General features: G+C 72.5%; 193 protein-coding genes and 3 pseudogenes (1 of these 196 only partly in view). 109 read left to right on the top strand and 87 right to left on the bottom strand.

What is annotated here, in order from left to right; all coding sequences use genetic code 11:
- Positions 1-78: 78 nt before the first annotated feature.
- A complete protein-coding gene (locus ABD832_RS36635; protein WP_344905408.1) occupies positions 79-243 on the bottom strand; it encodes a hypothetical protein in 165 nt (54 codons plus the stop codon).
- Between the two features lie 206 nt (positions 244-449).
- On the opposite strand from ABD832_RS36635, the gene ABD832_RS36630 reads away from it, so the two are divergent.
- The 8 genes and pseudogenes from ABD832_RS36630 to ABD832_RS36595 all read left to right on the top strand — a co-directional run bounded on the left by ABD832_RS36630 (position 450) and on the right by ABD832_RS36595 (position 6417).
- Positions 450-638: a hypothetical protein gene (locus ABD832_RS36630; protein WP_344905405.1), complete on the top strand. Its 189-nt coding sequence runs from the start codon at positions 450-452 to the stop codon at positions 636-638.
- Between the two features lie 171 nt (positions 639-809).
- Positions 810-983: pseudogene (locus tag ABD832_RS36625) on the top strand (RpiR family transcriptional regulator); the annotation flags it as partial.
- A gap of 94 nt (positions 984-1077) precedes the next feature.
- Positions 1078-1686, top strand: a complete 609-nt coding sequence (locus tag ABD832_RS36620; RefSeq protein WP_344905402.1) for a MurR/RpiR family transcriptional regulator — start codon at positions 1078-1080, stop codon at positions 1684-1686.
- 42 nt (positions 1687-1728) lie between these two features.
- A complete protein-coding gene (locus ABD832_RS36615; protein WP_344905447.1) occupies positions 1729-2544 on the top strand; it encodes a sugar isomerase domain-containing protein in 816 nt (271 codons plus the stop codon).
- A gap of 30 nt (positions 2545-2574) precedes the next feature.
- Positions 2575-3981: an N-acetylglucosamine/diacetylchitobiose ABC transporter substrate-binding protein gene (gene ngcE / locus ABD832_RS36610; protein WP_344905399.1), complete on the top strand. Its 1407-nt coding sequence runs from the start codon at positions 2575-2577 to the stop codon at positions 3979-3981.
- Positions 3982-4128: 147 nt separating this feature from the next.
- On the top strand, positions 4129-5031 hold the full coding sequence (locus ABD832_RS36605; RefSeq protein ID WP_344905396.1) for a carbohydrate ABC transporter permease: 903 nt from the start codon (positions 4129-4131) through the stop codon (positions 5029-5031).
- Positions 5031-5942 carry a carbohydrate ABC transporter permease gene (locus ABD832_RS36600; RefSeq protein ID WP_344905393.1) on the top strand — a complete coding sequence of 304 codons (912 nt, stop codon included), beginning with the start codon at positions 5031-5033 and terminating at the stop codon, positions 5940-5942. Before ABD832_RS36605 ends, ABD832_RS36600 begins: the two co-directional genes overlap by 1 nt.
- 91 nt (positions 5943-6033) lie before the next feature.
- Positions 6034-6417, top strand: coding sequence for a VOC family protein (locus ABD832_RS36595; protein ID WP_344905390.1), 384 nt, complete (start codon positions 6034-6036; stop codon positions 6415-6417).
- A gap of 44 nt (positions 6418-6461) precedes the next feature.
- Here ABD832_RS36595 and ABD832_RS36590 read toward each other — a convergent pair whose 3' ends face one another.
- From ABD832_RS36590 to ABD832_RS36580, 3 genes are all read right to left on the bottom strand, one after another.
- Positions 6462-7433: a zinc-binding dehydrogenase gene (locus ABD832_RS36590; RefSeq protein WP_344905387.1), complete on the bottom strand. Its 972-nt coding sequence runs from the start codon at positions 7431-7433 to the stop codon at positions 6462-6464.
- Between the two features lie 98 nt (positions 7434-7531).
- Positions 7532-8215, bottom strand: coding sequence for a DNA alkylation repair protein (locus ABD832_RS36585; RefSeq protein ID WP_344905384.1), 684 nt, complete (start codon positions 8213-8215; stop codon positions 7532-7534).
- An 83-nt stretch (positions 8216-8298) separates the two neighbouring features.
- The gene (locus ABD832_RS36580) at positions 8299-8988 is read right to left on the bottom strand and encodes a TetR/AcrR family transcriptional regulator (protein WP_344905381.1); all 690 of its coding nucleotides are present in this window, start codon (positions 8986-8988) and stop codon (positions 8299-8301) included.
- 387 nt (positions 8989-9375) lie between these two features.
- On the opposite strand from ABD832_RS36580, the gene ABD832_RS36575 reads away from it, so the two are divergent.
- Both ABD832_RS36575 and ABD832_RS36570 read left to right on the top strand, forming a co-directional pair.
- Positions 9376-10902, top strand: coding sequence for a glycoside hydrolase family 3 protein (locus ABD832_RS36575; RefSeq protein WP_344905378.1), 1527 nt, complete (start codon positions 9376-9378; stop codon positions 10900-10902).
- 46 nt (positions 10903-10948) lie between these two features.
- The gene (locus tag ABD832_RS36570) at positions 10949-11650 is read left to right on the top strand and encodes a pentapeptide repeat-containing protein (protein ID WP_344905375.1); all 702 of its coding nucleotides are present in this window, start codon (positions 10949-10951) and stop codon (positions 11648-11650) included.
- A gap of 158 nt (positions 11651-11808) precedes the next feature.
- Here ABD832_RS36570 and ABD832_RS36565 read toward each other — a convergent pair whose 3' ends face one another.
- On the bottom strand, positions 11809-12777 hold the full coding sequence (locus ABD832_RS36565) for a helix-turn-helix domain-containing protein (protein ID WP_344905372.1): 969 nt from the start codon (positions 12775-12777) through the stop codon (positions 11809-11811).
- Between the two features lie 52 nt (positions 12778-12829).
- On the opposite strand from ABD832_RS36565, the gene ABD832_RS36560 reads away from it, so the two are divergent.
- Together ABD832_RS36560 and ABD832_RS36555 are read left to right on the top strand one after the other, a co-directional pair.
- Positions 12830-13192, top strand: a complete 363-nt coding sequence (locus ABD832_RS36560; RefSeq protein WP_344905369.1) for a cupin domain-containing protein — start codon at positions 12830-12832, stop codon at positions 13190-13192.
- Positions 13193-13313: 121 nt separating this feature from the next.
- Positions 13314-14150: an ATP-grasp domain-containing protein gene (locus ABD832_RS36555; protein ID WP_344905366.1), complete on the top strand. Its 837-nt coding sequence runs from the start codon at positions 13314-13316 to the stop codon at positions 14148-14150.
- A 16-nt stretch (positions 14151-14166) separates the two neighbouring features.
- Here the strand turns inward: ABD832_RS36555 and ABD832_RS36550 are convergent, their stop codons facing one another.
- Positions 14167-14808: a TetR/AcrR family transcriptional regulator gene (locus ABD832_RS36550; protein WP_344905363.1), complete on the bottom strand. Its 642-nt coding sequence runs from the start codon at positions 14806-14808 to the stop codon at positions 14167-14169.
- A gap of 211 nt (positions 14809-15019) precedes the next feature.
- Between ABD832_RS36550 and ABD832_RS36545 the strand changes: the two are divergent.
- Positions 15020-15253: pseudogene (locus ABD832_RS36545) on the top strand (NAD(P)-dependent alcohol dehydrogenase); the annotation flags it as partial.
- A 67-nt stretch (positions 15254-15320) separates the two neighbouring features.
- On the top strand, positions 15321-15998 hold the full coding sequence (locus tag ABD832_RS36540) for an NAD(P)-dependent alcohol dehydrogenase (RefSeq protein WP_344905360.1): 678 nt from the start codon (positions 15321-15323) through the stop codon (positions 15996-15998).
- 57 nt (positions 15999-16055) lie between these two features.
- Here the strand turns inward: ABD832_RS36540 and ABD832_RS36535 are convergent, their stop codons facing one another.
- On the bottom strand, positions 16056-18584 hold the full coding sequence (locus ABD832_RS36535) for a M14 family zinc carboxypeptidase (protein ID WP_344905357.1): 2529 nt from the start codon (positions 18582-18584) through the stop codon (positions 16056-16058).
- A gap of 106 nt (positions 18585-18690) precedes the next feature.
- A complete protein-coding gene (locus tag ABD832_RS36530; protein WP_344905354.1) occupies positions 18691-19452 on the bottom strand; it encodes an SDR family oxidoreductase in 762 nt (253 codons plus the stop codon).
- A 190-nt stretch (positions 19453-19642) separates the two neighbouring features.
- Here ABD832_RS36530 and ABD832_RS36525 point away from each other — a divergent pair, with 190 nt between their 5' ends.
- Genes ABD832_RS36525 through ABD832_RS36505 form a run of 5 tightly spaced genes read left to right on the top strand, consistent with a single transcriptional unit; the run spans position 19643 to position 25719 of the window.
- The gene (locus tag ABD832_RS36525) at positions 19643-21703 is read left to right on the top strand and encodes an ABC transporter substrate-binding protein (RefSeq protein ID WP_344905351.1); all 2061 of its coding nucleotides are present in this window, start codon (positions 19643-19645) and stop codon (positions 21701-21703) included.
- A 5-nt stretch (positions 21704-21708) separates the two neighbouring features.
- Positions 21709-22836 carry an ABC transporter permease gene (locus tag ABD832_RS36520; RefSeq protein WP_344905348.1) on the top strand — a complete coding sequence of 376 codons (1128 nt, stop codon included), beginning with the start codon at positions 21709-21711 and terminating at the stop codon, positions 22834-22836.
- Complete coding sequence (locus ABD832_RS36515) at positions 22833-23756, top strand: ABC transporter permease (RefSeq protein WP_344905346.1); 924 nt, start codon at positions 22833-22835, stop codon at positions 23754-23756. The genes ABD832_RS36520 and ABD832_RS36515 overlap by 4 nt, the downstream gene beginning before the upstream one ends.
- A complete protein-coding gene (locus tag ABD832_RS36510; RefSeq protein ID WP_344905343.1) occupies positions 23753-24736 on the top strand; it encodes an ABC transporter ATP-binding protein in 984 nt (327 codons plus the stop codon). Before ABD832_RS36515 ends, ABD832_RS36510 begins: the two co-directional genes overlap by 4 nt.
- Entirely contained in the window at positions 24733-25719 is a 987-nt protein-coding gene (locus tag ABD832_RS36505) for an ABC transporter ATP-binding protein (RefSeq protein WP_344905341.1), read from the top strand. Before ABD832_RS36510 ends, ABD832_RS36505 begins: the two co-directional genes overlap by 4 nt.
- Here ABD832_RS36505 and ABD832_RS36500 read toward each other — a convergent pair.
- On the bottom strand, positions 25691-26989 hold the full coding sequence (locus ABD832_RS36500) for a DUF2252 domain-containing protein (RefSeq protein WP_344905338.1): 1299 nt from the start codon (positions 26987-26989) through the stop codon (positions 25691-25693). The two genes, ABD832_RS36505 and ABD832_RS36500, sit on opposite strands and share 29 nt — an antisense overlap.
- 159 nt (positions 26990-27148) lie before the next feature.
- On the opposite strand from ABD832_RS36500, the gene ABD832_RS36495 reads away from it, so the two are divergent.
- Entirely contained in the window at positions 27149-27952 is an 804-nt protein-coding gene (locus ABD832_RS36495) for an SDR family oxidoreductase (RefSeq protein WP_344905336.1), read from the top strand.
- Positions 27953-28005: 53 nt separating this feature from the next.
- On the opposite strand, the gene ABD832_RS36490 is transcribed toward ABD832_RS36495, so the two are convergent.
- The 3 genes from ABD832_RS36490 to ABD832_RS36480 all read right to left on the bottom strand — a co-directional run bounded on the left by ABD832_RS36490 (position 28006) and on the right by ABD832_RS36480 (position 33350).
- Entirely contained in the window at positions 28006-29271 is a 1266-nt protein-coding gene (locus ABD832_RS36490; RefSeq protein ID WP_344905333.1) for an FAD-dependent monooxygenase, read from the bottom strand.
- A 220-nt stretch (positions 29272-29491) separates the two neighbouring features.
- Complete coding sequence (locus ABD832_RS36485) at positions 29492-32671, bottom strand: AfsR/SARP family transcriptional regulator (RefSeq protein ID WP_344905329.1); 3180 nt, start codon at positions 32669-32671, stop codon at positions 29492-29494.
- Between the two features lie 361 nt (positions 32672-33032).
- On the bottom strand, positions 33033-33350 hold the full coding sequence (locus ABD832_RS36480) for a hypothetical protein (RefSeq protein ID WP_344905326.1): 318 nt from the start codon (positions 33348-33350) through the stop codon (positions 33033-33035).
- A 172-nt stretch (positions 33351-33522) separates the two neighbouring features.
- Between ABD832_RS36480 and ABD832_RS36475 the strand changes: the two genes are divergently transcribed.
- The 3 genes from ABD832_RS36475 (at position 33523) to ABD832_RS36465 (ending at position 36086) form a co-directional block, all read left to right on the top strand.
- On the top strand, positions 33523-34287 hold the full coding sequence (locus ABD832_RS36475) for a GntR family transcriptional regulator (protein WP_344905322.1): 765 nt from the start codon (positions 33523-33525) through the stop codon (positions 34285-34287).
- A gap of 476 nt (positions 34288-34763) precedes the next feature.
- Positions 34764-35369 (top strand): GNAT family N-acetyltransferase, encoded by a 606-nt coding sequence (locus ABD832_RS36470; protein WP_344905319.1) that lies wholly within the window; start codon positions 34764-34766, stop codon positions 35367-35369.
- A gap of 42 nt (positions 35370-35411) precedes the next feature.
- A complete protein-coding gene (locus ABD832_RS36465; protein ID WP_344905316.1) occupies positions 35412-36086 on the top strand; it encodes a copper homeostasis protein CutC in 675 nt (224 codons plus the stop codon).
- Here the strand turns inward: ABD832_RS36465 and ABD832_RS36460 are convergent.
- Both ABD832_RS36460 and ABD832_RS36455 read right to left on the bottom strand, forming a co-directional pair.
- On the bottom strand, positions 36083-37396 hold the full coding sequence (locus ABD832_RS36460; RefSeq protein WP_344905314.1) for a DUF6986 family protein: 1314 nt from the start codon (positions 37394-37396) through the stop codon (positions 36083-36085). The two genes, ABD832_RS36465 and ABD832_RS36460, sit on opposite strands and share 4 nt — an antisense overlap.
- A gap of 29 nt (positions 37397-37425) precedes the next feature.
- On the bottom strand, positions 37426-38724 hold the full coding sequence (locus tag ABD832_RS36455; protein ID WP_344905311.1) for an FAD-dependent oxidoreductase: 1299 nt from the start codon (positions 38722-38724) through the stop codon (positions 37426-37428).
- 350 nt (positions 38725-39074) lie between these two features.
- Between ABD832_RS36455 and ABD832_RS36450 the strand changes: the two genes are divergently transcribed.
- Positions 39075-39710 (top strand): hypothetical protein, encoded by a 636-nt coding sequence (locus tag ABD832_RS36450; protein ID WP_344905308.1) that lies wholly within the window; start codon positions 39075-39077, stop codon positions 39708-39710.
- A 228-nt stretch (positions 39711-39938) separates the two neighbouring features.
- Positions 39939-41690, top strand: a complete 1752-nt coding sequence (locus ABD832_RS36445; protein ID WP_344905306.1) for a proline--tRNA ligase — start codon at positions 39939-39941, stop codon at positions 41688-41690.
- Positions 41691-41928: 238 nt separating this feature from the next.
- Here ABD832_RS36445 and ABD832_RS36440 read toward each other — a convergent pair whose 3' ends face one another.
- The 4 genes from ABD832_RS36440 to ABD832_RS36425 form a co-directional block, all read right to left on the bottom strand.
- On the bottom strand, positions 41929-42135 hold the full coding sequence (locus ABD832_RS36440; protein WP_344905303.1) for a DUF4236 domain-containing protein: 207 nt from the start codon (positions 42133-42135) through the stop codon (positions 41929-41931).
- A gap of 70 nt (positions 42136-42205) precedes the next feature.
- Positions 42206-42400 carry a DUF4236 domain-containing protein gene (locus ABD832_RS36435; RefSeq protein WP_344905301.1) on the bottom strand — a complete coding sequence of 65 codons (195 nt, stop codon included), beginning with the start codon at positions 42398-42400 and terminating at the stop codon, positions 42206-42208.
- An 83-nt stretch (positions 42401-42483) separates the two neighbouring features.
- Complete coding sequence (locus ABD832_RS36430) at positions 42484-43131, bottom strand: ferritin-like domain-containing protein (protein WP_344905298.1); 648 nt, start codon at positions 43129-43131, stop codon at positions 42484-42486.
- A 40-nt stretch (positions 43132-43171) separates the two neighbouring features.
- Positions 43172-43687 (bottom strand): hypothetical protein, encoded by a 516-nt coding sequence (locus tag ABD832_RS36425; RefSeq protein ID WP_344905296.1) that lies wholly within the window; start codon positions 43685-43687, stop codon positions 43172-43174.
- 214 nt (positions 43688-43901) lie between these two features.
- On the opposite strand from ABD832_RS36425, the gene rimP reads away from it, so the two are divergent.
- From rimP to dapB, 13 genes are all read left to right on the top strand, one after another.
- Positions 43902-44402, top strand: a complete 501-nt coding sequence (gene rimP, locus ABD832_RS36420) for a ribosome maturation factor RimP (RefSeq protein WP_344905293.1) — start codon at positions 43902-43904, stop codon at positions 44400-44402.
- Positions 44403-44414: 12 nt separating this feature from the next.
- The gene (gene nusA, locus ABD832_RS36415) at positions 44415-45422 is read left to right on the top strand and encodes a transcription termination factor NusA (RefSeq protein WP_344905290.1); all 1008 of its coding nucleotides are present in this window, start codon (positions 44415-44417) and stop codon (positions 45420-45422) included.
- Positions 45406-45696 carry a YlxR family protein gene (locus ABD832_RS36410; RefSeq protein ID WP_344905288.1) on the top strand — a complete coding sequence of 97 codons (291 nt, stop codon included), beginning with the start codon at positions 45406-45408 and terminating at the stop codon, positions 45694-45696. The genes nusA and ABD832_RS36410 overlap by 17 nt, the downstream gene beginning before the upstream one ends.
- 157 nt (positions 45697-45853) lie before the next feature.
- Entirely contained in the window at positions 45854-49033 is a 3180-nt protein-coding gene (gene infB, locus ABD832_RS36405) for a translation initiation factor IF-2 (RefSeq protein ID WP_344905285.1), read from the top strand.
- Between the two features lie 115 nt (positions 49034-49148).
- Positions 49149-49448 carry a DUF503 domain-containing protein gene (locus ABD832_RS36400; RefSeq protein ID WP_344905283.1) on the top strand — a complete coding sequence of 100 codons (300 nt, stop codon included), beginning with the start codon at positions 49149-49151 and terminating at the stop codon, positions 49446-49448.
- 69 nt (positions 49449-49517) lie between these two features.
- Positions 49518-50045, top strand: coding sequence for a 30S ribosome-binding factor RbfA (gene rbfA / locus ABD832_RS36395; RefSeq protein WP_344905280.1), 528 nt, complete (start codon positions 49518-49520; stop codon positions 50043-50045).
- On the top strand, positions 50042-51040 hold the full coding sequence (locus ABD832_RS36390; RefSeq protein ID WP_344905276.1) for a DHH family phosphoesterase: 999 nt from the start codon (positions 50042-50044) through the stop codon (positions 51038-51040). Before rbfA ends, ABD832_RS36390 begins: the two co-directional genes overlap by 4 nt.
- A gap of 31 nt (positions 51041-51071) precedes the next feature.
- Positions 51072-51977 carry a tRNA pseudouridine(55) synthase TruB gene (gene truB / locus ABD832_RS36385; RefSeq protein WP_344905273.1) on the top strand — a complete coding sequence of 302 codons (906 nt, stop codon included), beginning with the start codon at positions 51072-51074 and terminating at the stop codon, positions 51975-51977.
- Between the two features lie 135 nt (positions 51978-52112).
- Positions 52113-53066: a bifunctional riboflavin kinase/FAD synthetase gene (locus tag ABD832_RS36380; protein WP_344905271.1), complete on the top strand. Its 954-nt coding sequence runs from the start codon at positions 52113-52115 to the stop codon at positions 53064-53066.
- A 216-nt stretch (positions 53067-53282) separates the two neighbouring features.
- Complete coding sequence (gene rpsO, locus ABD832_RS36375) at positions 53283-53552, top strand: 30S ribosomal protein S15 (protein ID WP_344905268.1); 270 nt, start codon at positions 53283-53285, stop codon at positions 53550-53552.
- Positions 53553-53872: 320 nt separating this feature from the next.
- Positions 53873-56275 (top strand): polyribonucleotide nucleotidyltransferase, encoded by a 2403-nt coding sequence (locus ABD832_RS36370; protein ID WP_344905265.1) that lies wholly within the window; start codon positions 53873-53875, stop codon positions 56273-56275.
- Positions 56275-57588 carry a M16 family metallopeptidase gene (locus ABD832_RS36365; RefSeq protein ID WP_344905444.1) on the top strand — a complete coding sequence of 438 codons (1314 nt, stop codon included), beginning with the start codon at positions 56275-56277 and terminating at the stop codon, positions 57586-57588. Before ABD832_RS36370 ends, ABD832_RS36365 begins: the two co-directional genes overlap by 1 nt.
- Before the next feature lie 215 nt (positions 57589-57803).
- The gene (gene dapB, locus ABD832_RS36360; RefSeq protein ID WP_344905262.1) at positions 57804-58541 is read left to right on the top strand and encodes a 4-hydroxy-tetrahydrodipicolinate reductase; all 738 of its coding nucleotides are present in this window, start codon (positions 57804-57806) and stop codon (positions 58539-58541) included.
- Positions 58542-58586: 45 nt separating this feature from the next.
- On the opposite strand, the gene ABD832_RS36355 is transcribed toward dapB, so the two are convergent.
- Positions 58587-60929, bottom strand: a complete 2343-nt coding sequence (locus ABD832_RS36355; protein ID WP_344905259.1) for a M20/M25/M40 family metallo-hydrolase — start codon at positions 60927-60929, stop codon at positions 58587-58589.
- A gap of 408 nt (positions 60930-61337) precedes the next feature.
- Between ABD832_RS36355 and ABD832_RS36350 the strand changes: the two genes are divergently transcribed.
- Positions 61338-61844, top strand: coding sequence for a GNAT family N-acetyltransferase (locus ABD832_RS36350; protein WP_344905257.1), 507 nt, complete (start codon positions 61338-61340; stop codon positions 61842-61844).
- Positions 61845-61899: 55 nt separating this feature from the next.
- Here the strand turns inward: ABD832_RS36350 and ABD832_RS36345 are convergent, their stop codons facing one another.
- The 3 genes from ABD832_RS36345 to ABD832_RS36335 all read right to left on the bottom strand — a co-directional run bounded on the left by ABD832_RS36345 (position 61900) and on the right by ABD832_RS36335 (position 64189).
- Positions 61900-62769, bottom strand: a complete 870-nt coding sequence (locus ABD832_RS36345) for a 1,4-dihydroxy-2-naphthoate polyprenyltransferase (RefSeq protein WP_344905254.1) — start codon at positions 62767-62769, stop codon at positions 61900-61902.
- Between the two features lie 25 nt (positions 62770-62794).
- Complete coding sequence (locus ABD832_RS36340; RefSeq protein WP_344905251.1) at positions 62795-63406, bottom strand: GNAT family N-acetyltransferase; 612 nt, start codon at positions 63404-63406, stop codon at positions 62795-62797.
- A 132-nt stretch (positions 63407-63538) separates the two neighbouring features.
- Entirely contained in the window at positions 63539-64189 is a 651-nt protein-coding gene (locus tag ABD832_RS36335) for a CGNR zinc finger domain-containing protein (RefSeq protein WP_344905248.1), read from the bottom strand.
- A gap of 162 nt (positions 64190-64351) precedes the next feature.
- Here ABD832_RS36335 and ABD832_RS36330 point away from each other — a divergent pair, with 162 nt between their 5' ends.
- The gene (locus tag ABD832_RS36330; protein ID WP_344905245.1) at positions 64352-64651 is read left to right on the top strand and encodes a hypothetical protein; all 300 of its coding nucleotides are present in this window, start codon (positions 64352-64354) and stop codon (positions 64649-64651) included.
- A gap of 266 nt (positions 64652-64917) precedes the next feature.
- Here the strand turns inward: ABD832_RS36330 and ABD832_RS36325 are convergent, their stop codons facing one another.
- A complete protein-coding gene (locus tag ABD832_RS36325; protein ID WP_344905441.1) occupies positions 64918-66291 on the bottom strand; it encodes an aminotransferase-like domain-containing protein in 1374 nt (457 codons plus the stop codon).
- 34 nt (positions 66292-66325) lie between these two features.
- On the opposite strand from ABD832_RS36325, the gene ABD832_RS36320 reads away from it, so the two are divergent.
- From ABD832_RS36320 to ABD832_RS36310, 3 genes are all read left to right on the top strand, one after another.
- On the top strand, positions 66326-67363 hold the full coding sequence (locus ABD832_RS36320) for a DMT family transporter (RefSeq protein WP_344905242.1): 1038 nt from the start codon (positions 66326-66328) through the stop codon (positions 67361-67363).
- A gap of 276 nt (positions 67364-67639) precedes the next feature.
- Positions 67640-68830, top strand: coding sequence for a serine hydrolase domain-containing protein (locus tag ABD832_RS36315; RefSeq protein WP_344905240.1), 1191 nt, complete (start codon positions 67640-67642; stop codon positions 68828-68830).
- A 213-nt stretch (positions 68831-69043) separates the two neighbouring features.
- The gene (locus ABD832_RS36310; RefSeq protein ID WP_344905237.1) at positions 69044-69520 is read left to right on the top strand and encodes a peroxiredoxin; all 477 of its coding nucleotides are present in this window, start codon (positions 69044-69046) and stop codon (positions 69518-69520) included.
- Between the two features lie 4 nt (positions 69521-69524).
- On the opposite strand, the gene ABD832_RS36305 is transcribed toward ABD832_RS36310, so the two are convergent.
- Positions 69525-69989, bottom strand: a complete 465-nt coding sequence (locus ABD832_RS36305) for a winged helix-turn-helix domain-containing protein (protein ID WP_344905234.1) — start codon at positions 69987-69989, stop codon at positions 69525-69527.
- 97 nt (positions 69990-70086) lie between these two features.
- Positions 70087-70569 (bottom strand): GntR family transcriptional regulator, encoded by a 483-nt coding sequence (locus ABD832_RS36300; RefSeq protein ID WP_344905231.1) that lies wholly within the window; start codon positions 70567-70569, stop codon positions 70087-70089.
- Between the two features lie 188 nt (positions 70570-70757).
- Here ABD832_RS36300 and ABD832_RS36295 point away from each other — a divergent pair, with 188 nt between their 5' ends.
- A complete protein-coding gene (locus ABD832_RS36295) occupies positions 70758-71003 on the top strand; it encodes a hypothetical protein (RefSeq protein ID WP_344905228.1) in 246 nt (81 codons plus the stop codon).
- A 258-nt stretch (positions 71004-71261) separates the two neighbouring features.
- Here the strand turns inward: ABD832_RS36295 and ABD832_RS36290 are convergent, their stop codons facing one another.
- Entirely contained in the window at positions 71262-71735 is a 474-nt protein-coding gene (locus ABD832_RS36290) for a GNAT family N-acetyltransferase (RefSeq protein ID WP_344905225.1), read from the bottom strand.
- A 244-nt stretch (positions 71736-71979) separates the two neighbouring features.
- Here ABD832_RS36290 and ABD832_RS36285 point away from each other — a divergent pair, with 244 nt between their 5' ends.
- On the top strand, positions 71980-72573 hold the full coding sequence (locus ABD832_RS36285) for a pyridoxamine 5'-phosphate oxidase family protein (protein WP_344905222.1): 594 nt from the start codon (positions 71980-71982) through the stop codon (positions 72571-72573).
- 105 nt (positions 72574-72678) lie between these two features.
- On the opposite strand, the gene ABD832_RS36280 is transcribed toward ABD832_RS36285, so the two are convergent.
- Together ABD832_RS36280 and ABD832_RS36275 are read right to left on the bottom strand one after the other, a co-directional pair.
- Positions 72679-73407, bottom strand: coding sequence for a JAB domain-containing protein (locus ABD832_RS36280; protein WP_344905219.1), 729 nt, complete (start codon positions 73405-73407; stop codon positions 72679-72681).
- A gap of 158 nt (positions 73408-73565) precedes the next feature.
- Positions 73566-74288 (bottom strand): GntR family transcriptional regulator, encoded by a 723-nt coding sequence (locus tag ABD832_RS36275; protein ID WP_344905216.1) that lies wholly within the window; start codon positions 74286-74288, stop codon positions 73566-73568.
- Positions 74289-74860: 572 nt separating this feature from the next.
- On the opposite strand from ABD832_RS36275, the gene dapA reads away from it, so the two are divergent.
- Together dapA and ABD832_RS36265 are read left to right on the top strand one after the other, a co-directional pair.
- On the top strand, positions 74861-75787 hold the full coding sequence (gene dapA / locus ABD832_RS36270) for a 4-hydroxy-tetrahydrodipicolinate synthase (RefSeq protein ID WP_344905213.1): 927 nt from the start codon (positions 74861-74863) through the stop codon (positions 75785-75787).
- A 164-nt stretch (positions 75788-75951) separates the two neighbouring features.
- Positions 75952-77637, top strand: a complete 1686-nt coding sequence (locus tag ABD832_RS36265; protein ID WP_344905210.1) for a ribonuclease J — start codon at positions 75952-75954, stop codon at positions 77635-77637.
- 70 nt (positions 77638-77707) lie between these two features.
- Here the strand turns inward: ABD832_RS36265 and ABD832_RS36260 are convergent, their stop codons facing one another.
- Positions 77708-78460, bottom strand: a complete 753-nt coding sequence (locus ABD832_RS36260) for a hypothetical protein (protein ID WP_344905207.1) — start codon at positions 78458-78460, stop codon at positions 77708-77710.
- Positions 78461-78661: 201 nt separating this feature from the next.
- Between ABD832_RS36260 and kduI the strand changes: the two genes are divergently transcribed.
- From kduI to ABD832_RS36240, 4 genes are all read left to right on the top strand, one after another.
- Positions 78662-79474 carry a 5-dehydro-4-deoxy-D-glucuronate isomerase gene (gene kduI, locus ABD832_RS36255; protein WP_344905204.1) on the top strand — a complete coding sequence of 271 codons (813 nt, stop codon included), beginning with the start codon at positions 78662-78664 and terminating at the stop codon, positions 79472-79474.
- A complete protein-coding gene (locus tag ABD832_RS36250; RefSeq protein ID WP_344905200.1) occupies positions 79474-80211 on the top strand; it encodes an SDR family oxidoreductase in 738 nt (245 codons plus the stop codon). The genes kduI and ABD832_RS36250 overlap by 1 nt, the downstream gene beginning before the upstream one ends.
- 17 nt (positions 80212-80228) lie before the next feature.
- Complete coding sequence (locus tag ABD832_RS36245) at positions 80229-80996, top strand: IclR family transcriptional regulator (protein WP_344905196.1); 768 nt, start codon at positions 80229-80231, stop codon at positions 80994-80996.
- Between the two features lie 360 nt (positions 80997-81356).
- Complete coding sequence (locus ABD832_RS36240) at positions 81357-81542, top strand: tautomerase family protein (RefSeq protein ID WP_344905193.1); 186 nt, start codon at positions 81357-81359, stop codon at positions 81540-81542.
- Between the two features lie 73 nt (positions 81543-81615).
- Here the strand turns inward: ABD832_RS36240 and ABD832_RS36235 are convergent, their stop codons facing one another.
- On the bottom strand, positions 81616-83124 hold the full coding sequence (locus ABD832_RS36235; RefSeq protein WP_344905190.1) for a sodium:solute symporter family protein: 1509 nt from the start codon (positions 83122-83124) through the stop codon (positions 81616-81618).
- Between the two features lie 221 nt (positions 83125-83345).
- Here ABD832_RS36235 and ABD832_RS36230 point away from each other — a divergent pair, with 221 nt between their 5' ends.
- The 6 genes from ABD832_RS36230 to ABD832_RS36205 all read left to right on the top strand — a co-directional run bounded on the left by ABD832_RS36230 (position 83346) and on the right by ABD832_RS36205 (position 90093).
- Positions 83346-85931 carry an FtsK/SpoIIIE family DNA translocase gene (locus tag ABD832_RS36230; protein WP_344905187.1) on the top strand — a complete coding sequence of 862 codons (2586 nt, stop codon included), beginning with the start codon at positions 83346-83348 and terminating at the stop codon, positions 85929-85931.
- Between the two features lie 81 nt (positions 85932-86012).
- A complete protein-coding gene (locus ABD832_RS36225; RefSeq protein WP_344905184.1) occupies positions 86013-86771 on the top strand; it encodes a helix-turn-helix domain-containing protein in 759 nt (252 codons plus the stop codon).
- A 208-nt stretch (positions 86772-86979) separates the two neighbouring features.
- Positions 86980-88389 carry a 30S ribosomal protein S12 methylthiotransferase RimO gene (gene rimO / locus ABD832_RS36220; protein ID WP_344905181.1) on the top strand — a complete coding sequence of 470 codons (1410 nt, stop codon included), beginning with the start codon at positions 86980-86982 and terminating at the stop codon, positions 88387-88389.
- Positions 88390-88414: 25 nt separating this feature from the next.
- Entirely contained in the window at positions 88415-89020 is a 606-nt protein-coding gene (gene pgsA, locus ABD832_RS36215) for a CDP-diacylglycerol--glycerol-3-phosphate 3-phosphatidyltransferase (protein WP_344905178.1), read from the top strand.
- Entirely contained in the window at positions 89017-89538 is a 522-nt protein-coding gene (locus ABD832_RS36210; RefSeq protein ID WP_344905175.1) for a CinA family protein, read from the top strand. Before pgsA ends, ABD832_RS36210 begins: the two co-directional genes overlap by 4 nt.
- A gap of 207 nt (positions 89539-89745) precedes the next feature.
- Positions 89746-90093, top strand: coding sequence for a helix-turn-helix domain-containing protein (locus ABD832_RS36205; RefSeq protein ID WP_344905173.1), 348 nt, complete (start codon positions 89746-89748; stop codon positions 90091-90093).
- On the opposite strand, the gene ABD832_RS36200 is transcribed toward ABD832_RS36205, so the two are convergent.
- The gene (locus ABD832_RS36200) at positions 90090-90881 is read right to left on the bottom strand and encodes an Fpg/Nei family DNA glycosylase (protein WP_344905170.1); all 792 of its coding nucleotides are present in this window, start codon (positions 90879-90881) and stop codon (positions 90090-90092) included. The two genes, ABD832_RS36205 and ABD832_RS36200, sit on opposite strands and share 4 nt — an antisense overlap.
- A 45-nt stretch (positions 90882-90926) precedes the next feature.
- A complete protein-coding gene (locus tag ABD832_RS36195) occupies positions 90927-91376 on the bottom strand; it encodes an RrF2 family transcriptional regulator (protein WP_344905167.1) in 450 nt (149 codons plus the stop codon).
- Between the two features lie 733 nt (positions 91377-92109).
- On the opposite strand from ABD832_RS36195, the gene ABD832_RS36190 reads away from it, so the two are divergent.
- Both ABD832_RS36190 and ABD832_RS36185 read left to right on the top strand, forming a co-directional pair.
- Positions 92110-93288 (top strand): ROK family transcriptional regulator, encoded by a 1179-nt coding sequence (locus ABD832_RS36190; protein WP_344905164.1) that lies wholly within the window; start codon positions 92110-92112, stop codon positions 93286-93288.
- A 361-nt stretch (positions 93289-93649) separates the two neighbouring features.
- Entirely contained in the window at positions 93650-94807 is a 1158-nt protein-coding gene (locus ABD832_RS36185; protein WP_344905161.1) for a condensation domain-containing protein, read from the top strand.
- Positions 94808-94894: 87 nt separating this feature from the next.
- Here the strand turns inward: ABD832_RS36185 and ABD832_RS36180 are convergent, their stop codons facing one another.
- From ABD832_RS36180 to ABD832_RS36165, 4 genes are all read right to left on the bottom strand, one after another.
- Complete coding sequence (locus ABD832_RS36180) at positions 94895-96349, bottom strand: glycoside hydrolase family 3 protein (RefSeq protein ID WP_344905158.1); 1455 nt, start codon at positions 96347-96349, stop codon at positions 94895-94897.
- 117 nt (positions 96350-96466) lie between these two features.
- Entirely contained in the window at positions 96467-97363 is an 897-nt protein-coding gene (locus tag ABD832_RS36175) for a carbohydrate ABC transporter permease (RefSeq protein WP_344905154.1), read from the bottom strand.
- Positions 97360-98373, bottom strand: a complete 1014-nt coding sequence (locus ABD832_RS36170) for a carbohydrate ABC transporter permease (protein ID WP_344905152.1) — start codon at positions 98371-98373, stop codon at positions 97360-97362. Before ABD832_RS36170 ends, ABD832_RS36175 begins: the two co-directional genes overlap by 4 nt.
- Before the next feature lie 2 nt (positions 98374-98375).
- Entirely contained in the window at positions 98376-99713 is a 1338-nt protein-coding gene (locus tag ABD832_RS36165; RefSeq protein WP_344905149.1) for a sugar ABC transporter substrate-binding protein, read from the bottom strand.
- A gap of 216 nt (positions 99714-99929) precedes the next feature.
- Between ABD832_RS36165 and ABD832_RS36160 the strand changes: the two genes are divergently transcribed.
- Complete coding sequence (locus tag ABD832_RS36160) at positions 99930-101111, top strand: ROK family transcriptional regulator (RefSeq protein WP_344905146.1); 1182 nt, start codon at positions 99930-99932, stop codon at positions 101109-101111.
- An 11-nt stretch (positions 101112-101122) separates the two neighbouring features.
- Positions 101123-101767, top strand: a complete 645-nt coding sequence (locus ABD832_RS36155; RefSeq protein WP_344905143.1) for a M15 family metallopeptidase — start codon at positions 101123-101125, stop codon at positions 101765-101767.
- 209 nt (positions 101768-101976) lie between these two features.
- Here the strand turns inward: ABD832_RS36155 and ABD832_RS36150 are convergent, their stop codons facing one another.
- The gene (locus ABD832_RS36150) at positions 101977-102960 is read right to left on the bottom strand and encodes a hypothetical protein (protein WP_344905140.1); all 984 of its coding nucleotides are present in this window, start codon (positions 102958-102960) and stop codon (positions 101977-101979) included.
- A 98-nt stretch (positions 102961-103058) separates the two neighbouring features.
- Positions 103059-103601, bottom strand: coding sequence for a hypothetical protein (locus ABD832_RS36145; protein ID WP_344905137.1), 543 nt, complete (start codon positions 103599-103601; stop codon positions 103059-103061).
- 792 nt (positions 103602-104393) lie between these two features.
- Here ABD832_RS36145 and ABD832_RS36140 point away from each other — a divergent pair.
- Together ABD832_RS36140 and ABD832_RS36135 are read left to right on the top strand one after the other, a co-directional pair.
- Positions 104394-107609 carry an ATP-binding protein gene (locus ABD832_RS36140; protein WP_344905134.1) on the top strand — a complete coding sequence of 1072 codons (3216 nt, stop codon included), beginning with the start codon at positions 104394-104396 and terminating at the stop codon, positions 107607-107609.
- A 79-nt stretch (positions 107610-107688) separates the two neighbouring features.
- Positions 107689-108855 carry an FAD-dependent monooxygenase gene (locus ABD832_RS36135; RefSeq protein WP_344905131.1) on the top strand — a complete coding sequence of 389 codons (1167 nt, stop codon included), beginning with the start codon at positions 107689-107691 and terminating at the stop codon, positions 108853-108855.
- Between the two features lie 48 nt (positions 108856-108903).
- On the opposite strand, the gene ABD832_RS36130 is transcribed toward ABD832_RS36135, so the two are convergent.
- The 9 genes from ABD832_RS36130 to ABD832_RS36090 all read right to left on the bottom strand — a co-directional run bounded on the left by ABD832_RS36130 (position 108904) and on the right by ABD832_RS36090 (position 121795).
- Complete coding sequence (locus ABD832_RS36130) at positions 108904-109665, bottom strand: ABC transporter ATP-binding protein (RefSeq protein ID WP_344905128.1); 762 nt, start codon at positions 109663-109665, stop codon at positions 108904-108906.
- Positions 109638-110396, bottom strand: a complete 759-nt coding sequence (locus tag ABD832_RS36125) for an ABC transporter permease (RefSeq protein ID WP_344905125.1) — start codon at positions 110394-110396, stop codon at positions 109638-109640. The genes ABD832_RS36130 and ABD832_RS36125 overlap by 28 nt, the downstream gene beginning before the upstream one ends.
- Entirely contained in the window at positions 110393-111328 is a 936-nt protein-coding gene (locus tag ABD832_RS36120; protein WP_344905122.1) for an aliphatic sulfonate ABC transporter substrate-binding protein, read from the bottom strand. Before ABD832_RS36120 ends, ABD832_RS36125 begins: the two co-directional genes overlap by 4 nt.
- A gap of 122 nt (positions 111329-111450) precedes the next feature.
- Entirely contained in the window at positions 111451-112134 is a 684-nt protein-coding gene (locus tag ABD832_RS36115) for a hypothetical protein (RefSeq protein WP_344905119.1), read from the bottom strand.
- A gap of 1170 nt (positions 112135-113304) precedes the next feature.
- Positions 113305-113595: a hypothetical protein gene (locus ABD832_RS36110; RefSeq protein WP_344905117.1), complete on the bottom strand. Its 291-nt coding sequence runs from the start codon at positions 113593-113595 to the stop codon at positions 113305-113307.
- Positions 113596-113758: 163 nt separating this feature from the next.
- Positions 113759-115138, bottom strand: coding sequence for a hypothetical protein (locus ABD832_RS36105; protein ID WP_344905114.1), 1380 nt, complete (start codon positions 115136-115138; stop codon positions 113759-113761).
- Between the two features lie 26 nt (positions 115139-115164).
- Entirely contained in the window at positions 115165-115416 is a 252-nt protein-coding gene (locus tag ABD832_RS36100; protein WP_344905111.1) for an acyl carrier protein, read from the bottom strand.
- A gap of 114 nt (positions 115417-115530) precedes the next feature.
- Positions 115531-117255, bottom strand: a complete 1725-nt coding sequence (locus ABD832_RS36095) for a non-ribosomal peptide synthetase (RefSeq protein WP_344905438.1) — start codon at positions 117253-117255, stop codon at positions 115531-115533.
- Positions 117158-121795, bottom strand: a complete 4638-nt coding sequence (locus ABD832_RS36090; protein WP_344905108.1) for an amino acid adenylation domain-containing protein — start codon at positions 121793-121795, stop codon at positions 117158-117160. The genes ABD832_RS36095 and ABD832_RS36090 overlap by 98 nt, the downstream gene beginning before the upstream one ends.
- Positions 121796-122158: 363 nt before the next feature.
- Between ABD832_RS36090 and ABD832_RS36085 the strand changes: the two genes are divergently transcribed.
- The 6 genes from ABD832_RS36085 to ABD832_RS36060 all read left to right on the top strand — a co-directional run bounded on the left by ABD832_RS36085 (position 122159) and on the right by ABD832_RS36060 (position 134184).
- Entirely contained in the window at positions 122159-123613 is a 1455-nt protein-coding gene (locus ABD832_RS36085; RefSeq protein ID WP_344905105.1) for a class I adenylate-forming enzyme family protein, read from the top strand.
- A gap of 125 nt (positions 123614-123738) precedes the next feature.
- Positions 123739-125262: a condensation domain-containing protein gene (locus tag ABD832_RS36080; RefSeq protein ID WP_344905102.1), complete on the top strand. Its 1524-nt coding sequence runs from the start codon at positions 123739-123741 to the stop codon at positions 125260-125262.
- A complete protein-coding gene (locus tag ABD832_RS36075) occupies positions 125255-126256 on the top strand; it encodes a thiamine pyrophosphate-dependent dehydrogenase E1 component subunit alpha (protein WP_344905099.1) in 1002 nt (333 codons plus the stop codon). The genes ABD832_RS36080 and ABD832_RS36075 overlap by 8 nt, the downstream gene beginning before the upstream one ends.
- The gene (locus ABD832_RS36070; RefSeq protein WP_344905096.1) at positions 126247-127230 is read left to right on the top strand and encodes an alpha-ketoacid dehydrogenase subunit beta; all 984 of its coding nucleotides are present in this window, start codon (positions 126247-126249) and stop codon (positions 127228-127230) included. The genes ABD832_RS36075 and ABD832_RS36070 overlap by 10 nt, the downstream gene beginning before the upstream one ends.
- On the top strand, positions 127223-128599 hold the full coding sequence (locus ABD832_RS36065) for a 2-oxo acid dehydrogenase subunit E2 (RefSeq protein ID WP_344905094.1): 1377 nt from the start codon (positions 127223-127225) through the stop codon (positions 128597-128599). The genes ABD832_RS36070 and ABD832_RS36065 overlap by 8 nt, the downstream gene beginning before the upstream one ends.
- Positions 128596-134184, top strand: coding sequence for a non-ribosomal peptide synthetase/MFS transporter (locus ABD832_RS36060; protein ID WP_344905090.1), 5589 nt, complete (start codon positions 128596-128598; stop codon positions 134182-134184). Before ABD832_RS36065 ends, ABD832_RS36060 begins: the two co-directional genes overlap by 4 nt.
- Before the next feature lie 168 nt (positions 134185-134352).
- Here ABD832_RS36060 and ABD832_RS36055 read toward each other — a convergent pair whose 3' ends face one another.
- Positions 134353-139629, bottom strand: coding sequence for an Lhr family helicase (locus ABD832_RS36055; protein WP_413224470.1), 5277 nt, complete (start codon positions 139627-139629; stop codon positions 134353-134355).
- A 583-nt stretch (positions 139630-140212) separates the two neighbouring features.
- Here ABD832_RS36055 and ABD832_RS36050 point away from each other — a divergent pair.
- On the top strand, positions 140213-140701 hold the full coding sequence (locus ABD832_RS36050; protein ID WP_344905087.1) for a VOC family protein: 489 nt from the start codon (positions 140213-140215) through the stop codon (positions 140699-140701).
- A gap of 93 nt (positions 140702-140794) precedes the next feature.
- Positions 140795-140989: a DUF3046 domain-containing protein gene (locus ABD832_RS36045; protein ID WP_344905084.1), complete on the top strand. Its 195-nt coding sequence runs from the start codon at positions 140795-140797 to the stop codon at positions 140987-140989.
- Positions 140990-141017: 28 nt separating this feature from the next.
- Here ABD832_RS36045 and ABD832_RS36040 read toward each other — a convergent pair whose 3' ends face one another.
- Positions 141018-141302, bottom strand: a complete 285-nt coding sequence (locus ABD832_RS36040) for a hypothetical protein (protein WP_344905081.1) — start codon at positions 141300-141302, stop codon at positions 141018-141020.
- A 538-nt stretch (positions 141303-141840) separates the two neighbouring features.
- On the opposite strand from ABD832_RS36040, the gene recA reads away from it, so the two are divergent.
- The 3 genes from recA (at position 141841) to rny (ending at position 146145) form a co-directional block, all read left to right on the top strand.
- Entirely contained in the window at positions 141841-142995 is a 1155-nt protein-coding gene (gene recA / locus ABD832_RS36035) for a recombinase RecA (RefSeq protein WP_344905078.1), read from the top strand.
- A 749-nt stretch (positions 142996-143744) separates the two neighbouring features.
- Positions 143745-144242, top strand: coding sequence for a regulatory protein RecX (locus ABD832_RS36030; RefSeq protein WP_344905075.1), 498 nt, complete (start codon positions 143745-143747; stop codon positions 144240-144242).
- Positions 144243-144528: 286 nt separating this feature from the next.
- The gene (rny, locus tag ABD832_RS36025; protein ID WP_413224471.1) at positions 144529-146145 is read left to right on the top strand and encodes a ribonuclease Y; all 1617 of its coding nucleotides are present in this window, start codon (positions 144529-144531) and stop codon (positions 146143-146145) included.
- Between the two features lie 233 nt (positions 146146-146378).
- Here rny and ABD832_RS36020 read toward each other — a convergent pair whose 3' ends face one another.
- The gene (locus ABD832_RS36020) at positions 146379-148376 is read right to left on the bottom strand and encodes a S9 family peptidase (RefSeq protein WP_344905069.1); all 1998 of its coding nucleotides are present in this window, start codon (positions 148374-148376) and stop codon (positions 146379-146381) included.
- A gap of 153 nt (positions 148377-148529) precedes the next feature.
- Between ABD832_RS36020 and ABD832_RS36015 the strand changes: the two genes are divergently transcribed.
- Positions 148530-148715, top strand: coding sequence for a hypothetical protein (locus ABD832_RS36015; RefSeq protein WP_344905066.1), 186 nt, complete (start codon positions 148530-148532; stop codon positions 148713-148715).
- Positions 148716-148973: 258 nt separating this feature from the next.
- On the opposite strand, the gene ABD832_RS36010 is transcribed toward ABD832_RS36015, so the two are convergent.
- Genes ABD832_RS36010 through ABD832_RS35995 form a run of 4 tightly spaced genes read right to left on the bottom strand, consistent with a single transcriptional unit; the run spans position 148974 to position 152245 of the window.
- Positions 148974-149909, bottom strand: coding sequence for an amino acid ABC transporter permease (locus tag ABD832_RS36010; protein ID WP_344905063.1), 936 nt, complete (start codon positions 149907-149909; stop codon positions 148974-148976).
- Positions 149906-150574, bottom strand: a complete 669-nt coding sequence (locus ABD832_RS36005; RefSeq protein WP_413224474.1) for an amino acid ABC transporter permease — start codon at positions 150572-150574, stop codon at positions 149906-149908. Before ABD832_RS36005 ends, ABD832_RS36010 begins: the two co-directional genes overlap by 4 nt.
- Before the next feature lie 57 nt (positions 150575-150631).
- The gene (locus ABD832_RS36000) at positions 150632-151450 is read right to left on the bottom strand and encodes a glutamate ABC transporter substrate-binding protein (RefSeq protein WP_344905057.1); all 819 of its coding nucleotides are present in this window, start codon (positions 151448-151450) and stop codon (positions 150632-150634) included.
- A 39-nt stretch (positions 151451-151489) separates the two neighbouring features.
- Entirely contained in the window at positions 151490-152245 is a 756-nt protein-coding gene (locus tag ABD832_RS35995) for an amino acid ABC transporter ATP-binding protein (RefSeq protein WP_344905054.1), read from the bottom strand.
- Between the two features lie 332 nt (positions 152246-152577).
- Between ABD832_RS35995 and miaB the strand changes: the two genes are divergently transcribed.
- From miaB to ABD832_RS35980, 3 genes are all read left to right on the top strand, one after another.
- Complete coding sequence (gene miaB, locus ABD832_RS35990) at positions 152578-154071, top strand: tRNA (N6-isopentenyl adenosine(37)-C2)-methylthiotransferase MiaB (RefSeq protein WP_344905051.1); 1494 nt, start codon at positions 152578-152580, stop codon at positions 154069-154071.
- Between the two features lie 280 nt (positions 154072-154351).
- Positions 154352-154957, top strand: coding sequence for a hypothetical protein (locus ABD832_RS35985; protein ID WP_344905048.1), 606 nt, complete (start codon positions 154352-154354; stop codon positions 154955-154957).
- A 173-nt stretch (positions 154958-155130) separates the two neighbouring features.
- On the top strand, positions 155131-155799 hold the full coding sequence (locus ABD832_RS35980) for a class III extradiol ring-cleavage dioxygenase family protein (protein ID WP_344905045.1): 669 nt from the start codon (positions 155131-155133) through the stop codon (positions 155797-155799).
- A gap of 7 nt (positions 155800-155806) precedes the next feature.
- Here the strand turns inward: ABD832_RS35980 and ABD832_RS35975 are convergent, their stop codons facing one another.
- Entirely contained in the window at positions 155807-157120 is a 1314-nt protein-coding gene (locus tag ABD832_RS35975) for a helix-turn-helix domain-containing protein (RefSeq protein WP_344905042.1), read from the bottom strand.
- Between the two features lie 747 nt (positions 157121-157867).
- Between ABD832_RS35975 and ABD832_RS35970 the strand changes: the two genes are divergently transcribed.
- From ABD832_RS35970 to ABD832_RS35950, 5 genes are all read left to right on the top strand, one after another.
- Positions 157868-158407, top strand: coding sequence for a methylated-DNA--[protein]-cysteine S-methyltransferase (locus ABD832_RS35970; protein WP_344905039.1), 540 nt, complete (start codon positions 157868-157870; stop codon positions 158405-158407).
- A gap of 126 nt (positions 158408-158533) precedes the next feature.
- Positions 158534-159463: a tRNA (adenosine(37)-N6)-dimethylallyltransferase MiaA gene (gene miaA / locus ABD832_RS35965; protein ID WP_344905036.1), complete on the top strand. Its 930-nt coding sequence runs from the start codon at positions 158534-158536 to the stop codon at positions 159461-159463.
- Between the two features lie 175 nt (positions 159464-159638).
- Complete coding sequence (gene dapF / locus ABD832_RS35960; protein WP_344905033.1) at positions 159639-160445, top strand: diaminopimelate epimerase; 807 nt, start codon at positions 159639-159641, stop codon at positions 160443-160445.
- A gap of 293 nt (positions 160446-160738) precedes the next feature.
- Positions 160739-163015 (top strand): tetratricopeptide repeat protein, encoded by a 2277-nt coding sequence (locus ABD832_RS35955; protein ID WP_344905030.1) that lies wholly within the window; start codon positions 160739-160741, stop codon positions 163013-163015.
- A gap of 145 nt (positions 163016-163160) precedes the next feature.
- The gene (locus ABD832_RS35950) at positions 163161-163919 is read left to right on the top strand and encodes an SDR family NAD(P)-dependent oxidoreductase (protein WP_344905027.1); all 759 of its coding nucleotides are present in this window, start codon (positions 163161-163163) and stop codon (positions 163917-163919) included.
- On the opposite strand, the gene ABD832_RS35945 is transcribed toward ABD832_RS35950, so the two are convergent.
- A complete protein-coding gene (locus tag ABD832_RS35945; protein ID WP_344905024.1) occupies positions 163912-164067 on the bottom strand; it encodes a hypothetical protein in 156 nt (51 codons plus the stop codon). The genes ABD832_RS35950 and ABD832_RS35945 overlap by 8 nt on opposite strands.
- Positions 164068-164347: 280 nt before the next feature.
- Here ABD832_RS35945 and ABD832_RS35940 point away from each other — a divergent pair, with 280 nt between their 5' ends.
- Positions 164348-165037 carry an HNH endonuclease family protein gene (locus ABD832_RS35940; RefSeq protein ID WP_344905022.1) on the top strand — a complete coding sequence of 230 codons (690 nt, stop codon included), beginning with the start codon at positions 164348-164350 and terminating at the stop codon, positions 165035-165037.
- Between the two features lie 38 nt (positions 165038-165075).
- On the opposite strand, the gene ABD832_RS35935 is transcribed toward ABD832_RS35940, so the two are convergent.
- Both ABD832_RS35935 and ABD832_RS35930 read right to left on the bottom strand, forming a co-directional pair.
- Positions 165076-165819 (bottom strand): hypothetical protein, encoded by a 744-nt coding sequence (locus ABD832_RS35935; RefSeq protein ID WP_344905019.1) that lies wholly within the window; start codon positions 165817-165819, stop codon positions 165076-165078.
- Between the two features lie 96 nt (positions 165820-165915).
- On the bottom strand, positions 165916-166794 hold the full coding sequence (locus ABD832_RS35930) for an STAS domain-containing protein (protein ID WP_344905016.1): 879 nt from the start codon (positions 166792-166794) through the stop codon (positions 165916-165918).
- Between the two features lie 100 nt (positions 166795-166894).
- Here ABD832_RS35930 and ABD832_RS35925 point away from each other — a divergent pair, with 100 nt between their 5' ends.
- Positions 166895-167911, top strand: coding sequence for a chemotaxis protein CheB (locus ABD832_RS35925; RefSeq protein WP_344905013.1), 1017 nt, complete (start codon positions 166895-166897; stop codon positions 167909-167911).
- A 21-nt stretch (positions 167912-167932) separates the two neighbouring features.
- Positions 167933-169810, top strand: coding sequence for a CheR family methyltransferase (locus tag ABD832_RS35920; protein WP_344905432.1), 1878 nt, complete (start codon positions 167933-167935; stop codon positions 169808-169810).
- 124 nt (positions 169811-169934) lie between these two features.
- Here the strand turns inward: ABD832_RS35920 and ABD832_RS35915 are convergent, their stop codons facing one another.
- Both ABD832_RS35915 and ABD832_RS35910 read right to left on the bottom strand, forming a co-directional pair.
- Positions 169935-171188 carry a sensor histidine kinase gene (locus tag ABD832_RS35915; RefSeq protein WP_344905010.1) on the bottom strand — a complete coding sequence of 418 codons (1254 nt, stop codon included), beginning with the start codon at positions 171186-171188 and terminating at the stop codon, positions 169935-169937.
- Complete coding sequence (locus ABD832_RS35910; protein WP_344905007.1) at positions 171185-171868, bottom strand: response regulator transcription factor; 684 nt, start codon at positions 171866-171868, stop codon at positions 171185-171187. Before ABD832_RS35910 ends, ABD832_RS35915 begins: the two co-directional genes overlap by 4 nt.
- Positions 171869-171961: 93 nt before the next feature.
- Here ABD832_RS35910 and ABD832_RS35905 point away from each other — a divergent pair, with 93 nt between their 5' ends.
- Positions 171962-172546, top strand: coding sequence for a hypothetical protein (locus ABD832_RS35905; protein WP_344905004.1), 585 nt, complete (start codon positions 171962-171964; stop codon positions 172544-172546).
- Positions 172547-172561: 15 nt separating this feature from the next.
- On the opposite strand, the gene ABD832_RS35900 is transcribed toward ABD832_RS35905, so the two are convergent.
- On the bottom strand, positions 172562-173755 hold the full coding sequence (locus ABD832_RS35900) for a CU044_5270 family protein (protein ID WP_344905001.1): 1194 nt from the start codon (positions 173753-173755) through the stop codon (positions 172562-172564).
- Complete coding sequence (locus tag ABD832_RS35895; protein ID WP_413224477.1) at positions 173752-174432, bottom strand: RNA polymerase sigma factor; 681 nt, start codon at positions 174430-174432, stop codon at positions 173752-173754. Before ABD832_RS35895 ends, ABD832_RS35900 begins: the two co-directional genes overlap by 4 nt.
- Positions 174433-174601: 169 nt before the next feature.
- Between ABD832_RS35895 and ABD832_RS35890 the strand changes: the two genes are divergently transcribed.
- Complete coding sequence (locus ABD832_RS35890) at positions 174602-175531, top strand: hypothetical protein (protein ID WP_344904998.1); 930 nt, start codon at positions 174602-174604, stop codon at positions 175529-175531.
- 104 nt (positions 175532-175635) lie between these two features.
- On the opposite strand, the gene ABD832_RS35885 is transcribed toward ABD832_RS35890, so the two are convergent.
- The 6 genes from ABD832_RS35885 to aceB form a co-directional block, all read right to left on the bottom strand.
- Positions 175636-176442, bottom strand: coding sequence for an IclR family transcriptional regulator (locus ABD832_RS35885; protein ID WP_344904995.1), 807 nt, complete (start codon positions 176440-176442; stop codon positions 175636-175638).
- A complete protein-coding gene (locus ABD832_RS35880; RefSeq protein WP_344904990.1) occupies positions 176439-177698 on the bottom strand; it encodes a (Fe-S)-binding protein in 1260 nt (419 codons plus the stop codon). The genes ABD832_RS35885 and ABD832_RS35880 overlap by 4 nt, the downstream gene beginning before the upstream one ends.
- Complete coding sequence (locus ABD832_RS35875) at positions 177698-179029, bottom strand: FAD-binding oxidoreductase (protein ID WP_344904985.1); 1332 nt, start codon at positions 179027-179029, stop codon at positions 177698-177700. The genes ABD832_RS35880 and ABD832_RS35875 overlap by 1 nt, the downstream gene beginning before the upstream one ends.
- Entirely contained in the window at positions 179029-180486 is a 1458-nt protein-coding gene (locus ABD832_RS35870; RefSeq protein ID WP_344905426.1) for an FAD-binding oxidoreductase, read from the bottom strand. The genes ABD832_RS35875 and ABD832_RS35870 overlap by 1 nt, the downstream gene beginning before the upstream one ends.
- Positions 180487-180649: 163 nt before the next feature.
- Positions 180650-181357, bottom strand: coding sequence for a DUF1016 N-terminal domain-containing protein (locus tag ABD832_RS35865; RefSeq protein ID WP_344904982.1), 708 nt, complete (start codon positions 181355-181357; stop codon positions 180650-180652).
- A 109-nt stretch (positions 181358-181466) separates the two neighbouring features.
- Positions 181467-183053 carry a malate synthase A gene (gene aceB, locus ABD832_RS35860; protein WP_344904979.1) on the bottom strand — a complete coding sequence of 529 codons (1587 nt, stop codon included), beginning with the start codon at positions 183051-183053 and terminating at the stop codon, positions 181467-181469.
- Positions 183054-183311: 258 nt separating this feature from the next.
- Here aceB and ABD832_RS35855 point away from each other — a divergent pair, with 258 nt between their 5' ends.
- Positions 183312-183998 carry a DUF4097 family beta strand repeat-containing protein gene (locus ABD832_RS35855; RefSeq protein ID WP_344904974.1) on the top strand — a complete coding sequence of 229 codons (687 nt, stop codon included), beginning with the start codon at positions 183312-183314 and terminating at the stop codon, positions 183996-183998.
- 203 nt (positions 183999-184201) lie between these two features.
- Positions 184202-185614: a GTPase HflX gene (gene hflX, locus ABD832_RS35850; RefSeq protein WP_413224484.1), complete on the top strand. Its 1413-nt coding sequence runs from the start codon at positions 184202-184204 to the stop codon at positions 185612-185614.
- A 165-nt stretch (positions 185615-185779) separates the two neighbouring features.
- Here the strand turns inward: hflX and ABD832_RS35845 are convergent, their stop codons facing one another.
- The 6 genes from ABD832_RS35845 to ABD832_RS35820 are packed head-to-tail and all read right to left on the bottom strand — an operon-like array spanning position 185780 to position 191671.
- The gene (locus ABD832_RS35845) at positions 185780-187357 is read right to left on the bottom strand and encodes a SpoIIE family protein phosphatase (RefSeq protein WP_344904970.1); all 1578 of its coding nucleotides are present in this window, start codon (positions 187355-187357) and stop codon (positions 185780-185782) included.
- On the bottom strand, positions 187350-189002 hold the full coding sequence (locus tag ABD832_RS35840) for an ATP-binding response regulator (protein WP_344904966.1): 1653 nt from the start codon (positions 189000-189002) through the stop codon (positions 187350-187352). The genes ABD832_RS35845 and ABD832_RS35840 overlap by 8 nt, the downstream gene beginning before the upstream one ends.
- 26 nt (positions 189003-189028) lie before the next feature.
- Positions 189029-190039 carry an ATP-binding protein gene (locus ABD832_RS35835; protein ID WP_344904963.1) on the bottom strand — a complete coding sequence of 337 codons (1011 nt, stop codon included), beginning with the start codon at positions 190037-190039 and terminating at the stop codon, positions 189029-189031.
- Entirely contained in the window at positions 190027-190428 is a 402-nt protein-coding gene (locus ABD832_RS35830; RefSeq protein ID WP_344904959.1) for an anti-sigma regulatory factor, read from the bottom strand. Before ABD832_RS35830 ends, ABD832_RS35835 begins: the two co-directional genes overlap by 13 nt.
- Positions 190425-190805, bottom strand: coding sequence for an STAS domain-containing protein (locus ABD832_RS35825; protein ID WP_344904954.1), 381 nt, complete (start codon positions 190803-190805; stop codon positions 190425-190427). Before ABD832_RS35825 ends, ABD832_RS35830 begins: the two co-directional genes overlap by 4 nt.
- Positions 190805-191671 (bottom strand): STAS domain-containing protein, encoded by an 867-nt coding sequence (locus tag ABD832_RS35820; protein ID WP_344904951.1) that lies wholly within the window; start codon positions 191669-191671, stop codon positions 190805-190807. Before ABD832_RS35820 ends, ABD832_RS35825 begins: the two co-directional genes overlap by 1 nt.
- A gap of 750 nt (positions 191672-192421) precedes the next feature.
- On the opposite strand from ABD832_RS35820, the gene ABD832_RS35815 reads away from it, so the two are divergent.
- From ABD832_RS35815 to ABD832_RS35795, 5 genes are all read left to right on the top strand, one after another.
- The gene (locus tag ABD832_RS35815) at positions 192422-193627 is read left to right on the top strand and encodes an amidohydrolase family protein (RefSeq protein WP_344904947.1); all 1206 of its coding nucleotides are present in this window, start codon (positions 192422-192424) and stop codon (positions 193625-193627) included.
- A gap of 88 nt (positions 193628-193715) precedes the next feature.
- Positions 193716-194561 (top strand): DegV family protein, encoded by an 846-nt coding sequence (locus tag ABD832_RS35810; RefSeq protein ID WP_344904945.1) that lies wholly within the window; start codon positions 193716-193718, stop codon positions 194559-194561.
- Positions 194562-194903: 342 nt separating this feature from the next.
- Positions 194904-195983, top strand: a complete 1080-nt coding sequence (locus ABD832_RS35805; protein WP_344904942.1) for a helix-hairpin-helix domain-containing protein — start codon at positions 194904-194906, stop codon at positions 195981-195983.
- 176 nt (positions 195984-196159) lie between these two features.
- Positions 196160-198898, top strand: a complete 2739-nt coding sequence (locus ABD832_RS35800) for a ComEC/Rec2 family competence protein (protein ID WP_344904939.1) — start codon at positions 196160-196162, stop codon at positions 198896-198898.
- The gene (locus ABD832_RS35795) at positions 198895-199380 is read left to right on the top strand and encodes a nuclear transport factor 2 family protein (protein ID WP_344904937.1); all 486 of its coding nucleotides are present in this window, start codon (positions 198895-198897) and stop codon (positions 199378-199380) included. Before ABD832_RS35800 ends, ABD832_RS35795 begins: the two co-directional genes overlap by 4 nt.
- Positions 199381-199609: 229 nt before the next feature.
- Here ABD832_RS35795 and ABD832_RS35790 read toward each other — a convergent pair whose 3' ends face one another.
- On the bottom strand, positions 199610-199765 hold the full coding sequence (locus tag ABD832_RS35790) for a hypothetical protein (RefSeq protein WP_344904934.1): 156 nt from the start codon (positions 199763-199765) through the stop codon (positions 199610-199612).
- Positions 199766-199875: 110 nt separating this feature from the next.
- Between ABD832_RS35790 and holA the strand changes: the two genes are divergently transcribed.
- Positions 199876-200847 carry a DNA polymerase III subunit delta gene (holA, locus tag ABD832_RS35785; protein WP_344904931.1) on the top strand — a complete coding sequence of 324 codons (972 nt, stop codon included), beginning with the start codon at positions 199876-199878 and terminating at the stop codon, positions 200845-200847.
- An 84-nt stretch (positions 200848-200931) separates the two neighbouring features.
- On the opposite strand, the gene rpsT is transcribed toward holA, so the two are convergent.
- Positions 200932-201207 carry a 30S ribosomal protein S20 gene (gene rpsT / locus ABD832_RS35780; protein ID WP_344904929.1) on the bottom strand — a complete coding sequence of 92 codons (276 nt, stop codon included), beginning with the start codon at positions 201205-201207 and terminating at the stop codon, positions 200932-200934.
- Positions 201208-201384: 177 nt separating this feature from the next.
- Positions 201385-202386, bottom strand: a complete 1002-nt coding sequence (locus ABD832_RS35775; protein WP_344904926.1) for a glycoside hydrolase family 18 protein — start codon at positions 202384-202386, stop codon at positions 201385-201387.
- 74 nt (positions 202387-202460) lie between these two features.
- Here ABD832_RS35775 and lepA point away from each other — a divergent pair, with 74 nt between their 5' ends.
- On the top strand, positions 202461-204293 hold the full coding sequence (gene lepA, locus ABD832_RS35770) for a translation elongation factor 4 (RefSeq protein ID WP_413224479.1): 1833 nt from the start codon (positions 202461-202463) through the stop codon (positions 204291-204293).
- Positions 204294-204471: 178 nt separating this feature from the next.
- Here lepA and ABD832_RS35765 read toward each other — a convergent pair whose 3' ends face one another.
- Positions 204472-205755 (bottom strand): glycoside hydrolase family 18 protein, encoded by a 1284-nt coding sequence (locus ABD832_RS35765; protein ID WP_344904920.1) that lies wholly within the window; start codon positions 205753-205755, stop codon positions 204472-204474.
- A gap of 722 nt (positions 205756-206477) precedes the next feature.
- On the opposite strand from ABD832_RS35765, the gene ABD832_RS35760 reads away from it, so the two are divergent.
- Complete coding sequence (locus ABD832_RS35760) at positions 206478-207101, top strand: hypothetical protein (protein WP_344904917.1); 624 nt, start codon at positions 206478-206480, stop codon at positions 207099-207101.
- A 165-nt stretch (positions 207102-207266) separates the two neighbouring features.
- Positions 207267-208479, top strand: a pseudogene (hemW, locus tag ABD832_RS35755) (radical SAM family heme chaperone HemW).
- Positions 208480-208576: 97 nt separating this feature from the next.
- Here the strand turns inward: hemW and ABD832_RS35750 are convergent.
- Genes ABD832_RS35750 through ABD832_RS35740 form a run of 3 tightly spaced genes read right to left on the bottom strand, consistent with a single transcriptional unit; the run spans position 208577 to position 211281 of the window.
- Positions 208577-209392, bottom strand: a complete 816-nt coding sequence (locus ABD832_RS35750; protein ID WP_344904914.1) for a DUF4870 domain-containing protein — start codon at positions 209390-209392, stop codon at positions 208577-208579.
- Positions 209389-210231: a DUF3097 domain-containing protein gene (locus tag ABD832_RS35745; protein ID WP_344904911.1), complete on the bottom strand. Its 843-nt coding sequence runs from the start codon at positions 210229-210231 to the stop codon at positions 209389-209391. Before ABD832_RS35745 ends, ABD832_RS35750 begins: the two co-directional genes overlap by 4 nt.
- 57 nt (positions 210232-210288) lie before the next feature.
- Entirely contained in the window at positions 210289-211281 is a 993-nt protein-coding gene (locus ABD832_RS35740) for a hypothetical protein (protein WP_344904908.1), read from the bottom strand.
- A gap of 181 nt (positions 211282-211462) precedes the next feature.
- Here ABD832_RS35740 and hrcA point away from each other — a divergent pair, with 181 nt between their 5' ends.
- The 3 genes from hrcA to ABD832_RS35725 all read left to right on the top strand — a co-directional run bounded on the left by hrcA (position 211463) and on the right by ABD832_RS35725 (position 214464).
- Positions 211463-212476, top strand: a complete 1014-nt coding sequence (gene hrcA, locus ABD832_RS35735; RefSeq protein ID WP_344905420.1) for a heat-inducible transcriptional repressor HrcA — start codon at positions 211463-211465, stop codon at positions 212474-212476.
- A 14-nt stretch (positions 212477-212490) separates the two neighbouring features.
- Positions 212491-213630 carry a molecular chaperone DnaJ gene (gene dnaJ / locus ABD832_RS35730; protein WP_344904905.1) on the top strand — a complete coding sequence of 380 codons (1140 nt, stop codon included), beginning with the start codon at positions 212491-212493 and terminating at the stop codon, positions 213628-213630.
- A 93-nt stretch (positions 213631-213723) separates the two neighbouring features.
- Positions 213724-214464 carry a 16S rRNA (uracil(1498)-N(3))-methyltransferase gene (locus tag ABD832_RS35725; RefSeq protein WP_344904902.1) on the top strand — a complete coding sequence of 247 codons (741 nt, stop codon included), beginning with the start codon at positions 213724-213726 and terminating at the stop codon, positions 214462-214464.
- A 130-nt stretch (positions 214465-214594) separates the two neighbouring features.
- On the opposite strand, the gene ABD832_RS35720 is transcribed toward ABD832_RS35725, so the two are convergent.
- Both ABD832_RS35720 and ABD832_RS35715 read right to left on the bottom strand, forming a co-directional pair.
- Positions 214595-215272, bottom strand: coding sequence for a hypothetical protein (locus ABD832_RS35720; RefSeq protein ID WP_344904899.1), 678 nt, complete (start codon positions 215270-215272; stop codon positions 214595-214597).
- A complete protein-coding gene (locus tag ABD832_RS35715) occupies positions 215269-215748 on the bottom strand; it encodes a SigE family RNA polymerase sigma factor (protein WP_043655278.1) in 480 nt (159 codons plus the stop codon). The genes ABD832_RS35720 and ABD832_RS35715 overlap by 4 nt, the downstream gene beginning before the upstream one ends.
- A gap of 283 nt (positions 215749-216031) precedes the next feature.
- Here ABD832_RS35715 and ABD832_RS35710 point away from each other — a divergent pair, with 283 nt between their 5' ends.
- The 7 genes from ABD832_RS35710 to era all read left to right on the top strand — a co-directional run bounded on the left by ABD832_RS35710 (position 216032) and on the right by era (position 221818).
- Positions 216032-216382, top strand: coding sequence for a histidine triad nucleotide-binding protein (locus ABD832_RS35710; RefSeq protein ID WP_344905417.1), 351 nt, complete (start codon positions 216032-216034; stop codon positions 216380-216382).
- 92 nt (positions 216383-216474) lie between these two features.
- Positions 216475-217539 carry a PhoH family protein gene (locus ABD832_RS35705; RefSeq protein WP_344904896.1) on the top strand — a complete coding sequence of 355 codons (1065 nt, stop codon included), beginning with the start codon at positions 216475-216477 and terminating at the stop codon, positions 217537-217539.
- 55 nt (positions 217540-217594) lie between these two features.
- Positions 217595-218077: an rRNA maturation RNase YbeY gene (ybeY, locus tag ABD832_RS35700; protein WP_344904893.1), complete on the top strand. Its 483-nt coding sequence runs from the start codon at positions 217595-217597 to the stop codon at positions 218075-218077.
- A complete protein-coding gene (locus tag ABD832_RS35695) occupies positions 218074-219375 on the top strand; it encodes a hemolysin family protein (RefSeq protein WP_344904890.1) in 1302 nt (433 codons plus the stop codon). Before ybeY ends, ABD832_RS35695 begins: the two co-directional genes overlap by 4 nt.
- A gap of 344 nt (positions 219376-219719) precedes the next feature.
- Complete coding sequence (locus ABD832_RS35690; protein ID WP_344904887.1) at positions 219720-220361, top strand: hypothetical protein; 642 nt, start codon at positions 219720-219722, stop codon at positions 220359-220361.
- Between the two features lie 186 nt (positions 220362-220547).
- Entirely contained in the window at positions 220548-220880 is a 333-nt protein-coding gene (locus ABD832_RS35685; RefSeq protein WP_344904884.1) for a cytidine deaminase, read from the top strand.
- Between the two features lie 17 nt (positions 220881-220897).
- On the top strand, positions 220898-221818 hold the full coding sequence (era, locus tag ABD832_RS35680; RefSeq protein ID WP_344904881.1) for a GTPase Era: 921 nt from the start codon (positions 220898-220900) through the stop codon (positions 221816-221818).
- Between the two features lie 55 nt (positions 221819-221873).
- Here era and ABD832_RS35675 read toward each other — a convergent pair whose 3' ends face one another.
- The 4 genes in view from ABD832_RS35675 to ABD832_RS35660 are tightly spaced (at most 40 nt apart) and all read right to left on the bottom strand, a layout consistent with a single transcriptional unit that may run on beyond the window.
- The gene (locus tag ABD832_RS35675) at positions 221874-222824 is read right to left on the bottom strand and encodes an urease accessory protein UreD (protein WP_344904878.1); all 951 of its coding nucleotides are present in this window, start codon (positions 222822-222824) and stop codon (positions 221874-221876) included.
- 4 nt (positions 222825-222828) lie between these two features.
- On the bottom strand, positions 222829-223497 hold the full coding sequence (ureG, locus tag ABD832_RS35670; RefSeq protein WP_344904875.1) for an urease accessory protein UreG: 669 nt from the start codon (positions 223495-223497) through the stop codon (positions 222829-222831).
- Positions 223498-223524: 27 nt separating this feature from the next.
- The gene (locus ABD832_RS35665) at positions 223525-224385 is read right to left on the bottom strand and encodes an urease accessory protein UreF (RefSeq protein ID WP_344904872.1); all 861 of its coding nucleotides are present in this window, start codon (positions 224383-224385) and stop codon (positions 223525-223527) included.
- Between the two features lie 40 nt (positions 224386-224425).
- A protein-coding gene (locus tag ABD832_RS35660; RefSeq protein WP_344904869.1) for an urease subunit alpha crosses the window boundary here: on the bottom strand, positions 224426-226075 show its 3' portion. The gene runs 66 nt beyond the window's last position; 1650 of the gene's 1716 nt are visible here — the last part of the coding sequence; its start codon lies off the right edge, out of view; the stop codon is at positions 224426-224428.

The raw sequence follows: 226075 nt of genomic DNA, 5'->3' as shown, positions 1-226075 counted from the left end.
ATTGTTGGATAGTACAGGTAGCCAATGGAGTGACGTCCCCCGGCTTACCGAGCAGTCGCTTGCCTGAGGAAGGGGTGCTCAGCCGGGCTCGCCCCAGCCGTCGTCACGGGCCTTGGACAGCTCGGCCTCCATCTCCTCCAGGTCCCGCATGAAGCCCGCGAACCCCCTCGGGCCCAGGCGGCGCCAGACGAGCAGCTGCAGGGAGAGCGTCTCCTCGTCCAGCTCGGTCCTGGCGGGCTCCACGGGAGCAGAGGGCTCCTCGGCCGGGGAGAGCCGTGCGATCGGCGAGACCTCCCGGCGCGGCTCGGACTCCCGCGACCTGGACTCCCTCGACCGGGAATCCCGTGACCTGGGCTCCGGGGGGCGCGGACTCCCCTACGGCGCGGTGACGGCACCTGCCGCATCCGCCGGTCGGCGGCCTGCAGCTCCTCGACGGTCAGGCGGACACCGTGCTCACGCTCCAGCAGCCGCAGGTGCGGTTCGTCGCGCAGCCTCTGCTCCCCGGCGCGCCGGGCGCGGCGGGCGGCCAGCTCGTCGTGGACGTGCGTGCCGGGAACCTGGTGCGGCGCGTCGGCCGGACGTCGAGTCATCGTGGGTTCGCCTCCGTCAGGCGGCTCCTTGTCTGGAACCTCTGTTAAAAAACGACGCCCAGGACCCCGCAAAGGTTGTCGATCCTCTCTCCGGAAGCCCGGATCGTCCGCCGGAGGCCGCGATAGGGAAGGGAGCCGGGCCCTTTTCGTGTCCCGGACGGCCTTGACGCGGTCTCGATGTGAGAATAATTTTCATCCAATTGACCAGTGGTGAAAGGAATGCCTGTGGCCGCAGGTGCGCTCGGACGCATCCGGACCGAGACCCCGGCGCTGCCCGAGGCGTTGCGCCGGGTGGGGGAGGCGATCCTGGCCGATCCGGCCGCGGCGGCCCGCTCCACGATCATCACGCTGGCCGAGCGGAGCGGCAGCTCGCCCGCCACCGTCACCCGCTTCTGCCGGGTGTTCGGCTTCGCCGGGTACGCGGGGCTGCGGGTCGCGCTGGCCACCGAGGACGGCCGGGCCGCGCAGGCCAACTGGGACATGGGGGGTGGGCCACGAGATCGGCCCCACCGACCCGCTCGACGCGGCGATCGGGGTGATGGCCGCCGCCGACTCCCGGCTCATCCAGGAGACCGCGGCGCAGCTCGACGCGGGCACCGTCACCACGGTCGCCGAGGCCGTCGTCGCGGCCCGCCGCGTCCTCATCTTCGGCGTCTCCACCAGCGGCGCGGTGGCCGGGATGGCGGGCGGGCGGCTGCGCCGGATCCGGATCCCCTGCTGGAGCCACGCCGACGCGCACGAGGCGCTCGCCGACGCCGCGCTGCTGGGCGAGGGCGACGTCGCGATCGGCATCTCCCACCAGGGCCGTACGCGCGAGGTGCTGGAGTCCCTCGCCGAGGCGGGCGACAGGGGAGCGCTGACCGTGGCGGTCACCTCCTTCGCCCGCTCCCCGCTGGCGGAGCTGGCCGACCTGGTGCTGACCACGGCCAGCCGCGAGACCACCTTCCGGCTGGGCGGCCTGGCCGCCGTCCACTCCCAGCTGTTCGTCCTCGACGCGGTCTACGTCGCGGTCGCGCAGCGCACCTACGAGCAGACCAACGAGGCGTTCGAGCGGACGATCCGGGCTCTGGAGAGCCATCGCGTCGAGAGGAACTGAGCGTGGACGGCACAGCGGGCGACGGCACGGCGGACGGCACGGCTGACGGCGCCGTGGGCGACGGCACGGGACACGACGGCAGGGTGCGCGACGGCACGGGGGGACGTCGGGGCCGCCGACTACGTCGACCGGGTGAAGGCCCTCGTCGACGAGGTCTCCCGGACCCAGACGGACGCGGTGGGACGGGCGGCCGAGCTCATGGTCGCCTGCCTGCTCGACGACGGCGTGATCCAGGCGTTCGGCTCGGGACACTCCGAGGCGATCGCCATGGAGATCGCCGGCCGCGCGGGCGGACTGGTGCCCAGCAACCGCCTGGCCCTGCGCGACGTCGTGCTGTACGGCGAGGCCCCGGTCGCCACCCTGCTCGGGCCGGCCGGTGAGCTGGAGCGCGACCCGTCGGTCGCCCGGAGGATCTACGACCTGGCGCCCGTCCACCCCCGGGACGTGTTCGTGCTGATCTCCAGCTCGGGGGTGAACGGCTCGGTGGTCGAGCTCGCCTCGATCGTCAAGGAGCGGGGGCACGGCCTGATCGCCCTGACCTCGGTGCGGCACAGCACCGCGATGACCTCCCGCCACCCCTCGGGCCGCAAACTGCTCGACCTCGCCGACGTCGTGCTCGACAACCGCGCCCCGTACGGCGACGCGGTCCTGCCGTTGCCGGGCGGCGGCACGTTCGGGGCGGTCTCCACGATCACCTCGGCACTGCTGGCCCAGATGGTCGTGGCCGAGGTGGTACGGGGCCTGACCCGGGCGGGCCGGACCCCGCCGATCTACCGCTCCGCCAACGTGACCGGAGGCGACGAGCACAACCGCCTCCTCGAGAACCGCTACGCCGGACGGATCCGGCGAGGTGCCTGACCATCGCCTTCCACTCCCAGGAGGTAACTGATGACCCAGTTGTCCAGGCGTGAGCTCCTGCGCGGCGCGGCCCTGGCCGGTCTCGCCCTGCCGGCCCTGTCCGCGTGCGCCACCCCGGCCGGGAACGGCGCCGCGTCCTCTACCCCCGCCGCCGGGGCCACCAGCGCGGCCAACCCCCTCGGCTTCGCCGGGAACAGGCCCCTGGAGATCTGGATCTTCGACGGCGGGTTCGGCGACGCCTACGCCCGCGACGTCCACGAGCGGATCCTCACGGCGAAACACCCCGACCTGGAGATCAAGCACAACGCGACCAAGGAGGTCGCCAAGACCCTCCAGCCGCGCTTCGCCGGGGGGAACCCGCCGGAGGTCGTCAACAACTCCGGCGCGGGCGCCATGGACTTCGGCGCCCTGGTCCAGGACGGCCAGCTCGCCGACCTCACGCCGCTGTACGACGCGCCGAGCTGGGACGACCCCGCGGTGAAGGTGCGCGACACCATCGACCCCGCCGCCATCGAGCTGGGCAGCTACGACGGCAGGCCGTACGTCCTCAACTACGCCAACACCGTCTGGGGCATCTGGTACTCGCGCACGCTCTTCGAGGCCGAGGGCTGGCAGGTCCCCAGGACCTGGGACGACTTCCTGGCCCTGTGCGAGACCATCAGGAAGGCGGGCAGGACGGCCCCCTTCACCTACGCGGGCAAGCACCCGTTCTACATCTACGAGGCCATCCTCACGCTCGCCGCGAAGATCGGCGGCAAGGACGTGCTCAAGAACATCGACAACCTCCAGGAGGGCGCCTGGAAGGCCGAGCCGGTCAGGCAGGCCGCCGGGGCGTTCGCCGAGCTCGGGTCGAAGTACCTGCTCCAGGGCACCGCCGGGCTCGACCACGTGCAGACCCAGACCGCCCAGAACAGGGGCCAGGTCGCGATGCTGCCCTGCGGCTCCTGGCTGGAGAACGAGCAGAAGGACTCCACCCCCGGCGGCTTCGACTACGCCATGTTCCCGCTGCCCGACTTCGGCTCCTCCGACGCCCTGCCGTACGGCACCCTGCACGCCCAGCCGGGCGAGGAGTACATCGTCCCGGCCAGGTCGGCCAACCCCCGCGCGGGCCTGGAGTACATGCGCGCCATGCTCTCCAAGGAGGGGGCGGGCGGGTTCATGGAGATGGTCTCCACGCTCACCGTCGTCAAGGGGGCCGACCAGGGCCGCACGCTCAAGCCGGGCCTGAAGAGCGCCTCGACCGCGCTGGCCGCCGCGGGCGACAACGCCGTCTGGTTCCTGTTCCGCAAGTGGTACGCCGAGCTGCACGACGAGGTGGCCGCGGCCTCCGGGCAGCTCATGTCCGGCAAGCTGTCCGTCACCGAGTGGGCGGACCGCGCGCAGCGGAAGGCGGACGCGGTCAAGGCGGACTCCTCGGTGAAGAAGTTCCGCCGGTGACGGCGGGCACCCGGTGGCACACCGGCCCCGTACGGGGCCGGTCGTGAACCACGGCACGACGGCGACGGCGACGACGACGGTGACGGCGACGGCGGCGGTGACGGCCGCGCGGGGCGGCGCGGCGGCCGGGGGACGGCGGGGCCGGTCATGAACCACGGCAGGACACGGTTCGTCGCCGGTTTCCTCGCGGCCCCGGTGGCGCTCTACCTGATCTACGTGATCGCGCCCTACGCGCAGGCCTTCTCCATCGCGTTCACCGACTGGCGCGGGGTGAACGCGACCCCGCGGTTCGTGGGAGCGGAGAACTTCCGGCGGCTGCTGGACGACGACGTGTTCTGGACGGCGGTCGGCCACAACCTGCTCCTGCTGGTCCTGCTGCCGGTCCTCACGCTCGGGATCGCCCTGTTCTTCGCGTTCCTGCTGAACGCGGGCGGTCGGGGCGGCACCGCGGGCGTGCGGGGGTCGAGGTTCTACCGGGTGGTGTTCTTCTTCCCCCAGGTGCTGGCCGTCGCCGTGGTCGCCGTGCTGTTCCAGCAGGTCTTCCGGCCCGACCGCAGCGGCATGCTCAACGCGCCGCTCATCGCACTCGGACTCGAACCGATCGGCTTCCTGTCCAGCACCGACGTGGCGTTCTGGTCGATCCTCGCCGTGCTGGTCTGGCAGGCGGTCGGCTTCTACGTCGTGCTGTTCTCCGCGGGCATCGCCTCCATCCCGCGCGAGCTGTTCGAGGCGGCGGCGATCGACGGCGCCCAGGGAGCGCCGCTGTTCCTGCGGGTCACGCTGCCGCTGCTGTGGGACACCGTCCAGGTCGGCTGGGTCTACCTCGGCATCGCCGCCCTCGACGTCTTCGCCGTCGTGTGGGTGATGACGGCCGAGCACGGCGGGCCCGACCACTCCACCACCGTGATGGCCGCCGAGATCTACCGCACCGCCTTCCAGTACTTCAAGTTCGGCTACGCCTCGGCGATGGGCGTGGTGCTGTTCTTCTTCACCATCGGGTTCGCGATCCTGGCCCTGCGCCTGTCGCGACGTGAGCGGATCGAGTTCTGATGGCGGACGCCGTGATCCCCCGCAGCCGGGCGTACGCCCGCGAGGAACGCCGCAGGCGCCTGGGCCCGCTGTCGGCGCTGACGCACGTCGCGCTCCTGGCGTGGACCGTCCTGGTCGTGGTGCCCATCGTGTGGACGTTCCTGGCGTCGGTGAAGAGCGAGGACGAGATCTTCGGGGACGCCTGGTCGCTGCCGGCCACGCTCCGCCTGGACAACTGGGCCCGCGCCTGGGAACAGGCGCACATCGGCCAGTACATGATCAACAGCGTCGTGGTGGTGGCCTTCGGCACGCTCGGCACGATGCTGCTCGGTTCCATGGCCGCGTACGTGCTGGCCCGCTACCGCTTCCGCGGCAACCGGGCCGTCTACCTGCTGTTCGTCTCCGGGCTGGCCTTCCCGGTCTACCTGGCGCTGACCCCGCTGTTCTTCGTGGTGCAGAACATGGGGGCGGTCCCGGTCATCGGCCCGTACATCGGGCTGAACACGCACGGCGGGCTGGTGCTGGTCTACATCGCCTACTCGCTGCCCTTCACGGTGTTCTTCCTGGCCGCGTTCTTCAGGACGCTGCCCGGCGCGGTGGCCGAGGCGGCCTTCGTGGACGGGGCCTCGCACGCCCGGGTGTTCTTCCAGGTCATGCTGCCGATGGCCAAGCCGGGCATCGTCAGCGTGACCATCTTCAACGTGCTCGGCCAGTGGAACCAGTACCAGCTCCCCCTGGTGCTGCTCACCTCCGACCGGGAGAAATGGGTGCTCACCCAGGGCATCGCCGACATCTCCACGGCCGCCGGCTACGACGCCGACTGGGCGGCCCTGTTCGCCGCGCTGAGCATGGCCATCCTGCCGATGCTGATCGTGTACACCCTCTTCCAGAGCCAGATCCAGAAGGGCCTCACCGCGGGCGCGCTCAAGTGACGCGTCCCGGCCAGGGGGCCGGGACGACGGCCCGCGTACCTGCGTCGCGGGCCGTCGCGGGCCGGTCCGGGCCGTCGCTATCGTGTGGCGCATGCACCGCACCCGCCTGTACGCCGTCATCATCGACGCCCCCCGACAGGAGGCGTCCCGGGCCGCCGGGTTCTGGGCCGCCGTGCTCGGGAGCACGCCCCGGCCGGTGCCGGACGAGCCGCAGTTCACCGACCTGCCGGAGGCGGTCCCCGGCCTGACCGTGGCGGTGCAGGCGGTCGACGACACGGCCCGCTACCACCTCGACATCGAGACCGACGACGTGGACGCCGAGACCGAACGCCTGCTGGCCCTCGGGGCGACCGAGGTCGACCGCTGGCTGGAGTGCCGCATCCTGCGGGCGCCCGGCGGGCACCTCCTGTGCGTCGTACCCGTGCACAGCGACCCCGGCTTCTTCGCCGCGCACGCCCGCACGATAACCCCGTGACCCCCGTGACCCCGTGACCCTCGCGACCCCGCGTGCCCGGGTTCTCAGACGAGCAGCAGCGACTTGCCGACCGTGCGACGTTCGGCGAGGGAGACGTGCGCGTCCCTCGCCCGCTCCAGCGGGAAGGTCGCGCCGATGTGCGGCCGGATCCTTCCCTCGGCGGCCAGCGTGAGCGCCTCCGCGAGCAGTTCCCGCACCAGGAGCGGGTCGGGCGGCCCGGCCATCAGGATGTTGGTCGCCCGGACCCGTCGCTCCTCGGCCAGCCACGGGTCGATCTCGAGCAACCCGCCCTCGGCGGTGCCGTAGGTGAGGAACCGGCCGCCGTCGGCCACCGTCTCGAACGTCGCCCTGCCGAGCTCACCGCCCGCACCGTCGAAGGCGAGGTCGACCCCGGCACCGCCGGTCACCTCGCGCACCCGGTCCCCCCAGCCCGCGAGCGAGTAGTCGACGGCGGCCTCCGCCCCCAGCTCGCGGGCCAGCGCCAGCTTGCGCTCGCCCCGGGCCGCCGCGACGACCCGGGCGCCGGCGTCGCGCGCCAGCTGCACCAGCAGCGACCCGGCACCGCCCGCGGCGGAGGCCACCAGCACCCACTCGTCCTTCCCGATCTCCGCCCTGCGGGCGAGGTTCAGCGCGGTGACGCCGTCGTGCAGCACGGCCGCCGCCTCGGCGGACCCCAGGGCGCCGGGCACCTCCATGACCTCCTCGACATCGGCGACGATCCGCTCGGCGTAACCGGTGGAGGCACTGGCGACCACGCGCCGCCCGGCCCAGCCGGGATCCACGCCCTCGCCGACGGAGAGCACCCGTCCGGCACCACCGTGACCGGGAACGTACGGGAGCGTCCGGGGGAAGAAGTCCTGTCCCCAGCCTCCGCGCAGCAGCGTGTCGAGGTAGATGACGTCGGCGACCTCCAGCGCCACCACGACCTGTCCCGGGCCGGCGACCGGCTCGGGGACCTCCTCGGGCACCAGTACCTCGGGACCGCCGAACTCCCGTACCTGAATCGCGCGCATCATGACCAGCCTTTCCCTCGTGGTCGATCTCGTGCGCACAGCCTGAACCCTCAAGTTAAGTCGAGGTCAAATCAGGCGGCCTGTCCCCGGGGAGTCGGCGCTCAGCGGGCCTGGAGGTTCTTGAGGGCCTCGCGGCGGCTCAGCCCGCTGATACCGGTGTGGTCGACGTACCGGACGACCTCGCCGGGGTTGGTCTTGGCGTACTCGCGCAGGGCCCAGCCGATCGCCTTGCGCGCGAAGAAGTCGTTGTCCGACAGGCTCGGCTCGATGCAGGCGTACAGCAGGCCGGTGTCGGTGGCGGCCTTGAAGCGGTTCTGGCAGAGGATCGCGGTGCGGCGCTTCCACAGGTCGGTGCCGCGGGCCCAGCGGAGCATCAGCGGGCGCATGACGTCGGGGTAGGCGGCGAGCAGCCCGCCGATCCGGTGGACGGCGAGGTCGTCGACGTAGTCCCACCACGCCCCGCTGACGATCATCTCCTCGTACATCGGCAGCGTGTCCGTGGTCTGGAAGGCCCGGTAGAGGCGGAAGCCGGTCAGCTCGATCGCCGCGTAGCGCTCCTCGCGGTACTCGGCCCCCCGCCACAGCGCCAGCGTCGCCTCCTGCCAGGCGTACGACACCTCGACCGGATACTCGGCGAAGACCCGCCGCAGCGCGGCGCGGCGGGGAGCGGCCTGCACACCGAGGAAGGGCATCGCCGACTTCATGTAGGCCTGCATGATCGGGGCCTTGGCGGGGTCGGCCACGTCGGTGAGCGCCATGCGCACGGCTTTCTGCAGAATCTCCACGCTCGCACACCACTTCCGTTCACTTCGCGGACGCTTGATTCTCACAGGCCGTACGGGTCGCCGCGCCGGGTTCGCCGACGCGGTCACACCTTCTGGCTGCTCCGCTCGCCGGTCCCCAGGCCGTCGAACAGGACGGTGATGTAGTGCTCGGCCAGGCTCGTGGTGTTGAGGCGGCCTCCGGGACGGAACCAGCGCACCGCGACCCAGATGGTGTCGCGGATCATACGGTAGGTGAGCTTGGGGTCGACGTCGGCGCGGAACAGCCCGGAGGCCTGGCCGAGCTTGATCTGCTCCACCCACATCCGCTCGACCTCGTCCTCGGCCCTGACCAGGTAGTCGAAGCGGTCGCCGGGCAGGGAGCGCAGGTAGTTCCAGTCGTTCTGCATGACGGTGATCGCGGCGCGGTGCGGCTCCAGGGTGCTGAATCCGATGCGCACCATCTCTGAGAGGATCGTGCGGGAATCTCCGCCGGCCTCCAGGGCGGCACGGTAGCGGCCCACCAGGTCGTCGAGGAAGGTGGTCAGCACCTCGTCGACGATCGTCTCCTTGGAGTCGAAGTGGTGGTAGAGGCTGCCGGACAGGATGCCGGCCTCCTTGGCGATCTCCCGGACGCTGGTCGCCTGGAAGCCCTTGCGGGCGAAGAGCTCGGCGGCGAGCTTGACGAGGTGGTCGCGCCGCTCGGACGCGGGGCCGGATGCGGCCGTCCGCTTGGTCGCGCCCGGGCGCTTGACCGGGGTCGTGGTCGCGCCGCCGGCGTTCTTTCGCGTGTTCACGCCCCCCATTATGAGCCCTTGCGCAATCGCTTGTTCACCTGAACGCGCCAGCTCATCCCGGTTCCCTTGTGCGGCCAAGCGTTTGCTGCAACGGCTGCCGGGCGAACGACGCAGGGGCAGGGCGACGGCCGTGGTTCCCCGCTCGCCCGTGGATTCACGGTGAGGCGGCCCGGACGGCGACGCGGGCGAGCCCAGGTTCACGACCCTGGGCGTCCGGTGCCGTTCCCACATCGAAGACCCATGGTCAACCCCCTAGCAATTAGGAAACTTTCCTATTAGATTTGCGCCCAAGCCGCCGTGGGAGCGCTTTCCCGGCGGGTCGGGCAACGTGGTGTCTGACGCGTCCTCGGCAGGGAACACCGGCCGGTCGTCAGGCGAGGAGGGTGAATGAAGCGCGGCCCAGAGCTGCTCCGTCTGGCGGAGACGGTCGTCTTTCCCGGCTTCGAGGGCAGGACGCCGCCCGACTGGCTCCGTCGCCGGCTCGGTGAGGGGCTGACCGGCGTGGTGCTCTTCTCCCGGAACATCGCCACCCCCGCGCAGGTCGCCGATCTCACCGCCGCGCTCCGCGAGGAGAACCCCCAGCTCCTCGTCGGCATCGACGAGGAGTCCGGCGAGGTCACCCGCCTGGAGGCCGTGGACGGCAGCACCCGGCCGGGCAACTTCGCCCTCGGCGTGGCCGACGACCCCGCCCTCACCGAGGAGATCGCCGCCGACCTGGGCCGCGACCTGGCCGCGGCGGGGGTCAACCTCAACTTCGCCCCCTCGGCGGACGTGAACTCCAACCCCGACAACCCGGTCATCGGGCTGCGTTCCTTCGGCGCCGACCCCGACCTGGTGGCCCGGCACACCGCCGCCTGGATCCGGGGCATGCAGTCGGCGGGGGTGGCCGCGTGCGCCAAGCACTTCCCCGGCCACGGCGACACCTCGGTCGACTCCCACCACGGCGTGCCGCTCGTCACCGCCACCGCCGAGGAGCTGCGCGACGTGGCGCTGCGCCCCTTCCGGGCGGCCGTCGCCCAGGGGGTACGCACGATCATGACCGGCCACCTCCTGGTCGGCGCCCTGGACCCCGCGATGCCCGCCACGCTCAGCCGGCCGATCCTGCACGGCCTGCTCAGGGACGAGCTGGGCTTCGACGGCGTCGTCGTCACCGACGGCATCGAGATGGCCGCGGTCTCCCGCTCGTACGGGATCGGTGGCGCCTCGGTCCTCGCCGTCGCCGCGGGCGCCGACGCGATCTGCGTGGGCGGCGAGCACGCCGACGAGGAGACCGCGATCGCGGTCCGCGACGCCATCGTGGACGCCGTGATCGAGGGCCGGCTCGACGAGGAGCGGCTGGCCGACGCGGCCCGCAGGGTCTGCGAGCTCGCCCTCTGGACCACCTCCGCGGCGCGCCGGATCTCCGCGAACCCCGCGGAGGGCGCGCGCACCGCTTCCGGACCGCCGATCGGCCTGGCCGCCGCACGACGGGCCCTGCGGGTGACCCGCCGTTCCGCGGCCGCGGCGCTCCCGCTCGCCTCCCCGCCGCACGTCGTCGAGCTGGCCCCCGAGATGAACCTCGCCATCGAGAAGGACACCCCCTGGGGGGTCGGCGAGCCGCTCGGCAAGCTGCTGGCCGGGACCACGGTCACCCGGCTGGAGGCCGCCACCGCCACCGGCGGGGCGATCGAGGCCGCGCTCGTCGCCGCGACCGGGCGTCCGCTGGTCGTCGTGGTCCGTGACGCCCACCGCCACGCCTGGCAGACCGACGCGCTCCGCCACCTCCTGGCCGCCCGCGCCGACGCCGTCGTGGTGGAGATGGGCCTGCCCGGCCGCTCCGACCTCGGCGCGGTCCACATCGCCACCCACGGAGCCGCCCGCGTCTGCGGCCAGGCCGCCGCCGAGCTCCTGGCCGGGGAGCCGGTCGCCGTCTGACCTCGGGGCCGGTGATTCTGTCGGGGCGGGCTGCTTGAATCGCCGCATGGATGCGGCGAGGTTGCTGGCGGACCAGCGAGAGATCGAAGGGGCCGATCTGGCGGGGCTCTCACTCGGCGGGCACCTGGCCGAGGACGGTCCCTACGTCTTCACGGAGTGCGACCTCACCGGTGCCGACCTCGCCGGGGCGTCGCTGGTGGAGGCCGCCTTCGAGGGGTGCGTGCTGGAGGGCGCCGACTTCCGCCGGGCCGATCTGGACGGGGCCCGTTTCTCCGGTGGCGGGGGAGCCGGCCTGCGGTTCGGCGGTGCCGACCTCGTCGACGCGGTCTTCGGCGACGTCGACCTGTCGGGCGCGGTCTTCGAGTCGGCCCTGCTCACCGACGCCTCCTTCACCGGCTGCCGCATGATCGGTGCCGTGCTCTCCACCTGCCGGGGCACCGGTTACCGGTTCGACGGCTGCAACCTGACGCTGGCCGAGCTGGTGGGCTGCTCGTTCCGGGGCCTGCACCTGCGGGGCGTCCGCCTGGACGACGCCAACCTGTCGGGCTGCGACTTCACCAAGGCCACATTCGAGGACTGCCGCCTGATCGGCGCCCGTACCGTCGAGACGGTCTTCGCCGGTGCCGACCTGCGCGGCGCCGACCTGGGCGAGGTCGACGACACCCGGCTCCGGTCGCTGCGCGGAGCGGTCGTCAGCCCCGTCCAGGCCGCCGCCATCCTCGCCCTGCGCGGCCTGACCGTGAACTGACGGGCCGGGGGCTCGCCCCCCGCACCGGCCGCGAGGATGACGGGCGCTCGGGCGCCCGGCCCTGGAGGTCGGCGAGGAGATCCGCGGCGGAGCCGGAGGCGGGGTCCGTACGCGACGACGGGTCGCCCCGCGTGCCCGGCCTTCGCGTACGCGGGCCGTCAGCGCGGCCGGGCCCGGAACGACCTGCGGTAGGCGCCGGGCGTCGTGCCCAGGGCGGTGAGGAAGCGCCTGCGGAGGTTGGTGGCCGAGGACAGGCCGACGCGGCGGGCGACGGCGTCCAGGGGGAGGTCCGAGGACTCCAGCAGGTCCCGGGCCGTGGCGATCCGCTGGGCGAGCAGCCACCGTCCCGGGCTGGTGCCGAGCTGTCCGGCGAACCGCCGGGTGAGGGTACGCGCCGAGACGCCCGCCTGCGCGGCCATGCTCTCGGTGCTCAGCGGCTCGCCGAGCCTGGCGGTGACCCACTCCAGCAACGGCGCGAGCGTGCCGTCGATCTGCGCGGGGTGCGGCGGTGCCGAGTACTGCAGCTGCCCGCCCTCGCGGTGGGGCGGCATGACCATGGTCCGCGCGATGTGCGCGGCGTAGCGGGCGCCCTGGTCGCCTCGGACCAGGTGCATGCACAGGTCGATGCCCGCCCCGGCGCCGGCGCTGGTGGCCACGTCACCGTGGTCCACGTACAGCACGTCGGGGTCGACCCGGACGCGCGGGAAGCGCGCGGCGAGCTCGCCGGCCAGCCCCCAGTGGGTGGTCGCCTCCCGCCCGTCCAGCAGGCCGGCGTGCGCCAGCGCGAAGGCGCCCGAGCAGATGCTGACCAGGCGCGCTCCACGGGAGTGCGCGCGGTGCAGGGCCCGGACGACCACGGGGGAGGGCGGCTCCCGGGCGGGCAGCCAGCCGGGGACGATCACGGTGTCGGCCCGGTCGAGCGCCTCCAGCCCGCCGGTCACGAGCATGTCGTACCCGGCGAGCGTCGCGACCGGGCCGGGGTGCTCGGCGCACACGCCGAAGGCGTACCGCGTCGGCAGTCCCGCCCGCTCGATCCCGAAGACCTGGGCCGCACAGGCGAGTTCGAAGGTCGACTGTGGTGGGCGGACGAGCGCCGCCACGCGATGCATGGCGGGAAAGTACCGCATGATGTCATTTTTGACACTCGGCGGGACGGCGGACGGCCGACAGGCTGGTGCCATGACGACAGAACGGAAGACGACAGGACCGAAGACGGCGGGACACGGCACGTCCGGCTATGTGTGGGCCGCTCTCCAGGACGCCCCGGTTCGTGAGCTCTTTCCCGGCATCCGGGCGCGGCCGCTGTGGACGGGCGACGACGGCGCGAAGGCCGCCGTGCTGGAGATGGACGCGAACACGTGCTGGCAGGGGGTCGACGTCCACGAACCGGGGCCCGAGGAGGTCTTCGTGGTCTCCGGCGTCTTCAACGACGGCGACCGGGACCATCCGGCCGGCTCCTTCATCCACGCCCCCGCGGGCTCCTCGCACGTCCCGCAGACGACGACGGGGTGCACGCTCTTCCTCTTCTACCCGCAAGGGTAGGCCACCCGGCACCACCGCGCCGTCCCTTTGTCCCGGCTCCCGGGGGGCGGGCGGTCGCCGGGGAACAGCCCTAAGTAAGGTGTCTCCTATTACTTTGGTGCTGACAGAGGGAGATGTTCCGGTGGGAGCTTCCGCGGTGTACGTGACCTGGGCCGACCCCGAGAAGGTGGACGACGAGCAGGAGATCGCCGTCGCCGCCTGGGCCGAGGTAGGGATCACCGGACGGGTGGAGCGATGGGACGACCCCGGGGTCGACTGGGCCGCGTTCGACGCCGTCGTGGTCCGTACCCCCTGGGACTACGTGGACCGGAGGGCGGAGTTCCTCGCCTGGGCCCGGCGCGTCGAGTCGGTCACCCGGTTGCTCAACCCGGCCGGCGTGCTGGAGCGCAACACCGACAAGACCTACCTGCGGGAGCTGGACGCGCCGATCATCCCCACCTACTGGGGCGTGCCGGGCGAGGCCGTGGACTTCCCGGACTTCGACGAGTACGTGGTCAAGCCGTCGATCTCGGTGGGGGCCCGCGACACCATCAGGACCGGTGACCGCGCGGAGGCCGAGGCGCACATCGCCCGGCTGACCGGCGCGGGGCGGACCGCGATGATCCAGCCGTACCTGGACATGGTGGAGACCGAGGGGGAGACCTCGCTGCTCTACTTCGGCGGCCGGTTCAGCCACGCCGTCCGGCGCAACCCGATGCTGGGAGGCGAGGCCAGCAAGCCGGGACAGGGGACCGACGACCACGGCCGGTTCCGCGACCCCGAGCCGGACCAGGTCGCGCTGGCCGAGCGGGTGCTCGCCGGATACCCGGCCCTGCTGTACGCCCGGGTCGACCTGGTCCGCCTGGCCGACGGCGCCCCGGCCCTGATCGAGCTGGAGCTGACCGAGCCCTACCTGTTCCTGCGGTACGCGCCCGACGCCCCCGGCAACCTGGCCCGCGCTCTGGCCGAGGCGCTCTGACCGCCCGCGGCCCGCGTCACCCCGCCAGGCCGTGCACGTGCTCCAGGCCGAGCGGTGACGGCGGCGGCAACGGGACGGCCGGGTCGGCGCGGTCGGCGCGGAAGGAGTGGAGCAGGTAGGCCACCAGCCGCCGGGACGCCGCCGACGCCGCCTCGGCGGAGTCGGCGGTGATCCCGTTGTTGGCCATGAGCAGCAGCGTGAGGTCCGTGTGGTCGAAGTCGGCGCGCAGGTGACCGGACTCCTTGGCCCGCCGGGTCAGCTCGGCGAACCCGTGTTCGGCGCGGGCGCGCTCCCGCCCGAAGTCGGCCGCTCCGGGGAACGCCCGCAGGAACGCCGCGGTGAACCCCCGGTCGACGGCCTGCATGGCGCACACCCTCTCGATGACCGTACGGAATCCGCGCCACGGATCGGGGTCGGCGAGGGCGTCGTCGACGACCGACGCGCACGCGGTGAACCGGTCGGCGAAGACCTCCGTGACCAGCGACTCCCGGGTGGGGAAGTGCCGGTAGAGCGTGGCCGTCCCGACGCCGGCCCGGCGGGCGATCGCGGTCATCGGCACGTCGAGCCCGCGCGTGGCGAAGGCCTCACCGGCGGCCGCGACGATGCGGTCGCGGTTGTGGCGCGCGTCCGCCCGCAGGCCACCCGCCTGGGCGGGCACGGTGCCTGAGGCGCGCGGTATCCGAGAGGAACGAGAAGGCATGTGTCTCACATCATCGCTAAGTGGGCTACCCCGTCCGTTTGGACCATAGCCTGACCGCACCGGGAGTTCTTCCCCAGGTGACGAGGGTGGATCCGTTCGGCCGCGCGGGGTGCGGAGCGGCGGGTCCGGAGAATGCCGGTGGACACCGGCGGATCGGACGGCGACTCGGATGACGACGGCGAGCGAGATGCGCGCGGCCCTGTACGACAGGTACGGGCCCCCGGAGGTGCTGTACGAGGGCACCGTGCCCACACCGGTCGCCGGGCCGGGGGAGGTGCTGGTGCGCGTCCACGCCTCCACCGTGAACGGGGGCGAGCTCATGGGGAGGGCGGGGAAGATACGGCCCGTGACGGGACTGCCGCCGGGACGGGGCTTCCCGAAGCGCACCGGGATCGACTTCGCCGGTGAGGTCGCGGCCCTGGGGTCGGCCATGTCCGGTCTCGCCGTGGGCGACCGGGTGTGGGGGGGCGTTGCCGCGCGGGGTCTTCGGGAGCAGCGCCGAGTTCGTGGTCGTCCGTCCCCGGCAGCTGGCCCACGCGCCGGCCGGGCTCGATCTGGTCCAGGCCGCGGCGCTGCCCGCGGGCACGACGGCGATCACCGCGCTGAGGGACAGGGCCCGCCTCAGGGAGGGGGAGCGGCTGCTGGTGCGCGGTGCCGCCGGCGGGATCGGCAGCGTCGCCGTCCAGCTCGGCCGGGCCTACGGCGCGCGCGTCACCGGGCTCGCCGGCGCGCGGAACCTCGACCTGGTACGGGATCTCGGTGCCGACGAGGCCCTCGACTACGCGACCACCGGCCCGGCCGACCTGGGGCCGTTCGACGTGATCTTCGACAGCGCGGGCACCGACCTCGGTGCCTACCGGCGTCTCCTGGCACCGGGGGGACGCATGGTGGCGATCACTTTCGACACCCGGAACATCGTCTCGTCCCTGTCGTACGTCATCGCCTCCGTCGTGTTCGGTTCCCGCAGGGTGCGGTTCTTCAGTGGCAACCCCACCCACCGGCTCTTCGCCGACCTGACGGGATACGTGGAGAGCGGGGCGCTGCGGCCGGTGGTGGACACCGTGCACCCGCTCGCCGGCATCGCCGGGGCGCACCGCGCGCTGGAGGCCGGTGGCGTCCGCGGGAAACACGTCGTCCGGATCGTGTGAGGACGTGCCGGGCGCGGCGCGCGGCCCGTGGGGGAACGGGACGCGCGCCGCCCCCGGTCAGTTCGGCAGCACCACCGCGAGCGGCGAGACCCCCGCGGCGCGCAGCGCGCCGGGGAGCTTCCCGGCCCAGGCGTGCTCGTGCGCGTCCAGGCCGCCGGGGTTGGCGACCGTGAACCGGACCGCGCCGCCGGTGGCGGCCTGCTCGGTCCAGACGGCGCCGAAGCCCTTCAGCACCGAGGCGACCCGGTCACGGCCGGACGCCGCGACGGTGACGCGGATCGGCGACTCGCGGTCCGGGACGGCCGCCGCCGCCTTGGAGGCGTCGGGTGCCGGGGCCCGCGACGACCGGGCCGAGGCCGACGGCAGGTCGGCGGTGATCGCGTTGGCGACGATCTTCGCCGTGCCGTCGGTGAAGGCCCGGAAGTTCGGCTCGGCGGCGAACAGCACCGCGTGACCGGCGCCGACCGGTTCGGCGACCGACGCCGCCGTCCCGGCGAGCTCCTCGGCGCCCAGCGCGAAGCCGGACAGGAACCACTCGGGCGAGCCCGCGGCCGGGTAGGAGGTCAGCACGTGTGCCGGGTTCGCGGCCCGCATGATCAGGTCGTAGGCGTAGAACTGCATGACGTCCGGGCCGACGCCACGGCTCAGCGGCCCCTGGGCCACGGTGGTGCGCAGCAGCGAGCCGGGGACGTCCGAGGTCGGCTCGGCCAGCGTCACACCGGAGATCCCGGCCAGTACGGCGAGCTGGGTGCCGCCGGACCAGCCGACGTAGCGCCCCCCGGCGCCGACCCAGTCGCGCAGCGCGGCGCGGCCGGTCTCGCCGAGGGTGGTGCTCGCGGCGTTCGCCGGGCCGTCCGGCACGAGCAGCACGTCCAGCCCGGCCAGGCCGCCCGCGGCCACGTCGGCCGGGGTGAGCACCCGGTAGGGCAGCTTCCAGTCGCGGTCCAGGCGGTGGCGGAGCCAGCCGGAGGACTCGGCGGCGTTCTGCGCGGTGCCGCCGGACAGCTGCAGGACGCCGATCGCGCGGGAGGTGGTGACCCGCGCCGAGGGGGCGTCCACCGCCCGCACCGGCGTGGCGAGGGGGAGCAGGGCCCGGCCGGAGGAGCCGCCGGAGACGTTGCCGAGCAGCGGCAGGCTCCACGCGGTCACGTCGTAGAAGTAGGGGAACGGCGTGTAGGTGTCCTCGTTCAGCATGGCCTGGATCCAGTGCTTCTGGCCCTGGGCCATCGGGATCCAGTAGGTGCCCCTGGGCAGCGTGGTCCTGGCCTCGGCCCTGCCGTAGGGCTTGAAGTCACCGACCGTCAGCGGCCTGGCCAGCCTGAACACCTGGACGTCCATCCGCTGGAGACGCCGTACGACGAGGTCGGTCTCGGCCTTCTTGGCAGGGTCGTCCGCGCGCAGGAAGTAGTGGCGCACCTTCCGGTCGGGCACCTGGGTGATGACCTCGTTGCCCGGGTTGTAGACCTGGTTCGGCTCCAGTCTTCCTTCGAGGCCCTGCTTGAACGCCTCGGCGTACATGCCGTGCCAGGTGGTGAGGATCTCGGTCTTCTTCGCCGCCGCGGCCGAGAGCGAGACCCACTGGGTGAGCCACTGCTCGAAGGTACGGGCGGCGATCGGGGAGGCGTTGCCCTTCTCGAACGTCATGCCCGCGGCGTTGAAGCCGGTGGTCGGGACCGTGTCGCCGTAGCCCATGTAGAACATGTCGTAGACGTCGCGGTTGAAGAACGGGATGCCGCGCCTGGTGAACTCGCCGATCATCGCGGCGCCGTAGGTGTTGTTGATCCAGTCGATCGTCGGCTCGGCGATGTCGTGGTAGAACGGGTCGGCGTTCGGCGGGAAGAAGTACTCGGTGCCGCCCATCTCGTGGGCGTCGATGAAGAGCTGCGGGGGGTACTTCCGCATCAGCTCGATCTTGCCGTCGGTCTCCGGCTGGGTCCGCGCGAACCAGTCGCGGTTCATGTCGAAGGAGTAGGCGTTCCGCCGGGTGTCGGCCTCGCGGCCGTCGGGGTTCTGGGTCGGCAGGATCACCACGACGGCGTTGTCCAGGATGCGCCTGGCCGCGCAGTCGTCCCGTCCGGCCAGGTCGTGCAGGGTCTTCAGGGCGGCGTCGGTGCCGCTCTCCTCGCCGCCGTGCACGTTCCCGGCGACCCACAGGATCGCGGGCGTGTTCCTGGCCAGGACCCTCGCCGCGCCCGCGGGGGTGAGCGGGTTGCGCAGCAGCTTTATCGAGGTCTCGATCGCGCGCAGGTTGCGGATGTTGTGCGGGGTGCCGACGACGGCGTACTTCAGGGGGCGCCCCTCGGAGCTGGTGGCCAGGGTGCCGGAGACGACCCGGTCACTGGCCCTGTCGATCGCGCCGAGCAGGGTGTCGGACTCGGCCGAGGTGACCTCGCGCTCGCCGAGGTCGAAGCCGAGCACGCTCCTGGGGGTGGGGACCCTGCCGTGATAGGCGGGGGGAGTCCCGGTGGCGTCGCAGGCGGGCGCGGGGGGTGCGGCGGGGGTGGGATCCGCGTGGGCGGCCCCTGAGGGGAGGGTGGTGGCGACGGCCAGGACGGCCGTCGCCACCACCGTGAAACGCTTCAGCATGAGGTAAAGCTGACACCTGAAAAGGGGCACGGCAAGGTAAAAGTTTTACGCTCGTGTTACGGGTGGTACGCGGGCAAGGGCCGGCCCGTGCGTGACCTGCCTGCGGCTACGCGTGGCCGGAGATGCCGCCGTCCACCGGGATCACGGCCCCGGTCAGGTAGGCGCCCGCCCGTGAGGACAGGAAGATCGCGGTGCCCGCCATGTCCTCGGGGCTGCCGATCCGGCCCAGCGGGACATGGGACGCCACGGCCGCGCGCATCGCCGGGTCGTCGAGGGCGAACGCCATCATCTTCGACTCGAACGGCCCCGGCGCGATCGCGTTGACCGTGATCGACTCCTTGGCGAGCCGCTGGGACAGGTGGCGGGTGAGCATGTGCACGGCGGCCTTGGCGGCCGAGTAGGCGTAGTTCTCCATCGAGGGCACCCGGATGCCGTCCACCGAGCCGATGTTGATCACTCTGGCCGGGTCCTGCGGGGTCGCCGCGGCGCGCAGCATCGGCAGGAACCGCTGGGTCAGGTGGAACACGCCCTTGACGTTGATCCCCCAGAGCTTGTCGAACGCCTGCCCGGGGTACTCCTCCAGCGGTGCCCCCCAGGTCGCCCCGGCATTGTTGACCAGCACGTCCAGGCGGGACTCGCGCCCGGAGACCGCCTCGAACAGCGCGGACGCCCCGTCCTCGGTGGACAGGTCGGCCGGTACGGCGACGCATCCCAGTTCGGCGGCGGTCTTCTCGACCTCGGCCGCCTTGCGGGAGGAGATGTACACCGTGGCCCCCGCGTCGACGAACCCGGCCGCGATCATCCGGCCGATTCCACGGGAGCCGCCGGTGACGACGACGGTCTTGCCTTCCACGGAGAACAGAGTCATGTTCGGTAGCATGCCGCACGCCCCGCGACCCCGTCCATACCGACCGGTCGGTTCCTGACGGGACCGGCTTTTCCCGACCTTCGTGCCGGTACGGGAGAAACGTCCTGAAAAATAAAGCCGGAGAATAAAAATAGAATGAAACAATCTTCCAACGCTCATTGACAGGAGCTGTTCGGATGGTGTGCCTTCGTTGTCAGGGATCATCGACGCGAAGGCGAGGCACACCATGGCCGGAACGGGTGCGCGGGTGGCGGCACTGGGTCTGGCGCTCGCGGTGTCGATCCTCCCGCCGATCCAGGCGCCGGTCCCCGCCCACGCCTCGGCCGCGCATCCCCGGGAGGCGCCGGCCGCCGACCGGGAGGTGACCGGCCGGACCGTGGCCTCGGAGACGGCGACGACCGTCACGACGGCGAAGAAGGCCGGGGCGGCGGGAGGCGACCGGACCGCGGGGTTGGCCGACCGGGCCGATCGAGCCGAGCGGGCCGAACGGGACGGGGCGACCGGCCGGAGGACCCCGGCACCCGCGCCGGCCAGGAGGGTCGTCCGGATGGGCGCCACCCAGAGCGTGGACTCGATGAACCCGTTCCTGGCGGTCAGGCTGATCTCCACGGCGATCCACCGCTGGACCTACGGCCAGCTCACCATGCCCGACCCCGCGACCCTCGCCCCCGCCCCCGACCTGGCCGAGTCGTGGAAGACCTCGGCGGACCGGCTGACCTGGACGTTCACCATGCGCGCCGGCGCCACCTGGTCGGACGGGCGGCCCGTCACCGCCCACGACGCCGCGTGGACCTTCAACAAGATCATGACCGACGACGCGGCCAAGACGGCGAACGGCCCCGCCGTGGAGAACTTCGACACCGTCACCGCGGCCGACGACCGGACCCTGGTCATCAGGACCGGGAAGCCGCAGGCGTCCATGCTGGAGCTGCCGATCCCGATCATGCCCAGGCACGTCTGGGAGGGTGTCGGCGACGTCGGCACGTTCGAGAACGAGACCTACCCGGCCGTCGGCAACGGCCCTTACATCCCCGTCGAGCACCGGAAGAACGCGTACGTGAAGCTGAGGGCCAACCCGTCGTACTGGCGCGGCGCCCCCGCGATCGACGAGCTGCACGTCGTCTTCTACGAGAACCCCGAGGCGGCGCTCGCCGGTCTGAAGAAGGGCGACATCGACTGGATCGGCAGGCTGGCGCCCCCGCAGTTCCAGGCCCTCACCGGCCACCCCGACATCGTGCAGTGGAACACCCCCGGCCGCCGGGCCGCCTACCTGCAGCTCAACCCGGGGGCCGAGACCTCCGGCGGCGAGCCGATCGGCGACGGCCACCCCGCCCTCAAGGACGCCCGGGTGCGCCGGGCCGTCCACCACGCGATCGACAAGCAGGCCCTCGTCCGGCAGGTGCAGAACGGGCTGGCCGTACCGGCCGACGGCTCGATCGTCCCGCCGATGTACCGGGAGTTCTTCTGGCGGGCCGAGGGCGACGACGCCGTCACCTTCGACCCGGCCGAGGCCGGGCGCATCCTCGACGAGGCCGGGTACGCCAGGGGGGCCGACGGGATCAGGACCATGCCCGGTGGCGGGCGCAGGCTGGAGATGCGCTTCAGCGTCCGCACCGAGGAGCCCGTCGAGGAGAAGATCGCCCAGTACCTGACCGGCTGGCTCCGCGACATCGGCATCCTGCTGACCGTCCGCAGGATCGACGCCAACAGGTACACCGAGGAGACCGGGAGCACGGCACTGTACGACATCGCGATCAGCGGCTGGTCGGTCAACCCGGATCCGGAGGAGGTGCTGGCCACCCACCTGTGCGGCCGCAGGCCCACCGCGAGCGGCCAGGGCGGCGGCACCGAGTCGTTCTTCTGCGACGACGAGTTCGAGCGGCTGTACAGGGCACAGCTGGCCGAGCTCGACCGGGCCGAACGCGTGAGACTGATCAAACGGATGCAGCGGCGCCTCTACACCGAGGCCCCGGTCATCGCGCTCTACTACCCCAACAACCTGGAGGGCTACCGCAGGGACAGGATCGCCTCCATCACCCCCCTCCCCAAGGACAGGGGCCTGCTGTACGGCGCCAGCGGCTACTGGCCGGTCTACTCCCTGCGGGCGGTGGAGCGTCCCGCGGCCCCCGCGGGGAGCGGCACGGGCACCGGTACCGCCGTGGCCGTGGCGGCGATCGCCGCGCTGGCCCTCGGCGCCGGGGGAGTCCTGCTCGCCAGGCGCCGCCGCGCCCGCGCCGACGACCGCGAGTGACGCCCGTGCGAATCCCGACCCCCTCGCCGCGGACCCCGTCGCGAACCCCGGCGTGGGCCTGCCCGCGCACCCTCGCGCGACAGTGGGGCAGCGGCTCCGACGAACAGGACCGACAAGGCGAACAGGAAAGACATGACGGGAAGGACGGCCGCCGGAGGCTGGCGCGCTACGCGCTGGTCAAGATCGGCGGGGCGCTGCTCAGCATCGCGCTGGTGATCGTCGCCACCTTCTTCCTGTTCCGCCTGATCCCCGGCGACCCCACCATCGCCTACACCCGCGACGTGCCGGTCACCCCCGAGCAGCTCGACCTGCTCCGCCGCCGGATGGGGCTGGACCGGCCGCTGGGCGAGCAGTTCCTCGACTTCGTGCTGCGCACCCTGCGGCTGGACCTGGGCACCTCGTACGAGTACCGGCGGCCGGTCACCGAGCTGATCGGCGAGCGGATGGGTCCCACGCTGCTGCTGGTGGGCACCGGGCTGGCCGTCGCGGTGAGCCTGGGCATGTGGCAGGGCACCAGGGCCGCCTGGCGGCACGGCGGCCGGTTCGACCGCTTCTCCACCGCGACCGCGCTGACCCTGTGGTCGGTGCCGACCTTCTGGCTGGGACTGCTGCTGCTCATGGTCTTCGCCGCGGGGGCGGGCCCGCTGCCCGGCCTGTTCCCGACCCGGGGCATGCAGGACGTCGACGCGCCCGGCGGGCCGATGTACCTGCTGCACGTCGCCCACCACCTGGTGCTGCCCTGCCTCACCCTGGTCGCCGTGGTCTACGCGCAGTACCTGCTGGTCATGCGGTCGTCGCTGCTGGAGGAGATCGGCCAGGACTACGTGACCACGGCCCGCGCCAAGGGACTGCGCGACGACGACGTCCGGCGCCGCCACGCCGTGCCGAACGCGCTGCTGCCCACGGTGACGCTGGTCTTCATGCAGATCGGGTTCGTGGTGAGCGGCGCGGTCTCGGTGGAGTTCGTCTACTCCTGGCCCGGTCTGGGCCTGCTGTTCGTCGAGGCCATCAAGGGACCCGACTACGCGGTCATGCAGGGCACCTTCATGCTCGTCTGCGTCGCGGTGATCGTCATGAACACGCTGGCCGACGTGGCCTACCACGTCCTGGACCCGAGGGTGAGGTCGGCATGAGAGCGGATGCGACAGGCCCGTCCGGCACGGTGACCCGGCGCGGCGTCGCCCGTACCCGCCGCCGCGCCGCCCTGGCCCGGTTCTGCCGCGCGTACGCCGCGAACCGGTCCGGGCTGTACGGGGCGGCGATCCTGCTGGCGGCCGTCACGGCGGCCCTGGTGACACCGCTGGTCACCGACGCGGCGGGGATGGACGTCACCGGGGCCACGGGCACCGCGATGGCGCCGCCGAGCGCGGAGTTCCCGCTGGGCACCGACGAGTCGGGCCGCTCGGTCCTGCTCATGCTGCTGTGGGGCTCGCGGGTCTCGCTGCTCATCGGGTTCATGTCCGCCCTGCTCAGCATGGTGATCGGCACGGTCTTCGGGATCGCCGCCGGACACTTCCGCGGCCCGGTGGGGGCCGTGCTGATGCGCGTCACCGACTGGTTCCTGGTGCTCCCCTCGCTGGTCCTGGCCATGGTGCTCGCGGCCGTCCTCGGCGGCGGCGCGTCCACGATCGTCCTGGCGATCGGGGTGACCTCCTGGGCCTCCACGGCGCGGCTGATCCGGGCCCAGACGCTGGCGGTCGAGGCCAGACCGTACATCGAGAGGTCCAGGGCCCTGGGGGCCGGGCACTGGCACGTCATGACCCGGCACGTGCTGCCGAACGTCGCCCCGCTGGTGCTGGCCAACACCACCCTGACGGTGGCCGGCGCCATCGTCGCCGAGTCCACCCTGGCCTTCCTGGGCGCGGGCTCGGGCCAGGTCTCCTGGGGCGGCATGCTGCGCGGCTCCTACGACTGGGGGGCGGCCACCTCCGGCGCCTGGTGGTACGTGCTGCCGCCGGGCCTGTGCATCGTCGCGGTGGTGCTGGCCTTCACCCTGTGCGGGCGTGCCCTGGAGGCCGTGCTCAACCCGCGGCTGCGGGGGGTGGCCCGGTGAGCCTGCTCGAACTGCACGACGTGTCGGTGACCTACCGGGGGACGGCCGGGGACGTGCCCGCCGTACGGGGCGTCTCGCTCGGGCTGGAGGCCGGTGAGGCGCTCGGCGTGGCCGGGGAGTCGGGGTCGGGCAAGTCGACGCTGGCCATGTCCCTGCTGCGGCTGCTGCCCCGGGACGCGCGGGTGTCCGGGCGGATCCTGCTGGAGGGCGAGGACGTGCTCGGCATGAGCTGGGGACGGCTGCGCGCCGTCCGGTGGGCGTCGGCCTCGGTGGTCTTCCAGGGTGCCCAGCACGCGCTGAACCCGGTGCGGCGGATCGGGGACCAGATCGCCGAGCCGCTGCTCGTGCACGGCGCGGCGACCCGGGACGGGGCTCGGCGCAGGACGGCGGAGCTGCTGGAACAGGTCGGCCTGCCCGCCTGGCGGGCGCGCGGCTACCCGCACGAGCTGTCCGGGGGGCAGCGCCAGCGCGTGATGATCGCCATGGCGCTCGCCTGCTCGCCGCGCCTGATCGTCGCCGACGAGCCGACCACCGCCCTGGACGTGATGATCCAGGCGCAGGTGCTCACGCTGATCCGCTCGCTCGTCGCCGAGCACGGCATCGGCCTGATGATGATCTCTCACGACCTGTCGGTGCTGGCGGCGACGTGCGACCGGCTGGCGATCATGTACGCGGGACGCGTGGTCGAGTCGGGCCCGGCGCGGCAGGTCTTCCGCGACGCCGCGCACCCCTACGGCCGGGCACTGGCCGAGGCGTTCCCCGTCGTCGGCGACACCGCCTCCCGCAGGGCGCCCCGCGGGCTGGGCGGCGACCCGCCCGACCCGGCGCACCTGCCCGCCGGGTGCTCCTTCCATCCCCGCTGCCCGGTCGCGCTGGCCTCGTGCGCGTCGGAACCGGTCGAGCTCCGATCGCTGACCGCGCAGGTCCCCGGCCCGCCGCACGTCGCGGCCTGCGTACACGTCGGCGAGGAGGCCCGATGACCCTGCTGGAGGCGCGGGACCTGCGCGTGGAGTTCGTCTCGCGCGGGCGCCGGGCGCGCGCGGTGGACGGGGTCAACCTCTCCGTGGCCGAGGGGGAGATCGTCGCGCTGGTCGGCGAGTCCGGCTGCGGCAAGACGACGCTGGCCCGCACCCTGCTCGGCCTGGAGCGGCCCGTCTCCGGCTCGGTCCGCTACGGCGGCACCCCGCTGGCCTACTCCTCGCGGGCCCTGAAGGCCTACCGGCGCGAGGTGCAGCTCGTGCTCCAGGATCCCACCGGGGCGCTCAACCCCCGGCACACCGTCTACGAGGCGGTGGCCGAGGGGCCGCGCATCCACCGCCTGCCCGACGAGGGCGAGCGGGTCGCGTCGGCGCTGTCGCGGGCCGGGCTGCGTCCCCCCGAACGGTTCTTCGGCCGCCACCCGCACGAGCTGTCGGGCGGGCAGCGCCAGCGCGTCGTCATCGCCGGGGCGCTGGCGCTGGAGCCCAGGGTGCTGGTCGCCGACGAGCCGGTGGCCTCGCTGGACGCCTCGGTGCGCGGCGAGATCCTCGCCCTGCTGCTGCGCCTGCGCGCCGAGCTGGGGCTGTCCGCCCTGGTCGTCACCCACGACCTCGGGCTGGCCTGGAACATCGCCGACCGGGTGGCCGTGATGTACCTGGGCAGGATCGTCGAGTCGGGGCCCGTGGAGCACGTCCTCACCGCGCCGTCGCACCCCTACACCCGGGCGCTGCTGTCGGTCCTGCCGGACTCGCCGGCACCGGTGGTGCTCGGCGGGGAGCCGCCGGACGCGACCCGCGTCCCGCCGGGCTGCCGCTTCCACCCGCGCTGCCAGGTGCTGGCGTCGGGCGCGGCGGCCGCGGCGGGGGTCGACGGGCTCTGCGTGTCCCGGCCGCTGCCGGTCCTGCCGTCCTCGCCCGGCGCCCACGTGGCCTGCCACCACGCCGAGGCCACCATGCTCACAGGCCGGGCAGACGACCGTTCCTGAACAGGTCGACGAAGAGCCCGTGGTCGGCCCTGGCCCGCGCCCCGTAGGCGTGCGCGAAGTCGACGAGCGTGCGGGTGAACCCCTCGGCGTCGCCGCCGATCACGGCCACGATCGCGTCCTCGGTGGAGAAGTCGACCAGGTCGTGGCTGGACTCGTCGTCGGCCACCGAGTGCATCCGGGCCACCGCCCGGCCCAGGTCGCCGATCACCGAGGCGAGCTCGTCGGGCTCGTTGACGTCCCCCCAGTCCAGGTCGGCCGAGTACGGGGAGACCTCGGCGACGAGCTGGCCGACGCCGTTCAGCGTGGTGTAGCCGAGCCAGGGGTCGGCGTACGCCTGCAGGGCCCGCTGCGACTCGGCGGTGCGGTGGCCCTGGTGCTCGAAGTGGCCGTGCACCTTCTCGTCGGCGATGTGCCGCGCCACGGCCGGGACCTGCGCCTGCTTCATGTAGAGGATGACGTCGTTCTCCAGCGCCTGGGTGTGGCCCTCCAGCAGCATGTTGTACGACGGCAGCCCGGCCGAGCCGATCCCCACACCGGTGCGGAGCGCGAAGTCCTTGATCCTGTGCTCGATCTCCGAGGTGGCCGGCAGCGTCGTCAGGTAGTCCAGGAAGGCCGCCTCCACGGCCCGGCGGGTGTCGGCGTCCACCGGGTAGCGGCCGTCCATCACGGCGAACCTGCGGTCGAAGTTCTCGACGGTGGTCTCCAGGTCCAGCAGCGCCACCCGGGTGTGCAGCCGGGCGTGCTGCAGCACCCGGTGGAGCACGCCGGTCGTGGTGTCCAGGGTCAGCGAGCCGATGGCGTCGTCCCCGCCGTGCGAGACGGCGGTCAGCTCGGCGAGGTAGGAGGCGGCGAAGCCGGTCACCAGGCCGGTGATGACCTCGTCCGACAGCGCCTTGGCGTACCCGATGAGCGCGACGCTGGCCACGAACCGCCGCAGGTCCCAGATGTAGGGGCCGACGTAGGCCTCGTCGAAGTCGTTGACGTTGAAGACCAGCACGCCCGAGGCGTTCATGTACGTGCCGAAGTTCTCCGCGTGCAGGTCGCCGTGGATCCAGACCCGGCGGGTCGGCCCGTCCAGGAAGGCGTCGTCGGCGAACGCGCCGGTCATGTCCGCGTAGAACAGGGCGGCGCTGCCCCGGTAGAAGGCGAAGGGGGAGGCGGCCATCTTGCGGAACTTGCGCCGGAAGGCGGCCGGGTCGCGCCTCATGGAGTCGCCGAACTCGGTGACCAGGACGTCGAGAATGTGCGCCGAGCGCCCATCGGTGTTCATGGTGCGCACCGTAGGCGGTGGGACCGGGCCCGTGCCAGTCCCGGCGCGTCACGAATGTGGAACGTGCCAGGGCGAGGGCCCCGTGCCGCGGATCCGGGCGCGTCCGCCGGGGCGTCGACAACCGCGCCCGGCGATCATAGGGTCGAAGGCGCAAGGACCGTGCGGCCGGTCGCCGAGGTCGGCGAGGCCGCGGAGACCGTGGAGGCTGTGGAGGCGGGCATGGCGGTGCTGCAGGGCAAGGCGGCCGTGGTCACCGGGGGGTCCCGGGGCATCGGCCGGGCGATCGTGGAGCGTCTCGCCCGCGACGGGGCGGACGTGGTCTTCGGGTACGCGAGCGACGCCGCGGCCGCGGCCGACGTGGAGCGGACGGTCAAGGAGGCGGGCGGCAGTGCCCGCGCCGTCCAGGTCGACCTCGCCGAGCCGGGCGCCGCCGAGCGGCTGATGGGGACCGCGGGGGAACTCCTCGGCGGCCTGGACATCCTGGTCAACAACGCCGCGCCGTACCTCCCGCCGACCCCCCTCGCCGAGACCACCGAGGAGCAGTACGACCACGCCATGACGGTCAACGCCAAGGCGCCCTTCCTGACCATCCGCCACGCCGCCCGGCACATGCGCGACGGCGGGCGCATCGTCAACATCTCCACCGTCAACACGGTCAGGGCCGCTCCGGGCAGCGCCTCCTACGTGGCGAGCAAGGGCGCCCTGGAACAGCTCACCGCGGTCGCGGCCCGCGAGCTGGGCGGGCGGGGCATCACCGTCAACACGGTCTCCCCGGGCGCCACCGACACCGACCTGCTGCGCTCCAGCAACCCCGAGAAGGTGCTGGGCCAGATGGCCGCGATGACCCCGCTCGGCCGGCTGGGCACCCCCTCGGACATCGCCGACGTCGTGGCCTTCCTGGCGGGTCCGGACGGCCGCTGGCTGACCGGCCAGAACGTCCGCGCCGACGGCGGCCTCATCTGACGGCGGCCTCATCTGACGGCGGCCTCATCCGACGGCGGGAACGGCACCGCGGATCAGCGGGGCGTGCCGGCCGGGGCCGCCGGCACGTCCCGGCTCCCGTAGTCCTTCAGGGTGATGGCGTTCGCCGTCTTCCGGATGCCCTTGGCGATCAGGCCCTTCCAGGGGACGTAGGGCAGGAGCCGGTAGTTCTGGTTGACGAACCAGGCCATGAACCGGCTGTCGGGGACCATCCACTTCCCCACCCCCTCTCCCGCCTTCTGGCAACCCTTCGCGTACTCGCGCACGGCCTCCTCGTAGCGGGCGAACCCCACGCGGTGGTTGCCCCCGGCGGCGGCCAGCTCCCCGGCGAGGACGTAGGCGCCGATCATGGACAGGCCGGTGCCCATGCCCGACAGCGGCGAGGCGCAGCAGGCCGCGTCCCCGAGCAGCGTCGTCCGGCCCCGCGACCAGGTGTCCATGTGCACCTGGCTGATCGAGTCGAAGTAGAAGTCCCCGGCGTCCTTCATCGCCTCCAGCAGCCGGGGCGTCTCCCAGCCGACCCCGGCGAACGCCTCGGCGAGGATCCTCTTCTGCCCTTCGACGTCGCGGCGGTCGTAGCTCAGCTCGGGGGAGGCGAAGTGGAACGTCGCCTTGGCCTCGGTGTTGCCCCGTGCGCTGTACATGCCGACGAGCTTGCCGGGGGTGTTGTGGACGAGGCCGGTGTGGTCGAGGTCCAGGTGGTTGGCGGTGGTGAAGATCGCGCAGTACAGGCCCATCTCCCTCACGAACCGCTCCTCGGGGCCGAACACCAGCGCCCGGACGTTGGAGTGCAGGCCGTCGGCCCCCACGACCAGGTCGAACGTGCGCGGTGCGCTCCGCTCGAAGGTGACCCGGACGCTCGTGCCGTCGTCGTCGATCGCGGTGACGGAGTCGTCGAAGATGTACTCGACGTGCTCGCGGGTGTGCTCGTACAGGATGCGTCCCAGGTCGCCGCGCAGGATCTCCAGGTCGCCGCTGAAGACGTCGGCGGGCATGTCGGCGAGTCTCCTGCCGGTCTCGTCGACGTACGTCATCGCGCCCATGTGCGTCTGCTCGCGCCGGATGTCGTCCAGGATTCCCATCCGGTCGAGCACTGTGAGGTGCGCCTCGCCACGGAAGTCGACCGCGTACCCGCCGTCGCGGACGCCCGGGGCACGCTCCACGACCGTCGGGGTGAAGCCGTGGCGGTGCAGCCAGTAGGCCAGCGCCGGACCGGCGACGCCGGCCCCCGAGATCAGGATGTCGGTGTTCTTGAGGTTCTTCGGGTTCTGCGGGCTCTTCGGGCGGGGTGTGGTGTGCATGGGACGAGCGTGTCGAAGGGCGCTCACCGCCCGCTCACCGCCGGCTCACCGCCCTCGACGCCGGCCCGCGAACCGGTGAGCGGGCATCGGCGCCCGCGCGCCGGCGGGCGGGTGCGGGCCGTGTGCGAGCCGGTGTGCGGGCGCTTTTCGGGTGTGAGCCGGTGTGCGGGCGCTCGTCGGGTGTGAGCCGGTGGCCGGTGCGGGCTCGTGCGGGTGCCGGTCAGCGTGGCGCGACCGGATCGCGGACGGCCAGGCCGCCGATCGGTGACGCCCGGACGACCGCCTCGGGGACACCGGCCAGGCGGAGCGCGTCCACCCCCGGCAGCCGCGAGCCCTCACGGTGGGCGTCGTCGTACCGCGTCCCGCCCAGCGCGGCCCGCGCGGCGGCGGCCGTACCGGAGACCTCGGGGTCGTCCTCGACGGCGATCCCGCGCAGGGCCACGGCCGCGCCGAGCAGCAGCGCGGCGGTCCGGGCGTCGCCCTGCTGCACGGCGATGCCCGCGAGGGCCTCGACCGGCCGGGCGCCCTCGGTGATCGCTCCCGTCTCCACCGCGACCCCGAGCGCCCGCAGGTGCAGGGCGCGGGCCTCCTCCAGGTCGCCCGCGGCCTCGGCGATCCTGCCGAGCCCGAGGAGCGCGCCCGCCCGGTTCCCCGCGCTCCTCACCCAGCCCGTCTCGAACCGTTCGAGGGCCTGCTCGTACAGCGCCCGCGCCCCGGCCAGGTCGCCCTCCAGCCGCGCGATGTCGCCGAGACCGCGCAACGCCGCGGCCAGGTAGGTGAGGCTGCCCGCGTGACGGGCGATCCCGGCGGCCCGCTCGTAGTCGGCGCGCGCCTTGCGCAGGCCGGTGCCGGCCGGGTCCTTCCCGATCCGCACCGCCTGGACGTGGTGGTCGGCCCGGCTGCAGAGCATGTCCGGGACGTCCTCGGCGGAGCCGAGCCGCTCGGTCAGGACGAGGGCCTCGTCGGTCAGGACGATCGCCTTCCCGGGATCGCCGCTCAGGGCGGCCAGACCGGCCAGCGCGTCCAGGGCCAGCGATGTCCCCCACCGGTCGCCCAGCGAGCGGAAGGCCTCGGCGGCCGAGGTGAACTCGTCCTCGGCCGCCGCCATCTCCCCGGCGCCGAGCAGCGGGTATCCCGACAGCAGGTGCGTCACGGCCCTCTCCCAGGGATCGTCGCTCGTCCGCCCGCGATCGATCAGCGACAGGGCGGCGCTCGGGTCCCCCGCCCCGGAAGTGATCATCGGCCAGAGGAGGGTGACGATCGGGTGGCGGTGCGGCCGGGCGGGATCGGCCACGATCGCCTCGGCCGTCGCCCGGTGACGCTCCCACGCCTGCCGGCCGGCCTCCCCGGACGCCGCCGCCAGCGCGCAGAGCACGTACTCCTCCCCGCGGTCCGGGGGCGGGTCGTCGCCGACCAGGTCCAGCAGGGCCGCCGCCGGTGCCGCCGCCAGGCCGCGCATGCCCCGCATCCACAGGTACGGCGACAGCCGGGCGAGCAGTTCGAGGGCGATCCCGGACTCCCCGGCCTCGACGGCCCGGCGCAGCGCGGCCTGGAGGTCGGCGTGCTCGGTGACCAGCGTCTCCAGCCACCGGAGCTGCTCCGAGCGCAGCAGGTGCGGGCCCGCGGCCCGCGCCAGTGCCAGGAAGTGCCCGGCGTGCGCGCGCCGCAGCGCCTCGGTCTCCCCGGCCTCCTCCAGCCGCTCGGCACAGTACGCGTGGATGGTGTCGAGCATCCGGTAGCGTCCGCCGCCGGCCTCCACCAGCGACCTGTCGGCCAGGGAGTCCAGCAGGTCCTCGGCGTCGGGCACCCCGCAGACCCGCGCCGCCGTCGCGGCGCTCGCGCCTCCGGCGAAGACCGTCAGGCGCCTGGCCATCGTCCTCTCGGGCTCCGACAGCAGGTCCCAGCTCCACTCCACGACCGCGCGCAGCGTGCGGTGCCTGGCGTCGGCCGTACGGCTGCCCCGTGACAGCAGGCGGAACCGGTCGTCCAGGCGGGCGGCGAGCTCGGCGAGCTCGTACGTGCGGGCCCTGGCGGCGGCCAGCTCGATGGCCAGCGGCAGCCCGTCGAGACCGAGGCAGATCCGCCGCACGTGCTCGGCCGCGGCCTCGTCCAGGACGAGACCGGGCCGTACGGCCGAGACCCGGTCGGTGAACAGCCGCGCGGCCGGGAGGGGGCCGAGCGGCCGGACCGGCCACAGGTTCTCGCCGGTGATGCCGAGCGGCTCCCGGCTGGTCGCCAGGACGCGCAGCCGCGGGCAGCCGGCGAGCAGCCGGGCGACCAGGTCCGCGACCGCCCCGACGACGTGCTCGCAGTTGTCCAGGACGAGCAGCGACGGCCTTGCGGCCAGCGCCGCGACCAGCCTGGCGGCGGGCTCGGCCGCGCCCGCCGGGGCGAGCAGCCCGCCCTCGCGCAGGCCGAGCGCGCCGAGCAGGACATGCGGCACCTGCCGCCCGTCGCGTACCGCCGCCAGCTCGACGAAGCAGACGTCCGGCAGCCCGCTCGCGACCTCGATCGACAGCCTGGTCTTGCCGGCCCCGCCGGGGCCGAGAAGGGTGACCAGGCGCGCGGTCCGAAGCCGCGCGGCGACCTCGGCGAGGTCCTCGGCGCGGCCCACGAAGCTGGTGAGCTGCGCCGGCGGGACGGGCGGTTCGTACGGTCTCTCGCCCCGCAGCAGCTCGCCGTGGAGGTCCGCGAGCTCGGCGGAGGGGTCGGCGCCGAGCTCGCCGGCCAGCAGCAGCCGCGTCTCCTCGAAGACGATCAGGGCCTCGGCCTGCCTGCCGCCCGCCTGCAGGGCCCGCATGAGCAGGCCGCGGAGCCGCTCCCGCAGCGGGTGCAGGGCGGTCAGTTCCTGAAGCTCCGGGACGGCGGCCCGGTGCTCGCCCCGCCGCAGGTCGGCCTCGATCCGGTCCTCCAGGGCGCCGAGCCTGCGCTCCTCCAGCCGCAGGGCCAGGGCCCGCACCGAGGAGGCGTCCGCGGCGTCGGCGAGCGCGGGTCCCCGCCACAGCTCCAGGCCCTCCCGCAGCAGCGCGGCGGCCCGCGCCGGGTCGCCGTCGCGCAGGGCGGCCCGTCCCTCGTCGGCCAGCAGCTCGAAACGGCGGGCGTCGAGCTCGCCGGGATCGACGGTGAGCCGGTAGCCGGACGGGACCGCCTCGATCCCGGCATGCCCGGCATGCCCGTCCAGCACCTGGCGCAGGCGCGACACCTGCGACTGCAGGGCGTGCGCCGCCCCGCCCGGCTGCCGCTCGCCGTACAGGTCGTCCACCAGGAGGTCGGCCGGCACGGTCTCACCGGCGCGGGCGAGCAGCAGGGTCAGCAGCGCCCGCCGGGCGGGTCCGCCGACGCGGACCTCGCCGCCGTCGTCGTCCCACACCCGCGTCGTCCCCAGGATTTCGAACCGCATGGGGCAATTGTCTTCCCTGGCGCGGCCTCGCGTGTTCTTTCGGGACCGGGGGGGACGGGTGCGCGGCGTCGTCCGTCCGCCCGCGTGTCCGTGCGTCCGTGTGTTCACGCGGCCGGGGACGGCGTGGCCGGGGACGGTGCTTCGCGAACGCCTGGGGTCTTCACGCACATGAGCGCGTGTCCGCGCGGCCGGGGACGGCGTGGCCGGGGAGGTGGTGCAGAGGCGTCCCGGCGGGTCCGGGCCCGCCGGGTGCGCCTCCGTGAGGGGAAGCGCGCCCTGGCGGGCGTGGGGGACCCGCCAGGACGCGTTCCGCTCCGGCGCGGCGGCGGAGGACCCCGGCGAGGGATGGGGTCCTCGGCCGCTAGTCGCGCGCGGAGTCTGTGGCGGTGAAGGCGCGGACCGCCTGGTCCGCCTCCTCCTCCGTGAGGTCGTCGCCGGGTGCGGGGGACCGGTAGTGCCGTGAGATGAGCCGGGCCGCGCCCACCGGGTCGTCCGCCGGATGGGTCGACTCGTGGCCGTCCTCGTTCCAGACGAACATCCCGTTCTTGCACCAGACGGTCAGCTCGGTCAGTACCGATAACACCGACATGCCGCTGGCGTTGCTCTGGTAGGTGTGCGTGAATCCCTGACGGTGCAACGCGTAGCGCAGGAGACGCGTCGCCTCGCGGGCATCGCGCAAGGGCAGATGTGGCGTACCCGTGCGGGCCGACAGCATCGGCCTCCACCCCCTCGCTGACCTTTCGATGGATTTGTACCAACGATTGGATGATGCGGGTCTTGGGAGGTTGGGTCAAGGGGCTGTTCCCCGCTAGAACCAGATCGTCTAGTTTTGTTGGCACAAAGGGGACTTAATGGCGCGGTCAACGCTGTATCAACTGGTGGCCTCCGACCTCCGGAGAACCATCTACTCCGGTGCGCTCGGGCCGGGAGATCAGCTGCCGACCGAGGCGGAACTCATGACCACCCACCAGGTGAGCCGCAACACCGTGCGGCTGGCCCTCGGCGAGCTGGTGAACGAGGGCCTGGTCACCCGCACCCCGCGCCGGGGCACCGTGGTGCGCGAACGCCGCCCGCTGCTCATGCACCCCCAGCGCGAGTTGCAGCCCCGGCCCGAGCGGGTCCGGGCGGACGGGGAGTACCGGGAGGCCTTCGCCTGGGCCGTCTCCCAGGAGGGGCGCGTGCCCAGCCAGGAGATCGAGGTCTCCATCGTGGAGCCGCCCGAGGAGATCGCCAGCAGGCTGGAGCTCGCCGACGAGGAGCTCGCCGTGGTCCGCCGCAGGCTGCGCTTCGTGGACGGCCAGCCGTACAACACCAACGACTCCTACTTCCCGCTCACGCTGGTCGCCGGCTCGGAGATCGCCCGGCCCGGGGACATCGTGCGGGGGGCCAACAAGGTCCTCGAGGAGCTCGGCCACCGGCAGGTGCGGGTGGTGGACGACATCTGGGCGCGGATGCCCAACAGCGCCGAGACCGAGCGGCTCCAGCTCCAGCTGGGCACGCCGGTCGTCGTCTACGTCCGGGTCGGCTACGACGAGGAGGACACCCCCGTCCGGGTGGCGATGTCCGTCCTGCCGGCGGACAAGCACCTGATCAGGTACGAGCTGGAAAGCCGTTGACGTCTCCGTGACCGCCCGCACGGGCCGGCCCTGGCTCCGCCCGCGACGCGGGCGACCACCGGGCCGCGTCCGACGGGCGCCCGGACACCACCCGTCCCTCCCCGGGCTCCTCCCCCTCCCCGCGATCCCGCCGGACCGCATGGCGCTTCCCGCGGCCCGCTCGCGCCTCACGATCCCGCGGCCTCCCGCCTTCCCGGGCACCCCGGCCCCCGGACCTCCCGGACCCCCCGCGGCCTTCCCGGGCTCCCTGGCCTCCCCGGGCTCCCCGCGCTCCCCGGCCTTCGAGCCCCCCACGGCCTTTCCGGCCCCCGGACCCCCAGCGGCCTCTCCGGGCCCCGCGCCCTGCGCGATCTCCGCGATCTCCCCGATCGCCCCGAGTCCCTAGGCATCCGCCTGGTCCGGCACGGACTCCGTGCGTCGTCGTACGGGCACGCTCCGTGTCATCTCGTGTACCGACCGCAACGAAGGGAAGAACCATGCACTCGAACACCGCCGGTCTCACCACCGCGCGTCCGCTCACGCTGCGCCGGGCCACCGGCGGCGACCTCGACGGGGTGCTCGCGCTCCTCGCCGAGACCGCCGCCTGGCTGAACCGCCGTGGCGTACGGCAGTGGCCCGCCGGGGGCTTCCCCGCCGGCCGCATCGCCCCGCTGATCGACGCGGGGACCCTCTACCTGCTGGAGGGCCAGGACGGGCCCGCCGCCACCCTCGCGCTGGACGGTCACGCCGACCCCGAGTTCTGGGCCCCCGCCGACGACCCGGGCGCGGCGCTCTACGTCCACAAGCTGGCGGTGGCGCGCGACCACTCCGGCAGGGGGCTCGGGGAGGCCCTCCTGGACTGGGCGGGCCTGCGGGTCCTGTCCTTGGGAAAGAGATGGCTCCGGCTTGACTGCTCCAAGGACAACCCGGGCCTGCAGGGCTACTATCGGGGGCAGCGTTTCACGCACCTCCGCACGGTCGACCTGCCGCACCGCGCGTCCGGCGCCCTGTTCCAGCGGCCGGGAGGTCTGCGTGGTCGCGCGTCCGGTCTGGAGCTGCCCTTCTCGGACCGTCGCGGGGCACCCGTCCCCGAGCACGTCTGAACCGGGGCGGTACAGGACAAAGGCATCGGATAGCCTCCATTCATGACCGGATCCTTGCTTGAGGTGATCACGCTCAACGTGCGTGACGCCGTCGCGGCCGAAGCCGGCGGCGCCGACCGTCTGGAGGTCGTCGCGGACATGGCCTCCGACGGTCTCACCCCGGCGGCGGAGACGGTCGCGGCGATCGCCAAGGAGTCCGCGCTGCCGCAGATGGTCATGCTGCGCGGGGAGGCCTCGTTCCTGGCCACGCCCGAGTCGCTGAAGGCCCTGAGCCGTGAGGCCAGGGCCCTGGCGGACGCGGGCGCGGCCGGGTTCGTGTTCGGTTTCCTGGACGGGTCGGGGGCGGTCGACCTGGCCGCCACCGAGGCGCTCATCCACGCGGTGGCGCCGCTGCCGTGGACCTTCCACCGGGCGGTGGACCACGCGGCCGACACCCAGGCGAGCTGGCGGGCCGTCCGCCTGCTGCCCAACCTCGCCACCGTCCTCACCGCGGGCGCCCCCGGCGGCATCGGGTACGGGCTGTCGACGATCAAGACCCGGTGCGAGGCCGGCGACGGCCCGCTGATCATGGCGGGCGGCGGGCTCCGCCCGCGCTACGTCAGGACGCTCCTGGAGTACGGCGTGCGCGCCTTCCACGTCGGCAGCGCCGTGCGGGCCTCCTGGTCCGACCCGGTCGAGGTCCGGCGGGTCCGCGAGTGGCGCGCCATGATCGACTAACCCTCCGTCCCTCCCGCGCCCGGATCCGTCCCTCCCGCGCCCGGATCCGTCCCTCCCGCGCCAGGACCGGAGGGCCGGACGTCGCCCAGGACCAGGTCGGCGCGGCGCAGGGCCGCGATCATCGTCGTGATCGTGGCGGGCTCGTCCATCACGCCCCCACCCGCGTCGCGACGCTCCTGCCAGGCCCGTACCCGGCGGGCGTACTCCCCGTGGCGGGACAGGTGGAAGGCGTAGACCGCGGCGTACCGGCTGACCAGGTGGGAGGGGTGCATGTCCCAGCCCTGCGGGAAGCCGTGCGCCAGGGAGTGCCCGACCAGCCGCGCGTGGCGCCGCCACAGCCCGCGTACCGCCGGGCCGTCGTCCGAGGCCGGGGTCGCGGCCAGCGAGCCGTCCGACAGCTCCACCCCGGTCCCGGCGAAGACGGTCTGCATGACGTGCCGGGCGTGGTCGCACGCGGGGTGGTCCAGCCGCTGCTCGTGCGGGGGCAGCCCGCAGCTCGCGGTGTAGTCGAAGACGCCGAAGTGCGCCGCGGCCAGCCTGCCGTCCAGGGCGGTGACCAGCCCGGCGTCGAGGAACCGTACCGTCTGCGGCGCCTCCACCTGGATCTCGAACCGCAACCGTCCCCGGTCCAGGCCCAGCCCGTCCTCCAGCGCCCCCAGGCAGTCGGCGAACTGGTGCAGGTACGCCCTCATCAGGACCTTGGGGAAGGTGACCGTGAACCCCTTCGGTAGGTGCCCGGCCCGCTCCATGACACCGGTGAGGAGACCGTCCAGGGTCCGCAGGGAGCGGACCGGGTCGCCGTCGGCGAACGACTTCACCCGGAGCCCCCAGCGGCGGGGGAGCGTCCCGTCCGCGTCCATGGCCGCGATCGCCCCGGCGGCGGCCGAGACGTGGCCGTCCTCCTCGCCGGGACGCACCCCGTAGCCGTCCTCGAAGTCGACGCGCAGGTCCTCGACGGGCTCGCGGCCCAGCTTGGCGGCCACCCTCGCGTGCACCTCCCCGGCGAGGTCCCCGGCGGACGGCCCGGCGGCGCCGCCCGGCACCGGGCCGATGGCCGCATCGAGGACCGGATCGACGACCGGGCCGAGGATCGCCGCCAGCTCGCCCTGCGGCAGGTGCCGCCGGAACAGCTCCAGCGCGGCCTGACCCCAGGCGCGCACCGTCCCGGCGCCGAACCGGTCGGCCGGGACGTAGACGGTGTGCACCGGCTGCCACCCGGCGGGCCGGTACGGGTACAGCGCGCGCTGCTCGCGGTGGACCCGCTCGAAGTCCGGGATAAGGGCGGACGGGTCGGCGAGCGTGACGCGCATGCTGGTGCTCCTCCTGGTCGTACCGACGGTCACCGGCCGTAGGCGGTCCGCATGGCGGCGAGCCCGAGGAGCTTGACCCGCTCGCCCCGGTCGAGGGACCTGGCCAGCGCGGTCTCGGCGGCCTCGATGGCCAGCCAGTGCTCGTAGGTGACCGGTGAGACGTCCCGCGCGGCCAGCAGGTCGTCCAGGTCCGCGCGGCGTACCGGCTCGCGGTCGGCCAGATCGGCCAGCAGGGTGCGGACCGTCTCGGCGGCGTCGGACTTGTTGGTGCCGATCACGCCGGTCGGGCCGCGCTTGAGCCAGCCCGCGACGTACTCGCGGTCGCGGACCCGCCCGGCCTCGTTCGGCACGGTCATGGTGGTCTCGGAGAAGGGGACGCCGGGCAGCGGGACGCTGCGGTACCCGACCGAGCGCAGCACCATGCCCACCGGAAGGGTCTCGAACTCGCCGGTGCCGGTCACCCGGCCGTCCACCAGCCGGGTCCGCTCCAGCCTGAGGGCCTCCACCCGCCCGTCGCCCAGGATCTCCACCGGGCGCATCCAGAACCGCACCTCCACCCGGCGGGGACGGCCGGCCGGAGCGCGACCGGCCCAGCCCTGCAGCACCTCGACGTTCCCCCGGATCTGCCGGGACGCCGCCGAGACGTCCGCGGCGCACTCGTCGCGCCGCACCCGCACGTCGGCGTTGGCCAGCTCGCCCAGCTCCCGCAGCTCCTTGAGGGTGAACTTGGCGTGCTCGGGCCCGCGGCGGCCGATCATGTGGACGACCTTCACCTCGCTGGCCGCCAGCCGGGACAGCACGTCCTCGGGGACGTCGGTGGCGCGCAGCTCGTCGGCGGTCTTGGCCAGGACGCGCACCACGTCGACCGCCACGTTGCCCACGCCGATCACCGCGACCTCGGGGCTGTCCAGGACGAACCGGTCGGCGGGCATGTCGGGGTGGCCGCAGTACCAGTTGACGAAGTCGGTGGCGGCCACGCTGCCGGGCAGGTCCTCGCCGGGGATGCCCATCCTGCGGTCCAGCATCGCGCCGGTGCAGTAGACCACGGCGTCGTAGCAGTCGAGCAGGTCGGCCACGTCGACGTCCTTGCCGAGCTCCACGCCGCCGAGGAAGCGCACCTGCGGCATCTCCAGCACCCCGCGCAGGTACCCCGCGATCGACTTGATCGAGGTGTGGTCGGGGGCGACGCCGTACCGCACCAGCCCGTACGGCGTGGGGAGCCGTTCCAGCACGTCCACCTCGAGGGGCACGACGGCCTGTTTGATCAGCGCCTCGGCCGTGTAGATCCCGGCGGGCCCTGACCCGATGATCGCGACTCGCAGTGACACATCGCCTCCTCGGCGTTGGATGTCATGAACGCGATTCCCCGTCCGATTCTGTATCACCGCGGGGCCGGGCTGCCAGCCTCGCGCGCAGTGCGTTCTCGTCGATCTTCCCGCCGGCGGTGACGGGCGGCGAGCCCCCGCCGCGATCACCCGCCCGGACGCCCTGTGGACGGGCGGCGGACGGCGTCGCGAGGCCCTGACCGCGCGGGGGAGAGGTCCGGGGAGGAAGGGGCGCCAGGACGACTTGACCAAGCGTCCGCTTTCTTTGTGAAACTTGGCCTGCTTTAGGTGTTACCGCAGGTCAGATATACTTCCCATGGCCACGAGCAAACATGATCGGGGGATCAGTGGCTTTGGTTGAACATGACTCCGTCCTTGACTTCGCGGCCGGGGACCGCCGGGATCGCCTCATTCTCCGGCACATCGTCCTCTCGCTCTTCGCGGGGATGCTGCTCGGCGGCGTCGGGGCCCTCCTGCTCTCCGGGCCCGAAGTTGTGCACACCCTTTACAACCCCTACGCCTACATCCTGCTCGTCGTCGTCATCGGGCGGACCGCGGTCGGATTCGGGTGGGCGGTCCTGTCCGGCATGCTGGCCACCTTCGGGACCATCCTGTCGCTGCTGCTCGCCACCGGTTTCCGCTCGGGGACCTGGTCGATGAGCCTCGGAGGCGACGGCACCGCGGTGAACCTCATGATCGCCAAGCTCGTGGCGATCGGTGTCCTGTCCTACCTCGCCAAACGCCGTGACCGCTGGGGGGACCTGGCGGCGGGCGGGGCGGCCGGGCTGGCCCTGCTCAGCGGCATCGACAGGGCGCTGCCCGGCGCGGCGGACCACGTCCCCGGCTTCCTGCCGTGGGACGCCCTGATCATGACCGCCCTGGTGGGTGGGATGATCCTCTCCCTGGGCCGTGGCTGCGACCGGTTCTGCTCCGGTGCGGTCGCGCTGGTCCTCGGGGCCTCGTACTTCGTCTTCCTGGCCGGTCTCTGATTCCTGGCCGGTCTCTGAGGCGGCTCCCGGCGCGGTCCCGCCGGACGGGTCCCCGGAGCCCGTCCCGGAAGCGGACCTTCACGGTGGATCCCGGCCCCGGCTCCGTCGCGGCCCCGCAACGATCCCCTGGCGGTCAGGGAAGGGGCCCGGATGCCGCCGACCGCCGACAATGGGCTTGCGGTACTCGATAGCCTGTAGAACACCGATTCCCGCTAGCTAGGAGTAGCCGTGCTGCTGCGCATGTCGTCGCTGTTTCTTCGAACGCTGAGGGACGACCCGGCAGACGCGGAAGTCCCGAGCCACAAGCTGCTCGTCCGCGCCGGATACGTCCGCCGCGTCGCGCCCGGCGTCTACTCCTGGCTGCCGCTCGGCAAGAGGGTCCTGGAGAACGTCACCCGCGTCGTGCGCGAGGAGATGGACCGGATGGGCGGGCAGGAGGTGCTCTTCCCCGCGCTGCTGCCCCGCGAGTACTACGAGGCCACCGGCCGCTGGACCGAGTACGGCGACACGCTCTTCCGCCTCAAGGACCGCAAGGGCGCCGACTACCTGCTCGGCCCCACCCACGAGGAGATGTTCACCGACATGGTCAAGGGGGAGTACTCCTCCTACAAGGACTACCCGGTGACCCTCTACCAGATCCAGACGAAGTACCGCGACGAGGCCCGTCCCCGCGCCGGCATCCTGCGCGGCCGCGAGTTCGTCATGAAGGACTCCTACTCCTTCGACCTCGACGACGAGGGCCTCAAGCGCTCCTACGAGCGCCACCGCGAGGCCTACATCGCCACCTTCGACCGGCTCGGCATCACGTACAAGATCTGCTTCGCCACCTCCGGCGCGATGGGCGGGTCGGCCTCCGAGGAGTTCCTCGCCCCCGCCGAGACCGGTGAGGACACCTTCGTGGCCTGCCACGCGTGCGGGTACGCGGCCAACGCCGAGGCCGTCGTGACCCCCGCACCGGCCGCCGAGGACGCCGGGGCGGCCGACCGGCCCGCCATGCGGGTGCTCGACACCCCCGGCACCCCGACCATCGAGTCGCTGGTCGAGTACGTCAACACCCACCACGGCCTGGGCATCACCGCCGCCCAGACGCTCAAGAACATCGTGGTCAAGGTGACCGTCCCCGGTTCCGGCAAGACCGAGACCCTGATCGTCGGCGTGCCCGGGGACCGGGAGATCGACTTCAAGCGGCTGGAGGCCTCCCTGGCCCCCGGCGAGCCTGCCATCTTCGAGGCCGAGGACTTCGCCAGGCACCCCGGCCTGGTCCGCGGCTACATCGGCCCGCAGGTCCTGAAGGATCTCGGCATCCGCTACCTGGTCGACCCCCGCGTGGTCGACGGCACCGCCTGGGTGACCGGCGCCAACGAGCCCGGCAGGCACGCCGCGGACGTCGTCGCCGGCCGTGACTTCACGGCCGACGGCACCATCGAGGCCGCCGAGGTCCGCGAGGGCGACGCCTGCCCGGTCTGCGGCTCGGGCCTGTCCATCGACCGCGGCATCGAGATCGGCCACATCTTCCAGCTCGGCCGCAAGTACGCCGACGCCGCCAGGCTCGACGCCCTCGGCCCCGACGGCAAGCCGATCCGGATCACCACGGGCTCCTACGGCATCGGCGTCTCCCGGGCCGTGGCCGTGCTGGTCGAGCAGCGCCACGACGAGCTCGGCCTGCTGTGGCCGCGTGAGATCGCCCCCGCCGACGTCCACGTCGTCGGCACCGGCAAGGACGGCCAGGTCGAGGCCGCCGTCAAGATCGCCGAGGAGCTCCAGGGACGCGGCCTGCGCGTCCTGGTGGACGACCGGGCCGGTGTCTCGCCGGGCGTGAAGTTCAAGGACGCGGAGCTGCTCGGCATGCCGACGATCCTGATCGTCGGCCGCGGCCTGACCCAGGGCGTGGTGGAGCTGCGCGACCGCGCCACCGGCGTCAAGGAGGAGATCCCGCTCACCGAGGCCGTCGACCGCGTCGTGGCGGCCTGCCAGGAGTGACCCCGCGGGCCGGGGACGGGCGGGCGTGGGCACGCCCCCGTGCCCGGTCGCGTGCCCGGCCGTGTGCCCCGGGCCCGTCGTGACCGCGGCCGGAAATCCGGCATATGAACGCCGAAGGGGCGGCTCCCCGCGCGGGGAGCCGCCCCTTCGGCGTCGGTGCGCCGAATCGTTCGTGTGCCGGACCCGTTCGCGTACCGGGCGGTCGTTGTCGTGCCCGGCCGCGGTGTTCGCGGGCCCGTCAGTAATGGTGGTGATGGCGGGAACGGCCACCGATCGTCTTGCCCACGTGGAACCCGCCCGGCAGGTTGACGGTCACGTACTTGCGACCGTCAGGGGTTCTCGTGACGTGGAATCTGCGGTTGCCGAAACTCTGCCCCACCCCTCGCGGGGACAGGTCGATCCGGAAGGGACCGACTTTGATCGACTTCCTGTAACCCCAGCCCATTGTTCCCCCTCGATCTCGTGATCTGTAAGGAGAACGACCCGCGTCCGCCGTGGGTTCCCGCAAGGACGGATCAGCGCTTGGAACCGCCGCTCAGCGTCTTGCGCCAGTGGAAGCCGCCGGGCAGGTTGACGGTGAGCGTGCGCCGTCCGTCGGCCGTCTTGGTGACCCGGAAACCGCGGCCTCCGACGCTGTGTCCCACTCCACTCCGCGAAAGGTTAAGACGGAACGGACCGAACTTCATGGATTTTCGGTATCCCCAGCCCATTGTTTCCTCCTCGACGTGTTCGCGACGATTGAGCTACCCGGTATTCCCCGGTCAAACGTGACCGGAAGCCGTCGCGGCGACCGTCACGGGCCGGTTCTCCCTTTCGCTCCGCGCTGACCAGCGCCTTTCTCTCCGTCACCGGAAATCATGCTTTTTCCGGAAAGGCGGCTGATCGGAGGGGCGAGGGCCGCCACGGGGTCAGGAGGGGGCGCCGGGGGTGCGGAGGGCACCGGGGACGACGGGGACGCGCCTCCGGGTCCGGACGGCATGCCGGGGAACGCGTCGATCTCCGGGCGGAGGCTGTAGGACCGGGTGGCGCACTCCTGCATGGCCAGCGCCGCCATCGTGCGCAGGGCCGTGTCCGCGGAGGCCGCCAGCTCCAGGTAGGCGCCGGTCACGCCCCGCTCGACCAGCACGGCCAGCTCCACCGCCTGGGCCGCGGTGGAGGGGGTGACCGGGAGCTCGTAGGCCGCGTTCGGCTCGGCGGGCGTGCCCCCCGCGGCGACGATCATGGAGCGGAGGCGGTCACGCCGGGCGCGGTGGGCGTTGTAGGCCGCGGTCGTCGCGGCGCGCAGGCCGCCGGTGGTCCTGGCCGCGATGACCCCGTAGGCGTACACGGCGGCGTACTCGGCCGCCAGGGCGGCCTCCAGCCCCCGCTCGGCCCGCCGCGCCGCGCCCGCCCCGGACTCGCCCGCCCCGGACGCGCCGGTCCCGGACGCACCGGCCCTCACGACGTCCTCCCGTCACTCCGGGTCACTCCGCGGGGCGCGCTCACAGCGACCTCGGCAGGGCCACGGCGTGCGCGGCCTCGCAGGCGCCCATGGAGGCGATCAGCTGGGCCAGCGGGGGCGAGGCCCCGGCGATCTGCCGGACCCGTGAGGCCGCGGCTTTGCGCTCCAAGTCGCGCAGGGACCGCAGCGAGGCCCTGCCGCCCCGGGCGGGGCCGCCGGACGGCGTGGGCGACGCCCCCGGCGGCGACGCGGCGGCGGAGGGAGCGGCCGGGGGCGTCCGGTCGGCGGGTGGCAGGCGGCGGCGGAGCTCGGCCAGGTGGGCCTCGTGCCGCTGCCGGAAGGGCGTCAGCCGCTCCGAGGCGGCCGAGGCGTACAGCGCCACGGCCCGTTCCTTGCCCGCGATCAGCTCCCGCAGCAGCACCGTCTCGGGATCGGGCGGCACCGGCCTCCCGGTCGCGGGCCCCGCGGCCTTCTCGGCCGCGCATCCCGCCGTCACCGCGACGGTCACCCCCAGGGCGCCGCCCCGCAGCAGGACGCGCCGGGAGACGGAACGCACGGACGACCTCCGGTTCTCTGTCGGCTTCTGTGTCGGCGGCTGAGGCACCTAGCATCGTACGGGCAGCCGGGAGATTGGAATAATGGCACTCACCTCGCTTCTCGGGCGGCTGCGCCACACCGAGTGGCGCTGTTTCTACGCCCTGGTGTGGATAGGCTGGTTAATCGCATGGGCGAGGTCCGCCCGGCTGAGATCGTGACAATGGGAGGTCGGCATGGGCAGCGCCACATCCCGCGACCGCCTGATGAAGCTTCTGGAACCTGTCGCCGAAGCCGAAGGGCTCGACCTGGAGGACGTCACGGTCACCCCGGCGGGCAAGCGGCGGCTGCTGCGCGTCGTCGTCGACCGTGACGGAGGCGTCAGCCTCGACGACGTCGCGGAGGTCAGCCTCGCGGTCTCCGCGGCGCTGGACGCCGACGACGCGATGGGGGCCACCCCGTACGTGCTGGAGGTCTCCTCTCCGGGGGTCGACCGCCCCCTCACCGAGCCGCGCCACTGGCGCCGCGCGGTGAAGCGGCTGGTCAAGGCCGACCTGAAGGACGGCACCGTGGCGGAGGGCCGGATCGTCGCCACCGACGAGACCGGCGTGGAGCTGGACGTCGGCGGCGCACCGCGCCGCATCGACTATGAAGACCTGACCCGAGGACGGGTTCAGGTGGAATTCCGCCGGCTCGACGACGCCGAAGACGACGGCGAAGACGGCGACGAGGGCTAAGGGGGAAGCCTCGTGGACATCGACATGAGCGTCCTGCGCAGCCTGGAGCGGGAGAAGGACATCTCCTTCGACCTGGTCGTCAAGGCGATCGAGGACGCGCTGCTGATCGCGTATTTCCGGAGCGAAGGCGCGGCCGCCAAGGCGCGGGCCGAGCTCGACCGCAAGTCCGGGCACGTGACCATCTTCGCCGCCGAGCTCGACGGCGAGAGCGGGGAGGTGCTCAGGGAGTTCGACGACACCCCGGGCAACTTCAGCCGCATCGCCGCGACCACCGCCAAGCAGGTCATCCTGCAGCAGCTGCGCGACGCCGAGGACGAGATCAACTTCGGCGAGTTCGCCAGCCGCGAGGGCGAGCTGGTGGCCGGGGTCATCCAGCAGGGCAAGGACCCCAGGGTGGTCCTGGTCGACCTGGGCAAGATCGAGGCCGTGCTGCCGCACAGCGAGCAGGTCCCAGGCGAGGAGTACGTGCACGGCGACCGGCTGCGCTGCTACGTGGTGCAGGTCAAGAAGGGCCACAAGGGCCCCTCGGTCACCCTGTCGCGCACCCATCCGGGCCTGGTGAAGAAGCTGTTCGCGCTGGAGGTGCCCGAGATCGCCGACGGCACCGTCGAGATCGCGGCCGTGGCGCGCGAGGCCGGCCACCGCACCAAGCTCGCGGTCCGGTCCCGGCGGCCCGGGGTGAACGCCAAGGGCGCCTGCATCGGCCCGATGGGCTCACGGGTACGGAACGTGATGACGGAGTTGCACGGCGAGAAGATCGACATCATCGACTGGTCGGAGGATCCCGCGGAATTCGTGGGGAATGCGCTTTCTCCGGCTCGTGTTACCCATGTAGAGGTGATCGACTTCGACGGCCGCGCCGCGCGCGTGACCGTGCCGGACTACCAGCTCTCCCTGGCCATCGGCAAGGAAGGGCAGAACGCCCGGCTGGCCGCCCGCCTCACCGGCTGGCGCATCGACATCCGTCCCGACACCCAGCCGGGGGACGCGGCCGGTTCCGCAGATGCGTCCACACGGTAAGCTGGAATATGGTGGCCAGGCTGCCCCACTGAGAACGTGTGTGGGGTGCCGGGTTCGCACGGTTTCCTCCGAGCTGCTCCGCCTGGTGGTGGTCGAGGGCGTTATCGTCCCTGACCTGCGACGACGGCTCCAGGGGCGTGGTGCTTCACTGCATCCAACCCTGAGCTGTCTCGAACTCGCAGAGCGTCGCCGAGCGTTTCCGCGCGCGTTTCGCGTCGCGGTCCCGCTCGACCTGTCGCGGCTGCGCGGCCACCTGGAAGGGCAAGCAGGCTGAAAGGATGCGGGTGAGATGGTTACCGACTGTCATGTAGAACGCCGATTTGATGGGCTGGTCAGATAGCTATGAGCGCCTGATGAGCATGCGGCGATGAGTACGTCAACGTAACGACGGTCCGGCGGCACCGCCTCCCGGGCCGAGACAAGGGAGTGCAGTGGCGAAGGTCCGGGTATACGAGCTCGCCAAGGAGTTCGGTGTGGAGAGCAAGGTCGTGATGGCCAAGCTCCAGGAGATGGGCGAGTTCGTGCGTTCGGCGTCCTCGACCATCGAAGCGCCGGTGGTCCGCAGGCTCACGGAAGCTCTGGGCGGTCCCAGCAAGGGATCGTCCGACAGGGGCAGAGGCCCCAGGCCGCCTCAGGCGGCTCCTCGGCCGGGTGACGGCCAGCCCAACGGCGCCCCTTCGGCGTCGACATCCATCCCCAAGCCGGGACCGGCACCCAGGCCGGGTCCCCGTCCTGGCCCGGCGCCGGCCCGTCCCGCGGCGCCCGCGCCGCAGCAGGCGCCGCCGGTCGTGCCCGAGGCCCAGCAGCCTCCGGCTCCGCCCGCGCCGCCGAGGCAGCAGCCTCCGCAGGTGCAGGCGCCGCGTTTCGAGGCGCCCCGTGCCGAGCCCGGCCGTCCGGCGGCCTCCGGCCCCGGTCCCAAGCCGGGCCCTCGGCCCGCTCCGCGTCCCGGTCCGGCCGCGCGCCCCGAGGCTCGTCCGGAGGGTCGTCCCACCGGTGGTCCCGGTGGGGCGCCGTCGGGTCCCAGGCCCGGTGCCGGTGCTCCCGGTGCGGGTCCCGGCCCCAAGCCGGGTCCGCGTCCGGGCCCGCGTGGCCCGCGTCCCGGTAACAACCCGTTCTCGTCCAACGCCAGCGGCATGGGCCAGGCCCGTCCGCCGCGTCCGGGCGGCCCCGGTGGTCCCGGGGGTCCCGGCCGTGACGGCGGCCCCGGCGACAGGGGCCCGCGTCCCGGTCCCCGTGAGGACCGCGGTCCTCGCCAGGACCGCGACAACGCCGGTCCCCGTCCGCCCGGCGCCCGTTCCGGCCCGCCCGGAACCGGTGGCCCGCGTCCGGGTCCCGGTGCGGGCGGCCCGCGTCCCGGTGGCGGCTCCGGTGGTCCCGGTGGCCCGCGTCCGGGTGGGCCGCGTCCCAGCCCGATGATGATGCCCCAGGGCCGGCCCGCCGGTCCCGGCGGCGGTGGCGGCGCAGGCCGTCCCGGCGGCGGTGCGGGTGCCGGTCGTCCCGGTGGCGGCGCAGGCCGTCCCGGCGGCGGTGGCGGTCGTCCCGGTGGCGGTGGCGGCGGTTTCGCCGGCCGTCCGGGCGGCGGTGGCGGCGCAGGCCGTCCCGGCACTGGAACCGGTGGTCCCGGTGGCGGTGGCGGCGGTTTCGCCGGTCGTCCCGGTGGCGGTGGCCGTGGCCGCGGTGGAGGCACCGCGGGAGCGTTCGGCCGTCCGGGAGGACGCCCGACCCGCGGTCGCAAGTCCAAGCGTCAGAGGCGCCAGGAGTTCGACAACATGCAGGCCCCGGCGATCGGTGGCGTGCAGGCTCCCCGCGGCAACGGGCAGACGATCCGCCTGTCGCGCGGCGCCTCGCTGTCGGACTTCGCCGACAAGATCGGCGCGATCCCGGCCTCCCTGGTGCAGATCATGCTGCACCTGGGCGAGATGGTGACCGCGACCCAGTCGGTCAACGAGGAGACGCTGCAGCTCCTCGCCGCCGAGCTCGACTACAACCTCCTCGTGGTCAGCCCCGAGGAGGAGGACCGCGAGCTGCTGGAGACCTTCGACATCGAGTTCGGCGAGGACGAGGGCGACGAGTCCGACCTGGTCGCGCGCCCGCCGGTGGTGACCGTCATGGGTCACGTCGACCACGGCAAGACCAAGCTGCTCGACGCCATCCGCAACACCAACGAGGTGGCGCGGGAGGCCGGTGGCATCACCCAGCACATCGGTGCCTACCAGATCGGCACCGAGCACGAGGGTGAGGACCGCAAGATCACCTTCATCGACACCCCGGGCCACGAGGCGTTCACCGCCATGCGTGCCCGCGGTGCCAAGGTGACCGACATCGCCGTCCTGGTCGTCGCGGCCGACGACGGCGTGAAGCCGCAGACCGTCGAGGCGCTCAACCACGCCCAGGCGGCCGACGTGCCGATCGTCGTCGCGGTCAACAAGGTGGACAAGGAGGGCGCCGACCCGGGCAAGGTCCGTGCCCAGCTCACCGAGTACGGCCTCGTCGCCGAGGAGTACGGCGGCACCACGATGTTCGTCGACATCTCCGCCAAGAACGGGACCGGCATCGAGAACCTGCTCGAGGCCATCCTGCTCACCGCGGACGCCGAGCTCGACCTGCGGGCCAACGCCACGATGGACGCCCAGGGCGTCGCGATCGAGGCGCACCTGGACAAGGGCCGCGGCCCGGTCGCGACCGTCCTGGTCCAGCGCGGCACGCTCCGCGTCGGCGACTCGATCGTCTGTGGCGAGGCCTTCGGCCGCGTCCGGGCGATGCTCGACGACAAGGGCGAGGCGATCCTGGAGGCCGACCCGTCCCGTCCGGTGATGGTCCTGGGCCTGACCGCGGTGCCGGGAGCCGGTGACAACTTCATCGTCGTCACCGACGACCGGATGGCGCGTCAGATCGCCCAGCAGCGCGCCGCGCGCAAGCGCATCGCGGACATGGCCCGCTCCGGCCGCCGCCGCACCCTCGAAGAGCTCTTCAGCGAGATGGAGAAGGGCCAGATCGACGAGCTCAAGCTCATCATCAAGGGTGACGTCTCCGGTTCCGTGGAGGCCCTGGAGGACGCGCTGCTCAAGATCGACGTCGGCGACGAGGTGCGCCTGCGGGTGCTCCACCGCGCCGTCGGTGCGATCACCGAGTACGACGTCAACCTGGCGGTCGCCGACGACAACGCCGTCATCATCGGCTTCAACGTGCGCCCCGAGGTCAGGGCGCGCGACCTGGCCGAGCGCGAGGGCGTCGACATCCGGTACTACTCGGTCATCTACCAGGCGATCGAGGAGATCGAGGCGGCCCTGAAGGGCATGCTCAAGCCGGAGTTCGAAGAGGTCCAGATGGGCACCGCCGAGGTCCGCGAGGTCTTCAAGGTGCCGAAGATCGGCAACGTCGCCGGTTCGCTGGTCCGTTCGGGCACCATCGTCCGCAACAGCAAGGCCCGGATCATCCGCGGCGGGGTCGTCATCTCCGACAACCTCACCGTCTCCTCGCTGCGCCGTTTCAAGGACGACGCGACCGAGGTCCGCGAAGGGTTCGAGTGCGGTATCGGTGTCGGCTACAGCGACATCAAGATCGATGACGTCATCGAGACCTTCGAGATGCGGGAGAAGCCGCGCGCCTGATGCCATCGGTACGGCGGGAAGGCCGCCCGGCCGGTCACGGACCCGAGAAGGGTCCGCGACCGGCGGGCGGCCCCCGCCCCCGGCGGCACGACGGTGATCGTGGCGGTGAGCAACCATGTACGTAGGTGCCCTGACATTGGACATCCTGCTCGGCGACGTCCACTCGCTGAAGCAGAAGCGCTCGGTGGTACGTCCCATCGTCGCCGAGGTGCAACGGCGGTTCCCGGGTGTGGCCGTCGCGGAGACCGGTCATCTCGACCTGCACCGCCGCACCGAGATCGGGATCGCGGTCGTCTCCTCCACCGCCGCCAACGCCGGCGCCGTGCTGGACGACTGTGAGCGGCTGATCGCCTTTCATCCGGAGATCGAGCTGCTGTCCGCCCGGCACCGGCTCTACAACGAGGACGAGGACTAGATACGGGGACGGCCGGCCGGCGAGAGGGCATCCCCCTCGCCCCGGTCTCCCCGTGAGAAGGGGGGAGCTATGGACGCCGCACGCGCGCGTAAGATCGCCGATCGGATCCAGCAGGTCGTCGCGGAGATGCTGGAGCGGCGGATCAAGGACCCCAGGCTGGGGTTCGTGACCGTGACCGACACGCGGATCACCAACGACCTGAGCGACGCCACGGTGTTCTACACCGTTTTCGGCTCCGAGGCCGAGCGGGCGGACTCCGCCGCGGCGCTGGAGAGCGCCAAGGGGCTCATCCGCTCGGAGGTGGGCCGCCAGACCGGGCTGCGCCACACGCCGACGCTGACGTTCACCCATGACCCGCTCCCCGACAGCGCCCGCCACCTGGAGGACCTGCTCGCCGAGGCCAAGGCCAGGGACGTGGAGATCGCCAAGCGGGCCGAGGGCGCCCGGCACGCCGGGGACGCCGACCCCTACCGCAAGCCCGAGGACAGGGACGGCGAGGACGACGACCTCGACGGCGCCGACGACGACGCCACCGGCGTCCCCGACGCCGCCGATGTCGCCGGGCCCTCCGAGCGCGCGGGACACTCCGCGACGTGACGCACCACCCGCACGACGACGGCCCGGTGTCCGGCCGCGACTGGGACCGGGCCGTCGAGATCGTCTCGTCCGCCGACGAGATCGCGCTCGCCTGCCACATCTCGCCCGACGGCGACGCGCTCGGCTCCACGCTGGCCGTGGGGCTCGCGCTGCGCGCCGCCGGCAAGCGGGTCGTCGCCTCCTTCGGCGACCGGCGCTTCAGCGTGCCGAGGCTGCTGCGCTTCCTGCCCGGCCAGGACCTGCTGGTCGACCCCGCGCGCTACCCGGCCGCCCCCGAGGTGATGATCACCTTCGACGTCCCCAGCGTCGAGCGCCTCGGCACGCTGGCGGCCGGCACCGCCAGGGCGGGCCGGTTGATCGTGCTCGACCACCACCCCTCCAACACCGGCTTCGGCACGCTCAACCTGGTCGACCCCGGCGCCGCGGCCACCGCGATGCTCGCCGAGGAACTGATCCACCGCCTCGGCCTGCCGCTGTCGCGGGACATCGCGACCTGCCTGTACGTCGGGCTCGTCACCGACACCGGCTCGTTCCGGCACTCCTCCACCACCCCCGAGGCGCACGCCATGGCCGCCCGGCTGCTGGCCACCGGCGTCGACCCCGAGCGGATCGCCCGCGAGGTGTGGGACCGTTCCCCGTTCGGTTACCTGGGGGTGCTCGGCCTGGCCCTGGAGCGCGCCAGGCTGGAGCCCGAGGTGGGCGGCGGCCTGGTCTGGACGTTCGTCACCCGGGCCGACCGGGAGGCCCACGGGCTGTCGTACGACGAGCTGGAGGGGATCATCGACGTGGTCCGGCGCACCGACGCGGCCGACGTCAGCGCGATCCTCAAGGAGGACGACGACGGCGCCTGGCAGGTCTCCACCCGCTCCAAGGGCGGGGTCGACGTCTCGCGCGTCTGCGCCGCGCTCGGTGGCGGCGGGCACGCCAAGGCCGCGGGTTTCACCTCCCACCTGCCCGTCGAGGAGACGATCGCGGGCCTGCGGGCCCAGCTGTAGACCCCTGTCGGCACGCCTGTTAAGGATTCCCATGAGCACGAGCACGGCTCGCGCCAAGCGCACCCCCCCGCCGAGCGGGCTGATCATCGTCGACAAGCCCGCGGGCTGGACCTCCCACGACGTCGTGGCCAAGCTCCGCGGCATCGCGGGCACCCGCAAGGTCGGCCACGCCGGAACCCTGGACCCGATGGCCACCGGGGTGCTGGTGGTCGGCGTGGAGAAGGCGACCCGGCTGCTCGGCCACCTCGCCCTCACCGAGAAGGGCTACGACGCCACCATCCGGTTGGGCGAGTCCACCAACACCGACGACGCCGAGGGCGAGACCGTCGCCACGGCCTCGGCCGCGGGGGTCGACGAGGCCGATCTCCGCAAGGGTGTCGCCGCCCTGACCGGCCCGATCATGCAGACCCCGCCGCAGGTCAGCGCGATCAAGGTGAACGGCGAGCGGGCCTACAAGCGGGCCCGGGCGGGGGAGGAGGTCGCCCTCGTCGCCCGGCCGGTGACCGTCTCGGAGTTCGAGATCACCGCGATCCGCCGGCACGGGGACCTCGTCGACGTCGACGCCTCGGTCTCCTGCTCCAGCGGCACCTACATCCGCGCGCTCGCCCGCGACCTGGGGGCCGCACTGGGGGTCGGCGGCCACCTGACCGCGCTGCGCCGTACCCGGGTGGGGCCCTACGCCCTGCCGGCGGCCCGCACCCTGGAGCGGCTCGCCGCCGAGTGCGTGATCCTGCCGATGGCCGACGCGGTCGCCGCGGCCTTCCCGCGCCGGGACGTGACCGCCGAGGAGGCGGCCTCGATCGCGCACGGCGGCAGGCTGCCCGCGCTGGGCCTGGGCCAGGGCCCGATCGGGGTCTTCGCCCCCGACGGCACGCTGGTGGCGCTGGCGGAGGAGCGCGGCGGGATCTCCAGGTCGCTGGCGGTCTTCGTGCCGTGACGTCCCGTCCCGGCCCGGTGGGGACGGGGTTCGCGGGTGCCAAGGACCTCCCCGATTGGGGAGGAGGTCCGTGAGCATGGCAGGCTTTAGGGGTCGATCCGCTACACGGGGAAACTACAAGGGGAAGAGGCTGCGGTGCGAGGCTGGCACGGATTGGACGACGTGCCCGAAGACTGGGGCAGGTCCGTCATCACGATCGGCGTCTTCGACGGCGTGCACCGCGGGCATCAGCAGATGGTGGCGCGTGCCGTCGCGATGGCCGCCGATCTGGGGCTGCCCTCGGTGGTGGTGACCTTCGACCCGCACCCCGAGGAGGTGGTGCGGCCGGGCACGCACCCCCCGCGGCTCACCACGGCCAGGCACCGCACCGAGCTCCTCACCGCGCTGGGCGTGGACGCGGTCTGCGTCCTGCCGTTCACGCTGGAGTTCTCCCAGATGACCCCGGACGAGTTCGTCCAGACCGTGCTGGTGGACCGGCTGCACGCGGCCGGGGTCGTGGTGGGGGAGAACTTCCGCTTCGGCCACAACGCCTCCGGCGACGTGGAGACGCTGCGCACCCTCGGCGAGAAGTACGACTTCGTGGCCGAGGGGGTCCCGCTGGTCAGCGACGGGGAGACGATCTCCTCCACGCTGATCCGCGAGCAGATCGCCTCCGGTGACATGGAGGCGGTCACCCTGACGCTCGGCCGTCCCCACCGGGTCGAGGGGGTGGTCGTCCGCGGCTACCAGCGCGGCCGGCAGCTGGGCTTCCCCACGGCCAACCTGGAGTCGCCGGAGTTCACCGCGATCCCGGCCGACGGCGTCTACGCGGGCTGGCTGCAGGGCGTCTCGACCGGCAACCTGCCGGCCGCCTACGGCGGCGAGCGCTGGCCCGCGGCGATCTCGGTGGGCACCAACCCGACCTTCGAGGGCGTGCCGCGCACCGTGGAGGCGTACGCGCTCGACCGCGACGACCTGGATCTCTACGGCGCGCACATGGCCGTGGACTTCGGCCCCAGGCTGCGCGGCAACACCAGGTTCGACTCGATCGAGGCCCTCGTCGAGCAGATCCACGCCGACGTGGAGAGGGTCCGGGACCTGACGAGCTGAACCCGGCCCCTCCCTTTCGTCCCCCGCCGTCTCCCCCTTCCCGCCCGGCCCGGCCGGGATGTGCGAGGGCATCGGAACCGGTGGTAACCTGGCATGTCAGCTCTGTGACCGGTGGTATGGCCACCCCGGCGCTGATCTCGCCACGGCGACTGTAGGCACGCACGGTCGTTCGGGGAGCCGGAAATCGCGCGTGCCCGCAGAGGTTCAAGGAGAAAAGTGTCGCTCGACACCGCCGCAAAGAAGCAGATCATCGGTGACTACGCCAAGGGTGAGACCGACACCGGTTCCCCCGAGGTGCAGATCGCGCTGCTGAGCAAGCGCATTAGCGAGCTCACCGAGCACCTGAAGGTGCACAAGCACGACCACCACAGCCGCCGTGGCCTGCTGCTGCTCGTCGGCCGCCGCCGCCGGCTGCTGAAGTACCTGCAGAGCAAGGACATCCAGCGCTACCGTTCGCTCATCGAGCGTCTCGGCCTGCGCCGATAGCCTGACGGGGGAGCGGCGTCCACGCCGCTCCCCCCTCTCATCGGGTCCGTTCGTCGGCGCGTCGCGCAGGAAAGACACCGGCCCGGTGAGCAAACTGAATAGCCGAGAAAGTGCCCCGCGTCCGCAAGCAAGCGCGCCCCACGGCGTCGGAGGGCCGGTCCTCGGTAGTGGCCCCCGGTCATCATGGCGCGAAGCCATACGGAACCGGGCGCTTCGATCGAAGACCGGCGCTGCACCTACGGGGAGCCGGCAACACGACGAACCAGGCGCGACACGTGCGTCTGGCCGGACGCGGGCGACCGATCCCAAGGAGGTCCCCCGTGGAGGGTGTCCACAGCAGCGAAGCCGTCATCGACAACGGCTCATTCGGCACGCGTACCATCCGGTTCGAGACCGGGCGGCTCGCGCGCCAGGCGGCGGGTTCCGCCGTCGTCTACCTCGACGACGACACGATGGTCCTGTCCGCGACCACCGCGTCCAAGAATCCCCGCGAGAACCTCGACTTCTTCCCCCTCACGGTGGACGTCGAGGAGCGGATGTACGCCGCGGGCCGCATCCCGGGCTCGTTCTTCCGGCGTGAGGGCCGTCCCTCCGAGGACGCCATCCTCACCTGCCGCCTGATCGACCGCCCGTTGCGTCCCTCGTTCGTCAAGGGCCTGCGCAACGAGATCCAGGTGGTCGCCACCGTCATGGCGCTCCACCCCGAGCACCTGTACGACGTCGTGGCGATCAACGCCGCGTCGCTGTCCACCCAGCTCGCGGGCCTGCCGTTCTCCGGCCCGATCGGCGGCGTGCGCGTCGCCCTGATCGAGGGCCAGTGGGTCGCCTTCCCGACCAACACCGAGCTGGGCAGCGCCACCTTCGACATGGTGGTGGCGGGCCGCGTCCTGGACGACGGCGACGTCGCGATCATGATGGTCGAGGCCGAGTCCACCCGCGACACGCTCAAGCTCGTCGCCGAGGGCGCGGTCGCCCCCACCGAGGAGACCGTGGCCCAGGGCCTGGAGGCCGCCAAGCCGTTCATCAAGGTGCTCTGCGAGGCGCAGGCCAAGATCGCCAAGGTCGCCGCCAAGGAGACCGCCGAGTACCCGCTCTTCCTCGACTACCAGGACGACGCCCTGGAGGCCGTGAACGGCGCGGTCAGGAGCGAGCTCGCCGCCGCGCTGACCATCGCCGGCAAGCAGGAGCGCGAGACCGAGATCGACCGGGTCAGGACGCTGCTGCTGGAGAAGGCCGGCTCCGACTTCGAGGGCCGCGAGAAGGAGCTCGCCGCGGCGTTCCGGTCGCTGACCAAGAAGCTCATGCGCGAGCGGGTCATCTCCGAGGGCGTCCGCATCGACGGCCGCGGCGTCAAGGACATCCGGCAGCTCAGCGCCGAGGTCCACATCGTCCCCCGGGTGCACGGCTCGGCCCTGTTCGAGCGCGGCGAGACCCAGATCCTGGGCATCACCACGCTCAACATGCTCCGGATGGAGCAGATGATCGACACGCTCAACCCGGAGCGCACCAAGCGCTACATGCACAACTACAACTTCCCGCCGTACTCCACCGGTGAGACCGGCCGGGTGGGCTCGCCCAAGCGCCGCGAGATCGGCCACGGCGCGCTCGCCGAGCGGGCGCTGCTGCCGGTGCTGCCGCTGCGCGAGGAGTTCCCGTACGCGATCCGCCAGGTCTCCGAGGCGCTGAGCTCCAACGGCTCGACCTCGATGGGCTCGGTCTGCGCCTCGACGATGTCGCTGCTGGACGCGGGCGTCCCGCTCAAGGGCATCGTCGCGGGCATCGCGATGGGCCTGATCAACGAGGGCGACCAGTACGTCACACTGACCGACATCCTCGGTGCCGAGGACGCCATGGGCGACATGGACTTCAAGGTCGCCGGCACCAAGGACGTCATCACCGCGCTCCAGCTCGACACCAAGCTGGACGGCATCCCCGCCTCGGTGCTCTCGGCCGCGCTGAGGCAGGCCAAGGGCGCCCGGCTGGCGATCATCGACGTGATGCAGGAGGCCATCGACTCCCCGGCGGAGATGAACGCGACGGCCCCGCGCATCATCACGATCAAGATCCCGGTGGACAAGATCGGAGAGGTCATCGGCCCGAAGGGCAAGATGATCAACCAGATCCAGGACGACACCGGCGCCGAGATCACCCTGGAGGACGACGGCACCATCTACATCGGTGCCACCGACGGCCCGTCCGCCGAGGCGGCCAGGTCGGCGATCAACGCCATCGCGAACCCGCACATGCCGGAGGTCGGCGAGCGCTACCTGGGCACGGTCGTCAAGATCGCCGCCTTCGGTGCCTTCATCTCCCTCATGCCGGGCAAGGACGGCCTCCTGCACGTCTCCCAGATCCGCAAGCTGCACGGCGGCAAGCGCATCGAGAACGTCGAGGACGTCATGAACGTCGGCGAGAAGGTCCAGGTGGAGATCGCCGAGATCGACGCGCGCGGCAAGCTCTCCCTGGTGCCCGTCGAGGTCATCGAGAAGGAGTCGACGGCCGGTGCCGACACCGACGACGACTCCGGCGACGACGACTCCCCGGCGGCGGCCCCCGCGGCCGAGGCGTCCGGCGAGAGCCGCCCGCCCCGCGAGGAGCGGTCGCGTGACGACCGGCCCCGCGAGGAGCGGCCGCGCCGCACCCGTACCCGCAGCAGCAGTGGCAGTGGTGGCGGTGGCGGCAACCGCAACGGTGGCGGCGGAGGGGAAGACCGCAACTCGTGATCACCACCACTCTGCACCCCGGCAGGGACGGCGCCGGGGTCGTGAAGCGCACCGTCCTCCCCGGTGGGCTGCGGGTGGTGACCGAGTCCATGCCGACCGTGCGTTCCGTCGCGGTCGGCATGTGGGTCGGCATCGGATCGAGAGACGAGTCCCCCCAGCACATGGGGTCCTCCCACTTCCTCGAGCACCTGCTGTTCAAGGGCACGCCCACCAGGGACGCGCTGGAGATCTCCGCGGCCATCGAGGGGATCGGCGGTGAGATCAACGCCTTCACCGCCAAGGAGTACACCTGCTACTACGCGCGGGTCCTCGACGAGGACCTGCGGGTGGCGATCGACGTGCTCGCCGACGTGGTGACCTCCTCGATCATCACCCCCGAGGACGTCGAGGCCGAGCGTGGCGTGATCCTGGAGGAGATCGCCATGCACGACGACGACCCCTCCGACGTGGTGCACGAGCAGTTCTCCGCCGAGCTGTACGGCGACACGCCCGTCGGCCGGCCCATCCTGGGCACCGTGGAGTCCATCACCGCGGTCACCCGGGACCGGATCGCCGAGTACTACCGGCGCTACTACCTGCCCACCCACACGGTGGTGTCGGTGGCCGGGAACGTCGACCACGAGCGGGTCGTCGCCCTGGTCGCGGCGGCCTACGAGCGGGCCGGGGCCCTGGGCGGGGAGGCCTCGCCGGTGCCGCCGAGGCTGACCGGGCCCGGCGTCGAGAGCCGGTCGGGCACGCGGGTGGTGCACCGGCAGACCGAGCAGGCCAACCTGGTCCTCGGCACGACCGCGCTGACCCGCACCGACGAGCGCCGGTTCGCGCTCGGCGTGCTCAACGCGGCCCTGGGCGGCGGCATGTCCTCGCGCCTGTTCCAGGAGATCAGGGAGAAGAGGGGCCTGGCCTACTCGACCTACTCCTACACCTCCTCCCTGGCCGACACCGGCCAGTTCGGCATCTACGTCGGCTGCCTGCCGTCCAAGATCGACGACGTGCTGAAGATCTGCCGCGAGGAGGTGCAGCGGGTGCTCGCCGACGGCATCACCGAGGAGGAGATCGTCCGCGGCAAGGGCCAGATGCGCGGCGGCCTGGTGCTCGGCCTGGAGGACACCGGTTCCCGGATGTCCAGGATCGGCAAGGGGGAGCTGGTCTTCGACGAGCTCCTGTCGGTCGACGACCTGCTCGCCAGGATCGACGCGGTGACCCCGGAGCAGCTCACCGAGGTCGCCCAGGACGTGCTCACCCGCCCGATGACCCTCGCGGTCATCGGCCCGTACGACGAGGACAAGGACTTCGGCGCGGTCCTGACCGGCTGAGGTTCGTTCCCCATGAGGCGGCCCCGGCGCTCCCGCGCCGGGGCCGTCCGCCGTCCGGGAGCCTTCCCGGTGGGCGGACCGGCCGGTCCTTCGGCGCCTCGGCCTCGGGCCGCCGTCCGGGGTTCTCTCGCGGTGGCCGGGGCCTGCCGGGTGCCGTCGCGCTCGCCCCCGCCGCGGGCCGTTCGCCGTCCGGGGCCCTTCGGTATATTGGCCCGGTGATCAGGGTCGGAGTTCTCGGCGCCCGCGGGCGCGTCGGTGTCGAAGTGTGCAAGGCCGTCGAGGCGGCGGGCGATCTGGAGCTGGTCGCGGCCGTCGACCAGGGCGACCCGATCGAGCGCCTGGAGGGTGCCGAGGTGGTGGTCGACTTCACCCACCCCGACGTCGTCATGGACAACCTCGAATGGTGCATCTCGCACGGCGTCCACCCGGTGGTCGGCACCACCGGCTTCGACGCCGGCCGGCTGGCGACCGTGCGGGGCTGGCTGGACGCCCACCCCGGGGTCAACGCGCTGATCGCCCCGAACTTCGGCATCGCGGCCGTGCTCATGATGCACTTCGCCCAGCAGGCCGCCCGCTACTTCGAGTCCGCGGAGATCGTCGAGCTGCACCACCCGAACAAGGCCGACGCACCCTCCGGCACCGCCCGCCGCACGGCCGAACTGGTCGCCGAGGCCCGGCGCAAGGCAGGCTCGGCGCCGATGCCCGACGCGACCAGCACCGAGCTGGACGGGGCCCGCGGCGCCGACGTGGACGGGGTCCGCGTGCACGCGGTGCGGCTGGCCGGGCTCATCGCCCACCAGGAGGTGATCCTGGGCGGCGACGGCGAGATCCTCACCATCCGCCACGACACCATGAACCGCTCGTCGTTCACCCCGGGCGTGCTCCTGGGCGTGCGCCGCGTCCGCGAGCTCCCCGGCCTCACCGTCGGCCTGGAGCACCTCCTCGACCTGTAGGCGCGCCGTGCGGGTCCCCGCCCGCCGGGGCGGGGACCCGCACGCTCAGGGGACGGTGTGGGTCTTGGCGACGGCGATCCTGGAGTCGGTGAGGAACAGCTCCTGTGGCGGCGGGACGTACCCGGGAAGGCCGGCCATGTCCCCGGGGAGCGAGCTGACGTCCGTCACCCGCAGCCGGATCGGCCCCTTTCCGGCGGCGAAGGTCAGGGACGCCTCGACGCCCTGCGATCCGGGCGCGTGGAAGACGAAGCCCGCCCCCAGGTCCCTCGACGAGCCCTCCGGCACGGTACGGCCCGCCACGGTCAGCGAGCGCGGCTTCGCCGTGTCACCGGCCACGCGCAACCCGATCAGAGCGGCCCCGCGCTCGGAGCGGATCAGCACGCGCACGGTCCGCACCCCCGCCCCGGTCGTGTCCTCGATCACCTTCAGCGAAGGGGCCGGCAGCGGGGCGGCCTTCGCGGGGGCGATGAGCTCCGGTGTCTCCCACACCTCGGGGAACGGCCGCGCGCCCGTGGCCACGCCGCCGTACCGGCGGGCCCACCGGTCGGGTGAGGTGGAGGTCACCCAGACGGCCTTGCCGGTGTCGGCGTCCAGCCCGTAGCCCAGGTTGGTCTTCCTGGGGTGGTCCTTGTCGACCCTTTCGAGCTGCAGGCCCACGCCCACCAGGGCGACCGAGACGACCAGCGCCGCCAGCGGGACCAGCGGGGCACGCCGGCGCGGCCAGATCATCTCGGCCAGCGGCAGGACGAGACCGCCGAACAGGATCGCCTGCGGCATGACGGCGTAGCCCGCGTACGACAGTCCCATCGACAGGGCGGTCCACGCGCCCGGCGCCAGGATGAGCGCGGCCGGGAGCAGACCGGCGGTCAGGGCCACGACGCGCCACCGCGGGGGAAGGTACAGGGCGGTCAGGGCGCCCAGCGCGGCCCCCAGGACGGGCCAGGTCAGCACGTGCGACGATCCCGGCGACAGCACGCCCAGGGCGGCACCCAGCAGGGCGGGCCAGACCAGCATGCCCAGCGCGAGCGCGGACGGGCCGAGCCGGCGGCGTAGCGGCACGTACCAGACCAGCAGGGCCGTGGACGCGATCGCGAACACGGCCAGCCAGAACGCCTCGGGACGGTACGGCGTCGTGGTCGCGGTCCCGCTGAGCTCGGGCCGGATCGTCACGAGCGCGTCCCAGAACACGATGCCCGCGCCCACGCCGAGCGTGAGCGGGAGCAGGGCCGACACGGACGCCAGCAGCGTCCTGCGCAGCGTGACCACGCCCCGGCGGCGGGCCAGCAGGACCAGCGCCACCGTCGCCACGAGGGCGAGACCGCCCACCACGGACGCCGCCCAGGCCGGGTAGCGGACCAGGACGTCGGGGGGGACGTTGAAGTAGACCAGCTCCTGCCCGGTCTGCAGCCGCGTCAGGTCGGCCTGGCCGAACGCCCGCGCGAGCGCCAGCGTGTTGTCCCCCATCTGCTGCAGCGTCGGCAGGTCGACGTGGGCCGGGTCGTCGAGGACGCTGTGGTAGTAGGTGCCCTCGTTGGCGTAGGCGGAGTCGAACACCGACATCCCGGCCGGTTTGAAGGCGGTGAAGTCGGTGTCGTTCGGCAGGATCTCCATGAGCTCGGCGAAGGCCGAGTCGGCCACCGGGTGGGGGGCCGCCGATCCGAAGAGCGAGATGAGGCCGGAGTTGGGCCTGGTGGTCCGGAACATCAGGACGGGACCCTTCGCCCCGCGCGCCTCGTTGTTGATCACCACGCTCCGGCCCTTGGCGAGCGGGTGCCCGGCGACGAACGCCTCCGCGCCCAGGAGCCCGACCTCCTCGGCGTCGGTGATGAGGAGCACGACGTCGTTGCGCGGCCGGGTCCCGTCGGCGATCAGCGCGCGGGCCGTCTCCAGCGCGCTCGCAGTACCGGATCCGTCGTCGTTGGCGCCAGGCCCCTGCGGGACCGAGTCGTAGTGCGCCGTCACGAAGACCCGTCCGGTGGGGGCGGTGCCGGGGATGACGGCCACGATGTTGAAGACGCGGCCGGCGATGACGGACGGGGTCTCCAGCGTCCGCGGCGCCATGCCCGTGGCCTCGTGCACCTGGGGTTGCAGGCCCATCCGCCGTAGCTCGCCGACGAGGTAGTCGCGCACCCGCGCGTGCTCGGCCGTGCCGACCGGGTGCGGCCTGGTCGCGAAGCGCTCGATGTGGGAGAAGGCCCGCTGGGCGCTGAAGGTCCGCGCCGGGGCGTCGGACGGGCTCGCCGAGGGGGGGTTAAGGTCCACGACCGTCCAGGCGGAGACCAGGAGCAGCACTCCCAGGGCCACGAGCCCGGCGACCAGGGACCGCCGGCCCGCTAAGGCGGGGACGTCCTCTTCCGCGGGCGGGGTTCTCTTTCCGATCGTCATCATCGCCGTTGCTCCCGTGCTCTCACATCCCGCACCTCATTGCCGGCGGCGCCGGAGACGACTACAAGGAGGGGCCGTCACATGAATTGCCGCAAAAGATCTTCATATGCGTGTGAATCACGATCTGAGGTGGTCTTCGTTGCCAGAAAAGAGGGCTTCAACGGAGGAACCGGACGGAAGGGAGGGAAAGACCTCGGCCGGATCGTCGGGACCGAGGTCGCGGAGGGGACGGCGTGGCGTTCGGGGGGTACGGCCGGTGCTTCCGGGTCCCCTCATCATGCCCGTCCCGGAGGGTCCCGGCGAGACCCGCGCCGCGCGTCCTCGGACGACCCGTGGGATCCCGGCGAGCGCCGCGCCGCGCGCCCGGAAACCTGTGGGATCCGGCCGGTACGCGGGGCTATCCTTCGGCTCATGACAGGTACTCGACCCTCGACGTCCGAGGTCCGCTGGGCGCGGCGGGAGGAGCTGGCCGGGCTGGTCGCGGTGGAGCTCGCGGCCGACGGCCTCTTCGCCCGGGTCGGGATCACCTTCCCGCCCGGAAGCACGATGATCGAGGGGGCCGGCGACCCCTCCCGGGTGCTCGTCGCGGGCGAACCCCCGATCGGGTTCGCCCTGTTCGGGACGGTCGACGGGCAGGTCCACCTGGACCAGCTGGCCGTCCACCCCGACCACGGGCGCAGGGGAGCCGGGGGACGCCTGGTGGAGGCCCTGTGCACCCACGCCGCGGCGACCGGCCACACCGCGGTGACGCTGACGACCTACCGCGACGTGCCCTGGAACGCCCCCTGGTACGCCCGGCGCGGCTTCTCGGTGCTGGACGCCGGGCACTGGGGGCCGGAGCTGGCGGAGCTGGTACGCCACGAGCGGGAGCTGGGCATCGAGGTCGCCCCCCGCGTGGTGATGCGCCGCACGGTGTGAGCCGTCCCTCCCGCACCGGGCCGTCGGGCGCGCGGCCGGGGAGCTCCCCGGCCTGTCAGAGGGCCAGGCCGACGGTCAGCAACAGGCCGTACACGAGCTGGAAGCGGCCGGTCTGCTGGAGCGTCGTGATGAGCGCCGGGCCGACCGCGCCCGCGCGGACGTCCCGCACCGGGGCGAGGGCGAGGGGGGCGGCGAGCAGGGCCAGCGCGGCGAACGGCCGCCACGGCACCAGGGCGACCGCGATCACCAGGGGCAGCACCAGGCAGAGGGTGTACAGGACGCGGGTGCGCCGGTCGCCGAGGACCACGGCCATGGTGCGCTTGCCCACCGGGCCGTCGGTCACCAGGTCGCGCAGGTTGTTGACCACCAGCATCGCGCAGGCCAGCAGACCCACCGGGACGGCCGCGGCCACCGCGAGCCAGGGCAGGCGTTCGAGCTGCACGTAGGTGGTGCCCGCCACGGCCACCAGCCCGAAGAACACGAACACCGAGATCTCGCCGAGCGCGCGGTACCCGTACGGGCGCGAGCCGCCGGTGTAGAACCAGGCGGCGGCGATCGAGGCCGCGCCGACCAGCAGCAACCACCACGCGCCGGTCGCCACGACCAGCGCCAGCCCGGCCACCGCGGCGGCCAGGAAGCAGAGCAGCGCCGCGACCAGGACCTGCCGGGCGGACGCCGCGCCCGAGCCGACCAGCCGCATCGGGCCGACCCGTTCGGCGTCGGTGCCGCGTACCCCGTCGCTGTGGTCGTTGGCGTAGTTGACGCCCACCTGCAGGGCCAGCGCCACGAACAGGGCCACCAGCGCCCGCCACCACACCCCGCCGTCGTACCCGACGGCGACCCCGGTGCCGACGGCGACCGGGACGACGGCGGCGGGAAGGGTGCGCGGGCGTGCTCCGGCGATCCACTGGCTCGGGGTGGCCATGGGGGTACGGCGTTCCTCTCCGGTTCTAGCTGATGTCGGTCGCCAGGCGGATCATCCGCACCGTACGGCCCATGTCGATGACCCGCTCCGCGCCGTCGGCGCCCCACCCGGCGGACTCCAGGAAGCCCAGGACCGCGTGGTTGTCGGCGAAGACCCAGGTCACGATGGTGTGGTAGCCGTCGTCACGCAGGTAGTCGACCGTGGCGTTGAGCAACCGGCTGCCGTGCCCGCGCCGGACGTGGTCGGGGTCGATCAGGAAGGTGAGCATCTCACCGGCGATGGTCGGGTCGAGGTCGGGATCCTCGGCGGGGGCGTGCGAGGCCAGGCCCGCGACCTTCTCGGCGCCCCGCATCGCCGCCATGGCCTCGATGCCGCCGGGGCCGAGGGCGGGAAAGGCGTCGGTGTCCAGGACGACCTGCTCCACGGCCACCAGCACGCGGTGCCGGGAGCTGGGCGGGGAGGTGATCGCGTCCTCCCACTGCTGCCGCCACATGTTCTCGGCCGCCGGGCTCGTCATCTGCTCCAGCGGTCCTTCGGGAAGGAACTCCCGGTAGCCGTACTTCCAGGCGCGGATCTGGGTGCCCGTCACCGCGGCGACATCCTCGTGCCGAGCCGCCCGCACGCCTACGTCTGCCATCTCGGCCCGCTCCTTATCTGCCGTCTGCCGTCGCCTCGGAACGCGCTGTCTCGCAGATCTCGTGCCACGCGAGCGGGCATCAGGCGGGTGGATCCGTGAGGCAGGCTCTTACACCGTATCGGGGAATCCGACTCAGAGATGACGTGAACCCGGCTCCGTCTGCCGACGAGCCCGATATGCCCGTGTCTTCGTACGGTTGCCGCAGACCTTCATGGAACACCATGACCGGGAACGGTTCTTGGAGGAGTCGACGAACGCCCACTGGCAGGTGCTCTCGGTGCAGACCTTCAGGCGTGGCCACATGCCGGCGGCGTGGGTGTCCATCACGGCGGCGACGATCCGGGCGAGCCCGCCGGGCACCCCGGTCTCGACCGGTTCGAGCACCGGCCCGGCCGGGCCGAGCACGACCTGGAGCGGGAGCCCGGCGAACCGGAGCGGGAACCCGGGGGGCGGGCCGCCGGCGTCGTGACCGGTTCCGGCAGGGGTCTCTCCCGCGTCGGCGTCGTGGGTGGTGCCGGCGTCGCTGTCGGGGGCGGGGGGAAGGTCCCGGGCCGAGGGGCGGTCGTGGTTGTGGCGGAGCGCCTCGCGCAGGCCCTCGCGGAGCTCGACGGCCCGTGCCAGATCCGTTCCGCCGGCCGCGTCCCCGGGCCCGATCAGGCCGCGCCGGTCGAGCCAGGCGGTGAGGGCGTCCGGGGAGGGGATCGACTCGGTGCCGGTCTCGACGTCGTACGTGTTCACGAAGTCGATCACCAGGCCGGAGGGATTGTCCATGTCGTCGCTCACCTCTTCACAACCACTGTATGCCATTAGGGGGTTGTGTTCACGACAACACCGTCATAACGTGATAGCCGGTTTCATGATGGGAGATCCGCATGTGGTACCTGGCCTATGTCGCCTTCAGGGAGAGCCGCAGGCAGGAGTCGTACCGGAGGAGAAAAAATGATCATGAGGACGTGGAGGGGCTGGACGCGCGCCGAGGACGCCGCCGCCTATGAGAAGTACCTGCTGGCCACCGGCTACGTGGGGTACACCTCCACCGCGGGCAACCGCGGGGTGTGCTTCACCCGCCGCGACGTGGGGGGCAGGAGCGAGTTCCTGCTGACCTCGCTCTGGGAGTCCTGGGAGGCGATCCGCGCTTTCGCCGGTGAGGACCCGTCGCGCGCCGTCTTCTACGACGAGGACGACCGCTTCCTGGTCGAGCGAGAGCTCGTTGTCACCCACCACGAGGTCTTCGCCGCCTCCTGAGCTGTTTCCCCGTGAGTCTTCTGCCTCTTGCCGCTGAGCCGTTCCTCATGGGCTGTTTCTTCGGGGTGTGTCGGAAGGCGCGTTCCCGGGGACCCCGATGCCTTCGGGGGCGGGCATCGATCCCCGGGCCGTCCGGGCATCACCCGCGGCTCGTCCGCGGTTCGTCGGTGGTCCGTCGGTGGTTCGTCGGTGGTTCGTCCGTGGCTCGTTCGCGGATCCGTCGGTGCCGCGTTCGCCGTCCGTCCGTGGTGGTCCGTCGTGAGCGGTCAGGACCCGTTCAACGCGGTCGCCAGCCTGCGGACGCCCTCGACCAGCTCGGCCGTGTGCACGGGAGCGGAGTGGGTGATCCTGATGCGCGGCCCGGGAGGCTCGGCCGGGTAGTGGACGCGCCCGGGACCCACCAGGACGCCCGCCCTCCTGGCCGCCTCCACCAGCGCGTCCTCGTCCCGGTCGGCGGGGAGCCGCAACCACAGGTGCAGGCCGCCACGGGGGACCAGGTGGAGTTCGGCCTCGGGCATCCGGGCGGACAGGGCCGCGACGACCGTGTTCCTGCGCAGCGTCAGCTCGGTCTCCAGGGTGGCCAGGTGACGCCGCCAGGCGGGCGAGCTGACGAACTCCAGGGCCGTCTCCTGGAGGAGCCTGGCCACGAAGAACGACTCCACCAGCTGGTTCGCCCTCAACCGGTGGGCCGCGGGCCCGCGGGCCACGACCCCGGCGACCCGCATGCTGGGCGAGAGCGGCTTGGTCAGCGAGTTGATGTGCACCACCGTGCCGTGGACGTCCAGCGCGGCCATCGGCGGCGGCGTGGACGGTGAGGCGAAGTAGCGGGCGTAGTCGTCCTCGATCACGAACGCGCCGGCCGCGCGGGCGATCGCCAGCACCTGCTCACGCCGCTCCAGGGACAGCGTCGCGCCGGTGGGGTTGTGCAGGGTCGGCTGGCAGAAGAAGACCCGCGCACCGGTCACCGCGAACGCCTCGGCGAGCAGGTCGGGCCGGACCCCGTCGCGGTCCATGGGGACGGCCGTCGCCCGCAGCCCGGCGGCCCGTGCCGCGGCCCGCGCGCCCGGGTAGGTGGGCGTCTCCACCAGGATCGGGGTGTTCGGGGCGGCCAGGGCGCGGAAGGCGTGGGTGAGCGCGGCCTGCCCGCCGCTGACGACGAGGACGTCGGACGGGGTGACGTCGCCGCCCACCTCCTGGGCGAACCACCTGCGCAGTTCGGGCAGCCCGGCCTGCGGGGGCATCGCCCAGACGTCGGGGCGCCGGAGTGCCCGCGAGGCGGCTGCCGACAGGGCTCTGGACGGGCGCAGGGCCGGGTTGAGATAGCCGCCGGTGAGCGGGACGACTCCTTCGGGCGGAGGGGCGAGCAGGGACGCGACCGCGCTGTCGTCCACCACCCGGTCGCCGAGGGCCACCGTCTGCCACGACATGTCGGCGCCGTCGTCACCGCTTGCGACGGCCGGTGTGACGGCGGGTGCGACATAGGCGCCGCTGCCGGGTCTGGTGACCACCCGTCCCTCCGCGGCGAGCCTGCCGATCGCCCGCGACACGGTCACCGGGCTCACCCCGTGCAGCCGGACCAGCTCGCGGCTCGACAGCAACCGGTCGCCGGGGCGCAGGCGCCCGATCTCCTCGCGGAGCATGGCGGCCAATCGGACGATACTGCTATCGTCATTCATGAGGGATAAGAGTAGCGCTATCGTTCCGGATCCAGTAGCGGTCGACGAGGGCACCGGTGCCAGGGCCGGGGCCAGGGCCGGGGCCAGCGCCGGGGCCGGGGCCAGCGCCGATGGCGGTGGCGGTGGTGTGACGTCGCCCGGCGCGGCGGGCCGGGGCGGGGTGCGGCCGGGGACGGCCCGGCGCGGGACCGTGCTGGCCGGGCTCGGGGTGCTCACGTTCTCGGGGTCGTTCCCGGCCACGGTCTTCGCGATGGAGGGCTTCGACCCCTATCTGGTGGCCATCGGCCGAGCCGTCATCGCCCTGGTCGCGGCGGTCGCGTTCCTCCTCGTGGCCCGGGTGCCGCTGCTGCCGCCCAGGTCGCAGCTCCGGTCCTACGTGGTCATCGCGGGCGGCGTGGTGTTCGGCTTCCCGATCTTCAGCGGGGTGGCGCTCGACGCCGGAGCCTCCACCTCGCACGCCGCCGTGGTGATCGGCCTGCTGCCCGCCGCCACCGCCGCGTGCGCCGTGCTGCGTGCCGGAGAGCGGCCCAGAGCGCTGTTCTGGGTCTCCTGCGGCCTGGGCGCCGCCGCGATCACGGTCTTCACCCTCAGCATGGGCGGGGGGCATGTCAGCTGGGCCGACGTCCTGCTCGTCGGCGCGTTGCTCTCGGCCGCGGCCGGCTACACCGAGGGCGGGCGCCTGGCCCGGGAGACCCCCGGCTGGCAGGTGGTCTCCCGCGCCCTCGTCGTCGCCGCCCCGCTGACCGTACCGATCACCGTGGTGCTGGCGCTGACCACCGAGATGCGACCCGACGCCGCCTCGCTGACCGGGCTGGCGTACGCGGGCCTGATCTCGATGTTCCTCGGTTTCATCCCCTGGTACGCCGGGCTGGCCATGGGCGGGATCGCCCGCGCCGGGCAGACCCAGCTCGCGCAGCCGCTGCTGACCCTGCTGTGGGCCTGGCTCCTGCTCGACGAGCGATTCGGCCTCGCCACGGTCGTGGCGGCCCTGGCCGTACTGGCGTGCGTCGCGCTGACCCAGCGGACGCGCACCTGAGCGACGGGCCGCCGTTGCCCCTCTCGCCCGTACAGGTTGCCCGCCACGTCCGTACGGCCACCCTCCGTCGTCCCCTCCGTGCCCATACCGCGTGTCCACCCCCGATTCCTCGAAAGACGTGACATCGAGGCGCAGGCTCCGAGGGAAGCCGTCATGATGCCCGGCCGACGGGAGGGCGCCCCTGGGGTTTTCCGCAGGTACCTGCTGTGGAGCCCGCCGGCCGGACGGGCGGCCCGCCCCATGGGACGGGAGGCGTCCCGTCCATAGCGTCTTCCCATGATCCTTCATCGACGCGCGCCGCTCCCGGCGGCCGTCCTGCCCTCCCTGCTCAGCGTTCTGTCCGTGCTCTCGATGCTCTCGGTGCTGTCGGTGTCCCCGGCCGCCGACGTCGCGGGCCTGCCAGGGCACACGGTCACGTCCGAAGAGGACCCGCGGCGGCGCAAGGTCGTCACCGAGGAGGACCCGCTGCGGCGCATGGTCGCCACGAAGGCGGCGACGGCCGCGCTGCTGCGGGTGGACGACGGCACCCGTACCCGGACGAGCGCCGCCGGGGTCCGCGACCTGAGGACGAGGCGCCCCGCCACCCCGAACGGCCACTTCCGCATCGGCAGCGTCACCAAGACCTTCGTCGCGACCGTGATCCTGCAACTGGCCGACGAGGGCCGGCTGAGGCTCGACGACCCGGTAGGACGCCATCTGCCGGGCCTCGTGCCGAACGGCGACGCGATCACGATCCGGCACCTGCTCAACCACACCAGCGGCCTGTACGACTACATGAGCGAGGAGGGCCTCTCCACCAACCGGTGGCGGGGCGCGGACCGGTTCCGGCCCTACGGCCCCCGGCGGCTGCTCGCGGTCGCCCTCGCCAAGCCGCCGTACTTCACGACGCCCGGGAGCTCCTGGCACTACTCCAACACCAACTACGTCGTCGCCGGGATGCTGATCGAGAAGGTGACCGGCCGGTCGTACGGGAAGGAGGTGGAGCGGCGCATCCTGCGTCCGCTGAAGCTGACCCGCACCTTCGTCCCGGGTGACGCGCCCGGCCTGCCGGTGCCGCACGCGCACGGCTACGAGGCGCTGCCCTCGGGCAAGGTGGTGGACGCCACCCGGATGAACCCGTCCCTGGACTGGGCGGCAGGAGAGATGATCTCGACGGCGGGCGACCTCAACACGTTCCTCGCCGCGCTCCTCGGCGGCAGGCTGACCAGCGCGGCGATGCTGGAGCAGATGCGCACCACCGTCGACACCGGTGCAGGCTTCGCGTACGGCCTGGGCCTGCAGCGGTACACGCTGCCGTGCGGCAGGACGGTCTGGGGGCACAGCGGCGAGCTGATCGGTTACCTGACCTTCTCCTTCCGCGTCGACGACGGGCGCGTGATGACGCTCTCCGTCAATCCGTACGTCCGCCCGGTCTCGACGGAGGAGATCTTCTCGATCGCCTCCGGCGTCCACTGCCAGGGCGGCTGAGCAGGGGACGACGCACGCTCCCCGGGCCTTTGGGCGGTCTTCCCCTCGTTCCCGGAGCAGAGGAACGGACATTCCATGGCGAGCCGGCCGGGGGACCCTGTTGCTCGACCTCCCGCCACCGGACAATAGGTTGGAACACTGACTTCCGCTCCCGCGGGCCGGTACGACCCGGTGGCGGGGCGGGAGCCCTCCGATGACGTAGGGAGACGGGTCGTGGGCGTGAGCCTCGCGGTGGGAGACAAGGTCGAGGACTTCGAGCTTCTCGACGAGACGGGCACGCCGAGGCGGCTCAGCGAGTTCCTCGCCAAGGGACCGGTGGTGCTCTTCTTCTATCCGGCGGCGATGACCTCCGGATGCACGGCCGAGAGCTGCCACTTCCGTGACATGGCGGCCGACTTCGCGGAGGTGGGTGCCACCAGGATCGGCATCAGCCGCGACACGGTCGAGCGGCAGGCGAGGTTTGCCCGGACCAACGAGCTGGGCTTTCCCCTGCTCTCCGACCCGGACGGAACGGTCGCCCGGCAGCTCGGCGCCCGCCGCACCATCGCGGTCGGCCCCTTCCTCACCCGCCGGATGACCTTCGTCATCGACGTGGACCACCGCATCCTGGAGGTCGTCCACAGCGAGACCTCCATGCAGTCCCACGCCGACCGGGCCCTGGAGGTCCTCCGCTCCCGTCCTCGCCCGTAATCGTTCATTCGTCCGGGAGACCGTGGCCTTGAGCTGTCGGCCACTTCTCCGGAGGGGACACGTAGGTTCCGCGGTAGGGGACCGTGAAGACCCAGCCCTGATCGCGCAGGAACGCGACAGCGTGCCGGACGGTGGCCTTGGCGACGCCGTACTCCCGCATGAGCAGTTTCTCGCTGGGAATGCGCCGATTGACCTTGATCCTGCCGTCCTGGATCATGCGGGCGGCCTCCGCGGCGATCTCCTCGTAGATCGGAGTCCTCCGTCGGCGAAGGGGAATTCCTGCGGGACCGACGAAAGTCCCCTTGCCCTGGATGGTGTGTACGAGGCCTCGGGCGCGAAGTTCCCGGCACACATGGCGGGCCGTGGTACGCGCGATGCCGTACTCGGCCTCGAACTCCGCCTCGCTCGGAACGGGTTGCCCGGGAACGAGATCGCCATCGGCGATATGACGCTGCACGATGTCGGCCACCTGCCTGTACAGGGGCACCGGTCCATCTCTGTCCAACACGGGTCACACGGTAGACGCGCCGATACGACCGGTTGTGGAAAATCTGTGAACGTCTTTGCTATTCCTGAGGCCATTTCTCCTCAGGGGAGACATAACTCCCGCGTTGCGGCACGGTGTAGATCCATCCTTGATCGCGAAGAAGACCGACGGCGCGGCGTACGGTCTCCCGGGCCACGTCGTACTGCTGCATGAGCATCGTCTCGCTCGGAATCGGACGGCGCTGCCGGAGGGAACCGCTGCGGACTCGCTCGGCGATATCCTCCGCTATCTGCTGATACATGGGCGTTCTACGGGGTTGACGAATTCCTTCGTCGGGCGGGCCCACGAATGTTCCTTCACCTTGAACGGTGTAAACGAGCCCCTCGTCTCGCAATATTTGAACCGCTCGCCTCGCGGTCGTCCGTGCCACGCCGAATTCGCTTCTGATGTCGGTCTCGCTGGGAACGGCATGTCCTGACGGAAGGTCGGCATCCGTGATCCGCCGGCGGATGATCTCTGCGATCTGAAGGTACAGGTGGGTGTCTCCGTCGTGATCGAGCACATTCAAAATATAGGCGAACAGCTACGGACCAGGTCATAACAGGACGTCTGGAACGACGAAAAGCGATTTTGGTTTTGACGAGAAGAGACGACTAGACGTATCGTCAACGTGTGAGTGCGCGGGAGGTGGGAGCACGCGTGGTGATCGGAGTGCCGGTCGAACGGCATCACGGGCACCACGTTGCGCCGTTGCGGCACAGGCACCAGTCCGTCGACTGGCGGCCCGAGCGGCCGAGGGCCGGCCGGTTGCGGATCAAGGAGCACACCTGTGACTGCCGGCCCGTCTTCTACGAGCTCTGTCAGGCGGGCGGGCTGATGTTCGTACGGCGAACGGAACGGACGAGAAGGGAAGTGGTCGTGCACGAGTCGCCCTGGACGATCGCCCGGCGAACACAGGATCTGTGGCTTCGGCTCCTGGAGGGCGCCGCCCACTGACGTCGGTGTGCCGGTTGGGGGAACCCTTCAACCGGCACACCCGAGCTCCCGACCTTCCTGAGGGGCCATGACGATCCGGGAAGGTCGGGCGGCGGTTCCGCACAGTTCGGAGGGGATCGGTGCGGAACCGCCGAACGACGCCCGGCAGGCTTCCCTTCCCACACGCCTGCCGGGCTCTTTCTCCTAAGAACGTGCCGTATCGCCGGAGAAGTCATGGCGAAGCCAGGGGATCGCCGCGCGACCCGAGCCTGAGGACCGTCACGAGGTGAGCTTGAGGTGGAACTCCTCGACGGTCTCCCCGCGGGAGGGGGAGAACCCGCTGTCCTCGCCGTAGACGCTGAAACCGCACTTCTGCAGGACCTGCAGGGATCCCAGGTTGTCCTTCGCGACCCGGGCGAACAGCGGCCGTGCCGGATGGCGGGTGAGGAACTCCGTGACCGCCCTGGACGCGATGCCGCGTCCCCAGTGCTCCGGAGCGATCCAGTAGGTGATCTCGAGCTCGTCGGCCGGGCCGTACGTCAGCACGTGACCCACGACCTCACCGTCGAGCAGGATCGTCTCGTTGACGCTGTCGTCGTCGAGGATCCGCCCCCAGCGGGCGGTGAAGGCGTCCAGATCCGCGGGATCCTTCGCGGTGAACGCCGCCATCCGGTTGGCCTCCGGATCCAGCTGGTGCCGGTAGAACGCCTGGAGGTCGTCCTGGATCGTGTCACGCAGTACGAGATCGCTCACGCCGTGCCCTTCTCACCGTGCGGCCGGCCTCGAACCCGGAAGGCGTCCGAGGCGGAGACAAACGCCCGGCACACAGTAGGGACGGGCACCGACAAACGAGCGACGGCCAGGGCCACGGAGCGCGCACCGGGCGACGTCCGGACCGGGAAGCCCATCATGATCTGGGACGACGGCCCGTTCCGGCGGCGCGTGATCCCTGTCTCACGCCCTGGGAGAGAGATCATCACCCTGCCATAATCGGCCCATGGGAAAGAGCTACGAGCGGATGGACGGCAGGCTGCGTACCTTCATCGAGGCGCAGCACATCTTCTTCACCGCGACGTCGCCACTGGACGGCGACGGCACCATCAACCTTTCGCCCAAGGGCCTGAACGGCTCGTTCGCCGTGCTCGACGAGCTCACCGTGGCCTACCTCGACTTCGCCGGCAGCAACGCCGAGACGATCGCCCACCTGCGCGAGAACGGCCGTATCACCCTGATGTGGTGCGCCTTCGACGGCCCTCCCAACATCGTGCGCGTGCACGGCCGGGGAGAGCCGGTCTTCCGCGACGACGCGCGCTGGGCCGAGCTGATGAGCCACTTCCCGGGCATCGACCCGACCCTGCACGGCCTGCGCGCGATCATCGTCGTGACCGCGGAGAAGATCCGCGACACCTGCGGGTACGCCGTCCCGTTCATGACGTACGAAGAGGACCGCCCGCTGCACGCGTCGCGCTTCGCGCGAGAGACCGACGAGTCGCTCGACGAGTACTTCCAGAAGAAGGATCACGTCGCGTCCAGCATCGACGGTCTTCCGGGGCTGCCCCTGCCGCTGCCGCCACTTCCGCGCACCGCGTGACACCCGGCCGGTGAGGCGGTCACCACGACGGGTCCGCCGACAGGACCGTCAGGGGTGAGCGGCCCCGAGCCGGGTGCGGCGGAGGACGGACGTGGCCTCCGCTCTTCACCCGCCGCGCGTACGCCGTGATCCGGAACCCGGGTCGTCCGCGGAGGACGCGGGGAACGCGGGGGACGGGTCGTAGGGGACGCGGCGCCAGGTGGTGTCGGTGACGATCAGGTGGTCGAGGAAGCGCAGGCCGACGGTCTCGGCGGCGTCGCGGAGGCGGTCGGTGACGGCCAGGTCGGCGGGGCTGGGGTCGAGGGAGCCGCTGGGGTGGTTGTGCGCCAGGCCGAAGGAGGAGCCTCCGGAGCTGAGGACGACGCTCATGATCTCCCGGACCGGGGCGGGGGCGTGGTCGCTGCCCCCCTCGCTGACGATCGCCGTACGGGTCACCGCGCCGCTCGGATCGCAGACCACGGCCACCACCCGCTCGTGGCCGAGGCCGCGCAGCAGGGGGGCGACCACGGCGGCCAGGTCTCCGGAGCAGGTGACGCGGCGGCGTTCCGGCTCCGACTGGGCCTGCCGCACCAGGTGGAAGGCGGCGATGACCCGGGCGGCCTTCGCCGGGCCGATGCCCGGGACCCGCATCAGCCGGTGGGCGTCGGAGCGGGCCAGGCCGTGCAGGTCGCCGCAGTGGGCGATCAGGTGGGAGGCCAGCTCCACGGCGTTGGTGCCACGGCTGCCGGAGCCGATCAGCAGGGCGAGCAGCTCACGGTCGGCCAGCGCGGTGGCGCCACCGGCGAGGAGGCGCTCCCGGGGCTGGTCACCTGCGGGCATGTCCTTGACGCGCATCGGCACCTCCGGCTCGGAAAACCAGCTCGGTTCTACCAGGGCGCGCCGACATTCCGGCCGGGTCCGCGACGGGGTCTCCCGGGGGAATGAAGGGTTCGGGCATGGCGGAAGGCCCGGATCGTGCGAGGGCCGCGGGAACGACCTCTGAGGGACAGGGCTCAGGGGTGCAGGGGGTGGCTGTAGACCAGGCGGAAGCGGTCGCCCGGGATGACGATGTCGCTGGTCTCCACCGGTCGGTCCCCGGCCCAGTGGGTGCGCTCGACGTGCAGGACGTGGACCCCGGCCGGCAGGGCGAGGGCGTCGCTCTCGGCGGGCTGCGGGACGCGGGTGTAGACCTGCTCGACGATGTCGGTGATCTTGACGCCCTGGGCGGACAGGCGGGCGACCAGGCCGCGCGGGACCTCCTCGGCGGGCTCGGCGAACTCGGCGGGCTCGTAGGAGGTGGCGAGCTGGACCGGCCTGCCGTCACCGCGGAAGACGTAGCGGGTCCGGACGACCGGTGCGGACTCGTCCAGCCGCAGGCGGTGCGCGATGTCGGGGGTGGCGTCGGCCGGCTCGGTCCGCCAGTCCCAGGTGGCCCGGGTGCCCTGGGACTGGATGTCGGCGCCGAAGGGGGTGTGGTGGTCGTGGAAACGCCAGCGGTGCAGCGGGAGCAGCACCGGCCGTTCCCGGACGTAGTGGCCCGAGCCGACGCGGCCGACGATCAGGCCCTCGGCGGCGAGCACCCGCAGCGCGTGCCGGGCCGCGGTCTCTCCCACGCCGTATCTCCGGGTCAGCTGGGCACGGGAGGGGACGGGGGCACCGGGGGGAAGGGAGCCGTCGACGATCTGGCGCCGGATGTCGGCGACGACGCGCAGGTAGACAGGATCGGAGCTTGCCACGTGTCCATCCCTGGGTTCTGGGGTTGTCCCATCCTGTCGTATTCAAGGCGCAACGCAGGGTAATGGTAACGATTTGGAACCCCAACTTTGCGGGACGGCTCCCAGAAGTGCCCGAAAATATCTCAGAGACCGTGTAACGCCCGCGTAAGAAGCGCCGATTCAACGGTAGAGGTCGTCGATGTGTGTACCCCCGAGCACATATCGGCGGCCTCTTCTCATGTCCCGGAGGCATTCCGGGCCCGTTCCGGGGACCATCGGCCCCGCAAAAACGGTCAAAGCACCTCTCCGCTATCATACAAGGCATGAAACTCCGGGCGCCACGCCCGCGTGCGCGGTGAGGGCGATCGGCCTCGTCCGACCCCGCTTCTCGGGCGCCGCCGGGGAGGGATCCGTCCCGGCGGGCCGGATCCGCCCTGACGCGACCGGGGTCGTCACGGTGGCGGCGCATATCCGCGTGTACGGTGTGCAGCAGGCCGGTGGGCGGGATGTTCGCTCTTGTGCCCATCGGTGGACGGAGGTCAGGCGGGGTGGCGGGGTCCACCGTTTCGACGGATCCGGGTACCGTTCGGTCTATGGCAGCGCCAACTGGAACCTCCGACGCCCCCTTCGGCCGCATGCTGACCGCGATGGTCACGCCGTTCACCCACGACGGATCGGTCGACTACGACGCAGCACGGCGGCTGGCCGCCTACCTGGTGGACGAGCAGCGCAATGACGGTATCGTCGTGAGCGGTACGACGGGTGAGTCCCCGACGACCGGGGACGACGAGAAGGAGCGCCTCCTGCGCGCCGTCGTCGAGGCGGTCGGCGACCGCGCCACGGTCGTCGCCGGGGCAGGGACCAACGACACCCGGCACAGCGTCGAGCTGGCCCGCACCGCCGAGCGCGCCGGGGCCCACGGCCTGCTGCTGGTGACGCCGTACTACAGCAAGCCTCCCCAGGAGGGGATCTACCGCCACTTCGTGACGGTGGCGGACGCCACGGCCCTGCCGGTCATGCTCTACGACATCCCCGGGCGCAGCGGCGTGCCGATCCACAGCGGGACGCTCGCCCGGCTGGCCCGGCACGAGCGGATCGTCGCGGTGAAGGACGCCAAGGGCGACCTGTACGAGGGGTCGCAGGTCATCGCCTCCACCGGCCTGGCCTACTACTCCGGGGACGACGCGTTCAACCTGCCGTGGCTGTCGGTGGGGGCCGTGGGGTGCGTCAGCGTGATCGGCCACGTCGTGGGGGCGGAGATCGCCGCCATGATCGAGGCGTACCGTGCCGGGGACGTCGCGGGCGCGCTCGCGATCCACCGGCGGCTGCTCCCGGTGATCTCGGGGATCATGATGCAGGCCGGTGGCGCGATCATGGCGAAGGCGGCGCTGGGCATGGTGGGGCGGCCCGTGGGGCCGGTGAGACCTCCCCTGGCGGAGGCGACCGGCGAGCAGCTGACGAGGCTGCGTGAAGACTTGATCGCGGGCGGTGTGAAGCCGTCCGACGAAGTTGTCACCTGAAATGCAGCAGAGCGGCCTTCATCGGCCGCATCCGGGAGGAACAAGAGTTTGCGAGAGAGAAGACACGTCGGTCCGCTGGGGGACGGGGTGCTCGGCGAGGGAGTAGTCCTGCTGCCCGCGGGGACCGTCGCCACCTGTGAGACCCCTGAGAGAGGTGTGGCCTGATGAGTCACCCCCATCCCGAGCTCGGGCCGCCGCCCGTGCTGCCCGAGGGCGCCCTGCGCATCGTCGCACTGGGCGGTCTCGGTGAGATCGGCCGCAACATGGCCGTGTTCGAGTTCGAGGGCCGGTTGCTGATCGTCGACTGCGGGGTGCTGTTCCCCGAGCCCGACCAGCCCGGCATCGACCTGATCCTGCCCGACTTCGAGTACATCCGGGGCCGCCTGGACGACATCGAGGCCGTGGTCCTGACCCACGCGCACGAGGACCACATCGGTGCCGTGCCGTACCTGCTGCGCGAGCGCCGCAACATCCCCGTCGTGGGCTCCAGGCTGACGCTGGCGCTGATCGAGGCCAAGCTCACCGAGCACCGGATCCAGCCGGTCAAGCGGGAGGTGGTGGAGGGCGAGCGGCACCGGTTCGGGCCGTTCGAGTGCGAGTTTCTCGCGGTCAACCACTCCATCCCGGACGCGCTGGCCGTCGCGATCAGGACGCCCGCGGGCATCGTCCTGCACACCGGTGACTTCCGGATGGACCAGCTGCCCAGCGACGGGCGCCTGACCGACCTGGGTGGGTTCGCCAGGCTCGGCGCCGAGGGCGTCGACCTGCTGATGTCCGACTCGACCAACGCCGAGGTGCCGGGATTCGTCACCAGCGAGCGGGAGATCGCGCCGGTCATCGACGAGGTCGTCCGCACCGCGGGCAAGCGGGTGATCGTGGCGAGCTTCGCCTCGCACATCCACCGCGTCCAGCAGGTCATCGACGCCGCCGAGAGGCACGGCCGCAAGGTCGCGCTGGTCGGCCGTTCGATGGTGCGCAACATGGGCGTCGCCCGCGACCTGGGCTACCTGAGGGTCTCGCCGGGCCTGATCGTCGACTCCAAGGAGATCGAGGGCTGGCCGCCGGAGGACGTGGTGCTGATCTGCACCGGGTCCCAGGGCGAGCCGATGGCGGCGCTGTCGAGGATGGCCAACCGCGACCACCCGATCCGGATCGCCGAGGGCGACACGGTCCTGCTGGCCTCCTCGCTGGTGCCGGGCAACGAGACCGCGGTCAACAACGTGATCAACGGGTTGTCGCGCTGGGGCGCCCGGGTGGTGCACAAGGGCAACGCCAAGGTGCACGTCTCCGGGCACGCCGCCGCGGGTGAGCTGCTGTACGTGCTCAACCTGACCCGGCCGTCCAACTTCATGCCGGTGCACGGCGAGTGGCGTCACCTGCGGGCGCACGCCAAGCTCGCCGCGCTGACCGGGGTGCCCGACGACCACATCGTGATCGCCGAGGACGGCGTCGTGGTGGACCTGGTCGACGGCCGCGCCAAGATCGTGGGCGCTGTCCCGGCCGGGTACGTCTACGTGGACGGCACCTCGGTGGGCGACGTCACCGACTTCGCGCTGAAGGACCGTCGCATCCTGGGCGAGGAGGGCTTCATCTCCGTCGTCATCGTGATCGACACCGCCACCGGCAAGCTCACCGGGGGACCGGAGATCCACGCCAGGGGGTCGGGCATCGACCCGGCCATGTTCGACGACATCCTGCCGCAGGTCGAAAGGGCCCTGCAGGAGAACGCGGCCGACGGGGTGGTGGACATCCAGCAGGTCCGCAGGGTGGTCCGCAGGACCGTGGGGCGCTGGGTGAGCGACACCTACCGCCGCCGTCCGATGATCATCCCGGTCGTCATCGAGGTCTGACGCCTCCCTCCGTGCGGCGGCCGGTCCGGCCGCCGCACGGAAGCGCGTGCCGACGAGTCGTGGGGAGTCGTCAGCACAGGCCGGGGAGCGAGCAGACCCTGGCGGCCATCCTCTCGGCGTCCTTCAGCGGCCGGGTGAAGTCGGAGCCGCGCACCCTGCCGTACTCGCCCGCCAGCGTGTAGATCGCCAGCGCCCGGTCCCGGCGTACGACGACGGTCCGCTGCCCGCCGACGGCGGGCCGCACGCCCCCGGCGTCGTAGCCCTGGACGGAGATCCGCGCGGCCCGGTCCCCGGCGCGGACCGGATCGACCCTGGTCTTGACGACCATTCCCTCGGTCCTGACCCGCGCGCACCTGCCGGCGTGGGCCAGCAGCCCGGCCATCGCCCGGCGCGCGGAGCCGGCCGAGCGGTAGATCACCAGCTGCTCGGCGGAACGGTGCTCCGGGGCCTCGTGGACGACCGCCCGCGCGGCCACCCGGCCGGTGTCGGCGGGACGGCGCGGACCGCACAGCTCGACCTCCAGGGGGCCGCGCACCCCGTCGCGGATCGTCCACTTCTCCTCCCCGGGGTACCTCACCGGCCCGCGGGCCCGTGCCTCGTGCAGCAGGAAGTTCCTCGGGATCCGTACCGCCCCGGTGTCGCCCGTGTCCTGCCCGGTGAGGCCGGCCGTCGCCACGGGCCCGGTGCCGCCGGAGGCCTGTGCCGTCCCGCCGGTGCCCGCGCCCGCTCCCGTACCGGCCAGGGCGGTCCCGCCCATCGAGAGGGCCGCCAGAGCCGTGCCCGCCGCCGCCAGGCGGATCGCCGTCCGTGTGCTACCGGTCATGGTCGACCTTTCCTTCCGTGCCGGAGGATGCCATGCCCGTGAGACCCGCGTTCCGCGGGAAAGGTTCGGCGGAAGGACGATTTCCCGAGGAACGCGGGTCTTGCGGGCTCTCGGCCGATGCGCGGGCAGGGGTGTCGTTGTATGCTCAAAGCGTTCTATGTAGCAGCCTCTAATTTCATGTAATAGAACAATGGAGGGTCGATGGAGGTACGTCACGCCACGGCGCCCGACCAGATCGCCGGGGCGAGCACCGACTGGCTACGCCGCCGCTTCCTGGCGGAGCAGCTCTTCGTGCCCGGCGAGGTCCGCCTGCTCTACTCGCACGAGGACCGCATCGTGGTCGGCGGCGCCATGCCGCAGGACGGGCCGCTGAGACTGCACACCCCCGACCCGCTGCGGTCGGAGTACTTCCTGGAGCGCCGGGAGCTCGGCGTGGTCAACGTGGGCGGGCCGGGCACGGTGACCGTGGACGGCACCGCGTACCCGCTGGCCCCCAAGGAGTGCGTCTACGTCGGCAGGGGCGCCCGCGAGGTGGAGTTCGAGGGCGACGCGTTCTACCTGGTCTCCACGCCCGCGCACGCCACGTTCCCGACCGTCGCGGCGACCCTGGACGACGCCGAGCCGGTGCGGCTGGGCGGCCGGGACGGCTCCAACGAGCGCACGATCTACAAGTACGTCCACGCCAAGGGCATCCGGAGCTGCCAGCTGGTGCTCGGCGTGACCGTGCTGGAGCCCGGCAGCATGTGGAACACCATGCCCTGCCACACCCACGAACGCAGGACCGAGGTCTACCTCTACTTCGACCTGCCACCGGGCGAGCGGGTGATCCACCTGATGGGACGGCCCGACGAGACGCGCAACCTGGTGGTCGCCGACCGGCAGGCGGTCGTCTCCCCGTCCTGGTCGGTGCACTGCGGCTTCGGCACGAAGAGCTACTCGTTCGTCTGGGCCATGGGCGGGGAGAACCAGGCCTTCGAGGACATGGAGCAGGTCGAGATCGGCGAGATGCGCTGATGTTCTCACTGGAGGGCAGGACCGCGCTCGTCACCGGCGCGCGGACCGGGATCGGGCGCGCGCTCGCGGTGGGCCTGGCCGCGGCCGGGGCCGACATCGTGCTGCACGGCCGTGACGACGACCTCGACGAGGTCGAGGCCGAGGTGCGCAAGACCGGCAGGCAGGCCTCCCGGTGGATCCTCGACCTGTCCGACCCCGGAGCCGTCCCCGAGGCGGCCGCGCGGCTGGGCCCGGTCGACGTGCTGGTGAACAACGCCGGGATCATCCGCAGGGCCCCGGCCTCCGAACACCCCTACGAGTCCTTCCGGGAGGTGCTGGACGTCAACCTCGACGCGGTCTTCCTGCTCAGCCAGGCCCTGGGGACGCGGATGCTCGCCCGGGGCTCCGGGAAGATCATCATGATCGCCTCCATGCTCTCCTACCAGGGGGGCGTCAACGTGGCCGGCTACACCTCGGCCAAGCACGGCGTCGCCGGGCTCACCAAGGCGCTGGCCTGCGAGTGGGCGGGCTCGGGGGTGCAGGTCAACGCGATCGCTCCCGGCTACATCAGGACGGGCAACACCGAGCGGCTCTGGGACGACCCCGCGCGCGAGGCGGAGATCAGATCCCGCATCCCGGCAGGTCGCTGGGGGACGCCCGAGGACCTGGTGGGCGCCGCCGTCTTCCTGGCGTCCGCGGCCTCCGACTACGTCAACGGCCACCTGCTCGCGGTCGACGGAGGCTGGTTGGCACGCTGACCAGTAGGCTCACGATCGTGGTCAGGGAAGGCAGTTCCATCGACAAGGCGCTGGCGGTGCTGGAGGCGATCGCCGAGCACCATCGCGTGACCGACATAGCCGCGGCGACGGGAGTGTCCAAGTCGACCGTCCATCGGATCCTGCAGTCGCTGGTCGAGTGGGGGTTCGCGCGGCCGGACGGGCGCGGGGGCTACGAGCCGGGCCCCCGGATCCTCACCCTGGCGGGCCGGGTCATGAACCGTTTCGACCCGGCCCGCCAGGCCTCCGGCGCGCTCAACGCGCTGCACGAGCGGATCGGCTACACCACGCACTTCGCGATCCGCAGCGGGGACGAGGCGGTGTACGTCGACAAGCTGGAGGGGCGGCGGCCCTACCAGATGCCCTCGCGCGTCGGGATGAGCCTGCGCCTGCACTGCACCGCGATCGGCAAGGCGGTGCTGGCGCAGTTGAGCGCCGACGAGGTCCGCGCGATCTGCGCCCGCGCCGGGATGCCGGCCGCGACCGCCAAGACGCTGGCGACACCCGAGGCCCTGCTCGCCGACCTGAAGCTGGTGCGCTCCCGCGGCTACTCGGTCGACGACGAGGAGAACCTGCCGGGCATCCTGTGCGTCGGAGCCCCGGTCTTCGACCACACCGGCCAGGTGCTCGGCGGCATCTCCATCTCGGCCCTGGCGATGGACGTCAGCATGGCCGACGTCGAGCGGTTCGCGCCCGACGTGGTCTCGGCCGCCCGCGACGTCTCCGCGGCCCTGGGGGCCCCTGCCTCGCCCGTGTTCAACGGCTGATCCGATCCTGGCCGGTCCCCGGCGGCCGGTCCGCCCGGCGGGGTCCCGGACCCGTCTCCGGGGCCCGGCCCGTCTTCTGGGGCGAGGGCCCGTCCCCGGGGTCCCTGTCCGCCCGGTGGGGCTCCAGGGGCCGTTCCCGGGCCCACGGCACCTCTGCGGGGCCCCGCGGACCGTTACCGGGGTGCCCGGGCCGTCGATCGTCCGTGCCGGTTCCTGCCGGTTCCTGCCGTGCCCGTCGGCTCCTCACCTGTCCCGGTCACCCGTCCGGCTGGCCGGGGGTGGGCCACGCGCTCGGCTTGTCCCATGTAATGGGATGTGATGTCATGTAGTGCAACATCCTATCGACCGTGGGAGATCGGCATGCCTAACATCACCGTGGAACTCCTGTCCGGCCGGACCCTCGACCAGCGTCGCGAGTTCGTGGCCGCGCTGACCGAGGCGGCCGTGGACATCCTGAAGGCCCGCAGGGAGGCGGTCCGCATCGTCTTCACCGAGATCGAGAAGTCCGACGTGGCCAACGCAGGCGTCCTGGAGTCCGACAAATAGCCCGACGGCCCGATCCCCGGGCGTGGCGGACCTCAGGTCCGCCACGCCCGGGGAGGGCCCGGAGTCGTCGGTGTCAGCCGGCCGCGCGGGCCCGCTCCTGCTCCTGGTCCGGCTCGGGGTCGGTGGACAGGGAGTCGACCAGCACGTCGCGGTCCTCGCGGTTCTCCGGCTTGAGCAGCCCGATCGCCACGTACAGCACCAGTGAGGTCACCAGGGGCACGCCCACCACCATCGCGGTGTCCTTGGACTCGATGATCCACTTGACGTACGCCCAGACGCTCAGGCCCGCGGCCCAGGAGACGATGGCGGCGGTCGGCCCGCTCCTGCGGAACCAGGGCAGCATGCCCAGCATCAGCGGGATGGAGATCGGTCCCATCGTCGCCGCGACCAGGTCGACGACGATCTTCAGGACCACGCCCTGTCCCTCGGTGGAGATCGCGATCGCCATGCTGATCAGCACGAAGGTGAACGTGGTCACCCGGGCGAAGGTCAGCTGGGCGTGCGCCGACAGGTCGCGCACCTTGCGGACCAGCACCGGGGCGATGTCCCTGGTGATGACCGAGGAGATCACGTTGGCGTCGGAGGCCACCATGGCCATGGTGTGCGAGAAGAAACCGGCGAGGACCAGGCCGATCACGCCCTGCGGCAGCAGCGTCTGCGCCAGCCGTACGTAGGCCTCCTCGGCGTTGGCCAGGCCCGGCACGATGAGCGGGGCGGCGAACATCGGGATGAACAGGATCAGCGGCCAGACCAGCCACAGCGCGCTGGACAGCAGGGCCGAGCGCTTGGCGGCCGAGCCCGAGGGGGAGGCCATGTAGCGCTGGGCCAGGTTCCACATGCCGCCGTTGTACTCGAAGGTCTTGATGAAGAGCAGGGCGAGGAAGAACGTCGTGGTGTACGGCCCGGAGAACGGGTCGCCGTGGCCCGGCGGCAGCTTGTCCCACATGGTCCACAGGGTGGCGACGCCGTCCAGGTGGGCCATGATCGCGACGAACATGGCGATGCCCGCCACGCCCTGGATGACGAACTGCCCGAAGTCGGTGAGCACGTCCGCCCACAGGCCGCCCGCGGTGATGTAGACCAGCGTGACGGCCCCGGTGATCAGGATGCCCCACAGGATGGGGATGCCGGCGAAGCCCTTGAGCAGGATGGCGATCGCCACCCACTTGGCCGCGATGTCCACCACCTTCAGCAGCGCGCCGCTGTAGGCCAGCACCTGCTGGGTGGGCAGGTTGTAGCGCCGGGCGAGGTACTCCAGGGGGGAGACCACGCCGTGCTTGGAGCGGAGCCGGTTCCACCGGGCCGCCCAGACGAAGGCGCCGATGCCGACGCCGATGCCGATCGTCAGCGCCCACCAGACGTACATGGCGAGCCCGTAGTTGTACGCGACGGCCGCGAACGCCACGAACATGATCGCGCTGTAGCCCGACATGTGGTGCGAGATGCCTGACAGCCACCAGGGGATACGTCCCCCGGCGGTGAAGAAGTCGGCCACGTTCTTGATGCGCTTCTTCGACCACACGCCGATGGCGATCATGACAAGGAAGTACGCGCCCAGAACGGACCAGTCGAGTGCGGACATATGTCTCCTCCCAACGCCCTATTGGTGAGGAGGTTCTACTACATGAAACGTAATGTCAATACATAGAATGGATGGCGCTTTCCGTGAGGTGATTGTCGGGTTATGGGTAGTTCATCACTGTTCACGGTGTATCGACCGATCCTGTGAAGGGCGGGGCCGCCTCCCGCGGCTTCCGGCGCGTCGTCGCGCAATTCACCACCCGTCTCGTTAACCTCCCTAACATGGCCACCCGTACGTCTAAAGGCGCCTCAGGAAAGCCCTCCGGCAGAGGATCCTCCGGCCGTTCGGGCGCCTCCTCGTCCCGTACGACCTCCGCCCGGCGGGGGCCCGCCACCCGGGCGAGGAGCGCGGCACCGACCCGGAGCACGGCGTCCCGCGGTTCCGCGTCCCGTCCTCCCTCGCCGCGGCACGATCCGATCAGCTGGCTCCTCACCCTGGTCGGCAGGCTGTTCATGGGCGTCTGGATGCTGGTGGCCGGCGGCATCGGCGGCGCGGCACGGGCCCTGGGGCAGAACGCGCGCGAGCTCGACCCCGTCCACCGCCGCGACGGCCTCGGCCTGGCCGTGTTCTCCGGGGCGATCGTGCTGGCCTCCATGACCTGGCGGCTGAGCACCGGGACGGTCTCCACCGTGGTCGACGGGGTCATGCGCGGGATCTTCGGGTCCCTGGCCTGGCTGATCCCGATCCTGCTGGTGCTGCTCGCCTGGCGGCTGATGCGCCACCCCGACCAGAACGCCGACACCGGCCGGATGATCATCGGCTGGTCGGCGCTCACCGTCGGCGTGCTCGGCATCGTGCACCTCGTCCACGACACGCCGTACCCCTCGGGGGGCGGCACGGACGGCATGGACAAGGTGTCGGCCGCCGGGGGCATGGTCGGCTTCATCGTCTCGGCGCCCCCGGCGAGCATCCTGCCCGCCTTCATCACCGTGCCGCTGCTGCTGATCCTGTCGGGCTTCGGCGTGCTGGTGATCACCGCCACCCCGGTGCACCGGGTCCCGGAGCGGCTGTCGGAGATCCGGCACATGCTCTTTCAGCGCGACCTGCCCCCGATGCCGCGGGTGCCCGGCAAGCGCCCGGCCACGCGCAAGAGGTCCGCGGCCGGGGGCGGCGGGCCGGGGGAGCCTGCGGAGCCCGGGGCCCCGGGGGATCACGTCAAGCCCTACGACACGCCCGTGATCGCCGAGACGCCGGGCAGGCCGGGGCACTCCCCGGAGATCGTGCCCGGCCTGGCCGAGGAGGCGGGCCAGCCCGAGGCCGAGAACCCGCTGGTCAGGGTCGATCCGCCCGAGCCGACCCCGGCGCCGCGCAAGGTCGAGCAGCTCGTGCTGTCCCCGCAGGCCGGGCCCTACACGCTGCCCGAGTCGCAGTTGCTGCGTCCCGGCACCGCGCCCAAGCCGCAGACCAAGGCCAACACCATCGTGGTCAACGCGCTGACCAGCGTGATGGAGCAGTTCGCGATCGACGCCCAGGTGATCGGTTTCACCCGGGGGCCGACGGTGACGCGCTACGAGATCGAGCTCGGCCCGGCGGTCAAGGTCGAGAAGGTCACCGCGCTCACCAAGAACATCGCCTACGCCGTCAAGTCGGCCGACGTGCGGATCCTGTCCCCGATCCCCGGCAAGTCCGCGATCGGGGTGGAGATCCCCAACACCGACAAGGACCTCGTCTCGCTCGGCGACATCCTGCGCTCCCCGGTCGCCCAGGCCGACCACCACCCGATGATCGTCGGGCTCGGCAAGGACGTCGAGGGGCGCACGATAGTGGCCAACCTCGCCAAGATGCCGCACCTGCTCATCGCGGGCGCCACCGGCGCCGGGAAGTCGGTCTGCGTCAACGGCCTGATCACCTCGATCCTGATGCGCGCCACGCCCGACGAGGTGCGCATGGTCCTGGTCGACCCCAAACGCGTCGAGCTCAGCGTGTACGAGGGCATCCCCCACCTCATCACGCCGATCATCACCAACCCCAAGAAGGCCGCCGAGGCGCTGGAGTGGGTCGTCGGCGAGATGGACCGCCGCTACGACGACCTGGCGGCCAGCGGCTTCCGGCACGTCGACGACTTCAACAAGGCGGTGCGCACCGGGAAGCTGGTGCCGCCCCCGGGCAGCGAGCGCGTCTACCAGCCCTACCCGTACCTGCTGGTCATCGTCGACGAGCTCGCCGACCTGATGATGGTCGCCCCGCGCGACGTCGAGGACTCCATCGTCCGCATCACCCAGCTGGCCCGTGCCGCGGGCATCCACCTGGTCATCGCCACCCAACGGCCCAGCGTGGACGTCGTCACCGGCCTGATCAAGGCCAACGTGCCCTCCCGGCTGGCGTTCGCCACCTCCTCGCTGGCCGACTCCCGGGTCATCCTGGACCAGCCGGGCGCCGAGAAGCTGGTCGGCCAGGGAGACTCCCTCTTCCTGCCGATGGGCGCCAGCAAGCCCATGCGGCTGCAGAACGCCTTCGTCTCCGAGAAGGAGATCGGCGAGATCGTCGGGCACTGCAAGGTCCAGATGGCGGCCGAGTACCGCGAGGACGTGGCCGCCTCGACGGCGGTCAAGAAGGAGATCGACGAGGACATCGGCGACGACCTCGACCTGCTGGTCGCCGCGGCCGAGCTGATCGTGACCACCCAGTTCGGCTCGACCTCGATGCTCCAGCGCAAGCTCCGGGTGGGCTTCGCCAAGGCGGGCCGGCTGATGGACCTGCTGGAGAGCAGGAACGTGGTCGGGCCGAGCGAGGGCTCCAAGGCGCGGGAGGTCATGGTCAAACCCGACGAACTCCCCGGCCTGCTGGCGGACCTGCGCGGACAATGACCCCCCTGCCTGTGGCGTTCTCCCCGGTTACTGATTGAATGGGGGTCACTACGCAGCGTCGGGGGGCGGGGGGCGTGCGCCATGGGCATTGGCAGCGATCTGGCGGATGCACGGCGGTCCATGGGGATGACCGTCGGGCAGCTGAGCGCGCGGACACGGATCCGCGAGGTGCTGATCCAGGCGATCGAGCGGAACGACTTCTCCCAGTGCGGGGGTGACTTCTACGCGCGGGGCCACATCAGGAACATCGCCAAGGTCGTCGGGCTCGACCCGGAGGCGGTGGTGCACCGCTACGACGAGCAGCACGGGGGCGTGGCGCTCCCGGTACGGGCCTCCACGGTCTTCCAGGCCGACATGCCGTTGAAGATCCGCGAGCGCCGCTCGCCGAACTGGACGACGGCCATGGCCCTGGCCCTGGGCATCGTGGTGATCTTCGGCGTGGTGCGCACCATGGAGGGGGGCGACACCCCGATCGCGGACATCCGCTCCGCCCCGGTGCCGGCAGCCTCGGCCCCGCCGCCGTCCTCCGCGGCGCCGGGCTCGCCGCGCCGGGCCGCGTCGCTGGCGAAGGAGAAGCGGAGCGACACGGTCGTCCTGCAGGTGAAGGCCAGGCGCACCTGCTGGCTCGACGTGGAGGACGCGGCCGGCCGGAAGATCTTCTCCGGGACGCTCAAGGCCGGGAAGACCACGACCTGGAAGACCAAGGACAAGGTGAGGGTCGTCTTCGACGACGCCGGGGCCGTCTCGCTGAAGGTGAACGGCAAGACCATGGGCACCCCGGGCAAGCGGGGGCAGACCGTCGACCGGTCCTACTCCGCGCCGGCCGCGAACCGGCGCTAGCCGCATCCGGCCGGCGCCCGACGCGAACCGGCGCCGGCCCCCGGTGCGCGACGGCCGGGGCCGGTGACGGTGCCGAAAGCGGCGGGACCGGCCCGCAGGGACGGGTCCGCCGGCGGGATCCGGACGGCCGCGACGACCTGTGCGGGGGTGCCGGAATGGGGGGAGGTGCATCGGGTGGTGGCCAACTCCCGATACCGTAGTGTTCACCATGTCATCCCGCCGAACCGCATCGCTGATCACACTTGGCTGCGCCCGCAACGAGGTCGACTCCGAGGAACTCGCCGCTCGTCTTGAGGCTGCCGGCTGGCAGCTGGACGACGACGAGCCCGACGTCGTCGTCGTCAACACGTGCGGCTTCATCGACTCAGCGAAAAAGGACTCCATCGACACGCTGCTCGCCGCGGCCGACTCCGGGGCCAAGGTGGTCGCCGCGGGCTGCATGGCGGAACGCTACGGGGACCAGCTCGCCGACGCGCTGCCCGAGGCCTCGGCCGTGGTCTCCTTCGACGACTACACCGATATCGGCGCGCGCCTGGACGACGTGCTGGCGGGCAGGCCGCTCGTCCCGCACACGCCGCGCGACCGCAGGACCCTGTTGCCCATCTCGCCCGTGGACCGTGCCGCGGCCCCCAGGACCGCCATTCCCGGCCACGGCGAGCTTCCCCGGGGTGTCGCCCCCGCCAGTGGTCCCCGGCCGCTCCGCAAGCGTCTGGGCGACGGGCCGGTGGCCTCGCTGAAGCTGGCCTCCGGCTGCGACCGGCGCTGCACGTTCTGCGCCATCCCGGCCTTCCGCGGGGCGTACGTCTCGCGCGGCGCCGAGGAGCTGCTGGGCGAGGCCGCCTGGCTGGCCTCGGAAGGCGTCAAGGAGCTGGTGCTGGTCAGCGAGAACTCCACCTCCTACGGCAAGGACCTGGGGGACCTGCGGGCGCTGGAGAAGCTGCTGCCCTCCCTGGCCGCGACCGACGGGATCGAGCGGGTCCGGGTCAGCTACCTGCAGCCCGCAGAGCTCCGCCCGGGGCTGCTGGAGATCATCTCCTCCACCGAGGGCGTCGCCCCCTACTTCGACCTGTCCTTCCAGCACGCCTCCGGCACGGTGCTGCGCCGGATGCGCCGTTTCGGCGACCCGGCGCGCTTCCTGGACCTGCTGGCGTCGATCCGCCGCCTCGCCCCCGAGGCGGGCGTGCGGTCCAACTTCATCGTGGGCTTCCCCGGCGAGACCGAGGAGGAGTTCGCCGAGCTGACCGGCTTCCTTCAGGAGGCCAGGCTCGACGTCGTCGGCGTCTTCGGCTACTCCGACGAGGACGGCACCGAGGCGGCCACGCTCCCGGGCAAGCTCGACCAGGAGGTCGTCGACGCCCGCCTGGCCGCCCTCACCGAGCTGGCCGAGGAGCTGATGGCCCAGCGGGCCGAGGAGCGGATCGGCACCGAGGTCGACGTCCTGATCGAGGAGGACCTCGGCGACGGCGGCTACGAGGGCCGTGCCGCGCACCAGGGCCCCGAGGTGGACGGCTCGGTGACGGTCCAGGGCATCGGGCTGGTGCCCGGGCAGATCGTCCGGGCGGTCGTGGTCGACTCGGAGGGGGTCGACCTGATCGCCCGTATCAAGGCGGCCTCGTGAGCGCGCCGCCGGGCCGGGAGGGCGTATGACCAACACGCCAGAGACCGGCACCGATTCGACCGCGGCGTCCGCGCGCCCCCCGGTGAGCGCGTGGAACATCGCCAACGTCGTGACGGTGATACGGCTGGCGTTGGTCCCGTTCTTCGTGGCCTGCCTGTTCCTGCCCGGATCGGGCTGGCGGGCCGCCGCGCTGGTGGTCTTCGTGGTGGCCTCGTTCACCGACCTGCTCGACGGTGAGCTGGCCCGCCGCTACGGGTTGATCACCGACTTCGGGAAGATCGCCGACCCGATCGCCGACAAGGCGCTCATCGGCGCCGCGCTGATCGGCCTCTCGGTGCTGGGGGAGCTGCCCTGGTGGGTCACCGTGGTGATCCTGGGCCGGGAGCTGGGGGTCACCGCGCTGAGGTTCGCGGTCATCCGGCACGGCGTCATCCCGGCCAGCTACGGCGGGAAGGTCAAGACCGTCCTGCAGATCGGCGCGATCGTCTGCTACATCTGGCCCGGGGTGCCCGACCTGGTCCGCTGGGTCGTGATGGGCGCGGCGGCCCTGGTCACCGTGGTCACCGGCGTCGACTACGTGATCCGGGCGATCAAGCTGCGCCAGGTCGCGAAACGGGCGAGGGCCGTATGAGCGGCGAGGACGAGGTGGGCGGGCGACTGCTCGCGAGCACCTCGGTGATCTCCCTGCTCGTCCGCCGGGGCGAGACGGTGGCGGTGGCCGAGTCGCTGACCGCAGGGCTGATCGGCGCGGCCCTCACCGCCCCGCCCGGGGCCTCCGCGGCCTTCGTGGGCGGGGTCGTCTCCTACGCCACCGAACTCAAGCACCGCCTGCTGGGCGTCCCCGCCGATCTTCTGGAGCGCGAGGGGGCCGTGCATCCGCACGTCGCCGCCGCCATGGCGGAGGGGGTGCGCCTGCTGACCGGCTCCACGTACGGCCTGGCCGCCACCGGGGTGGCCGGACCCGACCCGCAGGACGGCAAAGCTCCCGGTACCGTCCACCTGGCCGTTAGCGGTCCCGATGGGCGGGTATGGCACCGGGATCCACGACCGACCGGGACGCGTGAGCACATCCGGGAGGCGACGGTGAACGAGGCTGTGGACCTTCTCAGAGGTGTGCTGGAGGCGAACGTGGGGGAACATTCCGGGTGATTACCGCGTTACGTCCCCAGCGAACATGCTCCGCTTGGTCTGCCGCGGCATCGGTTGATACAGGTACGGTGGAACCGTGAGTGAGGTAAAGGTCAAGCGATGATGACGGCGAGGAGTATGTACCAAGGGTCGCGTTCGAAGAACGGGCGGCACGAACCGATTGCGCGGAGTGTCGTGAAGACATCCGCGCCGGGGAGGGAGCGACAGATGGTCCTGCTGCGTCAGCTGCTCGGTGACGTGCTGCGGCGGCTGAGGGTGCGGCAGAGTCGCACCCTGCGTGAGGTGTCCACACTGGCTCGTGTTTCTCTCGGCTATCTGTCCGAGGTGGAGCGTGGCCAGAAGGAGGCCTCGTCGGAGCTGCTCGCGTCGATCTGCGGTGCCTTGGGCGTGCCGCTTTCACAGGTGCTCCGTGAGGTTTCCGACCAGTTCGCATTGGCCGAGCTTCAGCACGCTCCGGTGCTGGCGGGCGATGTCCCCGAGCGGGAGCGTCTGCCGATTCCCGAGACCGTGCCCGAGTCCGTTTTCCCCGAGGTCAACGACATGGTCGCCGCCTAGCCGGTCGGCCGTTCCGGCTGGCAGTGACGACACCAGACGATGAGCCGCTCCTGCGGCTCCGCCCCCATCTCCCCACGACTGATCCGATGCCCGCAGCGTAGGCACGGCCGTCCGGCCCTGCCGTAGACCCAGGTGCCCCGTCCCGGACGGGAGTCGCCGGTGGTCGTCCTGTCCGGGCGATCCCTGTTGCCGTCCATCAGCCTCCGCGCGAGCGACACGATCGCTCCCAGATCCTCGACCGCCCCCACCGGCCTCCAGGGCGACACCCCGGCCAGGAAGAGCGTTTCGGCGCGGTAGATGGTGCCGATCCCCGCAAGGTTGCGCTGATCGAGCAGGGCGACCCCGATGCTCGTCTCCGGCCGCCGTGCCAGCCGTCGCAGCACCTCGGCCTCGTCCCAGTCGGCTCCGAGCAGGTCCGGTCCGAGATGGCCGACGAGCCGATCCTCCTGCCCGGTCGCGACCAGGTCGACCATGCCCAGCCGTACCCCCGCCGCCTGCCAGGTGTCGTTGGCCAGCACCAGCCGGACCACGTCACCACGGGGCAGCCCGCGCCCGGCCGGCGAGACCTGCCAGCTCCCCTCCATCCGCAGGTGGGTGTGGACGGTCAGATCCCCCTCGACCCTGGTGAGCAGGTGCTTGCCGCGCGCGACGGTCTCCAGCACCGTGCGGCCGGTCAGGTCGGCCGTGGCGTACCGCGGCACGCGGAAGTCCGAGCGGACCAGGACCCTCCCGTCGAGCGCCCGGCCGAGCCGTACGGCGGCGCGGTGGACGACGTCACCCTCGGGCACGGTCCCCGCCGCGGGCCGTGAGGCGGATCGGCGGACGCGGCACGCTCAGCCCCAGGCCGCGGGGTCGGCGGACAGGCTGCGGACCCGCTCGGGCAGTGCCCCGGTGGCGACGTTCTCGAGCGTGACCTCCTCCAAGATGGCCCGCTCGCTGGCGCGCAGGGCGATCCAGACCTGCTGCAGGGACTCGGCGGGGCCTCGGTAGCCGACGTGCTCGGGGCGTTCCCCCCGGACGTTGGCCAGCGGGCCGTCGACGGCGCGGATCACGTCGGCGAGGCTGATCTCGGCGGGCGGGCGGGCCAGCACGTAGCCCCCCTCGGGGCCGCGCTGGCCGCGGACCAGCCCGGCCCTGCGCATCTGGAGCAGGATGTTCTCGAGGTACTTCGGGGGCATGTCCTGCTCCTTGGCCAGCTCGCCCACCGTGGTGGGGCCGTCACCCGCGGCGGCGAGTTCGGCGGCGGCACGGAGGGCATAGTCGACACGAGCGGATAGGCGCATGTAACCGATTATCCCGCCTGCTATTGGTTCCTTACGCGCGCGGGGCCCCGTGAGGTGTCGCGCCGCCTGTCACCCTGGGTCACGACGGGCCCCCGCGGTGACGCGCGGTCACCGGCGCGGCCGTGCGCGACGCGCCCGCGGGGTGCCCTCGCGACGGCCCGGCCCGATGGGCGGACGGGCGGCCCGCGTTCGGTCCCCGGGCGTGCCGCCGGTGAAGCGGCAGGTCAGCGCCTCGCGGGGGGAGTGCTCCGGGACGGTACGGCCGGCCCGTGACGGCCCCGGCGACGGGGTGGCCCGGCGTGGCGGGGCCCGTCCGGTGGGAGCCGGCCCGCCTTCCGCCGGGGCCGCGCTTCGCAGCGGATATTACGGATATTTCGGGAATGTCGGGAGTTGGGGCGTCCCGATCGGAGTGCGAGGGGCGCGTAAGCCCCCGGTCGGCCCGTCGCCCGGGGGCGACCCGGTCCCCTGCTCGGCGCCGAGATCCTCCGATCCCCGGGGGTCGCCGTCCCGGTGGGCCGGCCGCTGTCCCGGTGGGCGGGCGCGACGCGGCATGGGCTCGGGACGCCGCCGGGACGCGGCTGGGCTCCGGGGGCTCGGGCGGGCGGGCGGGCGTGGCGCGGGCGCGCCCGGGGTCGGCCGGGCTAAACTACAGGAAGCCTTATTAATGAATGGGACAGCTATTCGCGGGCGAATGTGATTACCACGGGGAAACGGCGAGCAAGAGAGCATGCACATGGAGCGACGTCCTGGCGTGCCCAGGCTGTTGAGGGAGATCAACGACAGGGCCGCCCTGGAGTTGCTGCTCGCCTCCGGTCCCCTGACACGGGGGCAGATCGGCGAGCTCACCGGCCTGTCCAAGGTGACGGCGTCGCAGACGCTCGCCCGGCTGGAGGGGCGCGGCCTGGTGGAGGTCGCCGGGGAACAGGCGGGTGGCCGCGGGCCCAATGCGGCGCTTTACGGGATCATTTCCTCTTCCGCCTATGTGGCGGGCCTGGACGTCGGCCCGGAATTCGTCACCACCGCCATCGCCGATATCCACGGTGAGATCGTGGCCGAGGTGCGGGTCGCGCCGGACGGGCACGATGACCCGGTGGCCCTCGTGCACAGCTCGGTGGTCAAGGCCTGCCGGTCGGCGAAGGTGGCGCTGTCCAAGCTGCGCTCGGTCGTCATCGGCACCCCCGGCGTGGTCGACCCCCGTACCGGTGACGTGCGGTTCTCCTTCGACCTGCCCGGCTGGCACGAGGGCATCCACGAGGCGCTCGCCCGTGACCTGCGGCGCGACATCAGGATCGAGAACGACGTGAACCTCGTCGCCATCGCCGAGCGCACCCTGGGCGCGGCCCGCGAGGCCGACGACTTCGTGCTCCTGTGGGTGGGCCGGGGCATCGGCCTCGGTGTCGTGCTCGGCGGGCGCCTGCACCGCGGCCGCTCCGGCAGCGCGGGGGAGATCGGCTACCTGCCGGTGCCCGGCGTGCCGCTGGCCGAGGACGTACGGGCCGTGCCGGGCAGGTTGCCCTCGCTCGCCGGGGGCCTGCAGTCCCTGGTCAGCGCCGAGGCCGTGGCCGAGCTCGCCGGGACGTACGGGTTCGAGGGCGACAGCGCCGCCGAGTGCGTGGCGGCGGCGGTCGCGGCGGGGGAGCGCGGAGAGGCCCTGATCAACGAGATCGCCGGGCGGCTGGCCCTGGGCGTGGCGTCGGTGTGCGTCGTGCTCGACCCCGGCCTCGTGGTGCTCGCCGGAGAGGTCAGCACGGCCGGGGGTGACGCGCTCACCTCCAGGATCGAGGAGGCGGTGGCGCGCAGCTGCCCGATCAGGCCGCAGGTGGTGGCCAGCGAGGTCACCGGCAACCCGGTGCTGCGCGGGGCCGTCATCGCCGCCCTGGAACAGGCCAGGGAAGAGATCTTCGCCTCCTGAGGCCCGCCCTTCGGGACGTGTCCCGGCCGTCGTTTTCCTCGGTGGAACACGGCCGCCGTCTTCCCGGTGAGAGACGGCCGCCCTTCCCCGGATGGACGCGGTCGCCGTTCCCCGATGGACACAGCCGCCGTTCCCGGATGGACGCGGCCGTTCCCCGATGGGACGCGGCCGGACCGGGGCCGGGAACCCGGGTTGAGGCCGTCCCGATCGTCCGGTGACCCGTCGTCGCTTGTCTCGCGCGTTCTCCGTCTGTAGCATTCGAGGTGCACAAATAAACAAGAAAGTTTCCTAATAATTGCTTGCCGGGGCCACGTGCCCCGGTGCCTGCCCGGGGAAGCCGCCTGCGAGGGAGACGGACAGGATGTCGTACGGCCCCTTCGACCTGCGGGGGATCCCGCTGGCGCTGCACCTGAACGGCCCGGTCGACGTCCCGGCGCTGCTGGGCGCGTGCGCGGCCGTGGGCCGGCTGCACCCGGTGCTCGGCCGGGTCAGGGTCACCCGTACCGAGACGACGCCCGAACGCTACCCCGGGCTGGCCGAGGCCGAGGCCGCGCGCCCGTTCGACCTGGACCGCGGCCCGCTCGCCCGGTTCACCCTCGTGACCGTGGGACCCGGGCGCGTCCGGCTGCTCTTCGTGGCGCACCCGGCGGTGTTCGACGCCGCCTCCAAGGACGTCCTGCTCAGGGAGCTGGCCGACGTCTACTTCTCGCAGGCCGCCCCGCCCTGCGCCGCGGTCCCGTCACGGCGGCCCGCTCCCTCCCGCGCGGACGTCCCGTCCGGTACGGACGCGTCCGGGGACGCCGAGGCGTTCTGGGCGGAGCGCGACCGCGAACCCGCCGAGCCCGTCCTGCCCGGCCTGCGGGCCGTCCCGGACGGCACCGGCCCCGGAGAGATCGTGGAGATGGTGCTCGGCGCCGCGGAGTCGGGCGCGCTGACCGAGGCAGCCGCGACCCTGGGCGCGACCAGGTTCGAGCTGCTGCTGGCGGCCCTGGGCGCGCTGCTGCGCCACTACGGCACCGCGGCCTCACCGCTCGCCCTCGACCTCGGCACCCGTACCCCTCGGACGCGCGAGCGCATCGGGCCGTTCACGGCGCGGGTGCCGTTCGTCCCGCATCCCGGGCCCGAGGAGGAGTTCCCGGCGCACGTGCGCGCGGTCCGGGCCGAGCTGCGGGCCATGTACCGCTTCCGGCACGCGCCGCCCGAGCCGTCCCGCGCGCCGGTGCTGCTCAGCTACCGCAGGCGGGCGGAGGTCCCGGAGTTCGCCGGGGTGGCGGCGGGGGTGGAGTGGACGGTCTTCAACGGGACCTCCCGCGGCGCGTTGCACGTCCAGGCGGTGGACGCCGGGCGGAGCCTCACCCTGGGACTGCGCTTCAACCCCGCGGCGATCGATCGCGAGGACGTCTCCGGGATCGCCGGGGACCTGCGGGCGCTGCTGCGCGCCGTCCCGGCCGCGCCCCGCTCCCGGATCGCGGACCTGACGCGGACGTCCGCCCCCGTCGCGGAGAGCGTCCCGGGATGACCGGCACGGCCGGAGCGCCCGCCCCGGAGGCCGGGTCCCGCGGCCGCGGGGCAGGACGGGAGCGGGACGCCGGAGGGGAGGGCGGCCTCAGACGCCGAGGAGCTCGGCCGCGGCCTGGGCGTTGGCGCGGGCGGCGCCGTAGGTGGCCAGGTAGGTGACGCCCTCGGGACGCCAGATCGGCAGGCCCATCTCAACCACCGTGGCGTCGGGGCGGGCGGCCAGCAGCGCGGAGACCACCGACTTGCTGGTCTCGTAGCGGTGGGCGTCCTTGACGACCACGACCAGGGAGCGGCCCGAGGCGCGCTCCAGGATGGCCTGCACGTCGGCGGCCTCCGGCTTGACCCGCAGCACCTCCGCCTGCGGAAGCAGCGGCGTGAAGCCCCAGGGCACGTCGCCGACCGCGATGGTCGGCGGGGTGTCCACCTCGACCACCAGCGGGTCGACCAGCGGGGACGCCGAACCGGTGAGGCTGACCGCGCGGCGGGCGGCGGTCAGGCCGATCACCTCCTGCTCGGCCTCACCGGTGCGCGGCGTGCCGAACCAGGCGCGCAGCGCGGCCACCCGCTCGGCGGCGGCCTCCAGCCGGGCCACGGGCAGCCGCCCGTCCAGGACGGCGGCGACGATCTCGTCCACGATCCGGCGGACGTCGTTCTCGTCGGGGATCGGGCCGAGGCAGAGCAGGTCGGCGCCGGCGGTCAGCGAGAGCACCGCGCCGCCCGCCAGGCCGTAGGTGTCGGTGACGGCCCTCATGTCCAGGGCGTCGGTGACGATCACGCCGTCGTAGGCCAGCTCGCCGCGCAGCAGGCCGGTCAGCGCGGCCGGGGAGAGCGTCGCGGGCAGGTCGCCGGTCAGGGCGGGGACGCGTACGTGGGCGGTCATCACGGACCTGGTCCCGGCGCCGATCGCGGCGCGGAAGGGGACGAGCTCGCGCTCGCGCAGCAGGTCCACCGAGGCGTCGACGAGCGGGACCTCTAGGTGGGAGTCCTGCCGGGTCGCGCCGTGACCGGGGAAGTGCTTGACGCAGGCGGCCACCCCGGCCGACTGCAGGCCGTCGACCGCGGCCACGGTGTGCCGGGCCACCAGCGCGGTCTCGGCCCCGAACGAGCGGGTGCCGATCACCGGGTTGTCCTCGGCGGTGTTGACGTCCGCCGACGGGGCCATGTCCAGGTTGACGCCGCAGCGCGCCAGGTCGTCGCCGATGGACCGGTAGACGCGGCGGGTGAGCTCGACGTCGTCCACCGCGCCGAGGGCGGCGTTGCCCGGGTACGGGCTGCCCACGTGGTAGGCGAGCCTGGTGACGTCGCCGCCCTCCTCGTCCAGCGAGACGACCGGGTCGGCGGCTTCACGCAGGCGGGCGGTGAGGGCGGAGAGCTGCGCGGCGTCGGCGACGTTGAAGCCGAAGAGCGTGACGCCGCCGAGACCGTTCTCCAGCTCCCGCAGGACCCACTCGGGTGCCTCGGTGCCCTGGAACGCGGCGAGCAGGGTGCCGGACGCCAGGCGGCGCAGCCCTCGGTCTCCACGGTCCGCGATGAGCTCAGACATGGCGGTAGGGGTTCCTAACCTGTGATGGGGAGGATGACGGACAGTGCGTGGCAGGCAGGGGTGGGGCCGGCGCGGCCCGCGTCTCGTGAACGCGGGCCGCGCCGGCGCCTGCGGGGATCAGCCCTTGACGGCGCCCGCGACGAGGCCGGAGACCATCCGCCGCTGCACCAGGAGGAAGAACACGATGACCGGGATGGTCATCAGGGTGGAGGCGGCCATGATGCCGCCCCAGTCCACCGATCGCTGGCTGACGAAGAAGCGCAACGCCACCGGCATGGTGTAGCTGCCCTGGTCGCCGATCAGCGTCAGCGCGAACACGAACTCGTTCCACGCGGTGATGAACGAGAAGATGCTCGTCGCCACCAGCCCGGGGGCCACCAGCGGGAACAGCACCCGCCAGAAGGTGGAGAAGCGGCTCGCGCCGTCGATCCAGGCGGCCTCCTCCAGCTCCTTGGGCACCGCCGCGACGAAGGTGCGCAGCATCCAGATGGCGAACGGCAGCGTCATCGCCACGTTCACCACGACGAGGCCGAGGAGCTGGTCGTACAGCCCGGCCCGCCGGACCATCAGGAACAGCGGGATGAGCAGTGCCTCGCCGGGGACCATCTGCACGATGAGCAGCAGGATCAGGAACGAGGTCCGCCCGCGGAAGCGGAAGCGGGCCACCGCGGTGGCCGCCAGCAGGGCGAAGACCGCGCCGATGAGCACGGTGCCGAGGGCCACGATGGAGCTGTTGAGCAGGTAGCGCCAGATGGAGTGGCCCGCGATGCCCTCGGTGAAGACCCGCTGCACGTGCTCCAGCGTGGGGTCGGTGGGGAACGGGATGAAGTCCGTCGTGAAGATCTGCTCGCGGCTCTTGAAGGCCGTGGACACCATCCAGTAGACGGGGAACACGGCGAACAGGAACACCGCGACGGCCGCGGTGTTGAGCGCGAACCGCCCGCGCCGCTTGCGCTTCTTCGGGGTCCTGCTCGTCACCGGCCGCAGGCGCGGGGCCTCGTGGGTGGTGGTCATCGGACGTCCTCCGTCTTCACGATCTGGCGGACGTAGAAGAAGGTGATGACGAGCAGGATCAGCGTCAGCACCACCGCGACGGCCGCACCCATGCCCATCTTGGGCGGCGCGCTGAACGCCTGGGTGAAGGCGAAGAGCGACAGGTTGAACGCCTCCCGGTTGGACGTGCCCCCGGCCAGGACGAACAGCTGGGTGAAGACCTTGAAGTCCCAGATCACCGAGAGCACCGTCAGCACCGCGAAGACCGGCTTGAGCAGCGGGAAGGTGATCTGCCAGAAGATCCGCCACGGGCGGGCGCCGTCGACCCTGGCCGCCTCGTACAGCTCCTGGGAGATGCTCTTGAGCCCGGCGAGCACCGAGACCGCGATGAACGGGAACGACGCCCAGACCACCGCGATGATGAGCACCATGTAGATGGTGAACGCGTCGTTCAGCCAGGGCTCGCCGGTCCAGTCCGAGCGGCCGAACAGCAGCGAGGACAGCCAGTCGGGCAGCGCGTTGAGCGCCCAGTTGATGACGCCCGACTCGGCGTCGAACAGCCAGCGCCAGATGATCGCGGTGGCGATCTGCGGGGTGGCCCAGGCCGCCATGATGCCGACGATCAGGAAGGTCGACATCTTCTTGCCCAGGTTGTGCAGGAGCAGGCCGACCACCGTGCCGAGGATCAGGGTGAGCGCCACGGTGACGACCGCGAAGACGACGGTGTTGCGGAGCGAGGTCCAGAACAGCTCGGACTCGAAGAGCCTGGTGTAGTTCTCCATGCCGACCGACTCGGCCGGTACGCCCCGGATCTGCCGCAGCCCCACGTTCTGGAAGGACATGACGACCATCTGGAACAGCGGGTAGAGCAGCAGTCCGGCGATGACCAGCAGGCCGGGTACGAGCAGCGCGTAGGGAAGGACCCAGGTGGGCAGTCCCTTGGACCGGCGCGGGGGCGTGGTGCCTCGGTGCCCCCGCGCCGGGACGGGGCGTGAGCCCCCGTCCCGGGCGATGGTTGAGGTGTTCGCCATGGCTACTGGTTCAGGATCTCTTCGAGTTCCTTGTTGGCGTCGGCCAGCGCGGTGTCGACGTCCTTCTTGCCCTCGATGACCGAGCGGGCCGCGCTCTGCAGGACGGCCTTGGTGTCGTTGGCCTCGGCCCAGTTGGTGTCGTTCGGGAAGCCCTTGGCGACCTTGAAGGTCTCGGCGAACGGCGCCTGCACCGGGTCGGACGCGTACTCGCTCAGCGCCTCGGGGTAGAGCGGCAGCAGGCCGCCCTCCTTGGCGTAGCGGGTGCCGAACTCCTTGCCGGCGGCGAGCTTGACGTACTCTGCCGACAGCTCGACGTTCTTGGTGTCCTTCCAGATGGCGATGTCGTTGCCGCCCTGGAACGCGGGGGCCGGGCCGCTGCCGTCCTTGGCCGGGAGCGAGAAGAAGGCCATCTTCTTCTCGTCGACCTTGCCGCCGCTCTGCTCGGTGATGGTGGTGATGTCCCAGCCGCCGGTCACGTACATGCCGACCTTGCCGTTGGCGAAGCGGGTCGCGATGTCCACCGAGTTCTGGGTGAGCGCGGACTTGCGCGAGACGCCGTGCTTGGTCACCAGGTCGGTGTAGTACTGGAAGCCCTCCTTGAAGCCGGGCTCGGTCAGCTTGCCGACCCACTTGCCGCCCTCGGACGCGGCGAAGTCGCCACCGGCCGACCAGACGAACGGGGAGAGCGACATGTTGGCGTCGGAGCCGCCGTTGAAGGCGAAGCCGTCGACGTCCTTGCCCTTCTCGGCGACGATCTTCTTGCCCGCCGCGACGAGGTCGTCCCAGTTCTTGGGGATCTCGATCTTGAGGTCCTCGAACCAGTCCTTGCGGTAGAGGACGGCGCGGGTGCCGCCGCCCCACGGGGCGGCGTAGATCTTGCCGTCCACGGTCTCGTAGCCCCAGAGGTTCTGCGGGATCTGCTGGAAGTCGGGGGTGGCCTTGACGACGTCGGTCATGTCGACGAGCGCGTCCTGCGCGACCCAGGCGGCGACCTGGTCGTTGCCGAACTCGGTGACGTCGGGGCCCTCGCCGCCGGCGAGCGCCGCGGTCCACTTGGCCTGCGCGTCGGGCCAGGGCACCCACTGGAGCTTGACGTCGGCGCCGGTGGTCTCCTTGAACTTGGCGTTCAGGTCGGCCATCAGCTTGTTCTGCTTCTCGTCCGGAGCGCCGAGGCGCCAGACGGTCAGGGTCTGGCCCGCGAACTTGGGACCGGAGGCGGCGGGCGCCGACGCCGCGCCGGTACCGGCGGCGGGGGCGGGCTCGCTGCTGCCACACGCGGCGAGGCCCAGGGCGAGGGCGGCGGTGGTTGCCGTCGTGGTGGCGATTCTCGCGAACTTCACTGGAGTTCTCCCTTTCAGGCTTTCGCCGGGGTTTGCGCTCATCTTTTATGGCCGGGGTCCCCCGAGACCCTCCGCACTGTGCATTCGACTGGGAGCGGCCGGAACTGTCGTGACCCGCGGTTCCGATCACTTGCCTGCGGGCCGGCTGGGGCTAAACTAACAAGAAACTTTCTTAAAAGAAACGATCGTTAGCGGATCGTGACGGGGAGGGAAACCTTGTCCACACGCCCGGGGACGCCCCGGTTGCTGCGCCAGCTCAACGACCGCGCCGCACTGGAACTCCTGCTGGCCGGCGGCCCGTTGACCAGGGCCGAACTGGGAGAACACACCGGGCTCTCCAAGGTGACCGCGGGGCAGTTGCTCGCACGTCTGGAGGAGCGCGCCCTCGTCACGGTGGTCGGCGAACAGGCCGGCGGGCGCGGCCCCAACGCCGCGCTCTACGGGGTGGTGCCCTCGTGCGCGTACGTGGTCGGGCTGGACGTCCTGCCCGGCCGGATCGCCGCCGGGATCGCCGACATCACCGGCACCCTGGTCGCCGAGGTCTCGGCCGAGTTCGGCGAGCACGACGACCCGGTACGGCTGGTGCGCGGCGCGGTCGGCCGGGCCTGCGCGTCCGCGGGCGTCGGCGCCGAGCGGCTGCGCGCCTTCGTGATCGGCACCCGGGGCGTCGTCGACCCCTCCACGGGCGACCTGCGCTTCTCCCTGGACCTGCCCTCCTGGCACAACGGGGTGCTGGCCGAGCTCCGCCGCGGCCTCGGCCTCCCGGTCACGATCGAGAACGACGTGAACCTGGCCGCGCTGGCCGAGCGCGCGCACGGCGCGGCCCGCGACGCCGACGACTTCGTGCTGGTGTGGGCCGGGGTCGGCCAGGGACTCGGCGTCATGCTGGGCGGACGGCTGCACCGCGGCTTCACCGGAGGCGCGGGCGAGATCGGCTGGCTCCCGGTGCCCGGCGAGCCGCTCCCCACCGACGTGAGCGAGCCCCAGTCGGGGTCGTTCCAGCGCCTGGTCGGCGGCGACGCCGTGGCCGGGCTGGCCGGCGCGCACGGCATCGGCTCCGCCCTTACCAGGGACGCGGCCGGCTCGCCGGGCGAGTACGTCCGCGCGGCCGTCGAGGAGGGCGCCGAGGCGTTCCTGGACGAGCTGGCCGGGCGGCTGGCGGTCGGCGTCGCCGCGGTCACCGTGATCCTGGACCCCGGCCTGATCGTGCTCAGCGGCGACGTCGGCAGGGCCGGGGGAGAGGCGCTCGCCGCCCGGGTGCAGGAGTGCGTGGCCCGGGTCTGCCCCAGCCGGCCCAGGGTCGTGGTCTCGCGGGTCGAGGGCAACCCCGTGCTGCGCGGCGCCCTGGTCTCGGCCCTGCAGCAGGCTCGGGAGCAGGTCTTCTCCGACACGGTGTGAGAATTGCCGTCATGCGTGACATCGTTCTGATCTCCGATGCCCGAGTCGCCGCGATCCCGGTCGAGGAGTCCGGCGAGCGGCTGGTCGACGTACGCGGGCGGCTGCGGACCGACGACCGGCTCGCCGACCCCGCGGGAGCCTTCGCCCACCTGCGGCTCGGGCTGCTGACCCGGCTGGAGGCGGCGCAGGCGCAGCTGCCCGCGGGGTACCGGCTGCTGGTCGTGGAGGGCTACCGGCCCCCGGCCACACAGAAGGAGATCTTCGACGGGTACTCGGCCGAGCTCAAGGCCCTGTACCCGGGCCTGTCACCCGAACGGCTGCGGGCGGCGGCGAGCCGCTACGTCTCGCCCGTCGAGATCGCCCCGCACACGGCCGGGGCCGCGGTGGACCTGACCCTGTGCACCGAGGACGGGACCGAGCTCGACATGGGCACCCCGCTCAACGCCACCCCCGAGCAGAGCGGCGGCGCCTGCTACACCGACGCCCCGGGCCTGTCCCCCGAGGCCCGCCACCACCGCAAGCTCCTGGGCACCGCCCTGGAGACGGCCGGGCTGGTCAACTACCCCACCGAGTGGTGGCACTGGTCCTACGGCGACCGCTACTGGGCCATGACCGTCGGCGCCCCGGCCGCCCTCTACGGTCCCCACGCCCTGTGACCTCTTCGTACGGTCCTCCGGCGGTCACGGGATCGCGTTGATCAGCGAGTACGGCATTGTCCCGCCCCGGGACTTTCCTCTCGGGGAGGCTGAGAGGTGATTCGCGGCGCGCCTGCCGCACTCGGGACACGCCTCACCCGGCAGGGCCGGGAACGGCCGGTGGGCAGGATGTTCACGATCGCGTCCACGGTATCTACCGCGTGGCACTGTCATCCCGCGATGAGGTGGATCCGGACGGTGTTGTCATAGGGGATGACGAGGGTTCGGCTGCTCCCGGGGATCCACGCGGCGGGCACGAGGAACAGTCGGGCGTTGGATTCGACGAGCAGACGCAATCCCCGGTAGCGGAAGCGGTAGGGCTCCTTCTCGGAGGCGGCCGCGGTCAGCACCGTCTCGGCCACTCCGGCGGGGACGTCACGCAGGGCTTCCTTGGCGTACAGGACGACCTCCGGCCGCGACCCGAGCGAATCGACGTCGTCCAGGGCACGGCCCTTGCCGTAGGCGGCGGCGAAGCTGCTGACCGTCCAGAAGCAGGAGGCCACCACGATGACGGCGACCCATGCCAGCGCATACCTGCTGATCCGGGTCACGGCGGGCGACTCCAGCCAGACGGCCAGGTCGCCGTCAGGCGGAACGGTCGTGGGTTCCTCGGTTCGAGGGGGAGGGGGTTCTTCGGCCGGTGTGGTGGGTTTCTCGGTTCGGGGAGGCGCGGGTTCCTCGGCCGGGATGGCAGGTGCGGATGGAGCGGCGGGCGGGACATCCGAGGAGGCGCGTCGCCGGGCCCAGCGGACACCGACGACGCGGAGCAGCCAGAAGCCGTAGGAGATCGCGACGGCACCGCCCGTGAGGGACACCGGGGTCGTGGCGATCGCCTCGGTGCGCGCCACTTGCCGGATCCAGAGGCCGACGACACCCCTCGTGAGCGCCAGCAGCCCAGCGAGGACCAGGAAGAGGCCCGCCCAGCCGGTGATGGCGTCACGGTCCGGCGACGACTGCAGATACCGGAGCGCGGTGTGGACCGCGATGATCAGGAGACCGACGATCGCGAGAACGATGAGCGGCGGAAAGGCGACTTCGACGCCGAAGAGCAGCATCTCCTGCAAAGAGAGATCGACCATCTCCAGGTAGACGCCGAAATAGCCGAAGCGAGCCGTCGTCGCCACATAGCCGAAGTAGAACAGCAGTGTGGTCATCGCGGTGGTAGGCGCTATGACGTTGGCCACGGCCCACAGGCGTTCCTGAGTCCGGCTCTCCCACAGTGGCGCCGCGGGTTCGGATTCAGGGGCCTGGGTCACGTCTCGCTCTCGGTGGGGATCCCCTGCGGAGACGAGTCCTCCGTCGGGAAGTTCTCGGTGGGCGGATCCTGCTTCTCCCCGGTGTCGGGGGTCTCCTCCGGAGTCGCGGTGCCGGGGGTGTTCTCCGGAGTCGCGGTGTCGGGGGTGTTCTCCGGAGTCGCGGTGTCGGGGGTGTTCTCGGTGTCCGCCTGGAAGAGCGCGGGATATGTCATGTAGACGATCGCGGTGACGGGGTGTTGGGCGGACGGGGAGTATCCGCTGCCGAGCAAGGAGCAGGGCCGGGGAATCTTCGAGGTGCATTGCGCCACCACTTCGATGCCGAGGTGCGCCGTCTCGGCGCCGAGGCCGGACGGTCTGTCGAGGTGGATGTTGCACCCGTGTCGTGGTGAGACCGACGCGGGCTCCAATGTGATCCCGGGCGAGCAGGGATTCACCGGGTCCGTCAGGCCGACGGAGTCGTCGTTCCACGGACCTCCGGCCGCGGGTGTCTCGCACGGCTGATCAGAGATCTTCGCCTGCGTGCTTCCCTGCATCCTCACTGATCGAATCTGTACGGGAATGTCGGCATTGGCGTTGACCATTACCATGCAGCCGCCCGTCGCGAAAAATCTACCCTCGCTGTCCTTGTCCTGCGGATAAACGTTGTTCAGGGTCGGACCGGGAATTCGGGCTGTGCCGGATCCCCCGGATCCACGGCCCCCTTCTCCGTCGCCGGGTGAGCGCGAAGATCGGGATGGCTCCGAAGCCGGGGAGGATCCCCCAGGCCCGGAGGATTCCGCGGGCCCGGGGGATTCCGGCGATTCCCGGGATTTCGGATGGCCCGAGGAGGTGTTGGCGGCCGGACCCGACGACGGGCCGGAGGGGGTGTCCGTGACGGCCCGGACGATGCCGTATCCGCCGACGACGACCAGTAGCACGGCCAGCGTGGCGAGAATGACGTGCGTTCTTCTGCGTACCGCCATTGCCAATCACCTCTTTCCGTGGATGATATGGAGTTCCCTTTGTCGAAGGAAGGGATTCATTCTGTTTCTTTGATGTTGACCATGATTGGTTTTCCTTGATTCTTTCTTGTGGTGATATGACAGGTTTATAGTCATTTGTCGGTATTGGGGTAGTCGTGGGGGGTGTCGAGATATTCGATTGATCGGCATATCGGGCATGTAATGATCTGCTCTCGCCACGTGGGAATCACGGTGTGGTGCCGAGACGATCCCTGATGCTCGCCGTGGGACAGGATGAGAGCGGCCGAGGTCGTCCCGCGTCTTGTGGAACCGCGGCCCCGCCTCCCACGGGCGTCCGCCCCCGCGGGGACGTGCGGGACAATCGGGGCCATGCGGTTCGGTGTCCTGGGCCCCCTGCAGGTGCGGTCCCCCACCGGGGAGGAGATCTCCGTGGGCGGGCCCCGGCCGCGTGCCCTGCTCGTGCTGCTGCTGCTCGACGCGGGCCGCGTGGTCGGCCTCCGGCGCCTGATCGACGGCCTGTACGGGGACGATCCCCCCGCGGCCGCCGCCAACGCGGTGCAGGCCCAGGTCTCCCGGCTCCGCCGCAGCCTGCCCGCGGAGGTGATCGAGTTCCACGGGACCGGGTACCGGCTCGCGGCCGACCCCGACGACGTCGACGCCCACCGGTTCGAACGGCTGGCCCGGGAGGGGCGGCGGCTGCTGGCGCAGGGCCGTCACGCGGTCGCGGCGGATTCGCTGCGGGAGGCGCTCGGCCTGTGGCGCGGACCCGCGCTGGCCGACCTGCCCCACGGGCGGGCCCGGGCGGCCCGGCTGGAGGAGCTCCGGCTGGCGGCGACGGAGGACCTCGCCGAGGCGGAGTCGGCCCTTCCCGGAGGCGGTTCGGTGGCCGAGCTGCAGCGGCTGGTGACCGCGCATCCGCTGCGGGAACGACTCAGGGGGCAGCTCATGCTCGCCCTGCGGGCGGCCGGGCGGCAGGCCGAGGCACTGGCCGTGTTCGAGGAGACCAGGCGGCTGCTCGCCGAGGAGTTCGGCGCCGATCCCTCCCCCGAGCTCGCCGCGATCCACCTGGCCGTCCTGCGCGCCGAGCGGCCCGCGCCGCCACGGCGAGGGCTCGCGGCCCAGCTCACCAGCTTCGTGGGACGCGAACGCGAGCTGGAACGGATCGACGCGCTGCACGGCTCGCGGCTGATCACGATCACCGGGCCCGGCGGCACGGGCAAGACCCGGCTGGCGATCGAGGCGGCCGGGCGCGGGCGGCGCGAGGTGTGCTTCGTCGACCTCTCCCCCCTCGACGGCTCCGTGCCGTCCGGCGGCCCGGGTTCGTCCGGCGGGCACGTCCCGCCCGGTGGTGGCGGTGACCGGGTGGCCAGGGTGGTGCTCGGCGCGCTCGGGCTGCGCGAGCCCGGGTTCCACCCGCCGCGCCCGGCCGACCTCACCGAGCACCTGGTCGCGGCGCTCGCCGGGCAGGAACTGCTGCTGGTCCTCGACAACTGCGAGCACGTGAACGACGACGCCGCCCTCCTGGTCCGCAGGCTGCTCGGGGAGTGCCCCGGGCTGGCCGTCCTGGCCACCGGACGCGAGCCGCTCGGCATCACCGGCGAGACGCTGGTGCCGCTGGCACCGCTGGAGACCCCGCCCCCGGACTCCTCGCCCTCCGAGGCCCTGGCCTGCCCGGCCGTGCGGCTGTTCGCCGACCGGGCGGCGGCCGTACGGCCGGGGTTCGAGGTACGGCCGGCCAACGTGGAGACGGTCGTCCGGATCTGCGCCACGCTGGACGGGCTGCCGCTGGCCATCGAGCTGGCGGCCGCGCGGCTGCGCTCCTTCACCGTCGAGGAGATCGCCACGCGGCTGACGGAGCACGGCCGGTTCCGGCTGCTGTCGCGCGGCGACCCCACGGCCGCGGCCCGGCACCGGACCCTGCGCGCGGTGGTGGAGTGGAGCTGGGACCTCCTGGCGCCCGGCGAGCAGGTGCTGGCCAGGCGGTTCTCCGTGTTCGCCGGGGGCGCGTCCCTGGAGGCGGTCGAGGCGGTCTGCGAGGTGGAGGACGCCGCCGGGCTGCTGGCCGACCTGGTGGACAGGTCGCTGGTCGGGACGGACGGCGACCGCTACCGGATGCTCGACACGATCAGGTTGTTCTGCGCCGGACGGCTGGCCGAGGCCGGGGAGGAGGACCGCGTGCGCGGCGGCCACGCCCGCCACCTCCTCGACCTGGCCGAGCGCGCCGATCCTCACCTGCGCCGGGCCGGGCAGCTCCGGTGGCTGGCCAGGCTCTCGGCCGAGCACGCCGACCTGACGGCCGCGCTGCGCTGGGCCGTGCGCTCCGACAGGGAGACGGGGCTGCGGCTGGTCGCCGCGCTGGCGGCGTACTGGTGGCTGGGCGGCCGTCGCGGCGACGCGGGGGAGGCGGCGGCCGAGCTGCTGGAGGCGACCGGCCGTCCTCTCGCCGGGCTGGAGGAGGAGTACGTCATGTGCGTGGCGCACGCCGTGCCGCGGGCGCTTCCCGAGCACTGGGAACGGGCCGGGGAGATCATGCGGTCGCGGGACCGGCCGCTGCGGTACCCCTTCGTCCAGGCGCTGTGGGGCATGTCCGCCGGGCCGCCGGAGTCGGTGCCGCCTGCCGGGCCCGAGATCGACCGGCTGTTCGGTTCCGATCCCTGGGGCCTGGCCCTGGCCGGGCTGGGCCACGCCCTGCTGAAGGTGCTCGGCGGCGACCCGGCCGGGGGTGAGCGGGACCTGACGGAGGTGCTGGCCCGCTTCAGGGCCCTGGGGGAGCGCTGGGGGACGGCCCAGGGGTTCGACTGGCTGGCCCTGGTCGCGGGGTGGCGCGGGGAGTGGGAGCGTGCCCGGGACCTGTGGCGGCAGGCGCTGGAGCCGCTGGAGGAGCTCGGTGCCGTCGAGGAGATCGCGGACGTGCTGGGGCGCCGGGCCGAGGCGTTGGCGCGCGAGGGCGATCTCGTCGCCGCCGCCGCCGACCACCGGCGGGCCGGGGACCTCGCCAGGAAGGCGGGCCTGCCGGGGGTGCCCGCCGTGACGCAGCTGGGGCTGGGGGAGATCGCGCGGTTCGAGGGGGATCTCGTCGAGGCCCGCCGCAGGATCGGCCTGGCGATCGAGGGGACGGAGCCCGGGGCCTTCGGCGCGGAGTCGGTACGGACGCGCGCGCTCACCGCGCTGGGACGGCTGGCCGAGGCCGAGGGCGACCTCGCCGGTGCCCTGCTCCACCATCACCGGGCGGCGGCCCGCGCGTGCGGGTCGCCCCTGGCGATGGACCTGGCCGGCGCCGTCGAGGGCCTGGCGGGAGCCGTCCTGCTCGAAGGGGCAGGGGCGCGGACGGAGACGCGGACGGAGACGGAGACGGGGACGGAGGCGCGGGCACAGGCGGGGACGCGGGCGGCGCTGCTGCTCGGCATGGCGGTGGCGGTGCGCGGGACGGTCGTGGCCGGTGACCGCGATGTCGCCCGGGTCGCCGCGGGCGCCCGCGACCTCGCCGGAGCGGAGACGTTCGCGTCGGCGTACGCCAGGGGTGCCGCGATGCGACGCGAGGAGGTGCTCGCGGAGTTCGCGAAGCCCGTGGAGCCCCGGTACTGACGGGACCCGGCATGGGGGGGCGTCCGGCCGTCAGCCGACGGTAGGCGATCCGTCAGCGCCTCCCTGGAAGCTCGTGGCCATGAAGAACACCACCGTCCTCATCTCCGGCGCCAGTATCGCCGGGCCCGCGCTCGCCTACTGGCTGAGCCGCTCCGGCCACGCCGTCACCGTCGTGGAGAAGGCGCCCGCGCTCCGTCCCGGCGGCCAGGCCGTCGACTTCAAGGGCGAGACCCACCGCGTCGTGCTGGAGCGGATGGGAATCCTCGACGAGGTGCGGCGGCGGCAGACCGGCGGGACCGACCAGAGCATCGTCGACGCGAACGGCAGGCCGCTGGCGACCCTGCCCGCCGCGTTCACCGGCGGCGACGTCGAGATCCTCCGCGGTGACCTCTCCGCCCTGCTGTACGAGCGGACCGAGGCGGACTGCGAGTACGTCTTCGGCGACTCCGTCACCTCGCTGACCGACACGGCGGGCGGCGTGCACGTCACCTTCGAGCGCGGCGCGCCGCGTACCTTCGACCTCGTGGTGGGCGCCGACGGCATCCACTCCACCGTGCGCAGGCTGGCCTTCGGCCCCGAGTCCGACTACGTGCGCTTCCTCGGGTACCACTACGCGCTGGCCGACCTCGGCGTCGATCTCGGTGCCGGGATGTACAACGAGCCCGGCCGGATGGCGGCGCTCGGCGGGCCCAAGTCGCCCGTGTTCCTCGTCTTCACCTCCGGACGGCTCGACCACGACCGCTACGACACCGAGCAGCACAAACGCATCCTGACCGACGCCTACCGCGGCATGGGCTGGCGGGTTCCCGAGATCGTGGCCGCGCTGCCGGAGGCGCGCGACGTCCACCTCGACTCGATCAGCCGGGTCGAGATCGATCATTACGTCGAGGGCCGGACGGTGCTGCTCGGCGACGCCGCCTACGGCAACACCCTGGGCGGTTTCGGCACCGGCCTGGCCATGGTGGGTGCGTACGTGCTGGCCGGGGAGCTGGCGGAGGCCGACGGCGACCACCGGGCGGCGTTCCGCGCGTACCAGGAGACCATGCGCGGTTACGCCAAGGTGGCCGGGCGGGGCGGCGCCGGTCCCTTTCTCGCCCCGGCGACGCGGCGGGGGATCCGGATGCGGAACCGGCTGTTCAGGAGCCGGTTCCTGCTGTGGGCGATGCTCAGGATGACGGACATGTTCGCCACGGACATCAGGCTCAAGGACTACCCGGCGCTCGTCGGTACCTCCGCCGCGCCGTGAGGAACGGCGGCCCCGGACCCGCCGCGAGCGGGCGGGACCGGCCGTTCGTCACGACCGGCCGGGCGTGCAGGAGGATGAGGCCGCGCGTTCGGGCTCCTCGGGGTCGGCCGGGACGTGCAGGAGGGCGAGGAGGCGGCGGCGGAGGTCGCCGAAACCGGGGACGTCGACGGTGCGGGGACGGCCGAGATCGACTTCGATCTCCTCGGCGATGCGGCCTCGGTCCAGCACCAGGAGCCGGTCGGCGAGCAGGATCGCCTCCTCCACGTCGTGCGTCACCAGCAGGGCGGCGAAGCCGTGCCTGGCGCGGAGCCTGCCGAACAGGGCCTGCATCTTCAGCCTGGTCAGCGCGTCGAGCGCGCCGAACGGCTCGTCGAGCAGCAGCAGGTCCGGCTCGCGGACCAGGGCCCGGGCGAACGCCACGCGCTGGGCCTGCCCGCCGGACAGCTCCGACGGCCAGGCGCCGCCCCGGTCGGCCAGCCCGACCTCCCCGAGCGCCGTCGCCGCGCGCTCCCGGGCGTCCCGGCCGCGCACCCCCAGCGCCACGTTGTCGGCCACCCGCTTCCACGGCAGCAGCCGGTGCTCCTGGAACACCACGGCCTTGGACCCGGAGGTGGTGAACTCGCCGGACGCCTCCCCGTCGAGTCCGGCCAGGATCCGCAGGAGCGTGCTCTTGCCCGACCCGCTCTCCCCGAGCAGGGCGACGACCTCGCCCCGCCCGATCCGCAGGTCGACGCCGTCCAGGACCGTCGTGCCGCCGAAGACCCGGCGTACCCCGGTGGCGGTTACGACGCCTGCAGGCCGCGTCGCCATGACAGCGTCCTCCTTTCCGCGGTGCGCAACGCCAGGTCGGACAGCAGGCCGAGGACCGCGTACACGACCAGGCCCAGCACGACGATCTCGGTCTGGCTGAAGTCGCGGGCCTCCATCATCATGAAGCCCAGCCCGCTCTGCCCGTTGACCTGCTCGCCGACGACGAGGCTGAGCCAGCCCGCGGCGAACGCCAGCCGCAGGCCGAGGAACAGGGACGGCATCGCGCCGGGGAGCACGACGTGCCGGATCCGCTCAAGGTGGGTGAGGCCGCAGGTCCGGGCGGCCTCGACCAGCCTCTCGTCGATGTCGCGGATTCCCGCGTAGGTGTTGAGATAGATCGGGAAGAACGCGCCCAGTGCGACCAGGGACACCTTCAGCGACTCCCCGATGCCCACCCAGATGATGAGCAGCGGGACGAGCCCGAGATGCGGCAGCATCCGGGCGGCCTGGATGGGCGGGTCCACCAGGTCGTCGCCGTTCCTGAGCAGCCCGGCGACCGCGCCCAGGACGAGGGCGAGCGAGCCCCCGATGAGCAGCCCGAGGGCGGCCCGCTGCACCGACTCCAGCAGGTGCGCGCCGAGGGACCCGTCCAGGGACAGCCGCCAGGCCGCCTCCGCGACCACGCTCGGCGCGGGAAGCTTGTCGGGCGGGAGGACACCGGCCTGCGCGGCGCCCTCCCACGCGGCGACGAGCGCGATCGGGGTGATCAGCCGCCGTGGTCTGAACGTCACTTCAGGACGTCCGAGAAGGCCGGGTCGACGAGGCTCTTCACGTCGACCTTGCCGGGGATGAGCGCGAGCTCGGTGAACCCGTTCGCGATCTGCTGCAGCTCGTCGCCGATCGTGGCGTCCACCGGCGCGAGCGGCTGGGCGCTGCGGGCCAGGGCGCGGCGGGCGACGTCCTCGGAGATCTTCAGCTCGGGGGCGAGGATCTTCACGCGCTCCTCGGGGTTGGCGATGCCCCAGTCGGTGACCTCGCGGTAGACCTTCAGGTAGGCGCGGACCAGGTCGGGCTTGTTCTTCAGGGCCTCGGGGGACACCAGCAGGTACTCGCGGTTGTTGGCCAGGCCGGTGGCGTCGGCGAGGACCTTCACACCCGGCCGCTCGGCGAGGGAGAAGTACGGGTCCCAGATGATCCAGGCGTCGACCTGGTCGTTGTCGAACGCGGGACGTGCCTCGGCCGGCTTGAGGTACTGCACCTGGATGTCGGTGATCTTCATGTCGTTGGCCTCGAGCAGCTTGACCAGCAGCCAGTTGACGTTCGAGCCCTTGTTGAGCGCGACCTTCTTGCCCTTGAGGTCCTTGAAGGAGGTGAAGCCCCTGTCCTCCTTGACCAGGACGGCCTCGCCCTTGGGCACCGGCTCGGAGGTGGCGATGATCTTGAACTTGGTGCCGCCGGCCGCGGCGAAGATCGGCGGGGCCTCGCCGGTCTGGCCGATGTCGATGGCGCCGGCCTTGAACGCCTCGGTGAGCGCGGGACCGCTTTCGAACAGCGACCAGGTGGCGTTCTCGGCCAGACCCCTGGCCTTGAGCAGGCTCTGCCCGCCGAACCGCTGGTAGCCGACGCGCAGCTGCTCCTTGTCGGCCTTCGCCTCACCTCCCCCGCAGGCGGTGAGGTTGCCGACGAGGGCGAGGATGCCGAGAAGGGCGATGACGCGGCGCACGGGGGGACTCCTTGAGTGGAACATGACGAGCGCCCGCAAGTATCCCTAAATTCCTACCTTTTGTATAGGTTTAGTGGGGATCGGGGCCGCATGTCATGAGCGCGGGACCCGCCCGGTACGGGTCACCGCGCGGGCGGGCCCTCCTCCAGGAAGGACACCCGCCGCAGCAGGGGCAGGCCGGGGCCGGTGCCGATCAGCGTGCCCGCGTGCCCGGTCAGCACGGTGCAGCCGCCCGCGTCGCACAGGTCGGTCCATCCGGCCGGGGACGCCACCGGCAGCCGGGTACGGATCCGGCCGGCGCTGTCGGCCAGGTACAGCCGGCCGTTCATCGCGGTCAGCGCCACCGCCCCGGTGCCGGGCTCGACCAGGCTCCAGGTGGAGGACTCCGCGTCGAGCAGCCACAGGCCGTCCGCGGCGGCGGCGAACAGCTCGCCGTTCACCATGCCCAGGCCGGCCCCGCCGCGCGGTGCGCCGGCGAGGGTGATCCAGCCGCGTCCGGGCTCGTGCCGGACGAGCCGGTCGTCGGCGGTGAGCCCGTACAGGCCGATCGGGTGGGTGACGGTGGCCTCCCTGGGGGTGGCCAGGGCGACCAGCGCGGGACCGGTGCCCCCGCCGGTGTCCCCGCCGGTGTCCTGGGGGAAGGCCGCGCGCCAGCGCAGGTTCTGGCCGGAGACCGCGCGGGTGAGCAGCGAGCCGTCCGGGGCGGCGCCGTACAGCAGGGAGTCGAACACGGTCAGCGCGCGCACGCTCGTCGCGTCGCCGAGCGGTCTCCAGCCGCCCGTGCGCACCGCCGTGCGGTCCAGCACGTCTAGTCGGGTGATCTGTCACCGCTGTGGTCGTGCCGGTGTGCTGCCAGCTGACGTGTCGGAGGCGGTGAGACCGTCCGACGGCACTCTTGTAGGCCCGCGACGCCCATGGTGGCTCACTGTCGCCCTGTGCGTAGCGTGCAGTGCCGCAGTCGGCTGGTGCCATGATTTCCGCCGGCTAGTGCGGTCCGTGCTCGTCGCGCTTCGCTGCGTTTACGCGTCCTCTCGACGATACGTCGCAGGCGTCGTGTCTCGTCCTCTTCGAGCGCGTCTGCGCCGACACGCTGTCCTCGTGCCAGCGGTCCCTCGAACGCCCAGTGCTCCGTGAAGTCACTGCAGGTGCTATTTTGGATGTAGATCTTGGCCGCTGTGCTTAACAAGATATGATGTCACCTGTCGTGTGCCTACTCAGGTGCCGCGACATCGCATCGCGGAAGCGTCGGCGCTCTACGATCACTCGTGTAAACGTTCACCTCTCGGCCGAGACTCACGCGCGCTGGACACATCTCTGACCGTGAGGTCATTGCGATGATCGTGTTTAGGCTTGCCTTAGTCGAGACGTAAGTGAGCGCGCGTCGACAGGGTTCGTGCTATGATCGTTTATGTTGTGCAATAGTCCACGCAAAATTATGTGTCGTGCGTGAGCTGTATGGCGTGACGTGGCCACTCAGCAGTGTGTTGCCGGAGGCGGTACTTACGCTGTATCAGGTGCTGCGCGCACCTGGCAATTGGTACGATACTCCATCGACGTCGTCGTCTTTGCTGCTCTCTCGAGCCGTACGTGTCACTCTTTTAGTTATGCTAGTGGCTCGCCTCGACCACTAGCGAGCCGTAGCCGACAGTCAGTGCTCGTGCCCCTCGTGACTCGGCCAGGGCCGCGCAGTAGTCAGACGGTCGTCAGCGGCGGGCCCAGCCAGCGGATCATGCCCTCCTCACCGAAGTCGCTCGGGTCGGCGAGTGCGTGCCTGTCCATCTCGGGCTGCCTAGCCTCCTCTCGCACGACGCGATGGCATCGCGCTGCCGCGGCCCGGGTCGGCTCCTCGAGTCCAGTAGCATGACAGCCCGCATGTCGCGCTCAGGCTGTACGTCTGCCAGGTCGGAGCACGGGATCGCCAGCAGGATGCGGCGCCGCGCGGCGCCGACCCGGCGACAGGCTACGCTATCGAGCGATCAGCCGGTCAGACACTTGGCGAACGCCGAATACCTGTCACGGTCGTCGCGGTGAAGCCCAACGAGCACGCGTCTTTGCGCTGACATGATGCGAGTCGGACCAGGACGCGGGGCACGCTCCAGCGTCCACAGCGGGCCGGTGAACGCCGCGTCGAGCACGGGCAGGCCCGTGGCCACGTCCTCGACCAGCACCGAGCCGCGCAGCGGGGCACGGGAGCCGCGGGCCAGGTGGAAGCGGAGCGCGCCGCCCTGCACGCAGGACGTCGACTCGGCGTAGGCGTGGACGGTCATCGGTCGTCTCCGGCGTGCGGCCCGCGGGCCCGGTGCTCGGTCCCGGTCCTGTGCTCGGGCGCGGTCACGCTCCCGGTCGTGGTTCCGGTCACGGTCGCGGTCGTGGGACGGGCGTCCGGCCGGCCGGTCCCGGATCGCGGAGGGGCGCTCGGCGGGAAGGCGCTCAACCGACCGGCTCCAGTACCTCGCGGAACGCCGCCTCGACCAGCAGGGACTCCAGGTCCAGCAGGTAGCGCTCCATGGCCGGGCGCGGCAGGTGACGGGTGTCGGCGGTGAGCGAGACGCCCAGCCCGCCGGGCTCGCCGGTCACGTGCAGGCAGAACCGGCAGTTGAGCCGTTCCTGGCTGAGCGGCCAGGTGAGGGTCGTCTCCTCCAGTGCCCGCCGCACCGTCGGTTCGTCCGGGGAGGCGTCCACCCGGTCGGCGAAGCGCATGTCGTTGAAGCAGCAGTAGGGGTGGATCGTCGCCCCCCGCTCCCGGCCGACCCGCCCGGCGATCCGGTCCCGGTCGCGGGGGTCGTGGTAGGCGGATCGGTAGGCGCGCAGCGCGGCGGGCCGGGCGGCGCGCAGCAGGTCGGTGAAACCGCCCCCGTGCAGGTCCAGCACGAACAGTCCCTCCTGGGAGAGCGTGGTGACCGCGGTGGCGGTGTCGCCGCGGAACCGGTTGCCCACGATCGGCAGCATCGCGCACACGTCGTGGCCGGTCACGCTCCCGGCCAGCGCGGAGGCGGCGGTCAGCAGCACGGTCGAGGTGCTGGTGCCGTACACGGCCGCGATCCGCTGCACGGCCAGGTCCATCGCCCGGGAGACGAGCCGGGCCCGCCAGATCGGGGGGCCGGGGGGTCCAGGAGGTGTGGCCACCCGACGGTCGAACATCGTCGGCGGGATGCGCCGGTACCCGCTCTCCCAGTGCTCGGCGGCGGCGTCCGCGACCTTCCGGCCCGCCTCCGAGCACTGCCAGCGGGCCAGGTCCAGCGGGGAGGGCGGCGGGGGCCCCGCCAGGGAGCCGCGCAGCAGGAGCAGCCGCAGGTCCCTGACGGCCGCCTCGGCGCCCAGGCCGTCGGCGGCCAGGTGGCAGAAGACGAGCACGATGTGGGCGACCTCGCCGTTCTCGACGACGAGCCCCACCCTGAGCGGCCACTCGCGTTCGTAGTCGAAGGCGGTCTCCGCCAGCACGTCGCGCAGCCGCTCGGGGTCGCCGTCCGAGACCGTGACCGGGACGGCGCCCGCGGTCGCGAGCACCTGCCACGGCTCCGCGCCGCCGGCCCCCGCGCCGCCCGGCCACCCGTGATCCGTCCCGGGCGTCCCGTGCGGGGCCCGGCCCAGCCGGGTCCGCAGCGATCCGTGCCGCTCGACCAGCGCGCCCAGCACCTCGGCGGCCCGCGCCACGGTCAGCGGCCGGGCCCGGCGGGGCACGGCGAGCACGCGGCCGAAGTTGAAGTAGCGGTCGTCCGGCGCCGTCTTCCGGATCGTGTCCCAGATGGCCCGCTGCCCCCAGGTCAGCGGTGCCGTGTCCGGCCGGCTCCCCGAGAACCGGATCTCCATGTCGTCTCCCCGTTCAGGAATGAGGATCAGGGGTGCGCGCCCCGTGCCTCGTTGATGTGGCGTTCCAGGGCGTCCAGGTCGTCGAGCAGGTCGAGCCCGTCACCCGACAGGTCGATCTCCACGCCGAACTCGGTCTCCACCGCGTCGATCAGCCGCATCTGCGCCAGGGACGTGAACCCCAGCGCGGACAGCGGGACCGTGGTGGTCAGCGCCTCCCCGGCCGTGACCGCGCCGTCGGACGCCGAGGCCACCATCGCCGCCAGTCGTTCCCTGACCATCGCCAACCCCTCTCGTTGCGTCCCGTACGGCGTTCGCCGGGACTGCGGTCCGGCCGCCCGGCGGCCGGAAGGCTCGGGTGCCGCTCCTCGTGGCGGCCCACGACGCGGCGCCCCCTATCGGTTCCCGGTCTCCACCAGGTGTTCGGCCTCCTCGTCGGAGAGCCCGGCGAGTTCGGCGACGAGCAGTTCCTCCACCGCGGCCGCGAGCCCGGCCACGGTGCTCCGCGCGAACAGGGTACGGATCGGCACGTCCACCTCGACGGCGGCGCGGATCCTGGCGACGGCTCGGGTGGCCAGCAGCGAGTGCCCGCCGAGGGCGAAGAAGTCGTCGAAGGCGCCGACCCCCTCGATGCCCAGCACCTCGCCGAAGATCTCGGCGACCAGTTCCTCGGCGTCGCCGCGCGGGGCGGTCCTGGTCAGCGGCCCGAGCTCGGGCGCGGGCAGCGCGGCCCGGTCGAGCTTGCCGTTCGCGGTCAGCGGCAGGCCCGGCAGGCTCACCCAGAGCGCGGGGACCATGTGGGCGGGCAGCGTGGCGGCCAGCCGTGCGGCGAGTTCCTCACCGGTGGGTGCGTCCTCGCCGACGACGTAGCCGACCAGCGTCTCCCGGTGGACGGCCACCGCGGCCTGGCCGACGCCGGGACAGGTCAGCAGCCGCGCCTCGATCTCGCCCGGCTCGATCCGGAAACCGCGGACCTTGACCTGGTCGTCGAGGCGGCCGAGGAACTCCAGTCGCCCGTCGGCCCGCCAGCGCGCCCGGTCGCCGGTCCGGTAGATCCGCTCCCCGCCGAGCACGGTGAAGCGCTCGGCGGTCAGGTCCGGCCTGTCGAGGTAGCCGACGGCCACCCCGGCCCCGCCGACGCACAGCTCGCCCGGCGCCCCCGGCGGCACCGCCTCGCCGCCGTCCAGGATCAGGACGGAGGTGTCGCCGATCGGGGTGCCGATCGGCGGGCGTCCGGGGGAGCCGTCCAGCTCGGCGGTGGTCGCGATGATCGTCGTCTCGGTCGGGCCGTAGGTGTTGACCAGCCGGACCCGGTCGCCGAAGCGCTCCCGCCAGCGGGTCACGGCCGCCTCGTGCACCTGCTCGCCGCCGAGGATCACCAGGCGCAGGGACGGCGGCCAGCCGATCTCGTCGATCTCGTCCACCAGCGCGTGCCAGTACGCGGTGGGCAGGTCGAGCACGGTGACCCCGCCGAGATGGTCGGGCAGGCTGACGCCGCCGTCGGGCAGCAGCTCCAGCCGGGCCCCGGAGGCCAGGGTCGGGTAGATCTCCTCGGCGTGGGTGTCGAAGCTCAGCGAGGCGAACTGGACGACCCGGTCGTCCGGGCGCAGGCCGTACGCCTCGCGCATCCAGGCGACGCGGGCGGCCAGGTTGCGGTGCGAGACCACGACGCCCTTGGGGGTTCCGGTGGAGCCCGACGTGTAGATCACGTAGGCGGCGTCGTCCGGCGCGCTCCGGCCGCTCAGAGGGACGGGGCCGCTCACGGGAGCGGAAGCGGGAGCGGCGACGTTCAAGGGAGCGGTGGCGGGGGTGTCGACGTGGGCGAGCCGGGCGGTGCCGGGCAGCCGGTGGGCCAGGGCGGCCGAGGTGAGGACCAGGCGGGCGGCACTGTCGTCCAGCACGAAGGCGAGCCGCTCGGCCGGATGGTCCGGATCGAGCGGCAGGTACGCCGCCCCGGCCCGCCAGGTCGCGAGCAGCGCCGCCACCACGTCGGGCGACCTGTCCAGGCAGACGCCGACCACGTCACCGGGGACGACCCCGCGCTCGCGCAGCAGCGCGGCCAGCTCGCCGGCGCGGGCGTCCAGGCGGGCGTAGTCGAGCGTGACGTCCCCGCACCCGATCGCGACCGCGTCCGGCCGGGCGCGCACGGCCGTCGCGAACAGGTCGGGGACGAGGGGGGGCGACCGGCCCGGCCGGGCCCCGGGACAGGCGCGCGAGCAGGGCGTCGTCGTCCGCGGTGCGCAGCGGCAGCGCCGAGACGCGCTCGCCGGACGCCGCGGGCAGCGCGGTGAGCAGCAGGCGGAACCGGGCCGCCATCGCCTCGACCGTGGCCCGTTCGAAGAGTTCGGCGTCGTAGACGAAGGTGATCAGCAGTTCGTGCGCGTCCTGCCACGCCTCCAGCATGAGTTCGAGCTTGGCCTGCCGCATGCCGTGCTCGAACACGCTCGTGGTCAGGCCGGTGAAGGTGTCGCGGGTCCGGCCGGAGTCCTGGCTGTGCAGGATGAGCATGGTCTGGAACAACGGCGTGCGGGTGAGGTCGCGTTCGATCCTGAGCGCGGCCACCAGCTCCTCGAACGGCACGCCCCGGTGGGAGAAGGCGTCCAGGACCTCGTCCCGGGCCGCGCCGAGCAGGTCGGTGAAGACGGGGTCGGCCGACAGGTCACCGCGCAGCACCAGGGTGTCGCTGAGGTACCCGACGACCGCTTCGAGCCCCATCCGGTCCCGGCCCGCATCGGCCGTGCCGACCAGGATGTCCTTCTGGCCGGTGTGCCGCGCGAGCAGCACCTGGTAGGCGGCGAGCAGCACCATGAACACGGTGGCGCCGTGCTCCCTGCCCAGCCGCGTCAGGGCGGCGGCCTCGGCCGCGTCCAGCCGGACCTCCACCACGTCGCCGCGCCTGGCGGTCCCCGGGGTACGGGGCCGGTCGACCGGCAGCTCCAGCGGGGCCGGGTCGGCCAGGTGCTCGCGCCAGTGGCCGATCAGGCCCTCCAGGTCGCGCCCGCGCTGCCAGAGGGCGACGTCGCCGAACTGCAGGGGGACCGGGGGCAGGGCGGTGTCACCGGAGTACAGGCGCGCGACCTCGTCCAGGATCAGGTTGAGCGACCAGCCGTCGCCCAGGATGTGGTGGAGCACGACGCACAGCACGTGGTCGTCCTCGGCGACCTCGATCAGCGTGACACGCAGGGGCGGCCTGCCGGCGAGCTCCAGGGGCGTGTTGGTCAGCGCCGCGACCAGCTCCAGCGCCCGGGCCTCGGCGGACGGCACGGTCCCGGTGCCGGTGCCGGCGGACACCTCGTCGACGGTCACCGGGCCCGGCGGGTCGACGACTACGACCGGCACGCCGTCCACCTCGGGGAAGCGGGTGCGCAGGCTCTCGTGCCGGGCGACCACGCCGGACAGGGCCCCGGCCAAGGCGTCCCGGTCCAGCGGCCCGCGCAACCGCCTGACCAGGCACATGTTGTACGACGCGTCGTCCGGGTCGAGCCGGTTGAGGAACCAGAGGCGCTCCTGGCCGTGCGAGAGCGGCGGGACCGTCCCCTCGGGGCGGGGACGTGTCCCGGCCGTCGCGCCGGTGCCCGATCCGGTGACCGGCGCCTCGGATCCTTCCCGCGTCCCGTCCGGCGATCCTTCCAGCCACTCCGCGAGCCCCGCGACCGTCGGGTGCGTGAACACCTCCCTGACCGGCACCTCGCGCCCGGACAGCGCCGTCAGCCGCGCGGTGACCATGGTCGCCAGCAGCGAGTGCCCGCCCAGGGAGAAGAAGTCGTCGTACGCGCCGACCCCGTCCGTGCCGAGCACCTCGGCGAAGACCCGGGCGACCGTCCGCTCGGCGGGGGTGCGGGGAGCGGTCGCGTCCCGCTCGGGCGCGTGGTCCACCTCCGGGAGCGCCTTGCGGTCGACCTTCCCGTTGGGGGTCAGCGGCAGCGCCTCCACCTCGGCGAACACGCCGGGAACCATGTAGCCGGGCAGCTGGAGGGCGGCGTGCTCGCGAAGGCCGCCGAGCGCCTCGCCGTCTGCGGACGGACCCGCACCCGGGCGGTCCGGCGCGGCCGGGACGACGAAGGCCACCAGCCGGTCCCCGCGCACCGCGACGACCGACTGCCGCACGCCGGGGTGGGCGTCCAGCACGGCCTCGATCTCGCCCAGCTCGATGCGGTGACCGCGCAGCTTGATCTGGCCGTCGGTACGGCCGAGGAACTCCAGGGCGCCGTCGGCCCGGTGGCGGACGCGGTCTCCCGTCCGGTAGTGCCGCGAGCCGTCCGGGCCGGGGACGAAGCGCTCGGCGGTCAGGGCCGGGCGGCCCAGGTAGCCGGTGGCGACCCCGGCGCCCCCGATGAGCAGTTCCCCGGCCACGCCGATCGGGCACGGCCCGCCGGAGGCGTCCGCGACGTGCACGACGGTGTTGGCGATCGGGTGACCGATGACGATCTCGGCCGGGTCCTCGGGGACCTCCCAGGCCGTCGACCAGATGGTGGTCTCGGTCGGCCCGTAGACGTTGACGAGCCGGTCCAGGCGGGGGCGCAGCTCGCGGGCGAGCCGCGCGGGGAGCGGTTCGCCGCCGGTCAGCCCCGTCACGCGCGGCAGGTCCCCGGTGAGCAGGACCCGCCACCCCGAGGGCGTCGCCTGGACGTGGGTGACGCCCTCGTCCCGTACCAGGCGGGCGAGCCGGGCGCCGTCGCGGGCCGTCTCGGCGTCGGCGACGACCACCCTGCCGCCCGTCACCAGCGGCAGGTACAGCTCCAGGGCGGAGATGTCGAACGAGAGCGACGTCAGCGCCAGCCACACGTCCCCGGGCGAGGACCGCACCAGCGCGCGCATCGCCAGCAGGAAGTTGGTCAGCGCGCGGTGGGGCACCACCACGCCCTTGGGGCGCCCGGTGGAGCCCGAGGTGTAGAGCACGTACGCGGTGTCGCCGGGCAGCGGCCGGTCCGCAGGCCGGGGCGCGGTCGCGGCGCCGGCCGGGGGAAGGTCGTCCAGCCCGGTCAGCACGAGGACCGCGGCGGAGTCCTCGATCACGTACGAGACGCGGGCCTCGGGGTAGTCGGGGTCGACGGGCAGGTAGGCCGCGCCGCTCATCGCCACCCCCAGCAGCGCGACGAGCATGTCGGCGCCGCGTTCCATCCGGACCGCGACCAGCGAGCCGCGCCCGATCCCGGCCGCGCGCAACCTCCCGGCCAGCTCGGCCGCGCGCCCGGCCAGCTCCGCGTACGTCAGCCCGGCGCGCCCGGCCCGTACCGCGACCGCGCCGGGGGTGGCCGCGGTCTGCTCCAGCAGCAGGTCGACCAGCGTCACCTCCGGCAGCTCGGCCGCGGTGTCGTTCCACCGCCGCAGCAGGGCGAGCTCGGCGTCCGGCAGCATCGGCAGGGCGCTCACCGGCGAGCCGGGATCGGCCACGACGGCGGCGAGCAGCTCCTGGAAGCGGGCGACCAGGCGTTCCACGGTCTCGTGGTCGAACAGGTCGGTGCTGTAGATGACCACGCCGGTCAGCAGGCCGGCGGCGTCGGGGTAGATGTCCATCGACAGGTCGAGCCGGGCCCGGGACCAGCCGTTGGGGAAGGGGACGGCCTCCAGGCCGGGCAGCGGGTCGGCCTCGTCGCCGTGGGTGTGCAGGGCGAACAGCGTCTGGAACAGCGGGGTGCGGCTGAGGTCCCGTTCCACGTCGAGGTCGGCCACCAGGCGCTCGAACGGGACCTCCTGCCGCGAGAGCCCGTCCAGCACGACCCGGCGGGTGCGCCTGAGCAGCTCGTCGAAGGCCGGGTCGCCGGACAGGTCGCAGCGCAGGGCCAGCGTGGTCGAGAGGAAACCGATCATGTTCTCCAGCTCGGTACGGCCGCGGCCCGCCGAGGGGATGCCCACGCAGAAGTCGCTCTGCCCGGTGTGCCGGTGGAGCAGCACCTGGTAGGCGGAGAACAGCACCATGAAGGGCGTGCAGCGGGCGCGGCGGGCCAGGGCGCCGATCGCGGCGGCCGTCTCGGGCTCGATGCGGAACTCGACCTCGGCACCGGCCCCGCTCCGCCGGGCGGGACGGGGCCGGTCCGTCGGCAGTTCCAGGACCGGCACCCCGGACAGCCGCTCGGTCCACCAGCGCAGGTCGTCCTCGGAGACGCGCAGGGAACGCGCGTACTCGCCGTACTGCAGCGGCGCCTCGGGCAGCGGGGCGGTACCCCGGCTGCCGTAGTGGGCGGCGACCTCGGACCGGAGCACGTTCAGCGACCAGCCGTCGCCGTTGATGTGGTGCAGGACCACGCAGAGCACGTGCTCGCCGGGGCCGAGCTCGATCAGCGAGACCCGGAACGGCGGTGCCGCGGCCAGGTCGAAGGCCGTGTTGGACAGGGCGGAGACCAGCGTGGCGGCCTCGGCGTCGTCCCGGGCGCGCAGGCGCTCGACGGTGACCGGAGCGGGCGGCTCGACGATCGCCACCGGCCGCCCGTCCACCTCGGCGAAGCGGGTCCGCAGGCTCTCGTGCCGGGCCGACACCGCGGTGAACGCCGCCTCCAGGGCGTTCCTGTCAAGACGACCTTTCAATCTGTAAACATAGGAGGTGTTGTAGCCGGAGTCCTCCGGATCGAGCCGGTGCAGGAACCAGAGCCGCCGCTGACCGTGCGACAGGGGGTATTCGGTCCCCGGCTGGCCGGTCGGAACGGTCTCTGATGGGAACACTCTGGGGCTCCTCTACCGGCCGCGGGTCCATGACGCACGCGATCGCACGGGGAATGAGATAGAAAGGCCCGCTCCGTGCATATATGCCCAGTTGGGCGGGCGCAGCGAAAGGCCTCTTTCTGGAAAGAAACCTTTCAGTTAGTTCTGGGTCGTCAGTGTTACACCTCCCTGTCGGGGGCGCAAGGCCCTCTTTCAGGACGATTTCGTCACGCTGTCGAACCTCGCCGGAGGGCTTGCGCGGCTGTTGCGATCATGTAAGACTGACGCTCGCTTTTGAATAGTAAAGATTCTTTCCTGTAGCGCCTTCGGCGCCCTCGCGCTTCGAGCGCATATACATCCGATCTTTAGTGGGAGGTTCACCCGGTGAACCTGACCGTCTCCCAGCTGCTCCACGACCGGGCCCTCGCCGACCCCGACGGGGCCGCGATGATCGTGCACGGCTCGGATCCGCTCACCTACGGCCGATGGCACGAGCGCTCCACCGAACTCGCGAACCGCCTGGTCGGACGCGGTGTGGGCCGGGGCGACCGGGTGGGGCTGGTCTTCGGCGCCGCCGACTGGACCGACTACGCGGTGGCGTTCTGCGGGGTCCTGGCGGCCGGCGCCGTGGCCGTACCGCTCTCCGACCGCCTCGCCCCCGGTGACCTGCGCTTCATGCTGGACAACTGCGGCGCGGCCGGGGTCGTGCACGGCGCCGGGCTCACCGTGCCCGGCGTCGGCTGGAGCGCCACGATCGAGGACCTGCGGGCCGAAACGTCCTATGAGAAGGCCGCTCCCGAACCTCCGGCACCCGGCGACCCGGCCCAGATCCTCTACACCTCCGGCACCACCGGCCGTCCCAAGGGGGTCACGGCCACCCATGCCAATCTGGCCTACGGCTGCGGGGGCAGGCGCCGTCCGTTCGCGCACTCCCGGCACCTGGCGCACGCCTTCCCGATCGGCACCAACGCCGGGCAGACCATGCTGGTCAACGCGCTGGACGCGCATCCGGCCGTGGTGACGCTGCCGCGCTTCACCCCGGGGCGCTTCGCCGCGCTGATCGAGTCCTACCGCGCCGGGACGGTCTTCCTGGTCCCCGCGATGGCCATCGAACTGATCAACGCGGGGGTGGGGGAGCGGCACGACCTGTCCAGCGTGCTGCTGCTCGGCTCGGCCGCCGCGCCGCTGCCCTCGGCCGTCGCGACGGCCCTCACCGCCACCTTCCCCAACGCGACGATCACCAACTACTACACCTCGACCGAGGCCGCACCGGCCCAGACGGTCATGATGTTCGACCCCGACCGTCCCGGGAGCGTCGGCCGCGCCATCGCCGGGGGACGGGTCAGGATCGCCACCCCCGAGGGCGAGCCGCTGCCCGCGGGGGAGGTCGGGGAGGTCTGGATGCGCTCCCCGGCCGCACCGCGCGCCTACTACGGCGACCCCGGGAGCACGACCTTCCGCGACGGCTGGGTGCGGATGGGCGATCTGGGCCGGATCGACGACGAGGGGTACCTGTACCTCGTCGACAGGGAGAGCGACGTGGTGAAGTCGGGGGCCTTCAAGGTCTCCACGATCCACGTCGAGGAGGCCGTCCACGCGCATCCGGCCGTGATCGAGGCCGCCGCGTTCGGGGTGCCGCACCCGGTGCTCGGAACCGTCGTCGCCGTCGCCCTCGCCGTCAGGGAGCCGCTCGCCCCCGAGGAACTGCGGATCTTCCTCAAGGACCGCCTGGCCCCGCACGAAGTGCCCGCGCACGTCCTGACGGTCGACGCGCTGCCGCGCAACGACGGCGGCAAGGTCGACAAGAGGGCCCTGCGCGGGAGGGTGGAGAGCACATGAGGCCCGCTTCCGTACCCGGGAGCGCCGCCGGGACCGTGCCCGGGAGCGCGTCCGCGCCGATGTCCGTGCCCGATCCCGTGTCCCGTCCCGTGTCCGGGTCCGCTCCCGAACCCGTGTCCGGGGGCATGCCCGAGGTCACGTTCACCCAGCAGGGCATGTGGGTGACCGAGCAGGCGGGCGGCGGGGGCGCCGCGTACCACATGCCGTTGCTCGTCCACCTCGACGGCGACCTGGACACCGGGGCGCTGCTGGCCGCCTGCACGGCGGTGGCGGACCGGCACCCGATGCTGGGCGACGTGGTGGCCGAGGTGGACGGCGAGCTGCGGCTCGTACCCGGCGCCGAGGTTCCGGTACGCCACGTGCGGGACGCGGGTCCCGCCCGGGGGAACGCGGACCCGGCCGGAGCGGAGGGCGAGCGTCCCACCGGGGAGAGGGACGCGGGTGCCACCCTCGGGGAGGAGACGTGGGAGCGGGCCGTGCGCGAGGAGATCCTGCGCCCGTTCGACCTGGACACCGGGCCGCTGGCCAGGTTCACCCTGTTCCGCACCGGCCCCCGCCGGCACCTGCTCGTCTTCGTCGCCCACCACCTGGTCTTCGACGGCGGCTCCAAGGACGTCCTGGTCCGCGACCTGGCGGCCTTCTACAACGGGGAGACGCCGCTCCCGCTGCCCAGGGCCGACCACGGCCGCGCCGAACGCGACCGGGTGGCCGCCCTGCTGCCGGACGCGCGGGAGTTCTGGAAGCCCCGCTGGCGCGATCCGGGCGAGACCGTCGTGCTGGGCCGGCCGCTGAGGTCCCGGCGGGCGGGCGAGGGCCGGGTCCTGAGGTTCACCCTCGGCGCGCCGGTCACCGCGGTCCCCGGCCTGACCGGGTTCGAGGTGCTGCTCGCCGCGCTGCACACCCTGCTCCTCGGCTACGGCAACGCGGCGGTGACCACCGCCGTGGACCTGTCCACCCGTCCCGTCGAGGCCGCGGACCACGTGGGACCGTTCGTCAACGAGCTCCCGGTCGCCTCCGCCCCCTCACCCCGGCAGACCTTCCGCGCGTTCGCCACCGCGCTCCGCGGCGAGCTGCGGGAGATCTACCGGTTCCGTCAGGTGCCGTTCTCCCGGGCGATGCCCCGGGTACGGCCGCACGCCGCGCTGGTGCCCGTCTCGGTCAGCTACCGGACCCGCCGCGAGGCCGGCCCGGTCTTCACCGGCCTGGACGCCACGGTGGAGTGGACCGCCTTCAACCACGCGGTCCGCGGCGCGCTGCACCTGCAGTGCGTGGCCGCGCCCGGCGGGCTGGAGATCAGCATGCGGTACGACCCCGAGACGGTTCCCGACGCCGCCCGGGTGGCCGGCGACCTGCGGCTCGTCCTGGAACGCGCCACCCGCCACCCCGACCTGTCACTGCACGACATCCTGGAGAACGAGATGGGTTCCGTCACCACGCTGACCGACCAGATACGCGAGATCTGGGAGGAGGTCCTGGGCATCTCGCCGATCGACGACCACGACGACATCTTCGACCTGGGCGGTCACTCGCTGACCATCACGCAGATCATCGCCCGCATGCGCAAGCGCCTGGACATCGAGGTCTCCCTGGACGCCTTCTTCGACACCCCGACGATCGCCGGGATCGTGGACTCCCTCGGCGATGACTGAGACCACCGCGGCCACCGACGCCACCGCCGTCCCCTCGACCGCCACCGGCACGGCGACCGGCGCGACCGGCGCGAGCACGGGCCCCGCCGGGCCCCGCCTCTCCCGCCTGGCCGACGAGGACCTGCGCCTGCTGCTGACGATCCGGCACTTCGAGCTGAAGCTCCTGGAGCTGTACGCCAGGGGCGACCTCAACGGCACCACGCACACCTGCCTCGGCCAGGAGTACGTCCCGGTCGCGCTGCGGCCCCTGCTCGGCGCGGCCGACCACGTCTTCAGCAACCACCGGGGGCACGGCCACTACCTGGCCCGCTTCCGCGACCCGCACGGCCTGCTCGCCGAGATCATGGGCAGGCAGGGCGCGATCTGCGGCGGCGTGGGCGGCAGCCAGCACATCCGGCGCGACCGCTACCTGTCCACCGGCGTGCAGGGCGAGAGCATGCCGGTCGCCGCGGGGGTGGCGCTGCACCTCAAGCGCGCCGAGCCCGGCGCCCTGGCCTGCGTGCACATCGGCGACGGCACCTGGGGCGAGGGTGCGGTCTACGAGGCGCTGAACCTCGCCGCGCTCTGGCGGCTCCCGCTGCTGGTCGTGGTGGAGAACAACGGGGTGGCCCAGTCCACCCCGACCGCGTCGCAGATGGCGGGTACGGTGGCCGGGCGCGCGGCCGCGTTCGGCGTCCCGCACCGCCTGGTCGTCTCCGCCGACGTCAACGAGATCCGCATGGCGCTGGAGGCCGACGTCGCGCGGGTGCGCGAGGGCGTCCCGCTGGTGGTCGAGTTCGTCACCCATCGCCTCGGGCCGCACAGCAAGGGCGACGACGTCCGCCCGGCCGAGATCGTACGGGCAGCCAGGGAGAGCGACTGGTACGGCCGCTACGCCCACGACCACCCCGAGCACTTCCACCGGTTCGACGAGACGGTCAGGGCCGAGATCCAGGCCGTCGCCGACGAGGTCGCGGCCCGGCCGCCGTCCCGCGGGGAGGGACCGTGCGCGTAGCCGAGAACCTCAACGCGGCCCTGCACGACCTGCTGGAGGACGACCCCACGGCCTACCTGCTCGGCGAGGACGTCCTGGACCCGTACGGCGGCGCCTTCAAGATCACCAAGGGATTGTCCACCCGGTTCCCCGGGCGCGTGATCGGCACCCCGATCAGCGAAGGCGCGCTGACCGGCGTCGCGGCGGGCCTGGCGCTGACCGGCAACACGGCCGTGGCCGAGATCATGTTCGGCGACTTCGTGACGCTCGCCTTCGACCAGCTGTGCAACTTCGCCAGCAAGTCCGTGTCGATGTACGGCGAGCGGGTGCCGCTGCGGATGGTGGTGCGCTGCCCGACCGGGGGAGGCCGTGGCTACGGCCCCACGCACAGCCAGAGCCTGCAGAAGCACTTCATCGGCATGCCCGGCCTCTCGCTGTACGAGATGTCCCCCTTCCACGACAACCGCGCGGTGTTCGCGGCGATGCTGGAGGCGGGCGAGCCCTGCGTGTTCTTCGAGGACAAGGTCCTCTACACCCGGCAGATGGGACGGGTCGACCCGCTGTTCGCGGTGCGCCGTGACGGCGACCTGGCCGTGGTGGACGTCCGGGACGCCGGTGAGCGTCCCGACTGCGTGGTCATCGCCCCCGGCGGGATGGCCCACCGGGCGCTGGGCGCGATGCGCTCCCTGATGATGGAGCAGGAGATCGTCATCCGGCTGCTGGTGCCCTCCCGGCTCTACCCGCTGGACGCGGACGCGCTGCTGCCCCACCTGACCGACGTCGTGGTGGTCGCCGAGGAGAGCACCCCCGGGGGCACCTGGGGCAGCGAGGTCGCCCACCTGCTGCACGCCCGCCTGTGGGGACGCCTGCGCGGGCCCGTCCGCCTGGTCCACTCGCGCGACGCGGTGATCCCCACCGCGGCGCACCTGGAGGACGAGGTCCTGGCCGGGGAGTCCACGATCCACCACGCCGTACGGGAGGCCCTGCGTGGCTGACATCCGCGTCCCCAAGCTCAACGACAACGACACCGAGTACCTGGTCGTCGCCTGGCTGGTGGGGGACGGCAAGCCCGTCGCGGCCGGGGAGGCGATCGCCGTGCTGGAGACCTCCAAGGCCGCCGACGAGCTGGAGGCGCCCGAGGCGGGGTACCTGCACCACGCCGCCGCCCTCGACACCTGGGTCGCCCCGGGATCGCTCCTGGCCCGCGTCACCGCCGAGGCGGCCCCGCCGCCCGCCCCGGCGCCCGGCGCTTCTGGCGCGGTGCCCACGGCTTCCGGTACGTCCGGCGCGGTGTCAGGTACGGCGTCCGTCGCTTCCGGTCCGGCGGTGCCCGGGGACTTCTGGGAGGACGGGGGAGACGGCGGATCCGGCGAGTCCCGGGACGCGGCCGGGCACCGGGAGACTCCGGCCGTCGAGCCGGTCGTCACCGACCCCGCCCGCGCCGCCATGGACGACCTCGGGGTCTCCGAGGCCGAGGTCGCCTCGCTGGGCCTGGCCGTCGTCCGCCGGACCGACGTGGAGGCCCTGGCCGCCCGCCGCGCCGACGCGCAGGCGCCGTCGGCCCACCGTGACGACGCGCAGGCGCCGGCCGGACCCCGTACCGGATCCGCGTCGTCCGAGACGGCCGCGACCTCGGCGACCTCGGCGACCTCGGCGACCTCCGCGACCTCCGCGACCTCCGCGGCCCCGGAGGGCGGGGCCGGGCCGCAGGCGGACACGCACCGCCTGTCGCGGGTGCAGCGCGCCGTCGCGCGCGCCGTCACCGTCTCGCACGACACGATCCCCGCCGCCTACACCGCGGTGAAGTTCGACGTGGGCCCGCTGCTGGAGCGCGCCAAGGGGCTGACCCGGGAGGTCCGCAGGCCGGTCGGCCTGGCCGAGCTGTTCGTCCAGGCCGTGGCCGCCCTGCACCCGGCGTTCCCGCTCTTCTTCTCCTCGCTCGACGGGGACCGGGTGCGCCCCGCCGACGCCCCGCGCGTCGGCGTGACGTTCGACATGGGCGAGGGCCTGTACGTGCCGGTCGTCCACGACACGAGCTCGCTCAAGGCGATCGCCGACACGCTCATGCGCCACCGGCTCGCCGCCGTCGAGGGCGACTTCCGGGAGAGGGACCTCACCGGCGCCACCATCGCCGTCACCCTGCACACCGAGGCCGACGTCGTCCTGGCGATCCCCTTCATCTTCCCCGGTACGGTCTGCGCGCTCGCGATCACCTCGCCGCAGCGCGAACCGGCCTTCACCGAGGACGGCACGGTGACGTCGAGGACCGTCGCCTGCATCGGCCTCGCCTACGACCACCGACTGATCAACGGCCGGGACGCCGCGCTCTTCCTCGCGGCCCTCCGGATGGAGCTGAACGCATGACCGAGACCACGCTGTCGGACGCGAAGAAGGCGCTGCTCGCCCAGCGGCTCCGGCGCAGGGGGGAGGCGCGGGCCGTCGTCGCCCGCGCGCCCGGAACCGTCCCGCCCCTGTCGCACGCCCAGGAACGCCTGTGGTTCCTGGAGCAGTACCGGCCGGGCACCACCGTCTACACCGTGCCCGTCGCGGTGCGGCTGCGCGGGACCCTGGACGCGGACGCGCTGCGCCGCGCGCTGGACGAGGTCGTCGCACGCCACGAGGCCCTGCGGATGCGTTTCCTCACCACCGAGGACGGCACCCCCGAGCTGGTCGTGGACGATCCCCGCCCCGCCGAGCTGCGCGTCGTCGAGGCGGCCGGTGTCGACGAGGCGATCGAGCTGTTCGACGCCGACCTGGCCGTCCCCTTCGACCTGGAGCACGGCCCGCTCCTGCGCGCCGTGCTGGCGCGGATCGCGCCCGAGGACCACGTCCTGCTTCTGGCCGCCCACCACACCGTCATCGACGGCTGGTCCAGCGACCTGATCATCCGCGAGCTGCTCGCCCTGCACGACGGCGACCTTCTGCCGCCCGTGCCGGTCGGCTACGGCGACTACGCCCTGTGGCAGCGGGGCCGCGACCACACCCGCGAGATCGCCCACTGGCGCGACCGGCTGGCCGGGCTGCCCGCCCTGGAGCTGCCCGCCGACCGGCCGCGACCGGCCGAGCAGCGCCACGAGGGCGCCGCGCTCGACGTCCGGATCGACGCCGACCTCACCCGGCGGCTGACCGAGCTGGGTGCCGCGGCCGGGGCCACGCCGTACATGACGCTGCTGGCCGCCTTCCAGGTCCTGCTGTACCGCTACTCCGGGCAGACGGACTTCGCGGTCGGCTCCCCGGTCGCCGGGCGCGGGCTGCCCGAGCTGGACGGGGTCGCCGGCATGTTCGTCAACACCCTCGTCCTGCGCGCCGACCTGGCCGACGACCCGCCGTTCACCACCTTCCTGGACCGCACCCGCGAGGCCGCGCTGGACGCCTTCGCGCACCAGGAGCTCCCGTTCGACCGGCTGGTCACCGAGCTGAACGTGACCCGCGACGTGAGCAGGTCCCCGCTGGCGCAGGTCACGTTCGCGCTGCAGAACTTCAAGGCGGGCCAGGAGGACGGGCGCGTCTCCTACCTGACGCTCCCGGCCAGGACCACCCGGTTCGACCTGGGCCTGTACCTGTTCGAGAGCCCGGACGGGCTGATCGGCCACCTCTCCTACGGCACCGCCCTGTTCGACGCCGGGACCGTGGAACTGATGGCCGCGCGCTTCGAGACGCTGCTGCGCTCGATCGTGGCCGACCCGCGGGCACGGGTGGGGGAGCTGTCGCTGCTCTCCGCCGAGGAGCGCGAGCTGGTCCTGGGTTTCGCGAAGGGACCGGCCGTGAGGCCGTCCGGCCACGGGCTGCTGCACGACCTGGTCACCGCGCAGGCCGCGCTGACCCCCGGCGCGACGGCCGTGGTCCACGAGGTCTCGCCCTCCGCGGGCACCGCGTCCGCCGGCGCGTCCTCCCCGGCCGGTGGCTCGCTGACCTACGCCGAGCTGGACGAGCGCTCCACCCGGATCGCCGCCCTGCTGAGGAACCACCACGGCGTGGGCCCGGACACCAGGGTCGGCGTCTTCCTGGAGCAGTCCACCGACCTGGCGGCTGCCGTCATCGGCGTGCTGAAGGCCGGTGGCGCCTACGTGCCCCTCGACCCCAAGCAGCCGCGCGACCGGCTGGCGTACATGCTCGCCGACGCCGGGGCCGTCGCCGTCCTGACCACCTCGGCCCTGCGCGACGTCGTGTCCGACGTGCCCGGGGTGCGTGCCGTCCTGCTGGACGCCGAACCGCTGGAGGAGACCGGGTTCGCGCCGCCCGCCCTCTCCCCGGACCACCTCGCGTACGTGATCTACACCTCGGGGACCACCGGGCGGCCGAAGGGCGTCGGCGTGCAGCACCGGCAGGTGCTCACCTACCTCGCCGGGGTCGGGGAGCGCTTCGCGGTCGAGCCCGGCGCGGTGTACACGCTGCTGCAGTCGCTCTCGTTCGACTTCGGGGTGACGATCTTCTACCTGTCGCTCATGACCGGCGGCGAGCTGCACCTGGCCGATCCGCAGGCCCCCGTCGAGGAGCTCGCCGGGCTGCTGAACCGCACCGACTACCTGAAGATGACCCCCTCCCACCTGGCCTCGCTGCTGGCCGGGGTGGACGAGCCGGCCGAGGTGCTCCCGCGCAGGCTGCTCATCCTCGGCGGCGAGGCCTCCCGGTGGAGCTGGGCCCGCGAGCTGGCCGCGTACACCCCGGTGGTCAACCACTACGGCCCCACCGAGGCCACGGTCGGCATCTCCACCCACGTCGTCACCGGCGAGGACGAGCGGTCGTCGAACCTGCCGATCGGCAGGCCGCTGCCGGGAGCCGCGGTCTACGTGCTCGACGAGCACCGGCGGCCGGTCCCGCCCGGCATGACCGGGGAGATCTACCTCGGCGGCGACCGGCTCGCCCGCGGCTACCTCGGACGGCCCGGCCTGACGGCCGAGCGGTTCCTGCCCGACCCCTACGGCGAGCCCGGCGCCCGCATGTACCGGACGGGTGACCTCGGCCGCTGGCTGCCCTCGGGTGACCTGTGCTTCCTCGGCCGCCGCGACCTCCAGGTGAAGGTCAGGGGCTACCGGGTGGAGCTGCCGGAGATCGAGTCGGTGCTCGCCGGGCAGCCGGAGATCGCCCAGGCCGTCGTCGAGCTGCGCGCCGACCGGCTGGTCGCCTACGTCGTCGCCGAGCACGCCGGGGAGCAGGTCGCCGTGGGCGAGCTGCGGGCCCGGCTCGGCGAGCACCTGCCCGAGTACATGATCCCGGGACGGTTCGTCTGGCTGGACGAGCTGCCCCTGAAGTCGCACGGCAAGGTCGACCGGGCGAGCCTGCCCGAACCCGACGAGGCGCGTCCCGACCAGGAGGCCGGCTTCGTCCCGCCGGAGACGCCCCTGGAGGAGGCCGTCGCCGAGGTGTGGGCGACGGTCCTCGGGCTGGCCCAGGTCGGCGTGCTGGACGACTTCTTCGATCTGGGCGGGCACTCGCTGCTCGCCGCGCAGGTGGTCGCCCGCCTGCGGAAGGTCATCCCCGACGGCGGGCGCCAGGTCACCATCCTGGACCTGTTCAAGCACCGCACCGTCCGCGCGCTCGCGCGGCTCGTCGAGGCGGGCGACGACGGCCCGCGCATGCTCCTGCACCGGCTCACCCCGGCCCGCGCCGCCACCTCGACCCTGGTCTGCGTCCCGTACGGGGGAGGCAGCGCGGCCATCTACCAGCCGCTGGCCGACACGCTGCCGAAGAACTGGGCGCTGCACGCGGTCGCCGTCCCCGGCCAGGAGATGGGCCTGATCGAGGAGACCCGGCCCGTGGCGGAGGTCGCGCAGGGATGCGTCGAGGAGATCCTCAAGGACGTCCGGGGACCGCTGACCCTGTACGGGCACTGCGGGCTCGGCGTCATGCTGACCGTGGAGATCGCCCGGCGCCTGGAGGCCGCGGGACGACCGGTCGAGGCCATCTACCTGGGCGGCATCTTCCCGTTCGCGCGACCCTCGTCGGTGCTGGCCAGATTGTCGAACCTGACCGACCGCCTCCGCAGCGACCAGGTCTGGGCCAACGCCCTGCAGGCCGCCGGTCTCGACGTGGAGGACCTGGAACGCGACCAGCTCAAGCTGATGATCGACAACCGCCGCAAGGGGACGAAGGAGGCCGAGCGCTACTTCACCCGCCTCTTCGAGGAGGGGGTCGAGCCGCTGCGGGCGCCGATCATCTCCGTGGCGGGCGACCGCGACCCGGCCACCGAGTTCTACCAGGAGCGCTACCGCGAGTGGCACCTGCTGACCGACGCGACGGCCGTGGTCGTCCTCGACGAGGCCGGACACTTTTTCCTGAAATATCGGGCGGAGGAGCTGGCCGACATCGTCACCGGCACCCACCGGGCCATCGCCTCCGGCGACACGGCGAAGCTGGCCCGTACCGACCGGTCCACCTGGTGGCTCGGCGGCGTCTCCACCCAGGACGCCGTCGCGGAGATCTCCCCGGTGACGATGGCGCCCGCGGCCATCGGCGCGGGACCGCTCGTGCCCGCGGCCGTTCCCCCCGGTACGGGACCGGCCGCGGGCGCCTCCACCGGCACGGGCGGGGCGCCACCGGGGACGGGACACCCGGTCACGACGGGCCCCCCGGCGCGGTCCGGCCCGCCGCCCAGCATGAAGCGGTTCGCCGCCGTGGCGGCCGGGCAGCTCGTCTCGATCATCGGGTCGTCGCTGACCGAGTTTGCCATCCCGCTGTGGATCTACATCACCACCGACTCGCTGGCCAGGTTCGCCCTGTTCTCCGTGCTCGCGCTGGTCCCCGGCATGCTGGTGTCCCCCCTGGCCGGAGCCCTCGTCGACCGCTACGACCGGCGCAGGGTCATGCTCGCCGGAGACGTCGGCGCGTTCGGCACCCAGCTGGTGCTGGGCGTCCTGCTGTGGACCGGCAACCTGCAGATCTGGCACGTCTACCCGCTCCTGGTCGTGCTGTCGATCGCGCTGACCTTCCAGCGACTCGCCTACAACTCCGCCATCCCGCAGCTGGTCCCCAAGCGCTTCCTCGGCCACGCCAACGGCGTGGTCCAGATGGTCACCGGCACCGCCCAGCTGGTCGTCCCGCTGGTCGCGGTCGGCCTGATGTCGGTGATCGGCCTGGAGGGCATCCTCGTCCTGGACGTCGTCTCGTACGCCTTCGCCATCGGGGTGCTGCTGTTCGTCCGCTTCCCGCAGACCATGGCGTGGAGGCGCAGGGAGTCGCTGGTCGCCGAGATGATCGAGGGCTGGAAATTCTCCTGGGGCAACCGCGGATTCCGCGGCATGCTCTTCTTCTTCGCGGTGCTGAACATCTTCCTGTCCCCGCTGTTCCTGCTCATCTCGCCGCTGGTCCTGGGGTTCGCCACGCTGGAGGACGTCGGCCGGATCTCCTTCTTCGGCGGCCTGGGGGTCTTCCTCGGCGGCCTGACCATGACCGTCTGGGGAGGACCGCGCCGGCGCAGACTGCGCGGCGTCATGCTCTCCACCCTCGCCCTGAGCGTGTTCTGCCTGGTCACCGGCCTGCAGCAGAACCTGATCCTGATCGCGGCCGGTGCCTTCGGGATGTCGTTCTGGCTGACCATGCTCAACGGCGTCTACGCCACGATCATCCAGGTCAAGGTGCCGCAGCGCTTCCACGGCCGGGTCATCGCGCTCAACACGCTCATCGCCTGGTCCACCCTGCCCATCGGCTTCGGACTGGTCGCGCCGTACGGCAGCGCCCTGTTCGAGCCGCTGCTGGTCCCCGGCGGGCCGCTGTCCGACACGGTCGGCCTCGTGCTGGGCACCGGCGAGGGCCGGGGCGTCGGTCTGATGTACGTGCTGTTCGCGGTCGCCATCGCGATCACCGCGCTGGTCGCGATGCGGACCCGGACGCTGTCCCGGTTCGACGTGGACGTCCCCGACGCGCTCCCGGACGACCTGGTCGGCTTCCAGGCCATCCAGAGGCGCCAGGAGCGGGAGCGCGACAGCGAGGTGGTCACCGTCGGGAGCTGAGGCGGTGGTCCTGAGGGCGGCGGCTGTCGTGAGGCAGCTGTCGTGAGGACGGCGGTCATGGGAGCGGTGGACGTGAGGCGCCTGTTGTGAGGATGGCTATCGTGAGGCGGCTGTCGTGAGGACGTCGGAGAGGCGGGGAGGGCAGGTGGTCCCGTGACCACCTGCCCCCTATGCCCGAAGGCGCAACCCCCTGGGGGTCGGATGGAACCCCGCCGACTCCAGGGCCGCGCCCAGCGGGGAGTCGTTGATGGCGGTGCCGTCCGCGCGCTCGACGGTCAGCTTCCCGAGGGCGCCGTCGCGCACCGCGAGCGCGAGGGCGTCGACGGCCGGTTGCAGGCGGTCGTCGGCGGAGAAGGAGAGCAGGGTCTTGCCACCGCGCTCGACGTAGAGGATCAGGTGCCCGTCGACGAGCACGACCAGGGACCCGGCCTTCCTGCCCGGCTTGTGGGACGCCTGCTCGGGACGGGCCGGCCACGGCAGGGCCGCCCCGTAGGGGTTGGCGGGATCGGCCGCCGCCAGCACCACCGCCCGCCGGACGTCCCCTGAGGACCGCTCCGTTCTCCGCGTCTCCCACGGGGCGGGTGCCGGGGCCGCACCCCACGGCTCGGGCTCGGGCGCCGGGCCCCGCTGCTCGGAGGGAGAGGCGGCGCGCATCCGGTCCACGGCACCGGGAAGGGCGAACTGGGCGCCGCCCAGACCCTCCACGAAGTACCCCCTGCGGCACCTGCCGCTCTCCTCGAAGGCGCGGAGAACCTGGTAGACGGCGGCGAAGCCGCCCGGCAGCCGCTCGGCCGTCACCGCGCCCCTGGTCACCACGCCGTGCCGTTCCAGCAGCACCTCCGCCTGGGCGTGAGCGCGCTGGGTGCCCTCCGGCGACAGAGCGGGCAGTGCCCACCAGCGACCGCTCACCGTGGGCGGGCCGCTCCTGGTCGGCAGCACCGCGCGCCTGCGCCGGGTCGGGGCCGGGCGATGTGCCGGACGCCCCGTGCCGAGCGTGGACCGCAGCGGGGCCAGGGTGTCCCCGGTGATGCGGCCCGACCACACCAGGTCCCACACGGCGGCCGAGAGCGTCCGGTCGTCCGGCACGGAACCGTCGAGCAGCGTGCCGACCCGGTTGGTCAGCTCGCGGAAGAACAGCGCACCCCCACCACCCAGCACCTCCAGCACGGCCTCGTGCACCGGGGTCAGCGTGATGTCGGCCGGGGCGGGCATCAGCAGCGGCGCGGTGTCGGCGAAGTAGAGCGACACCCACCCGTCACCGCCCGGCAGGGACCCTTGCCCGGCCCAGATCACCTCGCCGGAGGCGGTCAGCTCGTCCAGCAGAGACGGATCGTAGCCGGGCACCCGCGCGGGCAGGATCAGTGTCTCCAGCGCCGACGCGGGCACCGCCGCGCCCTGCAACTGCTCGATCGCGCCCACCAGCGCGTCGATCGGCGGCTTGCCGCGCTGCGGGGAGCCGGTGATGCCGTGCCAGGCGGGGGAGAAGGCGGCCAGCGTCTCCGCCGGGACCGGCTCCACCTCCTTGCGAAGCCTGGCCAGCGACCTGCGGCGCAGCGTCCGCAGCACCCCGGCGTCGCACCACTCCTCGCCCCGGCCGCCCGGCCGGAACTCCCCGCTGACCACCCGCCCGGAGGCGGCCAGCCTGCGCAGCGCGTCGACGACGACCGCCGGGCCGAGGCCGAACCGGGTCGCCGCCGTACTCGCCGGGAAGGAGGCGCGGGTGCGGGCGTGCCGGGCGAGCAGGTCGCCCAGCGGGTCGTCGACCGGCTCCAGGAAGGCGTGCGGCACCCCCACCGGCAGCGGCACGCCGAGCGCGTCGCGCAGCCGGGCGGCGTCCTCGATAGCGGCCCACCGCTCCTGCCCGGCCACCCGCACCCTGATCGCCCGGCGGGAGGCCTCCAGCTCGGCCAGCCACGCGGGGTCGCCCTCGCGCACGCTCACGTCCTCGGCCAGCAGGGGCCCGTGGGAGCGGAGCAGGTCGGCCAGGTCCTCGGCGTCGCGCAGCGGGCGATCCAGCCGGGCCAGCTCCCGTTCGGTGTCGGCGATCACGTCGGGGTCGAGCAGCTCACGCAGGTCCGCCTGGCCCAGCAGCTCGGCCAGCAGGCTCGTGTCGAGCGCGAGCGCCTGGGCGCGACGCTCGGCCAGCGGGGCGTCCCCCTCGTACATGAACGCGCCGATGTAGTTGAACAGCAGCGACGCGGCGAACGGGGAGGCCTTCTCGGTCTCGACCTCCACCAGCCGGATCCGCCGCGCCTCGACGTCGCGCATCAGCCGGACCAGCCCCGGCACATCGAAGACGTCCTGGAGGCATTCGCGCATCGTCTCCAGCACCACCGGGAACGACCCGTACCGGCCGGCCACCCCGAGCAGGTGGGACGCGCGCTGCCGCTGCTGCCAGAGCGGCGACCGCCTGCCCGGCGTACGACGCGGCAGCAGCAGGGAGCGCCCGGCGCACTCGCGGAACCGCGCCGCGAACAGCGCCGAACCGCCCAGCTCCTCGGTGACGATCCGCTCGATCTCGTCCGCGTCGAAGATCGCGATGTCCGAGGGGGGATCGGAGAGCGTGTCGGGGATGCGCAGCACGATCCCGTCGTCGGAGTGCACCGCCTGCACGTCGACGCCGTAGCGCTCGCGCAGCCTCCGCCCGATCGCCAGCGCCCACGGCGCGTGCACCCGCGCCCCGTACGGGGAGTGGACCACCACCCGCCAGTCGCCCAGCTCGTCGTGGAACCGCTCGACCACCAGCGTCCGGTCGTCGGGCACGTACCCCGTCGCCTGCCGCTGCTCGGCCAGGTAGGCGAGCAGGTTGGCCGCGGCGAACTCGTCCAGCCCGGCCGCCCTGATCCTCCCCAGGGCGTCGTCCCGGGTGAGGTCCTCGGCGCCGCGCTTCCCCGCCCGCGCCTTCCCGGAGCCGACCTTGGCGGTGGTCGCGGTGGTCGCGGTCGTGGCAGCGGTGGTGCCGCCCGTCGCGGTGGCGGCCGCGGTGGTGGCCGCGTTGCCGGTCGCGGTGCCGGTCTCGGCTCCGGCGCCGTTCCCGGTGCCCGTGCCCGCGGTGTCCGTGTTGCCGGTGCCTGCCGTGCGCGTGCCCGTGGTGCCGGTGCCCGCGGTGCCCGTGTCCGTGGTGCCCGTGCCTGCCGTGCGCGTGCCCGCGGTGCCCGCCGTGTCCGCGCCCGCCGTGGACATCTCGCGGAGGAACGCGCCGATGGCCCTGCCCAGCTCGGCCGGGCGGCCCGCGGTGTCACCGTGCCAGAACGGGAGCTTGCCGGGCTGTCCCGGAGCGGGCGTGACCAGCACCCGGTCGGCGGTGATCTCCTCGATCCGCCAGGAGGTCGCGCCCAGCACGAACACGTCCCCGGCGCGCGACTCGTAGACCATCTCCTCGTCCAGTTCGCCCACCCGGGAGGCCTTCTCCCCGACCAGGAAGACACCGAACAGGCCGCGGTCGGGGATCGTGCCGCCGTTGGTGACCGCCAGCCGCTGAGCCCCCGGACGGCCCCGCAGGGTGCCGGTCACCCTGTCCCAGACGATGCGCGGGCGCAGCTCGGCGAACTCCTCGCTCGGGTAGCGCCCGGCGAGCATGTCGAGCGTGGCCTCCAGCGCGCTCCTGGGCAGCGTCCGGTAGGGGGCGGCCCGGCGCACGACCTCCTCGAGCTCGTCGACCGTCCACTCGTCCAGCGCGGTCATCGCCACGATCTGCTGGGCGAGGACGTCGAGCGGGTTGCGCGGATAGCGGAGGTCCTCGATCTCGCCGCTCCGCATCCGCTCGGCCACCACGGCCGTCTGGACCAGGTCGCCCCGGTACTTGGGAAAGATCACACCGCGTGAGACGGCTCCCACCTGGTGCCCGGCCCGGCCGATCCGCTGCAGGCCGCTCGCCACGCTCGGCGGGGCCCCCACGCAGGCCACCAGGTCCACCGCGCCCATGTCGATGCCCAGCTCCAGGCTGGAGGTCGCGACCACGGCGGGCAGCCGGCCGGACTTGAGCGCCTCCTCGATCTGCGAGCGCTCCTCCTTCGACACCGACCCGTGGTGGGCCCGGACGATCTCCGGAACGACCCCCTTGGCCGCCCCGGCCTGCGCCATCATGGCCGCCGGAGTGGAGGTGGAGGCCGGCGGGGACCCCGCGGCCGGACGCGCGGGCCTCGCCGTCCCGTCCGCCCTTCCGCGACCCGCCTTTCCACGGCCCGCCTCTTCGGGATCGGACCGGTCGTGACCGGCCCGTCCAGGGCCGGTCCCTCCGGGTGCGGTCCGGTCGGGGTGGTCCCGCCCGGCGTCCTCGGCGTCCTCGGCGTCCTGTTCCGTGCCCCCGGACCGTCGCTCCCACGCCAGCTCGTTGAGGCGGGTGCAGAGCCGCTCGGCCAGTCTGCGCGAGTTGGCGAACACGATCGTGGAGCGGTGGTCCTCGATCAGGTCGAGGAGCCGCTCCTCCACGTGCGGCCAGATCGACCGCCTGGCGGGGGTCTCGGTCATCCAGCGGTCATCGTCCTGGGGCGGCGGGGCGGGGGCGGTGTCGAGCTCGGTCATGTCCTCGATCGGGACGACCACCTCGACCTCGATCCGCTTCTCGGAGGGCGGCTGGACCACGGTCGCCGGGCGCGAACCACCCAGGAAGGCGGCCACCTCGCTCACCGGCCGCACGGTCGCGGACAGGCCGATACGCTGCGCGGGCCGGTCGAGCAGGGCGTCGAGCCGCTCCAGGCTGAGGGCCAGGTGCGCGCCGCGCTTGGTCGCCGCCACCGCGTGCACCTCGTCGACGATGACCGTCTCCACGCCGCGCAGTGCCTCGCGAGCCTGGCTGGTGAGCAGCAGGAACAGCGACTCGGGGGTGGTGATCAGGATGTCGGACGGTTTGGTCGCGAACCGGCGCCGCTCCTCGGCCGGGGTGTCTCCGGAGCGGATCGACACCGAGATCCGCGGCACCGGGAGACCGAGCCTCCGCGCGGTCTGCTCCATCCCGGCCAGCGGCGCCCTGAGGTTGCGCTCGACGTCGACCGCCAGGGCCTTGAGCGGGGACACGTACAGGACCCGGCAGAGCCTGGGAGGCTCGCCGTCCCCGCGCGGGCGCCGCCCGCCACCGGCCCGTACGCCGTTCGCCCGCTCGCCGCCGGTGGGATCACCGGCGGCCCCGTCACCCGTCCGCCCGGTGCCGGTCCTGCCGGTGAGGGGTCGCTCTTCACCCGTCCGCGCGGCGGCCTGCCCGGCATCGGCCTGCGCGGCGTCGGTGGCCGAGTGTTCGGCCGCCAGCCGGTCGAGCGACCACAGGAACGCGGCCAGCGTCTTGCCGGAACCGGTGGGCGCGACCACCAGGGTGTTGTCGCCCCGGGCGATCGCCGACCAGGCCCCCTCCTGGGCGGCGGTCGGCGCGGCGAACGCCCCGGTGAACCACTCCCTGGTCATCGGGGTGAAGTGCCCGAGCGCCCCGTCCGTCCCGCTGGTCTCGCTCATCGACTGCCCCCTACCTCCCGGCTCGGCCGACCTGCCGGGTCCGTCATCCATACTGCCCGGCCCCACCGACAGAATCCCCCCCGCCGACCAGGCCGGGAAGGTGACCGGCGGGCCGGTCCGCGACCTGCGGGCGGGGACGCCATGATCCGACGGACCCACCGCGAGACCACACCGGACCTCGGCGGATCTCCGGAGGCCCGGATCCCCGAAGGCCCGCCGAGGTCCCGCGAATCCCGGGCGGCTCCGACCGATCCCGACCGATCCCGAAGAAGCCCCGGCAGGCCTCCGGTGGATCCTCGGCGGGCTCGCGACGGATCTCGGCGGGTCTCCGGCGTGGTCCCTGAGGAGTCCTGTGGTTCCCCCGGACCCCGTGAAGCCCGGCCGAACCTCGAAGGGGGAGCGCGGGCCCTCCCGGCATCCCGTACGGACTCCGCGGTGCCCGTGCCCGTGCCGGTTCGCCGTCCCGATCCCGTCCGCCGGCCGAGGCGTCGTCCCGGTCGCGTGACGTCCGGGATAGGTTGGCCCCCTGTCGTCACGGACATGACCCTGACGGACGTACAACGCATTGAGTGGTGAGCCAGCGGTGAGCATCGACCATCAGGCCGTCCGGGCGGCACGCGAGCAGATCAAGGCGCAGCATCTCAGGGCGCACCGGCCGCCGAGCAGCGCGAGGGGGCTGCATCACTTCGCGCTGGTCTCCTCCGACGTCGAGGCGACCATCACGTTCTACCAGGACCTCCTGGAGTTCCCGCTCACGGAGATCATCGAGAACCGTGACTACCCGGGCTCGAACCACTTCTTCTTCGACATCGGCAACGGCAACCTCCTGGCCTTCTTCGACTTCCCCGGCCTGGACCTCGGGCCCTACCGGGAGGTTCTCGGCGGGCTCCACCACATCGCCATCTCGGTGGACCCCTCCACCTGGGAGCGCCTGTGCGGCAAGCTGGAGGCGGCGGGCATACCGCACCAGGTCGAGAGCGGCGCCTCCGTCTACTTCGCCGACCCCGACGGGGCACGGCTGGAGCTGCTAGCCGACCCGCTGGGGGAGATGTACGGCTCCCGCGTGCTCTGAGCCCTCCGGCGCCGGGCCGGACCGCGCCCGTGCCCTTCGCCGGCGCGCCGGTACGGGACCCGGCATCCCCGGCCCGGACGCATACTTGGGGGCATGCGCCTGTCGGATTTCTGGAAGCGGATGAAGCTGCACTTCGGGGACCAGTACGCCGAGTCGTGGGCCCAGGACTACATCATCGCCGACCTGGGGGGCCGGACCGTGATCCAGGCGCTGGCCGAGGGTGTCGGGGCCAAGGAGGTCTGGCACGCCGTGTGCGGGGTCACCGACGTCTCCCCGCGCCTGCGCTGAGAGGGACCCGGCGGGGTGCCGGTCCCGTTCAGGACGCATCCGGCCCCGCGGACGGGCCCAGAAGCCTCCCCACCGCCTCGGCCGTGCGCGAGGGGTCGTCGACGCTCTGCTGACCGTCCGGCGACCACACGAACAGCCAGCCGTCCCTGGCGGGGGTGGCGAAGACGATCGTCTGCCTGCCGTTGTCCGGATGCCACACCCACAGCACCGGGGTGGCGCCCCCGAGGGTGCGGCTCGCCAGCCCTCGCCGCCTGAGCTCGGCGGCCAGGGAGTCGAGATGGACTAGGCGTTGCTGCGTGAACGCGTCGGGCACGTCGGGCACCTCGGATCGTTTCTCTCAGGATCACTCCAGGTCAGCCCGGTGACAACAAGGGCATGACAATTCCCGTGAATGTCTCCGCCAGGAGGGGACGCGGCGCTCGCCGCCGGGACGGCGAGGCCCTGACGGCGAGGTCCGGCGCCCCGGGCACCGGGCCCGAAGACGACCGGGGACGTACGGGGAGGGGCCATGCCGCTCCCGCCGCGCGGGTCGTCGTCGGCGGGGACGGCCGGGGGCGGGGGCCGTGATCCGGACCCGCCTCGCGCACACCGGCCCGGTGGACGCCGGCCCGGCGGACAGCGGCCCGGCGGGTCCCGCGCTCGCCGCGAACCGTCGTCCAGGGCTTCTCGCGGTGGTCGTCGCGGGGCGTACCGGGGCTTCCGCGACGCGTGGTGCCGACGGGCAGCGATCGAACAATCGTTCGGCTATATTGAACAGGCCGAGACTCCTGGCGTGCCCTCCCGAAATTGTCGGCGGCACCCCGTAGCTTGCTGGCAACCGATCCAACCCGCGACCCTCCAGGGGGGCTCCCATGGCAGCTAACGACCGCGAGAAGGCGCTCGAGACCGCGCTCGCTCAGATCGAGCGGCAGTTCGGCAAGGGCTCCATCATGCGCCTGGGCGACGAGACCCGGGCGCCCATCGAGGTGATCCCCACCGGCTCCATCGCGCTGGACGTGGCCCTCGGCATCGGCGGCTTCCCACGCGGCCGCATCGTCGAGGTCTACGGTCCCGAGTCCTCGGGAAAGACCACCGTCGCCCTGCACGCGGTGGCCAACGCCCAGCGCGCCGGCGGCATCGCCGCGTTCATCGACGCCGAGCACGCGCTCGACCCGGAGTACGCCCAGAAGCTGGGCGTCGACACCGACGCTCTCCTCGTCTCCCAGCCCGACACGGGTGAGCAGGCGCTGGAGATCGCCGACATGCTGATCCGGTCCGGCGCCGTCGACCTGCTGGTCATCGACTCGGTCGCGGCCCTGGTGCCCAAGGCCGAGATCGAGGGCGAGATGGGCGACAGCCACGTCGGCCTCCAGGCCCGCCTGATGTCCCAGGCGCTGCGCAAGGTCGCCGGTGCGCTCAACAACACCGGCACCACCGCGATCTTCATCAACCAGCTCCGCGAGAAGATCGGCGTCATGTTCGGCTCGCCCGAGACCACGACCGGTGGAAAGGCGCTGAAGTTCTACGCCTCGGTCCGTCTCGACATCCGCCGCATCGAGACGCTCAAGGACGGCACCGAGGCGGTCGGCAACCGCACCCGGGTGAAGGTCGTCAAGAACAAGGTGGCCCCGCCCTTCCGGGTGGCCGACTTCGACATCCTGTACGGCGTCGGCATCTCCCGCGAGGGTGGCCTGATCGACATGGGTGTCGAGCACGGTTTCGTCCGGAAGTCCGGCGCTTGGTACACCTACGAGGGTGACCAGCTCGGTCAGGGCAAGGAGAACGCGCGGAACTTCCTCAAGACCCACCCCGACATGTCCAACGAGATCGAGAAGAAGATCAAGGAGAAGCTCGGTGTCGGCCCGCGCGTCGACAGCCCGGCGACCCCGGCTCCGGCTCCGGCCGCTGCCGCCGCCCCGTCTTCGGCTCCCTCCGGCCGGAGTGCCGCCCCGGCCCCGGTCGCGGCCGGAGCCGGAGCCGGCAGGGGGGCCAAGGCAGCCGCCACCCCCAAGCCGGGTGACGCCTGACCCGGGCCTGACCGATGACGACGGGACCTGACTCCGGTCCGGCCGACGCGGCCGGGCCGAGAGACTGGGGCGCCTGGCCGGACGTGACCCGGGACGCCTCGTCGCCCGGGAGAGGACGCGGGCGGGACGGCGACCCGCCCGCGTCCGAGAGTCCCTGGGACGGCGACCCGTCCTCCTCAGGACGCCCGGGACGCCCGGCACGGCGCCGTGGCGGCGGCTCGTCCGCCTCCGGGCGCGGGCGATGGGCCGGTTCGCCCGGCTCGGAGACCGATCGGCAGGACGGCTCGGACGCCTCTCCGAGTGGCTGGGAGGCCGATTCTCCTCCTTCTCCGGACGCGTTCGGCGAAGACGGCGGTTTCGGCGATTCCGAGAACGGCCCGTCGGGCGGGAAACGTCGCGGTTCACGCGGTGCCTCGCGCCGTGGTGAACGCGACGGTGAGCGTACCGGTGGGGAAAAAGGCCGTTGGGGCGGCGGAGGGTGGGGCGGGCGACGCTCCTCGGGAGGTCGATCCTCGGGGCTTTTCCCGGACACCTCGGCTCGTGGGGCCGGTGGGGCGGACGATGACGCGACCGGCGGATCCGATGCCACCGGATGGGGCACGGCAGGTCCGGGCGACCCGCGTTCGGGCACCGCGGATTCGGGCCCCAGGGGTTCGGGTGCCCGGAGTTCGGGTGCCTGGGGTTCGGGCTCCACGGGATTCGGCGACAGGACGCCGGCGAGCCGCAGGACCGACGCCGATCCGCAGGCGGTGGCCCGGGGGATCTGCCTGCGGCTGCTGACCATGGCACCGCGTACCCGGGCCCAGCTCGCGGAGGCGCTGCGCAAGCGCGAGGTGCCCCAGGAGGCGGCGGACGCCGTGCTGGACCGATTCTCCGAGGTCGGGCTCATCGACGACGAGGCGTTCGCCGCCGCCTGGGTGAGTTCGCGCCATGCCGGTCGCGGCCTGGCCCGCAGGGCGCTCGCCTCCGAGCTCCGTCACCGGGGCGTGGACGAGGAGACCGTGAAGGACGCGGTGGAGCAGCTCGACCCCGAGCAGGAGGCCGAGACCGCCCGCGCCCTGGTGCGGCGCAAGCTCTCCTCCATGCGTTCCCTGGAGCCCGCGGTGAGGACCCGCAGGCTGGCGGGGATGCTCGCCCGAAAAGGGTACGGCCCCGGGCTGGTGTTCCGCGTGATCCGCGAAGTGCTGGAGGAGGCGGAGACGGAGGCGTCCTCGTTCCCGGAGGAGCCGGACTATCCCCTCGATTAGTTCAAAGCGCCTTGACAGCCGGTCTTTGCTTGCTCGTTACCTCTCTGACGCTTAATCTCAACGCAGTGAGGAGTTACTCCGTGCAGTACGGATTGTCATAGCGGTTTATTACGGACGAGCAGGCTTGGCGGATGGGAACGCGACGACGGAACCGGTGGGAAAAACCGGGTGCCGTTTTCCCGCGGGTTCATCGTCGTTTCGATGGTGCCGAGGCTTGAGCTTTCCGTGCCGTGCGTGTGACCCCTCGTGTGCCTGATATTTGCGACGCGAGGAAGGTGAGGCGCGCATGGATCCGGTCGTGGTCGTCATGTTGACGGTGGCGGTTGTGGCTCTTGCCGTGATGACAGCCGTGCTTGTCGTGTTGCTGCGTCGCATCGGTGGAGCCGGGGCCGCGCCGAAGCGTCCCACCCCCGAGCAGGAGGCCGAGGTCGAGGCCGAGCTGGAGGAGGCCAGGCGTCAGGCCGCCGGGATCCGGGCCAAGGCCGAGGACGACGCCGGAGAGCTGCTGCGCAGGTCGGAGATGGCGGTCGAGGCCGCGGCCGAGATGCGCAAGGAGGCCGAGGCCGAGGGCAAGGTCCTGAAGTACGAGCTCAAGGAGCTCCGGGCCGACCTCGAACGCCGGGAGAACCGGCTGGCCGAGCGGGAGCAGCGTCTCGACGAGGAGGCCAGGCGGCAGGCCGAGCGGGCCCGTAAGCTCGCCGAGACCGAGACCGAGCTGGCCGACCGGCGTGAGGACCTGGAAAGGGTCGCCGAGGAGCGCAGGGCCGTCCTGGAGCGGGTGGCGGGGCTCACCGGCGAGCAGGCCAGGGCCGAGCTGGTCCGGGAGATCGAGAACCAGGCGAAGCGCGAGGCCGCGCTGATCGTCAGGGAGATCGAGGGGGAGGCCCGCAGGGAGGGCGAGAAGCGGGCCACCAAGATCGTCACTCTGGCGGTCCAGCGGGTGGCCACCGAGCAGACCGCCGAGTCCGTGGTGAGCGTCCTGCACCTGCCGGGTGACGAGATGAAGGGCCGCATCATCGGCCGTGAGGGCCGCAACATCCGCGCCTTCGAGTCGACCACGGGCGTCAATCTGATCATCGACGACACGCCGGAAGCCGTGCTGCTCTCCTGCTTCGACCCGGTCCGCCGCGAGACCGCGCGGCTCACCCTGGAGAAGCTCGTCCTCGACGGCCGCATCCACCCCCAGCGCATCGAGGAGGCGCACGAGCGCAGCAAGGCCGAGGTCCAGGAGCTCTGCGTGCGCGCCGGTGAGGACGCCCTGGTGGAGCTCGGCATCACCGACATGCATCCCGAGCTGGTGACCCTCCTCGGCCAGCTCCGCTACCGCACCTCCTACGGGCAGAACGTCCTCGGCCACCTCATCGAGTCCGCGCACATCGCCGGGATCATGGCGGCCGAGCTGCGGCTCGACACCACGCTGCTCAAGCGTTGCACCCTCCTGCACGACATCGGCAAGGCCCTCACCCACGAGGTCGAGGGCAGCCACGCCCTGATCGGCGCCGAGATCGCCAGGCGGTACGGGGAACACGAGGACGTCGTGCACGCCATCGAGGCCCACCACAACGAGGTCGAGGTCAAGACCGTCGAGGCCGTCCTCACCCAGGCCGCCGATGCGATCAGCGGGAGCAGGCCGGGTGCCCGCCGGGAGTCGCTGGAGGCCTACGTCAAGCGGCTGGAGAGGCTGGAGGAGATCGCGACCTCCTACGAGGGCGTCGAGAAGGTCTTCGCGATGCAGGCCGGTCGCGAGATCAGGGTCATGGTGAAGCCCGACGCGGTCGACGACATCCAGGCCCAGGTGATCGCCCGCGACGTCGCCAAGCAGGTCGAGGAGGAGCTCACCTACCCCGGCCAGATCCGCATCACGGTCGTCCGCGAGTCACGGGCCACCGAGTTCGCCCGCTGACCCCGCCGGACCGCCCTCGCGACACCGCCGATCCGTGCCCCGGTCGCCCACCGGGCGCGGGCCGGGAACAGCCCTCTCCCGGGTGCGGATCGGGGGGACGGGGAGCGGAAGGTCGCGGGAGCGGGACGTTGTGCGGAGGCGCGAGGAGCGGGGCGCCGTGCGGGGGTACGGGAAGCGGAGGCGCGATGAGCGGGTGTCGTGCCGGGATCCGCGGGCCCGTGCCCGGCCGCCCCTCAGAGGTGGAAGATCTGCTGGTAGAAGGCGAGCTCGGTGGCCAGGGCCGCGCTGCGGGTCTCGGCACGGCGGAAACCGTGCGCCTCGCCCTCGAACGTCAGGTACGTGCACGGGACGCCGCGCTCGGCCAGCGCGTCGGCGAAGGCCTGTGACTGCTCCGGGGGGACCACCGGGTCCGACAGGCCCTGCATCAGCAGCATGGGGCAGCTCACCCCCGCCACCAGGGCGAGGGGCTCGCGTGAGGCGTACAGGACCGGGTCCTGAGGCCCGATGAGCCAGTCGACGTAACGCGACTCGAAGTCGTGGGTGGTCGCGCTGAACGCGGCGAGCGAGCTGACCCCGTAGTAGGAGACGCCGCCGGCGAACGCGTCGGACCCGCAGCAGGCCGCCATAACCGTCCAGCCGCCCGCGCTGCCGCCCCGGATCGCGATCCGCGCCGGGTCGGCCAGCCCCTCACCGGCCAGCCACTCGGCCGCGGCGATCGAGTCCTCGACGTCCACCACGCCCCACTGCCCGCGCAGCCGCTCGCGGTAGGCGCGGCCGTAACCGGTGGAACCGCCGTAGTTGAGGTCGAGCACGCCGATGCCCCGGCTGGTGAAGAACACCTTCTCCAGGTCGAGCGCGCCCATGCTGTGCCCGGTCGGCCCGCCGTGCACGAACACGACGTACGGGGCGGGGCCCTCGCCGCGCGCCTCGGGGTTGGCCGGGGGATAGAGGAACGCGTGCGCCTCCCGCCCGAACCGGCCCGGGATCTCCACGGCCCGGACGGAGGGCAGGTAGGCCGGAGCGGGTATCTCGCCGGCGTCGCGGCGAAGCTCCTGGGTCTGTCCGGTCGAGATGTCGACCCGGACGATCGACCGGGGCAGCGCAGGGCCGTACCCGATGCCGACCACGGCCCGCCCGTCGGTGGCCAGCACCGCGTCCCAGCCGTCGTAGGGCACGCCCAGGTCCGTCAGCGTCCCGCCGACCGGGTCCAGGACACCCAGCCGCAGGTCGCCGCGCCCGTGCAGGATCGCGAGGCTCCCGTCGGCCAGCGGCGCGTACGGCATGGCGCCGAGCTGCCAGAGCGGGCCCGCGAACTCCTGGTCGGCGCGGTGGAGCGGCCGGGGCCTTCCACCGTGGATCTCGGTCAGGTAGAGGTTCCACCAGCCCGAGGAGTCGGAGACCAGGTAGAGGTTGCGCTCGTCACGCCAGTGCGGGGCGAGCACCGACTCCTCGGGGCCACCCGCCACCGTCCAGCAGGTGCCGTCGGCCAGCCGGCAGACCCGCAGCTCGGTGCCGTTCCACGGCATCCGGGGATGGTCCCAGCAGACGAAGGCCAGGTGCTCGCCGTCGGGGGAGAGCGCAGGGAAGGCGTAGAAGTCGTTCCCGGTGATCCACTCGCGGGGCTCGTCCCCACCGGCCCCCGATCCGGCCGGTGAGCCGGTGGCCGGGTCGCCGGTCGAGCCGCCGGTCGAGCCGCCGGTCGAGCCGCCGGCCGGGTCGGTGGTCGCGCCGGTGGTTGAGCCGGTCAGCGGGCCGGTCAGTGGGACGGACACGATGGACCGGCTCACCCGGTCGCCGTCGTGCCGCTCCCGGACGCACCAGACCTGCCCGTCGTGGACGACCAGGTCGGCGTAGCGCAGCGCCGAGGGCCGCTCGGGCTCGGGGGTGAGCGGCCGGGGCTCGCCGCCGGTGGGCAGCAGGTAGAGCCGCTGGTCGGTGAAGTTCGCGAACACCACGCCCTGGCCGGGCACCACCGCGTACGACCGTCCGCCGTACTCGTGGACCCGGGTCCTGGCGCTCCACGGGGCGCTCAGCAGCTCGCGCCGCACACCGCCGGCGTCCCGGTGCACGATGGTGGTCCGCCCGCCCTCGGCGGGACGGTCTTCGGTCCACCAGACCTCCTCGCCGAGCACCGTCGGGAATCCGAGGCGCAGACCGGAGCGGGCGACGTCGGAGGTGGAGACCGGTGAGGGCCAGGTGGCGTACGGCAGGACGACCTGCTCGGGGGACATGGCGACATCCTGCCCGATAACCGGCCGCGTGTCGCCGATATCACGTCCGCGTCCCACCTCGGGTGTCGCCGATGCCCGGCGCGACGAGAGAGATGGGAGGGGATGAAGGGGTTAAGGTGATCGGCCCGGAACATCCGGACACCGGCAAGAAGTGTGCGTTCCAAGGGGCCCCGGGACCACCGGGCCCACCGCGTCCACAAGGTCCACCAGGTCCACCGGGCCCACCGCGTCCACAAGGTCCACCAGGTCCACTGGGTCCACAAGGTCTACCAGGTCCACCAGGTCCACAAGGTCGCCGCGCGTCCCGTTCCGGAACGCGCGGCGACCGTCCATGTGTGACCGTCGCGCTCGTGACCGTCGCATCGTGAGGCATCACACGCGACCGCCACGCGACGTGTCACATGTGTGAGCGGCCTCATGCACGACCGTCAGCGACCGCCACACGCGCGACCTTCACACACGCGACCGTCACACGCACGACCGCCACACGCACGACCGCCACACGCGCGGCCGTCACACGCGCGAGGGGGCGGCCACCCGGATCCGGTGACCGCCCCCTCGCGTGTGCTTCCCGCCCCGCCGGACAGTCCTGCCCCGCTAGGGAACGGGGGTCCTCACCGGCTCGGCCACGGTGGACGCGTCGGGAGGCGCGATCGGCTGGACGATCGACTTCCGGCTGCGCCGGCTCCGCTTCTCCAGCCAGGTGGCGATGGCGCCCACCGCCACGTTGATGATGATGTAGATGATCGCGATGACGATCACCGCGGGGATGATGTTGTTGAAGTTGGAGGGCAGCACGCGCGCCCCCGCGTTCAGCAGGTCCTCGAACGCCACGATGAAGCCGAGGGCGGTGTCCTTCAGGAGCACCACCAGCTGGGCGACGATCGCCGGCATCATGGCCGTGACCGCCTGCGGCAGCAGGATCATCCGCATCACCTGGCTGCGGCGCAGGCCGATCGCCAGCGCGGCCTCGCTCTGTCCCCGGGGGATGGACAGGATGCCGGCCCGTACGATCTCCGCCAGCACCGAGCCGTTGTACAGGACGAGGCCGACCACCACGGCGGCGAACGGCGTCACGGTGAGCCCGAAGACCGCGCTCCCGCCGAACATCACCGCGAAGATCATGATCAGCAGGGGGATGGCCCGGAAGAACTCGACCACCGCGCCGGCCGCGATGCGGATCCACGCGTGCTCGGAGAGCCTGCCGATACCGAAGACGAAGCCGAACGGCACCGCGATCACGGCGGCCACCAGGGCCGCGCTGAGCGTGTTCACCAGACCCGGCAGGATCAGGTTGATCCACACGTCACCGCGGAGGAACGGCGTCCACAGGTCGGCGTTGAGCTGGTTCTTCTCGCCGAGCTTGGTCACCATCCAGTACAGCGCGAGCAGCACGAGCACGATGACCAGCACCGTGAGCGCGGTGTTGCGCGTCCGGGCCTTGGGTCCGGGGATGTCGTACAGGACGCTGACCCGCTCGGAGCTCGCGGCCAGCTTGCGCGCCTGGCGCCGCTCGGTGGCGGTCGTGGTCATCGGACCACCGCCAGGCGCTTGGCGAGCCAGCCGAACAGCAGTCCGGTCGGCAGGGTCAGGATCAGGAAGCCCAGCGCGAATCCGGCGAAGATCTGCACGACCGCGTCACCGTGCGCCTCGAACAACGTCTTCATCGTCAGGGACGCCTCGCCCACCCCGATCGCCGCGGCGATCGTGGTGTTCTTGATCAGTGCTATCAGGATGCTGCCCAGGGGGGCGATCACGGCGCGGAACGCCTGGGGCAGCACGATCAATCTCAGGTTCTGGCTGAATGTGAGCCCGATGGCCCGCGCCGCCTCCGCCTGGCCGACCGGCACCGTGTTGATGCCGGACCGGATCGCCTCGCAGACGAACGCCGCCGTGTAGGCGGACAGCCCGATGATGGAGAGCCACATGTAGTTGGTGGACAGGCTCTCGGAGAACGAGACGTTCAGGACCAGGCCGAGCCCGAGCCCGCAGAACACGATGACCAGGGTCAGCGGGGTGTTGCGCAGGATGTTCACGTACGCCGTGCCGATCCCGCGCAGGATGGGCAGCGGGCTGACCCGCATCCCCGCCAGGACGGTGCCGAGCACGAGCGCCACCAGCCCGCTGGCGACGGCGAGGCGGATCGTCAACCAGAAAGCGTCCCGGATCATCGGGAATTCATCGAAGAGTGCCTGCACTCATCCCTCCAGTGCCACAGGCCGGGGCGGCGCGCGCCCCGGCCGAAACGTGGCCGATCAGTAACGCTCGACGGCCGGGGGGGTGGTGAAGAACTTTCCGAACTCGCCGAAGTTGGCCTCGACGGCCTTCTTCCAGCTGCCGTCGGAGAACATCTTCTCCACGGCCGTGTTGACCTTGTCGCGGGTCTCCTTGTCGTCCACCTTCAGGCCGATGCCGTACTTCTCCTCGGAGAAGGGCTTGCCGACGAGGCGGAACTTGCCGGGGGCCTGGGCGGCGAAGCCGGCCAGGATCGTCGCGTCCGTGGAGATCGCGTCGACCTGCTTGTTCTCCAGCAGCGGCAGGCAGGCGCCGTAGCCCTGCTGCTCGGTGAGGTACTGGGCCTTCCACTCGGCGCCGAACTTGTCGGCCAGGCGCTTGGGCGAGGAGGAGCCCTGGGCGCCGCAGACCTTCTTGGCCTTGAGGTCCTCGACACTGTTGATCGTGGTGTCGTCGGCGCGGGTCAGGATGTCCTGTCCGGTGACGAGGTACGGACCGGCGAAGGAGACCTTCTTCTTGCGGTCGTCGGTGATCGAGTAGGTCGCGATCACGGCGTTGACCTGGCCCTGCTGGATGAAGGACTCACGGTTGGCCGAGATGGCCTCCTTGAACTCGATCTTGTCCGCCGCATAGCCGAGTTCCTTGGCGATGTACCGGGCGACGTCGACGTCGAAGCCCTTGAAGGAGCCGTCGGGCTGCTTCTGGCCGAGGCCGGGCTGGTCGACCTTGATTCCCACCACGAACTTGTCGCTGGCACCGCCGCTGTCACCGCACGCGGTCAGACCGGCCATCGCCGCAGCGGCTGCGATCACCACGGCTCCAATACGCCGTACACGCATTCTTGCTACCTCGTCTTTCATCAGGGTTGAGCAGAGCCGTCAGTGGGTGAGGATCTTGGAGAGGAAGTCCTTCGCCCGGTCGGTCCGGGGGGTGGTGAAGAACTCCTCGGGGGTGTTCTCCTCCACGATCTGACCCTCGGCCATGAACACCACGCGGTTCGCCGCGCGGCGGGCGAAGCCCATCTCGTGGGTGACGACCATCATCGTCATGCCCTCCTGGGCAAGACCGATCATGACATCGAGCACTTCCTGGACCATCTCCGGGTCCAGCGCCGAGGTCGGCTCGTCGAACAGGATCATCTTGGGGTCCATGGCCAGGGCGCGGGCGATGGCCACGCGCTGCTGCTGGCCTCCGGACAGCTGCGCCGGGTACTTCGACGCCTGGGCGCCGATGCCGACCCGCTCCAGCAGCTCCATGCCACGTCGCTGGGCCTGGGCGGCGGGGATGCCGCGGACCTTGATCGGCCCGAGCGTGACGTTCTCGAGGATCGTCTTGTGGGCGAACAGGTTGAAGGACTGGAACACCATGCCGACCTCGGACCTGAGCCTGGCCAGGGTCTTCCCCTCCACCGCGAGCGGCTGCCCGTCGAAGGTGATGGTGCCCTCGTCGATGTTCTCCAGTCTGTTGATCGTCCTGCAGAGCGTCGACTTGCCGCCGCCCGAGGGACCGATGACGACGAGGACCTCGCCGCGGGAGATCGTCAGATTGATGTCCCGAAGGACGTGCAGGCTGCCGAAGTGCTTGTTGACGCCTTCGAGCACGACCAGGGGGGTCTTGTCCCCGTTCTCCGTCATGGGGGACAACGTAATTCTGTGAAGGGCACCTCGGGCTAACCCTGCGGTACCGATCAGATCACGGCCTTCTCACGCCTCGGTCAGGGTACGCCGCCCAGCGTGGTGAGGTCCAGAGCGACGGTGTAGGGAATCGGCCGTCCCGGCGGCCCTGCGGACCGCGACGCGGCGGACCGCCCGGTACGGCACCGCTCCCACCGGCGGCGTCGTCCCGTACCGGAGCGTAATGTGTGACGCGTCACATCGTTCACGGACCGCGACCGGTCGCCCGCGCACGGTCACGCGGGCGAAGGTGCGTACCCGAAGGTCCGGTGAGCGCCTACCCTTGTCGTGAGATGACTGCCACTGTGGAGAGCGCCCGCACGTACGAGGTCCGTACCTACGGGTGCCAGATGAACGTGCACGACTCCGAGCGCCTCTCGGGCCTGCTGGAGAACGCCGGATACGTCCCGGCCGCGCAGGGCGAGACGGCCGACGTGGTCGTGTTCAACACCTGTGCCGTACGGGAGAACGCCGACAACAAGCTCTACGGCAACCTCGGGCACCTGCGCCCCTCGAAGGTGGGCAACCCCGGCATGCAGATCGCCGTGGGCGGCTGCCTGGCGCAGAAGGACCAGGGGGAGATCGTCCGCAGGGCGCCCTGGGTGGACGTGGTGTTCGGCACCCACAACATCGGCTCCCTGCCGGTGCTGCTGGAGCGGGCGCGCGTGCAGCAGGAGGCCCAGGTCGAGATCAAGGAATCCCTGGAGACCTTCCCGAGCACGCTGCCCACCAAGCGCGAGTCGGCCTACGCCGCCTGGGTGTCGGTCTCGGTCGGGTGCAACAACACCTGCACGTTCTGCATCGTGCCCGCCCTGCGCGGCAAGGAGAAGGACCGCCGTCCCGGCGACGTCCTGGCCGAGGTGCGCACCCTGGTCGACCAGGGCGTGCTGGAGATCACCCTGCTGGGCCAGAACGTCAACACCTACGGTGTGGAGTTCGGCGACCGGCTGGCCTTCGGCAAGCTGCTGCGGGCCTGCGGCGGCATCGAGGGCCTGGAGCGGGTCCGCTTCACCAGCCCGCACCCGGCGGCCTTCACCGACGACGTGATCGCGGCCATGGCCGAGACCCCCAACGTGATGCACCAGCTCCACATGCCGCTGCAGTCGGGGTCGGACCGCGTCCTGAAGGCGATGCGCCGCTCCTACCGCGCCGATCGCTTCCTCGGCATCATCGAGCGGGTCCGCGCGGCCATGCCGGACGCGGCGATCTCCACCGACATCATCGTCGGCTTCCCCGGCGAGACCGAGGAGGACTTCCAGGGCACCCTGGACGTGGTGCGCGCCTCCCGCTTCGCCAACGCCTTCACCTTCCAGTACTCGATCCGTCCCGGCACCCCGGCGGCCACCATGGACCACCAGGTCCCCAAGGAGGTCGTGCAGGAACGCTACGAGCGGCTCGTGGCCCTGCAGACCGAGATCTCCTGGGCGGAGAACAAGAGGCAGGTCGGCCGGACGCTCGAGGTGCTGGTGGCCGAGGGCGAGGGACGCAAGGACGAGGCGACCCACCGCATGTCCGGGCGGGCCCCGGACAACCGGCTCGTGCACTTCGCCCCGGGCGCCGAGATCCCGCGCCCCGGCGACGTGGTGAGCGCCCGGGTGACGTACGCGGCCCCGCACCACCTGGTCGCCGACGGCCCCGTCCTGGGGCTGCGCCGCACCCGGGCGGGCGACGCCTGGCAGGCCCGGCAGGACGCCCCGGCCGGTCCCGGCCCCGGGGTCATGCTCGGCATGCCCTCGATCGGCCGTCCCGCTCCGCTCCCGCAGACGTCGGGCTGCTCGGTCTCCTGAGATTTTTTCGCACGGGTCTCCCGGGTCGCGTACCGGCCCGGGAGCATCCGGCACGCCCGTGATCGAAGCGGCCGGGATCGCAGAAGGGAACGGCGATCCCGGCTGTCTCACGGCTCCCGCAGGGCAGGACGTCCACGGCGCTGCCGCCCATGTCGTAACAGATGATATTTCGTGATTCATCAGTGATTGATGTGCGAGCATTTCTCTGCTGTGGCTACTGTGGTTCGGCACCCTCGGAAGCCGTGGAGGTTTCCCCCCGAGAACCGCAGGGAGTTTTCCCATGCACGTCCCTCCATCGTCCGGCCCGCACGGGGACTCCCCGGGCACTCCCGGAGAGCCGGAGATCCTCACCGGCCCCGCGGACGAGCCGAAGAAGCCCCGGAGATCCCGGAAGTCCCCCCGGAGGAACGGCGCGGCCATCGCCGTCTTCTCCGTCCTCGCCGTCGCCCTGCTGGGCGGGGGCGCCGCCTTCGCCCTGCTGAACGGCACCGGCGACGGCGGCGCGCCGGGACGCTCGCCCGACAGCGCCCAGCAGGCATCCCGAAGCCCCGCGGACGAGCCCGGGCAGGCCCGGGAACCGTCCCGGCCCGCGCAGCAGGAGCCCGGCGGTACCGACGACGCCGGAGACGCCACCGGCGCCGATGACGCCGGCACCGCTTCCGGGGGCGACGACACGTCCACCGGCTCCGGCGGATCGGACGCGGGCGAGCCGGACTCCGGCACCGATCCCGACTCCGCCGCGGGCACCCCGTCGCGGGAGAGGCCGGCCAAGGACGCTCCGGCCAAGCAGCGGCAGAACGCCCCGGCGTCACCCCCCGCCCAGGAGAACCCCTGGTCGGACGGCGACACCGGCTACGTGCACCCCCAGGGACCCGCCGGTCGCTGACCCGGACCCGCGCACGCCGTGGCCGGGCCCGCGAACGCCGTGGCGGCCCCCGGCTCCGCACCCGCGGAGGCCATGACACCGGGCGCGCCGTTCACCCGCCGGGCGTGCTGGGCGTCCGCCGGGCCCGCGCCCGCGCGCGCCGGGCGTCCGCCGGACACCGTTAGTCTGGCCGGATGCTCGTCGCCGTGGCCGTGTGCCCGCATCCTCCGCTGCTCGTCCCGGCGCTGGCCGGAGCCGCCGCCGCGGAACTCGACGACCTCAGGGCGGCCTGCGCGGCCGCGGTGGGGTCGCTGCGCGACGCCGGGGCCGACGCGATCACGGTGGTGGGCGGCGCGAGCGGGACCGCGGCGTACGGCGCGGACGCCGCGGGCGGCCTCGCCCCCTGGGGCGCCGACGTCCGGACCGGCGAGGGAGAGCCCGTCCTGCCGCTCTCGCTGACGATCGGCCGATGGCTCCTGGAGCGGGAGCGCATGGAGGCGACGGGGTTCCAGGCGGTCGCCTTCGACGCCCCCTTGCGGGAGTGCGCGGCCCTGGGCCGGCGGCTCGCGGACGAGGCCGGGCGGACGGCGCTGCTCGTCATGGCCGACGGCTCGGCCCGCCTCACCGAGAAGTCCCCCGGCCACCTCGACCCCCGCGCCGAGCCGTACAACCGCATGATCGTCGAGGCGCTCGCCCGCGCCGAGGCGCCGGAGCTCGACGCCGCCGAGGCCGCGGAGCTCTGGGTGCAGGGCCGCGCGGCCCTGCAGGTGCTCCGCGGCCTCGGAAAAGGCCTGCGCGCCGAGGTCCTCTACGACGACGCGCCGTACGGCGTCGGCTACTTCGTCGCCCGCTGGACGGTGTGATCCCGGCTCAGCGGCCGTTCCCGTCCCGTCCGGGGGACGGGCTCGGCGACGGCTTCTTCTTCCCGGGGGCCGGGCTCGACGTGGAGCCGCCCTTGGGATCGGGGCTCCGCTCCGGCCGGCGGTAGGTCTGGTCGCAGTTCTCCCAGTGGCTGAAGTCCCGGTTCTGGCTCCACAGCCGCCGGGCCGCCTGGATGTTCCACTCCGGGTCGAACGCCCGCAACGGGCTGCCGCCGAGCTCGGCCAGCCTCCGGTCGGAGATCTGGAAGACGCCCCAGTTACGTGTGCCGTCGACGTTGGGCAGCGAGTAGTACTGGTCGAGGAACGACATGCACTTGGCGATGCCGACCGCGCGGTCGGGCTCCTCGGGGAAGACCTCCTTGATCCTGCCCTCGACCTTCGCCGGTGACCAGCGGATCATCTTCACGGTGTTCTGGTACAGCATGCGCTTGGTTGCGTCGTCGACCAGGCCGTTGGGCTCCATCCCCGCCAGCACCTGGAACGCCACCACGTGCCGGAGGGTCCCCGGCCCGAAGTCGGCGTCGATCTGCACCAGCCCGCCCGCCTTCAGCAGGATCCTCTGCAGTTCCCGGACGCACTCGTCGTGCTCTCCCAGCGCCATGATCGGCGGGCAGGCCCGGGAGAGCAGCAGGCGCCCGTCCTCCGGCGCCGCCGAGGGGGCCGGGGTGGTGGGGCCCGGCGCCGCGGCCGTCGTGCTCATGAACGCCGCCGTGCCGACCGCGGCCGCGCCGGAACAGCTCAGCGCGACCACCGCCACGGTGAGCCAGCGCCGTACGAAGGGGATGGAGGAGAACCGGGCCGGGCCGACCGGCCGCTTCTCCGGCTGGTCCGCCGGACGCCTCTCCTGCTCGTCCGAAGGCGGCGCGGGCGCCGGGGGATCGTCCCGCACCGGCTCGCCCCCCGTGGCGGTCGGTTCCTCCTCGGAGGACGGACCGGCGGGCGGACCGGCTGACGGACCGGCGGGCTCCGCGACGGCCGCGTCCCTGGGGACGGTCGGCGCCCCCTCGGCCTTGGCCCACGCCTGTGCCGCCTCCGCGCGTATCCAGCGGCGATGAAGTTCGAGCAGTTCGTCGGAGTGGGCCCCGCATACCTTGGCTATGCGCTCCACCGTGCCGAAGTCGGCCGGCAACCCTTTCCCGGAACAGTAACGGTGAATCGCCGAGCTGCTGATTCCCGCTCGTTTCGCGAGCGCCTCATAGCTCCGCCCCGTCCGCTCCTTCATGCCCCGTAGATAACCGGCGAACTCCTCAAGATCACGTTCGGTCACCGAGTGCCCCCTGTGGCGGTCTACCCACGGCGGCATCCCACCACAACGTCCCGCGAGTCCGCCACAACCGCAGTTCAGAGGGTGTTTTCTCATCCCGCCGTCCCTACCTCCGCGTTCCGTCTTGACGACGGGACCGGCAGGTCAGGATTCTTGATGCCACACCGTACCGCACGACCGGGAGAAGGGTTCGGCGGAGAATGGCCGGTCACGCTCGCGGGAAATGAGCGATCCGGCCGACCGTGCAAAGCATCCGGCCCGTGAGGGATGGGGCGGCCTCGGCATTCCATCCTGAAGCTTTCATCATCGGAAGTCGAAACCTGCTGCAGCGTCGTCCCCGCCCCCAGCGCGGTGACGACGACAGGGGAGAGCAGGATTCGATGGGTTCCCGGCCATCGCCGTCGTCGACGGCGGGGTCCGGACGGATGCGCGGCCACATTCTCCGGCGACGGCGTGATACGGCCGGGGGATGGGCGCGGTGTTCGCGTCCATCCCCTCCCACCTTTCTGTCCCATCCCCTCCCACCTTCTTCCTTTGGGTCCGTCTCCGGCCTCCTTCCGGTCCGTCTCCGGATCCGCGCGGACGGGCCGGGGCACCCTCGGTGGCACGAGCCCGGCCGCGTTGTCCGCAAACGCGGACGCGGAGATCGGAGATCCGGGATCGGGAGGGCCACGGAAGCGGGGAGAATGTCGTCCGTCGTGGCTACGGTGGCGTGAACGTGTGGCCGAGGGGCGGGCACGACCGGCACACGCAGTGACACCAAGGGACACGGGAGGCGCGAGAGCGATGGCGGGAACCGTGGCGTCGACCGTGGCGTTCGGAAGCCTCCCCACGCCGCTGGGGGACATGGTCGTCGCCGTGACCGAGGAGGGGGTGGCGGGCACCGGCTGGGGTGATCCGTCCCGTCTCAGGGCCGGCCTGCTGGACCGTCTGGGGCTGGCGGAGACGGACGACCCCGGCAGGACCGCGGCCGTCCTGGACCAGCTGGGCGACTACTACGCCGAGCGGCTGCGGGTCTTCGACGTCCCGCTGGACTGGCGGCTGACCTCGCCGGTGCAGCGCAGGGTGCTCGGCACCCTGTACGAGACCGTTCCCTACGGCCGGGCGGTGACCTACGGCGAGCTGGCCGCCCGCAGCGGGACGGGTGTCCCGGCGCGGGCCATCGGGTCGATCATGGGTGCCAACCCGATCCCCCTCATCGTGCCCTGCCACCGGGTGGTCGCGGGCAACGGGCTCGGCGGGTTCAGCGCGGGTGAGGGTGTGGAGTCCAAACGCCGGCTGCTCACCCTGGAGGGGTACCTGCAGCCGATGCTCGACTGGGACTGATCCCGGCCCGCGGCCGGCCGTCCCTGCGTGCCGGTCCGGTCGCCGACGGGGCCGTATGGGGCCGCCGGCCCGGGGGCGGGGGGCCTGTCGCCCTCCGCGCGTCCGGGGAGTTGGCACACTTGCCCTGTGCCTCAGCTACCCGTCATCGCCGTCGTCGGCCCGACCGCGGCCGGTAAATCCGACCTGGCCGTGGACCTCGCCCTCGAACTCGGGGGCGAGGTGATCAACACCGACTCCATGCAGCTCTACCGGGGAATGGACATCGGGACGGCCAAGCTCCCCGTGGCGGAGCGCCGTGGCGTGCCGCACCACCTGCTGGACGTCTGGGACGTGACCACGACGGCCAGCGTGGCCGAGTACCAGGCGCTGGTCCGCCCGCTGATCGACGGGCTGCGGGCCGCCGGGACGGTGCCGATCCTGGTGGGCGGTTCCGGGCTGTACGTGCGGGCCGCCCTGGACGACCTGGAGTTCCCCGGCACCGACCCGCGCGTCCGTGCCCGGCTGGAGGAGGAACTGGCCCTGCACGGCCCGGACCCCCTCTACCGGCGGCTCCGCGAACGCGACCCGAAGGCGGCCGGGACGATCCTGCCCGGCAACGGCCGCAGGATCGTCCGCGCCCTGGAGGTCATCGAGATCTCCGGCCGGCCGTTCTCGGCCACGATGCCGTCGTACGACGCCGTCTACGACAGCGTCCAGCTCGGCGTGGAGGTGCCCAGGGACGTGCTGGACGCCCGGGTCGAGGCGCGGGTCGAGCGCATGTGGCGGGACGGGCTGGTGGCCGAGGTCAGGGAGCTCGCCGCGCGCGGGCTCGCCGAGGGGCGTACGGCCAGCCGGGCTCTGGGGTACGCGCAGGTGCTGCGCTTCCTCGGCGGCGAGTGCACCGAGGAGGAGGCCATGCAGGAGACGATCAGGGCCACGCGCAGGTTCGTCCGCCGCCAGGAGTCGTGGTTCCGCCGCGATCCCCGGGTGATCTGGCTGCCCCAGCGCGAACCCGATCTCCTGCGCCGCGCGCTCGCCGCGATCCACCGGGGCGACGGGGACGAAGGGACCCCGTAAGGCCGGGAAGGCCCCGTGGATCCCCGCGGCCCCGTGGATCCCTGCGGGTCCGGGGGATCCCTGCGGGGCCGGGGGAGCCCTGCGGGGCCGAAGATCCTCGATCCCGGAAGGGCCGAGGAGCCCGGGGAGGTGGAGCGTTTCCGGTGCGGGGGAGGGCTCCCGATAGAGTCGGGGCATGCGATTCGCGAAGGGGCACGGCACCGAGAACGACTTCGTCATCCTCCCGGATCCGGACGGTGAGCTGGAGTTGTCCGCCGCGTTCGTGGCGGCGGTGTGCGACCGCCGCGCCGGGATCGGCGCGGACGGCGTGCTCCGCGTGACGCGGACGAAGCTCAGCCCGGAGGTCGCCGCCCAGGCCGGCGAGGCCGAGTGGTTCATGGACTACCGCAACGCCGACGGCGGCAAGGCCGAGATGTGCGGCAACGGGACACGGGTCTTCGCCCGCTACCTCGTCGACGCGGGGCTGGCCGAGCCCGGGGAGTTCGCCGTCGCCACCCGGGGCGGGGTCCGGCGCGTACGGCTGGCGGAGACCGGTGACGTGACCGTGGACATGGGCCCGCCCCGCGTGCTGGGCACCAGCCGGGCGACCGTGGCCGGCCGCGGGTACGAGGGCCTCCACGTCGACATGGGCAACCCGCACCTTGCATGCGTCATCGGCGACCCGGTGGCGCAGCTCGACCTGAGCGGCGCTCCCGCGTTCGACCCCGAGGTGTTCCCCGCCGGGGTCAACGTCGAGCTGCTCAACCCGGTCGGGACGCGCAGGGTCGTCATGCGGGTCTTCGAACGCGGGTCGGGGGAGACGCGCTCCTGCGGCACCGGAGCCGTCGCCTCGGCCGTGGCGGCCGCGCGGCTGGCCGGTGAGAGCACCGGCACCTGGGCGGTCGAGGTGCTCGGCGGCACCGTCACCGTCACCCTCGACGAGGACACCAGCTACCTGGCCGGGCCCGCCGTCCTGGTCGCGTCCGGCGAGCTCACGCTCTGACCCTGCTTCGAAGCGTCCGAAGCGTCCGAAGCGTCCGGAGCGTCCGGAGCGTCCGGGCCGCTCGGGCCGTCCGGGTCGCTCGGATCGCCGGTGCCGCTCCGGCCGCCGGTGGCGCTCCGGCCGTGACGGCGGGTCCTGGCCGGATGTGGCCGCGGGTCGCGCGCACGGGTCGCGCGCACCGGCCGTACGGGACCGTTGCGAGGGACCGCGTCGCGCGCCCGGCGGGTCCTTTCGGCTCCCGGGAACGCCATGTCGTTTGGGGCATCCTCCCCGACCTGGCAGACTGACGTCCCATGGACGTGGACATCTGGGCCTGGGTGGGCGACACCCAGCGGCAACTGCACGAAGCAGGTAACACCGGTCTGGCCATGGCGATCGGAGATGTTCCCGCGCAGGCCCTGGAGGGCCGGTACGCGCAGCTCGACGTGCTCGCGCCCGCGATCGCGCAGCAGGCGGAGAACCTGCAACTGCCCTGGCTGGAGTTCTACGCCCGCTACTGGCACCTGATCGGCCGCGTGGGCGACCGGGCGCAGGGAGCGGTCGCGCTCGCCGACGCCGAGACGCTTGCCGAGTTCACCGCGCGTGACGACGTCCGCGAGTGCCCGGCCACCCCCGGCGCCGTCGTGGCGCTGGCCATCGCCCAGGCGAACACCGACGGGCCGGGGTACGCCACCGAGCGGCTGACCGCGCTGTCGGCGCTGGACGTCGAGCCCGCCTCCCCGGCGTTCTCCGCCGTGGCCGAGCACCAGGTGGCCGCACTGATCGACGCGGGCCGCGCCCAGGAGGCCGTCCTGCACGCCGAGACCGCCGTGGAGACACTGGGCGGCGCGGGACGCGAGGCGAGCTGGGAGCTGGGAGCGGCCTCGGCCCGCGCGCTGCTCGCCGCCGGTCGCGCCGAGGACGCGCTGACCGCGCTCGACGCCGCGGCCGGTTTCAAGCCCGACGACCCGGTGGCCAAGGCCCACCGCGAAGGCGTGCTCCGCGCGCTCGTGCTCGCCACCCTCGGCCGGGTGCAGGAGGCCGTCGACGCGCTGCCCGACCTCGACGTGGTCGGCGACCACCCCCGCGTCTGGGTCGAGTGGTCGCACGCCATCCGCCTGCTGGCCGGGTCCGCCCAGATCACCAACACCTGGCAGCTGGGCCGGGTGCTCAAGCAGTGGATCGACTACTTCGCCATGATGGGCGGCTACCGGGCCAGGGTCGAGCTGGCGCTCATCGCCGGTCACCTGGCCGTCGCCCGCCAGGGGATCTGGCAGGCCCGGCTCCTGGCCGACCTGGCCGACTCGGCGGCCGGGGAGCTCAAGAGCCCCGGTGACGTGGCCGAGCGGATCGCCGCGCTGCGCGCCGCCGCCGACGAGGCCACCCCGCTCCCGGCCCCGGGACCGGAGGCGGAGCTGGTCGGCTACTTCGACGCCGCGGACGGCTTCAACGCCGACCCCGAGCGCTGGGTGGGCTGGCTGACCCCGCTGTCCGGCCGGGACCTGGAGGCGACCCGGCGCCACACCACCACGCTGGGCTTCCTCGGTTACCCGGCCAGGGGCGCCGACATCTACTGGACCATGCTGGTCGAGTCCGGCGACATCGAGAACGCCGACCCGCAGGACTCCACGTACCTCAGCAGCCTGCTCATCGAGGCCCGCCAGGACGAGCGCCTGGAGCAGATGGCCGAGCGGCTCCCGGCCGGGCAGCGCCACATGGCCCTGGGCCGCCTGCACACCGCGCGGGAGCGCTGGGAGCAGGCCGCGGCCGAGGGCGAGGCCGCCGCCGCCGAGGGGATGGGCATCGAGGCCGCCCGGCTGTGGTCCGCGGCCGTGCAGCAGCTCGGCGACAACGCCAAGGGCGCGGCCATCCTGCGCGACCGCATCGACTCCGAGGACATCGAGCAGCAGGACGTCTGGCGGATGGTCGTCATGGCCTCGGCCGGCGAGGACTGGGAGACCGTGCGCCTGGGTGCCGCCAAGATCGGCATGCCGATCCAGTCCACCGAGGGGCCGATCGAGGAGGAGATGGGCCTGGTGCGCATCATCCTTCCCGCCCCCGACGGCAGCCAGCGCCAGGTGCTGAGCGTGCGCACCGGTCCCGCGACCGCGCGCCTGGCCATCCCGCAGCCTCCCGGCATGGAGTACAACGCCGGTGACCTGGTCGTGTTCGAGCCGCAGCTGCTGGAGCCGATCCCGGAGACGCCCGAGGAGCAGGAGAACTTCGTCCCGCCCTTCGCCGCGGTCAGCATGCTCCGTCCCGGTGGCTACACCAGCTGGTTCTTTGACGGCGCCGCCCCCAGTCAGGCCGACTGGACGGAGTTCAACGAGGTCCTGGCCGAGCGCGGCTGGCCGATGTGGGTCTACAGCGACGACGACTACACCGTCACCCACCCGACCTCGGGCGAGCCGCTGCCCGGCGTGTTCGGCTGGATCGCGGTGCCGCCGGACGTCAGCCCGGTCGAGGTCGACGCGCTGCTGGACGACGCGACCGAGCGCTGGGTGCACCCGCTGGCCTGGCTCGACCTGGCCAGGACCGTCGACGTCGAGGTGGAGCGGCACGAGCGGATCACCAAGGAGTACGGGCTGTAGGACGCGTCCCGGCTCCGAGCCGCGGAACGCGCGTCCTTGTGTCCGACCGGTGTCCGAACCGCCCGTGAGGGGTCCCCTCGCGGGCGGTCCGCCGTAAGCCTCTAGAATCTCGTTCTACACATCGGGCGGGCGAGGGAGGAGCGGAATGCTGGAACGGTTCCGGCTGGACGGCAAGGTCGCGATCGTCACCGGCGCCTCCTCGGGCCTGGGCGTGGCGTTCGCGAGAGGGCTGGCCGAGGCGGGCGCGGACATCGCGATCGGCGCGCGCCGCAAGGACCGCCTGGAGGAGACCCGCGCCCTGGTCGAGGAGACCGGCAGGCGGTGCCTGGCCGTCGTCACCGACGTGACCAGCCCGCAGGACTGCGAGGCCCTGGTCTCCGCGGCGGTCTCCGAGCTGGGCGCGGTGGACATCCTGATCAACAACGCCGGTGTGGGCGCCGCGGTCCCGGCGCTGCGGGAGACCCCCGAGCAGTTCCGCCAGGTCGTGGAGGTCAACCTGCACGGCACCTACTGGATGGCCCAGGCCTGTGCCCGGGTCATGAGGCCGGGCTCCTCGATCGTCAACGTCGGCAGCGTCCTGGGGGAGACGACCGCGGGTCTGCCGCAGGCCGCCTACAGCGCCTCCAAGGCGGGGGTCGTCGGCCTCACCCGCGACCTCGCCCAGCAGTGGACGGGCCGCCGGGGCATCCGGGTCAACTGCGTCGAGCCGGGGTTCTTCGCCTCGGAGATGACCGAGCAGTACGCCGAGGGGTATCTGGCCCTGCAGCTGGAGCACCGGGTGCTGATGAAGCGCGCCGGCGACCCGGCCGAGCTCGTCGCCGCCGCGATCTTCCTCGCCTCGGACGCCGCCTCGTACGTCACCGGTGCGGTGATCCCGGTCGACGGCGGGATCCTGATCACCTGACCGGACGCCCGTGCCGGGCGTCGGCCGCCCGGCCCGGGGCCACCGCCGCGAAGGCGCCCGTACCGGTCCACGGCAGGGCGCTCGCGGCGACGGCGAGCCCGGCCGTGGCACGTGCGAGACGGGGATGACGCGCCGAGATCTCACGCATGTTGATCCTCTCCGTGTCCGGTCGCTCACCGAAAGTGAGCGTTCTTTGCCATTGGAGCACCCTCGCTTTGGACGGTCGATAGGGGTACTGCGTGAAACTCCGTGCGTCGGCGTGTTCGGCTCCCGGCGCACCATCGGTGTCACGGCAGGTCAGGACGAAGATGCGGGAAAGAGATGAATGGGGTGGAGAATGGCTTCGGCGCCTTGGAAGAGCGCTTGAGGCTTTTACGATTAAGAGCTGGAATCTTGGATAATTTGCCACTTCAGAGATGGTGAACGCGGTGAGGGGTGGCATGGTGCGGGCTGCGCTGGCACGGGGTGTGGCCGTCGCGACGGTAGGGTTCGTGATCGCGGGCTGCGGCCCGGCACCCGGTGGGTCGGACGGTGGGGCGGGCTCCTCCGGAGACGGGAAGACCGCGTCCGCCACCCTCAAGGACCTGAAGAAGCTCCAGGTCAAGGGCCGCGCCCCGATGACCGGATACGACCGAGACAAGTTCGGCCCCGCATGGTCGGACGTCGACGGCAACGGCTGCGACACCCGCAACGACATCCTCATCCGCGACCTGAAGGAAGAGGTCTTCAAGAAGGGCGAGGACGGCTGCGTCGTGCAGTCCGGCGTCCTGGAGGACCCCTACAGCGGCAAGACCATAAAGTTCGAACGCGGGACCAGGAGCAGCATGGCGGTGCAGATCGACCATGTGATCGCGCTCGCCGACGCCTGGCAGAAGGGCGCCCAGCAGCTGAGCGCGTCCAAGCGCAAGGAACTGGCCAACGACCCGTTGAACCTGATGGCCGTGGACGGTCCGCTGAACGGCCAGAAGGGAGCCGGGGACGCGGCCACCTGGCTGCCGCCGCGCCGTGCCTACCGGTGCCCCTATGTCGAGCGCCAGATCCGGGTGAAGATCAAGTACGACCTCTGGGTGACGTCCGCGGAGAAGGACGCCATGGAGGGCGTGCTCAAGTCCTGCTGAGGCGGACGGACCGACCGCCCGCGACCGGGCCCGCGCGTTCAGGGGGCGGCTCGCCCCGGATCCTGGCGCGGTTCTGGGCCCGGGTCCCGGCCCGATCCCTCCGGACGCCCGGCATCCTCGGCCCGTCCTGCGTCCTCGGCCCGTCCTGCGTCCTCGGCCCGTCCTGCGTCCTCGGCCCGTCCTGCGTCCTCGGCCCGTCCTGCGTCCTCGGTTCGCTTGACGTTCTCGGTCCGCTCGGTGGTTTCGGCCCGTCCGGGCTCTTCGGCCCGCTCGGTTTCTTCCGTACGCCCCGCCGCTTCGGCGCGTTCGGCCCGCCGGGTGCGTTCGGTCGTGCCGGTCTGCTCGGCCATGATTGCCCGGTGCTCATCGGCGGCGGCCTTGTACAGGTGGTCGACGGCCCGGAGCCGGTGACTCTCCGCGTCGCCGCTCCCCGACGCCGCGGCCCGTTCGTGGCCCGCGGCCGCGTCCCTGTGCGCTCGCGCGGCGGACCGGTAGCCGGCCACCGCGCGCTCTCCGGCCTGGTCGGCGCGAGAGCGCGCCTGCCGCAGCCGGGCGTCGGCGTGGGCCAGCCGTTCACCGGCGTCGGGCGCGGGAGCGGACGCGTCGCCGGAGAGCTCGTCCCGGCGCCGGGCGGCCTGCCCGCCCCGCTCGGAGGCCTGCTCGACGCGCTCGCGGGCGCGCTCGCTCCGTTCGTCCCGGTCACGCCGATCGCCGGAACCGGCGGCCGGTTCGTCACGGGGACGGGGATCGGGGTCGTCACCGGTCCCGGAAGCACTGGCCATGCCATCATGCTTTCCGCTCAGGCCCCCCGTAACCCGCGCCGGGGGGCCCACGCGCCGTGCGGGCCGGGCGCGCGGGCCCGCGCGCCCGATCCTGCCTCACCCCAGGGGCGTGAGGTCGTCACAGGCCAGCCGTACCGCGGCGCGCACCGCGACATGGGTGTCCAGCCGGGCCTGCAGGGTGTGCAGGCGGTCGTGCATCTCGGCCAGCCTCGCGCAGGTCGTCCGGGTGCGGTGGTGCAGCGTCTCCAGGCGCGCCGCCGCCTCCCTCCTCAGCCGCGCCGACCTCTCCAGGGCCGGATGCGGCACGTGGTCGGCGTACGCGGACCTCGTGGTGCCCGAGACCCGCCCGGTCCGCGCGACCTCACCCGAGAGCGCCGGTGCGCTCCGGGCGGGTGCCACGTCGTCCCCGGCAACGGGGACGACGGGGACGACGGGAGAGACCGGGCCTGCCGGGGCGGGACTCTCCGGGCCGTGCCCCTCCGGGGGAGCGGCGGCCGGTGGGACGGCTGAGCCGGCCCGGGTGTCGGGTGTCTCCGGCAGGACGGCCGGGACCTGCACGCCGGGGCCCCGTCGCGCACGGCGCCCGGTGCCGACGCGGCGCACGGTGGGGACGTGCCGCGGGGAGAGCGACAGGACACCGGAGAGGTCACCCAGGCTGAAGGCGGTCACCAGGCCCGGCTGGCCGGGCTCCTGGGCCCCCCACAGGACGGTGAGCAGCCGGACGATGGACGGGGAGGGGACGATGAACAGCTCTCCCCCGGTCGAGCGGAGGCTCTGGTGCACCCGCTCCAGCGCCCGGGCCCCGCTGACGTCGCAGAACAACAGCTCGCCGGCGTCCACCAGGATGTGCCGCGCACCCTCCAGCATCAGGGACTCCAGCTCCGACTCCAGGAGCCGGTAGTTGAAGGCGTCCATCTCACCCAGCACGGCTACGAGGGCCGTGTCACCGTACTGATGAATGACATAGACAGACATGTCCATACAGTGGCCATACCCTTCACGGGGGTTTTCACGGCTCCGCCGACAATTCTACGGTCCCCAGTATGAATGGGGCCCGGCTGGATAGAGGCCGAACGTGGCAGCTTCGAACGGACGTGACCTGGTTGTCGTCGCCGCGTCGGCGGGCGGTGTGGAGGCGCTGCGCGCCCTGACGGCGGAACTTCCCGCCGACCTCGCCGCCGCCGTGCTGGTGGTGCTCCACCTGCCCGCGCGCGGCGAGAGCGCGCTCGCCGGCATCCTGGACCGGGCCGGGCCGCTGCCCGTCACCGCGGCCCGGGACGGGGAGGTGCTGCTGCACGGCCGTGTCCACGTGGCGCCTCCCGACCGCCACCTTCTGGTCAAGGACGGGGTGATCAGGCTGGTACGCGGCCCCCGCTACAACGGGCACCGGCCGGCCGCCGACCCGCTGTTCCTCAGCGCGGCGCTGGAGGGAGGCCCGCGCACGCTCGCCGTCGTGCTGAGCGGCACGCTCGACGACGGGGCGAGGGGGAGCTCGGTGGTGGAGCGCCACGGTGGCGCGGTCGCCGTCCAGGACCCGGGGGAGAGCACGTTCGACGGCATGCCCCGGGCGGCCCTGGCCGCGACCCGGAACGCGGAGAGCCTCCCCGTGCGGGAGATCGCCGGATGGCTCGTGCGGCAGAGCCGTACCCCGGTCACCGGGGACTTCGTCAGGGACGAAAGCGTCGAGCAGGAGGTCTCCCGGTACATGCTCGCCGCCGGGAGCGAGGCGCACGAGGGGGAGCTCACCGCGCTGAGCTGCCCCGAGTGCGGCGGCCCGGTGTACGAGACGGCGACGGGACCCGAGATGTACTACGGGTGCCGGGTGGGCCACGCCTGGACCTCGAAGGGGCTGGCGGCGGGCCAGGCCGAGGCCGTGGAGCGGGCCCTGTGGACGGCGATCCTGCGGCTGGAGGAGCGGTTGCGCCTGCTCGGCCGCATGGCCGAGCGCGCCGAGTCGCGGGGGAGTAACCACTCCGCGCGGCGGCTGCGGCAGGACGCCGAGGAGACCGGGCAGGCGCTGGAGACGATGCGCATGCTCCAGGGCCGCATCGACAGTGCCGGTGACGACCTTGTTTCACACGGCAACGCGTGACGGGCCTAGGCTGACATCGTGATGCCCGGTGACGAACGTGAATTCGACGATCTGCTCGCCATGCTCAAGGAAACGCGCGGCTTCGACTTCACGGGGTACAAGCGCACCACCCTCATGCGGCGTATCAGCAGGCGCCTGGAGGCGCTCAAACTTCATGATTACGGCGAGTATCGGGACTACCTGGAACTGGAGCCCGAGGAGTTCAACCGGCTCTTCGACAGCTTGCTGATCAACGTCACCGCCTTCTTCCGCGATCCGGCCGCCTGGCAGACGCTCCGCGAGAGCGTGATCCCGGCCCTGCTGGCGAGCAAGGGGCCGGGGGCGGGGATCCGGGTGTGGAGCGCGGGCTGCGCCACGGGCGAGGAGGCGTACAGCCTCGCGATGGTGCTGGCCGAGGAGCTCGGCGTCGACGAGTTCCGTGAGCGGGTGAAGATCTACGCCACCGACCTGGACCAGAAGGCCCTGCAGACGGCGCGCGCGGCCGTCTACTCCGAGCGCCAGCTGGCCGAGCTGCCGGACGGGATGCGCGAGACCTACTTCGAGCCGGTGGAGGCCGGGTTCGCGTTCCGGCGCGACCTGCGCCGTCAGCTGATCTTCGGCCGCAACGACCTCACCCGCGACGCGCCGATCTCCCGGGTCGACCTGCTGCTGGCCCGCAACACGCTGATGTACTTCAACGGCGAGACCCAGCTCAGCATCGTCCGGCGGTTCCACTTCGCGCTCGCCGACCCCGGCTACCTCTTCCTGGGCAAGGCCGAGATGCTGCTCAACCACGGTGACAGGTTCGAGCCGGTGGACCTCAGGATGCGGCTGTTCAAGAAGATCGGCGTCGCCCCGGCCACCGACCGCGCCACCTGGTCGGCCGGTGGCGCCTCGCAGGCCCGCCCGTACGTGCGGCACACGGTGCTGCAGGCGGCGGCGCTGGCCACCGGCCCGGTCGCGCAGATCGCGCTCGACCGCTCCCGCAACCTCGCGCTGGCCAACACCCGCGCCGAGCTGCTCTTCAACCTCAACGCGCGCGACATCGGCCGTCCCTTCCAGGACCTGGAGGTGTCCTACCGGCCGGTCGAGCTCCGCTCGGTGATCGAGCAGGTGGAGCAGGACCTGCGCGTCGCCGAGCTGCAGGACGTGGCCTGGCACCGGCCGAACGCACCCGAGACCAGCTTCTTCGACATCGCCGTCGTCCCCCTCATGGACCCGGACGGCGACCTGGTGGGCGTGGGCGTCAACTTCCACGACGTGACGCGCTACCGGCAGCTCCGCGACCGGCTGGAGCAGACCAACAGGGAGCTGGAGCACGCCTACGAGGAACTTCAGTCGACCAACGAGGAACTGGAGACCACCAACGAGGAACTTCAGTCCACGAACGAGGAGCTGGAGACCACCAACGAGGAGCTCCAGTCCACCAACGAGGAGCTGGAGACGATGAACGAGGAGCTGCAGTCGACCAACGACGAGCTCCAGCAGATCAACGACACCCTGAACGCGCGCAGCGAAGAGCTCAGGCGGGCCACCGTCCTGGTCTCCTCGGTGGTGCGCAGCCTCGGCGACGCCGTGGCCGTGGTCGACACCGAGCTGCGGGTGCTGGTCTGGAGCCCGGGGGCCGAGGAGCTGTGGGGGCTGCGCGCCGACGAGGCGATCGGCTGCCGGCTGGCCGCCCTGGACATCGGCCTGCCGGTCGAGGAGATCCTCTCCCGGATGCAGCGCACCCTGGAGGAGACACCGGTCCCGGGGAACGGGAACGGGAACGGCCGTCCCGAGACCGTCGTCCTGGACGGCGTGAACCGCAGGGGCAGGCCCGCCCGGATCGGGGTCGTGCTCTCCCCGCTGAGCACCGACGACCAGGCGCCGCACGGCGTGATCATGGTGATGAACCTTCTCCGGCAGGAGCCGGGCTGACCGGCCGCTCCCCGGCGTTCCAGGCCCGCTTCCCGGCGTTCCAGGCCCGGTCCCCGGCGTTCCAGGTCGGGTTCCCGGCGTTCCAGGCCCGGCTCCCGGCGTTCCAGGTCGGGTCCCCGGCGTTTCAGGCCCGCAGGGACAGCACCACCTCCGCCCCGCCCTGCGCGGAGGCGCGCAGCGAGAGCGAGCCGCCCGCGGACTCGGCCGTACGGCGGGCGATGTCCAGGCCCAGCCCGGTCGAGTCGGCCCCGCTCTCGCCGCGCCTGGACGGGTCGGACGTGGCGAAGCCCGGACCGGCGTCGGAGACGGTCAGCAGCGCGCCGCCGTCGGCGGCCTCCAGCCGTACGGAGAACGAGACCCCCTCCGGGGTGTGCGCGAAGACGTTGCCGAGCAGCGCGTCCACGCAGGCGGCCAGCTCGTCCTCGGCGATCCCGACCGGGAGCGGTCCGGGCGCCAGGTCGAGGGTGAAGTGCCGCGACTGGTCCTCGGCCAGCACCGACCAGAACGCGACCCTGGCGCCGGTCACCGCCGCCGCGTCGCACTCGGCCCGGCCCCGCGCCCGCCGCCTGGCCTCGGTGATCACCGAGGTCACGGCGCGTTCCAGGGCGTCCACCCGGGCCTCGATCCTGGCCGACTCCTCCGGGTCGGCCAGCGACTCGGCCTCCAGCCTCAGCCCGGTCAGCGGGGTCCGCAGCCGGTGGGACAGGTCGGCGACGCTCTCGCGCTCCTCGGCCAGCAGGCCGGTGATCCGCTCGGCCAGGTGGTTGAGGGCGACACCGACCGCGTGCACCTCGGGCGGGCCGTCGGGCACGGTCCTGGCCGACAGGTCGCCGGAGGCGAGCCGGTGCGACACCCCCGCCAGCGCGGTGATCGGCCGGATCACCGCGCGGGCCAGCCGGTCGCCGACCAGGACGCCCAGCACGACCAGGGCCAGACCGAGCGCGGCCAGCCCGGCCCAGACCTGGAACACCCCCCTGGTCAGCCGGTCGTCGTCCAGGAAGACGCGGACCACCGCCGTACCGCCGGGTGCGACCCCCTGGACGGCGACCAGGATCTCCCGTCCGCCGGGCGCGGCGGCGGTGACGCTGCGGCCGAGCGAGGCCAGCTCCACGGCGGCGGAGCGCGGCGCGGGCACGCCGACCACCCGGCCGTCGGGCAGGAAGACGGTGACCGGGTGCGCGGCCTGCTCGACGGTGAGCCACAGGGTCTCGGCGTCCACCGCGCCGACCGCCACCGCCACCGACTGGGCCTCGCTCTCGGCCTCGCCGACCGCCGCGCCCGCCGCCACCGTTCGGACCAGCAGCGCCAGCGGGACCAGCAGCGCGATCAGCACCAGGGAGGTGGTCGCCGCGACCAGCAGGGTCAGCCAGCGCCTCATGCCGGAGCGGCCAGCCGCACGCCGACACCCCTGACCGTGTGCAGGTAGCGGGGCTCCTGGGAGGTCTCGCCCAGCTTGCGGCGCAGCCACGACAGGTGGACGTCCACGGTCTTGTCGGCGCCCCCGTAGGGGATCTGCCAGACGTGGGTGAGCAGCTCCCGCTTGGTGACGACCTCGCCGGGCCGGGCGGCCAGGTAGTGGAGCAGGTCGAACTCCCGCGGGCTGAGGTCCAGCGCCGTCCCGTCCAGGGTCGCCTCCCGGGAGCGCGGGTCGATCCGCAGCCCCCCGACGGTGACCGAGCTGTCGGCCCGGTCCTCGCCCGCGGCGCGCCGCAGCACCGCCCGGATCCGGGCGTCGAGCTGGGCCGCGCTGAACGGCTTGACCACGTAGTCGTCGGCGCCCGCGTCCAGCAGCCTGACCATCTCCGCGTCACCGTCGCGCGCGGTCGCCACGATCACCGGGACCCGGCTCACCGCGCGCAGCATCCGCAGCAGGTCGGCCCCGTCCAGGTCGGGCAGGCCGAGGTCGAGCACGACCAGGTCGGGACGTTCCTCGACGGCCAGCCGCAGGCCGTCGAGGGCGGCCGGGGCGGACGACACGGCGTGACCGCGGTCGCGCAGGCCCCGGGTGAGGGAGGTGCGGATCGCGGCGTCGTCCTCGATGAGCAGCACGTTCGACATTTGCCGCCACGTTAGCCTCCTTCCGGGCGGCACCGGAAGCCGGTTATCGGCCCCTTAACCTCCTCTTATCGCGGGAGGTGGCAGGCTGGGCGCATGCGCAGGCGTCTCCTACTGGCCGTGACCGGCTGGCTGGTCACCGGCCTCCTCGCCGTCGGGGCGGGGGTGGCCGTGATCGACCGGCTGGGCGAACCGCTGACGGACACCGGCCTGCGACCGCTGTCGGCCGCCGAGGTGGACGAGGCGCTCGCCCTGGCCTCCTCCCGGCCCGACGCCCTCCCCGCCCCGGCGGGGACCTCCGGCACCCCCTCGGGGACGGTCCCCGCGACCCCGCCCGCCCGTACCGCGACCCCCGGCCCCCGGGGCGTTCCCACACCGGCCGTTCCCGAGCCGACCGTCACGGTGACCGTCACCCCCGGGCCCGCCGCCTCCACCGCGCCTCCCGCGCCCGTGGGAAAGAGCGGCGTGATCGACACGGTGGGCGGACGGATCATCGCCCGGTGCCAGGACGGCCTGGTCACGCTCCGGTCGTGGAGCCCGGCCCAGGGATTCCAGGCCGACGACGTCGAACGCGGCCCCGCGAGCCGGGCCCACGCCGAGTTCGAGTCGGAGGAGCGGGAGCTCAAGGTCGAGGTGTACTGCTCGGCCGACGGCTCTCCCGCCCACCGCGTCCGCGGCTGACCCGCCTCCGGACGCTCAGCCGCCGTCGCCGCAGCCGGCCTTCGTCCCCTCCTTCTCCTTCGCCTCCATCTCCTCCACACCGGGTGCCTCGTCGGCCACGCCGACCGAGAGCTGGGCGGTGGAGGCGACCAGGCTCCCCACGGGGGATCCCGCGGCCTTGGCGTCCACCACGATCCCGCGCTCGCCGAGCAGCTCGTACGTCTCGGCGTCGAAGATCAGCTCGTACCGGACGCCGTCCAGGCCGACCCGGCCCACGCCGACGCCCTCCCGTCCGGCCGCGTCCGGCGCCCGCCCGGTGGCCTCGACCCCGGGGATGGTGCCCACCGCCTTGAACAGCGCCGCCCGCTGCGCCGGGGGCATGTAGGTCTCCCGGAGCATGTCGCCCGCCGCGGTGAACGCCGCCCCGTCCTTCGACTTCCCGCCCCGGTCCCCGGTGTAGAGGTGGGCGCGCATCCCCTCGGGGTCGGTGGGCAGCCTCCTCAGCGCGGCGTGGTCGGTACGCGCGTGGTCGGGAATACCCCCGCAGCTCGGCAGCGGCATCGTCCTCACGCCGGTCTCCTCGTGGGCCGACGGGGGAACGGGCCAGCCCGGGTAGGCCCTGGGCTCCAGGTGTTCGATCCGCAGCACCCCGTCCCTCGTCCCGTCGGCGGAGAGCCAGATGGTCCGCCTGGCCCGGTAGAGGTAGCGGGTCTGTTCGGTGGTCCGTCCCGTCTCCGCGTTCACCGCCCCCCCGCCGAACGCGCCGTGCATCGTCTCCGACTCGACCCTGACGAACTGGTCGTCGCGGGGCGCGAGGTCGGTCCTGGACGCGGCCCGCGCGGCCCGGTCGAGCACCTCGCTCGCGGAGACGACGGTGAAGCGGGGCATCGCCGCCACCGTCTCGCCACCCGTCTTCCCGCCTGTGCCCGCCACGGTCTCCCGCCCCGCCCCCTGCCCCGCGCTCACGCCCGGTGCCGGGGTGTCGCCCGGGGCCCCGGTCAGGACGATCGCGGTCGCCCCCGCGGCCACCGCGAGCGCCCCGGCCAGCACCCTCGCGTACGGGCCGCGCCAGGCCGGCCGGCGTACCGGAGGGCGCCCCGCCCGCGGTCCCCGCGCGTCCCGCGGTCCCGCGGCGAGCAGCCGCCCGCGGGCCGCCAGCCTGGCCTCGGCGTCGTACGGCGCCACCTCGGGCCGGAGGGCGGCCACCAGCTCGATCTCGTCCTCGTTCATGACTGCGACTCCAGAAGGCGGCGGACCTTGGTCCGGGTGCGGGAGAGACGGGACCTGACGGTCCCGATCGGGATGCCGAGCGCCTGCGCGGCCTCCTCGTAGCTCAGGTCGGCCCAGGCCACCAGGAGCAGCAGGTCCCGCTCGGCGGAACCGAGCCGGGCCAGGGCGGCGGCCAGCGCGGGCCGCAGGCGGCCGGCGGTGACGCGTTCGGCACTGCGCTCCTCGAACTCGGCCGCGCGCTCGGGGGCCTGCCGGGCGAGCGCCCGCAGCCTGCGGGTCTCGGCCCTGCGGTGGCCGGAGACCAGGTTGGAGGCGATCCCGTACAGCCAGGGCCTGGCGTCGGGACGGCCCGGGTCGTACCGGCCGCGCTTGCGGAAGGCCACCAGGAACGTCTCGGCGGTCACGTCGTCGGCCGTGGTCACGTCACCGAGCCGCCGCGCCACGTACCGGTGGATCTCGTCGGCGTGCCGGTCGAAGAGCCCGGCGAACCTGTCGGGGTCCGACAGCGACTCCCCGATCAGCGTCGCGTCGTCGGGGGGCGGGGACCCGGGGACCGCGAACGCGGAGGCCGGGGACTCGGGAGGCGCGAACCCGGAAGGCGCGAGCGTGGAGGGCGGGGACTCGGAGGGCGGGGACTCGGGAGGCGCCCACGCCCGTTGCGGGAGGCTCAGTGTCACCACCCGTTCCGTACGGTCGTCATCGGGAATCCCTTCCGGAGCGCGTCCGCGCTCCCACCCCTACTCCGCCGACCGTCCCGGACGGGTTCCACCCTTCGGCCTGGTACGTCGCCCCCGCCCTGGCACCACTAGGATCCCCCTTCAGAAAACGGGCGCAAAGGGAGAGACGATGAGTGCTCAGAAGGCCGCGGGCAACCGGAGGCCACTGCTGAAGGGGTCGATCCTGGTGGTCGTCCTGCTGGTGATCTCCGCGTTCCTCCTCAGCGCGTGCTCCCGGGTGAGCACCCAGCCCGACGAGGTCGTCCTGCACTACGCCGGCGGCACGTTCGAGGCCATCAAGTTCGAGAAGTGCATCAACCCCTCCAGCGGCGCCACGCTGCTCGGCCCCGGCGACCGGGGCTTCTCCTACCCGTTCGGCCAGCGGACCTTCGACTTCTCCGGGGCCGACGACGCCGAGTCCAAGCCGCTGTCCGTGGTCTCCAAGGACAACGTCGAGATGACGGTCTCCGGGGTGGCGACGTTCACGCTGAACACCGACTGCAGGACGCTGCAGACCTTCCACGAGAAGATCGGGCTGAAGTTCGGCGCCTACCACGAGGACGGGGAGTCCTCCGGCTGGCGGCGGATGCTCAACATCTACCTGCGGGTGCCGCTGGACCGGGCCATGGACGCCGCCTCGCAGGAGTTCGAGTGGCGGGGACTGTTCAACGACCCCAAGGTGAAGCAGTCGTGGGAGGCGCGGGTGGGCGAGCTCGCCCGGGAGTTCATCAAGGAGACCTCCGGCGGCGACTACTTCTGCAACCAGAACTACGCGGGCAGCGGGCAGTGCGGGGACATCTCCCTGACCATCCAGAAGCCCGAGCCGCCGGACGTGCTGGTCGACGCCCTGGCCTCCGAGCAGGCGGCCAAGGCCGAGAACGTCGCGCAGACCCAGCGCAACGCCAAGGTCCGCACCGAGATCGAGTCGATCAAGGACCTGGTCAAGGTCCTGGGCCCGCAGGGGGCCGTGCTCTGGCAGGCCATCCAGAAGGGCCAGGTCAGCGTGGTCCCGGTGCCGCAGGGCAGCAACCTCAACATCACCCCGCCGCAGGGACGCTAGGGACCGCACCGGGGGCCGTCAGGGACCGTCGGGAACTGTCAGAGATACGGCACACCGGCTCCGCGCGGAGACGTCGAGGACGTCGAGGACCGGCCCCCCGCGCCTCAGCCGGTCCCGCCGTCACCGGGCGAGCCAGGGGAGCCGGGGGAGCCGACGGGGCTGGCAGGGCCGGCGGGGCCCAGCTCCGCGCCGAACCCGGCGGCCATCGCGCGCATGTCCCCGGCGAGGCCCTCCAGGTCGAGGGCGGAGATCCGCTCGGCGGGCCCGGACACCGACAGCGCGGCGACCGTCCGCGACCCGTCCCGCACGCCCACCGCCAGGCAGTGCACGCCGAGCTCCTCCTCGCCCAGGTCCATCGCGTACCCGCACGCCCGCACGCGCTTCAGCTCCGCGAGCATCCCGGGCAGGTCGGTGATCGTGTTCTCGGTCCGGCGGGGCATGCCGGTCCGCTCGATCAGCGACGCCACCTCGGCGTCGGGCCGGTCGGCCATCAGCGCCTTGCCCACCGCGGTGCTGTGCGGCAGCACCCTCCTGCCGACCTCGGCGAACATCCGCAGCCTCCTCGGTGAGGGCACCTGGGCGACGTAGACCACGAAGTCGCCCTCCATCACCGCCAGGTTGGCCGTCTCGCCCGACAGCTCGACCAGCTTCGCCAGGTACGGCTGCGCCCACACCGCGACCATGCGCTCGGCCACCCCGCCGAGCCGGACCAGCGCCCCGCCCAGGGCGTAGCGGCGGTCAGACTCCTGGCGCACGTACCCCCGGGCCAGCAGCGTGCGCAGCAACCGGTGGATCGTCCCGTACGGCAGGCCGGTCCTGGCCGCGATCTCCGAGAGCCCGGCCTCCCCGCCCCGCTCGGCCAGCGCCTCCAGCACGTCCAGGGCCCGGTCGACCGACTGCACCGCGCTCACGGCACCCCCGCGAGCCCGCGCAGGGAGGCGTCGAGCACCTGGGCGGTGTGCGCCGTCGGGACGGGGGCGGCCCCCCGGCGGCGGATCGCCGAGGCGATCTGCATGGTGCAGCCGGGATTGGCCGAGACCAGCAGGTCGGCACCGGTCTCCAGCACCCGCCCGGCCTTGCGGTCGCCCAGCTCCTCGGCCGTCTCCGGCCGGAAGATGTTGTACGTCCCGGCCGACCCGCAGCAGATCGCCGACTCGGCGATCTCCCTCAGCTCCAGGCCGGGGATGCCCGCCAGCAGGGCACGCGGCTGGGACCGTACCCCCTGGGCGTGGGCCAGGTGGCAGGCGTCGTGGTAGGCCACGGTGAGCCGGAGCGGATGCCGCTCGGCCACCGGCCCCAGCTCGGCCAGGTACTCGGCCAGGTCCACGGTCCTGATCGCCCGAGCCCGGTCGGCCCACCCGTCGCCGCCCGGTCCGGCCGCCTCCTGGAGGATCTCGGCGTAGCCCTTCATCGTCGATCCGCAACCGGCGGCGTTGACCACGATCGTGTCGACCCCGGCCCGCTCGAAGGCGGCGATCGTGCGCCTGGCCAGCCGCAGCGCCTGCCGGTCCCGCCCCGAGTGCAGCGACAGCGCCCCGCAGCACCCCTGGGAGCGGGGGATCACCACGTCGCAGCCCTCCATCGCGAGCACCCGGGCGGTGGCCGCGTTGACCTGCGGGAAGAACTCCCCCTGGACGCATCCGGTGAGCATGCCGACCGTGGCCCTGCGCCGTCCCCGCGCCGTGACCCTGGACGGCAGCCGTACCCGGGCGGCGGGTGGCGGGGCCAGCTCGGCCATGGCCGCCAGCGACGGGTTGATCCGCCGGAGCCGGGGGGCCGCGGCGCGGCGCAGTCCGGCGCTGAGCCGCAGCGGCAGCCGCATCGCCCGCAGCCGCCGCGGATAGGGGAAGAGCTGGAAGACCAGCGCCCGCAGTGCCCGGTCGTCCGGCTCGCGCACGTGCGTCCGCTCCACCTCGGCCCGGGTCTGCTCGATCAGCCGGTCGTAGCGGACCCCGGACGGGCAGGCCGGCACGCACGCCATGCAGCCCAGGCACGCGTCGAAGTGCCCGGCCATCTCCGGCGTCAGCGGGGTGCCCTCCACGTGCTGTTTCATCAGGTGGATCCGGCCGCGCGGGGAGTCCATCTCCTCGCCCCACAGGACGTACGTCGGGCACGAGGGCAGGCAGAACCCGCAGTGCACGCAGTCGTTGATGAGCTCCGGGTCCATCAGATCCCTCCCACGAACCGGCCGGGGGACATCCTCCGGCCGGGGTCGAACCGTTCCTTGACCCTGCGCATCAGCGGCAGCGCGCCCGAGGGACCCCACCGGTCGACCCCCCGGGCGATCTCCTGTGGCGCGGCCAGCACGGTGAGCCCGCCGCCGAGCCGCCCCAGGTCCTCGCGCACGCCCGTGACGAACCCGGCGAACTCCGCCTCGCCCGTCTCCGGGGGAAGGGCCGCCTGCAGGACCGCCGAGGCCACCGAGCCGCGCACGCTCACCGGCAGCCCGCGCGCGGCGACCGCGTGCAGCGCCGGGTAGGCGGCGGCGGGCGGCACCCGCAGCTCGACGAGCACCTCCTCACCCGGCGGCTCCGCCCACCAGGCCGGGGCGTCGGAGGAGACCCACGCGCTCCCGTACGCCTCCATCGACGCGCGCAGCGCCTCGGCGCGGGCCCCGGCGGCGACCCCCTCGACCAGCACGCAGACGACCGGCGCGCCACCGGCGTCACCACCGGCGTCCGGCCAGTCCAGCTCGATCGCGCTCGGCTCGGCCTGGGAGGCCGCGAGCTCGGCCACCAGCGCGGGCAGCGCGGCGGCGGGCGGGGCGACACCGGCCCAGCGCCGGTCCGCCGGAAGCGGGTGCAGGCGGAAGACCGCCTCGGTGATGACGCCGAGCGTGCCGTAGGAGCCGGTGAAGAGCTTGCCGAGGTCGTAGCCGGCGACGTTCTTGACGACGGTGCCGCCCGAGACGGCGACCGTGCCGTCGGCGAGCACGACGGTGACGCCGATCAGCAGGTCGCGGGCGGTGCCGTGGCGGAACCTGCGGGGACCGGCGTCCGCGGTGGCGAGCGTGCCGCCCACCGTCCCGCCGACGACGCCGTCGCGCCGGACGCCGTCCAGGGCCAGTTCCTGCCCGGCGCGCGAGAGCGCGGTGGCCAGCGCGTCCAGCGACAGCCCCGCGCCGGTCCGGGCCACCAGGTCGCCGAAGGAGTGCTCGACGCCGGACCCGTCGCCGAGCAGCAGGCAGCAGGTGTCGAGCAGCAGGTCGCAGCGTTCCGGGGGAGCGCCCCGGTCGAGCCGGGTGCCCTCGCCCGCCGGTACCACGGCCAGGTCGTGCGCGGCCGAGACGCGCATCAGCGCGGAGACCTCCGCGGTGCTCTCCGGCAGGGCCACCCAGCGCGGCCGTACGCCACCTACCGCGTCGTCCGGGCCCGCCTTCCTGATCGTCACGCCCGTCGCGTCGAGCGCGTCCAGCGCCTCCGAGGTCTCCGGGGCGTGCGGGGCGTGCGGCGATGTCTCCGCGGGTGTTCCCGCGGGTGTCCTTCGCGGTGATCCCATCAGAACTGCTCCGCCCGTCCGGACTCCACCAGCGGGTGCACGCCCTTGCGGACCCCGGGGACCTCGCCGCAGAGCCGGGGGGTCGGGAAGATCTTGCCCGGGTTCGACAGGCCGCGCGGGTCGAAGGCGCAGCGCACCCGCTGCATGGTGTCGAGGTCGTCCTCCGAGAACATCTTCGTCATGTATCGGGCTTTGTCCACACCGACGCCGTGCTCGCCGGTGATGGAACCGCCGTGCTCGATGCACAGGTCGAGGATCCGTCCCGAGACGGTCTCGGCCCGCTCGGCCGCGCCGGGCTCGGCGTCGTCGAAGAGCACCAGCGGGTGCAGGTTGCCGTCACCGGCGTGGAAGACGTTCGCCACCCGGATGCCGTACTCGGCCGAGAGGGCGTCGATACCGGCCAGCACGCCGGGCAGCGCGGTGCGGGGGACGACGCCGTCCTGCACGATGTAGGCGGGGCTGATCCGGCCCACCGCGGCGAACGCCGACTTGCGGCCCCGCCAGATCGCGGCCCGTTCCACCGCGTCGTCGGCCACCCGCAGCTCGAACGCGCCGCTGTCCCGGCAGATCCGCAGGACCTCGGCGAACTGGTGGGCGACCTCCTCGGCGGGACCGTCCAGCTCCACGATGAGCACCGCACCGGCGCCCCCGGGGTAGGCGCACGCCACGGCCGCCTCGGCGGCCTCGACGGCGAGCGCGTCCATCATCTCGATCGCGGCCGGTACGATGCCGCCGCCGATGATCGCCGACACCGCCCGCCCGCCCCCCTCGATGTCGGTGAACGCCGCGAGCAGCGTCGTGACGGCCTCCGGGAGGCGGCTCAGCCGCACCACGACCTTGGTCGCGATGCCGAGGGTGCCCTCGGAGCCGACGAACGCGCCCAGCAGGTCGTAGCCGGGGTCGGTGTCGGAGAGCTCGACGAGGTCGCCGTCGGGGGTGACGATCTCCAGGCCGATCACGTGGTTGACGGTGAAGCCGTACTTCAGGCAGTGCGCGCCCCCGGAGTTCTCCGCCACGTTCCCGCCGATCGTGCAGACCTGCTGGCTGGAGGGGTCGGGCGCGTAGTAGCGGCCCAGGTCGCGGACCGCCTCGGTGATCGCCAGGTTGGTGACCCCCGGCTCCACCGTGGCCCGCCGGTTCGGCAGGTCGATCGAGAGGATCCGCCGCATCTTCGAGGTCACGACCAGCACCCCGTCGGACCGGGGCAGCGCCCCGCCCGACAGGCCGGTCCCGGCGCCCCTGGCCACGAACGGCAGGCCGTACTCGTTGCAGATCCGCACCACGGCGGCCACCTGCTCGGCGCTGCCCGGGAGCACCACCACGCCCGGGGTGACCCGGTGGTGGGTCAGCCCGTCGCACTCGTAGGTGCGCAGCCGCACCGGGTCCGTGATCACCGAAGCGGTGCCGAGGAGCTCGGTGAACCTGCGGACCGGCTCGTCCAGGGCCGCCGGGGTCATGGTCCGCGCCGCCGGTGTCGTCCGTGTGGTCGGCGTGGTCGGCGTGGTCGGCGTCGCGGGTGTCGCTGGTGTCGTCGGCATCGTCTCTCCTCCGGCATGGGGCGGGACCCGGGAGCGGGGCCGTCGCGGTCGCCGCCCGGCCCCCGCCGGACGGCCGGGGCGCTCATCCCCGTCTCGAATTCTCGCGCCGCGCGTGCGCGCCCGCACCACGGCCGGGCTCCCCGAGTTCCCTGAGTTCCATGGGCTCCCTGAGTTCCGTGGGTTCCGGGGTCCCGGGGCCCTCGTCCGCAGAGCCCGCGGAGCTCGCGGAGCTGGCGGGCCGGGGCTCGGAGGGGGCCCGCTGCAGGGACCGGCAGTCGGCCGACGGCGCGCTCCGTCCGGCGCCGCGGGCGGAGCGGCCCAGGCGCAGATGCAGCCGGCCCTTGATCATCGTGATGAGGACGCCCCTGGCCCAGCCCTCCTCCGCGGTCCTGCGGGCGTAGAACTCCCGCGTCGACCGGGTGTCCAGCATGTCGAGCAGGACGATGTGGTGACCCCACGGGATCGGCCGCCCCGTCCTGGGCACCGAGTCCGGCCAGGCCGCCGCGAAGGCCCTCATGTAGAGCAGGTTGGTCCGCGAGTACCCCATGGCCTCCGGGAACGCGGCGCGCAGGTCGGCCGAGAGGCGGGGCGCGATCCGCCTGCCCCACTCCTCGTCCGGCTGCCGGTCGAGGAGGTGGCGCCCGATCCGCCAGTACTGCCGGATCAGTTCCGCGTCGGTGGTGAGCAGGGCCACCCGCCCCCGGCTGCCGGCGATCTCGCGCTTGACGGCGTCGAGCAACGCTCCGTAGTCGCCGCGGTCCGTTTCCTCGCCGTTCCTGTCATCGGTCATGCACGCAAAGTATCCACTGGTCCGGGGTGCCGCACCCGTGGTCGCCGGTCGTCCGGAGTGAGGAATCCCGCCCCGGGGATGAGGATTCCTCACCGTCGGATCGGTCATGTCACGGCATACGTGCATAAGCAGGGAGGGTGAGGAACTCGGCGAACTCGTCGTCGAGCGCGACCTCCTTGAACAGGGCGGTGGCCTGGCCGTAGCGGACCTCGTCGTATCCCGGCTCCGCCGCGATCCCGGCGAGCTCCTCGTCGATGATCCGCTCCACCAGCTCCCTGGTCACCACGGCCCCGGTGTCGGACAGCTCGATGCCGTTGTGGATCCACTGCCAGATCTGGGAGCGGGAGATCTCGGCGGTGGCGGCGTCCTCCATCAGGTTGTGGATCGCCACCGCGCCCAGCCCGCCCATCCAGGCGGCCAGGTAGCGCAGCGCCACGTCCACGTTGTTGCGCAGCCCGGCCTCGGTGATGTCGCCGGGGGTCTTGGAGACCGCGAGCAGGTCGGCGGCGGAGACGCTGACGTCCTCGCGCAGCCGGTCGAGCTGGTTGGGCCGGTCCCCCAGGACCGCGTCGAAGACGTCGCGGCAGACGGGCACCAGGTCGGGGTGTGCCACCCAGGAGCCGTCGAAGCCGTCGCCGGACTCGCGGGTCTTGTCCGCGGTGACCTTCTCCAGCGCGACCCGGTTGACCTCGGGGTCGCGGCGCGAGGGGATGAAGGCGGCCATCCCGCCGATGGCGTGGGCGCCGCGCCGGTGACAGGTGCTGACCAGCAGCTCGGTGTAGGCACGCATGAACGGGGCGGTCATCGTCACCGCGTTCCGCTCGGGCAGCAGGAACTCCCGGCCGCGGGTGCGGAACTTCTTGATCACGCTGAACAGGTAGTCCCAGCGGCCCGCGTTCAGGCCCGCGGAGTGGTCGCGCAGCTCGTAGAGGATCTCCTCCATCTCGAACGCGGCCGGGTAGGTCTCGATGAGCACCGTCGCCCGGATCGTGCCCTGGGGGATGCCCAGCAGGTCCTGCGCGCGGACGAAGACGTCGTTCCAGAGGCGGGCCTCCAGGTGCGACTCGATCTTGGGCAGGTAGAAGTACGGGCCCTTGCCCTTGGCCGTCTGCCGCTGCGCCGAGTGGAAGAAATAGAGGCCGAAGTCGACCAGGGAGGCCGACAGCGGGGCGCCGTCCAGGGTGAGGTGCTTCTCGTCCAGGTGCCACCCGCGGGGACGGACCACGATGGTGGCCAGCTCGGTGTCGGGCTTGAGGGCGTAGCTCTTCTCCCCGGCGGTGAAGTCGATCGTCCGGTCGAGTGCGTCGCGCAGGTTGAGCTGGCCGCCGATGGTGTTCTCCCAGGTGGGGGAGTTGGCGTCCTCGAAGTCGGCCAGCCAGACCTTGGCGCCGGAGTTCAGCGCGTTGATCGTCATCTTCCGGTCGACCGGGCCGGTGATCTCCACGCGGCGGTCCACCAGGCCGGGCGCGGGCGGGGCGACGCGCCACTCGGACTCGCGCACGTGCCGGGTCGAGGGCAGGAAGTCGAGGGTGGCGCCCGCCGAGAGCTCGGCCTGCCTGGCCCGGCGGGCTTCGAGCAGCTCCAGCCGCCGGCCGTCGAACTCGCGCTGGAGGGTGGCCAGGAAGGCCAGCGCCTCCGGTGTGAGGATCTCGTCGAAGCGGTCCCGCTGGGGGCCGCCGATCTCAACGCCGTTCATGAACCCTCTTTCCGTGTCTTCCCTATTTTCCACATCGCGGAAAAGCAATTCTGAAACGTGGAAACCAGGGTACGTGACCGCTCGCGAGCCGGTCAAAGGCGGGGGCGGCCTCAGGGCAGAGCCCGGGGATACCCCGATGTTCACGGGCGTCCGGCCCCGGCAGAGTTGGGCCGGTCGGATCGGTGCCCTCGGCGGAACGAGGGGGCGGACGGCGCGAGGGGGAGGCGAAGACCTCCCGGAAAGTCGAGGATTGAGCCCATGAAGAGGAACACGCTCGTCGCCGGAGCGCTCCTGGGGTCGGTGTTCATGCTCTCCGGATGCGAATTCGGCCTGGACTTCCGCGAGCGCGGGCAGGACGTCGTCTCCTACGACGTGGCGGACGCTGTGAAGGCCCTGAACGTCGACTCCGGCTCCGGCGACATCGTGGTGACCGCCTCGGACCGCTCCGGCGTCCGGGTGACCGAGACCCTCCACTGGCGCGGTGACAGGCCGGTCACCGAGCACCCCGTGAACGACGGCACGCTCAGCCTGCGCTACCGGTGCGACGGGCACAACTGCTCGGTCGACTACAAGGTCGAGGTCCCGCGCGCCGTGTCCGCCGACCTCGACACCGGTTCGGGCACCATCACGCTGCGCGGGCTGGCCGGGCAGGTGAAGGCGGTGACCGGCTCCGGCGACATCGAGGCGGTGGACCTGGGCTCCAAGCGCCTCACCGCCGAGGCCGGATCCGGGGAGGTCGAGGCGGGGTTCACCGTCGCGCCCGACCTGGTGGAGATCGAGAGCGGCTCGGGCGACGTCGTGACCCGCGTCCCCGCCGGTGGCTACAACGTGACCACCGAGACCGGCTCGGGCGACAGGACCGTCGAGGTGACCAGGGACCCCTCCTCGCCCCGGAAGATCACGATCAAGACCGGCTCGGGTGACGCCCGGGTCCTGCTCCCCTGAGAGCGGGCACACCCCCCGGCCCCTCCCACCGGCCGGGACGAGGCGACGGATAACCAGGTGATGAGGGAGAGGTTCTCGTGGCACCATCCTGGGGAAGAGACCCGGGGTGTTCGGGCGTTCACTCATATGGGCGTTCCTCACAGGGAAGAACGCCCACGGAACGACCATATGAACGGAGCGACGACATAGACACTCGTGAGCCGCTGGACATCGACCGATTCGACGATCTCCTCGACACCGGAGAGCTGGACCTGGCCGACCGCCAGGCTCTGCGCCGGGTGGCGGGCCTTTCCACGGAACTGGAAGACGTCACAGAGGTCGAGTACCGCCAGCTGAGGCTTGAGCGGGTCGTCCTGGTCGGCGTCTGGACCTCCGGTACGGCGATCGACGCCGAGAACTCCCTCCTGGAGCTCAAGCTTCTTGCCGAGACCGCGGGTTCAGAGGTTCTGGAGGGCGTCATCCAGCGCCGCCAGAAGCCCGACACTGCGACCTACATCGGTTCCGGCAAGGCCCAGGAACTCGCCGACATCGTCTCCGCCACCGGCGCCGACACGGTGGTGTGCGACGGGGAGCTGAGCCCCGGCCAGCTCCGCCAGCTCGAGGAGATCGTCAAGGTCAAGGTCATCGACCGGACCATGCTGATCCTCGACATCTTCGCCCAGCACGCCAAGAGCCGCGAGGGCAAGGCGCAGGTCGAGCTCGCGCAGCTCAACTACCTGCTGCCGCGCCTGCGAGGCTGGGGTGGCAACCTGTCCCGTCAGGTCGGCGGCCGTGCGGCCGGCGGTGTCGGCATGGGCGGTCGTGGTCCCGGTGAGACCAAGATCGAGCTGGACCGCCGGCGGATCCGCGAGCGGATGGCCAAGCTGCGCCGCCAGATCGGCGGCATGACCACCGCCCGCGAGACCAAGCGGTCGAGGCGCACACAGCGCGAGGTCCCCGCCGTAGCCATCGCCGGGTACACCAACGCCGGCAAGTCCTCGCTGCTGAACCGGCTGACCGGCGCCGGGGTGCTGGTGGAGGACGCCCTGTTCGCCACCCTGGACCCGACGGTCCGCCGGGCGCACACGCCCGACGGCCGCCTGTTCACGCTGGCCGACACCGTCGGATTCGTCCGGCACCTGCCGCACCAGCTCGTGGAGGCGTTCCGCTCGACCCTGGAGGAGGTCGGCGACGCCGACCTGATCCTGCACGTGGTCGACGGCTCGCACCCCGACCCCGAGTCGCAGCTCGCCGCGGTACGCGAGGTGGTCGGCGACATCGAGGGCGCGGGCGACATCCCGGAGATCGTGGTCATCAACAAGGCCGACGCCGCCGACCCGGTGGTGCTGGCCCGGCTGACCGCGCGGGAGAGGCACACCGTGGTGGTCTCGGCGCGTACCGGCGCCGGGATCGAGGAGCTGCGGGCCGTGATCGAGCGCGAGCTGCCCAGGTTCGACCAGGAGGTCACGCTGCTGGTGCCGTACGACCGCGGCGACCTGATCTCCCGTGCGCACCAGGAGGGCGAGGTGCTCGACGTCCAGCACACCGGGGACGGCACCGTCCTGCACGCCAGGGTGCTGCCCGGCCTCTTCGCCGAGCTGGAGAGGATCGCCAAGCCGGTGGAGACCGTCGCCTGACCGCGCCGGGGGCCGCGTGCCCCCGGCGCGCAGGCGCAGCGGGCCGTGCCCGGTGGCCGGCGGCGGGCCCGACGCCGTCGGCGGGCCGGGTGCGACCTTGCGGCCGGCGTTCCCCCCTGCCTCACCGCACCACCGCGCGGACCGGTGCCGGAACCTGTTCCGGCGTCAGGTGACGCGCTGGAACATCACCAGCGCCACGTCGTCCTCCCGGGCGCCGAAGCGCTCGATCAGGCGGTCGCAGAAGATCTCCAGGTCCTCCTGGAGGTCTTCGGCCAGCCTTCGTACGATCTCCAGGCTCTCGTCGAGCAGCTTGTCGCGGTCCTCGATGAGCCCGTCGGTGAACATCAGCACCGAGCCGCCCGCGGGCACGTGGACCCGGTCGACCCGGTAGGTCTCCTGGGCCACGCCCAGCAGCAGGTTGCCCAGACGGTGGTAGTGGGCACGGCCGCCGTCGATGAACAGGGGCGGGATGTGACCGGCGTTGGAGATCTCCATCTCCCCGGTCGCCGGGTCGAGCAGGAGCAGGCACACCGTGGCGGTCATGCCGGGGTGGTAGCGCCGCAGCACCTCGTTGAGCAGCGCCATCGACGCGCCCAGGTCCGAGGTGCCGATGACCGAGGCGCGCAGCGCGTGGCGCAGCTCCGCCATGACGGTGGCGGCCAGCAGGGAGTGCCCCTGGACGTCGCCGATGGCGATGAGCACCCGGTGGCCCATCCGCAGGACCTCGTAGAAGTCGCCGCCCACCTCGACGTTGTCGACCGCGGGCTGGTAGCGCCAGCCGATGGCGAGCCCGCCGATCTCGGGGATGCGGGCCGGCAGCAGGCTCCGCTGCAGGGTGAGGGCGATGGCGTGCTCCTCGGCGTAGGCCCGCAGCGCGTCCACGGCCAGGGCGAGGGCCTGGCCGAGCTGGCGCAGCACGTTGGCCTCGTCGGAGTCCAGCGGCGGCACCCCCTCCACACCCAGGTAGACCGGCGGCCTGCCCAGCTTGGTCCGGCACACCACGGCCGAGACGTCGCCGCCGATCTTCGCGTCCGGCATCAGCTCCAGCCACTCGTCGGTGGGGACGGTGAAGACCTCGGTCCCGGCGGCGTTGCCCAGGGACATCGCGCTCAGCCGGGACAGCGTGTCCGGCGCCGCGACCTTCGTCACGACGAGGCCGTCCGGGGGCAGTGCGGCGAACCTGCGGGTCCGGCCGTCCGGCGGCAGGGCGAGCGTGCCCGCCTGCCGCCCCAGGATGCGGGCGGTCCCCTCGACGGCCGTGGTCAGCAGCTCGTCGAACGTCTCGGCGGAGTTCATCGAGAGCGTGACCTCGGTGAGGGCGGCCAGCCGCTCGGCCATCGTCTCGGCGCGCTTGCGGGCGCGGTAGTAGCGCAGCGTCGCCGCGACCGTGGCGGCGAACTCGTCCGGCTCGACCGGTTCGGCCAGGTAGGCGTCGGCGCCGCGTTCGAGGCCCTGGGCCCGGTCGGCGGGGGTGATCGCCGCCCCGGAGATCTGGATGACCGGGATCGAGGAGGTGGACGCGTCCGCCTTGATCTGTTCGCAGACCTCGTACCCGCTGATGTCGGGGAGCCGCACGTCCAGCACGACCAGGTCCGGCTGGAGCTCCCTGACCTTGACGAGCGCCTCCATGCCGCCGGTCGCCTGCACGACCCGGTGCCCCGAACGGCGCAGCCAGCTGGACAGGATGTACAGCTTGGTCGGCGTGTCGTCCACGACCAGTACCGTCGCCCCGTCCTCAGCCACCGGCCCGCCCCAGAACGCCCTCGATCGCCCCCAGCAGGATGTCACGGCGGAGCCCCTGCTTGGAGACCACCATGCGCGTCCCCTCGGGCACCTGGTACGACGTGGCGACGGTCACGATGATGACCGGCACCCTGCTCAGCCGCTCGTCGTCGCACATCCGCGCCATCAGCGCGCTGCCGTCCAGCCGGGGCATCAGCAGGTCGACCAGCGCGAGGTCGGGCGGGTGCCCGGCCATCACCTCCAGGGCCGCCAGCCCGTCGGCGGCCTCGTCGATGTGCTCGGCGACGCCGGTGAGCATCCGCCGCACCGTGGCGCGGAACTCCTCGTCGTCGTCCACGACGAGCACCCGGCCGACCACGGGCGTGCCGCCGTGCCGGTAGGGCAGCCTGAGCGTCGCCATGGTCCCGGAGCCGGGGACGCTGGTCAGGTGCAGCGTGCCGCCGAGCGCCTCGGCCAGCCGCCGGGCGTACGGCAGGCCCAGCCCGGTTCCCTTGGTGCGCACCTGGATCGGCCCGGGGACCTGGAAGAACTCCTCGAAGATGCGCTCCTGGTGCTCCTCGGGCACGCCGATCCCGTTGTCGGTCACGGTGAAGACCACGTTGTGGGTGGCGGCGTCGAGCACGGCCTCCAGCCTGACCTCGCCCCGTTCGGTGAACTTCAGCGCGTTGGAGAGCAGGTTGCGCAGGATGCGGGTGAGCATCACCTCGTCCACCAGCATCTCCCGGGGCGCCCGCGAGACCTCCACGGTGAGCTCCACCGCGTCGTTGCCGGTGGTGGGGTGCAGGGTCATCCGCAGCCGCTCGGCCAGCGCCATCAGGTCGACCAGGGACGGCTGGGGGACGAGCCTGCCGGCCTCGGCCTTGGCCATGTCGAGCAGCTCGCTGACCAGCGCCAGCAGGGTCTGCGCGGAGGAGCCGATCAGGCCGATCTGGTGGAGCTGCTCCTCGGCCAGGGGCTCCCCGCCGGGACCGACCAGCAGGCGGACCAGGCCGATGATCGAGTTGAGCGGGGTGCGCAGCTCGTGGCTGACCGTGGCCCAGAACCTGTTCTTCGCCTCGCCCGCGGCCCGCAGCTGGGCGGACTTCTCGTCCAGCTCGGCGTACAGCGCCACGACGCCGCGGTTGGTCTCCTCCAGCTCCTCCGAGAGCTGGTTGTACAGCGCCAGCACGCCCTGGTTGGTCTCCTGCAGCTCGGTGTTGAGCTGCAGCACCTCCTGCAGGGTCTCGGCGAGCTCGCGGTTCTGCCGGCGCAGCTCCTCCAGGGCCGTGGTGGGCGTCCCGGTGGCGAGGCCGGCGCGTATCTCCTCCGCCGACCGCTTCGGCTTCCGGCCCTGGGGAAGCCGCTTGACCATGCTGATCCGTCCCTCGGCCGGGTCGAGCTCGATGAGGTCGACCAGGCGCCCCGCGAGCGTGACGCCGTCGGCGGGACGGAACCCGGCCGTGGCGGAGAACTCGATCGTGACGGTCAGGGCGTCCTGCCCCAGCCGGAAGGCGAACGAGGCGCCGGTGCCGGCCTCCAGCAGCTCCCTGCCGATCTCGCTCAGCGCGGTGGCCACCCGGATCTGGTCCTGGGCCTCCAGGCCGACGCTCTCGGCCACCTCGCGGCCGAGCTTGCGCATGGCGAAGACGTCCTGGTCGTCCTTCACAAGGATGCGTATCAACTCGTCCCCGTTCATACGCCCGGCCTGACGGCGACCACGCAGGCGTCGTCCCTGCGGGTCCCGGCCTCGCGCAGCAGCGTTCCCGCCACGACGGAGGGCAACCGTGTGACCAGTCCGGGAAGGGTGGTGATGTCCCAGCGCTCGGACAGGCCGTCGGAGTGCAGCACGACCACCCCGCGCGTGGGCACGGGGTACTCGTACTGGCGCAGCGTCCTGGCCTTGTGACCGGCGATGCCCGGCACCGAGATCATGCCCTGCCGGCCGTCGCCGTGGACGATCCACGCGGAGACGTTGCCCAGGCCGGCGAAGCTCACCGTGCCCGCGGCCCCGTCGACGCGGGCCACGGCGACCGCGCCGCCCCTGGTGTGGCCGAGGCCGAGGTGGATGCGTTCCAGGACGGTGACCGGGGGCAGGCCGGAGTGCAGCAGGAAGAGCCGTACCGCCTCGGTGGAGGCCTGGGCGGCCGCGGGGCCGTGACCGAGGCCGTCGCAGAGCATCACGGTCGTCACCGGCCCCTCCTCGGTGATCACGAAGGCGTCGCCGCAGACGGTCTCCTCGCCGATCGGGCGGGTCAGGCCGCTCACCCGGGACGGGGGCTGCTCGGCGCCCTGGGCGGTGAAGTACATGCCGAGGACGGTGCCGCGGCCGAGCATGGAGTGCACCTCGTACCCGCTGGCCATCCGGGCGATGCCGCCCAGCCCGATGCCCAGGGTGCCCGTCGTGGAGTAGCCGTCGCGCAGGGCCCGCGAGACGTCGCGCATCCCGGGCCCGCGGTCGATCGCGAGGACCTCGACCGCCGAGTCCACCTCCAGGTGCGGGCGCACCAGCATGACCCCCTCGACGGCGTGCTTGACCAGGTTGGAGGCGGCCTCGCTGACCGCGACCGCCACCCTCCCGGTGTCCTCCTCGCCGAACCCCCTGCTCTCGGCGAGCGCCACCGCGCTGCGGCGGAGCGCGCCGATCGCGCTGGCGTCCTCGGCCCGGACCCAGACGTCGTGCCGTGAACGGATCAGCGTGCCCATTTCGTCACCGTGATCAACGTGCCCTCACCGGGAGCCGATTTCAGCTCGAACTCGTCCATCAGGCGGCGTGACCCGCTCAGGCCCAGGCCCAGGCCGCCACCGGTGGTCCAGCCGTCGGTCAGCGCCTGCTCGACGTCCGGGATGCCGGGCCCGTGGTCGCTGAAGGTCATCCGCAGCCCCTGGCGCATCCCCTTGTGGACGACCTCGACCCGCACCTGGCCGCCTCCGGCGTAGACCAGGGCGTTGCGGGCCAGCTCGCTGGCCGCGGTCACCACCTTGGTCTGGTCGACCAGTGAGAGCCCCACCTTCACGGCGACGGTCCTGACGTGCTGGCGGACCAGCACGACATCGCCGTTGACGTTGATGGGGAGGTCCTCCGCGTTCGTCACAGGGAGGCCGCCGCTGTCTTGGAGCCCTCGATCTGGTTCAGCATCGCGACGCCCTTCTCCAGGTTCAGCGCGGTACGCACCCCGCCGAGGGAGAGACCGAGCTCGACGAGGGTGATCGCCACCGCGGGCCGCATGCCCACGACGATCGTCTCGGCGTCGAGCATCCGGGAGATCGCCGCGATCGTGGCCAGCATCCGGCCGATGAAGGAGTCGACGATCTCCACGGCGGTGATGTCGATGATCACTCCGCGCGCGCCGGTCTCGACGACCCTCTCCGACAGGTCCTCCTGGAGCGCGAGCACGCTCAGGTCCTGCAGGTCGATCTGGATGGAGACGATCAGGATGTCGCCGAGCTTGAGAATGGGAACGCGGTCCATCAGTCCTCCACCGTCCGTACGGCGATGCGGGCCGTGCCGCCCTTCTTGGTGAAGGTGACGCCGCTCGCGCGCAGCGTGTGGGCCAGCGCGTCGGCGAGGGTGGCCTTGGTCACGATGTCGCCGAACTCGATGCCCAGCGTGACGATGGTGTGGGCGATCTGGGGACGGATGCCGGAGATGACGCACTCGGCGCCCATCAGCCGGGCCGCGACCACGGTCTTGAGCAGGTGCTGGGCGACCTCGGTGTCCACGGCGGGCACCCCGGTGATGTCGATCACCGCGTGCTCCGAACCGGTGTCGACGAGCGTCTGCAGCAGCTTCTCCATGACGACCTGGGTCCTGGCCGAGTCGAGCGTGCCGACCAGCGGCACCGCGACGATGCCCTCCCACAGCTTGACCACCGGGGTGGAGAGCTCCAGCAGCTGCTCCGCCTGGTCGATGATGATCTTCTCCCTGGCCGACGCGTAGCTCTCCATGGTGAAGAGCCCGAGGTCGTCGATTACCCGGGAGAACCAGATGAAACCTCGCATGCTCTCGGGGGAGCCGTCCTCCTCGACGGTCTCGTAGAGGGCCTCCTTGAGGCCGAACACCATGACTGCGGTCTCGGTCGGGGTGAACCCCTGGCGGGCGCGCGTACGGGAGAGTTCGGCCAGCAGGCCGCGCAGGTCGCTGAGGTCACCCGAGTCCGCGAACGAACGGCGCACCGCCTCGTAGAGCTCGCGGAGCTGGTCGGTCAGTTCACCGCGATCCGCCTGGCTCCCCATCGACGAACCTGCGATCTCGAGCCAGCGCTTGAAGACGCGCTCCTGATGCTCCTGGAAAAGTTCTTCGATGCGACGCCGTCCGGCGTCCGCGGGGACGGACACGACAACTCCCTGCCTGGGTACCTGTAGACAACTCGTTCGAAGGCTACAGGGAGCGTTCCGTGCGTGGTCGCCTCCGCAGGGGCAGGGAGGGGGGTTCGGACGTTCGCCGGGCCCGTATCACATCCGCCGCGTACCGGTGCCGCCCGGCGTCTTCGTCCCGTGCCGGTCCGCACCGCTCCGGGGCGGTGCGGGGGGTCTCGTATCGACATTCAGCCTAGAGAGGTCGGCGCGGGAGTTTCAATGGCCCGACTTGCGCCGGAGGGGGGATGTGGGCTGCACTGTGGGAGCCGTAAAACGTACAAACTGCGCAAAGGCGACAGTGGTCGGCTCAGGTCTGGATTGCTACCATAAGGCAAATCCCGCGAGATGTTATGACGCAAGTTGCTCCGGTGACTACTGTTACGCAGGATCAGGAAGTAGTCTGAGCTGTGGAAAGGTGCTCAACGCCGGGTCAGGTCGCCATGCTCGCGGGTGAGGCGCGGTCGCGGCGAGGTGGCGTTCTTCCCAATTAGCCTGTACAGCGGGCTGACTTGTGAAATAACGTAACTGAACTGAAATCGCCCGATCATGATCCTGGCGATACTGTCGCCGCACCACAAGGTATGCGGATGAGAGCAGGAGACCCCCGATGCCGTCCGGATTCACAGCGGGCTCGAAGGGTACGGTGCCCGGCAGCGTCCGGGGTGGTCGGCCCCGCCCGGGTGCGGCCCAGCACCGGGTGTCCTCCCCCGAAGACAAGGCGGTGATGCGATGACCGTCCGCCTTCTGACCAACATCGGCCGGCTCTGGACCGGGAACGATGTGTTCAGCAACGCGGCGATCCTGGTGCACAACGACCGGATCGCCTGGATCGGCCGCGCAGCGGAGCTTCCGCAGAGCGTGCCCGGTGTCGTCGACGACATCGTCGACGTCGACCACGTCGAGAACCTGGGCGGTGCCCTGGTCACCCCGGGCCTGATCGACGCGCACACCCATCCGGTCTACGCGGGCAACCGCTACGCCGAGATGGCGATGCGCTCCGGTGGTTCCACCCCCTCCGCCATCACCGCGGCGGGCGGCGGCATCGGCTCCACCGTCACGGTCACCCGGGGGACCGACCCCTGGACGCTCTGCAACGGCGTCCGCGAGCGGCTCCGCGAATGGCTGCTCAACGGCACCACCACCGTCGAGGCCAAGACCGGCTACCACCTCACCCGCGACGGGGAGCTGGCCGACGTCCGGCTCCTGCGCGAGCTGGAGAAGGAGCCGATGATGCCGCGGGTGCACGTGACCTTCATGGCCGCGCACGTGGTCCCGCCCGAGTACTTCGGACGCCAGCGCGACTACGTCGAGGCCGTGGGCGCCTGGTGCGCCGACGCCGCAGCGGCCGGTGCCAACGGCGTCGACGTCTACTGCGACGAGGGCCACTTCACCGCCGAGGAGGCCCGCTGGGTCCTGGCCTCCGGGCGCAACGTGGGCCTGCTGCCCCGCGTGCACGCCGGTGCCTACTCCCGCCGGGGTGCGGTGCAGCTCGCCGCCGAGCTCGGCTGCGCCTCCGCCGACCTGCTCCACCACACCAGCGACGAGGACATCGCCATGCTGGCCCGCTACGGCGTCCCCGCCGTGGTGTGCCCGGGAACGGCCCTGCAGCGCGGCAGCCTGCCCCCGGTCCGCCGGATGCTCGCCCAGGGGGTCACCGTGGCCCTCGGCAGCGACCACAACCCGGGCCACTGCGGCATCACCTCGATGTCGCTGGTCATCAGCCTCGCCGTGGCGGCCTTCGGCATGAGCGTCGGCGACGCCCTGCGCGCCGCGACGCTCGGGGGCGCCACGGTCCTCGGCGCCCCGGACCGCGGTGTCCTCGCCCCCGGGCGTCTGGCCGACGTCCAGTGGGACGCCGACCACGAGGGCGCCTTCGCCTGGGCCTTCGGTCTCAAGCCCCGCAAGGTCTGGCGCGGCGGCATCCCCGTCCAGTAGTCCTCCCTTCTTCCCGTCTTCCCCGTCCCGGGGGCCGCACCCGGCCCCCGTTCCCCCCGGAGTGACCGCTTCCCGGTAACGTCGGGACATGTCCCCATCTGTCGCTGTCGTCACGGATTCCACCGCCTACCTCCCCAGTCAGGAGACCTCCCGTCTGGGGATCACGGTGGTGCCCCTCCAGGTGGTGGTGGGCGGCAGGCCGTTCGACGACATGGCGCAGATCGACGGCGTGAGCGTGGCCGAGGCGCTCGGCCAGTGGGTGCCGGTGACGACCTCCAGGCCCGCGCCGCACCGGTTCGCGGAGGCCTACGGCGAGGCGGCGGCCCGGGGGGCGACCGCCGTCGTCTCCGTCCACCTGTCGGCGGAGATGTCGGGTACGGCCGAGGCCGCCCGCGCCGGGGCCGAGGACTCCCCGATCCCGGTCGACGTCGTCGACAGCCGCTCCATCGCCATGGGCCTGGGATTCCCCGTCCTGGCCGCGGCCCGTGCCGCCGCCGCGGGCGCGACGCGCCAGGAGGTCGTGGACGCCGCCCGCCGCACCGCGGAGTCGGCCCGCAGCTTCTTCTACGTCGACACCCTGGAACACCTGCGCAGGGGAGGCCGGATCGGGGCGGCGGCCACCCTCCTGGGGTCGGCGCTGATGATCAAGCCGATCCTGCACATCTCCGACGGCACGATCGTCCCCCTGGAGAAGGTCCGTACCTCGGCCCGCGCCATCGGCCGCCTCGAGGACCTGGCGATCACGGCGGCCGGTGACGCCCCGGTGGCGATCGCCGTCCAGCACCTCGGTGCCGCGGCCCGGGCCGAGACGCTGGCCGCGCGCCTGTCCCGCCGCCTCCCCGCCCTGACCGGCCTCACCGTCGTCGAGGTCGGGCCGGTCATCGGCGCCCACGTGGGCCCCGGCATGCTCGGCATCACCGTCTCGCCGTCTTAGTGCTGATCCCCGTCCTGGTCCGGGCCTTGGTTCCCGTTCTGGTCCCCCGTCTGGTCCTCGCCATCCTGCTCCACGTCCTGGTCCCTGCCCTGCTCCGCGCCCCGGTCTCTGCCCTGGTCTCTGTCCCGGTCTCTGCACTGGTCCACGACCCGGTCCGGCCCTGGCCCCGTCCTAGTTCCCTGCCGCAGACCTCGCCGTCCTGCTCCCCGTGCCGGTCCCCGTCGACGGCATCGGGCCGTCGGCTCTGCCGGTCTGCCCGTCGTCCCGAGGCCGCTCGCCGGTTATCCCCAGAACTCCGTTCGGTACGGCGGCCTCCCGCACCGTCGCCGTAGCGTCCTGCGGGTGCGGACCACAGGCCAGAACATCGAGCGGTCCCGGGCCGAGTCGCGGCTGCGGACGCTGACGGGGCGGGGATCACCCGGCCCCGCTCTCCCACGCCACATCCCCGACCCCTCGTCCCCTCCGCCCCGGCCGGTCGACCGGCTTCAATCGGCTGCGCGCACCGAGCCGCCCCCGCCCTTCCGGCCGGTCGAGCCGTTCTCCCCCTCCCGGCAGGCCGCTCCGCCCGGCCCCGGTCCCTCGCACCGGATGCCGTACGAGAACGTCCCTGACAGGCAGGCCCCCGCGAGCGGGACGGCACTCCGGTACGAGGACGTCCCTGACGGGCAGACCCCCTCGAACGGGACGACACTCCGGGCGGACGCGCACCGGCCCGCCCCCGAGATCCCGTCCGCGGCCCGGACGAGCTGGGCGCCCGTCCCGCCCTCCTTCGAAGCGCTCAGGAAGGCCGTCGCCACCCAGGCGCCGGCACTCGGTCCCGGCCGGACGGGGTTGCGGCTGCTGCTCCTCGTCGCGGCGGTGGCCGCCCTCGCGGGCGGTGTCCATGCCTGGTGGTCCCGGCCGGAGCCCGAACCCCTGGCACCACCGGTGCCGGTCTCGGGCGCCCCGCTGCGGCCCCCCACCGCGCCGCGGGCACCGTCCGCCCCGGTCGCGGAGCTGACCGTCCACGTGACCGGGAAGGTCCGTCGTCCCGGCGTGATCACACTGCCCGCCGGTTCCCGGGTCGCCGACGCGGTCCGGGAGGCCGGAGGCGTCCGCGGGTCGGCGACCACGGGCTCGCTCAACCTGGCGCGCAGGCTCGTGGACGGCGAGCAGATCGTCGTCGGCGCTCCCGGCCCCGCGGCCCCGGTGACCGGGCCGCCTCCCGGGGCCCCGATGGACCCCGCCTCCGCCGTGATCGACCTGAACGCGGCCACGCCCGAGCAGCTCGAACTGCTCCCGGGCGTGGGTGAGGTGCTCGCCCGGCGCATCACCGAGTACCGGGACGCCCACGGAGGCTTCCGGACCGTCGAGGAGCTCCGCGACGTGAGCGGCATCGGCGACCGCAAGTACGCGGAGATGCGGGACAGGGTCCGGGTATGAGCCGCCGATCCCGTACAGCTTCCCTGCTCCGCTCGGTACCCCGCTCGGTACCTCGGTTGATGCCCCGTTCCGTTCTCCGGCTCGTTCCTCGGTCGGCGTCTCGGTGGGCGCCTCGGTCCACGCCTCGGTCCACGCCTCGGTCCACGCCTCGGTCGGCGCCTTGGTCCGCGACCGCCATGGCCGCCGCCACGACGAGCGCGACCACCGCGATCACCCCGACCACCGTCACGCCCGGGGGGTCGGGCGAGGGGCGAACGCACTTCCCGTACGGCGTGCACCTGGTCCTGCCCGCCGCAGCCTCCTGGGTGACCGCCCTCGTCCTGCTGGGCCTTTCGGCCTCGGCCGGAGCCGCGGTGGCGGTTCTCCTGGCCGGGGGAGCCCTGGCCGTGGCCGTCCTGGCCCGAACCGGCAGGACGACGGGCTCGCGGAACGCACTGATCGCGGTCCTGGGGTGCGCGGCCGCGGTGGCGGGATCGGTGGCCTTCCGGGTGCACGCGGCCGGTACGGGGCCGGTGGCCGAGCTCGCCGCACGGCACGCGTCGGCCGTCGCGGAGGTGGTGACGACCGACGACCCCCGGGAGCTGCCGAGGTCCGCGGGCCTGTTCCGGCGGGAGAGCTTCGTGGTGCCGGCCCGGGTCGAGGCGGTCGGGACGGGCGAGCGCAGGGTGAGCCTGAGGGCCTCGGTGCTGCTGTTCGTCTCCGGCGCCGAATGGCGGTCGCTGCTGCCCGGTCAGCGGGTCGAACTCAGGGGACGCTTCGCCCCGGCCGATCCCGGTGAGCTGCTCGCCGCGGTGGTGCTGGTCAGGGGAGCGCCACGGCCGCTGGCCGGGCCGTCGTGGGAGCAGCGCGCCGCCGGGGCGCTCAGGGCGGGGCTGCGGGAGGCGGCCGACGTGCTGCCGCCGGCACAGCGCGGGCTGCTGCCCGGTCTGGTGGTCGGTGACGTGTCCCGGATGGAGGAGCAGGTCAAGGCCGACTTCAGGACGGCCGGCCTCAGTCACCTGCTGGCCGTCTCAGGGGCGAACCTCGCCGTCGTGGCCGGGGCGGCGGTCGCGCTCGCCAGGGTGGCGAGGCTGCCCCTCGCGGCGCGGGCGGTGCTGGCGCTGACGGCCATGGTCGCCTTCGCGGTCGTCGCCCGGCCCTCGCCCAGCGTGCTCAGGGCGCTCCTGATGGGCGGGGTCGCCGCCGTCGCCCTGGGGACGGGGCGTTCCCGCGACGGTGTCGCCGCCCTGTCGGCGACGGTCCTCGCCCTGGTCTTCTTCGTGCCCGACCTGGCCCGGTCCTACGGCTTCGCCCTGTCGGTCCTCGCAACGGCGGGCATCCTGGTCCTGGCGCCGCGCTGGCGTGACCGGCTCTCGGCCCGCATGCCCCGATGGCTCGCCGAGGCGACCGCGGTGGCCGCCGCGGCGCAGGTGGCCGTCACCCCCGTGCTGGTCCTGATGTCGGGGCAGCTCTCGCCGGTGGCCGTGCCGGCCAACCTGCTCGCCGGTCCCGCCGTCGCCCCGGCCACCCTGATCGGCTTCGTGGTCGCGCTGGTCGCCCCCCTGCACCTGGAGGCGGCCAGGCTGCTGGTGCGGCCCGCCGGGCTCGCCACCGGATGGATCATCGGGGTGGCGGAGCGCGCCGCCGCCCTTCCGCTGGGCGCGATCCCGTGGCCGGGCGGGATCACCGGGCTGATCCTGCTGGCGGTCGCCGTCCCGCTCGCCGTGCCGATCCTCCGGGGCGGGAGGTCCCGCCGGATCGCCCTCGCGGCCGGCACCGGGCTGGCCCTCACCGCGACCGTGGTCACACCGATCGTGGCACCCTGGCCGCCTCGTGACTGGTTGCTGGTGGCCTGCGACGTCGGCCAGGGGGACGCCCTGCTGGTGGCCGCCGGACCCGGGCGGGCCGTGGTGGTGGACGCGGGGCCCGACGCGGTGGGAATGGACCGCTGTCTTCGTTCCATGGGGGTCGGCCAGGTGCCCCTGGTCATCCTCACCCATCCGCACCTCGATCACGTGGGAGGGCTCGACGGCGTCTTCCGCGGACGCCGGGTCGGGGCGGTGGTGGTGACCCCGCACAGTACGGCGGAGGGAGAAGCGGAGGGAGAAGAGGCGAGGTTGAGCGACGGGCTCGCCCGCCGCCGGGTGCCGGAGTGGGCGGCTCGGCCAGGCGCGAGCTGGCGGTTCGGGCCCTCCGAGCTCACCGTCATCGGCCCGGCCGCCGAGGGGGCTTCGCCCGGCGGGGGAGAGGGGTCGGCCGTCAACAACGCGAGTGTCGTGGTGTACGTCCGCTGGGCCGCGGGGGCGGCCCTGCTCAGCGGTGACATCGAGACCGAGGCCCAGGCGGAGCTGCTCCGGCGCGGCCTGCCGCCCGCCGAGATCTTCAAGGTCCCGCACCACGGGTCGGGCAGGTACGACCCCGCCTTCTTCGCCGCCGCCGGGGCCCGTGCCGCGCTGATCAGCGTGGGGGAGGGCAACGACTACGGACATCCGGCCCCCTCGGCCCTGGCCGCGCTGCTCCGGCTCGGCATGCGCGTCTACCGGACGGACCTGTCGGGAGATCTGGCGGTGGTGGTCCGCGACGGGGCGCTGGCGGTCGTCGTCCGGGGCCGGGAGGCTCCGGCGGCAGGGGCCCGAGCCCTGCGGGCGGCTCCGGTCTCTGCACCTCCGTCTGCACCTCCGTCTGCACCTCCGTCTCCACCTACGCCGCCTCCTGCTCCTGTGAGGACTTTTGAGCCCGCCGTCCCCGCCGTCCCCGCAGGTGTCGCGAAGAGGCGCGCCCTCGGCCGCCGATCACGCGAGGAACCGTTTGACAGCGTCTCCGTACGATGTACGGTATGTCGTACGATTCATGGCGTGTCACCGGACGCCGCCTTGCGGAGCGGTAGCGGACGCAAAGGCCCGGCGGGGCGTTCTCGACGAAGGAGCAGACGATGACGGAAACCCAGGAAAACCAGGAATCCCAGGAATCCCCGTTCGGCAGCGGTGCCTACACCCCGACCGCCGAAGACCGGGAGAGCGTCGAGGCGTGGTTCGCCGTGTACGACGCGCACAGTGCGAAGGTCGACGTCGAGCGGATGGCGGACATGGCGATGTTCCCGCTCAACGTGGTGACCGACGGCCCCGACGGTGACGGCCTGGCCGATCGGTGGACGAGGGAGCGGTTCACGAGCACGATGGCCGAGGTGATGGGCGGGGGAGAGCAGGGCGACATCGAGATGCGGTCGGTCCGCACGCCCCACTTCCTGACCGCGAACCTGGTCGTCGTGATCACCGATGCGACGGTGACGATGAACGGTGAGACGCACGGGATGCGCTACGCGGACCTGCTGGTGAAGTCGGGCGGCCAGTGGGTCTTCCAGACCATGGTGCAGGGCGGATGGGCCGACGCCTGGAAGGAGGCACCGGCGAGCGCCTGATCGGCGCCGGCCGCCGCGGTCTTCGGGTCTGAGCGAATGGGCCCTGATCGGCGCCGGCCGGCATGGTCTTCGGGTCTGGGTGAAGGTGCCCTGGCCGGCATGGTCCTCGAATCCGAGTGAACCGGCACGGTCCTCGAACCCGGGTGAAAGGGCCCTGGCCAGGGTGACGGGGTCCCTGGCCAGGGTGGCGCGGGTCAGGCCTCGGTGCGGCCCGATGGGGGAGTGCGGATCAGGCCCGGGGACCGGCCGGGCGGCGGAACTCGGTGTCCACGTCGGCGGCGTAGACCGACCTGCTGCAGCGCGCGCAGCGGTACATGATCGGACCCTCGTCGAGGGTCGTTCCGCAGCGGGGGCAGGCGTGGCGGCGAATAGTGGAGTTTGTCATGGTTCTCACCTCCTTCGGTGTTCTCAGGTTGCCCCGGGGCACCTGCATTCCGATTGCGAACGGCTTGACGCGATGACCGGTCGCCACGAATACATGGCATGCTGCTCGGCATGGCGGCAACCGATCCGGCACCCGTGATCCTGATACTCGGCGACGAGGAACTGCTGGCCGACCGCGCGGTCGCCGAGGTGACCTCGGCGGCCCGGGCGGCCGACCCGACCGCCGAGGTGCACGACCTGCCCGGTGCCAAGGTGGAGCCCGGAGAGCTGACCCGTATGACGTCGCCCTCGCTGTTCGGCGACAGGTCCGTGGTGGTCATCCGCTCGGCCCAGGACCTCGTCAAGGACGTCATCACCGAGGTCGTCTCCTACGCGGCCCACCCGGCCGAGGAGACCGTACTGGTCCTCGTCCATCCCGGCGGGGTCAAGGGGAAGGCGCTGGTCGACGGGGTCAAGAAGGCCGGGGCGCGGGTGGTCCCGGTCGTCAAGATGACCAAGCCGGCCGAGCGGCTGGCGTTCGTCAAGGCGGAGCTGAAGCGGGCCGGGCGCACCATCGGGGCCGACGCCGCCGCCGCGCTCCTCGACGCGGTCGGCAACGACCTGCGCGAGCTCGCCGCCGCCTGCAACCAGCTCGCCTTCGACACTCCCGGCAAGACGATCGACGAGGCCGCCGTCGCGCGCTACCACCGTGGCAGGGCTGAGGTGAGCGGGTTCACCGTGGCCGACTCGGCGGTCGAGGGACGCCTGGGCGACGCCCTGGAGCAGCTGCGCTGGGCGCTGTCGACCGGGACGGCCCCGGTGCTGCTGGTGAGCGCGCTCGCCGGGGGGCTGCGTTCGCTGGCGAAGGTGGGAGGCGCCCCCCGCAACCTCCGGGGCGCCCAGCTCGCCGGTCGCCTCGGCATGCCGCCCTGGAAGATCGAGCGGGTCCAGCGGCAGCTGAACGGCTGGGGGCCGGAAGGGCTCGCCCGCGCAATCCAGGCCGCCACCACCGCCGACGCGCAGGTGAAGGGCGGCGGCGCCGACCCCGCGTACGCGCTGGAGCACATGATCCAGACCGTGGTCGCCAACCGCACCGGACGCTAGACGTCCCTTCGCGGGAACCGAATTATCGCGGGAACGCAAAAACGCCACACCCCGGGCGGGGTGCGGCGTCCGCGGATCCTGGGACTACTTGGCGGCCGTCGACAGGGCGGCGGCGCGCTGGGCGATCGCCGACTTGCGGTTGGCGGCCTGGTTCTTGTGGATGACGCCCTTGCTGGCGGCCTTGTCCAGCTGGCGGGCGGCGGCGCGCTGAAGCGTGACCGCCTCATCGAGGTTGCCCTGGTCGGCGGCCTCGCGGAACTTGCGGATGGCCGTCTTCAGGGAAGACTTGACAGCCTTGTTGCGCAGCCGGGCCTTCTCGTTCTGCCGGTTGCGCTTGATCTGGGACTTGATGTTCGCCACGAAGAAGCCTCGGTGAATGTCGTCGGATGGGGCGCGCGGGCAGAGAGGGCGCGCCACACGCAGTTGACTAGGCTACCAACTGCCGAGGTCGCCGCTCAAATCGACAGGCCAGGCAGAAGGATGCCTGATCAGTTTAGCGTGTGGTGACGGCGGCTCGGACCACGATCTGCATGATCCTCACGGTCTGAACCAGAACCTGTCGTACTCCGACCAGTCCTCCTTGGTGGCCGCGAAGTCCACGTAGAGCGCCAGCCCGAACCGCTCGCGCGGTTTCCCGTGCGCGGTCAGCCCCAGCCGGGCGCCCCTGGCCGCCTTCTCGACGCTCTCGGCGGCGTCGGCCCAGGGGACGCCGTGGTCGTGGTAGGCCGGGGCGCCGATCAGCAGCGTCTTGTCCGCGGGGACGAGCCCCAGTGCCAGAGAGGTCTGCCGGACGACGTAGCCGCCGTAGACGGCCGGGTAGGGGAGGTAGGAGTCGTAGGTCATGATCGCCACCTGGTCGACGAGCCTGGTCACCTGCCCGAAGTAGTCGGGGGACCAGTACTTGTCGCGGCCCGTGACGGCCCGCGCGGCCGGGCGGACGAGCGGGAACGGCTCGATCTGCGGGGTCGAGGTGGACAGCGGGCCGTCGCCCACGATCGGGCGGGTCCTGGTCAGCAGGTCGAGGAACTCGGCGTCGCCGTCGCCGATCGGCTCGAAGTTGTAGTGGACGCCGTCGAAGCCGAGCGCCATGATCGCCCGCGTGCCGTCCAGCACGCGCTGCCTGGTGGCGGCGTCGTCGAGGTCCAGGACGCCGTCGACCTTCTGTCCCAGCCAGGCCGACACCCTGACCTTGGGCGACTCCTCGCGCCACCATTTGAGGAACTCGGCCGCCTTCGGGTGCTTGGCGGCGGGGAGCGTCCCGTCACCGTCGAACGGGCCGGAGTGGACGTACACGTCCTTGATGCCGGTCCTGCGGAGCCTGCCGGCGAGCGCCCGCACGTCCTCGGCCGTCTTGCGGCCGTCGACCCAGGCGTGGCCGAGCCAGAGGGCGTCGTGACCGGTGGTCTTGGCCCAGCGGGCCGGGGTCCCGGTAAACTGCAGGGTGAGGGTGGCCACGGCCACCCCGGGAAGCGCAAGGAGCAGGGCCGCCACCGTAGCGAGGAACCGCAGGCCGCGCCGTGCTCTGGTCCGGGCAATCACCCGGACATGTCACCATGGAAGACGGCTGGCATGCCAGCCGTATGATCGTCATCAATCTGTTGAAACGGACCCCGGTGCGCATTCAGCCTGGCCAGACCGACCCCGCTGTGCTCCGCAACTTCTGCATCATCGCCCATATCGACCATGGCAAGTCGACCCTGGCCGATCGCATGCTGCAGATCACCGGGGTGGTCGACGCCCGTTCCATGCGGGCCCAGTATCTCGACCGGATGGACATCGAGCGCGAGCGCGGCATCACGATCAAGTCGCAGGCGGTCAGGCTGCCGTGGAAGGTCGGCGAGACCGACTACGTGCTCAACATGATCGACACTCCCGGGCACGTCGACTTCACCTACGAGGTCTCCCGGTCCCTGCAGGCGTGCGAGGGCGCGATCCTGCTGGTCGACGCCGCGCAGGGGATCGAGGCGCAGACCCTGGCCAACCTCTACCTGGCCATGAACAACGACATGACGATCATCCCGGTGCTCAACAAGATCGACCTTCCCGCGGCCCAGCCGGAGAAGTACGCCGCGGAGATCTGCCACCTCATCGGCTGCGAGCCCGAGGACGTGCTGCGGGTCTCCGGCAAGACCGGTGTGGGCGTCCGGGAGCTGCTGGACCACGTGGTCGACAAGGTCCCGGCCCCGGTCGGCGACGCCGACGCCCCCGCCCGTGCGCTGATCTTCGACTCGGTGTACGACACCTACCGCGGCGTGATCACCTACGTCCGGGTCATGGACGGCCACCTGGGCAAGCGCGAGCGCATCCTGATGATGTCCACCACCGCGGCCCACGAGACGCTGGAGATCGGCGTCATCTCGCCCGAGCCGAAGATCGCCGACCAGGGGCTGGGCGTCGGCGAGGTGGGTTACCTGATCACCGGCGTGAAGGACGTCCGCCAGTCCCGGGTCGGTGACACGGTGACCTCGGTGACGCGACCGGCGCTGAAGGCGCTCAGCGGCTACGAGCACCCCAAGCCCATGGTCTTCTCGGGCCTGTACCCGATCGACGGGGACGACTACCCCGAGCTCCGCGAGGCCCTGGACAAGCTCCAGCTCAACGACGCCGCCCTGGACTACGAGCCGGAGACCTCCGCGGCGCTGGGCTTCGGCTTCCGCTGCGGCTTCCTCGGGCTGCTCCACATGGAGATCGTCCGCGAGCGGCTGGAGCGAGAGTTCAACCTCTCGCTCATCTCCACCGCGCCCAACGTGGTCTACCGGGTGATCATGGAGGACGGCAAGGAGGTCGTCGTCACCAACCCCTCGGAGTTCCCCACCGGCAAGGTGGAGAAGGTCTACGAGCCGATGGTGAAGACGACCGTGCTGGTCCCCTCGGAGTTCATCGGCGCGATCATGGAGCTCTGCCAGAACCGCCGGGGCAACCTGCAGGGGATGGACTACCTCTCCGAGGACAGGGTCGAGATCCGCTACACCATGCCGCTCGGCGAGATCATCTTCGACTTCTTCGACCAGCTCAAGTCCCGCACCCGCGGGTACGCCTCGCTGGACTACGAGCCCTCGGGCGAGCAGGAGTCCGACCTGGTCAAGGTCGACATCCTTCTCCAGGGCGAGGCCGTCGACGCCTTCAGTGCCATCGTGCACCGGGACAAGTCATACGCGTACGGGGTCGAGATGGCCAAGAAGCTGCGCGAGCTCATCCCCAGGCAGCAGTTCGAGGTGCCCATCCAGGCGGCCATCGGTGCCCGGGTCATCGCCCGGGAGAACATCCGCGCCATCCGCAAGGACGTCCTCGCCAAGTGCTACGGCGGCGACATCTCCCGTAAGCGCAAGCTGCTGGAGAAGCAGAAGGAGGGCAAGAAGCGGATGAAGATGGTCGGCCGCGTCGAGGTCCCCCAGGAGGCGTTCGTGGCCGCGCTCTCCACCGAGTCCTCCACGCCCAAGAAGTGAGCGGCGGGGCCTTCTCCTCCGGTGAGCCCGGGAAGCGGGCGCGGTAGGTCTCCGCGTCCGGGACGTGGGCGGGCGGACAGGCCCGTGCCCGGAACGCGGAGGGCGGGACCGCCGGTGGTCCGGTGACCCGGATCCGATGCGGCCCCGCCCGTACGTGAGATCGCTACGTGAGGATCGCTCAGCGCAGGACGCGGTAGAGCGCGGTGGTGAGCGACGCCTTGGCGTCGTCCTGGTCGATGGACCACATCATCGATCCGCCCAGGCCCTTCAGGCGGATGTAGGCCGCCTTCTGCGTCAGCGAGGCCGGGTCGTCGTAGGACCAGAACTCGTTGCCGTCGTAGAGCCACACGGCCCCGGTCAGCAGGTCACGGTAGCGCTTGCCCGGCTTGTTCACGAGGATCTTGTAGTCCTCGTTACCGGCCGCGAAGGTGCCCGGTGCCGGTCCGGTGGCGGTGCCGTACAGGCCGTTCCTGCCGCCGGTGACCCCGGTCCAGCCCTGGCCGTACGCGGGCACGCCCACCACGATCTTCCTCGCCGGGGCGCCGCGCGTCAGGTAGTCGCGGACGGTCTGGTCCACGCTGTACTTCACCGGGTTCGGGTCGCGCCGGTCGTTGAACAGGTTGCCGTTGTGGCCGGTGACGGTCTCCCAGGAGCCGTGCAGGTCATAGCCCTGGACGGTGGCGAAGTCGAGCTGCTTGAAGACGTCGCGCACCTCGAAGCCGGCGTCGATCTTCGCGGCCGCGGCGGGCAGGAAGGCGGTCAGCTCGCTACGCCGGTCGAACTCGTTCATCTGGCGGCGCAGCTCGGTGACGAACAGGGTGAAGTTCCGCTTGTCCTCGGGACGGATGATGTTGCCGTCGTTGCCGGAGGAGCCGGGCCACTCCCAGTCCAGGTCGATGCCGTCGAACACGCCCGCGCCGCTGCCGGGGGCGGTGCCGGGCAGGTTGCCCTTCAGCCACAGGTCGATGCAGGAGGAGGCCAGCCGGGCACGGCCCTCGGAGGTCAGCACGGCGTCGGAGAAGTACTTCGAGCCGGTCCAGCCGCCGAGGGAGATCAGCGTCTTGAGGCCGGGGTGCTTGGCCTTGAGCTTCTTGAGCTGGTTCAGGTTGCCGCTCAGCGCCTGTCCCTCGGCGTCGGCGACGCCGTCCACGCTCTGCTCGGCGGGCACCGGACGCTGCCAGTCGGCCCACGGGTCGGCGGAGTAGCAGTCACCCTCGGGGTTGACGAAGCCGAAGGCGTAGTTGATATGGGTGAGCTTGGCGGCGGCGCCGCTGGTGTCCATGTCCTTGACGTGGTAGTTGCGGCCGTAGATGCCCCACTGGATGAAGTACGCGACCCGCTTGAAGCGGTCACCGCGATCCTGAAGGGCCTGGTCGTGCGCCTGGGCCGGGGCGGGTACGGCGACCGCCGCGAGACCCGCGGCGAGAACCGCCGCGATCATGTGCCGGAGGAGTCTCTGCACGGGCTTCTCCACTGCTCGGGAAGTAACTTATAGGAAACTTTCCTTTAAGTTTTCCCGGATCGTAGACCTGGGTGATCGGGGCGTCAACGGTGAGCGGCGTTTTGACAGGTGGAAGGCGAAGCTCTCGACTACCGTTGTAAGACATGGAGCAGCAGGCGTTCTGCAACCGATGTGGCGCCCCCATGGAAGGGCGGCGGCAGTGTCCCCGATGCGGGGCGCCGACGGTCCCGCACCCGCCGGCGCAGTCCCTTGTCGACCGGCCCCTTCCCGGCCATTCCCTTCCCGGCCGGTCCTCCGCCGACCACCCCTTCACCGACCGGCCCTTTTCCGAACGGCCCTTCGCCGACCGGCCTTCTCCCGGCGGGCCCGTACCCGGCGGTTCGGCGGGAGGCTCGACAGGGGACTCGGCTGGGGACTCGGCAGAGGGCCTGACAGGAGGCGGGCGGGTCCCGCCGGAGGAGTGGCGGCAGGACCCGGCCGACTGGCAGCAGCACCTCCCCAGGGAGGAGCGGCACCTGCACACGGACGGGCGGGACCGGTCACCGGAACCCGGGGGCCGGTCATTCGAGCCCGGGGGCCGGTCACCCGACCCCGGAGGCCGGTCACCCGACCCCGGAGGCTGGTCACCCGACCCCGGAGAGCGGGCGCCTCGCCGGGGACGGGACGGTGACGACGGGCGGTACGGGCGCAGGCGGCCCCCCGCCGACCGCCGGGTCTGGCCCGTGGTCACGATCGCCGCGCTGGTCACGACGGCGCTGGTGGCGGCGGGCACCGCCTGGTTCGCCCCGCGCGGCGACGGCCCGGTCGCGACGGGCGGCGTGCCGATCGTGGCCACCGGCGCCCGCGCCGAGGCCGAGATGGGCACGCCCGTGGCGGGACGGCCTCCCGGTGGCCCCGAGGACGCCGAGTCGCAGGCCAGGGTCCTGGACGCGCTGCTCGCCGACAGCGGCGGCTCCCGATCCGGCCTCGGCGACGCCCTGGAGGGGCTCCGCTCCTGCGAGGACACCGCGGGCGCGCTCGCCGTGCTCCAGCGGATCACGGACGCCCGGCGTGAGCAGGTGATCCAGGCGAACGCGCTGGGCACCGGCGCGCTCGACGACGGGGACGCGGTCAAGGAACGTCTCACCCAGGCCCTGACCGCCTCCTTCGAGGCCGACGAGGCCTTCCTCGCCTGGGCCGCCCGCCGGAACACCGGTTGCGACCGCGGCCGGATCGAGGACGACGACTACCGGCGCGGCCTGGCCTTCTCCGAGGAGGCGACCACGGCCAAGCGGGGTTTCCTGCGGCTGTGGAACCCCCTCGCCCGCCGGTACGGCCTGCCGGAACGCGACGACCACGAGATCTGACCCCCGGGCGGGGCGCCGGACGTCACGAAGGCCGCCCAGGTAGGTGCGTACCGAGGAACGGCCCCACCCGGGCGGCGCAGCATCGGGGACCTCGCCCGGGGTGGGCGGGGCGGCCGGACCGGGAGGATGTACCGGGCATCGCGACGGGGGCGGCAGACTTGGGGCGTGCCATCCACACTTCCCGACGGGGATCCGGTGCCCGCCTCGGGCGAGCTGCCGCGGAGCGCGCTCGCCGGGCTCGGCGAGCGGCCCTTCGGTTTCTACGTCCACGTGCCCTTCTGCGTGACCCGGTGCGGTTACTGCGACTTCAACACCTACACGGCGTCCGAGCTCGGCCCCGGCGCCTCGCAGAGGGACTACGCGGACACCGCCGTCGAGGAGGTACGGCGGGCACGGGCCATCCTCGGGACCACGCCCCTGCCGGTCGAGACCGTGTTCTTCGGCGGGGGAACCCCCACCCTCCTGCCCGCCGGGGACCTGGTGCGGATCCTGACGGCGATCGAGGAGGAGTTCGGGCTCGCCCCCGGGGCCGAGGTGAGCACCGAGGCCAACCCCGAGTCGGTGGACCCCGCCTACCTGGCCGTGCTGCGCGCCGGTGGGTTCAACCGGATGAGCTTCGGGATGCAGAGCGCCCGCGAGCACGTGCTCCAGGTGCTGGACCGCCGCCACACCCCCGGCCGCGCCGCGCACGCCGTACGGGAGGCCAGACAGGCGGGGTTCGAGCACGTCAACCTCGACCTGATCTACGGCACCCCCGGGGAGAGCGACGACGACTGGCGCGCGTCGCTGGCCGCGGCGATCGAGGCCGGGCCCGACCACGTCTCGGCGTACTCGCTGATCGTCGAGGACGGGACCAGGCTGGCGGCCAGGATCAGGCGCGGCGAGCTCCCGATGCCCGACGACGACGTGGCCGCCGACCGCTACCTGATCGCCGACGCCATGCTGGCCGAGGCCGGGTTCGAGTGGTACGAGGTGTCCAACTGGGCGACCTCCGAGGCGGGACGCTGCCGGCACAACCTGCTCTACTGGACCGGCGGCGACTGGTGGGGGGGTCGGGCCCGGGGCGCACAGCCACGTCGGCGGCACCCGCTGGTGGAACGTCAAGCACCCCGCCGCCTACGCGCGGCGCCTGGCCTCGGGGGACTCCCCGGCGCACGCGCGCGAGGTGCTGGGCCCGCAGGACCGGGCGGTGGAGCGGCTGATGCTGGAGCTGCGGCTCTCCCGCGGGTTCCCGCTCGGCGAGCTGGAACGTCCCCCCGTGGTCGCCCGGGCGCTGGCCGACGGCCTGCTGGAGACCGAGCCGTTCAAGGCGGGACGGGCGGTGCTCACGCTGCGCGGCCGCCTGCTGGCCGACGCGCTGGTCCGCGACCTCACCTGAGACCGTGTCCGTGACGATCCGTGACGGCTCATGACGGCTCACGACGTCCCGTGACGGCCGGTCCCCGGTTCTCGGGCCCCGGGCGATCCGCCCGGGGTCAGCTCACGAACCGGATGGTCATCGGATAGCGGTACCTCTCGCCCCGGCTCGCCGCCACCGTGGCGACGATCGCCATGATCAGCGACCCGATCCAGAGCAGGAACATCAGCACGAACCCGATGAGGACGAACGCCAGGACGCAGCAGACCACGTAGGCGATCAGCACCGTGAGCTGGAAGTTGAGCGCCTCGGCCGCCTGGTCGCGCACGTAGGGCGAGCCGTCCCTCTTGGCCAGGTAGAGCACCAGCGGGCCGATGAAGGAGGTCAGCAGCCCCAGCAGGTGGGCCAGCAGCGCCATGGTGGTGTCGTCGCTGCCCGGCCGCGGCCCGTACGTCCCCGGCGGCGCCTGGTGGCCATAGCCGGGCGGGGCGTACCCGTCGTACGGGTGGCCCGGCCGGTACACGTCACCGGGACCGCCCGGCATGCCCGGAGCGCCGGTGCCGTACGGGGGAGGGGCGGGCTGGTACGGGGAGCCGGCCGGGTGACCGTACCCCTGGCCGTATCCCTGCTCGTACCCCTGTCCTCCGCCGTAACCCTGACCGTACTCCTGGCCGTATCCCGGTCCCTGGTCCTGCCCCGGGGGCCATCCGTACCCGGGTGCCGTCGGCTCGTGGCCACGCCCCGGGCCGGTGCGGTCCCGGTCGTCCGGCCCGTACCCCTGGTGCGGCGCGTCCCGGCCGGGCCCACCGGGTCCACCGGGTCCACCGGGTCCACCGGGCTCAGTGGCCCCACCGGCCGCACCGGGCCATGCCCCGGGGTCGTCCATGCGTCGCGTCCGGTCGTCGCCGGGCCGGTCCTCGGCCTGCTCGTTCATGTCCCCTCCCGGGGGTCGACGGCCTGCTCATCCTCGCCGGGAATCGTCACGAAGTCGATGAGTTCCTCCACCGGCCCCAGCAGGTCGGGTTCCAGGTCGGCGTAGGTCGTGACCGATCCGAGGATGCGGCGCCACGCCTCGCCGGTCTCGACGTTCCAGCCCAGCGCGGCCACGACGCCCTCCTTCCAGGGCACGCCGCGCGGCACCGAGGGCCAGGCGGGGATTCGCAGCACCTGCGGCCTGACCGCCTGCCAGACGTCCACGAAGGGATGCCCGACGACCAGCACGTGCGGTGAGGAGACCTGGGCGGCGATCCGGCTCTCCTTGGAGCCGGGGACCAGGTGGTCGACGAGCACCCCCAGCCGGCGGCCGGGCCCCGGAGCGAACTCCTCGACGATGGAGGGCAGGTGGTCGACCCCCTCCAAATATTCCACGACCACGCCCTCGACCCGCAGGTCGTGCCCCCAGACCTTCTCCACGAGGGCGGCGTCGTGCACGCCCTCGACGTAGATCCGGCTCTCCCGGGCGACCTGGGCCCGTAGCCCCTCCACCGCGATGGACCCCGAGGCGCTCCGCCGCGGGCCGCGCGGCGCGGCGGCCGGCCGCACCAGGGTCACCACCTTGCCCTCCAGCAGGAACGCGGCGGGTTCCAGCGGGAACACCCGCCGGCGCCCGAACCGGTCCTCCAGGGTGACGGCCTCCTTGTCGCAGGCCACCACGGCGCCGCAGAAGCCGCCGTCGGCGTCCTCGACGACCAGGTCGAGCTCGGCGGGGACCTGGGGGATCGTCCCCCGGCGGGGGCGCCGCCAGTCTTGCGCCAGAACGTCACGCTCGTACATCAACGACCGTCCACCCTCTCTCGCCGGGATCACGTGGGACGCTAGCAAAAGCCACCGTCACCTGCCGTACGGTCCCGGTGCCGCCCACTGTCCCGCCGCCGCCGACGCCGCGGCGGACGCCTGGCGCTTGCGGGCGTTGCCCCGCTTCACCAGGACGACGATCGTCACCACGATGGCCAGCAGGATGCCGACGCCGGGCACCGCGAACAGGGCGACCACCCCGCCCACCAGCGCTCCGGTGGCGAACTCCCGGCCCACGCCGAACGTGGTGCCCTCGGCCGGGTCGGCGGCGCAGGTCATCCGGTAGTCGCCCGCCTTGTCCACGCCGATCCGCAGGCCCAGCTCCCAGGAGATGCCGTTCGCCCCGGAGACGGTCGTCCGCCCGGCCGGTTTCTGCAGCCTCGGGGTGCCGGTGCCGCCCGTGAGGGAGCACTCGAACCGGGTGGGGCCGGCGGTGGAGACGTAGAGGGCGGGCTTGTCGGCGGGATCGAGCCTGACCGTCGTCTCCTGGCCGGGGACGAACGACGTCTTGGGGGCGGAGTCGACCGCGCCGGACAGGCCCCCGGCGAACCCTGCGATGCCGACGACGACGCTGAGCGCGGCGACCAGCCAGGCCCCGACGATCCACCCGATGCCGGGCTTGATCTTCCCCGTCTTCCCCGTGGACGGCGGTCCCTGCGGGGTGCCGTACCCGGGAGGCGCGTGACCGTAGGAGGGGTCGCCCTGGTAGGGCTGCTGCCCGCCCGGGTACGACGGGTGACCCTGCCCACCCTGGTGATAGGGCTGCTGACCGGGCTGGCCGTAGGGCTGTTGACCGGGCTGACCCGGCTGACCGGGCTGGCCGTAGGGCTGCTGGCCCGGCTGACCCGGCTGGCCCGGCTGACCGTACGGCTGCTGACCCGGCTGGCCGTACGGCTGCGGGCCCGGCCCGCCCCCGTACCCGGGCTGTCCGTACGGCTGCCCGCCGGGTGGACCATATGGCTGCTGGGGGGCGCCGTGACCGGGGTCACCGGCCGCGCCTCCCGGGAAAGAACCAAAATCTTTGGACATATACGGATTGTGGTGGCTTCGCCTTGGATCGCGATAGCAGTTGACTTAACAACGGCTTGGCGGGACCATCCGCAGCTCTTGCTTATCGCGCCTTTCGCGCCGGGGCCGTACACTTGGCACTCGGGAACACAGAGTGCCAGACCTCGTGTTTCCCTCGGACGCAGGCAGGGAGGTGACCACGTTGGTCGACGACCGGAAGCTCGCGGTGCTACGCGCCATCGTCGAGGACTACGTGTCCACCAACGAGCCGGTGGGTTCCAAGGCGCTGGCGGACCGGCACAACCTGGGGGTCTCACCGGCGACGATCCGTAACGACATGGCCGTGCTGGAGGAACAGGGATACATCGCCCAGCCCCACACCAGCGCCGGCCGGGTGCCCACCGACAAGGGCTACCGGCTCTTCGTCGACCGGCTGTCCCAGGTGAAACCGCTCTCCAGCGCCGAGCGCAAGGCCATCGAGAGCTTCCTGGCCGGGGCCGTGGACATCGACGACGTCGTCATGCGGACGGTGCGGCTGCTCGCCCAGCTGACCCGCCAGGTCGCCGTGGTGCAGTACCCGACGCTGACCAACTCGGCGGTCCGCCACGTCGAGCTGGTGCCGCTGAGCGAGCACCGGCTGATGTTCGTGCTGATCACCAACACCGGCCGGGTCGAGCAGCGGGTGGTCGAGCTGCCCGAGGTCGCCGACGAGCAGCGGGTGGCCCACCTGCGCGCGGTGCTCAACACCTCCCTGGACGGGTGCGGGCTCAGCGGCGTCCCCGACAGGGTCGCCGACCTGCCCGAGCGGCTTTCGCCCGAGGACCGGCCGCTCGCGGCCACGATCCTGTCGGTGCTGCTGGAGTCGCTGGTGGAGAAGCACGATGAGAAGATCGTTTTTGCCGGGGCCGCCAACCTGGCGGGAGCCGACTTCACCGTCGGCCTCCGCGACGTGCTGGAGGCCCTGGAGGAGCAGGTCGTGCTCATGCGGCTGCTCGGTGAGACCTCCGACCTGTCGGCGCTGACCGTGCGGATCGGCTCGGAGAACCCCTATACCGGACTCCAGGGCACGTCCATCGTCGCCGCCGGATACGGTTCTGGGGACAAGCAACTGGCCCGGCTCGGTGTGCTGGGCCCGACGCGTATGGACTACCCGGTCACGATGGGCGCGGTGCGCGCGGTGGCACGCTACGTCAGCCAGATCCTGGCTGCATCCTAAGAGGTCAACGAAAAGTGGCTAAGAGCGACTACTACGGCACCCTCGGGGTGCGCCGTGACGCCAGTGCGGAAGAGATCAAGAAGGCCTATCGCCGCCTGGCGCGAGAGCTGCATCCCGACGTCAATCCCGACCCTGAGACCCAGGAGCGGTTCAAGGAGATCACGCAGGCCTACGAGGTCCTCTCCGACTCCAGCAAGCGCCAGATGTACGACATGGGCGGCGACCCGTTCTCCTCGGGCGGCCCGGGGGCCGGAGGCTTCGGCGCGGGGTTCCCGTTCAGCGACATCATGGACGCCTTCTTCGGCGCCGCCGGTGCCGGAGGCGGCCGGGGGCCCCGGTCGCGCGCCCGTCGCGGGCGTAACGCCACCATCCGGGTCGAGCTGGACCTGCAGGAGTCGGGCTTCGGCACGACCCGCGAGCTGGTCGTCGACACCGCGGTGGTCTGCAAGGTCTGCACCGGCTCCGGTGCCGCCGCCGGGACCCACCCCGACACCTGTGACATGTGTCACGGACGCGGTGAGGTCTCCCAGGTCACCCGGTCCTTCCTCGGCCAGGTCATGACGTCGCGTCCCTGCCCCCAGTGCGGCGGCTTCGGCTCGATCATCCGCAACCCCTGCCAGGAGTGCTCGGGCGACGGCCGGGTCCGTACCCGGCGGACCATCAAGGTCCGCATCCCGGCCGGTGTCGAGGACGGCACCCACATCCAGCTCGCCGGTGAGGGCGAGGTCGGTCCCGGTGGCGGCCCCCCCGGCGACCTGTTCCTGGAGATCGTCGAGCGCCCCCACGACACCTTCGAGCGGCGTGGCGACGACCTGCACTGCACCGTGCAGATCCCGATGGCCGCGGCGGCGCTCGGCACCATCCTGACCATGGAGACGCTGGACGGCGCCGAGGAGCTGGACATCCGTCCCGGCACGCAGTCCGGGCAGACGATCCCGCTCTACGGCCGCGGGGTGCAGCGCCTGAACGAGACCGGCCGCGGTGACCTGCTGATCCACGTCAACGTGGAGACCCCCACCCGCCTGGACGCGGCCCAGGAGGAGCTCCTGAGGGAGCTCGCCAGGCTCCGCGGCGAGGAGCGCCCGCCGGGCAAGTTCGCGCCCGGCCAGCAGAGCTTCTTCTCCCGGCTGCGGGACGCCTTCAACGGCCGCTGACGAGATGACCCGGACAGCGCTCCCAATGCCCTTACCGACCAGGTCGACTCGACGGTCGGCCCCATCGGCCGGGCAGGCCCGGCCCGGCGCGTCATGAGCGTTCCGGTCTTCCTGGCCGAGCGCGCCGACCTGGCCGGGGCGGCCGGGACGGAGTTCGTGCTCGGCGGCCCCGAGGGACGCCACGCGGCGGCCGTACGGCGGCTGCGGGCCGGGGAACGGCTCGACCTGACCGACGGTGCGGGCCTCGTCGCCGAATGCGTGGTGGTCGAGGCCGGCAAGGACTCGCTCCGGGTCGAGGTGCTGCGCCGCCACGACCTGCCGGCGCCCTCCCCGCGGCTGGTCGTGGTCCAGGGGCTGCCCAAGGGCGACAGGGGCGAGCTGGCCGTGGAGATGATGACGGAGGCCGGGGTCGACGTGATCGTCCCCTGGGCCGCCGCCAGGTGCGTCACCCAGTGGAAGGGCGAGCGCGCGGCCAAGGCGCTGGCCCGCTGGCGCTCCACCGCCCGCGAGGCGGGCAAGCAGTCCCGCCGCTTCCACCTGCCGGAGGTGACGGAGCTCGCGACCACCGCGAAGGTCGCCGGCCTGCTCTCGGCCGCGGCGCTGGGCGTCGTCCTGCACGAGGAGGCGGCCCTCGCGCTGTCCGGCCTCGCGCTCCCCGCGGGCGGCGACATCGTCGTGGTGGTCGGCCCGGAGGGCGGGATCTCCCCGGAGGAGATCACCGCGTTCCGGGAGGCCGGGGCGTCACCGGTGCTGCTCGGCCCGACGGTGCTGCGCACCTCGACGGCCGGGGTCGTCGCGGCGGCGGTGCTCCAGGCCCGCAGCGGCCGCTGGTGACCCGGGACGCCGCCCCGCGACGAACGCCGGGCGACACCCGCCGACGACACCGGTCCGCCGATGACACCGGCCGGCCGGTGAAAGCGACCGGACGACGGCCGGACGACGATCGGGACCGGCCCGGTGACGGCTAGGTGCCGGTCGGGGTCGGGACGGGGGTGGCCGGCTCGGTCGGCGTCGGGGGCGACACCTCGTTGCCCGGCGAGCAGTCCTCCGCCGAGCAGGGGCTCTGCGTGGGCGTCGGCGTGGCCGTCGCCGAGGCGTCCTCGCACCACTCGGGGGGCTCGGCGCCCTCTCCGCCCTCGATGGGCTCGCCGTCCAGCGGGGTGGGGCAGGGGGGCGTCGGCGTGGGCCGGGGCTTCGCCGTCGTCGAGGTCGGCCTGGCGGACGGCCTAGGGCTCGCGGTGGCGCTCCTGGAGGACGTGGGCTCCGGCGCGGGCGGGGTCGCCGACCGGGAGACGATCGGGAGCGGGGCCGGGTTCGAGGCGGCCGGTGTCGAGGGGGCCGGGGGACGCGAGGTGGCCGACCCGTCGGGCGGGGTCGACTCGGTGAAGTTGACCTGCCCGGCGTCCACCGAGGGGATCACCCGCTCGCGGAGCTCGGGCACCACCATGACGACGGTGGACGCGACGAGGACGGCGCCCGCGACGGAGACCCCGGCGCGCCACCACATCAGCCCGCGGATCCCGCGCCGTTCGATGCGGGTGCGGATGATCTCCAGCCCGTCCGGGGAGGGAACGACCGAGTTCGCCTCCGCGTTGAGCGCACGGCGAAGGAGCTCGCCGTACTCATCCGGGGAGTCGGTCATGACAGTTGCTCCAGTGAGGTTCGTAGGGCGGCCATGCCGCGAGCCGTGTGGCTCTTGACCGCGCCCTTGCTGATGCCCATCGCGTGGGCGATCTGAGCCTCGGACAGATCTCCGTAGTAACGCAGGACCAGGGCCTCCCGCTGGCGTGCGGGCAGCCCGCGCAGCGCCTCGATGACGGCGGATCGTTCGAACTCGCCGATCGCGCCGTTCTCGGCGCTCGGCGCGTCGGGCATGCCCTTGGGCGCGTACTTCTCGACGACCGCCCGGTGCCGAAGCACCGAACGTGATCGGTTCACGACCGACTGTCGCAGGTAGGCCAGTGCCTTGTCGGTGTCGCGCAGGCGACGCCAGGCGCCATGGATGGCGACGAACGCGTCCTGCACGACCTCCTCCGCGGTTGCCATGTCGCGGACGAGCAGGACGGCAAGCCGGACAAGAGACCGGTAGTGCGCGCTGTAGAGCGCGGTAACGGCCATGTCGGCATCCCATCCGACGGGCACCGCCCCGAGCGACCTGTCGGCCACGAGGGTCTCGGTGGTCACATCAGTGGGACGCTTGGCCTTCCCAGAGGGTTTACGCTCTTCCGGTTCATTAGGGGGCATGACCCAGTCGTGTCCTCGCCAGGCGGCCATATGGTGCTGCGCGCAAAGGGCTGTCGTGGTTGAAGTTTTGCACATCCACCATATCCGGGTGGATCTTTGTTTGCCGACCGGAACCATCACCGATTCGCAACGTCCTCGGCGGTAAGGTGCCTGCATGGTGAGCGAAGCCGACTGCCTGTTCTGCCGGATCGTGGCCGGGGAGATCCCCGCGAAGATCGTCCACGAGACCGACCGCACCGTGGCCTTCCGTGACGTCGACCCCCAGGCGCCGACCCACGTGCTGGTGATCCCCAGGGACCACCACCCGACCGTCGCGGCCCTGGCCGCCGCCGGGGGCGGCCTGGCCGAGGAGGTCCTCGCCGCCGCGCACGAGGTCGCCCGGCTGGAGGGCGTCGCCGAGACGGGCTACCGGCTGGTGTTCAACACCGGTCCCGAGGCCGGTCAGACCGTCTTCCACGTGCACGGACACGTGATCGGCGGGCGCGGGCTGAACTGGCCGCCCGGCTGAAAACCGATAGGCGCGATCGTCGCGATGGCGGATACCATGGCGGTGAAGTTCCGCGCCTATATCTGGAGGCGAACAGGCCGTAAGGCCCGCTCATGTCCGAGACAAACGATTCCAGCAGAACGCCGTCCAAGTCCAGGGGCTCCGGCCGCACCCAGGCGAAGGTGGTGATTCCGGACGATCAGTCGATGGTCAGCCTGCTGGGCTCGCGCGACGAGCTGTTGCGCGTCATCGAGGGCGCCTTCCGCGCCGACGTCCACGTCCGGGGCAACGAGATCACGATCACCGGAAGCCCCGAGGAGAGCAGCACCGTGGTGCGGCTCTTCGAGGAGATGTCCGAGCTCGTCCGGGGAGGCGCGCAGCTGACGGCGGACGCGGTCGAGCGCAGCATCGCCATGCTGCGGATGACCTCCGACCGTCCCGCCGAGGTGCTCTCGCTGGACATCATCTCCTCGCGGGGCCGGACCATCCGCCCGAAGACCGTGAACCAGAAGCGCTACGTCGACGCGATCGACAAGTACACCATCGTCTTCGGGATCGGCCCGGCGGGCACCGGCAAGACCTACCTCGCCATGGCGAAGGCCGTGAGGGCCCTCCAGGAGAAGAAGGTCAACCGGATCATCCTCACCCGCCCGGCGGTGGAGGCGGGCGAGCGGCTGGGCTTCCTGCCCGGCACGCTCTACGAGAAGATCGACCCCTACCTCCGGCCGCTGTACGACGCGCTGCACGACATGCTCGACCCCGACTCGATCCCCCGGCTGATGGCCGCGGGCACGATCGAGGTCGCGCCCCTGGCCTACATGCGCGGCCGTACGCTCAACGACGCCTACATCATCCTGGACGAGGCGCAGAACACCTCGCCGGAGCAGATGAAGATGTTCCTGACCCGGCTCGGCTTCAACTCGAAGATCGTCGTCACCGGTGACGTCACCCAGGTCGACCTTCCCGGGGGCACGCAGAGCGGCCTGCGGGTCGTCCAGGACATCCTCGACGGCGTCCAGGACATCCACTTCTCCCGTCTGACCAGCGCCGACGTGGTGCGGCACAAGCTGGTGGGCGACATCGTGGACGCCTACGGGCGCTACGACGAGGCGCAGCGCCAGAGCGCGCCGCAGATCAAGGGAATGGCCGGCAAGCAGCGTCCCCGGGAGAGGACATGAGGGCGTTCGCGCCCGTCCCCGGGGGGCACGGCGGCCGGGGAGCGGGAGACGGCCGATGAGCGTCGAGGTCAACAACGAGTCCGGCGTCGAGATCGACGAGGGCGGCGTCGTCTCGCTGGCCGGGTACGTGCTGGAGCGGATGGGCATCAACCCGCTGGCCGAGCTGTCGATCCTGGTGGTCGACGAGGAGGCCATGTCCGTGCTGCACGAGCAGTGGATGGGCGAGCCGGGGCCCACGGACGTGCTCGCCTTCCCGATGGACGAGCTGCGTCCCGGTCCGGGCGCGGGCGCCCGGCAGGAGGGCGACGCGCCCACCGACCCGGCGCTCCTGGGCGACGTGGTGCTCTGCCCGCAGGTGGCCGCCAAGCAGGCGGCCGAGGCCGGTCACGGTACCGAGGCCGAGCTGGAGCTGCTGTGCACGCACGGCATCCTGCACCTGCTCGGCTACGACCACGCCGAGCCCGAGGAGCACAAGGAGATGTTCTCCCTGCAGGGAGAGCTTCTTGAGTCATGGCGGGAGGTGCGCACCCAGCGGTGAACCTCGCCAACGGGTGGTTGTTCTCGGCGATCCTGCTCGTCGTGGTCGGCGGGCTGATCGCCAGCGCGGAGACGGCCCTGACCCGCATCTCACGGGTCCGCGCGGAGGAGTTCGTCCGCGAGGGGCGGCGGGGCGCGGTGCGCCTGCAGGCCATCGTCGCCGACCCGCCGCGCTACCTGAACCTGCTGCTGCTGCTCCGGCTGAGCTGCGAGCTGATCGCCACGGTGATCGCCACGCTGCTCTTCATCGACTGGCTCGGCGACCAGGGCTGGGCCTACACGGCGGCCGCGGCCGTCATGATCGTCGTCAGTTACGTGATCGTCGGGGTCTCGCCCCGCACGCTGGGCCGCCAGCACGCCGAGCCGATCGCACTCGCCAGCGCGCCCCTGGTGTACGGGCTGACCCGGATCTTCGGTCCCCTGCCCAAGCTGCTGATCCTGCTCGGCAACGCGGTGACGCCCGGCAAGGGCTTCCGCGAGGGGCCCTTCACCTCCGAGGCCGAGCTGCGCGACCTGGTCGACCTGGCCGAGGAGCGCAGGGTCATCGAGCCCGACGAGCGGGAGATGATCCACTCGGTCTTCGAGCTCGGGGACACCCTGGTCCGCGAGGTCATGGTGCCCCGTACCGACATGGTGTTCATCGAGCGCGGCAAGACGCTGAACCAGGCGCTCTCGCTGGCCCTGCGCAGCGGTTTCTCCCGCATCCCGGTGGTCGGCGAGAACGAGGACGACGTCATCGGCATCGCCTACCTCAAGGACATCGCGCGCCGGGTGCAGGACACCGGCGACGAGGGCCGCGCCGAACCGGTGGAGTCGCTGATGCGCCCGGCCACCTACGTGCCGGAGAGCAAGCCGATCGACCAGTTGCTGCGCGAGATGCAGGCGCGGCAGATCCACCAGGCCATCGTCATCGACGAGTACGGCGGCACGGCCGGTCTGGTCACCATCGAGGACATCCTGGAGGAGATCGTCGGGGAGATCGCCGACGAGTACGACCAGGAGGCCCCCCGGGTCGAGCCGCTGGAGGACGGGGCGGTCCGGGTGACCTCCAGGCTCCCGGTCGGCGACCTGGAGGACCTGTTCGGCATCGAACTGGAGATCGACGACGTCGAGACCGTCGGCGGCCTGCTGGCGCACGCGCTGGGCAGGGTGCCGATCGCCGGTTCCCATGCCGTGGTCGGGGGGCTCAGCCTGACGGCCGAGAGCCTGGCCGGACGGCGTAACCGGATCGGCACGGTCCTGGTGACCAGGTTCGTGCCCGCGGAGGACGAGGCGGTCCCGGCACCTGCCGACCAGTGACGGGCAGCGCCGGCCGCGCTCTCAAGTCACCGACAACCGTTCTGCAAGTCGCGCGCGGGATGCTTCTCACACGGCACCCGGTCGCGCGGGAGTCGGCGGGGGACGTCCCGGCGCCCGGAGGGGTTCGCGGCGTCGAGGACGGCCCCGGGGGAGAAGAGTCGCGCAGTGCTCCGAGGCTGCTCTGCGCGGCTCGCTTGAGGGTGTTCTCGACCGTGAAATACGGTTGAGGACACCCTTAGGCGTTTCCTAAGGATTGCCGCTTTTGCCGACGGGGAAGGAAGCCAGTCGGCGGGGACGGAGACGCTCCGCACATGACATTCGGGGGAACGGTCATGACGCGGGGGATGCGCATCGTGGTTTTCGCGGTCCTGTACGGGCTCGTCGGCGGGGTGACGGCCGGCTGCGCCGGGTCACAGGAGGGCGCCGTGGACGGCACCGCGGAGCTGAGGCGGCTGCGGGCGCTGCTCGACGAGGCCAGGGACCTGCCGGAGGGGTTCTCGACCCGCCCGCGGGACGGCTGGCAGGCCCCGTTCCGGCCGCTCGACGAGGACTGCCGCCTCGTCCTCGACGCCGCCGCGGGAAGGCCGCCGGAACGGGCGCTCGGGGCGCGGGCGGCCGTGGCCTACCAGGGGGACGGGCTCGGGGAGCTGGCCGGGTTCGCCCTGGCCTCCTACGGGGGCGACGACGCCGCGAGCCACTTCGACGCGCTCACCGACGCGCTGTCCGACTGCCCGGTGGCGCGCGCCCGGATGGCGGGCAGGAGCACTGCCCTGCGCGTCTCCGGCCTGGACCTGGAGGGGATCGACGGCGAGATCCAGGCCAGGAGGCTGAGCGGCAGGCTGAACGGTTACCCGTACGAGATCCACCTGGTCTTCGCGGTCAGCGGCCGCACGCTGGTCTCCCTGGTGCACGCCGGGGTCCGGGACGTCGACGCCGCGCGCACCCGCGAGCTGGCCGGCCTGCTGGTCGACGAGGTCGCCGCCTGAACCCGATGGTCGCGGGGGCCTCGGGCGTGGGTTCCCGACGGGGACGCGGCGGGGCCGGGTCGGGGTGATCCCGGCGGACGTGACAGGGCCGCCGGGGCAGGGGCGATCCCGGTGAACGGGGGTGGGGACGGGGGCGGGGGCGGTCCCGTGTCGCCCGGGACGCCGGGGGCTGAATACCCTTGTGCCGTGAGCGACGCGACCCTCGGCCCCGAGGACAACAAGATCATCGTGCTGGCCCGTTCCGCCCGCGCCCGTAACGGCGCCGCCGAGGGCGCGGCCGTACGGGACGAGACCGGCAGGACCTACGCGGCGACCAACGTGGCGCTGCCGTCGCTGACGCTGTCGGCGCTCCAGGTCGCCGTGGCGATGGCGGTGTCCAGCGGGGCGGAGTCGCTCGAGGCCGCCGCCCTGGTCACCGCGGGCGAGGGGCCCTCCGAGGCCGACGGCCGGGTGGTCCGCGAGCTCGGCGGCCGGACCGTGCTGGTGGCCGGCCTGGACGGAACGCCGCGTCAGAGCTGAGTCCGGCATCGGGGACAATGGTTGGCGTGAGTTCCTCAGCTGTTGATTTCCATGCCGGTTTCGCCTGCTTCGTCGGCCGGCCCAACGTCGGCAAGTCCACGCTGATGAACGCGTTGGTCGGCACGAAGGTGGCGATCACCTCCTCCAAGCCCCAGACGACCCGCCGGGCCATCCGCGGCATCGTGCACCGCCCCGACTCCCAGCTCATCATCGTCGACACGCCGGGCCTGCACCGGCCCCGCACGCTCCTGGGCGAGCGGCTGGACAGCCTGGTGCTGTCCACCCTCACCGAGGTCGACGTGATCGGCTTCTGCGTGCCCGCCAACGAGCCCGTCGGCAAGGGGGACCGGTTCATCGCCGAGAAGCTCGCGGGCATCAAGAAGACCCCGGTGGTCGCCGTGGTCACCAAGTGCGACCTGGCGACCCGGGAACAGATCGCCGAGCAGCTGCTCGCGGTCTCCGCGCTCGCCGACTTCGACGACATCGTCCCGGTCTCCGGGCGCTCCGGCGAGCAGCTCGACGTGCTGGCCGACGTGCTGGTCCGGCGTCTCCCGCAGAGCCCGCCCCTGTACGAGGGCGGGCAGCTCACCGACGAGCCCGAGCAGGTGCTGGTGGGCGAGCTGATCCGGGAGGCGGCGCTGGAGGGCGTCCGCGACGAGCTGCCGCACTCGATCGCGGTCGTCGTCGACGAGATGCTGCCCAGGGAGGGTCGTGACGACCTGCTGGACATCTACGCCCACATGTTCGTCGAGCGGCCGTCCCAGAAGGCCATCGTGATCGGGCACAAGGGGTCGCGGCTCAAGGACGTCGGCAGCCGTGCCCGGACGCAGATCGAGGCGCTTCTGGGCACCCGCGTCTACCTCGACCTGCGGATCAGCGTCGCCAAGGACTGGCAGCGCGACCCCAAGCAGCTCCGCCGCCTGGGCTTCTACGACTGACGGCGGGTCACCGTCCCGGACGCCGTCTCCGGGCGTTCTTCCGGGACCGCCACGTTCAGTGGTGGCCGGTGACCGTCCCCTCTCCCTCCTCCAGCCGCCGTCGCAGCTCGACCGCGTCCCGGCCCAGGGCGGAGACCAGGGTGCCGGGACCGGCCAGCGGGAGGACGGCCCAGCCGTCCCCGGTCACGGCCTCCGGTGCCCTGCCGGTGATCAGGGTGCTCCCCACGCACCGGGCGTCGCCGTAGACGGCGGAACTGCCGTCGATCTCCGGGTCGCCCACCACGAACTCCTGCCGGAGCAGCGGAACCCCGCCGAGGACGGCGTCGAAGCGCGAGTGACAGCGGCCGGGCCGCTCGCCGTACCGGCCGAAGACGATCTCCTCGCGCCAGTGCACCCGGGCGTCCTCGGCCAGCTCCAGCCGGACGACCAGGCGGTGCCGGCAGCCCGCGGCGAGCACCGTCGGCTCGGGCGCGAACAGCAGGCGGGCACCGGCGCCGACCCGGGCGGTGACCGTCATCACGGACTCGGCGTCCGTGGAGCCGGGCAGCACCAGTGTGCTCGCCACCGACCGCACCTCCAGCGCGGTGCCCGGCGCGACCTCGATGTCGAGGGCCAGGTCGTCCCCGCCCAGCGGGCCCGCCGCGGTGGAGACCAGGTGGACCCGGCCCGGCGCGGTCGTCCGTACCGTGAGCGGCGGGCTGGACCGCATGGTCGCCAGGACGGTCCGGCCGCCGGTGTCCCGGGCGGTGACGATCGCCGCGCGCGCCCTCATCGACCGCCGTCCCGGCCGCCCGGCCACCGACGGGGGAGAGCCCTGCGCGGGAGAGCCCTGCGGGGGAGGGCTCTGCCGGGCGGTGCTTTGCGGGACGTGGCCCTGCGGGGCGTGGCTCTGCGGGACGGGGACGGGCGAACGGCCCGGGACCCGGTCAGGGGCGGGGCCGGGCGCGGGGAGCGTCGCGGGAGGCGGGACGCGGAAGGTGAGGGGAGCGGGGTCGGGGGCGGACACGGGATCAGGCGTGCGAGTGCTCGTGGGCCCAGGACTCGACGAGGCCGCTGACCCACTCGGAGACCGCGTACGCGTTCGGGTCCTCCCGGATCGAGGTGAACAGCACGGGCCGGCCCTCCCGTACGGCCGCCGCGTCGCGTGACATGACCGTGAGGTCGGCGCCGACCATGGGGGCCAGATCGGTCTTGTTGACCACCAGCAGGTCGGCCGTGGTCACGCCGGGGCCGCCCTTGCGGGGGACCTTGTCGCCACCGGACACGTCCAGCACGAAGATCTGCCGGTCGGCCAGGCCCCGGCTGAAGGTGGCCGTGAGGTTGTCGCCGCCGCTCTCCACGATCACCAGGTCCAGCGGGCCGAAGCGCTCCTCCAGGGTCTCCACCGCGTCGAGGTTGGCCGCGATGTCGTCGCGGATCGCGGTGTGCGGGCAGCAGCCCGTCTGCACGGCGGCGATCCGTTCCGGGTCGAGCACCCCGGCCCGGCGCAGGAAGTCGGCGTCCTCGGTGGTGTAGATGTCGTTGGTCACCACGCCCAGGCGCATGGCCGGGCCGAGGGTGCGGCACAGCGCCGCGGTCAGCGCGGTCTTGCCGCTGCCGACCGGGCCCCCGATCCCCAGGCGCAGGGCCCGGCCGTGCGGGTCGGCCGCGTGGTGATGGTCGTCATGGTTGGCGCCCACGGGGGTCACCGTCCTTCCAGATGGTCGTCAGGAGACGAAAAGCCGTAGATCCGCGCGGACATGGCGTTCGGCGAGCAGGTCGAGGGCCGGGGCGGCGTGCGCGGGCAACGCCTCCCAGACCTCCGGGCCGTGGTGGGCATGGGGGTCGCGGGGGTCGCGGGGGTCGCAGGGGTCGCGGGGACCCGGGGTGACGGTGGTCGCGATCCGTTCCAGGGCCGGGGCGAGGTCGGCGAGCAGCCGGTGGACGGCGACCGGGTCGAGGCCCAGCAGCCGGACCGCCGCGGTGGCGGGCGCGGTGACCGAGGTGTACGCCGCCGCCAGGGCGGCCTCGGCCGGGGAGCATCCGGCCACCGCCGCCACGGCGCCGAGCGCGAGGGGGTGGTGGACGCCCTGGGGTACGGCCCCGGCCTGCGCGTCGAGCACCGGTGACGGCCAGATCCTCCGGGAGGTCCGCAGCAGCAGCCTGCCCTGGGTGCGGCTCGCCTCCCGCTGGGCGGGCGAGGAGATCCTGGCGTCGGCCTCGGCGTCCAGCCGCGTCCACCCGGCACCGTCCGCCACGGGCGCGCCGGAAGCGGCCCCCGGGGGATCGGCGGCGAGGGGGGCGGCATCGGGACGGACACCGCCGGGACGGACACCGCCGGGAGGAACGCCGCCGGGACGCGCGGCGCCCGGGGGATCGGAGGCGAGGTGTGCGGCGAACTCGCAGGCCGCGGCGGCCAGGGCGGCCGTGACCAGGCCCGCGGTGGCCAGGCGGCCCCGCAGGAAGGCGGCCAGGCCGGGCAGGTCCCCGATCGCGCCGGCCCTGACCGCCTCCTCCACCCCTCCCGAGTGCCCGTGACCTCCCGCGGGCAGCCGGGAGTCGGCCAGGAGCAGCAGGGCGGCGTTCATGCTCCGGGTCCTCCTTCGACGTGACGGGCGGGCGGTGCGGTCAGAACAGGAAGTAGCGCTGGGTCATCGGCAGGGTCTCCGCCGGGGCGGGTTCGACCAGGTCCCCGTCGACGCTGACCGCGAAGGTGTCGGGGTCCACCTCGATCCTGGGCATGGCGTCGTTGAGCGGCATGCTCTCCTTGCCCCGGCGGCGCACGTCGGCCACCGGCAGCAGGCGCCTGCGCACGGCCAGGCGGTCGGCGAGGCCGTCCTCGATGGCCAGCGGGGCGACGAAGTGGACCGACGTGGCCGCGGCGGTGACCGGGGCCGCGCCGAACATCGGGCGCGGCATCACCGGCTGCGGGGTCGGGATGGAGGCGTTGGCGTCGCCCATCTGCGCGTAGGCGATGACCCCGCCCTTGACCACCAGGTCCGGCTTGACGCCGAAGAACGCCGGGTCCCACAGCACCAGGTCGGCCAGCTTGCCCGGCTCCACCGAGCCGACCTCGCCGTCCAGGCCGTGGGCCACGGCCGGGCAGATCGTGTACTTGGCCACGTAGCGGCGGGCGCGGAGGTTGTCGGCGGGGCCGTCGCCGGGAAGCGCGCCCCTGCGGCGCTTCATCACGTGCGCGGTCTGCCAGGTCCGGATGATCGTCTCGCCCACCCGGCCCATCGCCTGCGAGTCCGAGCCGATCATCGAGATCGCGCCCATGTCGTGCAGGACGTCCTCGGCGGCCATCGTGGAGGGCCGGATCCGGGACTCGGCGAAGGCCAGGTCCTCGGGGATGGACGGGTTGAGGTGGTGGCAGACCATCAGCATGTCGAGGTGCTCGTCGAGCGTGTTGACGGTGTGCGGGCGGGTCGGGTTCGTCGAGGACGGCAGGATGTTGCCGTAGGAGGCGACCCGGATGATGTCCGGCGCGTGACCTCCCCCGGCGCCCTCGGTGTGGTACGCGTGGATCGTCCGGTCACCGATGGCGGCCAGCGTCGACTCCACGAACCCGGCCTCGTTGAGGGTGTCGGTGTGGATCGTGACCTGGGTGCCGGTGGCGTCGGCGACCGACAGGCAGGCGTCGATGGCGGCCGGGGTGGTGCCCCAGTCCTCGTGCAGCTTGAAGCCCGACGCCCCGGCGCGGAGCTGTTCGAGCAGTCCCTCGCTGCTGACCGTGTTGCCCTTGCCCAGGAGCGCGACGTTGACCGGGTAGGAGTCGAGCGACTCCAGCATCCGGGCCAGGTACCAGGTGCCGGTGACGGTGGTGGCCTTGGTGCCCTCGGCGGGCCCGGTGCCGCCGCCCACGATGGTCGTCACCCCCGCGGCGAGGGCCTCGTCGAGGATCTGCGGGCAGATCAGGTGGACGTGGGAGTCGATCGCCCCGGCGGTCACGATCTTCCCGTTGCCCGCGATGATCTCCGTCGAGGGGCCGATGACCAGGTCGGGGTGGACGCCGTCCATGGTGTCGGGGTTGCCGGCCTTGCCCAGGGCGACGATCCGCCCGTCCCTGATCCCGATGTCGGCCTTGACCACGCCCCAGTGGTCCAGGACAACCGCGCCGGTGATCACCAGGTCGGGCGAGCCCTCCGCCCTGGTGGTCCTGGCCTGGCCCATCGACTCCCGGATCACCTTGCCGCCGCCGAAGACGGCCTCGTCACCCGCCCCGGCCGGGCCCATCGACAGGTCCTCGGTGACCTCGACGAGCAGGTCGGTGTCGGC

The sequence above is a fragment of the Streptosporangium longisporum genome, assembly GCF_039534895.1.
Classification (GTDB): domain Bacteria; phylum Actinomycetota; class Actinomycetes; order Streptosporangiales; family Streptosporangiaceae; genus Streptosporangium; species Streptosporangium longisporum.
Note: the sequence above shows the minus strand (reverse complement) of the source record. Positions and strands in the feature narration are given on the sequence as shown.

Coding starts and splice junctions, on each gene's coding strand:
- ABD832_RS36135 (WP_344905131.1), top strand. CDS start 107,689: ATGAAGAACACCACCGTCCTCATCTCCGGCGCCAGTATCGCCGGGCCC.
- ABD832_RS36235 (WP_344905190.1), bottom strand. CDS start 83,124: ATGTCCGCACTCGACTGGTCCGTTCTGGGCGCGTACTTCCTTGTCATG.
- ABD832_RS36315 (WP_344905240.1), top strand. CDS start 67,640: ATGATCCTTCATCGACGCGCGCCGCTCCCGGCGGCCGTCCTGCCCTCC.
- ABD832_RS36500 (WP_344905338.1), bottom strand. CDS start 26,989: ATGAACACCGATGGGCGCTCGGCGCACATTCTCGACGTCCTGGTCACC.
- ngcE (WP_344905399.1), top strand. CDS start 2,575: ATGACCCAGTTGTCCAGGCGTGAGCTCCTGCGCGGCGCGGCCCTGGCC.
- ABD832_RS35690 (WP_344904887.1), top strand. CDS start 219,720: ATGCGCATCGTGGTTTTCGCGGTCCTGTACGGGCTCGTCGGCGGGGTG.
- ABD832_RS35955 (WP_344905030.1), top strand. CDS start 160,739: ATGGACGTGGACATCTGGGCCTGGGTGGGCGACACCCAGCGGCAACTG.
- rbfA (WP_344905280.1), top strand. CDS start 49,518: ATGGACGCCGCACGCGCGCGTAAGATCGCCGATCGGATCCAGCAGGTC.
- ABD832_RS35810 (WP_344904945.1), top strand. CDS start 193,716: ATGTCCCCATCTGTCGCTGTCGTCACGGATTCCACCGCCTACCTCCCC.
- ABD832_RS35980 (WP_344905045.1), top strand. CDS start 155,131: ATGCTCGTCGCCGTGGCCGTGTGCCCGCATCCTCCGCTGCTCGTCCCG.
- era (WP_344904881.1), top strand. CDS start 220,898: ATGGTTGGCGTGAGTTCCTCAGCTGTTGATTTCCATGCCGGTTTCGCC.
- ABD832_RS36210 (WP_344905175.1), top strand. CDS start 89,017: ATGAGCGGCGAGGACGAGGTGGGCGGGCGACTGCTCGCGAGCACCTCG.
- ABD832_RS35950 (WP_344905027.1), top strand. CDS start 163,161: ATGCTGGAACGGTTCCGGCTGGACGGCAAGGTCGCGATCGTCACCGGC.
- ABD832_RS36265 (WP_344905210.1), top strand. CDS start 75,952: ATGAGTCACCCCCATCCCGAGCTCGGGCCGCCGCCCGTGCTGCCCGAG.
- ABD832_RS36565 (WP_344905372.1), bottom strand. CDS start 12,777: ATGCGGTACTTTCCCGCCATGCATCGCGTGGCGGCGCTCGTCCGCCCA.
- ABD832_RS36325 (WP_344905441.1), bottom strand. CDS start 66,291: ATGCTCCGCGAGGAGATCGGGCGCCTGCGCCCCGGCGACCGGTTGCTG.
- ABD832_RS35875 (WP_344904985.1), bottom strand. CDS start 179,029: ATGGGATCACCGCGAAGGACACCCGCGGGAACACCCGCGGAGACATCG.
- ABD832_RS36130 (WP_344905128.1), bottom strand. CDS start 109,665: ATGGCGACGCGGCCTGCAGGCGTCGTAACCGCCACCGGGGTACGCCGG.
- recA (WP_344905078.1), top strand. CDS start 141,841: ATGGCAGCTAACGACCGCGAGAAGGCGCTCGAGACCGCGCTCGCTCAG.
- ABD832_RS35720 (WP_344904899.1), bottom strand. CDS start 215,272: ATGACCGACTCCCCGGATGAGTACGGCGAGCTCCTTCGCCGTGCGCTC.
- ABD832_RS35975 (WP_344905042.1), bottom strand. CDS start 157,120: ATGCCGCCGTGGGTAGACCGCCACAGGGGGCACTCGGTGACCGAACGT.
- ABD832_RS36020 (WP_344905069.1), bottom strand. CDS start 148,376: ATGTCCCCCGAGCAGGTCGTCCTGCCGTACGCCACCTGGCCCTCACCG.
- miaB (WP_344905051.1), top strand. CDS start 152,578: ATGACTGCCACTGTGGAGAGCGCCCGCACGTACGAGGTCCGTACCTAC.
- ABD832_RS36100 (WP_344905111.1), bottom strand. CDS start 115,416: ATGGTCAGGGAACGACTGGCGGCGATGGTGGCCTCGGCGTCCGACGGC.
- ABD832_RS35795 (WP_344904937.1), top strand. CDS start 198,895: ATGACGGAAACCCAGGAAAACCAGGAATCCCAGGAATCCCCGTTCGGC.
- ABD832_RS35900 (WP_344905001.1), bottom strand. CDS start 173,755: ATGAACGAGGACGAGATCGAGCTGGTGGCCGCCCTCCGGCCCGAGGTG.
- dapA (WP_344905213.1), top strand. CDS start 74,861: ATGGCAGCGCCAACTGGAACCTCCGACGCCCCCTTCGGCCGCATGCTG.
- ABD832_RS35835 (WP_344904963.1), bottom strand. CDS start 190,039: ATGGGCACGCTGATCCGTTCACGGCACGACGTCTGGGTCCGGGCCGAG.
- ABD832_RS35740 (WP_344904908.1), bottom strand. CDS start 211,281: ATGTCCAAAGATTTTGGTTCTTTCCCGGGAGGCGCGGCCGGTGACCCC.
- ABD832_RS36530 (WP_344905354.1), bottom strand. CDS start 19,452: ATGACTCTGTTCTCCGTGGAAGGCAAGACCGTCGTCGTCACCGGCGGC.
- ABD832_RS36000 (WP_344905057.1), bottom strand. CDS start 151,450: ATGCGTGTACGGCGTATTGGAGCCGTGGTGATCGCAGCCGCTGCGGCG.
- ABD832_RS35945 (WP_344905024.1), bottom strand. CDS start 164,067: ATGCGTGAGATCTCGGCGCGTCATCCCCGTCTCGCACGTGCCACGGCC.
- dapF (WP_344905033.1), top strand. CDS start 159,639: ATGCGATTCGCGAAGGGGCACGGCACCGAGAACGACTTCGTCATCCTC.
- aceB (WP_344904979.1), bottom strand. CDS start 183,053: ATGAACGGCGTTGAGATCGGCGGCCCCCAGCGGGACCGCTTCGACGAG.
- ABD832_RS35725 (WP_344904902.1), top strand. CDS start 213,724: ATGAGCGTTCCGGTCTTCCTGGCCGAGCGCGCCGACCTGGCCGGGGCG.
- ABD832_RS36045 (WP_344905084.1), top strand. CDS start 140,795: ATGCGCCTGTCGGATTTCTGGAAGCGGATGAAGCTGCACTTCGGGGAC.
- ABD832_RS35855 (WP_344904974.1), top strand. CDS start 183,312: ATGAAGAGGAACACGCTCGTCGCCGGAGCGCTCCTGGGGTCGGTGTTC.
- ABD832_RS36180 (WP_344905158.1), bottom strand. CDS start 96,349: ATGTCTGAGCTCATCGCGGACCGTGGAGACCGAGGGCTGCGCCGCCTG.
- ABD832_RS35910 (WP_344905007.1), bottom strand. CDS start 171,868: ATGTCGAACGTGCTGCTCATCGAGGACGACGCCGCGATCCGCACCTCC.
- ABD832_RS36460 (WP_344905314.1), bottom strand. CDS start 37,396: ATGCGCGTCACGCTCGCCGACCCGTCCGCCCTTATCCCGGACTTCGAG.
- ABD832_RS36605 (WP_344905396.1), top strand. CDS start 4,129: ATGAACCACGGCAGGACACGGTTCGTCGCCGGTTTCCTCGCGGCCCCG.
- ABD832_RS36595 (WP_344905390.1), top strand. CDS start 6,034: ATGCACCGCACCCGCCTGTACGCCGTCATCATCGACGCCCCCCGACAG.
- ABD832_RS36075 (WP_344905099.1), top strand. CDS start 125,255: ATGACTGAGACCACCGCGGCCACCGACGCCACCGCCGTCCCCTCGACC.
- rimP (WP_344905293.1), top strand. CDS start 43,902: ATGGGCAGCGCCACATCCCGCGACCGCCTGATGAAGCTTCTGGAACCT.
- rimO (WP_344905181.1), top strand. CDS start 86,980: ATGTCATCCCGCCGAACCGCATCGCTGATCACACTTGGCTGCGCCCGC.
- ABD832_RS36185 (WP_344905161.1), top strand. CDS start 93,650: ATGTCGTACGGCCCCTTCGACCTGCGGGGGATCCCGCTGGCGCTGCAC.
- ABD832_RS36285 (WP_344905222.1), top strand. CDS start 71,980: ATGGGAAAGAGCTACGAGCGGATGGACGGCAGGCTGCGTACCTTCATC.
- ABD832_RS36225 (WP_344905184.1), top strand. CDS start 86,013: ATGGGCATTGGCAGCGATCTGGCGGATGCACGGCGGTCCATGGGGATG.
- ABD832_RS36465 (WP_344905316.1), top strand. CDS start 35,412: ATGACCGGATCCTTGCTTGAGGTGATCACGCTCAACGTGCGTGACGCC.
- kduI (WP_344905204.1), top strand. CDS start 78,662: ATGGAGGTACGTCACGCCACGGCGCCCGACCAGATCGCCGGGGCGAGC.
- ABD832_RS36105 (WP_344905114.1), bottom strand. CDS start 115,138: ATGGAGATCCGGTTCTCGGGGAGCCGGCCGGACACGGCACCGCTGACC.
- ABD832_RS35915 (WP_344905010.1), bottom strand. CDS start 171,188: ATGAGGCGCTGGCTGACCCTGCTGGTCGCGGCGACCACCTCCCTGGTG.
- ABD832_RS35705 (WP_344904896.1), top strand. CDS start 216,475: ATGTCCGAGACAAACGATTCCAGCAGAACGCCGTCCAAGTCCAGGGGC.
- ABD832_RS36280 (WP_344905219.1), bottom strand. CDS start 73,407: ATGCGCGTCAAGGACATGCCCGCAGGTGACCAGCCCCGGGAGCGCCTC.
- ABD832_RS36355 (WP_344905259.1), bottom strand. CDS start 60,929: ATGATGACGATCGGAAAGAGAACCCCGCCCGCGGAAGAGGACGTCCCC.
- ABD832_RS35745 (WP_344904911.1), bottom strand. CDS start 210,231: ATGTACGAGCGTGACGTTCTGGCGCAAGACTGGCGGCGCCCCCGCCGG.
- ABD832_RS35970 (WP_344905039.1), top strand. CDS start 157,868: ATGGCGGGAACCGTGGCGTCGACCGTGGCGTTCGGAAGCCTCCCCACG.
- ABD832_RS35935 (WP_344905019.1), bottom strand. CDS start 165,819: ATGGCCAGTGCTTCCGGGACCGGTGACGACCCCGATCCCCGTCCCCGT.
- ABD832_RS36195 (WP_344905167.1), bottom strand. CDS start 91,376: ATGCGCCTATCCGCTCGTGTCGACTATGCCCTCCGTGCCGCCGCCGAA.
- ABD832_RS36485 (WP_344905329.1), bottom strand. CDS start 32,671: ATGCGGTTCGAAATCCTGGGGACGACGCGGGTGTGGGACGACGACGGC.
- ABD832_RS35870 (WP_344905426.1), bottom strand. CDS start 180,486: ATGACCCCGGCGGCCCTGGACGAGCCGGTCCGCAGGTTCACCGAGCTC.
- ABD832_RS36250 (WP_344905200.1), top strand. CDS start 79,474: ATGTTCTCACTGGAGGGCAGGACCGCGCTCGTCACCGGCGCGCGGACC.
- ABD832_RS35920 (WP_344905432.1), top strand. CDS start 167,933: ATGCCCGGTGACGAACGTGAATTCGACGATCTGCTCGCCATGCTCAAG.
- ABD832_RS35905 (WP_344905004.1), top strand. CDS start 171,962: ATGCGCAGGCGTCTCCTACTGGCCGTGACCGGCTGGCTGGTCACCGGC.
- ABD832_RS36230 (WP_344905187.1), top strand. CDS start 83,346: ATGGCCACCCGTACGTCTAAAGGCGCCTCAGGAAAGCCCTCCGGCAGA.
- ABD832_RS35880 (WP_344904990.1), bottom strand. CDS start 177,698: ATGGACCCGGAGCTCATCAACGACTGCGTGCACTGCGGGTTCTGCCTG.
- ABD832_RS36570 (WP_344905375.1), top strand. CDS start 10,949: ATGGATGCGGCGAGGTTGCTGGCGGACCAGCGAGAGATCGAAGGGGCC.
- ABD832_RS36080 (WP_344905102.1), top strand. CDS start 123,739: ATGCCCGAGGTCACGTTCACCCAGCAGGGCATGTGGGTGACCGAGCAG.
- ABD832_RS36475 (WP_344905322.1), top strand. CDS start 33,523: ATGGCGCGGTCAACGCTGTATCAACTGGTGGCCTCCGACCTCCGGAGA.
- ABD832_RS35985 (WP_344905048.1), top strand. CDS start 154,352: ATGCACGTCCCTCCATCGTCCGGCCCGCACGGGGACTCCCCGGGCACT.
- ABD832_RS36110 (WP_344905117.1), bottom strand. CDS start 113,595: ATGACCGTCCACGCCTACGCCGAGTCGACGTCCTGCGTGCAGGGCGGC.
- ABD832_RS36175 (WP_344905154.1), bottom strand. CDS start 97,363: ATGACCACCACCCACGAGGCCCCGCGCCTGCGGCCGGTGACGAGCAGG.
- ABD832_RS36140 (WP_344905134.1), top strand. CDS start 104,394: ATGCGGTTCGGTGTCCTGGGCCCCCTGCAGGTGCGGTCCCCCACCGGG.
- ABD832_RS36150 (WP_344905140.1), bottom strand. CDS start 102,960: ATGACCACACTGCTGTTCTACTTCGGCTATGTGGCGACGACGGCTCGC.
- ABD832_RS36505 (WP_344905341.1), top strand. CDS start 24,733: ATGACCCTGCTGGAGGCGCGGGACCTGCGCGTGGAGTTCGTCTCGCGC.
- ABD832_RS36155 (WP_344905143.1), top strand. CDS start 101,123: ATGCGTGACATCGTTCTGATCTCCGATGCCCGAGTCGCCGCGATCCCG.
- ABD832_RS35815 (WP_344904947.1), top strand. CDS start 192,422: ATGACCGTCCGCCTTCTGACCAACATCGGCCGGCTCTGGACCGGGAAC.
- ABD832_RS35825 (WP_344904954.1), bottom strand. CDS start 190,805: ATGGACCGCGTTCCCATTCTCAAGCTCGGCGACATCCTGATCGTCTCC.
- holA (WP_344904931.1), top strand. CDS start 199,876: ATGGCGGCAACCGATCCGGCACCCGTGATCCTGATACTCGGCGACGAG.
- ABD832_RS35790 (WP_344904934.1), bottom strand. CDS start 199,765: ATGACAAACTCCACTATTCGCCGCCACGCCTGCCCCCGCTGCGGAACG.
- ABD832_RS36055 (WP_413224470.1), bottom strand. CDS start 139,629: ATGAGCGAGACCAGCGGGACGGACGGGGCGCTCGGGCACTTCACCCCG.
- rny (WP_413224471.1), top strand. CDS start 144,529: ATGGATCCGGTCGTGGTCGTCATGTTGACGGTGGCGGTTGTGGCTCTT.
- ABD832_RS36205 (WP_344905173.1), top strand. CDS start 89,746: ATGGTCCTGCTGCGTCAGCTGCTCGGTGACGTGCTGCGGCGGCTGAGG.
- ABD832_RS36515 (WP_344905346.1), top strand. CDS start 22,833: ATGAGAGCGGATGCGACAGGCCCGTCCGGCACGGTGACCCGGCGCGGC.
- ABD832_RS36240 (WP_344905193.1), top strand. CDS start 81,357: ATGCCTAACATCACCGTGGAACTCCTGTCCGGCCGGACCCTCGACCAG.
- ABD832_RS35930 (WP_344905016.1), bottom strand. CDS start 166,794: ATGTCTGTCTATGTCATTCATCAGTACGGTGACACGGCCCTCGTAGCC.
- ABD832_RS36410 (WP_344905288.1), top strand. CDS start 45,406: ATGCGTCCACACGGTAAGCTGGAATATGGTGGCCAGGCTGCCCCACTG.
- ABD832_RS36010 (WP_344905063.1), bottom strand. CDS start 149,909: ATGACCACGACCGCCACCGAGCGGCGCCAGGCGCGCAAGCTGGCCGCG.
- ABD832_RS36590 (WP_344905387.1), bottom strand. CDS start 7,433: ATGATGCGCGCGATTCAGGTACGGGAGTTCGGCGGTCCCGAGGTACTG.
- ABD832_RS36190 (WP_344905164.1), top strand. CDS start 92,110: ATGGAGCGACGTCCTGGCGTGCCCAGGCTGTTGAGGGAGATCAACGAC.
- ABD832_RS36400 (WP_344905283.1), top strand. CDS start 49,149: ATGTACGTAGGTGCCCTGACATTGGACATCCTGCTCGGCGACGTCCAC.
- ABD832_RS36490 (WP_344905333.1), bottom strand. CDS start 29,271: ATGCACACCACACCCCGCCCGAAGAGCCCGCAGAACCCGAAGAACCTC.
- pgsA (WP_344905178.1), top strand. CDS start 88,415: ATGACCAACACGCCAGAGACCGGCACCGATTCGACCGCGGCGTCCGCG.
- ABD832_RS35890 (WP_344904998.1), top strand. CDS start 174,602: ATGAGTGCTCAGAAGGCCGCGGGCAACCGGAGGCCACTGCTGAAGGGG.
- ABD832_RS35665 (WP_344904872.1), bottom strand. CDS start 224,385: ATGAACGCCGCCCTGCTGCTCCTGGCCGACTCCCGGCTGCCCGCGGGA.
- ABD832_RS35715 (WP_043655278.1), bottom strand. CDS start 215,748: ATGGCCGTTACCGCGCTCTACAGCGCGCACTACCGGTCTCTTGTCCGG.
- ABD832_RS36330 (WP_344905245.1), top strand. CDS start 64,352: ATGAGGACGTGGAGGGGCTGGACGCGCGCCGAGGACGCCGCCGCCTAT.
- ABD832_RS36600 (WP_344905393.1), top strand. CDS start 5,031: ATGGCGGACGCCGTGATCCCCCGCAGCCGGGCGTACGCCCGCGAGGAA.
- ABD832_RS36170 (WP_344905152.1), bottom strand. CDS start 98,373: ATGGCGAACACCTCAACCATCGCCCGGGACGGGGGCTCACGCCCCGTC.
- ABD832_RS36440 (WP_344905303.1), bottom strand. CDS start 42,135: ATGGGCTGGGGTTACAGGAAGTCGATCAAAGTCGGTCCCTTCCGGATC.
- ABD832_RS36535 (WP_344905357.1), bottom strand. CDS start 18,584: ATGCTGAAGCGTTTCACGGTGGTGGCGACGGCCGTCCTGGCCGTCGCC.
- ABD832_RS36060 (WP_344905090.1), top strand. CDS start 128,596: ATGACCGAGACCACGCTGTCGGACGCGAAGAAGGCGCTGCTCGCCCAG.
- ABD832_RS36340 (WP_344905251.1), bottom strand. CDS start 63,406: ATGGCAGACGTAGGCGTGCGGGCGGCTCGGCACGAGGATGTCGCCGCG.
- truB (WP_344905273.1), top strand. CDS start 51,072: ATGAGCACGAGCACGGCTCGCGCCAAGCGCACCCCCCCGCCGAGCGGG.
- ABD832_RS35750 (WP_344904914.1), bottom strand. CDS start 209,392: ATGAACGAGCAGGCCGAGGACCGGCCCGGCGACGACCGGACGCGACGC.
- ABD832_RS36575 (WP_344905378.1), top strand. CDS start 9,376: ATGAAGCGCGGCCCAGAGCTGCTCCGTCTGGCGGAGACGGTCGTCTTT.
- ABD832_RS35800 (WP_344904939.1), top strand. CDS start 196,160: ATGGCCGCCGCCACGACGAGCGCGACCACCGCGATCACCCCGACCACC.
- ABD832_RS36435 (WP_344905301.1), bottom strand. CDS start 42,400: ATGGGCTGGGGATACCGAAAATCCATGAAGTTCGGTCCGTTCCGTCTT.
- ABD832_RS36560 (WP_344905369.1), top strand. CDS start 12,830: ATGACGACAGAACGGAAGACGACAGGACCGAAGACGGCGGGACACGGC.
- ABD832_RS36320 (WP_344905242.1), top strand. CDS start 66,326: ATGAGGGATAAGAGTAGCGCTATCGTTCCGGATCCAGTAGCGGTCGAC.
- ABD832_RS36470 (WP_344905319.1), top strand. CDS start 34,764: ATGCACTCGAACACCGCCGGTCTCACCACCGCGCGTCCGCTCACGCTG.
- ABD832_RS35865 (WP_344904982.1), bottom strand. CDS start 181,357: ATGACCGATGACAGGAACGGCGAGGAAACGGACCGCGGCGACTACGGA.
- ABD832_RS36350 (WP_344905257.1), top strand. CDS start 61,338: ATGACAGGTACTCGACCCTCGACGTCCGAGGTCCGCTGGGCGCGGCGG.
- ABD832_RS36345 (WP_344905254.1), bottom strand. CDS start 62,769: ATGGCCACCCCGAGCCAGTGGATCGCCGGAGCACGCCCGCGCACCCTT.
- ybeY (WP_344904893.1), top strand. CDS start 217,595: ATGAGCGTCGAGGTCAACAACGAGTCCGGCGTCGAGATCGACGAGGGC.
- ABD832_RS35995 (WP_344905054.1), bottom strand. CDS start 152,245: ATGACGGAGAACGGGGACAAGACCCCCCTGGTCGTGCTCGAAGGCGTC.
- ABD832_RS36260 (WP_344905207.1), bottom strand. CDS start 78,460: ATGACCGGTAGCACACGGACGGCGATCCGCCTGGCGGCGGCGGGCACG.